This is a genomic window from Oceaniglobus trochenteri (genome assembly GCF_020529025.1).
Taxonomy (GTDB): domain Bacteria; phylum Pseudomonadota; class Alphaproteobacteria; order Rhodobacterales; family Rhodobacteraceae; genus Oceaniglobus; species Oceaniglobus trochenteri.
Window position 1 is genome coordinate 614222 of sequence record NZ_JACNMM010000002.1, and the last position, 186790, is coordinate 801011.

A 186790-nucleotide genomic window follows, 5' to 3' on the forward strand; every position below is an offset into this window, starting at 1 on the left:
TGTCGCCTCTGCCCCGAGGTCCGCCGCCACGGCCGAAATGCCGGAACCTCCGATCCGGACCCAGCGTTCCCAAGCCGCGTTCCACGAATAGCGCCCGGCGTTCGCAACGCTGGCGCCATCGTACCCCGTGGCACTGGCTTCAGGATGTGTGCCCGTATCTGCCTCCAGAACTTCGCCGCCCGCCCCCTCAGCTGCGCCGGTCGTACCAGAAAGATCGGCCCATGTTGCCCGCACCACCTGACCCGAAGTGACCTGCGCCTCAATCTGAGCCAAGGCGGCCGCGATAGGGCCGTCGGCGGCCATCTGTTGCGCCAGATCGCCAACTCCCACGATCCGTGTCGATCCGTCGCGGTGTCCAAGAATATCGTCAAGCGCGGAAGTTGTCGGAAGATCGGGAGATTTCACGCCGGCATCGGCCATGGCAACAGTCCTTCAGTAGGGAAATGTGTCATCGGATCACCACCCGAATGGCAGTGGTCGTCGGGCCAGCCTGGCCCTCGTCGTTCAAAGGTTCGAACCAGTAGTCGTAAGCGCCGGCGTCGACGCAGGCGGCCGTTTCCTCGAACAGCACCACGTCATCGAGCGATCCGTCGAAGTCCGAACTAGCTACAAATTGCAGTTCAGTCGGGCTGGCCGGGGCGATCAGGCGTTCGGCGAACGTTCCGTCGGCGACGCGGGACACGCCCTCGCTTGTCGTCGCACCGATCAGCCGAGGTGTGAGATCGCCCGCCGTCCGCCCCAGAATGCGCCAGGAAAGTCTGTAGGTGCGTCCTGCAACAAGGGCTGTTTCCTGGCCCAATTCTCCGGCAGCACCGGCAGCATGGGTTGCCTGCCCACCGGCCAGGGTCCATCCCGTTCCGGCATCCCAGTCGCCCGTGCCGGCCATCTCACCATCGGAGATCAAGGTCGTCCGAGTGCCATCGCCATCCACCAGTGCAAAGGTCCCACCGGACTGGACCGAGATCGGCGCTCCGACGCCATGGATGTCCCGGTCGAGGGTAACACCGGCGGCGGCGCGGTATATCTGGATCGACGACAGAGCCGCATCGGAAGGAAGGCCAGCCACGATCTGTGCTGAGCCGAGCCCCCCGCTTATCGATATCGACGCTGTTTCCAGCGCTCCAGGAAGGGCCGGATCACCCGCACCGACCACCAGGGCAAGTACGGCGCTCCACGGCCCGGCCGTGCCGTCGTTGCCGATCGCCCGACACCGGAGTTCGATGGCCTCGCCCGGAACATATGCCTTGATCTCCACTCCAGCCTGGGCGGCCGGAATCGCGATGGCCGTCCATGTCGGTGCACCGGCCAGGCGATGTTCGAGCGAATAGCCGCTGACGGTCGCGCGGGAGCCTGGACCGGGTGCAACGGTGACCGATACACCGCCCGGCGCATCGGTATCGAGGAAGCCTGCGATGCGCACGAACAGTGGCGCAGCCGGAACCACCGGTGGAATGCTGACCGGTGCGCCGACCCGTCCATCCCAGGTGGGTGGTGTCTCCGCGTCGGTCAGTTCGTCGATCTCGGGTGCAGCATCAATCATCAGAACCCGTCCAGAAAAGCCTTCCCCAGGTTCGATCCCGCGCACGCGCAACGCCCGGCTTTCGGTGTTCAGCGGGCCCAAGTGCACGGCATCGCCAAGGTTCGGCAAAGGCCCTTCTCCGACGAGGCGCACGGCCCGCGAAACATCAGGCCCCGAAGCGATCCTGCGCAGAACGGAGGCACCGATATCTTCTCCATCGGACGGTCCGCGAAACCGCAGCCCGTATTCGGTTTCGGGCGCGCGGATCAACTCGCTGTCCAGTTCCACAAGCTGACCCCGCACAGATGTGACCCGGGCGGCGATCTGCGCATGATCCAGAACATCGAAGCTGCCCATCACCAGATCGCCGCGTGTCACGATGCGCGACGCGCCGTCCTGGATCGCAGAGAACCTATCGGGGCGGTGGATCAGCTCGTACATCCGCCGGCGGGTTTCGCGCCAAACCTCGTCGGGATCGGTTTTTCCCGGAAGGTCCAGCGCTTCGGTCAGCCCGACTGGCCCGGTATGGCCGGGCCAGGGCACAACCCGCTCCGCCGGCGCGTGATCGGCCGTCTCATCCAGAAACCGGACCCGCAAGGCGTCGGGTGGATCGAAGTACGCGCGCGACCAGGTAAAATCGCTGGCGTTGCGTGGAGAGATGTGGTCGATCACGACATCCTGGGGCCGGTCGATCACTACACCCCACCGGCGCCCGTCATGATGAGGCGTCGCCCGCCCGGCGGCACAGATCGCCGAGAGCATTTCGCCAAGGCTCTCCGAGGTATCGTGAATTCGGTCGTACTTGAGCCCCTTCCCCTCGCACCAATTGTACCAGTCGGCCACCCCGTCCCAGTCGATTTCGGTCGTCGGAACGGGATAGGGATTCGACGCGCCAGTCAGCGCCGCCAGATATGCGGAAGCCGGATTACGCCCGTAGCCTGGCAGCCAGGCCACCCCCGAGCGCAGGGGCATTTCACGCTCGACCAACGCATTGAAGGAGTCCAGCGTGCCATTCAGCTGATAGGTTGCCCGGATACGCAGAGCGACAAGGGCCACCGGCTTGTCCAGAGCAATGGGATACTCGGGACGTATCGACTGCAACGCGGTCAGGACCGTGCGGTCAGATGTCTGGGTCGAGGTGGTTTCCGGGGTCATTCGGGTAATCTCCACCTGCCAACGACCACGAACCGGCGGCGTCCAACGATGCACCCGCACGAAGGCCTCGCGCTTTGCCGCCCGCACATCCAGCTCGGCAATGTCCTCCCAGGCGCCAGCGCCATCTTGACGCGCGCGGATGCGCAGCGTCACCGAAACCGACTGGGTCCGTCCCTTCTTGTCGATATTGAACAGGCCGGATGGGAAGCCGATCAGCACCGCAATCTCGGAGGTGCCTGTCGCGGTCCAGCGGCGAACCGGCGTTTCGATGGCCGGTTCATCGTCAAGCACCTCGCCTGCAGCATCACGGGGGAAAGGGCGTACAAGATCGACGCCATGGCTCTCCTCAATCACTTGCCTATGGTAGAGCGTCACCGGGAGATCGCCCGCACGGCCCTCGCGCAGTTCGAAGTCGACGTCCTCGTAGTCATTCAATGACGTGTCGCCCAATCGCAGATCACTGATCCGAAGCGGTCCGTATCCGAAACAGAACAGCGCCCGAACGTATTGCACGTCGCCGTCGATCTCGGTCCAGGATGTCGCGGCGAACGGCGGGGCATAGCGGTGCCGACCGAAAGCGCAAGGGATTGGATCGCCCCGACGGATGTCATTGCGCCAGCTCGAAATGGTATAGACGTTGCGGCTCTTCTCCTCGCTTGGCGGCGGGATCAGGGCCGAAAGAAGCAGATTGCCCGCAAGGGTCAGCCCGATTGTCGCAAGTCCCTCGGCCAAGGCACCCTTGAAACCGAAGAACCCCGCAAGGGGCGCAGCAAAGGCGCTCGCTGCGACAGTGATGGCGATGGACAGGATCGTGCGCAGAGCATCGTCACCAGGCACCACGCGCACCAGAACCCTGACACCGGGACGGGGACGCACATGGCTCCAAAGCGGTGTCGGAACCGCCCACACCCGATCGCCAAGCGACAAGGTCACACGAACCCGTTCCGTACAGGCCAGCCCGGGCAGGACCGCCAGGACCAGCTCGCTCACAGTTGCCCCGGCAGGCAACGTGGTTTCAATGCGCCCCTGACCGGGATCCAGCATCGGCGCGGTGATCACGCTCAGCGCACCATTCACGGCCTGCCCTCCAGATCCGCATGGCGGAAGCTCGCCACATAGCGGCGGGACCAACGCGGATCGTCCAGTCGGACGACCCGGGCCTGCTGTCCTTGATCCATGTGAAGCATCCGCACGGCGTCGACAGCTATTGCCACATGGCTGTCGTGCAGACCGTTGCGAAGCAGATGCAGATCGAAGGCAGCTGGGGCGCTGACCCGACGCCAGGTCCCTGCCTCGGTCGCTGCCCCGATCAGAGCCGATATCTCGGCCCGCTCTGAAACGCAGGCATAGCTCTCACCGTAACCGGGCAATTCGATCCCCAGTTCACGGCCATAGACCAGGCGGGCCAGTCCCCAACAGTCGCAGCCGTCCAGGTCCCGCCCCCGGTTCCGGAAGGGAAGTCCGATGTACCGCGCCGACCAGTTCATGGGAACAACCCCGGAAAGCGATCCTTGGTGAATCGGTCCATGGGGACGCTCTCGTCCTCTATAGGCGCGCGAGAAATGGACAAGGAAACCTCGGCAGCGTTGCCTTCGACCTCCACGATGCGCAGCCCGCGATACTCGACCTCGACAAGGTCGGGCGAGGTTGCCAGGACCACCGCCATGTGGACCACGGGACGGTCGATGAAGCTGCGCAGGAGCTGCCCGGTTTCCGCATTGCCGGCATCCACCACGATGGTAGCGGCAGCCGGCGCGTCTTCCAGATCGCCCGGCACCTCGGCCGAGGCAACGACGAACAGATGCGGCGTGGGGCCGCCCTCGCCGCTCATCCATGTCGATCGGGTGCCGTAGACCAGAGGATCGGTCGAAAGCCGCTCCGTCGGGTCGCTGGACAGCCGAAGCGGCGCGGACAAGGCTGGGTGTTCGATGTGCAGCAAAAGCACCTCGACGGCCTCGGTGGTTGCCGCATCCCGCGCGGTCCGAGCGTTGAGCGACACGCGCCTCATGGCAGCACCGTCACGCCGAACGCCAACTCGAATTGGGTGCCGCGGATCGTTTCCACCGGCGGCTCCTCGCCAAACAGGCAGAGCCAGCGCGCACCAAGAAGGAGAGGCGTTCCGTCGGCGGTCAGGAGCGGCGTGCCGGCGTCGCTCAGCAGTGGCCAGCCATCGGTGGTGGGATCTGGCATCCAGAACGGCAAGGTGCCGTCACCCACCATTTCAAAGAAGCGATCGAACACTGCCTTTCCAGATCGGGGAACAAGGATCGAAAGGGAGACAGCCCGGGTGCGCGCCGAAAACCGGCGCCGGTAGCCCGGTACGCCGCCAGCCGTCCGACGCACACGTGTGTCGATGACCTGCGCTTGCCAGGTGCCGCGCGCCGGGTGAGGCAGGTCCGAGGGCCAAACCGGTATCATCGATAAGTCCCCTTGGGGCGAACACCGTAGGCCTGGGTCAGCGCCCGACGCGCACCGCCCCCTCGGGTGGTCATCGCGCCACCCACCCGATCCGCCAGGATCAGGCGCATCTGGCGCTGCCCGTCGGCCCCGACTTCTTCGCGAGCCTCACCTTCAACAGGCGTAGCACCCCGGTTCTCGATCACGATCCGCATCTGGGCGTCCCCATGGGACGAGCCAGCCGAACTTCCGACCCCGACATGCCCACCGCGCGCAAAGCGCGGTATGGCGCCGGCATTGATCCTTTCCAGCAACTGACGGTTGGCGGCGGTGGCTTTGGCGTTGACCACGAACTCTCCGTTGGACAACCAGGCCGCGACCTGATCGTCGCGCGGCCCGCCCGGCCCGTGGATCATGCCGCCATCCGCCTTTGCGACCGGTGCCGGGGTTGCCGACTTGCCGCCGAAGGCGCCGATGATTGCCTTTCCGATCGTGCCGAGGACACCGCCAGAGCCACCGCCCAGCAGATCTGCCAACGGGCCCTCACCCAGCAAAATGGCCTGAAGAACCATATCCTCCAGCCGCCCAAGCAGCCGTTCAAAGGTAGCATCCAGTTCGTCGCCGCCCTTTGAAAGACCCTTAAACAGGTCGTAACCAGCCTGTTTGAATTCCTCCAGGCGCGCGCTCGCAGCTTCCATCGCGCGCTCTTCCTCGTGGGTCACGGCGATCAATTCGCCGATGCGGTCCTTCTGGTCCGCCGTCGCGCCGGCCAGGGTCTCGCGGTGTGCCAGAAGCTCTTTCTGCACTGGATCCAGCTCGCGCAGTACGGCGAGCTCCGCTTCCAGTTTTTCGATCAGTGCCGCGGCGGCGTCTCGCTCGTCCGCAGCACCGCCACCCCGACCGCCGCCGCCTCGCCGGGTGCGAGGAGGACGCAGACTGCGAAACGTGCCTTCCCCGGATGAGAACTGTTCGAGAATGCCGCCCGGGGCATTGAGGTCACGGCTTGTCTGACCGCTGCGCGCGGCCACGACCGCGGCGTCGGGCCCGCCGTTTGTCGCTGTTCGCAATTCTGCGACGCCTGTGTCAGCGATGGCGCGCGCCACCGACAAGGCAACGCCAAGACGCTGTGCCAGCGCGAAAGCGTTGTCGACCGCTCCAGCAATATTCGACGCGATATCGACCTTCGCCAGCGCATCGGCATTTTCGAAGGCCGCGCGCAGTTCGTCCTTCAGGGCCTCGGACACATCCAGGCCCGACAGCTGCTGCTCGAAGGCCCGACGCTCGGCTGCGGCGCGAAGTTCGGCCACTTCCGCGCTATCCGCACCGTGCCGGGCGATGGCAGCCTGTATATCGCCCTGCTCATACAGGTTCGCCAACAAATCCTGCGCACTGGCGTGTTGTGCGTCGCTTTCGACGCGACTTCGCGCCATCAGTCCATATTGCTCGGCCAAAGCCGCGGTCCGGTCGCCTGCCAGCGCCCGATCTATGCCCGCCTGGATCTCGCGCGTTCGCGCCATTTCGCCGTAGATCGACGCCTGGCGCTCAATCTCTCGCGTACTGGACGATGTCGCGGCTTCAATCTCCCTGAGGCGAAGTAGAACCTCAGCGAGCTTGGCAATGTATGCGTCTTCCTGTGTCGTCCGCCCGCCTCGCAAATCGGCCAACGCAACACTTTGATCGTAGAGCCTTTCAGCCGCCGCTATCTGGGCTTCGAGGCCTTCCGCATCACGCAAGTTCTTTTCATAGAAATTTGCCGTTGCAGCAGCATCCCTTTCCTTCTTCCGACTTGACCGGAGACCATAGCGATCACGAATTTCCGAGATGTGGCCACCTTGGCCCGCGCCTGGACTGGTCACGCTGGCAATCAGCTGACCAACATCGCCACCTAAAATATTCCGTTTCTCGATGGCTTCCAATTCTCGAAGAAATCGGCGTGCAGCCTCAGCGCCTTTCCCGAACATCTGCTCAAGTTCGACCGTCGGAAGCATAGCCTTACTGGCGACGTCCTTGTACGTTTCAAGACCGTCAGCGAGAGCAGATAGTGCATCCTCAAGCGACTCTGCCTCGTCCCCGGAGTCAGTCAGCCAGCCCACCATCGCGGCCCCGGCGGCGATCGACCCGATGGTGATCAGGCTGACGGGGTTCAGCATGCCCAGCAAAGCGCCGCCCAGGGCCTTGACCGCGCCCGCGGCACCCATCGGCCCGATGACCTGCGTGATTTGAGTGCCTTGTTGAAGCGCCAGGGTCAGCGGGTTCTGACCGGCCGCCATCATCACCCCGATGTCGTTGAACTGCGCAACCAGATTGCCGATAGAACCCGCGGCTGCCGTGTTCGCTGCACCAAGCCGCTGTGCTGATGCCCCCGTCGCAAGGTACTGGGCCTCGGCCAGCGCCAGAGTACGGTTTGCCTGGGCCTGCGTCACGGCACCGGACGACACGGCACGATTCACCGTTTCCACTGCCGCCTCGTAGCGCTTGCTTGCGGCATAGACCGGATCGATCGCCTGACGCAGTTCGCTATATGCCTGGCTCTCCCGGGCCAGCGTCGCAGCCGTCTGCATGGCGGCGCGCTCGCGCGCGCGGGCGGCAGCATCGTGCCGCCGCGCAACCTCGGCCTCGACGGTTCCCATGCGTTCGACCGACTGGGCGGTCGCCGTGGCCGAGGATCCGAGGGCGTCAGTTCCCGCGGCAGCGGCCTTGCCGCTCGTCCTGAGATCATCGGCGGCCTTGCTGGCTTCCTTCACCGCTTTGGCCACTTTTGCGGTCTCTGCGATGGCGCGGGCCGCATTCGCCTCAATCAACAGGTGCAGGCCGATTGTGCTCATTTCAGTTTCCGTTCAATACCTCAAGGGCGCCCAGTTCGATCCCGCGGACCTCCTCCCAGAGGTCCGGCGTCATGACGATTCCCGCCAGTTCCAGGCCAGCGCGAACCGCGCCGTGATCGAGGCCCATCCAGATCAGCCCGCCCATGCCCAGCGTGGCGACGCGCCATTGTCCCGAAACAGCCTCGAAAGCCCGCAGTGCCGCCAGGTGGCAGGACCACGGGGCACAGGGCCGGCGCGCCGCTCCCAGCTCTGTCGGATCGAGCGCGAGGCCGAGCACTGCGATGTCGCTGGCTATCTCGTCCCTTGCCTTGTCCCCGCCACCCAGATCGCCCCTGGCCCAGGCGCGACCCAGGTCAGTCAGTTTCCCGCCTTGGCTTTGCCCAGTGCACGGATGTACCCGTTCACCATCGCCTGGCGGATATAGAGCAATCCGAACAGTCGATCGCGCAGATGGTCCCCCCAGGCGATCGACTGGCCCGTCTCGTCCGCCACGTCGTCCACGCGCACCACCACCCGGGTCAGCAATTCGATACAGCCTTCGGGTGTACGGATATCGTAGTCGGACAGCTCGTGTGACGGCAGGACGCGGAAGCGGACCTTCAGGCCACGTTCCTCGTACCCGCCGTCGACGGGCACCATGACAGGAATGGCGTGGGTGAATTCGGGGTTGTCGATCAAGGTGAACATGTTGGCTCCGATCAGGTAAGGGTAAGGGTCCACTGGTCGTCTCGTGCGACCGGGAGGGGAGAGAGGCGCAACGGCCATTCCAGGAGGTTCTGGGGCATTTCCAGCCCCTGCGGTCGCTGCATCTGCGCCTTGGGCACTGACAGCGTCGCGATATTGCCCGCGGTCTTTCCATGGGTCAGCACCAGGGCGACATCATCCTGGGCAAGCGCCCGGGCATAGGGGTCGAAAATGTTCAGTGGCAGCGCCTCGACGGTAACCTCGAGCGTTTCCGCACGATCCGGGATCAACACGCTCTCGCTGTTGATAAGGAATCGCGTTTCGACCTGATTGCCCAGATCGAGCGCACAGCTGCGCGCCACCATATCGATAGCGTCCAGAGTGAAGGTCGGCGAGTTGCGATCCTCGAAGGCCAATGGCTTCTGGAAGGACGACAGGTCCGGTTCAATGCGGTTTTCCTCGGCCGGCTCCGTGAACAGCCCCGTGAACGTGAAGGTGAGATAGGGGATCGTCTGGACCGAAAGTTCGATCTTGCAAGTGCCACGTGCGCCACGCAGTACGTACCGCGTGCCCTCCATCTGGAAGTAGATCGTCGCACTCTCGTGCCCGTCGGTCCGTGGCGCGTAAGACACCGAGGTATCATCCACTATCGTTTCGGCCACGGCGCAGGCACGCAGCAACGGCCCCCAGGCCGGAGCGGTTCCCGCCTCGCCGGAACCTGCCAGTTCCACTTTGAACGTCATCCTGGCATGCAGCCCGGTCGGGATCGTGCCTGTGTTGCCCAGATGGGGCAATTCGAGATCGCGGTCGATGTCCTCGCCCTCCATGGGCGACAGCTCGATCGAGGATGCCAGCACTCCGTTCACGGCCAGCGGAGCGGGGTCTGTCCCATAGGTATCCTCGATCTTGAAGAGAAGGATCTTCGTTTTCGCGCGGATCGGCATGTCAGAGGTCCTCTGTCTGGGAAATGGAGAAAGGCAGCGTCGTCACGGCTGGATCCGCAACTGATCGGAAATGGAAAATTCGAGCTGGTAGACCACAGCACCGGATGCCGCGCTGATCACCCGGCCCGAAACGACGCGGAAGACACCGACCTGATCCGACGGAGCCCAGCCCGCGACGGCCTCGACGACCGAGCGCACGAGGGTGTCGAACTCGCGCAGGGCTAAGCGGCCAGTCGGGGTATTGTCGCGCACGACCAGGACCACTCCGACCATCTCGCTCAGCATCTGGGTGAATGCACCGGCACCCGCATCCTCGGGTCCGCCACGCAATCCTGTCGGCAGAACGAAGGCCGCCGGCGTATGCTGGGGGAGTGCGTTCTTGCGGATCATCTCGCTGAGCTGGAGTGCCGTTTCGACACGTCCGGCGAGAGAGGCGACGCGGGTTTCGATCCGCTCAACCGTCGGCGCAACCAGCATCAGATGAACCCCTTTAGGTTCTGCGCCGTCAGGGGACGTTCGCGGTCGGTCATCCGCGCACCCGACCCGCCGGTCTCGCTCACCTCGACACCGGCCACCGACAGGCGCACGACCCCCGAGGCGATATCGCGCAGGGTGCGGAGCGCGTCCTTGTAATCCGCTTCGATCTTGGGATCGGGCGCGTAGACATGCAACTTGTAGATCGCGATCGACTGGGCCAGATCGGCAATCAGCGGCGGAGTTTCGGCCAGCGGCAGGACATAGCGGTCCTTCAGATAACCGTCGATTGCGGCATCGGTATCGGCCAGGGCACGGTCGATCACATCCGTGTCGATGGTATCCGTCACGACCTCACCCCGGTCGGTCAGCTGCACCAGCAGCCGGCTGCCAAACCGGTCGGTCAGGTTATCGAGTGTGGCATAGCTCATCGGTCGGTCCTTGAAAGGGTGCGGGATTTCACCGGATGCGGGGTGCGTCACGCCCCTCTGAAGCCACGGTTCGCCGGGCAACCCCTCGCGTCCCGGTCACGCGCCGGGCCGCCTACTCGGTCTGCACCGGGGGCGGGATCTGGTTTTTACCCGTTTTTCCCTCCGGCTCGCGATCGACCTTTCGCTCAGGTATTCTCGTCGTCGAGGGCGCCGCGCATGTTCACGAAGGACACCGCAAGTTCGGGATCGTCCGAGATGGCCGTGATCTCGTCCTCGCCCAGGTCGGACAGAAACAGCTGCACTGGCTCGGTCGCAAAATGCCGCCCGGCCCGCCAGCGTCCCTTTCGGGGCCCCTTCACAACCATGAACGGCGCCGCCTCGTCCGGCATGGTCGCTGTGGATTTGTCATCGGTGTCGCTCTTCGCAGCACTTGCAGCCTTGGCCATCGTCTCTCTCCGGTCTGTTTGGTGAGGGGGCGGCGCACCGCCCCCCTGCAAAACAGACCCAGATCAGGCCAGCCAGGGCACCACGAGCAACTCGGCCGTGCCTTTCCACTCGTTGGTTTCGCCGCCGGCGGCATACTCGGAGTTCAGCAGCTTGCGCGCGGCACTTTCCATCGACGGCGGCACCACCAGCAGGTTCGGCACCAGACCGAGCGGGCGCCCATAGTCGCCCTTCATGCCGGACAGGGCGGCGCGGGCAGAGGCGTAATTGTCGGCGTTCAGGGTCTGCTTGGATCCCCATGCCATCTGCCAGAATCCGAAGCCGACGTTCCACCGCCCATCGACACCGTAGAGGTACTGCTTGAGATTGAAGACGTTCGCATCGGTCGCCTTGTCCATCGCAACGAAAGTTGCCTTCTCACGCTCCTGATGCAGGATCGGCTTCAGCGAGCGGTTGGTACACATCAGGTACCACGGCGCACCGGCCCCGCCATCAGTGTTGGCGACGGTACCCATCGTCCCATTCTCAAGAATGACCGGATGGTCGGTGTCGAAATAGTTCTGCCCGTCATAGCAGGGCGTCGTGAAGCCGGCCTTCAGCAGGTTCCAGACAAGGATATCGGGATGTGCCGTGACGCTTTCGCCCATCTCCACGAACATCGGGTCGTAGATCCCGAGGTTGTCATCCTTGATGTCGTTGCGATCGACACCGATGGTGAGCTCGAAATCCTTGTTCTTCACCGAATAGTCGTGTTCGGCGATGCCCTGGATGGCACGCGGGCCGATCCATTCGCGCATGTTGGGCATCTTGCCCAACCAGCCGTAACGGTTCTCGCCCGTGGTCGACCGGACGGTGGTGGCAACCCGGCCGTACTGGGTCTGCGCTTGGCCGAGGCCGCGCTTGTAGGCGGCATTGAAGCCGACGCGAATGGCGTCGAGGGTCGCGGTATTGATGATCATGGTGCGGTTCCTTACGCGGTGGCGGCGAGGGTCAGCGCTTCGTCGAAGCGTACCCAGACCCCGATGTCGTCGACATGGTCGACGATGCCGGCGGGCGAACGCGCGCTGGAGCCGTCGGTTTTGGCAACGGTCTGGTCATCGACGACGAAGCAGACATCCCCGGTCTGGGCGAAGGTGATTTCATCGGCCCCGCCGGAGTTGGCAAAGCGGAACACGCCGGGGCGGTATTTGGCGTTGATCGCGCCGTTGGCACCCGATCCGTTGTCGAAATCATCGACCGCGCAGCCGACCCCGACGAGGCCGGTGGCGACGACGCCTTTGACGAGGTATCCGGCGGCATTTCGGCAGACGAGCGCGCCCGTAAAGATCACCTGCGATGCGGCAACCTTGCCTTCGCGATCCTCACCCAGGGCCTCGGGCGTGACGCGCCCTTTTACAAGTGCGGCCATCAGGCGTCCTCCCCTTCATTCTGCGCTTTCAACTCGGCGGCGTAGTCCTCCGCGCTCATCCCCAACTGACGGGCAACGTCGAGCTGTTCGGCATTGAGACTGATCTTGCCGTCCTTGGCAGCGGGGGGCAGCGCAGTGATCGACGAGCCGGTCAGAACGGGCATCGCGCCGAGCAGTTCGACAGTCCCCGCCGGATCCTTCATGTGCATGGCGATGTAGCGATCGCGCAGGGGCTTCACGCCGACCCGGCCAAGTTTGATCTGGCCATCCACGAAGGTTTCGGCGGCGTTGCGCGCACCGGTTTCCTTGATGGTGTTCAGCTCGGTGGTGAGGGTTGTCAGTTCGGCCTGAAGCGCCGTGATCTCCGCAGGCGCGGCATCCGGCGACTTGAAGGTTTTCGCCGCCGCCAGGATCGCGGCACCGTCCGCATCGGCCGCAAGGCCAAGCGCCGTCCCGATCTCCACCAGCTGCGCCTGGGCAGCGGTGGTTTCGCCCCCGCCCATCTTCTTCTTCAGGGCCGCGCGGGCCTGATCCTCGGTGGCGTCATCCGCCAAGCCGAGCATATCTGCGAGCCACTTGGGCACCATGTCGTATTCCTCTGCATGAAGCGCGCGCAAACCGCGCAGGTTGGGATGATTGACCAGGCTGGCATTCGCCAGGCGGGTGATCTTCTTGTTTTCGTCGTGGATGACGACCGGCGAGATGCCCTTGTAGGCACGCCCCTTCACCAGGCGCGCGCCCTCCTCGGTCCACTCGACCCGGCCCCACAGCCCATCCGCGCGTTCCTGCATCTCGGACACCCAACCCATGGCATCGGACCGCCCGCCCTTCGGGGCCGAGTGGTACGTCGCGTGATTGATGTCGATTTCGAAGGCGTCGGTTTCGGAGAAGGTCGCCGCAATGATCTCGGCCATCGGCGCCAAGGTGTAGGGGCCGCGCTTGTCACCGGTCTGTACGAGACCATCCGCCGGGGCGGGAAGCAGGTGGATCCACTCGGGTGGGCTGCCGGCGGGACCGTCGAGCGGTACCGGGATGGCAGCCATCATGGCGGTATGGAGACGGGATGTGCTCATGGGGCGAATATCGGAAAAACGCCCCGGCGCGACTACGCACAACGGTTTGCCGGAGGGTCGCCGCCCGTGGTCCAAGGATGCGGGCGATCGCGCGGCGCGTCAAGCTTGCCCGGAATGGCGCGTCAGTCGGCCAGATCGGTCAACCATTCCTCGACGATCTCTACAATCACATCGCGGTCATCCTCGGACACCCCCAGGAAGGGACGCGCCGGAATGTCACCCCAGGGGATCGAGTGGAAATGATCGCGACCGCGCTTGTCCTTGCCGATATGAGCGCCGAAGGCACCGGCGCCGGCGCCGAACTGCATGACAGCCGCCTGAATGGCATTGGATGCGACCTCGGCGTGAGCCGGGCCGTAATCGTGGAATATCTGGCTTTGCATATCGCCCGACTGCTTGAGCGGCCCCTGCGAGACCTTCGGCGGCCTGGAGTTGGCATAGGCATCCAGTGTCACCTGGGACAGCGGAGCGAAAGCGCTGCCGTCCGGTGAGACACCCTCGTCGATCCGCGACTTGCTCGAGCGCACCAGCGCCGCGCCGATATCATTCATCGGGCGGCTCATGTCCGACATCCCTGCCGCCAGGCGCAGGAGGGCTTCATGAATTGCGTCATCGTTGATCTTGACCGTGATCATGACTATCTCCGTTGTGTCCGTGTTCCGGTGAGTCCCGATTGGAGAGGGAGCTTCGCTTCACGCGAACCATATGTCGGTTCGATTCCGACCCCGGTTCACGGCGCCTTTCCGAATATCACGGGAAATCCCCGTCCCAGATCAGCCGTCACCGCTGTCGATCTGGCCGGGTGGCCACTGCGCACAAGGTTGGTCACGATCGTCGCGCCACGCCTGCGTTCGGTAAAATCGATCTTGAGGATCAGTTTCAGCTGCCGTTCGATCAGGTAGACCATCAACGTCGGCAACCGGTCCTGCAAATCGAGGTATCCCACGTCCGCATGCTCCAGCAATTCCGGGAGTGCCGAGATATCCTCCAGCGTCATCTGGTTGGTTTTCGCAGTGCGCAGCATGTGATGAATGTCCGTATCGCGGATCGAAATCGAAGCATTCTTCGGCAGCACACCCTGGGCGGCCAACCCTTCGAGCCAGCTTGGCTTCAACGCGGCAATCTCGAAATACTGCTTCGTCGGAGGTGCAAGCGCGGCGCGCTGAACGAAATCAGCGAACGCCCTGGCCAGCCGCCGCCTCGCCGCTTCCGGCCAGGATGCTGCAAAGGCCGCACCGATCGGGGCGGGAAGCACGGGAAGCTTGTCCCGCATCGCCAGAACCACCTGCGCCTGGTCATCTCCGGGGGCATGCGCCCACCCCTTACCGACACCAACAGGCGTCCCCGTACGTGGATCCGCGCTCTGCCAACCCTCGGGCAGCTTCTTGCCCGGATCGCCACCTGCACGACGGATTCCGGCCTCGGTCCTTGCGCCTTCGACCAGGCAACCGCATCCCCAGCCATTGGGCGGATAGTGTGTCCCCCAGAACGGATGATCCGGCGGCAGCGCCACGCCATCCCACGAGAGATGGTTCAGGCGCGGATGTGCCGCGCCGCTGTGGCGATAGACCCACCAGCGGTACTCACCATCGACAAGCTGCGCATGGCGACCGGCCATGTAGGAGGTCTGCATGTTGGTGCGGTAAATCGTGCGCATCCGCCATTCTTCGCCCCGCACGCTGCCCTCGCCGGCCCAGCCGTGCCAACCGCGCCGCTCGACGATGCTTCGAAAATCCTGCTTGAACGCCTCGAACCCGGTGCCATCGACGACCGCACGATCCACTGCGGCTGCAAGATCGGCCAGCAGGTCTGCCTTGACCGCACCTGCCACCATGAAGGCCCGGTCGTGACCGGCATAGGCCGGATCCGCAGATCCGTAGGTGGGGCGCAATTCGCCGAGCCGTAGCCGCCATGCCGCGACCTGTTCGGCAAATGGTTTGCGGAAAGTTGCCGCCAGTTCAGGCATCGTCAGCCGCCACCAAGGCACGTCCGCCCAGATCGGCGGCCATCATCGCATTGGCCAGGATCGAAGCAAGCGCCGAAGCATCCAGATCAGGATAGCCATTCAGCAGCATGTCGCGGAACTCGTCGAAGCTCTGCGCCGCTTCCAGCATCGCCTCGATCCGGCCGATCATCTCGCCCATCGCCGGACGGGCTTCCCGCTCCAGTCGTCCGGTCAGTACGCTCACCGGATCAAATTCGCCTGGGGCGCCCGTAGGATGCGCTTCGGCCATCTGGGGGGCCGTGACACCTGCGCGGGCGCCGAGGGTATTAAAGGGGTATTTAACGGCGCTCTCAGGGCCGGTTGCGTCCGACATCGCGCCGTCACCAGCACCCGGCGGAGCGGTTTGTGGCTGAACTGACAGGATTTCGTCTTTCGGCTTGGGATCGGACCAGCCGTATTTGTCGCGCACCTCGGACATCGACACCCTGAGGCCGAGGGGCACAAGAATACCCAGCGCCTCGGCCGCCGCCTTCAGATCTTCCGCCTCGGGCCGCGCGATCTTCAGCCGCGGATAGCGCGTCTGCGCGCCGAACTCCAAATCCACCCAGGGACGGATCAGATCACGGTTCAGGATCGCCGAAAGCGCCTTGGCGTCGGCGCGCTCGATGTCCTCCTGGACCTCGCGATGTTCCTTGCCGGACCCGAGACCGCCTGTCACCGCATCGGTCGTGGCCGTCTGACCCAGCACGGCCTTGCTGATCTGTTGGTCCAGCCAGTCTGAACGCTCCTTGTAGAGGCCCGAGGCAGAGCCGACATTCTTGGCTTCGATGAACTCGATCTCCATCCCCTCGGGAATGGTTGCCGCGCAATCGCCCGCGATGTTGGCAACGGCTGCAAACAGTGTGTCGCGATCCTTCTCCGAGGATCCGGCGCCGTATTTCCCCAAGCGCAACGGCTGCCCATAGGTCTGGGTGAAGATCGCCCAATCCCGCTGGGTATAGGCCTTGAACATCCAACCCCAGGCGGCGACCCGTGCCAGGCCCGAACGCAGCGCAAGGCCGGATTTCGCCTTGATCGTCGTGAAAATGAACTTGAAGGGGTCGAGGGGCACGTCCTGACCGTTCTCGTCGATCTTCATGGGCGTTGCCAGGTCGTGGTGGGCAAATCGGAACCAACGCGGATCGCGCCACTCCAGCCGCTGCGGTTCCCACTGACCCGAAGACGTGTCCCAGATGATCTCGGTAAAGCTGTAACCTTTCCCGATTGCGTCGAGCATATCGAAGATCTCGTCAGTCAATTCGTCGCGTTTCAACCAGTCGCGCACCATGTCCGCGATCTTCACGTCCTGCGGTGCATCACTGGCCGCATCCACCGTGATGTCGATCTGGCTGACCGAGCGACGGCGCGTGCCCAGTACCCCCAGGTAATGCGGATCCCGCTCTTCGATCACCTCGGCCAGTTCGAGATACTGGACAGGATCGCCACGATCCGCCGCGCGCAGGATGTTTGCCAGGCGAACCGGGTTCAACCCATCGGCCGGTGTTCCGGAAATCGGCGAGCGCACACCGCCGAACGTGGCGGCGGCAACCTCCCTTGTCAGAACCGAGCGTTGAACAGGACGACCGAAGCGGTCGAGAACGTGAGGAATGCGGGCCATATCAGTCTCGCTCGATTATCCAATTTGAGAAAAGAGGCTCGCGCGCCGGTTTCGATCCGGCCTTCGGGAGCAAACAGGTGGCACGGACGGCCATCACAGCCCTCCCCGAATTCCGGCGCCCAGCGGGGTTTTCCACCAGCCGCGATCATCCCGATCCTCGCGGGGCCAGTCGGTCATCCGGCCCTCTTCGGAGGCACGTGCCGAAACCGACTCGCGTCCGGCTGCCCGATATTCGTAGGGCTGATATCCCGTCACCGCCGCACCCGTCGCCAGAGCGATGGCCCAGAACCGGTCGGCGTGCCCGTCCGTGTCCCCATCGGCGACCAGGCGGCGCTGGCCCGTCAATCCGGTCTGGCTCTTGATCGCGTGCAGATCCGAACGCAACACCGGGTCCCCCGCCGGGATCCGGGCGCGGCGGTCCTGGAAACGCTCCTTGAGGGTCGTTGCCATGTCCAGCTTTCGGGCACCCGTGAAGAGCACCCCTTCGACACGAACATTGCCATGACGTCGCTTGGCATCCTCGACCGGCTTTTCCCCCATGCCCGTCTGGTCCATGGCCACCCGCACGACCCGGTAGCGCTGCATCACGCTGTCCAGCAACGCATCCTGCTCGGCAAAGCTGATCCGGCGCTTGGCCGTGATTTCACGCAACCAAAGGACGTCACCGACCTCCTCCAGAACGACGATGACGAAAAGGTCGTTGCGCGCGGCAATGTCGACACCGACATAGCAGGCGCCGCCCCGATACTCGTCCGGGTGACCGGCCGCCTCATGTTCCACCGACGAGATCAGATCGTAGTCGAGCCAGCTCGAGGCCTCGTCCAGCCATTTCAGCTCGTATTCCTGCGCCCAGGCATCCTCGTCAGCCATGCCCGAACGCAGCATGTCGACGTCACGGTCCAGCCCCTGCGCGACGGCCTGATAGATATCGGTGACATGGCGCGACCAGACCGACCCCTCGGCCGTCATCAGTTCGTAGAACTTGTTGCCCTTGCCATTGGGCGTCGAGATCACCCGCAGCTTCTGCTGGCCCTTCGAGATCACCGGGAAGAGCGCAGCCCAGATGTCGCGGCTCTTGGCGTGAAAGGCGAACTCGTCGAGGATCACATTCGCCGAGAACCCCCGGGCCGTGTCCGGATTGGCCGGCAAGGCCGTGATCCGGCTTCCGCCCGGAAAGGACACCTCCAGTTGCTTGTAGATTGCATCCGGCCCCTTCTCCTGTGGCGCTCGGAATTCGGTTTCGTCATAGGTCGGCTCGCCGCCCTTCAAGAGGGTGTTATAGGCGGCGTAAAAGGCGCGTGTGAACGGCTTGATCACCTCCGTCATCATCTCGGCCGCCTGGCGTTCCCCGCGACTCAGCACGACCCAGCGGGCCTTGCGCCCATCGGCCCAGGCCTGGAAGCAGTCATCGACGCATTCGCCACCGGTGCTGAAGGTCTTTCCGGTCTGGCGCGCGAACATACCGATCTTGAACCGGGACTGATCGGCGATCCAGGCGCGCTGATACGGAAGGAAGTCGACGACAGGTTTCATTGACCGCCGTCCTGCGTGTAGCGGCCCCAGCCGGGATACCTGCCGCGATAGCGGACATGCACATTCGCCGCCCACCAATCGTTCAGGATCAGCGTCACCGGGTTCCAGTGATGGAACACCGCATGAACACACAGCTCGTTCCAGAAGCGCCCCATCAGCAGACCTCCCAGTAGCCGTCACGCAACCAGCCGTGCCAGTGATCGATGTGGTGCACCGAGGGATCGAGGCTGGGCGCGGTGCGCGATCCGTTCCAGCGCCAGCTGGGGCGCGGCCCCGTCGGCTTGTGAAGCTCGCCGATCAGCAACCGGTTCTTCAGACCACAGCCACACGGGCAGAAGTAGACGAACTCGAACCGGCCCGACGCGCGGCGCGACTCGAGCATGAAACTGCCGGGATTGGCCTGGCACTCGAACTGCACGCGGTCGGTATAGTGAAGGGCACGCAGGCTCATGTTCCGAATCCCAGGATGCGCCGGGCGGCGGCGGCGGCGGCGGCTTCGCTGCCTCCCTCGGCCGAGGCCGCGTCCAGACGTTGGGCCAGCGCCGTACGTTCCGCCTCTCGGGCTTCCTCCGCCAGGCGCTTGCGTTCGGCGGCAGTCAGTTGCTCGCGGATGCCCGACGAGTGCATCACGTCCTTGAGCATCCGCCCGAGGAAGTGCAGTTCTTTCGGATCGATCTCGTCGCCCTCTTTCAGCATCTGTGATTTCATGACCTTGAAGGCCAGGGCCGTGATCATTTGAAACAGCACGTTGTGGCGCTTGGCCTCGTCTTCCAGACCCTCGTCTTGCATCCAGCTGACGGCCCAGGCGCTGGCTTCCTCCTGGGCCTTGGCCATCATCTCGTATTCCTGGCCGAAGGAATGCACCGCCGACTTTCCGATCCGCACCTCGAGCCCCGCCTGTTCCAGCCGGAAGTTCAGGGCCTCGGTGAGGTCGAGATAGCCCGAGAAGCCACGATCCCGCAGCTCCTCCTGAAGCCACTTGCGCAACTCTTCGGGCAGCATATCGATCTTGCGTGGCGGCGGCATGCCTTCAGCCCCGCGCCGACGGACGCTTGACGCCGGGATGGGTCACGTCTCCACGCGCCACCTCGCAGCCGCGAGAGGTGGCCACGGCGATGACGACGTGCCCGTGATCCGTGATCTCGATCAGGTCCTGCTCGTCCAGCCACGCCAGCGCGCTGCGCAGCTGATCCTCGCTGCTGGGCACTCCGACGCCCCGCACGACATCGATCAGGATCGACGCATTGCTGGTGTACTGCGAGCACCGTTCAAGGTGTTTCAGCACCGCCAGGCGGCGGTGTTCCGTCATCAGGTTCTCGGCCATCGAGACTTTCCTTTCATGGGTCGGGTCGGGTGACACCGGGCATCGTGCGGGTCCCGTCACCAACGTCACGCCCGAGAGCAGTGATCTTGGCGATCGGTTCGTCCTGGTATCGGCGGATCGTCACCAGACCCAATTCCTCAAGCCAGGTGAGTGTGGCGAGCAGCTGGTCGATGTTCGTGGGGACGCCAACCCGCACGCAGTGCAGCCGCAGGATGGAAGCGGCCGCCTCGTAGCCCGGAACGGACGACAGATACGTCAGGACCTTCAGCCGCCGCCATTCGGAGGCGACCTCTTCGATCGGCCAGCCCCTCATTTCTTGCCCCACGCAGGGTCGGCACGTGATGCCGCCTGGAACAGCAGGTTCAGGGTGTTGTTGTTGGCTTCCATGCGACCGGTAAGGTTTGCCAGGCGCGCACTTACCTCGCCGATCTCCCGCGAGGTCGCCAGCTTGCCGATTTCGCCCTCGATCGTGGTCATCCTGGTACGGACGCGGTCCAGGTCCTCGTCGATGACCGTCAGCTTGCCTTCGATCTTTTCCAACCGCTTGCCATGAGAATTCGCACTGGATTGCAGATCATGGGCCTGTGTATCGAAGTACCGCCGGTTGCGCCGGTCCCACCAGGTGAGTGCACCGCCGAGGACCGTGATGATGCCCAGCAGCACTGCAATCACGACCTGGGTGTTTCGCAGAAGATCGATCACCACAGAACCACTCCGATGAGACCCCAAAGACAGAGCAGCGCCGCCAGTTCGACACCGGCCAGGACGATGGTGATCCTGCCATTCGACGCAGCCACTTTCTTCGCGGCGACCGAGACATGCCAAACCGCCAGCCCGCAACCCAGGCTCAGCAGTTCCGGGGCCGGATGAGCCGACCACAGATCCACACCCTTCGAAGACAGAAGCCGCGCCGCGATGTAATAGCCTCGCTCGACAATCAGCGCCGTGAACACGGCGATCACGGACATGCGTACATAGCTCGATGAGATCATCGCCCCCAGACTGCCCTCGACCCGGCGCAGATACTGCGCACGGGCGAAAACAATGAGGAGGGCAAGGATCAGAAGGACGTGACTGGCCAAGGTGACCCCGGAATACTGCAGTCCCATGTCGTCAGCGGCCCGTGATCGGCCCGATGCGCTTGCTGGCCCGTACTCGGCCGATGATCGCAAGGATACCGCCGACACCGCTCACGACGCTGATCACCAACTGGACCATTTCAACCTGGTCGGCCGGGCTCACGGAATAGTCGAACATCCCGGCCGCGCCGGACAGAAGCGCAATTGCGCCCCCCAGAACCCCGCGCGACATGAGCGGGCTTTTCGTCTCGTAATTCATGACTTCTCCTTCTCCGGTTGTGGGTGATCAAGTGGCATCAGGTCGAGCCAGTCGACACCGCCGCCCAGGATGCAGGCTTCGCCGTCCGCGCTGATCGAAACCAGCGTCCACGTCGCGCCATCATTCGTTGCATAAATCGCCAGTACCTCCCGGGCGCTGACGACTCCACCGCCGACCGGCGTCTCACCGAAACGTTCGGCCAGTCGCTGCTCGACCAGGCCGAAGGCTGCGCAGTTCCTCGATTGACCAGTCGCCGCCATCGGCCAGGTCAGTGCCAGGGCGATGGCGAAAAGAACGGGCTTTGCCTTGTGCATCATCTCAGGCCTCGTTCGCCGAAAGGGGCTGGCCGTCACGCGACAGCCGGATCCGCTTGCCAGGCATCGGTGCGTCAAGCGGCCAGCGCGCCTCCAGCAGGCGGGACCTGGAAACACGGGCCACCGTCACGGCGTTGCTCTGGTTGCCGCCCAGCACATGAAAGGCCTCGTCGTCCTCGCCCCAGTAGAACCCGACGTGGCCTTGCCATCCGGACCGGGACCCACGCCAGAACACGAGGACCGCACCGAACTGCGGATCGCATGGCCGCCCGAACCGCCGCCATGACCGCGCCGCCAGCGGGTTCGAGACAAGGTCGATGCCCGATTGCCACCGGCGCATGACGGTGGCCACGAAAGCACCGCACCAGGGGATCTCGCGCGGATCGATCCAGGAGACAGCCTTGTCGAACCAGGTACGCAACCGGGCCGTGTCGCGCGCCTCGTGCAGTCCCTTCACGCGCGCCGCTTCGGCCATCCACGGAATGTCGTCATCGGTCCCAACGGTGGCGTCGCGGATATCGACGGCGCCATCGAAAAGCGCGCCATGGGTGAGCGGACCATAGTATGGCCGCGCCCGGAAGCCGATCGAACGTTTGAAGGCGGTAATCGCCGCGTCCGTGCGCGGGCCCTTGATGCCATCTTCGACCAGCGGGCCGAAGCCGGTTTCGTTCAGGCGCTGTTGGACCGCGCGAAAATCGACTGTGGGAAGTGTCACTCTGCCGCCCTCTGACCATGAATTCTTCACGGTCAATTTGCGGGCTAGAAGGCGGCCAGACTACGCACAACGGTTTGCGGTCAGTCCTGCTCGCCAAACAGATCCGGTTGGCGGGGAGGCTGGCGACGGGGCGCATCCGGGTCGAGATAGCGCCTCACGGTCACGTCCGATACGTGCAGTTTTCGCGCAATCTGCCTTTTGGTCAAGCCACTCGCGCACAAACGGCGGGCCAGATAGTTTTTTGCCGTCGGAACCCGGCGTGGCAGCGCCCGCGCAGCGGCAGCGAGGCGGGCTGTTGCCGCCGGACCGATCACGGCTACAACGTCCGCGCGATCAGCACTTTCGGTTTGCAGATACAGCTCGGCGCCACCGAATTTAAGCAGGAAATCCACGATACGCTCTTCACCCACCAACCTCTCCCAGGGCGCGACATGAGCAGGTGTTTGGCAGGAGGGCGCCGTCATTCAGGCCGCTCTCTGCGGTGACCGCCGGTGCGTGGATCGCAACTATGGATACGGATTACTGTCGTCACCACGCCGCCCCGGATCCTGTAACTGAAGCCGCCGTTGATCACGCCAGAAGCGCCGGGATGATCAAGGTGGATGTCCACCAGGTGACCGATCTCGCGACGCACCGCTTCGACATCCAATCCCTTGACGCGTTCAAGATAACGCAGCACGGCGTGATCGGAGACCGGGGCGATAGACTTCTTCATTTCCGTACCGTCCGTTCGGTGGCGATCCCTTCGCGCCGGCACCAATCCTTCAGGGCACGGGTGACGTCATTGATCTGATCGGTACGCTGAAGGCTGTCGATGTCGATTGGCACGCTCTGCCAGTGCCCCTCGAACCGGGACCGCACGAAGGCGTTCAATCCCGCACGCCCCGGCTTCTGCAATTTGCCCGCCTTGCCCAGAAGTCCCCAGAGCACATGAATGTAGCGCAGGTCGGAACGCGGCGCGAGCGGACGAGACCGCTTGCCCTTGTGCGCCCGGAACCCCCGCGCCTCGAGCGCCGAGACGACGGCCTTCAGCTCTGCCTCGGACATGTCGGTCAGGCTGTCCTTGCCGGTGACCAGCAACTGCAGATCATGTCTTGCGTCGCCGTCCAGGCCGATCTCCCGACATCCGACGTGGATCATGCGTTTGAGGGCGGTGGTCATGTCAGTGACCCGCCATCCGGACACAGGAACATTTCGGCCGACCGCCAATGCAGGTGCTAGACTTCTGCAACTTCGGGCAACAAGGACGATTCGATTGGACTACAATTCCCTTCTTGAAAACAGCAAGCTGGCGCTCGACCTCGTCGGCGGTGGAACAGATATCGCGACCAAGCTGCGGGAGCTTCTCAAAAGGGGCAACAAGGGCGGGGAAATGTCCCCCGAGGTCGCCGAATTGACTCTTGAGCTCCAGAACCAGTTGATCAACGCGCAGCGCGCGCAACTGTCGATTCTTGACAGCCTTATTGAACTTAAAAAGGAAGTGATGGAGGCTGACCGCCAACTTGAACTTCAAAGAAGCTATGAGCCTTTCGCGACCGCAGGGGGCGCCATCGTACTCGCGCTGAAGCCGAACGAGGATGGCAATCAGCCGGTTCATTACATTTGTCCCGATTGTGCCGACGACGGAAAGCGCCGCATTCTGCAGCCGCAGGGAACAGGAAAGCGGTGCAATCCCTGCGAGAAGTTCTTTCCTTTCGATGCCCCGGACGATCGCCCCGTCAGACGACCAGTGCGTGATGACTGGATCAGATGATCGTGTCTGCACAAGATTGCCCATATCACACCGCCGCGATGTTCAGCGGCACCATCTCCCAGCCTTTTTCCGGCGTAGCGCGGGTGTAGATCCGGATGTAGGACTTGGAACCGATCACGCTCATGCTGTCGGTGATCGCCTGCATCGCCTTCTTCCAGGTAGGATGCCTGATATCCAGGCGACGCAGTGAGAACAGCGCTTCGCGGTTGATGTTTCCCGCCTTGTCGGTGTTGAAGGCATGGTTGACCAGGGCGCGGATTTCATCGCGTGAACCGTCGCTCCATTCCTCAATGCATTCGTCGATCAGGCTCTTGGCGATCCCGAGTTCGGGACCGAAGGCGATGTGATCGGCGACACTCACCTGCACCCTTGCGCAGCCGTCAAAGCTGATCAGGTCAATGTTGCCCTTGGCACCGCCCACGCTGGCGCCGTGCTGTTCGCGCAGCAGATCGACGAGGGTGTAGACATCGTCAAATGTGTGCCCCTTGAAGCGGGCGATCTGGGCGCTGAGCGGGCGGGCATATTCCAGCACCTTCAATACGGTCTGCGTCTTCAGTTGATCGGCATCGCTGACGAGGTCGATCGGCACGGCGCGACCCTTGGCGTCGCGCATATGCGGGCGACCGTCGATCATGGTCTGGCCCGGCGGAAGTTCATGGGTGGTTTCAACAGACATTTAAAGGCTCCTTGCGGGGGTTTGGAATGATGGACGTTGAAGGTTCACGACGAGCCGGCCGTTCCGACCAGCGCTTCCTCCAGCAGTCGCCGCGCCAGGTCGGAGGCGCCCAGGCCCTCGTGCTCGGCCCGGCGCTCGAGCGCCGAGAGAATCCTGTCGCCGACCACGATGGTCGCCGCCGGTTTCGCAGCTGGCGGGTTGTCGGCCGAGATCGGCCGACCGCCACTGAACCGTTTGATCTGAATGCCGCTCCGGCGGGCATAGCAGATAATGCCTCGCACCTGGTCGGGACGCAGGCCCAGCCGTGCGGCAATGTCGGCAGGCGGCACCCCGGTTTGCGCCAGTTCGATGATGCGTTCACGTGGCGAGTTCATCGTTCTTCCTTCCTGTTGCGGGGGCAGCCCTTGCAGGCGCGGAACATGTCCCTGCGCAATGCATTCACCGCGCTGAACCGCCGGCTCTTGGCACGCCAATCCTGGCACTCGTTTTCGGGGATCAGACCCAGCGCCGGGCATTCGATCGTGCTGGACATCAGCACGCCACGCACCCGCACCTCGACTGCGCTCAGGTCACCCGAATACTTGTTGCGCAGCACCGTGCTGACCAAAGCACCGGAGCGTCCAAGGCGCCCGGCCACACGGTTCTGCGAGGTGGCGGCACAGGCTTCGGCCAGCGCCATCACCCAGTCAGGCACATCGCCCCAGGCGATCTGCGCGACTTCGACAGGCCCTTTCATTGCGTGCCCTCCGCGATATGGGTGAACTCGCACAGGTTGTCGTCATAGACTGCCCGCACGCGCCGCTCGCGCGGCGCCGCAGGGCCAGTGTTGCGGATCAGGCGGTAGAGCGCCTGGTGAACGCCCGGGCGCGCCTTGCGCTCGACCCTCAGATACGCGCCTCGCAACAGCATCCGGCAATAGGCAGCCGCATCTTCCTCGTTGACGATCACCACGTCGGTCGTCGAATGCACGGCAAGGTCACGGGGCGTGAACACCATCAGCTGTCGTGCCGAACGCCACATGTTGCCCTGAGGCGTCTGGTTGCCGACCGGACTGCCGTCCGGCCTACGGAACAGCGGCTGCACGCCGATATCACCGATCAGACGATAGCGCCGGCGGCGCTTTTCGCCGACGTGGGTGAACTCGGCCCGGCGGGCCTTGACCCACTCCCCGACGATCTCGCGAACCATCTTGGCGTCGAGGCCGCATTCTGACGCCAGCTGGTAGCAGCTGAATTCCCCCAGGCGAACAGCCGTGTTCCAAGCATGATGGTACTTGGCTTCGGTGAGACGGCGACGGGTCATTTCAGGCCCCTCCGTGGAGCCGGGGCCTGACCGGTGAAGAAATCCTTCTCGCCCCAGTCCTTCACCGTGAGCGTCTTCAACCCGCGCGCCCGCGAAAACTCGTGCATTCGGTCGAAATTTTCGCAGATCCTGCGGATGTTGGCGCGGGTCCCGACCATGAGCCTGTCGAGGAGCTCGCTTTCGATCGTGATCGAGGGGGCGTAGATGCGCGCCAGATGATCCAGTTCATCGCGTTGGGCCCGCTCGGCCGCGACCCAATCCAGGACCCGGTTGTGAAACCGCTCCCAGGGCTGGAACTTCTGCGGCAGCTCCTCTTCGCCGATCAGGATGATCGGTGTCCCCGAGGTCTCGTAGATGTCGCGCACAAGCTCGACCATCTTGTGCTGCGTCAGGAAGTCCGCCTCGTCGATCAGCAGCGGCCGGTTCGACGTCGCCAACAATTCGCCGATCTGCTCGACCATGTTGGCGATGCCGCGGGCCGGTTTCAGCCCCATTTCCAGAAGGATCGCTTCGCAGAGCTTCACCGGGCGCCACACGCTCTTCATCTGCACCGAATAGGCGTCGAAGTGATTGGCGGCATATGTCGCTGCTGTCGTCTTGCCATATCCCGAGGGGCCGTAGAAAACAGCCAACCCCGGAAGGTTGTGATTGCGGTCCACCACCCGGCTGATCAGCCCGACAAGGGCGCTGACGTTCGTCAGGGGGGCCACGCTATTGTATAGTCTCGCTTGCTCTGTCATCTTCCTCACCAGTCACTGCTCTTTTTGCTCGAGCATTCGATTTTGCCGTCGTGGGGTGGCATCCTCACGACGGCGCCTATCCAGCGAACATTCCGTCGCCGAAATTCTCGTACATCGTGCGTTCGGCCCGATATTCGGCCGATTGCTGATATATGCGCAGGAACTCCGCATCCTCCGGGCTCAGCGGTTCCCCGGCCTCGACACGCGCCTCGCATTCCAGAGCCCGCTTGAACCTTTCGCGCGGCCGCTCGGCCGGGGCGCGTTCGCGACGGATCGCGAGGTCCAGCACCACGGCCCGCTCGGCCGCGATCTGTTCCGCACTGCGCACCGGCGCCTGGTCGCGGGGCTTGGGGGGTGCCAGTGGCTTGCTGGAACGCGCCATCTGCACCACCTTGGCTTCCGGGCGGGCGGTTTCCTCGGGTGCCGTGGCCCGCATGTCGGCGGCCAACTGGCGCGGAGACACCGTGTTGAGCTCTTTCTCCAGGGCCCGCTCGGCCCTCTTGATGCGGGCGTTACGGCGGCCATGGGCATGAGCTTCGGTGACATCGAAAAACCCGACCTTCTGCTCGCACGCCGCGCTGCCAAGGAACTCACCCTTCTCGCTGTAGATATGGACAGCGCCATGCAGCTGCTCGGGGTCGAACCGGACGACGACGCGCTGACCGGCGTGATCGACCATCCACGGATCGTAGTAGACGTTGTCGAAGAGCGTCAGGCGGCCGTGGCTGCGATGCAGCCTGCGAGCCTCCTGGCCCATCATCAACAGCCGCTTCTGTTCGCCACTCAGCTTCTTGACCTTCGTCACCTCGTAGCTTTTCGCGAAGGCTTCATCGAAGCTCGCGCCTTTCACGGTGGGCGACAGGCGCCCCATCCGGGCGTTGTGCGCATCGATCAGCTCGCCCACCACGGCGACGAACTCGTCGATCGGGATGGCGCGGTTGCCATAGTTCTCGGGCTTGGCGTCGGGCCGGTTGCCCACATAGGCCCCCGCGAAACGCGGGTCCTTTGCAATGTCCTCGGCAAAATCCCGAAATGCCCGCTCGATCGGCTTGGCCTGCCCGTGACCCGGCGTCGCCCAGTGGATCTTGATCTGCAGCAACTCCAGAATGCCCGCCGGATCATCGTCCAGAATCCTGAAGCGGAAACGCGTCTTTGCACCGCCGGTCATCCACTTGTTCGCGAACTCCCGGCCGTTGTCGAAAAGACAGTGTTTCGGCACACCCCAGTTTTCGACCATCTCGACAAAGGCGGCCATCACCATCACCTTGTTCGGCGTATGGTCGATCCGCCACGACAGAATCTTGCCACTGAAGATGTCCTGGAACGCGATGATCTGCGCGCGGCTGGGGTCCTTCTCGCCGGGCCAGCGGACGAAGACATCGAACCTGTGGCAGTCCGCATTCACCCCTTCCATCGCAACCATGCTGGTGCGGTCGCGCACCTGGGGCGGATAGCACCGCTGCAAGCCCGCCTCACCTTCACGGGCATAGACCATCGTCACGCGCGGCACCTCGGCCTTGAGGCGGCGCAATGCCGTGTGGCGCGGCGGAACCTCGATGCCCTGGGCCTGGCAATAGCGCACGGCACGGCGATAACAGGCTGCAAATGCCGGCGCCTCGCGGCGCAGGTAGTCGCCCTTGATCCAGGCAAAGAAAGTAGGGTCGATGCCATCGCGGCGGTCTGTCCGCCGGGCATTCCTGTACTGGGGGGCCAGGTGCATCAACCAGTCCATCGCGTCTTGCCCTGCCACCATGCCGTACCAGTTCCAGATCGCACGCACCGAAGCGCCCGAGGACAGGGCGGCCTGTTCGATTGCCACCTGCTTGGTCAGCCCTGCATCCTGAAGCGCTTCCACCTGCTGAAGCACTGCCAGCCGTTCGCGGGCCCGCGCCTTGTGGGTTTCAGGAAGGCTGTCGAAATAGGCATGCGCATCGACAGGCGACTTTGCGGCCGGCGCGCTGGAAGAGGCTTCTGCCGCCCGCAGCAACCACTGGCGGGCGCGCAGGGGCAACAGCATCCAGTGGTACTCCCATCCACCGCCCCGCCTGGAACGGCGCCGCGCATGCCGGGCATCGCCCTGCCAGCCCTCACGATCCGCCAGGGCATTGACCCGACGTTTCGTCGTGGGCATCCCCGGCAATTCCGCCTCGGCCAGTTCGGCTGCGGACCACCAGATCTGCTCAGGATGGGTTACGGAACTCACTTGTCACCTCCCAGCTGCGCCAGCATCTCGCGCAGTTCCACCGCCCGGTCCTCGACGAACTGGCGTCGGACACCGGGGGTGGTCTGGGACCAAAGGTTGATCAGCTTCAGATAGGCCGCTTCCTTCGCACTGATGACGGTTTGCGGCCTGTCGCGCATCGCCCAGGCGCGGCGGGCCTCGGCAGCCGACTTCGAACGCCCCTCGACGAGACGGGCCACGACGTCGAACCGTTCATCGGCGGTGTGTATCTTCGCGATCGCCTGCAGATCGGCCAGGGTCACCTTCCGCGGGGCGGCGCGCAGCCGGGCGATCTCCTCGGCGTTCAGCTTGTCTCCCGCGGCAACCAATCGCTCGACGTGACGCTTGGAAAGGCCGAACTTTTCGGCTGTTGCCGATGCAAACGACATCATGTCGCTTGCATCGGTCCATCTCGCCGTCGCCCCCGCAACACCTGCCCGTGTTTCCGGATGCAGCTCTTCATAGACGCGCTTGCGCGCCGCCAGGAACACCGACGTATCCAGCGCCGTCAGATCGGCCCCCGCCAGGTTTCCGTCCACCTCGAAAAGCCGCGCCTCGGCATCGTTGCACTTGAACACCTCAACGGGGATCGTCGTCTCGCCCAGCTGCCGCATGGCTGTCAGGCGATGCGCGCCATCCATGACGACATCGCCATCCGGTTTGCGGCGCACCTGGATGCGCCCCACGAACCCACGGGCGCGGATCGCATCCATAAGGCTTGCGACGCCGCTTTCGGAGACATCGCGCAGCCGCCCTTCCAGGGCGATCTCGTCGACGGGAAGTTCCGTCACGGTGTTCAGACGGTGGATCATTCGGAGGCCGGTCCCTTCAGCATCGTATAGAAAAACACCCAGCGATCGCCGACGCGCAGCCGCTCACAGACGATCTCGGCGCCATTCGCGCGCAGTTCGGCGACGCAGGCGCTGATGGCCAGGACGTGACTGCGCCGTGCGATGTCGCGGGTACTGTGCGGCTTGCCGTCGGCAAGAACCCTGCGCAGACGCTGCAACCGCTCGGATGTCATTGTCGCGGCATGCATCACGCGGCCCCACCACCATAGGTGACCGCCAGGATGCCCTCGATATCGTCGATGGCACCGCTTTCAACGAGTCTTGAATAGGCCGTTAAAGCCTCCTCAAACTCGTGGGTCACCGACAGGATCACCTCGCCGGGCGCCTTCTGCGGATAGTGGCCTTCAGCCCGGGCGACCAACGCCGACAGGCGCATCATTGCCCGGTCAAGGCGGCGGAAATGGTCCAGCGGGGTGACACTCATGACAGCACCCATTCCAGCGCCAGCGCGCCGAACAGCATAACAAACAGGGCCGCGCAGCCGGCTGCATCGGCGATCAACCGGCGCCAGTCCGATGTCCGGGAGGAGATGGACACCGAACCGACGCCGCCCCTACCATCGGCGTGACCAAACAACCGACGGAGGGATTCGAAGATGCTGCGTAGCACCATCAATGACGACTTTATGAACGACTTGCCGCTCAGGCTGTTCCGCCCGAATGAACTGCGCATCGAACTCGGATTTGTGATCGCAGCCTGCGGCTGCCTTCCGGCCAGCGTCGAAGCGACAACCGATGATGAATGGCGTGTCTTCATGACGGATCGCTTTCCACGTGAGGCACCGAAAACCGAAAACGCGTGGCATCAGAGCCTGTCATCCACCGAGCGCGAAAGGATTGTGTTTCAGGCGCTTCGGGTTGGTCGTGTGCTCGACAATCTCGAAGGCTATGCCGGGCCGGGACACGAGGCGCCGCAATGGTGCCTTCTGCCGCAGGACTGGTATCAAAGGATGTCGGTTGTTCTCGGCAGTTGCTCTGTTCCGTTTGCTTGGATTGCAATCGCAGACGGATTGCAGTGATCAGCCGGGCAAGTGCCCCCCGGTCGCTACCGTGAGCGGGGGGCAAGCGCCCGGGGGTCTTCCCTTCGTCCGCACGCGTTCCATCGCGCGGGTCAGGGAACTGGGGGGTGTTGAAATGCTCTTCCATCACCCGCACTCCGCCTCGAACTGGGCACGCATCATCAACTCGCCCGCATGGGTCGCGAGCCGTCCAAGCCTCAGAAGACCTGCCGCCTGGCGGGGGTCGGTGATGCAGTTGGAAAGCTCGATCGCAAAGGCGACCTTCTGACTGTCGCTCATGGCCGAACAGGCCTCGCGGGCCATCTCGGCGGGCGGAATGCGGACGGGGATCATCGGGCAGTCTCCTTCGGAATGAGGGTGGGCGCACATTGAATTGGGGTTCCCGAACCCGACGGCGCGCTGCTAGGTTCGCTCAGGGACCGGGCGGAAAGGTGCAATGGCATGTCGGACAAGGCTAGGATTTCGGAATTGCAGGCCGAGTTGACGGCCTTGCGCGCGGATGTTTTCGCACAATCCACTTTGGCATTATCCTTCACGGTGGCCGCCTGTCGCGCCAACCCGGCGCTGATCGGGCCTACGAAAGAAGAGGCCGAGCTTCGCCTGAAAACGGCGCAGGCTATGGGCACGCAAAGTGACCTTGCGCTGGACAGTCTCGATCATTGGATCGACTGGTTCCTTCAGGAAACCCAGAGGCGCTGAAACGTCAGCGTCGATCGTCCGGCGCCGATGCATCAACTGGTCGAACTGCACCACGCCAAGGAACTTGTTCAGCGACACACCCTCGTCAAGAAGTAATTCAAGCGTGCGCTCGGACAACGCGATGACCACCGCGCCATCGTCATAGGTGGTAATGCCGGCAATGATGCCCGCAGGCCGCTCAGCTGCGCGGGGCCGCGGCCTTTGGGAACTGGGATCACGGACGATCATCGGGCAGTCTCCTTTTTGCAGGGAGTGGGGCGCGGAATATCCTGTGGCCATTCGAGATCGCTCGGCCAGTTCTCAGCGAACCAAACGAGTATTCGATCGCGACGGGATAACGTCATGCCAGCCCGGCTATTTTCCAGCAGCTCGAAATACCCACCACGCCCTGCTGATCGCAGGCTCACAGTGCTGCGCTGCAGGTTCCGGTGACGACCGAAGGCCTCGGCAAGAAACAGTATGTTTCGGATATCATTATTGGCGTTCATGCCAACATCTAATATTGGCTTACGTGCCAACGTCAAGAGGGAACTTGCGGGTGCGCTTATTTATTGGCAGAACTGCCAACATGGAGAAGGCGGACATACTGAAGGTCATAGAAGACCGGATCGCTGAGATGGGATGGACCATCGCAGGCGCTTCTGAGGCGGCGGTTGGCAATCGCACACTCATTTCGAACATGCGTCGCGAGCGACATGGGATGCCGTCCTTAGAGAACCTCTCAAAATTGGCTCAAGTCTTAAACTTGGAGCTGTATTTCGGTTTGCCGAGACAGCCATGCAGCAACACCGACAGCGATCAGGATGACCAGAAGCCATTGGCCGACTATCACGAGATCAGGCGCTACGATGCCCAGCTGTCCGCCGGCCCGGGCGCGAACGGCGACAACACACAGCCGCTTGCACCAGTTGCCTTCCGGTCCGACTGGCTAGCACGGGAAGGTCTGATCGCGGACCGTTGCATGGTGGTCACGGTAAAAGGGGACAGCATGGAGCCCCGTCTAATGGATGGTGACTTGGTCTTGATTGACCGCCGGATGCAAGATCTGCGTGACGGACACATCTATGCCTTCATCGACGTGACGGGTGACGCACGTATAAAGCGGATCGAGTGGCTCGCTGACCAGTTGTTATTGCTTTCGGATAATCCGGATTATCCGACCGAGGCCCGCACGGAACGAGACGGCGACGGATTTCGAATTCTCGGTCGTGTCGTTTGGCACGGGCACAGCTGGACAGACAAGCGAAGCAAACATCGAAGGATGGCCGATACCGCAAGGACCTCGAGAAACAAGGCAATACTTCAAAATAGATGGTACTGATTCGAGAGAACAAACATCAAAATGGCGACATGTGAACTCTGTGGTACGAAATTCGGCGGCGCTCTCGTAGACTACAAGGGGGCGAAGTGTACAGACTGCGTGTTAGAGGCTGCAGGTCAGGCCTCCCACAAACAAGCTCAAGCAACTCGCAACCGTGCGATCCTCCTCACCACCGAGACGCACATTGGCGAAGTGGAGCGGCTCGGGATTGTGGCGAGCGAAGTTGTTCTTGGCATGAACCTGTTCAAGGATGCCTTGGCGAATCTGCGTGACATCTTCGGGGGACGCAGCGGCACGGTTCAGAAGACGCTGGCAGAGGCGCGCGAGGCAGCGTTCGAGGATCTGCGGCTCAAGGCCGCCGACCTGGGCGGCGACGCCGTGGTTGCCGTGGACATCGACTATCACAGCCTGTCGACCAGCGCCGCCTCGACCAACATGCTGATCGTGGCCGTGAGTGGCACGGCCGTCCGTATGGGAGAGAAGAGATGACCGGGGAACCGCTTGTTGCCTCCTTCGAGAAAGACGATGTGTGTGCACCCGCACTTCAACAGCAACAACCACAGCATCATTGAGCAGATCATCTGGTGACGACATAGGGAGAGGCAGAGTGTTCAAGCTTTCGACGGCGATCATCTTCATGTCCACCAGCATTGCTTTCGCCGCTGACTGTTCGTCGTGGCAAAATCCTTATCCAAACGTTGCACATCTCAAACCATATTCGGTTCCGGTTGAGAACTTGGCGGATCACCTGAACCAATCAGAGTTCACGCATGGCTTTGAATTGGGAATCAGCCTTCAGGCGGGTGACCTCAGGGTCGAGGTCATCTCCGTTCCGGGCGACACTCTATCGGCAGCAGGGCTGATGATCCTTCTTCAGGTTTCACGCCTCGCGAAGGAGGACTTTGAACGTTTGGTTCTTACCGAAGACGGCGAGGCCATCTATTTTCTAGACGCGGATACCGCCCGTGAAGCGGGCTGCCAAGCGAGTTGGGGTGTGCCGTCAACGCATGGCAGCCCCCTCCCATTGTTCGTACTGCTGATGGGCAACATGAAGTCTATCGACGGCAAACCTGTCGTGAAACGATATACCGGATCGTGGCTGCGCGACATGAACATCGCGCTTGAAGCGTACAATGTGTCTGTCGCGGCCGACTGGATCCACAGCGCGGTCCGGTAGAAAATATCCTGCAGATACTGGCCGTGAGCGGTGCAGGTGGGGGATGGACCGATTTTGACCGTTGGCTATGGCGCTGGGTCGTCCAGCCAATTTCTCTGTGAATCAACCGGTGATCGGGCAATATCACCGACGACGTCCAGATACGCCCGACCCATTAGCTTTGGGGCATCAGGATGATCGCTGGCGTGGATCAGATAGAAGGCCACCTTTTTTTCCCCATCGCGCTGGAGGATCGGATAGGGCTTGACGTAACTATACCCCAATTCTTTGATGAACCTGTTCGCCACATGGAGCGCAAGATCCTGCTGGGTCAATTCGACCAGAGAACGCCACGTATCTCCGCCCCACCACTTGTCCAACTGCGTTGTCCGTGCAGGAGTTCGAGACTGTGTCAGTGATCTATGTATCCACGAGGTTCCTAAAAAATACATCAGTTCGATCTTCCGCACTCCGGCCTTCCTGGCCAAGAGTTGGACGGTACTCCAGTGACATTCTGCCGTTCGTTGATCGAGCAACGCAAAGACAGGCGTTCTCTTATACATTCGCCCCGCCATGAGAATGGTTTTAACGGTTTCGTTGAAGTCTCCTTCCATGATTGAGACATGGCGAAACGCAGGCTTGCGGTGATGCGCCGCCTTCAGACGGCGCAACTGCAGAAGGCCTTTGGGGTCGTTGTCGCACAACCACAAGCGCCTGATCCTTGGCGGATTTATCTCCAGAACACGCCTGGCCGTCCAGGCAGTTTCATCATCTCGCTTTTGCGGTGCCGCAAATCCGTCGATGTAAAGGCCACCTTTTGTGACAAACTGATACTTCGCCAGATATCCGGCAATCAGCTTGCTTTTGGACACTGTTTGATCCGGGGCCCTGTTAAAGCCTCTGGCCGGAGACCTGGGAGAATCCAGTTTGAAACTCGCTTGCGCTTTGGGCGGCGCGAGATCCTCCAACGAAAATAGTTCGGCCTGTTCTACCAGGCCTTTGCCGCGGGAAGCTGATCCCATTCCAGTCCGTCCAGTTTTCGCCCTGCAATTTTCTTGCCGACACGTAGCATCCGTGTGCCATCTGCCGCTCGGGCCTCTTTCGCCCTGTCTGCGAGCAGCATGTTAATACCATCGCCGGGCGCCCAGTCGCCCCATTGCTTGAAATGAAACGCTGTCTCGGTGCGCATGCATTGTGAATGCAAAGATCGGAACCACTCGGGTGATGCTGGACGTGCTTTCGGTCCGCTCTCGCCACCTGTAATCACCCAATCGATTGTCGTCTCCAGCCAAGGCTCGATGGCCAGCGACCCTAGAAGGGGTTCAGCGGAGATGAACCTTACCTTGGCGGGTATTGCGGCCAGGTAGGGCAAAAGCTCGTCGGCTCGGTGCTGCAGTTCAACTGTCGTTCCGAGCCAGACATTGTCCGGCCACTCAGCTTGCCATTTCGCCATCCTGGCTACGTTCTGCGGGCGCTTCGTCAGCAATAGCCAATCGAGATTGGGAGTTTCTTCAATTAGATCGAACAGTCGTGCTCGCAGCGGTACCAACTCCTCGCGATCCTCGAAAACATCCGCCATGGACGCACAAAAGACACGGGGTCGTTCGGCGGCACCCTCTGCGTCACGGTTCCACTTGAGCGGTTGTCGCCAGTGCGTATCGCTCAACTGCCGCCGTTCCGGCTTCGGGCCCCATACGTTCTGGCCAACACGCTTTGCCCAAGCCTCCGCGTAGCAATGCTTGCATGCCTCGGATACTTTCGTGCAGCCCCACCACGGATTGAACGTGTGAGTTGTCCATTCTATCTTCGAATTCGCGCCCATAGGAGACCTCCGGAGATCACCGTCGCACAGTCATTCGGGCAGATCAATGTTTCTGGCCACTGGCGCGGCCAATGACGGTCTATAGGGAAATCAGGCGGAAATCGCGTCCCAGTTTGACCAGACTCCGCTCGCGTTGCTCTCAGGCCAATCCTTTGCTGCTACACGAAAAATCCCGTTCTGGGACGTCCGCCCCCAACTGGGCGCTCGGCGTCCCGGTTTCCGGTTAACATAAATGATGATTATCAGCGCTCGTCGCGCGTTGAAGGGGTCATTTAACGTGGTTTTAACAGGCCTTAGCGACTTGCGCGGATCATCTCAGGCCCTGTCTGCGCCCACCGCGAAGTACACCACTTTTCTGAACGGGGTACTGGGGTGCAGAACATGCTCTCATCGTCATTCCCGTCCGAGCAGCCGGTCAGCGAGCCCTATTTTATTGGGCGTCCGGCATCTTCCGATGTTGTCCGGCCTCTTCCGGGCTCACTGCAGTACTTGGTGTCTCATTACAAGAATCGCGCTTTTTCGCCCTTCAGGCGGCAGAACCGGCCGGGTTCAGCGCCGCTCGGCGTGCCCGATGCGGTCGGGGTTGATGCAGGCCCGCCCGGCGCGTTCGAACTCCAGCGTCGAATGCGAGATGGCGAAGCGTTCGGACAGCACCGCCTTGATGGCGGCCTTGATGCCGTCGATTTCCTGCCAGCTTGCATCGTGCAGCACCACGTGCGCATCCAGGGCCGCCGCGTGTTCCTGCATCTGCCAGAAGTGGGCGTGGTGCACATCGGCCACCCCTTCGGCGGCAACCGCGTCGATCACGGCATCGGTGTCGATGTCCGGCGGGCTGCCCAGCATCAGGATACGGTTGGTCCCGCCGATCTCGCTGAAGGCCAGCCAGAGGATGTAGAGCGCGATGAGGATGGTGATCGCCGGATCGACCCAGCGGATATCGTAAAGCAGGATCAGCGTGCCCCCGACGATCACCGCGACCGAGGCCAGGGCATCGGAAAGGTTGTGCAGGAACAGCGCGCGGATGTTCATGCTGTCCTTCTGCATCGACCAGGTCAGCAGGGCCGTCAGCGCATCGACGATCAGCGCGACAGCCCCCATCACGATCACCAGCCACCCGGCCACCTCGGGCGGGTCGATGAACCGCATTCCCCCCTCGTAGACAAGGTAAAGCCCGACGACGATCAGCGTAGTGTAATTGACAAGGGCGGCCACCACCTCGACCCGGCCATATCCGAAGGTCATGCGCCGGTCGGCGGGACGGCGGGCGATCTTGCGCGCACCGAATGCGATGACCAGCGAGGCGACATCGGAAAAGTTGTGCAGGGCATCGGCGATCAGCGCCAGGCTGCCCGACAGGATGCCGCCGACGATCTGGGCGGCGGTCAGGGCAAGGTTGGCGATGATGGCAATTCCGACGCGACGATCACCCGAATGCGCGTCAAGCCCGTGATCGTGGTCATGGGGCATGGAAACCGGCCTTTCGCTCAAACGCAGTCATGGATCAACGCGCCCCACCCCGGTCAGGGTTCCGCTACCGGACCAGGCGCAGGGCAAAGGGCCCGGTGCTGACCGCGATCTCGACCAGGGTGGCCCCGTCATAGACCAGACCCAGGTTCAGCGACTTGAACCGGAAGGGCGAAAGGTGCCCCGGCCCGGCAATCACATCATAGGCCATGGCGCAGGTCGTGCGCCCGCCCTCGGTTCCGGCCGATTTCGGCGTTACCTGGATGACCCGCCGGCCGTCATAGATGCGGAAAGCCGCCGGACAGCCCCCGGCGCCGATCATCCGCCCGAAGGCTTCGACCGGGTCAAGCACGCCCTGCGGCACCTTGCCCGGGTCCGACAGGGCGGTGCGTTCGCTTGCCGGGGAAATCACCGTGTCGATCACCCGCCCCTTGTCCAGAACCACGGAAATCCGGCGCGATTCACCGGGCGCGCGGCTTTCGCCGGTATAGTGCAGAACCCGCTGCCCCGCCTCGGTGCGGGCGGCGCGCGACCGTCCCTCGAACACGCCGTCGCCCACCCCCAGCGGCGTGTTGTCCAGCGTGGTGCGCAAGAGCCCCGGCGCATAGTCCAGCGTGCCCAGCGTGCGACCGCCCAGCATGGCGCGAAAGGTCTCGCCCGCCGCTGGCAAGGGGGCAAGGGCGATCAGCAGCGGCAACATGGCCAGGCGAAGGGGGGCGAACATGGGCGAACTCACACTGAACGGCCCGCGGACGGCGGGCTATTTGCCGATGATGCCCCGCGCCGACCCCGCAATCAACCGGGCAGCATCGGCCAGCGGTGCGACCGGTGGAAGGACGGTGCGGCAGCACAGGTATCGCGGATGCCACTCGGGGTCGAACTTGGCCTTGAACCGGCGCAGCCCCTCGAAATTGTAGAACCGGTCACCGTGCTGATAGATCAGCGTGCCGAAGCGGATCCACAGATCGCCATGTTTTGCGCCGCCCGGATGGGTCGACAACCCGGCAAAGGGCACCATGCCCATGCTGAAACGGGCGCCGCCTTCGTCCTTCAGGCGCAGCATCAGGGCCGTGAACAGGTACTCCATGCTGCCTGACGGCGCGTTCTTTGCGTGGCGCATCAGGTCGATGGCGGCGCTGCGCGATTGCTGCGCCTCAAGGATATTGCCGAAGGCCACGATCCGGCCCTGCGACCGCACGACCGCGATCCGCCAGCGGTTCAGCCAGGCCCGATCGAACCGCCCGACCGAGAACCGCTTTTCCCGCGCCGCATGCAGCGCCAACCAGTCGTCGGACACCCCGGCCAGTTCGCCCAGCAGGGCATCGGAATGCGGCGGCGACAACAGATCGAACGTCAGGCCGTCGCGGCTTGCCCGGGCGTGGCTGGCGCGCAACTTCTTGCGCTCCGGCCCGTCAAGCGAGAAGTCGGCCAGCGGAATGATCGCCTCTTCGCCCATCTTGTGCAGCGACAACCCCATGTCGAGGGCGGTCTGGATGAAATCCTCGGGGATCTCGTAGAACACAGGCCGCGCGCCGGCGGCGCGGGCAGCATCGTGAAAGGCCCAGGCCAGTTCGGTGCGCGCCGTATTGCCCCCCGTGGGGGCGCCAAGGGCAATCCACGAGGCGCCCTTCACCCCGTAGGACAGGACAGCGCCGCTGTTCTCGGCAAACATCAGCATCTTGTCGCCGGTCAGGGCCAGCATGTCGCCCCCCTGCCCCTGGGCGTCGATGATGCGCTGCGCCTCGTTCAGGGCATCGGCATCGGGCGGGCGCATCCGCACGCGGGCGGTGCGCAGGGCCGAAGACAGCACCCCCAGCGCCAGCACCACCGCCGCCGCCAGCCCGGCGCGCCCCGCCGTGACCGAGGGCATGTCGGCCCCGATCTGCCACCAGGCCACGCCCCCCGGCGCGGCATTGGCATGCACCAGAAGCCAGGTCAGCCCCAAGGCAAAAAGGATCGACAGGATCATGCCCACCCATTGCACCGACCACAGCCCCTGGGCGATCCGGGCGGTGCGCCCGAAGGCGCTGCGATAGGGCAGCAGGATCGCCAGCATGACGGTCAGCAAAACGACACGCTCCACATCGCGGGTCTTGAAGGCCGCCGTCGCGATGCCCAGCAGCAAAAGCCCCGCAACGATCCAGTAGGCCTGACGCGACTTGCGGAACAGGCTGACCGACAGCACCACCAGGAAGGCGCCCAGAATGCTGGACACCAGCGCGCTGCCCTCGATCATGGCCAGCGGCAGGATCGATTCCAGGTCTTCGGCCGTGGCAGCGGGGTTGGGCAGAAGCCCCGCCAGCATCATGAACAGCCCCGAGGCCAGCACCAGGAACCCCATGGCCAGGGGCACCATGCCCATGCCCGCGGCAAGAACCGGCGTCAGGGCGCTGGCGCGGCGCAACCGACGCCCCGTCACCGCCCAGGCCTCCATCACCGACAGAACCGCCATACCCGCGAGGAAAGGCAGCAGGAAATAGATCAGCCGGAACAGCAGCAGGGCCGTGACCGCATCGTTCAGGGGCACATGGCCGGGCAAGGCCGCGATCACCACGCTTTCGAACACGCCGACACCGCCGGGCACATGGCTGGCGATGCCCACCATGGTGGCGATGGCATAGACGATCACCAGGTTGGAAAACGGCAGCGCACCGGGCGGCAGCAGGACATGAAGAACCAGCGTGCCCATGCAGATTTCGATGGCGGTGAACACCAGTTGCGCCGCCAGCGTGCCCAGCGACGGCGCCTTCAGCGCAAAGCGCCCGATGCGCAGGGTGCCGCCCCGCAAGGCCAGCACCACAAGCGCCAGAACCCCCAGGCCCACCGCAATCAGCGACCACAGCCGGATGACATGGGGGGCAAGCGCGGTCATCTGCACGATCTCGGCCGGGTGCCAGGCCAGCGCGGCCAGCCCGATCAGCGTGGCCCCGATGCCATAGGACAGCGCCGCGAACGAGGCGATGGCGGCCACGTCGTAGGCATCCAGTCCCAGGGCGGAATAGATCCGATAGCGCACGGCACCGCCCGACACCGCGCTCAGCCCGATGGTATTGCCGAAGGCATAGCCCAGAAAGCCCCCCAGCGCGATTGTGGGCAGCGGCAGGCGCTTGCCGATATGGCGCAGGGCCGACCAATCGTATCCGATCAGCGCGAGATATCCAAAGACCGTCGCCACGATCGCGGCCATGATGCTGCTGCTTGATGCGGCGCGCAGGCTGGCCATCACGCGCGACAGGTCAAGCGGGGCCAACAGGCGGTAAAGCGCATAGGTGCCCGCCACGAACAGCAGGAAGGTGACGATGACCGCAGCATGCTTGCGCAGCACCGACAGGACAGACAGGTGCTGTTCTTCGGCGGTGTCGGGTCGGCCCGCTGGCAATTCGCTCACCCCTGGTTCCTCATCTGGTTGGCCCGCCATGGGTCAGGGCCGATAAGGACTGCATACGCCAAAGACCGCAAGGGGCGATACCGCCCAGGCACCGCCCCTTGCCGTTTGCGTCTGAACGCTCAGGCGGCGAACATGCCGGCCCGGGCGTCGCTGCCGACCCGCGGAAAGCTGAGCCGCCCGAAATCGGCGATCTGGCGCACATGGGGAAACATCGACAGGTAAAGCGACAGCAGCGAGGGTTCGATACGGTTCGGGTTCAGCGTGCCGGGGTGCATGCTTTCCACCTCGACCCCGTTGGCCAGAACGGTGCGGTGCGACATGAAGCCTAGGTGATAGGTCTGGATCGTCGAAACCGGGTGAATCTCGATCACGCTGACGCCGTCCGCCATGGGCCCGACAGGTTCCAGCACGGCCTCGGTGCCATGGGCCGCGCGCACCGCGGCACCCCGGTTCAAAAGCCGGGCCCCCTGCCCCAGCAACAGATCGGGCATCGGGCGGCCCAGCCCGAAGGCATCGGCGGCAATGCGGTACATGCGAAGCGGCGCAACCTCCTGCGCGGCGCTGCCCGGCACCACGGTCATTGCGCCCGTCCACATCAGCGGAGCAAGGCCGGTGGTGGTTTCCACCGGCGTACCGGGCACCAGATCCTCGATGGCGACCGGGCCGTTGATGGTGGGAATCAGCGTGCCGCGTCCGAAGGCCGAAAAGGCATCCTCGAACAGGGGGATCGCCGGAGCGACGCGTGCAAGCTCATCGAAATTGCCCAGCCGGTCGATCCACTGAACGGAGAAGCGGCGCGTCGGGCGATCCTCGACACGGGGCACGGTACGGCGGCGCACGGTCCATTGCGTGGAGGTCGTTCCATTTGCAGCGCCCGAGAGCGCCTGGCGGGAGTATGTCATGCGAGCAGCCTTCCGGTCTGTCCACACTGCATCGGCCCCCACCGAATGTGCAGTTGGTCTCTCAACCGTGCCACCAGCGTGACCACGAGTCAATTTAAATCATTCAAAATCAAACAAGTAGGTAAACAATCGGGCCGCACTCAATGGATCGTGTCCGCCCCGGCATCAATGGCGTCATCGCATCGTGAACAATGGGGCCGTCACCCTGGCGGCGCGGTTGGATCGTGAACGAAAGACCCGCAACTAGCACAAAAGGCGCCCGTGGGGCGCCCTTGTTTCACATTGCCGAACAATCAGCGGTTCAGATCGATGCCATCCGGCCGGCCGTGACCAGTTCTGCCGCCTTGGGCATCGCAACGACCATCTTGCGCACCTGCCACGGCATTTTCGGCTGGGGCTTCCTTGTCTCGTCCAGGGCGCTCTGCAACCAACGACGCTTGATACCCATGATCTGCTCCTGACTTCTGCTCGGATGGCCGGTGGGCCGTTACATCTTTCGATGCATCCTTTGTCGCCCTGAAATCGGGCCACCCCAAGGCGCGCAATGGTTAAGGTTTGGTTCTTTTCTGGGCCAACAGGGTTAACAACGTGGCAACCCTGCCCGAATGCCGCCACAATTGCAGTGCCTGCGCCGCATTTGCCTCCGCTAAAGCCGAATGACCGCGATCAGCCTGCCATAATCCGCTTCGCGCTGATGGACGCTGCGCCGGTAGGAATAGAAACGGTCCGGGTCGGCATAGGTGCAGTGGCGCGTCCATTCCGCATGGGCAATTCCGGCCTCGCGCAGGCGATGCAACCCGAAACCGGGCAGATCGAAATGCGCCTTGCCCGCCGCACCACCCGCGAAGAAACGGGCGTGGTCGGGGTCTTCATCCAGGAAGGATTCAAGGAACTCCGGCCCCACCTCGTAGTTGCGCTGACTGATCGAGGGGCCGACCACCGCGACAATCGCTTCGCGCCGCGCCCCCAGGGCAATCATCGCCTCGATGGTCGCCTCAAGCACGCCGCCGATGGCGCCCTTCCACCCGGCATGGGCACCGCCAATGACCCCGGCTTCGGCGTCCGCGAAAAGCACCGGCTGGCAGTCGGCGGTCAGGATGCCCAGGGCCAGGCCCGGCGTCGCCGTCACCATGGCATCGGCGCGCGGCAAGGCCCCCGAAAAGGGGGCGGTCACATGAACCACATCGGCGGAATGCACTTGGTTCAGGGTGACAAGGGCCTCGGGCTCCACCCCCATTTCGCGGGCGACGCGGGCGCGGTTGATGCGCACGATATCGGCCTGGTCCGACGATCCCTTGCCGCAGTTCAACCCCTGAAACACGCCCGACGACGCCCCGCCACGACGGGTGAAGAACCCGTGGGCGACAGGTTTCAGGCTTTTGGTCGTGATGATTTCGATGGTCATGCGCCCGTTCCCCCCGGGGCCGGCCCGTCGTCGGAGTAAAGTGCCAGCACCTTGAACAATTGTCCCATTTCCGACGGGTGGGTCAACCGGTGATGCGCACGCACGAGGGATTCGATCACCGCTTCGTCGCGGCCACGGGCCAGGGCACCGTGGCGTGGCCCGCTGCCCAGCCGGTCAAGAAACGCGCCCTGTTCGGTCAGGGGCGCGACGGCGCAGGCCAAGTTGCGCGCCATCGGGCCAAAGGCCACATGGGCGGTCAGGTCGCACTGCCCCGGCAGCGACAGAGGCGGCACCTTTTCATGGGCGCGCACCGCCTGGAAGGTATCGCCCAGCGATATCTCGCTGCCGTAATCCACGATCAGGGCCGCACCGCACCGCGCGGCGATCCGCCCGCCGATGTGTTCGGCCAGGGCGGCGGCGGGGGCGCAGGTTTCCACCATGTCGCCCTCGGAAGTGTCGGCCAGGCGGTCGGCCAGCGCGGGTGGCGCGATCGGATCGGTCAGCCCGAAAACCAGTGCACCATCCCGCGCCCCCACCACCCGTTCGCGCCAGGCGTCGCCGCTGCGCAGGAATTGGCGGATCGGCAGGGCATCGAAGAATTCGTTGGCGACAAGAAACAGCGGCAGGTCCGGCAGGTCGGTCACGTTGTCGTGCCACTGGGGGGCGAAACCGGTCAGCGCCTGCGCCTGCTGCGCCCGCAACGCCGGCGATGCCTCGACCAGGTGCAATTGCATCGCGGCGTGAAACCCAGGCACGGCGCGGGTGGCGCGCAGGGCATCGGCCATCAGCGTGCCGCGCCCCGGCCCAAGCTCGGCCAGGATGAAGGGCGCGGGCGCCCCCCGGTCCAGCCAGGCCTGCGCCAGGCACAGCCCGATCAGTTCGCCGAAGACCTGGCTGATGTCGGGCGCGGTGATGAAATCGCCCGCCGCGCCGAATGGCGTGCGCGTGGTGTAATAGCCATGTTCGGGGTGCAGAAGGCAGGCGTTCATGTAATCGGCAACGCTCAGCGGGCCCTGCACCGCGATCTGGCGCAGCAGGATATCCGCCAGCCGGGTCAAGCCGCCCGGCCCCGCGCCCAGAGGATAAGGCCAAGGCCCAGCACGATCATCGGCAGGGACAGAAGCTGCCCCATGGAAAGCCCCGCCTGCCCGAATTGCAGGACATAGCCCATGGGATTTGTCGCCGTGATGAACTGGGCATCGGCCTGGCGGAACAGTTCGACAAAGATCCGCGCCGCGCCATAGCCAGCCAGGAACACCCCCATGACCGCGCCGGGCGTCCGCAGCCAGCGCGCGAAGAACACCAGCCCGATCAGCAGCGCCCCCAGGACAAGCCCCTCAAGCCCCGCTTCGTAAAGCTGCGACGGATGGCGCGCGCACAGCCCCTCGACCAGGGGGCAATCCTGCGCCGCCTCGCCCGGGAAGATCACGCCCCAGGGAGCATCGGTCGGGCGGCCCCAAAGCTCAGCGTTGATGAAATTGGCCAGCCGCCCCAGCAAGAGGCCCGGCGGCGTGCCAAGCGCCATCAGGTCGCAGATGCTCAGCAGTGGCACCTTGCGCCGCCAGGCAAAGATCAGCCCGCCCAGCGTGACGCCCAGCATGCCGCCGTGAAACGACATGCCCCCCTGCCAGATCATCGGAATTTCCAGCGGATTGGCCAGATAATGGGCCGGCTGATAGAACAGCACGAACCCCAGCCGCCCGCCGATGATGATGCCCAGAATCACGTTGGTGATCAGTTCCTCGACCGCGCCGGGTTCCATCGGGGCGACGCCACCGGGCCACAGCCCGTCGCGCCGCACTGCCATCACGGCCAGCCGCCACCCCAGGACAATGCCCACGATATAGGCGAGGGCATACCAGCGCAGCGCAAAGGTGAACCCGCCCAGATCGATCGAGAAGATCTCGGGGGAGATGTCGGGAAAGGGGATCGCGTATATCATGGGCGCAGGAACACCCCCGAATGCCGGTGAAGTCAACCTTGAGAATTGCGCGTCGGCGGACCATATACCAACCGAACGCATACCGGAGGGCGCCATGCAGACCCGCAACAAGATATTCGACGACATCTCGCAACTGATGACCAATGCCATGGGTGTCGCTCAGGGCGCCCGCACCGAAGCGGAAACCGCCATGAAATCCATGATGGACCGCTGGCTGGCCGACCGTGATTTCGTCACGCGCGAGGAATTCGACGCCGTGCGCGCCATGGCCCAGAAGGCCCGCGAGGAAAACGACGTGCTGAAGGCCCGGCTGGACGCGCTGGAGCGCAAGGACGCCTGACGCGCCTCAGGCGTCCTTGTTCAGTCGTGCCTCAAGCACATCGAAGGGAACGCCGGGTTCGTCCTTGGCGCCCCGGATCACCAGCGACGTCTTGACGCTGGCCACGTTGGCAGCCGAGGTCAGCTGTTCGGTCAGGAACGACTGGAAGGTCGAAAGATCGGGCGCCACGCATTTCAGGATGAAATCGACCTCGCCGTTCAGCATGTGGCATTCGCGCACCAGCGGCCAGTCGCGACAGCGCGCCTCGAAGGCGGAAAGATCGGCCTCGGCCTGGCTTTGCAGGCCCACCATGGCGAAAACCTGCACCTCGAACCCCAGGGCACGGGCATTGACCGTGGCGTGATAGCCGCGGATATACCCCGCCTCTTCCAGGGTGCGCACCCGGCGCAGGCAGGGCGGCGCGGAAATGCCGACCCGGCGGGCCAATTCCACGTTGGTCATCCGACCATCCGCCTGAAGTTCGGACAGAATCATTCGGTCGATCGAATCGAGCTTGTGGGACGCCATGGCTGCCTCTGAGAAAAGTTGCCGAAGCTTACGCCAGATACGCAGCCCGCGCAACAATGTTTCAACCTTGCGCAATATCCGAAAACCACCCGCGCCATCCACCCCGCCCACAGGCACCCCCGCACCAGAGGGGGTTTCACCATCCCGCCCCCGCGACTATATCCGCCTACGGAAACGCCGGAATTGGGGGCCGAAATGGCAGATACGCGACACGTCAAGGTTTTGATCATCGGCTCGGGGCCGGCCGGATACACGGCTGCCGTCTATGCCGCCCGCGCCATGACCTCACCGGTCCTCATCCAGGGGCTGCAACCGGGCGGCCAGCTTACCATCACCACCGACGTTGAAAACTGGCCCGGCGAATCCTCGATCATGGGGCCCGACCTGATGGTGCGCATGGAGCAGCACGCCAAGGACATGGGCGCCGAGATCGTGGCCGATTACGTTTCGTCCGTCGATCTGTCGAAGCGCCCCTTCACCGCTCAGACCGACAGCGGCACCACCTATACCGCCGACGCGCTGATCCTTGCCACGGGGGCCCAGGCGAAATGGCTGGGGCTGCCCTCGGAAGAGAAATTCAAGGGATTCGGCGTCTCGGCCTGCGCCACCTGCGACGGTTTCTTCTATCGCGGCGCCGAGGTTGTGGTTGTGGGCGGCGGCAATACCGCCGTGGAAGAGGCGCTGTTCCTCACCAACTTCGCCAGCAAGGTCACCCTGGTGCACCGCCGTGACGAATTGCGCTGCGAGAAGATCCTGCAACACCGGCTGATGAACAATCCCAAGGTCGAAATCCTGTGGGATCATCAGATCGACGAGGTTTTCGGTGCCGAGAACCCGCTTGGCGTCGAAGGGGTTCGCGCAAAGCACGTCGAAACGGGCGAGATCACCGAGATTCCCTGCAAGGGGTTCTTTGTCGCCATCGGCCATGCGCCGGCGTCGGAACTGGTGAAGGATCAACTTGAAACCCAGTTCGGCGGCTATGTCGTCACCAAACCCGACAGCACCGCGACCTCGATTCCCGGGGTTTTCGCGGCGGGTGACCTGACCGACCATATCTATCGCCAGGCCGTCACCAGTGCCGGCATGGGCTGCATGGCCGCGCTGGAGGCCGAGCGGTTCCTGGCCGAACATGGCCAGCAGGAGGGCGTCGACACCACCGAACCACTGGGCCACGGCGCGCCGCTGGTCGCAGGCCACTGATCAAACCTCGCACGGGGCGCATGGCGGCTTTCCGCCTGCGCCCCGGCTTGCCCCCGGCTTTCCCAAAACGTTGCTTGCGAACGACTTTCGGCCCAAGCGCCATCTATCGGGGCCATCACTCCATAGAACGCAAAAAGTTTGTTCTTGCCTGAACATACATTTGTTGTATTTGTTCATGCATGAACGAAATGGGATGACCCATGGCCGCCTCCCCTTCCCGACTTGCCTCTGACCAGGAGGACCAGATGTTCCGCCTGCTGCGGCAGCTGGATCGCGCGCCCGAGGCATCCCAGCGCGTCATGGCGCAGGCCATCGGCGTATCGCTGGGGCGGTTCAACGCACTTCTGCGCTCGGCCGTCGAACAGGGTTTCGCCACCATATCCGACCGTGACGGGCCCGACAAAAGGGCCCGTTACGCCTATTCCATTACCTCCCGTGGGGCGGCCGAGAAAAACCGCCTCACCGATCAGTTTCTGGCCCGGAAGTTCGCCGAATACGACGCGCTTCATGCGGAGCTGACCGGTTCTTCCTCGGGCCTCATGCCATTCAACCACAGGACCAAATTGATGCAGAACAACCTGGCACCCATCCCCGAACTCTATGTCTCCTACGACAGCGCCCAGAAGTTGAAGGTCGAAGCCACCGATCTCCCCTCGTGGGATCTGACGCCGCGCCAGATCTGCGACCTGGAGCTGCTGATGAACGGCGGCTTCAACCCCCTCAAGGGGTTCCTGACCGAGGCCGACTATAACGGCGTCGTCGAGAACATGCGCCTGGCCGACGGTTCGCTCTGGCCCATGCCCATCAACCTGGACGTTTCGGAAAAATACGCCGACACGATCGAAGTCGGCCAGGACATCGCCCTGCGCGACCAGGAAGGCGTGATCCTTGCCACCATGACCGTGACCGACAAGTGGGTGCCGAACAAATCGGTCGAGGCCGAAAAGGTCTTCGGCGCCGATGATGTGGCCCACCCTGCCGTCAACTACCTGCACAACCAGGCCGGCAAGGTCTATCTGGGCGGCCCCGTCACCGGCATCCAGCCGCCGGTGCATTACGATTTCCGCGCCCGCCGCGACACCCCGAACGAACTGCGCGCCTATTTCCGCAAGATGGGCTGGCGCCGCATCGTGGCCTTCCAGACCCGCAACCCCCTGCACCGCGCCCACCAGGAGCTGACCTTCCGCGCCGCGAAGGAAGCCCAGGCCAACCTGCTGATCCACCCGGTCGTCGGCCTGACCAAGCCGGGCGATGTCGATCACTTCACCCGCGTCCGCTGCTACGAGGCGGTTCTCGACAAGTATCCCAGCGCCACCACCACCATGAGCCTGCTGAACCTGGCCATGCGCATGGCCGGCCCCCGCGAGGCGGTCTGGCACGGGCTGATCCGCAAGAACCACGGCTGCACCCACCAGATCGTCGGCCGCGACCATGCTGGCCCGGGCAAGAACAGCCAGGGCGAAGATTTCTATGGCCCCTATGACGCCCAGGAACTGTTCCGCCAGCACCAGGAGGAAATGGGCATCGAGATGGTCGACTTCAAACACATGGTCTATGTGCAGGAGCGCGCCCAGTACGAACCCAACGACGAGATCGAGGACAAGGACAACGTCACGATCCTGAACATCTCGGGCACCGAACTGCGCCGCCGCCTGGCCGAGGGCCTGGAAATCCCCGAGTGGTTCTCGTTCCCCGAGGTGGTCAAGGAACTGCGCCGCACCAAGCCGCCGCGCAGCCAGCAGGGCTTTACCGTGTTCTTCACCGGTTTCTCGGGGTCGGGCAAATCGACCATCGCCAACGCCCTGATGATCAAGCTGATGGAAATGGGCGGCCGCCCCGTCACCCTTCTGGACGGCGACATCGTGCGCAAGAACCTCAGCTCGGAACTCGGCTTCTCGAAAGAGCACCGTGACCTGAACATCCGCCGCATCGGCTATGTCGCGTCGGAAATCACCAAGAACGGCGGCATCGCCATCTGTGCGCCCATCGCGCCCTATGCCACAACCCGCCGCGCCGTGCGCGAAGATGTCGAGACCTTCGGCGCCTTCGTCGAGGTGCACGTCGCCACCTCGATCGAGGATTGCGAAAAGCGTGATCGCAAGGGGCTCTACAAGCTGGCCCGCGAAGGCAAGATCAAGGAGTTCACCGGTATCTCCGACCCCTACGACGTGCCCGAAAACCCCGAGGTGCGGATCGAAACCACCGGTATCGACGTCGACCATTGCGCCCACCAGGTTCTGCTGAAGCTGGAAGGCATGGGCCTGATCGGCATGTCGAACTGATCGGCTGATCCTCACCGAACGATAAAAAGACGCCCCGGTTCATCCCCGGGGCGTCTGTTTCTTCTTTGTGACAAATACTCTCGCCGAAGGCGTCCCCGCTCAGCCCCGGGTTCAGCCGTCCGACAGCAAGCCCCGCCCCTTCAACAGGGGTTCGACCCCCGGCATCTTGCCCCGGAACGCCGTGTAAAGCTCGGCCGCATCGCGGGTGCCGCCCGCCGACAGGATTTGCTTTTCCAGCGCCGCGGCCATCTTGGCATCGAAGGGGCCGCCGGCCTCCTTGAAGGCTTCGAAGGCGTCGGCATCCATCACTTCCGACCACATGTAGCTGTAGTAACCCGACGAATAGCCGTCTCCTGCGAAGACATGGGCGAAATGCGGCGTGGCGTGGCGCATGCGGATGGCGCGGGGCATCTGGATGCTGTCCAGCACCTCTTCTTGAAGGGCCATCGGGTCTTCCGGCGCATCCTCGGTATCGTGGAACGCGAGGTCGACAAGCGCCGACGCCAGGTATTCCACCGTCGAGAACCCCATGTCATAGGTTGAAGCCGCAAGCAGCCGGTCCAGCAGCTCTTTCGGCATCGGTTCGCCGGTTTCGGCATGGGTGGCGAATTCACCCAGAACCTCGGGCACCTCCAGCCAGTGTTCGTAAAGCTGGCTGGGCAGCTCCACGAAATCCCGCGCGACCGAGGTGCCCGAGACCGATTCATAGGTCACATCCGACAGCATCTGGTGCAGGGCATGGCCGAATTCGTGAAACAGCGTGCGCGCGTCGTCATAGGACAGCAGCGCCGGTTCGCCCGCGTCCGGCTTGGCGAAGTTGCACACGTTGATGACATGGGGCCGGATGTCGCCCGCCAGTTTCTGCTGGCTGCGCATCGCCGAACACCAGGCGCCCGACCGCTTCGATCCGCGCGCGAAGTAATCGCCGATGAAGACGGCCAGATGCTTGCCCTCGCGCGTCACGTCCCAGGCCCGCACGTCGGGGTGGTACATGGGTTCTTCGATGCGCTTGAATTCCAGCCCGAACAGGCGGTTGGCGCAGGAAAACGCCGCCTCGATCATCCGGTCCAGTTGCAGATAGGGTTTCAGCTCGGACTCGTCCAGGTCGTGTTCCGCGGCGCGGCGCTTTTCCGAGTAATAGCGCCAGTCCCAGGGCTCCAGGTCGCCGTTTGCGCCATCGCCGTGCATCATCGCGGTCAAACGCGTGGCATCGGCCTCGGCGGCGGCGCGGGCCGGGTCCCAGACCCGCATCAGCAGGTCGCGCACCGCCTCGGGTGTGCCGGCCATCTCGGTTTCCAGCTTGTACTCGGCAAAGCTGTCATAGCCCAGAAGGCCCGCCCTCTCGGCCCGCAGGGCCAGGATTTCGGCGGCGATGTCGCGGTTGTCGGTTTCGCCGCCATTGGCGCCACGCGCGGTCCAGGCCTCGTAGGCCTCCTGGCGCAGGTCGCGCCGGGGCGAGAATTGCAGGAAGGGCACGATCAGCGACCGCGACAGCGTGATCACCGGACGGTCTACGCCCTTCTCACGCCCCGCCGCACGGGCACTGGCCACCAGGAATTTCGGCAACCCTTCAAGATCGCCCTCGTCCAGTTCCATGAACCACGATCGTTCATCGGCCAGAAGGTTCTGGGTAAACTCGGTGCCCAGCACGGCAAGGCGCTGTTTCACCACCCCCAGCCGGTCGCGCGCCAACCCTTCCAACTGCGCGCCCTGGCGCACGAAACCGCGCCGCGTCAGCATCAGGACACGCTGCTGTTCCTCGGTCAGGTCCAGCTTTTCCCGTTGCAGCCAAAGCGATTCGATCCGCGCGAAGAGTTCGACATTCATGCTGATTTCCGAACTGTAGGCCGCCAGCATGGGCGAGAATTCGCGCTGCAATGCCTCGCGTGCGGGGTTCGAATCGCTTCCCGCCAGGGTGTAGAAAACCCCCAGAACCTGCCCCAGCTTGCGGTCCGCCAGTTCCAGCGCCTCGATCGTGTTCTCGAAGGTCGGCTCGTCGGGGTTGGCCGTGATCTTCGCGATATTCTCGCGCGCCTCGTCCAGCGCCGCCGCACAGGCGGGGCCGAAGTCTTCGTCCTTGATGTCGGCAAACGGCGGCAGGCCGAAAGGTGTCTGCCAGTCGTCAAGTAGGGGGTTCGTCATCATGCCGCTCCGGTTTGGGTTTCCCGTATACCTAGGGCCCTGCGCCGTCCTGTGCCACCCCCCCTTGCTAGCGCGGCGCCTGTCGCAACCGCGCCTCAAGCCGGCGCAGCAGCAGCGACAGCGTGACCGTCATGATGAGATAAAGCAGCGCCACGACGTTGTAGGTTTCGAAATAGCGAAAGTTGCCCGCCGCCGTCACCTTGCCCAACTGGGTGATGTCCAGCACGCCCAGAACCGAAACCAGGCTGGAATCCTTGATCATGGCGATGAAATCATTACCCAGCGGCGGCAGGATGGTGCGGATCGCCTGGGGAAAGACGATGTGGCGAAACCGCTGCCAGCGGTTCAGCCCCAGGGCATTCGCCGCCTCGATCTGGCCAATCTCGACCGAAAGAAGCCCGGCCCGGAAGACCTCGGCGATGAAGGCGGAATAGCCGATGACCAGCGCCAGGATCGCCCGCCAGATCAGCGGGAAATCCCTTGTGCGCATCGGTTCGAACCCGGCCCAGCCGGTGGCCCAGTTCCAGGCCGCCACCAACGCGGGCGCCAGGACGAAGGCGACGTAAAGCAGCAGCACCAGAATGGGGATGCCGCGCACGATCTCGACGTAGAAGCGGGCGATCTGGCGGATCACGATGCTGCGCGACAGCCCCGCCAGCGCCACCAGCAACCCCAGCGCCGAGGCCATGGCAAAGCCCACGGTGGTGACGAAAAGCGTGATCCACACCCCGCGCAGAAGGGTGTCGAGGATCTGCGAATACAGATCGTCGGCAACGACCTGCCACATCAGCCAGGCCGCAATGGTGGCCGCGATCAGCAGCCACCAGGGAAAATCGCGCGAAGGAGGAGGTGTCACGAAGGCAGGCTCAGCCGCCGATCTTGAAGTCGAGGAACCACTTCTTGTTCAGCGCCTCAAGCGTGCCATCCTCGCGCATGTCGGCGATCGCGGCATTGATGGGCGCGACAAGCTCTGATCCCTTCGGGAAGATGAATCCGAAATCCTCGGCGCCCAGGGGTTCGCCCACGATCTTCAGCTTGCCCTCCGAGGCCTGCACATACCCGTTGGCGGCGGTGCTGTCGGACAGCGCAAGGTCGATGTCGCCGGTGCGCAGGGCCTGGATGGCCGCACCGAAGGTTTCGAACAGGCGCATCCGGGGGTTCTGTTCGTCACCGTCCAGCACCTCGTAGATGCCGACGTAGAAGGGAGTCGTGCCCGGCTGTGCACCGATCAGAAGGTCGGGGTCGGCGGCGAACTCGGCCGCGTTGGAAAACCGGTCCTCGTTCCCGGCGACGATCATCATCATCTCGCTGCGCAGGTAGGGGTCGGAAAAATCCACCACTTCGGCGCGGTCGTCGCGGATGGTGATGCCGGTCATGCCCATGTCGTACTGGCCCTGCGACACGGCGGGAATCATCGCATCCCAGCTGGTGTTCTCGTATTCGACGGTGATGTTGATGCGCTTGGCGATCTCGGCCATGGCATCATATTCCCAGCCCCGCGCCTCGCCCGTGGCCGGATCGACGAATTGCAGCGGCGGATAGGCGTTTTCGGTCACGACAACCACCTCGCGCCCGTCCAGGTCGGGCAGATGGGCGTCGGCATGGGCCAGCGTGGCGGTCAGCGTCGCGGCAACGGCAAGGGAAACGAGGGATCTCATGGGGGGCATCTCCTGTTGGTTCGCGCGCAGACTATGGGCGCGGGCGGGGCGGCTCAAGCCCCCTTGCCGCCGCCGCAGTCGGGGCAATCGGCGCGCGGCTTCAGGGCGATGGTGCGGCTTTCCCCGAACAGCGCATCCCAGATCACCATCCGCCCGCGCAGCCCCTGCCCGGCGCCGGTGATCTCCTTCACCGCCTCGGCGGCCATCATCGTGCCGATGATCCCCGGCAGCGGGCCAAGAACGCCGGCCTCGGCACAGCTGGGCGCCAGGTGCGGGGCGGGCGGGGCGGGAAAGATGCAGCGGTAACAGGGCGCGCCGCCCGCCGGATGAAAGGTCGACACCTGCCCCTCCCACTGCGCCAGCGCCCCCGAGATCATCGGCAGGCTCAGTTCCACCGCGACCCGGTTGGCCAGATAGCGGGTGTCGAAATTGTCGGTCCCGTCGATGATCAGGTCGTAGTCGGTGAAAAGGTCGTGCGCGATCGCCCCGTCCAGCCGCCGGTGATAGGGGCGCACCGTCACATGGGGGTTCAGCGCCTTGATCGCCGCCTCGGCGGAAAACACCTTGGGCATGCCGATCCGCGCATCGGCATGGATGATCTGGCGTTGCAGGTTCGTCTCCTCGACCACGTCATCGTCGATCACCCCGATGGTGCCGACGCCCGCCGCCGCAAGGTACAACATCACCGGCGCGCCCAGCCCCCCGGCGCCGATCACCAGCACCCGCGCGTTCTTCAACGCCCGCTGGCCCGGTCCGCCGATCTCGCGCAGCATGATGTGGCGGGCGTACCGGTCCAGCTCGCCCGCGCGGAAGGCCCCTTCGGCGGCGGAATCCGGGGGCGGCCGGTTCTCGGGGCGCACGCGCCGACGCAACCGCCCCAGCCCCCGCGCGTAAAGCCAGACCAGCGCAACCAGCCCCCCCAGCACCAGCCATTCACCGGCCGATCCGCCCGTCGCCTCGCGCAGCGGATGGCCCGCAGGCAGCACAAGGTGCAGCGATACGACCGCGACGAACAGCAGCCCCACCATGGCCTGCCGCCCGGCAACCGGCACCTTCATCAGGTGGCCAAGGCCCCACAACGCGGCCGCCAGAACAAGAACCAGCGCCACCTAGGCCCGCCCGGTCGATCCGAAACCGCCCGCACCCCGGGGGGTGGCATCCATCGCGGTGACCGGCATGAACCGCGCCTGAACCACTGGGGCGACGATCATCTGCGCGATCCGCTCGCCATGAAGGATGGTATAGGGCTGATCGGAAAGGTTGATCAGCAACACCCCAAGCGGGCCGCGATAGTCGCTGTCGATGGTGCCGGGGGTGTTGGGCAGGCTGATGCCATGCTTCAGCGCCAGGCCCGACCGGGGCCGGATCTGCACCTCGAACCCGGCGGGAATCGCGATCTTCAGGCCGGTCGGCACGATCCGCCGCTCCATCGGGCGCAGGAGGAATCCGCCCTCCCGCTCGGCCTCGGGCAGGTTGGCCCGCACGTCCGCCCCTGCCGCGCCCTGCGTCGCATAGGCCGGCAGGTCCACCGCCGGGTCGGCCCAGTCTTCGCGCATCACCGCCACGACCGGGTTGCTGTCACCGTCATCCGTCATCTTTGGTCCTTCAAATATCCCCGCCGGAGGCTCCCCCGGCTTCGGTCAGCGCCGCCGCCAGACGTTGCGCGATGCGCTCTGCCACGGCCTCCTTGGCCATGCGCGGCCAGGTCTCGGCGCCCGCCTCGCTGATCAGCGTCACGGCATTCTCGGTGCCGCCCATGATCCCGCTCGCGGGCGAAACGTCATTGGCCACGATCCAGTCGCACTGCTTGCGCGCGCGTTTTGCCGTGGCATGGGCGATCACATCTTCGGTTTCGGCAGCAAACCCCACCACGAGGCCCGGGCGGCCCTTGGCCATCTGCGCCACCTCGGCCAGGATGTCGGGGTTTTCCCCGAAGGTCAGTTCAGGCAGCCCGCCCTTGGTCTTCTTGATCTTCTGCTGCGACGCGCCCAGCACATGCCAGTCGGCCACGGCGGCGGCAAAGACGGCGGCGTCGGCGGGCAGCGCGGCGATCACCGCCTCGCGCATCTGGCGGGCGGTTTCCACCGCCACCACATCGGCGCCCGGGGGCGGCGGCACCTGGGCCGGCCCGGTCACGAATGTCACCCTTGCGCCCAGGTTCAGCAGGGCGCGCGCCAGTGCCGTGCCCTGCGCCCCGGACGAGCGGTTGGCGATATAGCGCACCGGATCAATCGGTTCATGCGTCGGACCGGACGTGACCAGCACATGCCGGCCCTTCAGCGGGCCGTCGCCAAGGGCGCTGTCGATGGCGGCGACAATCTCCAACGGCTCGGCCATGCGGCCGGGGCCGTATTCGCCGCAGGCCATGTCACCCTCGTTCGGGCCGCAGACCAGGATGCCGTCACCGCGCAGGGTGGCCAGGTTGCGCTGCGTCGCCGCGTGGTCCCACATCCGCACGTTCATCGAGGGCGCGATCAGTACTCGCTTGTCCGTCGCCATCAGGACGGTCGAGGCCAGGTCATCAGCATGCCCCCCGGCCATCTTCGCCATCAGGTCGGCGGTTGCCGGGGCCACCACCACCAGGTCGGCGGCGCGGGACAGTTCGATATGGCCCATCTCGGCCTCGGCGGTCAGATCGAAAAGATCGGTGAACACCTTCACCCCCGCCAGCGCCGACACCGACAGCGGCGTGACGAATTCATGGGCCGCGCGGGTCATCACCGGCGTGACGCGCGCGCCCCTTTCGCGCAACCGGCGGATCAGGTCCAGCGCCTTGAAGGCGGCGATCCCGCCGCCGACGATCAAGAGGATATGTTTGCCCTGCACCATCTGCCGCCCCGTCTGTTTCGGTCCGACTCTAGGCCCTTGAACCGCAACAGGCAATCGCACCGGCGGCGCCTAGCGGAACGCGGCGCAGGGATCGCCCCGGCCTTCCGGGCCGGGCGCCAGGGTCAGGGCATCATGGGGCTGCGCATGGGTCGGCACGGTTTCAAGCTGGCCGATGGACAGCACCTTCAGAGTGGGCATCGCGTGGTCCAGCGCCACGGGCATTCCCCAATCGGTGCGGGCGTGGCCGTTGCCGGTGATCACCGCCACGGGCGTGCCGACGCTGACCACGGCGGCCACCACGGCACGGGCCAGCGCGGCATCGCGCAGGCGCTGCGCCTCGACCATGCCGGACAGCATGTCGTCGGGCAAGGCGCCGCAATGGGCCTCGGCCTGAAGGGATTGCCGGGTCTCGGCCTCAAGCCGCGGCAGTGGCATGTTCAGCCCAAAGACCGAGGCGGAATCGCCCATGGCTGCGGCGGCACCATCCCGCACCGCGGCGCGCACCGCCGCGCGTTCGACGCCGCCGCCGATGATCGCCGCGTCACCGACCGCCGCGAAAACCGGGGCATAGATGGCAAAGTCGGGCCAGCCGCTTTCGCCCCACATCAAGGAGGTTTCCAGGGTGTCGGGATCGCTTTGCATGGCCAGATCGGCACGTTCCGGCGTCAGCATCTCGAAGACCACGGCCTTCGGTGCCAGCCGGTTCAGCCATTCGGCCTGATTGCGATGATGGGCCGGGTTGTCGTGAACCTCGCCCATGATGACCACATCGTATCCGGCCAGATCAACGCGATCGGGGGCCAGTGTCACGGGCCAGCCCCCTGCCGCGCAGAGGGCGAGCGCCAGAAGGGCGACTGCCCTCATGCCAGAAGTTGCAGAACTTCGCTCGACTGTCCCTCAAGGCTCTTGCGCATCTTGGTGAAGGCCGCCGCCTCAAGCTGGCGCACCCGTTCCTTGCTGAGCCCCAGTTCGTTGCCCAGGGATTCGAGCGTGCGGCCATCGTCGCGCAGCTTGCGTTCGCGCACGATGAACTGTTCGCGGTCGTTCAACTGCGCCATGGCCGACAGAAGCCATTCGCGCAGCGTGTCGAGATCCTTGTTGCGGGCGACCTTCTGATCGGCCTGTTCGGCGTCGTCCTCCAGCGCGTCGATCCATTCGCGCCCCTCGTCCTCGGCGCTCTGGGTGGCGTTCAGGGAAAAATCGCTGCCCGACAGGCGGCCCTCCATCATCTCGACATCGTGCAGGGGAACGCCCACCTCGGTGCTAATCATCTGGCGCACCTGGTGCATGTCCAGCGTCTCGCCCCGCGCGGCGGCCTCGCGCTCCAGCCGGGCCTGCACGCGGCGCATGTTGAAGAACAGCGATTTCTGGCTGCTGGTCGATCCGGTACGCACCATCGACCAGTTGCGCATGACGTAATCCTGGATGCTGGCCTTGATCCACCAGACGGCATAGGTCGAAAAACGCACGCCGCGGTCGGGGTCGAACTTGTCGGCCGCCTTCATCAGGCCCAGCGACGCCTCCTGGATCAGGTCGTTCATCGGGGCGCCGTAACGGCGAAACTTGCTGGCCATGGAAATCGCCAGCCGCATGTAGGCGGTGATCAGGCGGTGCAGCGCCTGTTCGTCGCGCTGATCGCGCCAGGCATAGGCAAGGCGCAGTTCGGTCTCGGCATCCAGAAGTTCGGCCTTCATGGCCCGGCGCGGCAAGGTCTGATCGTTGAACCCGTCAAGTGCCATTGCAACATCCCCCTGTTGCGGCCCGGCGTACCGGGCGTTAGTGAACTTTTCATAACGTTGTACAGATCAGGAACGCCGCCGGATCAAAGAAAGTTGCCGCGAATGTTGCCAAATCTTTCTCTCGTGCTAGGCGGCGCCAGTTCCGGCAAGTCGGACCTGGCCGAACGGCTGGTCGCGCTGGTGCCCCTGCGGCGGGTCTATATCGCCACGGCACAGACCTACGACGACGAGATGCGCGCCAAGATCGCCGCCCACCAAGCGGCCCGGGGGCCGGGCTGGCACACCATCGAGGCGCCGCTGGATCTGGCCGCGCCGCTGGCCGGCCTGGGCGAGGGTGACATCGTGCTGATCGATTGCGCCACCCTGTGGCTGTCCAACCACCTGATCGCGGGCAGCGACCCCGAGACCATCACCACCGCCCTGCAGAACGCGCTGGCGCAGGCCCCCTGCCCCGTGGTGGTGGTCAGCAACGAAGTGGGACAGGGCATCGTGCCGGAAAACGCGCTGGCCCGCCGATTTCGCAATGCCCAGGGGCGGCTGAACCGGAACCTGGCCGCGCAGGCCGACCTTGTGGTCGCCGTCATGGCCGGCCTGCCCCTTGCGCTGAAAGGCGATTTGCCCGAGGGCCTGGCATGAGCACGACCTGGTACTGGGTGCGCCACGGGCCGACCCATGAAAAGGCCATGACCGGCCACCGCGACGTGCCGGCCGATCTGTCGGACACCCAGGCGCTGGCGCGGCTTGACGCCTGGCTGCCCCGCGACGCCCTGATCCTGTCGTCGGACCTGTCGCGCGCCCGCGCCACCGCCGACGCCATCGCAGGCACGCGCCACCGCCTGCCCGATGCCCCCGCCCTGCGCGAGTTCGATTTCGGCACCTGGGACGGGATGACCTTCGATGCCGTCGCCGCCCGCGACCCCGAATTGTCGCGCGCCTATTGGGAACGGCCCGGCGACGTGGCCCCGCCCGGGGGCGAAAGCTGGAACATGGCCGCTGCCCGCGTCGCCGGTGTGGTCGACGCCATGAACGCCGCCCACCCGGGACGCGCGATCATTGCCGTGGCCCATATCGGCGTGATCCTGACCCAGATCGCCCGCGCCACCGGCCAGACGCCCGCCCGCGCCCTGGGCCACCGGATCGACAACCTGTCGGTCACGCGCATAACCTACGCCGCCCCCGGTACCGCCGGACCGATCAATCACCTTCCGTGACGAGACCGATCAGCAACATTCGTTAGGCCCCGCCCCGCACTGCGCCTAGGCTGCAAACCGCAACTGACGAGGCCTTGTCATGACACTCCTCCTTCTGGGCGATCGCGCCTATTCCAGCTGGTCCCTGCGCGGCTGGCTTCTGTTCCACCGCTGGAACCTTCCCGTCACCGTTCAGAACGTGCCCTTCGAACATCGGGACGTGGCGGCACAGCTGGCCGCATATGCCCCTGCACGCACCGTCCCGACGGCGGTGTTCGAAGATGGCGCGGTGGTATCGGAAAGCCTTGCCATCGCCGAGGAACTGGCCAGCCGTCATCCCGAAGCCGGCATCTGGCCCCAGGCCCCCAAGGCCCGCGCCACCGCCCGCACGCTGGCCGCCGAGATGCACGCCGGTTTCACCGCCCTGCGCAGCGCCTGCCCGATGAACCTGCGGTGCGCCTATACCACGTTCACGCCCGACGACGCCGTGCTGGCCGATCTGGCACGGCTGGAACAGATCTGGTCGCACGCGCGCAAGACCAGTGGCGCCAGCGGCCCCTGGCTTTGCGGAGATTACAGCGCGGCCGATGCCTTCTTTGCGCCCGTCGCCGCGCGGATCGCCGGTTACGGCCTCCCGGTCGGAGAAGAGGCCGGGGCCTATGTCACCGCCCATCTGCGCGATCCGGCCTTCCGGCAATGGCGCGCCATGGCACTTGTGCGGGGGGCGGATTTGCCCTGGTATGCCCGCGACCACGATCAGGGCCGCTGGCCGGGGCCAGAGCCATTGGTGGCAACGTCCCGTGACCATGGCCCGGCAGTGAACGATACCTGCCCCTATTCAGGCAAGCCCGTCAGCCATTTCCTGACCATGGAGGGCGAAACCTATGGCTTCTGCAACGCCTTCTGCCGCGACAAGACAGCCGTCGACCCTGCCGCATGGCCCGCCTTCATGGCGCTGACCCCGCGCCAGGTGGCCGGGTTGCGTTAACCTTTCCTAAACCAGGAGCGGCTAACCGTTAACCATCGGCAGGGGGAAGACGCCATGGTGACGCGCGCCTACACGGTGGCCTTTGAAGGGATCGAGGCGCGTCTGGTCGAGGTGCAATGCGCCGTCGCCCCCGGCCTGCCCGCCTTCAGCATCGTCGGCCTGCCCGACAAGGCGGTCAGCGAAGCGCGCGAAAGGGTGCGCGCCTCGCTTGCCGCGCTGTCCATCGCCCTGCCCAGCCGGCGCATCACCATCAACCTGTCCCCCGCCGACCTGCCCAAGGAGGGGTCGCATTTCGACCTGCCCATCGCCCTCGCGCTTCTGGCAGCGCTCGACATCCTGCCCAAGGACACGGTCGAATCGACCCTGGCCCTGGGAGAGCTTTCGCTGGACGGCACGCTGGTGCCGGTGATCGGCGCATTGCCCGCCGCAATGACCGCCGCGGAAGAGGAAAAGACACTGCTTTGCCCCCGCGCCTGCGGGGCCGAGGCGGCCTGGGTCGCGGCGGCGACGGTGATCGCCCCCGCCAGCCTGACCGCGGCGATCCGCCACTATACCGGCCAGGCCCTGCTTGACCCCGCCGTGGCCGGCCAGGTCAGTACGGCGGAAACCCGGCGCGACCTGTCCGAGGTGAAAGGCCAGGAGCGGGCCAAGCGGGCGCTGGAGATCGCCGCCGCCGGGCGCCACCACCTTCTGTTGATCGGCGCGCCGGGGTCGGGCAAATCCATGCTGGCGCAGCGCCTGCCGGGCATCCTGCCGCCACTCTCCCCGCGCGAGGCGCTGGACACCTCGATGATCCACTCGCTGGCCGGGTTGCTGAACGAAGGGGGCATCTCGCGCACCCGGCCGTTCATGGAGCCCCACCACACCGCGTCGCGCGCCGCCATTGTCGGCGGGGGCAAGGGGGCGAAACCGGGGCAGATTTCGCTGGCCCACAACGGCGTGCTGTTCATGGACGAATTCCCCGAATACGAACGCGCCGTGCTGGAAACCCTGCGCCAGCCCATCGAAACCGGCGAGGTGGTGGTGGCCCGCGCCAATGCCCATGTGCGCTATCCCTGCCGGTTCCTGCTGATCGCAGCCGCCAATCCCTGCAAATGCGGGCACATGGCCGATCCGGCCCGTGCCTGCGCCCGTGCCCCGGTCTGTGGCGAGGATTACCTGGGCCGCATCTCGGGGCCGCTGATGGACCGTTTCGACCTGCGCGTCGATGTTCCGCCGGTGGCCTTCAGCGACCTTGACCTGCCGGCCACGGGCGAGACATCGCAAACCGTGGCCGCCCGGGTCGCCGCCGCCCGTGACCGCCAGACAGCCCGGTTTCGCGACGATCCGGGCGTGCAGGTGAACGCCGATGCCGAAGGGGGCGTTCTGGAACGGATCGCATCGCCCGACGCGGCCGGGCGCGCGCTGATGCTGCGGGCGGCCGACCGGTTCGGACTGTCGGCGCGCGGCTATCACCGCGTGTTGCGGGTGGCGCGCACCATTGCCGACCTGGCCGAGGCCGAACAGGTCAGCGCGGACCATATCGCCGAGGCGCTGAGTTTCCGGCTGCCCCCGGGAAGCTGAACCGGCGGCCTGAGCGCCGGTCGAAGGGACGGCGCAGTGAGTATTTCCGGCAAGAAAGAGGGGTCAGGCGCGGCGCGCCTCGATCGCCTCCCAGATCCTGGCGGTGATGTTCACGCCGTCGAAACGCTCAAGCTCCTGGATGCCGGTGGGCGAGGTGAGGTTGATCTCGGTCAGCCAGTCGCCGATCACGTCGATGCCGACGAAGATCTGGCCCTTTTCCCGCAAAAGCGGGCCGATGGCGGCGCAGATTTCGCGGTCGCGGTCCGTCAGCGCCACCTTCTCGGGGCGCCCGCCCACATGCATGTTCGACCGCGTCTCGCCCGCTGCGGGCACCCGGTTGATGGCGCCCACCGGTTCACCGTCGACCAGGATCACCCGCTTGTCGCCCTTGGTGACGGCGGGCAGGTATTTCTGCACGATCAGGGGCTCTCGGTTGATGCCACCGAACAGTTCGTGCAGGCTGGCGATGTTGCGATCATCGGGGCCGAGGCGGAACACGCCCGCGCCGCCGTTGCCATAGAGCGGTTTCAGGATGATGTCGCCATGTTCGGCCTTGAAGGCGCGCAGCGTGGCGAGATCGCGGGCGATGGTGGTGGGCGGGATCAGGTCGGGGAACCGCAGGCACAGCAGCTTTTCGGGATAGTTGCGCACCCAGAACGGGTTGTTCACCACCAGGGTGCCGGGCGCGAGGAAATCGAGGATATGGGTCGTGGTGATATAGCCCATGTCGAAGGGCGGGTCTTGGCGCAGCCAGACGACATCGTAGTCCGACAGGTCAACCTCGCATTCCTCGCCCAGCGAGAAGTGGTTGCCCGTTTCGCGCCGGACGGACAGCGGCCAGCCGCGCGCCATCACACGCCCCTGCTGCCAAGACAGGCGGTCGGGTGTGTAGTAGAACAGGGAATGCCCGCGCGCCTGCGCTTCTTCTGCGATGCGGAACGTGCTGTCGGCTTCGATGTTGATCGGGCCGATCGGGTCCATCTGGATGGCGACCTTCAAGGGCATGTCTTCTCCTGCGCGGTTTTTCCCTTCATGGCGTGGTGGCCGCGTCATGACAATGCCCCAGGTGCCGGCGCGCGATCACATGAAGGCATTTTCGATGATGTCGATCTGCCCCGCCCCGTCCATCAGGGCGACATCGAAGCGCATTTCGGTGGCCTGGCCCAGGGGCATGCGCGCCAGGTATTCCGAGGCGGCGGCGAAAAGGCGGCGGGCCTGCCGGTCGCTGATGCGCTGCGCCGCCTGCGCAAGGCTGGCCGAGGTCTTCACCTCGATAAAGATCAGGCCGTTGCCATCGCGCGCAATCAGATCGATTTCGCCACCCCGACCGCGCCACCGGCGGGCCACAACGGCATGGCCGCGCCGTTCATAGGCGGCGGCGACCCTGTCTTCGGCGGCCAGACCGGCGCAATGGGCGGCAAGGCCGCTCACCCCTCGCCATCCAGCGCCAGCGCCGCCTGGTAGACATCGCGCCGGGCAAGGCCCAGGTCTTCGGCCACCTGGCGCGCGGCATCCTTCAGGGACATGTCCTTCATTGCGTGGCGCAAGGCCGCCTCCATGTCTTCGGCGCTGGCCCCGGCGCGGTTGCGGTCGATCAGCAGCACCACCTCGCCCTTCGGCGGATGCGCGGTGTAATGTTCGACCACCTCGCCCGGGGTGCCGCGGCGCACCTCCTCGAACTTCTTCGTCAATTCCCGGCAGACCGCGATCTGACGCTCTTCACCCAGTGTTGCACCGATTTCCTTAAGGGTTTCCAAAAGCCGCTTGGCCGATTCGAAAAAAACCAGCGTGGCGGGCACCGGCCCCAGCTCGCCCAGGACCCTGCGCCGCGCGCCCTTGGCCGGCGGCAGGAAACCGGCGAACAGGAACCGGTCGGTGGGCAGCCCGGCAATCATCAGCGCCGCCGTCACCGCCGAGGGGCCGGGCGCGCCTGTCACGGCGATGCCCCGGGCGATGGCATCGCGGGCCAGGGCAAAGCCCGGATCGGCCACCAGCGGTGTGCCCGCATCCGAGGCATAGGCCAGGGATTTGCCGCCCTCCATCAGGTCGAGAAGGCGCGGGCGCACCGCCGCGCCGTTGTGATCGTGGTAGGGAATCAGCCGCCGCTCGCCCAGGGGGATGCCGTGCAGGTCCATCAGGTGGCGGGTGGTGCGGGTGTCCTCGGCCGCGATGACATCGGCCGAGGCCAGCACGTCAAGCGCGCGCAGGGTGATGTCGCGGGCCGTTCCGATGGGCGTGGCCACCAGGTGAAGCCCGGGCGCGAGTGGGCGAATTTGCGCAATCCGTGTCATGGCGAAGCGTCTCCGATTTACACCGTGGTCAACTCCGCCTAGGGTCGTGAAGCTGATCCACCCGTGCTGCGAGAGAGTGTGCCGATGTTTGCCTTTTTGTCCTCCGCCTGCAAGCCGATTGCCCGGATTGCCACCGTCACCGCAACCGCCGTCGCCCTGAGCGGGTGCGAACCGGTTGCCCTGGGCACCGGCGGCGGCGGACCGTCGATCAACACCGAGGCCGCCGTGCCCGTTGCCTTGCTGGTGCCCGCCGGGTCGCCCGATGGCGGCGCGATCCTGGCCCGCAGCCTTGAAAACGCCGCCCGCCTGGCGATTGCCGATCTTGACGGCGTGAAGATCGACCTGCGGGTCTATGACACCGCCGGTCAGCCGGGCGCCGCCGCCCAGGTGGCCACCCGTGCCGTCGACGAGGGCGCGAAAATCATCATCGGGCCGGTCTTTGCCCAGGCCGCGAACGCCGCCGGGGTGGCCGTTGCCGCGCGCGGCGTGAACCTTCTGACCCTGTCCAACAACACCTCGATCGCGGGGGGCAACGTCTTTGTTCTGGGCAACACCTTCCAGAACACCGCCGACCGGCTGGTGGGATATGCCCGCCGCCAGGGCAAGTCGAACATCTTCGTCGTCCACGGCCGCAGCACCGCCGAGGAACATGGCCGCGATGCCATCGTCAGCGCGATCCGGTCGAACGGCGTGAAGCTGGCCGGTGTCGCGTCTTTCGAACTGTCGCAGCAGGGGGTCAGCCAGGCCATTCCCGGCATCGCCTCCGAGGCCAAGGCCACCGGTGCCGATTCGGTCTTCATGACCTCGGGCACGGCGGGCGCGCTTTCCTTCCTGGTCGACGGGCTCTCCGGGGCCGGGCTTCCCGGGTCCGAGGCTCAGTATATCGGGTTGCAACGCCTTGATATTCCCTCCAGCGCGCTGTCGCTGAAGGGCATCCAGGGCAGCTGGTTCGCCCTGCCCGATCCGAACCTCAGCGCCCGCTTCGAAAGCCGCTATCAGCAGGCCTATGGCGACCGGCCGCATCCGATTGCCGGCCTGGCCTATGACGGGATCGCCGCCGTCGGCGCCCTGGCCGCCACCGGCAAGAGCGATGCCCTTACCACCCGGGCGCTCACGCAGGGGTCGGGGTTTGTCGGGGTCAACGGGATCTTCCGGCTGAAATCCGACGGCACCAACCAGCGCGGCATGGCCGTGGCGCAGATTCAGAACAACCAGGTTGTCGTGATCGACCCCGCACCAAGAAGTTTCGGTGGTGCCGGTTTCTAAGTCCACGCCCAGCAATGTCGCCCAGATCACACCGGCCCCCATCGGGCCGGTGCGCCTGATCTGTGCCCATGACGACATCTTCGATATCGGCGCCATCCGTGCCGGGATCGACAAGGAGATCGTGCAGATCGCCGGCGCCTCGGAACGGCGCGCCTGCATTGTCCGTCACCTGAAAACGGCGCTGGAACACGGTCGTGCAGCCATCGCCGAGGCCTTCACCGCCCATCCCGACGCCGCCCGTGAAACGGTGACCGCCTACAGCTATCTGGCCGATTGCGTCATCACCACGGTGTTCGAGGCGATCCGCCGCCACCTGCACCCCGTCGGCAATGCCACGGGGGGAGAGCGTATATCGGTGCTTGCCGTCGGCGGCTATGGGCGCGCAGAAATGTGCCCCTTCTCGGATGTCGACCTGCTGTTCCTGACGCCCCACAAGTTGACGCCCTGGACCGAGAGCCTGATCGAATCCATGCTCTATGTCTTCTGGGATCTGCATTTGAAGGTCGGGCATTCCAGCCGCACGATCAAGGATTGCATCACCATGGCGCGCGAGGATTACACCGTGCGCACCGCCCTGCTGGAACGCCGGTTCCTCTGCGGTGACGAAGACCTGCCGGTGCTTCTGGAAAACAGGCTGGTGAACGACCTGTTCCGCAACACCGGCGCCGAATACATCACCGCCAAGCTGGCCGAGCGCACCGAGCGTCACCGCAAGCAGGGCGGGCAGCGCTATGTCGTCGAACCCAACATCAAGGAGGGCAAGGGCGGGTTGCGCGATCTGCAAACCCTGTTCTGGATCGCCAAATACGTCAACGGCGTCACCAAGGCCAAGCAGCTGGTCAAGGCCGGCGTCTTCAGCGAAGCGGAATACCTGAGCTTCAACCGCGCCGAGACCTTTCTTCTGGCCGTGCGCTGCCATCTGCACCTGATCACCGGCCGCGCCATGGATCAGCTGACCTTCGATCTTCAGGTCGAGGTGGCCGAGCGCATGGGCTATCAGGACAAGGGCGGGCGGCGCGGGGTCGAGCATTTCATGCAGACCTATTTCCGCCACGCCAACAAGGTGGGCGAGCTGACCCGCATCCTGCTGACCGCGCTTGAGGCGGAGCACAAGAAGGATGCGCCCAACCTTGTCGGCCTGCTGCGCCGTCGCAAGAAGGTGCGCCCGGGCTATGCGATCCGCCAGAACCGGATCTGCTATGAGGATGCGGCGGTGTTCCTGTCCGACCCGCTGAACCTGCTGCGGATCTTCGACGAGGCGATGCGCACCGGCTATCTGATGCACCCCGACGCCATGCGCACCATTGCCGCGAACCTGAACCTGATCGACGACAACATGCGCCGCAGCCCCGAGGCGGTTCGGATCTTCATGGATCTGCTGCTGAAATATCCCAACCCCGACCGCGCCCTGCGCCGGATGAACGAACTTGGCCTGCTTGCGGCCTTCCTGCCCGAATTCGAACCCATCGTGGCGATGATGCAGTTCAATATGTATCATCACTACACCGTCGACGAACACACGATCCAGGTCATCAGCAACATGGCCCAGATCGAACACGGCGACCTTGACGACGACCTGCCCATCTCGGCCAGCATCACCCGCTCGGGGGGGCTGAACCGCAAGGTTCTCTATATCGCGCTGCTGCTGCACGACATCGGCAAGGGCCGCGACGAAGATCACTCGGTGCTGGGGGCCAAGATCGCCCGCAAGGTGGCGCCGCGCCTGGGCCTGAAACAGGCCGAGGTGGACACCGTCGAATGGCTGGTGCGCTATCACCTGCTGATGTCCGACATCGCGCAAAAGCGCGACCTGTCCGATCCGCGCACGATCCGCGATTTTGCCAAGGCAGTGCGCAACCGCAAGCGGCTGGACCTGCTGACGGTGCTGACGGTCTGCGATATCCGCGGTGTCGGGCCGGGCACCTGGAACAACTGGAAGGCGCAACTGCTGCGCACGCTGCATCGCGAAACCGCCAGCGCCCTCAAGAACGGGCTTGAGGACCTGAACCGCGAAACCCGCGGTGCCGAGGCCCGCCGGCGCCTGCGCGATGCCCTGGCCGACTGGGACAAATCCGCCCTGCGCGTCGAAACCCAGCGCCATTATCCGCCCTATTGGCAGGGCCTGGACACCGGCGCGCATGTCGTTTTTGCCAACCTGCTGCGCGACATGGGCGAAGGCGACATCCGCATCGACCTGAAACCCGACCCCGACCGCGACGCCACCCGTGCCTGTTTCGCCATGTCCGACCATCCGGGCATCTTCTCGCGGCTGGCCGGTGCGCTGGCGCTGGTCGGTGCCAATGTCGTGGACGCCCGCACCTATACCAGCAACGATGGCTTTGCCACGGCGGTCTTCTGGGTGCAGGACGGCGACGGCGCGCCCTATGACGAATCGCGGCTGGACCGCCTGCGCCGGATGATCGACCGCACCCTGAAGGGCGAGGTCGTGGCCCGCGACGCGCTGGAGCCGCGCGACAAGATGAAGAAGCGCGAACGCGGCTTCCGGGTGCCCACCTCGATCACCTTCGACAACGACGGTTCGGAAATCTATACCATCATCGAGGTGGATACCCGCGACCGGCCCGGCCTTCTCTACGATCTCACCCGCACCCTGGCCGCCGCCAACATCAGCATCGCCAGCGCGGTGATCGCCACCTATGGCGAACAGGTTGTCGATACCTTCTACGTCAAGGACATGTTCGGGCTGAAGTTCTATTCCGAAACCAAGCAGCGCGGGCTGGAACGCAAGCTGCGCGAGGCTCTCGAACAGGGCTCGCAGCGGGCGCGCGCCTGATGGTTCCCTGCGCCGGAGACATGTAATGCTGCGCGGCTTCTTCACCGTCGGGGCCTGGACCCTGGCCAGCCGGATCATGGGCTTCGTGCGCGACATCCTGATCGCGGCCTACCTCGGGGCGGGCCCGGTGGCCGAGGCCTTCCTCGTGGCCTTCTCGCTGCCCAACATGTTCCGCCGCTTCTTCGCCGAGGGCGCCTTCAACATGGCCTTCATCCCGCTTTTCTCGAAAAAGCTGGAAAGCGGCGACGATCCGAAGGGTTTTGCCCAGGATGCCTTTGCCGGGATGATCCTTGTCCTCTCGCTCTTCACCGCCGCCGGCCTGGTCTTCATGCCCTGGCTGGTCACCGCCATGGCCAGCGGATTTCGCGGTGACGAAAGGTTTGATCTTGCGGTCGCCTATGGGCGGATCGCCTTTCCCTACATCCTCTTCATCTCTTTGGCGGCCCTTGTCTCGGGCATATTGAACGCCAACCGCCGGTTCCTGGCTGCGGCAGCCGCGCCGGTGCTGCTGAATGTGGTGTTCATCGCCGGAATGCTGATCTCTGCCGCCCTCGGGGCCGATCCATCCGACATTGCCGCCCTTGGCCTGGACGAGGCGCTGACCCGCCAGGTGGGCAGCACCCTGGCCTGGTCGGTGCCCATCGGCGGTATCGCGCAACTGGCGCTGGTCTGGTGGGCAGCCGCGCGCGCCGGGTTCCGCCTGACCATCCGCCGCCCCCGCCTGACGCCCGAGTTGAAGAAGCTGGCGATTATCGCCGCCCCCGCCGCCCTGGCCGGAGGCGTGGTGCAGATCAACCTGCTGGTGGGCCGCCAGGTGGCCAGCTTCTATGACGGCGCCATCGCCTGGCTGAACTATGCCGACCGCCTGTATCAGCTGCCGCTGGGCGTGGTGGGCATCGCCATCGGCGTCGTGCTGCTGCCCGAACTGTCGCGCCGCCTCGGCGCCGAGGATACCGCCGGGGGGCGCCATGCCTTCAACCGGGCGGCGGAAATGGCCCTGACGCTGACGGTGCCCTCGGCCGTGGCCTTCATGGTCATCCCCCTGCCCCTTGTGGCCACGCTGTTCCAGCGCGGTGCCTTCGGCGCCGACGACAGCGCGGCGACGGCCCTGGCCCTGGCGATCTACGGGCTGGGCCTGCCCGCCTTCGTTCTGCAGAAGGTGCTGCAACCCCTGTTCTTCGCGCGCGAGGATACACGCTCGCCCTTCCGCTTTGCGCTGGTGTCGATGGTGGTGAACGCGGCGCTGGCCATCGGGCTGATGCCGTTGGTGGGGTTCCTGGCCGCCGCCATCGGCACGACGGTGGCGGGCTGGGCCATGGTCTGGCTGCTGGCCCGTGGCGGGCGGAAAATGGGCGAAGCGGCCAAATTCGACGAAAGATTCCGCCGTCGCCTATGGCGGATCGTCGCCGCCTCGCTTGGCATGGGGCTTTGCCTCTGGCTGGCCACGGTCCTCATGGGGCCGCTTTTCGGGATGGCCGGGCTGAAGTTCCTGGCGCTTGCCGCGCTGGTTCTCGTGGGCATGGGCAGCTATTTCGTGATCGGCACCGCCATCGGCGCCTTTGCGCTGTCCGACATCCGCGGCGCCGTCCGGCGCTGATCAGCGCCCACCATCTCCCGGCAACCCCGTGGTGCGGCCGGAGGTATTGAGTATTTTCAGCAAGAAAGAGGGGCCGGTCTTCCCTCTCTTTCTTGCCCCAAATACTCAATCCAACCCCGGCCACCGGGGGAAGGCCCGCGCGATTATTCCTGGTATCCCCGGAACAGCCCGCGCCCGCCCGCATCGTCCAGCACTTTCTGAAGCGCCGCGCCGCGGGCGAAATCCGGCTCTTGCGGGGCGCCGTCGCGGATCGCGCTGATGAAGGCGGCAAAGACGGTCTGAACCGGCGCAAGCGGGATTGATTCCCAGGCCGTCGGCGCGCTTTGCGGCGCAAGGCAGGCCGACAGCCGGTCGGTGTGGTTGGCCGATTCCACCAGCAACGCGCCCTTCGTGCCATGGATGCGCAGGGTCAGGTCGTTCAGGTGACCGGTGGCAAAGCGCGAGGCATGAACCACCCCGATCGCCCCGTTCGTCAGTTCAACGTGCATGGCGCAACTGTCGTTGGCGTCCAGCACATAGGGCCCGATCTGCCCGCCCTCGGCCTTGTCGAAGGTTTTCAGCCGACAGGACACCGAGGCCACGTCGCCCCCCGCGACATGGGTGGCGAAATCCAGGATGTGGATCCCCACATCCCCCAGCACCCCCGCCGATCCATGGGCGCGCGACAGGCGCCAGAGCCACTGGTCCTGCTCGCTCCATTCGCCCCAGGCGGGTTGCACCAGCCAGCTTTGCAGGTACGAAGCCTCGAAGTGGCGCACCTCTCCGATCTTGCCCTCGGCCACCATCCGGGCGGCGTGCTGCATAGCGGCGTTATTGCGGTAGGTCAGGTTCACCATGTTGACCACCCCCGCCGCCTGCGCGGCATCACGCATCTCGGCCGCCTCGGTGTAGGAGGTCGCGAGGGGTTTTTCACACAGAACATGCTTGCCCGCCGCGATCAGGGGCATGGTGGTGGCGTGGTGGGCCTGGTCGGGCGTCACGTTCGAGGCGGCGTCGAATGCGCCCCAGGCCAGAGCCTCGTCCAGGGTGGCAAAGCGGTGCGCGATGTCGAACTTTTCGCAGAAGGCCGCCAGGCGGCCGGGGCTGACATCGACCGCCGCCACGATCTCGACCCCCGGAAGGGCCGAGAAGGCGGTGGCATGGGTATGGGCCATGCTGCCCGTCCCCAGGATCAGCAGGCGGGTGCGGGGCGCGGGCGTCTCTGTGGCGGTCATGGTCTAGCGGAAGCCTTCTTCGCCGTGGCTGTGCAGTTTCGGCCCACGCTCCTCGATCTTCTCGGGGGCCTTGTGCACCGGCACGTTGGGGGCATCGCCCACGGCCGTCAGACGCGGCGCCGGGTTGTGCGCCCAGCGCACCGCATTGGCCAGCACGGTCTGCACGTTGGCATCGTGGAAGGTGGGATAGGTTTCATGGCCCGGCCGGAAATAGAAGACATTGCCCGCCCCCCGCCGCCAGGTCAGCCCCGAGCGGAAGACCTCGCCGCCCTGGAACCACGACACGAAGACGGTTTCCAGCGGTTCGGGCACGCCGAAGGGTTCGCCGTACATCTCTTCGTGTTCCAGTTCGAAATGGTCGGGCAGCCCCCGCGCGATGGGATGCCCGCGCGAGGTGACCCAGAGCCGCTCGCGCTCACCGGCCTCGCGCCAGGTCAGGTTGCAGGGCGTACCCATGAGCCGCTTGAAGATCTTCGAGAAGTGCGACGAATGCAGCAGGATCAGCCCCATGCCGCCCCAGACCGCCTCGGCCACGCGCTCTACCACCTCGTCCTGCACGTCGCCGTGGGCGCAATGGCCCCACCACAGCAGAACGTCGGTTTCGGCCAGGCGTGCGGCACTCAGCCCGTGTTCGGGTTCCTGCAGGGTGGCGGTGGTGGCGGCGATGCCGCCCGCCGCATTCAGCGCGGCCGCGATGCAGCCGTGCAGCCCGTCGGGATAAAGCTCTCCCACGATTGCGTTGGTGTGCTCATGGACGTTTTCGCCCCAGACCGTGGCACGGATCATGGTCTGCCCTCCGATTGCAGTTTTCATCCCCGGCATGTTCCGCAGATCACCGGCAAGGGCAATGCCCCCTCAGCCGGATTTTTTCGTCATGTCACGGGTTTGCGGCGCCGCGCCGGTGCGCAGGGCGGCGCGCCCGATCATGTGCGCGGCGACGGGTGCGGTCAGCATCAGGAACCCCACGATCAGCCCGCCACGGAACAGCACCGGCAGATCGGCAAAAAACACCATCCCCGCGGCGATGATCAGCCCGCAGGCCAGGGTGCCGGCCTTGGTGCTGGCGTGCATCCGCACCAGGACATCAGGCAGGCGCAGCACGCCCAGCCCCGCGATAACCGCGAAACCGCCCCCCAGCAACAGCAGCACCCCCACGACATAGCCGATCATGCCCCGTCCCCCTCGCGTCGTTTCTGCCGCCTCTCGGCAAAGCGGGCCAGGGCGACGGTGGCCAGGAACCCGATCAACGCGACGACAAGCGCCACGTCAAGGAAGGTGCGATCGCGTGAGGCGATGGCGAAGACGCCGCAGAAGGCAACGATCAGCACCGTCATCATGTCCAGCGCCACCACCCTGTCGGCCAGGGTCGGCCCCTTGGCGAGGCGCACGAAGGCCAGCACCATGGCGACCATCAGCAGCACGAAGGCGATATCGACCGACCAGGCCAGGAAAATGGTGTCGTTCATGTCTCCAGCGCCTCCCGCACCCAGCGTTCCATGCCGTTCTTCAGGGTTGCCCTTATGGCATCGGGATCATCGGCGAACATCGCGTGGACATAAAGGATCTTGCGGTCGTCCGAGATGTCGATGCTCAGGGTGCCGGGCGTGAGCGACACCAGGTTCGTCACCAGAAGGATGGCGGCGTCGCTCTTGACGTCCAGCGGCACCTCGATGATGCCCGGGCGGCTAAGCTGCGTTGGCGTCACCACGTCCCACAGCACGCTCAGCGATGCCACGATCAGTTCGTAGTGGAACATCACCACCAGCCGCGACCAGGTATAGGCGCGGCGGAAATAGACGCTCTCGCCCCCCATGAGGGGTTGAAGCATCCACAGCACGCCAAAGCCGATGAGGAAGCCGACCGCAAGGTTGGCGACCGAAAAGGCGCCGTTGAAGGCGGCCCAGGCGATGGCAAGGATCAGGTTCAGCACGAACAGGTTCACGGGCGCTCTCCCAGTACGGCCGTCACATAGGACGAGGGGTCCAGAAGCTGCGCCGCCGTCGCTTCGGCGAACTGCACGAAGGGTTCGGGGAACAGGCCGATGGTCACGGTCAGCGCCGCCAGCCCGGCGATGGGCGTCAGCAGGCGCCACCGCTCGGCCCGGCCCAGCATGGCGATCCGGGGTTCAATGCCGTCGGGGTGGGGTTTCCAGAAGGCCTCGGCCCAGATCTTGGTCATCGAGTAGATCGTCAGCAACCCGACCGCCAGCGCCAGGAAGGCGATGAACCAGCCCTCCACCCCCAGCGCCGCCTTGATCAGCAGGAACTTGGCCCAGAAGCCCGACAGCGGCGGAAAGCCGGCCAGCGAAAAGGCCGGCACCAGGAACAGCAGCGCCAGCAGTGGCGCATGGGTGTAAAGCCCGCCGATCCGGCTCAGCCCGGTCGATCCGGTCAGCCGTTGCACCACCCCGGCGATCAGGAACAGGTTCGCCTTCACCACGATATGATGGACCAGGTAGAAAACCGCCCCCGTCAGGGCCAGCGGCGTGAACAGCGCAAGGCCAAGCACCATGTAGCCGATCTGGCTGACGATGTGAAAGCTCAGGATCTTGCGGAAATCCATCTGCGCCGCGGCCCCCAGAACACCGGTGACCATGGTGAAGCCGGCCACCCAGAGCAGCACGGTGTGGGTATAGCCGATGTCGCGATCGAAGATCAGCGTGAAGACCCGGATCAGGGCATAGACCCCCACCTTGGTCAGCAGCCCGGCAAAGACCGCCGATACCGAAAAGGCGGGCGTGTGGTATGAGGCCGGCAGCCAGAAGAACAGCGGAAAGACCGCCGCCTTCACCCCAAAGGCCACCATGAACATCATCGCCACCACGGTCAGCAGCCCCTGGTTTTCCACCTGCCCGACCGTCACGGCAAGGTCGGCCATGTTCAGGGTGCCGGTCATGCCGTAAAGAAGGCCGATGGCCGACAGGAACAGCACCGTCGAGATCAGGTTCAGCGTGACATACTTGATCCCGCCGTCAATCTGTTCGGGGCGGCCGCCCAGGATCAGAAGGCCGAAGGACGCGATCAGCATCACCTCGAACCAGACGTAGAGGTTGAAGATGTCACCGGTCAGGAAGGCGCCCGTGACCCCCGCCAGAAGCACCTGGAACAGGGTGTGATAGCCAAGGTACTCCATCCGCGGCGTGATTTCGGCGGTGGCATAGATCGCCACGGCAAGGCCGGCGATGGCCGTGATGACCACCATCACCGCGCTCAGGTTGTCGGCCACGAAAGTGATCCCGAAGGGCGCGGCCCAGTTGCCCATCTGCGCCGCGATCACCCCCTGGCCCAGCACCTGCGCCATCAGCAGGCCCGCCGCCAGCAGGGCCAGCGCGGAACCGGCGACCGATATCCACCGCCCGAGGGGACGTTCCCGCAGCAGGAAGGCGATGATCGCCGTGGCGAAGGGCACAAGGATCGGGGCGACGACAAGCCAGCTCAACGGTCTGCCTCCTCTTGCGGTTCGGCCACGCGCATGTCGTCGGTGTTCAGCGTGCCAAGGGTTGTGTAGGCGCGAAAGACCAGCACCAGCGCAAAGGCGAAAAGGCCGAAGCCGATCACGATGGCCGTCAGCACCAGTGCCTGGGGCAGCGCATTGGCCACGCCCGGCGGGGGCAGCTTTTCACCCGCCGCGATCAGGGGCGGTTCCCCGAAGGTCAGCCGCCCGGCGGTGAAGATCAGCAGGTTCGCGGCATTGCTCAGCAGGATCATCCCGAACAGGAATTTCAGCACGTTGCGCGCCAGCATCAGATAGACGGCAGCGGCCACAAGAAGCCCGATGGTAAGCGAGAGGAGCGTTTCCATGGCTCAGATCTCCTCTTCCATGGCGAAAACCAATGTCAGGATCGCACCCAGCACCACGAGGTAGACCCCGATATCAAAGAACAGCACGGTCGAGATCGGCAGGCCCTTTTCCCCCTCGGCGGCGCCCAGAAACAGCCACTGACCCGTCAGGAAGGCATCGCCCATCAGCGCGGGCACCATCCCGGCCAGCAGGGCCAGACCCAGCCCCGACAGGGCGATGGTCTGGGGTTGCAGGCGCAGGGCCGCCCGCGCCTCTTTCGTGCCGCAGGCGATGGCGTGCAACACAAAGCCCGTCGCCCCGATCAGCCCGCCGATAAAGCCGCCCCCCGGTTCATTGTGCCCGCGCAACAGCATGTAAAGCGAGAAGATCAGCAGGATCGCCGCCAGATATCGGGTGGCGACACGCAGGATGATCGAATTCATCGGCCCGCCTCCTTTCCCGTACGCAGCAGCGCATAGCCCGACAGCGCGGCAATCACGACCACGGCGATTTCGCCGAAGGTGTCGATGGCGCGGAAATCCACCAGGATCACGTTGACGATGTTGCGCCCATGGGCCAGCGGGCCGCTGGTTTCCTCGAAGAACTCGGTCAGGCGCAGATCCATGGGCGTTGCCAGCACGGCCAGCAGGGTCAGGGTGACACCCCCACCCACGAAAAGCGCCAGCAGCGCATCGCGCGGGCGGATGTCACGTTCGCCCGGCGCGCCCAGGTGGGGCATCCGCAGCATGGCCACCGCGACAAGAACCACCACCAGGGTTTCGACCAGAAGCTGGGTGATTGCCACATCCGGCGCCGAATAGAGGATGAAGACCATCGCCACACCGATCCCCACGGTCCCCAGCGCCGCGATCGAGGCCATGCGGCTGTCGGTCAGGGTGACGATGGCCGATCCGATGACGATCAGCCCGATCACCGTCAGATGCTTGGGCGCAAGGCCGCTGAAATCGGGGGCGATCACCACCGCCCCTTTCAGGGCAAGGGTGGCGGCAATGACGGCGGCGAAGGTGAACAGGATCACCGCCATGTACATGCGCAACCGCCCCGTCTGCAAAAGCCGCGTCTGCCAACCGGCCAGCACCTTCAGCCCGTTCAGCACATCATCCCAGCGGGCGTCGAAATCGGGCAAGGCACCCAGAACCCGTTGCAGCAGCGCGCGCAGCCGGGTGTGAAAGGCGTAAAGCAGCAGCCCCAGCGCGAAAGTGGCCAGCGACAGCACCAGCGGCAGGTTCACCCCCGCCCAAAGCGCAAGCTCCTTCGCCTCGGCGGGCGTGCCCAGAAGGGCGGCAACCGTGGGGGCGACAACGCTGGATTGCAGCAGGTCGGGGTTGATGCCGAACAGCGCCCCCAGCGAGGCCAGGATTACCGGGCCGGCCAGCATGGGCCAGGGCGCCTCTTTCGGTGTGCGGGGCAAGGCACCGCCGGCCGGCCGCCAGAAGGGTTTGAACGACACGACACCGGCCGCCGCCAGCATCAGCGCATTGGCCAGCAGGACGGCGCCCGCCACCAGGACAGGCTCAGAGGCCACGGCAAGCGCACCGGCATATTTCAGTTCTTTCCCGATGAAGCCCAGGAAGGGCGGGAAGCCCGCCATCGACATGGCCGCCACCGCCGCTGCCAGCATGGTCACCGGCATGCTGCGCGCCAGCCCGCCCAGAAGGGCCGCGTCGCGCGTTCCCGTCGCGGTGTCGATACAGCCCACCACAAGGAACAGCGCCGCCTTGTACAGCGAATGCACCACGAGGAAGGTGACGAAAGCCGTGATCGCATAGCCCGAGGTATTGGCAAGGAACAGCGTCAGCGTGCCCAGTGCCATCAGCGTGGTATAGGCCAGCACCTGTTTCAGGTCACTCTGGCGCAGCGCCTGGAGCGAGGCGAAGACAGCCGTCACCGCCCCCGCGACCGTCAGTGTCCAAAGCCAGAAATCGGTGCCGCTCAGGCTGGGGTGCAGCCGCGCCATCAGGTACACACCCGCCTTCACCATGGTGGCCGAATGCAGGAAGGCCGACACCGGCGTCGGCGCCGCCATGGCATTGGGCAGCCAGAAATGAAACGGCACCTGCGCCGACTTGGTGAAGGCGCCCGCCAGAACCAGCACCACGATGGGCAGGTAAAGGACCGAGTTGCGCACCACGTCGCCCTGCGCGTTGATCTGCGAAATCTCGTAGCTGCCCGCGACCTCGCCCATCAGGATCAGCCCGGCCAGAAGCGCCAGCGCCCCCGCCCCCGTCACCAGCAGGGCCTGAAGGGCCGAGCGTCGCGCCTTGGCCCCGGTCTTTTCCTTGTCGGCATCAAAGCCGATCAGAAGATAGCTGGTAATGGTGGTCAGTTCCCAGAACACGAAAAGCGCGATCAGATTGTCGGCGCTCACAAGGCCCAGCATGGCCAGCATGAACGACGTCAGGTACAGCGCGAAACGCCCGTACTGGTGATGCCCGCGCAGGTAGCTGTCGGAATAGAGAAGGACCAGCGCGCCGATGCCGCTGATCAGCAGCAGGAAGGTAAGCGACAGGCCATCCACGAGGAACGACAGCGATATTCCCAGGCTGGGCGCCCAGTCGAAACTGACGCGCAGCACCTCGCCCCGCGACACCGGGCCGATGAAGGTGGCGAACCAGCCGCACAGCGCCAGCGCCAGAAGCACGGGCAACCATCCGGCGGGGCCGTTGGTGGCGGGGCGGTCGGGGTCGGGCGTTGCGATCTTCGTATCCTCCGGGTTCTGGAACAGGTATCTGGCCCCGTCCCCCTCAAGGTCAATCGACAACGCACCGCAATGTCGATAGTTTTTATCTATCGCCACCCCCCGAACCTGCGACGACTTCGCCATCATGCCCACCCTGCAACAGCTTCGCTACCTGGTCGCCCTGGCCGATACCCGGCATTTCCGCCGCGCGGCCGAGCTGTGCCATGTCCGCCAGCCGACGCTGAGCGCCCAGGTCAGGGATCTTGAACAGAAGCTGGGAACGCCGCTGGTCGACCGGACCCGCGGGCAGATCATGCTGACCGGCGTGGGCCGGCAGGTGGCCGAGCGCGCCCGCGCCGTGCTGCGCGAAATGGACGAGATCGAGGCCCTCGCGCGCCAGGGCGCCACGCCGCTGAGCGAGACGATCAAGGTGGGCGTGGTGCAGACGCTGGGCAGCTATCTTCTGCCGCTGATCGTTCCGCCCTTGCGGCTCAGCCATCCTGCGCTCAAGCTTTACGTGCGCGAGGGGCTGACCGACACGCTGTTGCGTCAGGTGCAGAACGGCGCGCTTGACCTGCTGTTCTTTCCCCTGCCCATCCCCTTCGACGACCTGGACAGCGAGAGGCTGTTTCGCGAGCCGCTTTTGCTGGTCTGTCCGCCCGACCATCCGCTGGCGCGCCAGGACAGGGTGAACCGCGCCGACCTGCGCGGGGAAACGGTTCTGACGCTGGAACCCGGCCACCGCCTGTTCGAACAGGTGCGCGACATCTGCACCGAGGTTGGCGCGCATCTGTCCCATGATTTCGAGGGCACCAGCCTGGACACCCTGCGCCAGATGGTGGCCATGGGCATGGGCCTGTCGCTGCTGCCCGCGCTTTACGTCAAATCCGAGGTCAAGGCGCGCGAAGGCGTCGTGGCCCGCAGGATCAGGGGCCGCCCGCCCGAGCGCACGATCGGCATGGTCTGGCGGCGCGGCACGGTGCGCGAACCCGAATACCGGATGCTGGCCGGGCTGATCCGCGACATCCTGGGCGATGCCGCCCCCGAGGTGACCCTGATCGGGTGACCCGATTTGTCATGCCATACGGCCTTCACAGGGGGCGGCGGCGATGGAATACTTGCACCATCCGCAAACCGGGGGCCGCCATGTTGCGCATCTGCCTGTTCGTCCTGATCGCCTGCGCCCCGGGGCTGGCCCACCCGGCCCCAACCCGCGCCGAGATCATGGATCATGTCTTTGTCACCGCGCAGCGGGCGGCCATCACCTCGGCCAGCCAGGCCCTGGCGCAGTCGGCCACGCGCATCGCCTCGGGCAGCGCGGAACTGGCCGCATTGCTGCGCGAACAGCAGGACGGCGGCGAAACCCTGGCCGCCCTGACCGATGCGCTGACCGCCGCCGCCGCGACCAGCGGCGCCCTGGGCGAGGCGCGCCAGGCCGAGCTGACCCGGCAGATCACCGCCCTGCGCAACCGGCTGCGCGATCTCGACACCCGCATCGGCGCCACCTTCCCCGAGTTCCGCGAACTGACCCGCCCCGCGCCGCTGTCGATCGCCGAGGTGCAGGCGACGCTGGATTCGGACGAGGCGCTGCTGTTCACCCTTTCGGACAGCGATTTCACCTATGTCTGGGCCATCACCGCCACCGACGCCGGATGGCACCGCGCCGCAACCTACCTGACCGACCGCGCCGACCGGGTGAAGGCCCTGCGCCGCCAGCTTTCGGCGCAGGGGGGTGAGCGGGCCGGCATCGCCCTGAACCCCGGCAAGGCCAGACCGAAGGGACAGCCCTTTGACCGGCAGACCGCCCATGCCATCTATGCCGACCTCTTCGCCCCGCTTGAACCCATCTTCGGACGCGCAAGCCATGTCATGGCGGTGCTGGACGGCCCGCTGACCAGCCTGCCCCTGTCGCTGCTGGTGCGCCGCGAACCCTCGGGCGACGATGACGACCCCGTCGCCCTGCGCGCCACCGACTGGCTGATCCGCCATCACGCCCTGACCACGCTGCCCAATGTCTCGGCCCTGCGGGTGCTGCGGTTTGCGCGGGGGCGTGGCGATGGCGGGGCGCGCGCCCCCTTCATCGGGTTCGGCGATCCGGTTCTGGGCTATCGGCTGACCCTGGCCGAGGCCGACACCGCCGCGCCCACCGTCATCACCCGCGGCGTCTATGAGGACGTGAGCCGCGTCGCCGACCTGGCCCCCCTGCCCAACACGGCACGCGAACTGCGCCGCCTGGCCGCCACCATGGGCGCCGATGATGCAGCCCTATTCCTGGGCGAACGCGCGACGGAGGCCCGGGTGAAGGCCACCGATTTCAGCACCGCGCGCGTGATCGCCTTTGCCACCCACGGATTGCTGGCCGATGGCCTGCCCGGGCTGGGTGAACCGGCACTGGTCTTCACGCCCCCCGCCGCCCCCAGCGAGGATGACGATGCCCTGCTGACGGCAAGCGAGGCAGCGCAGCTGAAGCTTTCGGCAGAACTGGTCATCCTGTCGGCCTGCGACACGGCGGGCAGCGACGGCACCCCGGGGGCCGAGGGGCTTTCGGGCCTGGCGCGCGCCTTTCTCTATGCCGGGGCGCGGGCGATCCTGGTGTCGCACTGGCCGGTGGACGATTACGCCGCCTCGGTACTGACCACCGGCATGCTGGACCGGATGTATGGCACCGACCCCCGCCCGAGGGCCGAGGCGCTGCAACGGGCGATGCTGGACCTGATGCAAGACGGCTCGGAGGCGCGCTTTGCCCATCCCCGCATCTGGGCGCCCTTCGTCCTGGTGGGCGAGGGCGGCGCGGACTGAACCTTGCGCCCCGACGGCGACGGCAGGGCTTCGGGGCGGCCTCGGGATTTGAGTATTTTCGGCAAGAAAGAGGGGCGGGCGTGGTTTTCCGGAACGGGGACCTGGCCTGTCATTGCGGCAGGGTCTGGGCGTAATCCCATCCGATCAGCGCCGTCCATGCCGCGCGATTGCGCAACTCGGGGCCGCGAGACACCTCGGTGATGCCGGCGGCGCGCAGATCTTCCTGCACCTGCGCCAGGGTGGCGTTCGAGGCCCGCATCCGCGCAAAGCCATAGTCGGCCTGATCGAAGCGGTATTCCGCGATGGCCCGGCTCCAATCCAGCGAGGCCTGCCAGCCGCGAATGTCAAAACCGTTGTCGGGCATGCTGGCCTCGGCCCTTTCGAGCACGGCGCGCACCTTGTCCCAGGGGGCGAAATCCATCAGCTCATTGGCATAGGCGATCAGCTGGCGCACCTTGGCCAGCGGCGGAATCCGGTCGGCATAGACCGGATCGTCAAGGTGGCGGGCATAGATTTCGGCCACCCTCCGGTGATCCTCGGTGCGCGACAGGATCGCATAGGCAAAATTGCTGACGATGGTGGAAACGGGGTTGGGCCGCCCGGTCTGCGGATCGACCATCTCATAGGCTTCGCGGGCGATCAGCGCCGCCTGGTCGGTGCGCCCCAGTTCGATCAGAAGCCGCGATTGTTCCGACAGCACGAAGGCCAGCGTATCGGTATCGTGAAACGGATGGCTGCGCAGGGTGGTGGTGGCCCGGTCGAGCCAAACGAGCGCCCGGTCAAGTTCGCCGCGCCACTGGAAGGCATTGCCGAGGGCGAATTCGGTCAGCGCGATCAGCCCGTGATGGCGCGGCAGGCGGGCCTGCATCCGCCGCAGGAGACCGCCCAGTTCGACCTCGACATCAGCACTGCCCAGGGTGTCGGGGGCATTGGCGATGGCCACCATGCGCCCGTAATCGCGCAGGAGAGACAGATCGGGCGCCCCCGCCATGGCCGCCTCAAAAGCATCGGCAAGGGGCGCGGCGCGGGATGGGTCAAGCTGCGAGGCGGCCAGTTCCACGATGATGGCGCTGGCGAACAGGTGCCAGACGCCGGTTTCACCCGCCGGGGCCTGGGCCTGCCAGCGATCGATGCCCGCCAGCACGGCCGGCGTATCCTCAAGCCGGTAGTCGCGATAGGCGATGAGGGCCAGGGCGGCGCTGCGCCGGGCCGGGTCGAGATCGTCGAGGCGGGCGAGAAGACGGTCGACGGCACCCTGTGCCGCGCCCGGGTCGGCCTCGGCCCCCCAGGCCCGCGCGACCAGTTCGACCAGGTCGAGCATGGCCGTGCCGTGGCCCAGGGCGGCGCCCGCCGCCTCCAGATCGCGCAGCGCCCGGTCACGGTATCCCATCAGCCCGAAGAACAGGGCACGGTTGGTCAGGAACAACGGATCGCCCCCCTGCCCCTGCGCGTTCAACAGCCCCAGTTGCGCATCAAGGTTCAGGTAACGCCCCTGGAAGAACTGCGTCAGGAGCGGCACGCCGTCGCCGGCCAGCTCAAGCGCCAGATCGGCCACCGCGCGCAGTTCATCGGCATGGGCATAGCCGTCGATCCCCGGATCATCCAGGTCGATCAGCGGGCGGACGGCCAGAACCTCGGGGTCGCTGGTGGGGCGGGTCTGGCGCAGGATGGCATAGGCCCGGCGATAGTGGGGCTGGGCAAGCCCCGGATGGCCCAGAGCGACCTGGAAATCCCCCATGTCCTTTTCGAAGATCGCATAGATCCCCGAGCCGGGCAGGTATGTGCGGGCAAATTCCATCATCTGCGCCAGGAAGTCATAGGCGCCGGCGATATCGCCCAGGTTGCGGCGTGTCATGGCCAGGCGCTGGACGTTGAACAGGAAATCGTCGTCGATCGGGCCGTTTTCCATGAGGAACTCATGGCGCACCCTGAAGGTTTCCAGCGCCTTCTCGTTCTCGCCCGCCTCGAACTGGAGCAGGCCCAGGAAGCCGCGATAGAACGACATCATCTGCGGGTCGATATCCGCGTGACCGTCGACAAGATCGAGAAATTCCTCGTAAAGCATCATCAGCGCGGCGGGGGAATCGCCCTGCCCGCGCGCCACGAAGACATCGACATAGAACAGAAGCGCCACTTCACCGGCCTTTACCCAGCTTCCGGGCACGGCGGGCGCTTCGAGATAGGATTGGCGCAGCGCGGTGGCATCGGGCGCCTGCACCTGAAAGGCGGTATTGGCCAGGTAGTAATGGGCAAGATCGTTGACGATGGCCAGTTCGGGGCGCCCCTCGGTGGCCGCAAGGGCGGCGCGCAGGATCAGCTCGGCCTCGTTCAGGCGGTCGTCGAGATAGGCCACGACACCCTGAAAGGCCATCGCCTCGATCCGGTAGGGGTGGTCGCGATAGCCCTCGACATCCAGCGCGGTCGCCACCGAGGCCGAGAAACGGCCCAGTTCGCCCCAATCCTCGGTCTTCATGGCATAGCGGGCCAGGGCGAGGTTCGGCAGGTGCTTGGCGGTCAGGCCGAAATCGTCGCTTTTGAACGTGATGTCGTTCGCGGTGGTGAAACGGTCATAGGCAAGGGGAAGATCGCCGGCGTTCAGGGCGGTCATGCCCTCGTCTATCATGGCGATGATCTGGCTGTCGGTGACGCGGGGCGGCTGTTGCGCGGGGGCAGCACCCCAGCTTTGGCCCTGCGCCAGCGCGGCGCCGGGCATCTGCCCCAATCCCGCCGAAAGGATCAGGGCCAGGACGGGGCGGCACCGGGCCACCCCGCCGCGGGTCGCGTCAGTTCGCGGCAATCGTCTGTTCCAGCCAGGGCAGGTAGTTCGCCACCTTGGTATAGGCCGAGAACAGCGCGTATTCGTTGCAGCCCTGGCCCGATTCACCGGACAGGCCCCAGCTGACGACGCCGGCCTGCACATAGCTGCCATCGTCCAGCGGCACGACAAGCGGGCCGCCGCTGTCGCCCGAACACGAGGTGCGTCCGCCCTCGTAGGTGCCCGAGCACAGCATGTTCTCGGTCAGGGGCAGCGGCGCACGGTCGACCAGGGCGCGCCAGGCTTCCTGGGCATCCGCATCCTTCAGGCCGAAGATGTCCACCGCTTCGCTGAACCCGCGCGAGGCCGAGTTTGCCCGCGCCTCCATCATGGCGCCGTTGCACTGATCCCGGGGCAGCATCTGGATCTGGCCCTGGCGCATTTCCTCGGGGTGCTGCATCCCGTTGATCAGGCCCCAGCCCGTGACGATGGTGGGCACGCCCGGCTTGTCCAGGATTTCGCCCAGTTCGGAATTGGGCACCTGGATCGTCTGGTAGGTGGCGTTGGGCTTGCGGGCCAGCTTGATCAGGGCGATGTCGTTGTCGAAATCGGTCGCCACGTATTGCGGGTGCTTGTAGACGGCGGAAACCGGCACCAGGTCGCCCTCGCCAGGGCGCAGGGCATTGGTGCCCACCAGAATGGCAAACCGGTCGGGCGCAACGTCGAAGGCATTGCCGTCCTCGCCCACCATGTGCACGCAGTGGGCGGCGGTCAGCACCCATTCGTCAAGGATGATGGTGCCGCCGCAGAACTGCGCGTCGGGCGAAACCTGCTGTCCGGCCACCAGAAGGCCGACCTGCCAGGGCCAGGCCCCCTTGGCGGCCACTTCGCCGCCGATCACCCGGCCGCCGCTGGATTCGGCGGCCTTTTCGGCGGCTTCGCGCGCCTTGGCCTTGGCGTTGGATTCCGCGAAGGCAAAGGGCGATCTTGCGCCGGTATCGGTGATACCCGGGGTCGAATCGTTCTGGGCGCTTGCGGGACCGGCCATCAGGCCGACGGCCAGAAGGCCCGTGAAGATGCGCTGTATCGGTGTCAACATGGTACGTTCTCCGCCTGGTCTGAGGTCAGGTTATTGCGCGTCCGGTACCAGGTGCAGCCGGGTTCGCGTAATTTTCAATGGCGCCACCGCGCCGGTAAAGCCGAAGTTGCGGCTGGAGGTTGCAGGCTCCATCGCCGTTTCGAGAAATTGCTGAAGCGCCGGGGCATCGGCACCGCCGCGCGTGGCGGTCGGATCGGCCAGGGCCGTCAGGACGGTGCGCGCGCTGCCGGGCTTGGCCGGAACGGCGATCACGATGATCTCTTCCTGGCCGGGCAGGCCATCGGGGCTGTGGATTTCCAGCCCGATCTCCTGGGTTTCGCCAAATCCGATCCGGTTCGACAGGCCCGGGTCGGGCCAGAGCACCGACATGTTGAAGGCGCGGTCGACATAGATCACGGTCACGTCCTGGGCCGTGCGCGACGAATTGCTCAGCGACAGCCACAGCCGGTCGCATTCGCCCACGGTTTCGCGCGGATCGAAGGGGCCGACCCCCGCGATGGGTTCGTTGCAGCCGTTGACGCCGGGGTTGCCCGTCACACGTTCGATCTTCTGGGTCAGCCCGGCACCGGGCAGGGAAAACCCCGCTGGCGCCTGGGATTCGGCCAGCATCAGCGCACTGCGCAGGCGATGCACCCGGGCCGCGCGTTCGAAGAACCCGGCCGGATCGTCGCCCATGCGCGGCGTGCTGCCCTTGCCCGCCGGATCAAGAACACCGTCCGGCCCGCTGAGCGCCAGGCCGCCCCCCGAAAGGATCAGCACCGCATCCGGCGCATCCGAGTTCCACTCGACCCCTTCGGGCAGTCCGGCCGCCGCCAGCGCACCCAGCGCGTCAAGAACCGGCGCATAATCGGCCGTGTCCATGACCACCGGCGGGGAAATGCGGAAGGGCGCGGGGGCCGCTGGGCGCAACTGCACGCCATAGCCCTGCGCGGGGATTGTCCCCGATTGCAGTTCAAGTGTCGCCTTCGACGCGCCCACCCGGCGCAGCACCGCGCGCGCCACGGGGGTTTGCGCCGTGGCGCTTTCGTAAAGGTCGAACACCGCGCCGTCACCATAGCCCGACAACAGACCCGCCTCGAGCATTCCGCCCGAGAAGGGCACACGCCGTCCCCCGGGGGCCGCCGCGCCGAAGACCGGCGCACCCAGCGCGCTGCCCTCGCCATCGGGGGTCTGGACGACGCTGGCACTGTCCTTCTGCATCACGTCGACGGCCCCGCGCAGCGCCTGTTCCCAGGTCAGATCGTCGGTTTCCGACAGAACCGTGGTCAGCGAACGGGTGAAATCGCCGTACCAGTTCGACAGGTCCGCCTTGTCGCCCAGCGGATATTCGAACGACCGCTGGTCGGACTGCGAGGAATAGAGAAATGCGAAATCACCCTCCAGCGGCGGGGCGATGGTGCCCGACGCCTCGCCCGCCGAAACGGCTGCGACATCGCCCTCGGGCAGGCCCAGCGTCGCGGCGCTGACGAAACGCTCGGCACCGGCGGCACTGCTGATGGCGCGAAACCCGGTGGCCGAATGGCAGGCATCGACAATGGCGATCAGCGTCGCCCCCTTGTCGAGGATCGCCTGGAACAGCGGTTGGAATTCATCATCGACCAGCGCGTTTTCCACCGCACCGATGACGCCGTTCCAGTTTTTGGCGTCGGCGGGCAGCAGGATTTCGTCATACCCCCCCGCCTCGTCCCCGTTCATGTCGGGGGCCTGGGCGCCATGGCCCGAGAAATAGAAGATCACCGTGTCGCCCGATTGCGCCCTGCGGCCCAGGTCGCTCAGCCCGGCAAGGATGGCGTCGCGCGTCGCCACCTCGGGCGGCGCGATTCCCTCGGGCAGAGAGGCACCGGGCCCCGACAGCACGCGGATCTCGTCGGCGCCGCGGTTCAGCAGGGTGCGCGCCATCAGCCCGACATCGTTGATCGGGCCGCGCAGATCGGCGTCAAGGTAAAGATAATCGCCGACCCCGACCAGAAGCGCGCGCACCTCGGCACGGGCGGGCAACGCAGCCAGAAGGACAGTGCCCGCAAGGGCAAGGGGGATAAGCGGTTTCATGCCGAGAACATTACCCTTTGCGCGGCCCGTTGCAAGAAATCCGCCGCTTGGTGACGGAACTTGTCATTCCCCACGCTCAGTTACGCACCGGCGTGATGCGGCGGGCGGGTCCGCTGGCGGCCAGCGCGGTTTCGCCAAGCCCCGTGCTGCGCAGGAAACCGTTCAGTTCGGGGTTGGCCCGTGTGCCGATCTGACCGGCACGGATCGCCAGGTCAACCTCGTCTGTCTTCAGGCTCAGGCGCGTCGGAATCTCGTTCAGCTGATCGCGCATGGCCTTGGGCAGATCGTCGAATGACACCTGCCCGACGAAAAGCTTCACGTCGCGGCAATCCCACCCGGTCAGCCCGCCGCGCAGGCGCGCCACCTCGGCCCGCGACAGGGAACAGCGGTATTCGACCAGTTCCTCTTCCCAATCCGAGAGTTCAAGGCGCATGGCGTCATATCCGGTGCGACTGGCCGAGGCCATGGCGGAATCGGCGATGGACATGGCCAGTTCGATCCCCCCCGGCCCGGGCAGCTTGCGCGTCCAGCCGAAATCGCGGCTGACCCCGGCGTTGGCAACCAGAAACAGGATCCGGCGAATCTTCACTGCCTCCTGCGGGGTCAGGGGCGAATGGGCCTCTTGTGCCCGGGCGCGTTCCACCGACAGGCCGGTGGTGCCGAAATTGTCGGTGATCCCACCATCCAGCAGTTTCACGAACTTGATCTTCTCGGGGTCGGAATAGCTTTCGAGTGCGGCGGCATGGGCCTTCATCGCGCTGCTGGCCTCGGGGTTGAAGCGCGCGGCGGTCAGCCAGTCGGGTTCGGTGTAATCGCAGGCCGTCGCGTGGGCCTTCAGCACGATGGGCGAAAACACCAGCGGAAAGGCCGCGGAAGCGCTGATCGCCTGCGAGATGGGGAAGGTTTCCAGATCGGAACAGAGGGCGTCGAAGGTTTCGGCAGAGAACAGGAAGGCGGTGTTGTTGGCGACATCGCTGGCGTTGATCCAGGTGCGGATGCGGCTGCGCCGGCGCAGATCGCCGAAGGTGGCGCCGTGAAACAGCGCCTCGTCCAGGAACCGCCCGAAAGTACCGGCGCTGTTGGCCCCGCCCGACAGCCCGCGCACCAGTGTGATGGGGTTCAGGGGCGAATTCGCCATGTATTTCTCGGCGTCGCGGATCAGGTATCTTTCGCGAAACCCCTCAACGCCCTCGGGCCCGAAATAGCCGAAATGCGCCGCCGTCACCGATCCGCCCGACACGCCCGTCACCAGCCGCACGTCCGACAGGATGCCGTCCTTGTCTTCGGGGGTGGCGGTGGCGGCGCGCAGTCCCTCAAGCATGCCATGGGCAAAGGCCGAGGCGCGCATCCCCCCGCCGGAAAAGGCCAGCCCCACCCAGATACCGTCATCCCCCGTCATCGGCAGGTCACGGTCAACAAGTGCGGGGTTCGGCGTGGCGCGGGGCAGGTTTTCGGGCGTGTTGATCGCCGCACAGCCCAGCAGGGCCGCCAGGGTGGCGAAACGGGCAAGGCGCAGCAGGGATGTTCGGGGCATCAGGGATCGTCAATCAGGTCCGGCGGTCTGGCCATCTTAGGCCAGGCGATTGAAATGGCAAAACCCTTTTGCACCTTGGGCCGGGTCAGGCGGGCGCCATGGCGGGTCGCGATGGCCTGCACCAGCGCCAGCCCCAGGCCGTGGCCCGCAACCGCGCGATCACGCTCGCCGCGGGTAAAGCGTTCGAAGGCCAGCCCGTCGATGTCATCGGGCAGGCCCGGACCGGTGTCACGCACCTCCATAAGGTGCCTTTCGCCTTCCTGTGCCAGGGTCGTCGTGATGGCATCGCCCGGGCCGCAGAACTTGATCGCGTTGTCCAGAAGGTTCGACAGGCATTGCGCGATCAGGTTTCGGTCGCCCAGCACCCAGAGATCGGGCGCCACCTCGATGCGGTAGGTCAGCCCGCCATCCTCGGCCAGGGGTTCGTACAGTTCGCCCACCTCTTCAACCAGTTGCGACAGATCGACCGGCACCAGCCCCGGCGCCTGCCCCGAGGCGGCCTCGGCGCCCGAGATATCCAGCAGCGAATCGAAGATGCGGATCGCGCCGCGCATCTCGGCGCGCACCTCGTCCCGCAGGGCGGTGCGGTCTTCGCTGTCGACCGGGGCGCGATCCAGCTTTTGCAGGATGCGGTTCAGGGGGGTGCGCAATTCGTGGGCGATGGCATCGGACAGGCGGTGGGTGGCGCGGTTCAGGTTCTGGATGCGGTCCAGCATCTGATGAACATGGCGCTCCAGGCGGCCGAATTCGTCATCGCTGCGCGGCCCCGGCAGGCGCGCGCCCAGATCGCCCGCCGCCACCCTGTCGGCGAGGGCGTTCAGATGGTCGATCCGGCCAATGACCACCCGCGCCACCCCCAACCCGGCCAGCAGCGCCACCAGGCACAGGGCCAGCCCGACCCACAGGATATTGCGCGCCAGGGCATCCAGCACCGCCTGGCTTTGGCCCTGCCCCCGCGCGACCAGCAGGGGAAAGCCGCCCGGCAGCATCCGCGCCACCCCCAGATAGGGCTGTGCCGCGTGCTGAAAGCTGCGCGCCCCGTCCATCGACAGCCCCCCCACCAGCGCCGGAAGATCGCCGGGCCAGGTTTCGATGTTCCCGGCCAGAGGTTCGCCCGCCTTGCCCTGAAGCAGGAACAGCGCCTGGTCGGGGGGCGTGGTGGCGGCGCGAAAGGCGATCGCCTCGCGCAGGGCGATGATGCGGCGCTGGTCATAGAAGGCGGCGAAGGCAGCCACATCGGCGGCCAGCGTCGCGCGGTCCTGAGCGGCAAGGGCCTTTTGCGTGCTGCGGTATTGCAGCGCCATCGCCCCCAGCGACAGCAGGATGATCCCCCCGGCCACCGCCAGCGTAAGGCGCAGCATGGCCGAGCGCTGCCGGATCACCCGCGCGCCCCGTCCGGCGCAAAGACATAGCCCTCGCCCCGCTCGGTGTGGATCACCGGGCGGCCCGCCGCCGCCTCGAGCTTGCGGCGCAACCGGCCGACGTGCACATCGACGACATTGGTCTGCGGGTCGAAATGCAGGTTCCAGACGTGTTCCAGAAGCTGCATCCGCGTCACCACCTCGCCCGCATTGCGGGCGAAATAGGTGATCAGCTTGAACTCTTTCGGTGACAGCGCCACATGCGCCCGGCCGATATGCAGGGTGCGCGCCTTCAGCCGGATTTCAAGATCGCCGAAGGCCAGCATGTCGTTGTCGAGCACGGTCATGGAATTGCGCCGCAGAAGGGCGCGCAGCCGGGCGCGCAGCTCATCCGGGTCAAAGGGTTTGGCCAGGTAATCGTCGGCGCCCTTTTCCAGCCCCTCGATCTTGTTGGCGGCCCGGCCCAGCGCACTGACCACAAGGATCAGCGCCTTGGAGCCGGCGGCGCGCATCTTCGCGATGGCATCCACGCCGTCGCCGCCGGGCAGCATCCGGTCCATGACGATGACGGCGAAGCGCGCCAGCGACGCCGCCTGCACCCCGTCGGCCCAATTGCGCATGATCACGGGATCGCCCCCCAGATCGCGCACCGCGGCGGCGATGGCATCGGCGGTTTCGGCATCGTCCTCGACGATCAGGATACGGGGTGTGTCGGTCATGGTGTTGCTCACAGATCAGAAGAGATGGGTGCCGGCGTCAAGAAGATTCGCGCGGCTTTGCATGGCCGCGCGCGGCACGTCGGCCCAGGGGTCGACGAGAACGTGCAGCGTGTTCCCCCCCCGCGCGACCAGCAGCAGAATCGGGCCCGTGATGGTCAGCGCCTCAAGCGTTGCGCGGTCCACCGGCGCGCCGTTCAACGCGATGATGGAATCGCCGGGCAGCAACCCGGCCACATAGGCGGGCGAGTGGTAATTGACGTGCCCGACGCGTCCGGCATCCTCCAGCACCACGCCGAGGCTGGCGAAGGTATAGCTGGCGATCCGCCCCACGCCTGCGCTGCTGACCGCCAGCGCGCCAAGACGGTTGCCCACCGGCGCAAGGTCAAGCGTTACGGTCAGGTCGGCCTGTCCCCGGCGCAGGTTCAGGCGCACCTCGTCCCCCTCGCGCCGGTCGATCAGCATGGCCAGCATGGCCACGGTCGCAAGCGTTTCGTCCTCATAGCCCAGCAGGACATCGCCCGCCATCAGCCCCGCCTGCCCGGCGCGCGACCGTGGCGCGACGGAGTCCACCAGCAGGCCGACCGGAGCGATGCCCAGCGCATCGGCAATCGCGGGCGTCACCCGGCGCAGCGTCAGGCCCAGGTCGGGCACATCGCGCAGCTTGCCCGCCGCCATCAGCGGCACCAGGCGCGCCAGGTCGCCCGCCGCGATGGCCCAGCCCACCCCGGCCAGCGCACCCTCGGGGGACTTGCGGTTCAGCCCGATCAGCCGCCCCTCGCCATCCACCAGCGGGCCGCCGGCCACGCCTTCGTTCAGCAGGGCGTCATGCTGCACGGCCTGCACCGGGATCGTCGGGTCGGGCTGGCGCGCCGCGGCCGCGATGATGCCGCGGGTCAGCATCACATCCATGCCCAGGGGCGCCCCCACGGCAAAAACCTCGTGCCCCACGGGCAGCGTAACCGGCCCCAGCGGCAGACCGGCCAGGCCAAACCCCGCGCCTTCGATCCGCAGCAGGACAAGGCCGCGCCCGGCATCGCGTGCCACCACGCGGGCGCGCCCCTGCCGGCCTTCGCCATCGCGCAGGGTCACCTCGGCCCGCCCGCCGACAACATCGACGACACTCAAAACAAGGCCATCCTCAAGCAGAACCGCCGAACCCAGCGGCCTGTCGCCATCGCCCAGCACGATCAGCGTCGCCGCCACCGCGCGCTCCAGCCCGCTGCGGGCCTCGGCCGCAAGGGGCGCGGCCAGGATCAGGGCCATCAGGAAGGCGGCGCGCAAAAGCGGCGCGACAGGGGTGAAGCGGGCCGTCAGAACCTTGATATCCATGGCACAGTCCTCTTGTTGGGTGCCTCATGGATATAGCGGCCCGGTGCGCCGGGTTCACATGACAAGTACCGTCACGCGCCGAAAGCGGGCAAGGAAATCGTTGTAATGCGGGGGCTTCTGCCGAATATTCACCACAACCCGAGACTGACGGAGGATCGTCCATGTCCATCAAGCTTCTGCCCCTTGTCACGCTGGCGGCTCTCTCGGCCGCCCCTGCCGCCTTGGCCCAGGAGGTTGACCCCATCGCGGCAACGCGGCTGTCGGCCGAACTTTTCGACCTGGGACAGGCGCAGAACGATGCCCTGCTGATGATCGCGGCTGGCAAGCTGCGCAAGCAGGCCGAAGCGCGGGTCGAGGTGATCGACCGCGCGCCGGAACGCGACGGCCCGGCGCCGCGTGAAAACCCCATGGCGCCGCTGACCTGGGAATCGATGCTGGACGCCGCCAGCGATCTGAACCCCGACGATGCCCAGATGGCCGGGCTGATCGACGATATCCGCGCCGAAACCACCAAGGGCGTGCGCAGCGGGCGGGTTGAAAGCTATGCCAGCATCCGCGCGGGCGGAACCGACACCTATCGCCCGCTGGAATTCAGCGTCGGGGTCTATGCCGATGTCTATGTCGAGGGGTCGGGCGGGGCCGACATCAACCTCTACATCCGCGACGCGCAGGGGCGGCTGGTCTGTTCGGACACCGACATTTCCGCCATCGCCTATTGCGGCTGGCAGCCCGACACGGCCCAGGCCTATTCCGTCGAGGTGCTGAACAAGGGGCGCGTCGCCTCGGCCTACAAGCTGATGACCAACTGAGGGGCCGCATGATGAAACGCCTGCTTGCTACCACCGCCGCCGCGCTTTTGCTGGCCCTGCCCGCCTTTGCACGGGAAAACCATGCGCTGCTGATCGGCGCCTCGACCTATCCCAACCTGGACGAACGGTTCTGGCTGAAGGGGCCGGCCAATGACGTTGACCTGGTGCGCCGGTTCCTGACCACGAACCCGACGATTCCCTTCGACCCGGGCAACATCACCCTGCTGGCCGATGGCGTCGAGGGCGGCACGCCCCCCACCCTGGCCGCGATCCGCGAGGCGATGGACCGGCTGACCGAAACCGTGCAGCCGGGCGATTTCGTCTATCTGCATTTCTCGGGCCACGGCACCCAGGCGCCCGCCGCCGATCCCTCCAGCGAACTTGACGGGCTGGACGAACTGTTCCTGCCCGTCGACATCGGCCCCTGGAACGACAGCGTGGGCACCGTGGAAAACGCCCTTGTGGACGACGAGATCGGCGAGATGCTTGACCGGTTGCGCGGGCGTGGCGCCGATGTCTGGGTGGTCTTCGACAGCTGCCATTCCGGCACCGCCACCCGCGGCACCGCCACCGACGACGATGTGCGCCAGCGGCAACTGGCGCCCGAGGCGCTGGCCATTCCCGATGCCGCCATGGCCCGCGCCGAAGCGGCGGCGATGGAGAGTGAACGCAGCCGCGCGATGCCCGCCGATCCGCGCGAACGCCCCGAACCGCCGCTGGTTTTCCCCGGCAGCGCCGAAGAGGGTAGCCTGGTGGCCTTCTTCGCCGCCCAGACCAACGAAACCACCCCCGAAAAGAACATGCCCAAGGGCCACCCCGACCGCCGGTCGCAGGGGGTGTTCACCTTCACCCTGTTCCAGGCCCTGGCCGAACGCCCCGGCATCACCTATCGCCAGTTGGCGCAAGAGGTGCTGCGCAAGTACACCACCGGCAACCTGGCCCGTTCGACCCCCCTGTTCGAGGGCGACCTGGACGCGCAGGTCTTCGCCGGGGAACCGGGCGACCGCCTGGCGCAATGGCCTGCCCGGCCCACAGGCGACACCCTGACGCTGGATGCGGGCACCCTGCACGGGATCGAACCGGGCATGGAACTCTCGGTCATGGCCTCGCCCGCCGATCCGACCGAAGCGGCGACAGGCACCGTCACCGTCACCGACGCGGGCACCTTCCGCACCGTCACCGGCGCGCCAGCCGACCTGCCGCGCGGCGCCTGGCTGCGCAAGACATCCGAGGTGGTGGATTTCTCGCTCACCGTCGCCCTGCCCCGCGCCCGGGGTGAAGCCACCCGCGCCCTGCTGCGCGCGGCCGAGCTTATCCGCACCGAGAACATGGCCGGACCGCGCCTGCGCTTCGTCGCGCCGGGGGGCGAGGCCGACCTGCGGCTGGAGCTGTTCGAGGACAGCGACCGCCCCGATGCAATCTGGTTCCTGCCCGCCACGGGGCTGGTCTCCGAGGATGACCTGAAGACCATCCCGTCGGTTTCGACCCGCGACAAGACCGAGTATCAATTGGCCGACGTGATGGCCGACAACCTGCGCGCCATGGGCAAGGCGCTGAACCTGCTGAAGATCGGGGCGACCGCCGGGGCGGGAACGCTGAACGTGAAGGCCGCGCTGCAATCGGCCCGGTTCGACCCCGACCGCGAAGAGGTGATCGAAGGCACCCGCGTCGCCCTGAACGCGGCCAGCGTGCCGCGCCTTATCCCCGACGACGTGATCGGGCTCAGGCTGGAGAACACCACCGAGGGGCCAGTGGATTACAACATCCTCTATGTCGGGGCGGATTATTCCATCACCTTCATGGGCAACGACCGGATGCAGCCCGGCGCGATCCTGCAAGAGGATTTCGTGCGCATCACCGACAGCGCCTTCGGACGCGACCGGATGGTGGTTGTCCTGTCGCCCGCGCAACCCCAGTCACCGGTCGAGGATCTGTCGTTCCTGGAACAGGGCGCGGTGGAACGCACCCGTGCCGCGCCGGTGGAACGCAGCGGCATTGCGGGCCTTCTGGATGAAGCGGGATTCGGCGAAACCACCCGCGCCGCCGTCAGCCTGCGCAAGAAAAAGGCAGCGGATGCGCCGCTGCCCATGTTCCTGTCGTTCGAGTTCGATACGATCCCGGCCGAATGACGGCGCCTAGCCCGCCGCCCGGCGCAGGGCGGCGATATTGGTGCCGTAAACCTCGGGGGCGTCCACCGAACCGCCGCGAAACACCGACGACCCGGCCACCAGAACATCGGCCCCCGCCGCAACGCACAATGGCGCGGTGGTGGTATCGACGCCGCCGTCGATCTCGATATGAATTGCACGATCCCCGATCATCGCCCGCAGATCGCGGATGGTGGCCAGTTGCGACTGGATGAACTTCTGCCCGCCGAAGCCGGGATTCACCGTCATCACGTTGACCAGGTCGATCATGTCCAGCAGCGGCGCCACCGCCCCCGCCGGTGTGCCGGGGTTGATCGCCACCCCCACCTTGCAGCCCGCCGCGCGGATGCTTTGAAGCGTGCGGTGGATATGCGGCCCCGCCTCGATATGGGCGGTGATGAAATCGGCGCCCGCCTTGGCATAGGCCTCGATATAGGGATCGACGGGGGCGATCATCAGGTGAACGTCCATCACCGTCTTGATGTGCGGGCGGATCGCCGCGCAAAGCGCCGGGCCGAAGGTGAGGTTGGGCACGAAATGGCCGTCCATCACATCCACATGCACCCAATCGGCGCCCTGGGCCTCGATCGCGCGGATCTCGGCGCCGAAATTGGCGAAATCGGCGGACAGGATCGACGGAGCGATCTTCACGGTACGGTCTAGGGTCATGGTGGCGGCCTTTCGTCAGCAGGGGTTGGCACGCGATTAGCGCGGATCGCGGCGCTTGAACAGCCATGCAGCGGCGCGTCGGGGTTTGACCGTTTGGTCAATGTTGCCAAAGCGGCGGACCCGTGCAAGGGTTCGACCAGCCGCATCTGCCAGGGCCACGCCATGACCACCACCCAGCCGACCGATACCCACCTGCCGCAGGTATCCCTTGCCCGGAACCCGGGAATGGACCTCGACATGGACTGGGTGCGCGCCGTTCAGGCCAACACCAGCGCCATCGAACGCCGCGCCGCCACCCTGCCGGGGCGCCGGTCGGTCAAGAAGAACTGGCAGGCCGCCTGGCTGTTGCGGGCGATCTCGTGCATCGACCTGACGACGCTGGCGGGCGATGACACGCCCGCGCGGGTGCAACGGCTTTGCGCCAAGGCGGCCAACCCTGTGCGGCGCGACATCCTTGACGCCCTTGGGATGGAGCGGATCACCACCGGTGCTGTCTGCGTCTATCACGACATGATCGAACCCGCCGTCGCCGCCCTGAAGGGGACCGGCATTCCGGTGGCGGCCGTGTCCACCGGGTTTCCGGCGGGCCTGTCGCCCTTCCACCTGCGCCTTGCCGAAATCGGCGAGTCGGTGCAGGCGGGCGCGGCGGAAATCGACATCGTGATCTCGCGCCGCCATGTCCTGACCGGCAACTGGCAGGCGCTGTACGACGAGATGCAGGCCTTCCGGGCCGCCTGTGGCCCGGCCCATGTGAAGGCGATCCTGGCGACCGGCGAACTTGGCACCCTGCGCAACGTCGCGCGCGCCTCGCTGGTGTGCATGATGGCGGGGGCGGATTTCATCAAGACCTCGACCGGCAAGGAGAGCGTCAACGCCACCCTGCCCGTGTCGCTGACCATGATCCGCGCCATCCGCGCCTATCACGCCCGCACCGGCATCATGGTGGGTTACAAGCCCGCCGGGGGCATTTCCAAGGCAAAGGACGCCCTGACCTACCTGGCGCTGATGAAGGACGAACTGGGCGACCGCTGGCTGCGCCCCGACCTGTTCCGCTTCGGCGCCTCGTCGCTTCTGGGCGACATCGAGCGGCAGTTGGAGCATCACGTCACCGGGCGCTATTCGGCGGGGTATCGCCATGCAATGGGGTAAAAAATGATCACAAAGAGTCACCTTCAAGAATGGGTTCTGGAAGCACTAGAAGAGTTGGGTGGAGAGGCACACCTAGTTCAAGTAGCCAAACACATATGGCACAATCACGAGACCGAGCTTCGGACTGCCGGTAATCTATTTTATACTTGGCAGTACGATATGAGATGGCAGGCTCAACACTTGCAGAAGGCAGGCAAGCTTCAAAAGTTATCCCGGTCGTGGCGCCTAGCATGAGCGTTTCCGAGATATATCAGACCATGGATTACGGACCGGCACCGGAGAGCGACGCAGAGGCGCAGGCCTGGCTTGAGAGCCACGACCGCGCCTTCGGGCATTTCATCGGCGGGGCGATGACGGCACCGGGCGAGGGATTCGAGACGCGCAATCCGGCGCGCGGGTCGGTTCTGGCGCGGGTGACGCAGGCCTCGGCGGGCGATGTGGATGCCGCGGTGGCCGCGGCGCGCAAGGCACAGCCCGGATGGGAAAAGGCAGGTGGCCCGGCGCGGGCGCGGGTGCTCTATGCCCTGGCGCGGCTGGTGCAGAAGCAATCGCGCATGTTCGCGGTGCTGGAGAGCCTGGACAACGGCAAGCCGATCCGCGAAAGCCGCGATATCGACGTGCCGCTGGTGGCGCGGCACTTCTATTACCACGCCGGTATGGCGCAACTGCAGGACAGCGAGTTGCCCGACCGCGCGGCGCTGGGGGTCTGCGGACAGATCGTGCCCTGGAACTTCCCCCTGCTGATGCTGGCCTGGAAGATCGCGCCCGCCATCGCCATGGGCAACACGGTGGTGCTGAAGCCCGCCGAATACACGCCGCTGAGCGCGCTCTACTTCGCCGAACTCTGCGGGCAGGCCGGGGTGCCGCCGGGGGTGGTGAACATCGTCACCGGCGATGGCACGGTTGGCGAGATGATCGTGGATCACGAAGGCATCGACAAGATCGCCTTTACCGGTTCCACCAATGTCGGGCGGCGCATCCGCGAGCGCACCGCCGGGAGCGGCAAGGCCCTGACGCTGGAGCTGGGGGGCAAATCGCCTTACATCGTGTTCGACGACGCCGATATCGACAGCGCCATCGAAGGGCTGGTGGATGCCATCTGGTTCAACCAGGGGCAGGTCTGCTGTGCCGGATCGCGCCTTCTGGTGCAGGACAACATCGCCGCCGATTTCCACGCCCGCCTGCGCACCCGGATGGCAGGGCTGCGCATGGGCGACCCCTTGGACAAGTGCATTGACCTCGGCGCCATTGTCGACCCGGTGCAACTGGCGCAGATCCGCGACAAGGTGGCCGGTTCGGGCGGCGAGGTGTTTCAGGCCACCCCCGCACCCGAGGGTTGTTTCTATCCCCCCACCCTGATCACCGGCCTGTCACCGGCCGACCCGCTGATGCAGGAGGAGATCTTTGGCCCGGTCCTGGTGTCCTGCACCTTCCGCACCCCATCCGAGGCGGTGGACCTGGCCAACAACACCCGCTACGGACTGGCCGCGAGTGTGTGGAGCGAGAACATCAACCTGGCGCTGGATGTGGCCCCCAAGCTGGCCGCCGGGATCGTCTGGGTAAACGGCACCAACATGATGGACGCGGCGGCCGGGTTCGGAGGGGTGCGCGAAAGCGGTTTCGGGCGCGACGGCGGCTGGGAAGGGTTGCAGGGCTATACCAGGCCCCGCGGCAAGACCGCCGCCCTGAAGCCCACACCGGCCATTCCCGCCCCCAAATCCGCCACGGTCAGCGGGCTGGACCGGACCGCCAAGCTTTACATCGGCGGCAAGCAGGCCCGCCCGGATGGCGGATACTCCCGCGCGGTCTGGTCGAAGAAGGGCACGCTTCTGGGGCACGTGGGCCTTGCCAACCGCAAGGACCTGCGCAACGCGGTCGAGGCGGCGCAGGCGGCCAAGGCCTGGTCGCGCAGCGCGGGGCACCTGCGCGCCCAGATCCTCTATTACATCGGTGAAAACCTCTCGGCCCGCGCCGACGAGTTTGCCGCGCGCCTGGCGGACATGACCGGCGCAACCGCGAAACAGGCCGGGACCGAGGTGGAAACCTCCATCGACCGGCTGTTCCACTGGGCCGCCTGGGCCGACAAGAACGACGGCGCGGCCAAGGGCGTGCCCATGCGGGTGGTCGCCCTGGCGATGAACGAACCGGTGGGCGTGATCGGGCAGTTCGCCCCGGACGAGGCGCCGCTGCTGGGGCTGGTTTCTGTGATCGCTCCGGCACTGGCCATGGGCAACCGGGTGGTGACCGTGGCCTCGCAACCCTTTCCCCTGGCGGCGACGGATTTCTACCAGATCCTCGATACCTCGGACGTGCCTGCGGGGGTGGTGAACATCCTCACCGGCGATCACGGCGAACTTGCGGCGCAACTGGCCGGGCATATGGATGTCGATGCGGTCTGGTCCTTCTCGGGCCAGGATATCTCGGGCACCATCGAAAAGGCCGCGGCCGCAAACCTCAAGCGGACCTGGGTGAACCACGCCCGCAGCCGCGACTGGCACGGCGCCGAGGGGCAATCGCGCGCGTTCATGACCGCCGCCTGCGAAACCAAAACCGTCTGGATTCCCTACGGCGAGGGGTAGCGGCATCACGCCACTATACGCATCGCCCGTTTTCCCCTAGAACCATGCCCAAGCTGCGCGGGAAACCGGGTGTGCCCGAGCAGTGACATAACAAAAGAGCACCAAGCCCCGAATGAACGCCTCCGCCCCGCGCGATGCAACCGCGACGCCTGCCCGCAACTGGATTCAGATCCTCGCGAAATACCGCGACCCCCATCACGGGCGCAGCATCTTCGAGCTGGCCGTCAGCCTGCTGCCCTTCCTTGCCATCTGGGCGCTGGCCTGGTGGCTTCTGCCCCATGCCCCCTGGGCGACGGTGGCGCTGGCCCTGCTGAATGGCGGGTTCCTGGTGCGGCTGTTCATCATCCAGCACGATTGCGGCCATGGCGGGTTCTTCCGCAACCGCCATGTGTCGGACTGGACAGGCCGGGTGCTGGGCGTTCTGACACTGACCCCCTATGATGTCTGGCGGCGCACCCATTCGATCCACCACTCGGCGGCCGGCAACCTGGACAAGCGCGGCATCGGTGACGTGCATACCCTTACCGTTGCCGAATACCGCGCGCTGTCCCCCCTGTGGCGGTTGCACTACCGCGTCTACCGCCACCCCCTTGTCCTGTTCGGGCTGGGGCCGGTCTATCTGTTTCTGGTCCAGAACCGCCTGCCGCTCGGGCTGATGAAATCCTTCAAGTACTGGTCAAGCGCCATGGCCACCAACCTGGTGATCGTCCTGGCCCTGGCCGCGATCGCCTGGTTCGGCGGCTGGCAGCCCATCGTCCTGATCTTCCTGCCCACGCTTCTGGTGGCGGCCACCGCGGGTGTCTGGCTGTTCTATGTCCAGCACCAGTTCGAGGAAACCCACTGGGACCAGAACGAGGACTGGCAGTTGCACGATGCCGCCCTGCACGGATCGTCGCATTATGTGCTGCCTGCGGTTCTGCGGTGGTTCTCGGGCAATATCGGCGTGCACCATGTGCATCACCTCTATGCCCGCATCCCCTTCTATCGGCTGACCGAAGTGCTGCGCGACCATGCCGAACTGGCAACCGCGCAACGGCTGACGATCCGCGAAAGCCTGGCCTGCGCCCGCCTGCACCTCTGGGATCAGGACGGGCGGCGACTCTTGTCGTTCAAGGCCGCGCGCCAGCTGGCCCGCACCTCCTGAACAAAGGGGGCAGGCACCGCCCGCCCCTCTTTCTTGCTGAAAATACTCATTGCGCGCTGTCCACCCGCGCCATGGCCGGCGGGGTCATTTCTTCTTCTTCCAGGTGTCCAGCCAGCGCGCCACCCTGCCGCGCTTTTCGTCGGCATAGGCATCCACCTTATCCCAGCGTTCGCCCGCGTCCTCGACCATGGGGTCGATCGTGCGCTCGCGGAACTGCAACCACATCCGGCGGATCAGCAGGATGATCAGCAGCAGGAAGACCAGGATCGAGATGTTCAGCCAGGGAATCAGGCGCACATCCGGCCCTGCGACCGGGCGGACCGAAACGGCGTTGGGAAAGATCGACAGGAATTCGTTGCGCCAGCCATAGTGGCGCACCGCCACCCAGCGCGGGTTGTCGCGGTTCGAGATCAGATCGCTCGCCTCGGCCTGAAGGTTCGATGAATCCAGCTTGAAATAGGGCGGCCAGCCCCAGCCGGTATCCTCGTTGCGATAGACGATGGGCTTGCCGTTGGGGCGGATCGTCTCGATGAAGCGCACGTCGCGGTTTACCGTCGTCGGGTCGTTGCCCACGTCGGTCTGGGCCCAGAACAGGCTGTTCTCGTTCACGTCCACCCGGCGCACTTCGGTGTTGACCACGCGCACGATGTCGCGTTGCGGCATGGTGTAGTGCAGGAAGGCACCGACAATCACGACCACCGCGATCCAGAAAGCCCACTTGATGTAACGCAACATGATCGCTCCTTACCAGTAATTGATCGCATAGATCAGCGTGCCCACCACGATGACGGGCACGACATAGACACCGAGGATCAGCTTGCGGCGCACCGAACCGTCGTATTCCGCCAGGCCGGCCCGCACGAAATCCTCGCGGTCGCCGCCGATCCCCTCTTCCTCCCAGCGCTTTTCCAGCTTTTCACGCCGGACCGAACGCGAATAGATCGACACCAGCACATAGACGATGCTGAGCACCACGAACCCCATTAGCCCCAGCCGGGCAATCGCAAAGACCATCTGCTATCTCCTCACCGCGCCCCAGGGGCCGACACGTTCGATCATGCCGCGTTGCCGCTGCGGCCTGCGGGCCTGCACCACCGGAGCGGCATCGTCCATCCCCGGCTCGGCCCCGAACAGGGCGGCGCGGGTTCCGGCCTTGTCGACCTGGTATTCCCGTTCCAGAAAATCGGCCACATACTGGCGGCGCTGATCCGACCAGGCGCCGTAAAGCCGATAGAACAGTTCCTTGTGGCAGATGAACAACTGGCGCACGTCCAGCGGAGCCAGTTCGGCCAGCAGCATGTTCACCAGGTCGCGGTCGGGCCCGGCGGCGGCGCGGAAGGTATAGAAATAGGCGGGGTGTTCGCTGGTGATGCGCGGCCAGCTTCCGCCCCCCTCGACCCAGCGCAGCAGGTCGGCCAGGCCCTGGAAGGCATCAGGCAGCGCGCGGCCCAGCTTGCGCGCCACGGCGCGCAGGTCGGCGCGGGTGGCCCCGGCCAGATCGACATCAAGCGTCGCCGCCGCGTCGATCAGGATGAAATCCATCTTCTGACGCAGGATCGCGGCGGCATCCACGTTGCGCGCCTTGACGATGGGTTCGACAAGGGCGTTCTGCTCCAGCGCGCGGGCAATCGTGTTGGGCTGATCCATGCCCGTCACCATGACCTTCACACCGTCGTCGACGGTAAAGGCGGGCGGTGTCGCAGTCACGACAAAGGGCTTTTCCACCTTGTGAAACACGTAGGAGCCGCCGAAATGCGAAGTCCAGAAATTGCCGTGGTCAAACTCCATCCGCTTCAGCGTCACCGGGTTGCGGGTGACATCGCCGGTGTGCTTGGCCAGTCCGATCATCTCGGCGATCAGCACATCGTCCCACCAGCCATCTTCGCGGGTGCGGAATTCATCGATCTTCTCGGCCAGCTTGCGGGCATCGGCGACATGGGATTGCGTCGTGTCGGCCTCGACCACAATCTTGCGGATGTCGAACAGCCGCGCGGGGCGTGACACCTCGAAGACGGAATTGGCCAGTTCGCCGGCCACCGCATCGCGGGCGGTCAGGGCGAAAAGCTCGCTCTCGTTGGCCTCGATGAATTCGACAAGGATCGGACGGCTGGTGGAAAAGGCCATGTTCAGAAGCGGCGCATGTTTCTGATCGGTGCTCAGCAGGATGAACTGGCGGTTGCAGCCGTTGGCGTTCAGATAGCGGTGATCGCCCAGTTCCTCGCCGATCTCGGGGGAATATCCCGACAGGTCGATGTGAAAATCGCTCAGCGCGGTCTGCTTGCCGGTCAGCTGCCTGAGGGCGCGGTTGTAGCGTTCGATCAGCGCGGGCGAGGAAACCTCGATCAGCCCGCCGAACATCAGCCCCTTTTCGATCAGCCGCTTCATGGCGTTTCTTCCCCCGCCAAGAGGGTGCGCGCCCAGGTGATCGCGATGCCCAGGCCCGCCAGTTGCAGACCCACCCAGCCGAACCAGGCCGCCGCGCCCAAGGGATCGGACCGCAGCGCCGGCCAGACCTCAAGCCCGTTCAGAAGATAGATGGCAAGGCCCAGCACGGCGCCCAGAAGCACAAGAACCACGGCCGCCAGCGCCATGCGCCCCAGGGGCGCGCGCGCACGGTCCATCGCCCCCGCCATGACCCAGCCCAGAACGGCCAGGCCGCCAATCGCCATGATCGGCAGGGATGTCGTGTTGGCCCAGAGGGCCGGTATCGGTTCGGCTACCATTGTTTTACCTTCCAGCGTCGCGGCAGGGTCGAAATCGTCAGCACGAGGACCGGCGCCCAGATCAGCCCGGCCGACAGCCCGAGGCCCAGAAAATAGGCCGCCGATCCCCCGGGCGCCACCCCCAGCGCGTCGATGATCCGCGTGTCCTGCCGCCCGTAGGACCACAGGAAATACCCCGCCACCGCCAGGATCAGCACCAGGGCCGACAGCGCGCCATTCACGATCAGCCACAGACCGCCCTCGGGCAGAAGACGGCCCAGCGCAAGGGGTACGGCCATAGCCGCAAGCACGATCGCGGCCACGGGCAGGATCAGGCCCATCAGGCCCGTTCCCGGTTGCGGCGCTGCGCAAGGGCCGAAAAGACACCCAGGAAGATCGGCAACCAGACAAAGGCCGAAAACACCACGATTCCGAAGGTGCGGCGCAGATAGGCCTCCATCGGTTCGGGCCAGGGCAAGGGATCGGGGTTCATCACCGCGAACAGGGCAAAGGCCGCCAGCGCGCAGGCCAGAACGCCCGCGGCCAGCGCCCGCCCATGGCCCAGCGCGCCATAGACCGACGGATCGGTGAAGAACGCCGCCACCCCCAGGCTGACGACGACCGAAGCGGCGATCAGCGTTGCACCAAACAGCAGCACGGTCATGCGCCCTTGCCCTCCAAGTAGCGCCGCTTGGCCTCTTCGCTGCGGCCGAAATCGCGCACCATGTTGGCGATCGCCACCTCGTCACTCTTGTCGGCATAGCGGAATTCGCTGTCGGCATAGCGGTTGATCTCCTGCACCACCATGTCGACGGTGATCGGCTGGGCCATGTCACGGATCATGGCCAGCTTTTCGTCGTAGGATTTGAACAGGAACAGCTCGGGGTTTTCCATCCACTCGTCCGGCAGTTCGAAATCCATCGCCCGCACCTTCACCGCATCGGTGATGTTCTTGATCGCGCGGCCGGTGAAGCGGTGGTCGGCCTCCTGGATGCCCTTCAGATAGGTGCCCAGCTTGGCGATTGTATCGAGCTTGCCCAGCTTCGCCTCGGTCGCCTCCCAGACCTTCAGCAGCCCGTCTTCCTTGGGCCGCCCGTGGCTTTCGAAACTTGCCGCCACGGCCGATCTGATCTCCTGCGCGGCAAACAGATCATGCTCGCCCACCGGGATGTCGTGGTTGCGCCCGATCAGCAGGTGCAGGATGTCGATGTAATCCTCGCGGGTCTGCGGCCCGTCCACCAGAAACCGCGCGCCGGCCCGCTGGCGCAGGGCGTCGTCCACGTTCTCGGGATAGTTGCTGAACATGCCGAAGGTGCAGTTGCCCCGCACCACGGTGTTCGCGCCGGCGAAACTCTCCATCAGCACGGCGGTGATCTCCAATTGCCCGGCCGAGCTTTGCCGATCCCCGCGCTTGCCCGCCAGCTGGTCGATATCGTCGATGGTGCCAAAACCGATCACCGAGGGGTCGATCACGTTGTTGATGAAGGCCTTGGCGTTCTGGCCCGACTTGCCCTGATAGCTGTCGATGTTGTCGGTGCTCAGGTTCTGATAGCGGAAGGGGTATCCCGCCACCTCGCAATAGCCCGCTATCAGCCCCGCCATCATCTGGATCAGCGTCGTCTTGCCCGTCCCCGGCGCACCGTCGCCCATGAACGTGAAGATGAACCCGCCCAGTTCGGCGAAGGGGTTCAGGCGGCGGTCAAAGTCATAGGCCATCAGCATCTTGGCCAGCTTCATCGCCTGGTACTTGGCGATATGGTTGCCCACCACCTCGTTCGGTTTCTTGAAGGTCATGGTCAGCGCGCCGCCCTTGCCGCGCCGCGACGGGGCAAAGCCCTGGATGGTCAGATCCTCGGCCTCGACATGCCATGACGCACCGGTGAACGCCTCGATCCGCGGTGCCGTGGCGGCCCGCATCTCGACCCGGCCCATCAGCGCTTCGCCAAAGGCAAGGACGGTGGCCACCAGGCGCGGCTCGTCGCTGGCGAAGGCGGCGATGTCCTGGTCCAGTTCCCACAGCGCGCCGTGCAGCGCGAGGGGGGCGTTGTCGGTCAGCACCTCCTCGACCTCGCCGATCTCGACAGCCGCCTCACCGGCATGGGTGGCCAGAAGGAAACCGGCCGCATTGGCAAAGACCGACAGGCAGACCAGCGCCTCGGCGGCCAGCAGATCCGAGAATTCGGCCTTGCGCGCCGCAGCCAGCCCGCCGGCCAGGTTGTCGCGCTTCAGCGCGTCCAGCCCGGTACGTTCGGAAAACTGTTCGCCCACCGCGAGGGAGATCGCCAGCGCCCGGCGCAGCCCCTGCAGGACGGTCGCCTGCAAGGGCGACGGCAGCGCATCCTCGCCCAGCCCCTCGATCCGCTCGACGATCCGCACCCCTTCGGGGCGCGTGGTCGATCGCGTCACCAGCCCCGGCGTGGTGGAGCGGAACCGCCGCCGCGTGCCGATCCCGGGGGAGCGTTCGGCACGCGCCTCGGCCCGCGCCTCGCCCACGCGGGGCGTATGATCGAACCCCTCCAGCATCGCCAGCGCGGCGGGGTAATGCTTGCGGATATCCGCTTCGCGCAATTCCATCTGGTCGCCTGAAATGCTCACGAAACCCCCTGCTTCTTCTTTGCAAAAATACTCAAATCCAAAGGTCTAACGATAGCTCAGCACCCGCCCTCGTGGCGAAACGACGAACTTGCGCACCGAGGCAAAGCCCGGCGGGTTCATCTCGGCCAGCACCTGATAGGGCCGCTGGGGCAGGATCACCGCGCGTTCGGTGCGGGTGGCGCCGGTATCGGCCCCGCGCCCGGCGAAGGGGTCGAGCGCGAACACCTCGCGCTCCACGGTTGAAAACCACCCCTTGCGCTCGCTGTCCACACGCTCGCTTTCCAGATCCTCGATGGTCCAGGCCAGGCACCAGTCCTGCCCCTCGGGGGCGCGGGCCTGTTCCAGAACATCGCGGATCGGGCCGGTCTGGCGCGTATAGGCGGCCGAATACATCGGCCCCACGTGAACACGGCGCAGCCGCTTGGGATGCAGGTTGTCGAAATCCTCGTCAAAGCCCTTGGCGATGGTCAGAAGTTTCAGCCCCGCCATGGATTGCGCCATCAGATGTGCCTGAACCGAGGGCCAGCGCGTGGCGTCCTTGGGCAGGGACGTGCGGCCGCTGTCCTCAAGCTCCATCATGTAGATCACCGGCAGGTTCACCTGGCTGTCATAGACCGCCCAATGCACCAGAAACTTGCGCCGGTCGTTCAGCCCTTCAAGCCAGATCGTGCGCGGATCGTTCTGCGGCCAGAACAGCCGCTGTTCGGTCAGCGCCTGGTAATAGAGCCGCTGGGACAGTGCGAATTGCAGCCGCGTGGGGATTACCCTGTCGCCGACGATCTGCGCCACCATCCGTTCGGTCAGGGTGTGGCGGTCGGGCATGGTTTCCAGATGCCGTTCGGCCTGGGAAAAATCGCTGCCCATGGTCAGAAGCTCGCGGAAGACCGGAAAGCCCGACTCGGTGGTGTCCATTTCCAGACTGCCGAAGAAGGTGCCGGTGTCGCGCCCGGTCATGAGGTACTTCATGCCCAGCGCCCGGAAGGTGCCGGCGATCCGTTCAAGATAATCGGTGAGGATTTGAACTTCGTTGCGGTTGAAGGTGCCCTCCACCTCCATTTCCGCGGCCACCCTTGCAAGGTGGCCGGTGATCGTCTCGAACTTGCTGAAATAACGCCGCGCGGCCTGGGTTTCGGACAGGCCCACGTGATCGCGGCTCAGATCCTTGCCGGTGATCACTTCGCTCATGGATCAGGCGCCGTACAGGTTCTTGTCGTGCTTCTCGACGATGCCGGCGAAACGGCGGGCAAAGCGTTCATCCGCCTTGGCCTTCTGTTCCAGAACCTTGCGGGCGAAAACCATGTGATCCTCATGCGCCTCCAGCATGTCGGCCATGCGCGCGTTGGTGGCGCTGCCGATCTGGGCCATGGCGGTCTGTGCTTCCTGATCCGTCTGCACGCCAATTTCGTTGATCCGGTGCGCCACGTCCTGCTGCTGGGCAGTCTTCAGCGACTTGGTGAGAGCATCGTACAGCACCACGCGCTGTTTGGTGTCGGTCTGCAGCTTGTTGATCAGAACCATCTGCGTCGCCGCCTGGTTCTGAAGGCTGTCCACCCAGGTCTTGCCCTTCTCGATATACCGCTCAAGGGTCTGGCTTTTGGCCAGCTTCACCTGTTCCTGCTGCACCATGTCGTTGTAGGCCTTGTTCAGATCGGCCAGTTCCGTTTCAAGCCGGGTGCGCGCGGCGGCGTCCTGTTCGACGCTGATCCTGTTTTCCAACTCGATCAGCTTGGGGTCCATGGCCAGGATCTCGGCGCGCAGCGCCTCAAGCTCGCCCACGGTGAATTCGCGTTCGTCCAGGGTTTCGGTCAGGTTGCCTTCGACCTTGACCTTCTGTTCGTTCAGAACCGCCAACTGCCCTTCCAGAAGCCTGACGATGATGTCGGACTTCGAAATCAGGTCCTGCAACTTGTCATCCACGCTGGCGGTGCGCATCCGCTCCTGGCGCATGGAATCCGACTTGGCCTGTGAAAAGATGCCCACGAAGCTTTCCCAGCCGGTCTTTTCGCGCATCTCGGCAAAATCGCGGGAAAAGCCCGAGGTCACATCGTCCAGCCCCATGATCAACTCGGCGATATTGGCGTTCATCATCTCGGTATGGGCGTGCACGTCGTCCAGGGTGGCATTTTCGATATCGACCGTCGCATCGGTGCCGGCCGCCATTTTCTGACGTGCGGTTTCGATCCGGCTGGTCAGTTCGGAAATCTTGGTCTGGGCCTCGGCCACCTGGGCCTGGCTTTCACGGACCTGAGCGTCAAAATCGGCCATGGGGCACTCCGTAATGTTACAAATATTCACATAGGTATTTCCGCCAAGGATAGAAGGGGCAAAGCACAGCGGCAAGCGCAGATGCGCCCCATCCGGTTCAACCGAAGGCAAGCCGCGCCATCGTCACCCGGCGCCGGAATTCGGCCAGGGCCTGTTCGGACAGGGGCTGGGGCAGCGCATTCACCACGGCGACCCCCCAGTCGACATAAGCGATCAGCCGTGCGCGCGGCCAGCTTTCGGGCGGCGAGACGACAAGCGCGCCGATGTTGGATGTCTTGTCTGCCAGCTTGACCAGCGCTGCCTCGGGCGACTTGTGCGGGGCGTTTTCCAGCTGCGCCTGCTTGCGTTCGGGTTTGGGCAGGCTCTTGTCGTCGGTCAGCTCCGCCACGATCGCCGCGATCCGTTCGCCCATCTCGCGGGTCAGGTCGGCCCTGTTGAAGGGGGCGCAATCCTCGACCGTGTCGTGCAGCCAGGCCGCCGCGATGGTATCGGTGTCGCCGCCCCAATCGGTGACAAGCGCCGCCACTTCTTCGAGGTGGACGATATAGGGTTCGCGCGCGGCGCCCTTGCGCAACTGCCCCTCGTGCAGCCGCCGCGCCAGGGCCTCGGCCTGTTTGATCCTGTCGTTCATGTCATCACTCCTTGGCCAGAGCGGACAGCCTGCGCAGGGTGCGCCGGTGTCATGTCCGGCGCCAATGTTGGGGAAGGTCGGAACCGGCGAGCGCCGATCCACCCTTAGAGGATCGGATCGAAGCGTGGTGATGTCAAGTGGCCAGGGGCGGCATCTTCATGACGCGCTGCGCGAAAGTTGCCCGGCGGTCAGGAAAACCCCCACTTGCATTCCCTCGGGGCAGGCATAACCTGCCCGGCATTCTGAATGACATTTCCGGAGGTTCCATGTTTCGTATCCTAGCAACCACTGCCGCCTTCGCCCTGGCCAGCCCCGCCCTGGCCGACGACGTCACCGACACCCTGCAAAGCGCCATCGACGCCTACAGCGAAGGCGACATCGCCTATGCGCTTGAGGAAATCGCCTTTGCCACCCAGTTGATCAAGGCGCAGAAGGCCGGGGCGCTGAACGCCTTCCTGCCCGAAGCCCAGGCCGGCTGGACCCGCGAAATCGACGAGGACGAGGGCCGGTCGCTTGGCATGATGGGCGGCACGGGGGCCGTGGCGCGCTATTCCAACGGCGATGACAGCTTCAACATCCAGATCATGGCCGACAGCCCGATGATCGCCGGGTTTGCCGGGGTGTTCGGCAACGCCGGGATGATGGCCACCATGGGCAAGATCGAACGCGTGGGGCGCGAGAAGTTCCTGAACCAGGACGGAGAGCTGACCGGCATCGTGGCGGGCCGCATCCTGGTGCAGGCCTCGGGCGGCGATGTCGACACGATGATCGCGCATCTCGAAGCCATGGACTTCAAGGGACTGGCCGGTTTCGGCAGCTGATCCGAAGGTGCGCTGCGCGCGCACCATTCCCCTGGCCCGCCCTGACGGGCGGGCGGCGCGCCCCTGCCGACCAAAACGCCTGCTGGCAGGTGTCGGATGAGTATTTTCGGCAAGAAAGAGGGGGCGTGCCCTCAGGCAAGGACCGCGCCGGTCAACGGGCTGTCGGGATGTTCCAGTGGCTCGATCACGTCGAAATGGTGTTGCCCCTTTTCCACGTGCAGGCGGGCCGTGGGCCAGGCCTCGGCCAGCCAGCGCGCCTGGTCGAGGAAGGCGGGGCGTTCATCGCCCCCCACCCAGGCCGCCACCGGCACATCGCGAATGTCGCGCATCAGGCAGGGGCTTTCCGCGGCGGCCGTCGCCTGATCGAGGCGGAGATCGGCATTCATCGCCGTGTCAATCAGCGGGCGCAGGTCCACCACCGGCGAGATGGCCACGCAGTTCACGACCCGCGCCTCGGCATGGCCAAGATCGACATCGCGGCACATCATCCTTGCCACCAGGTGCCCGCCCGCCGAATGCCCGGCCAGGCGGATCGGCCCTTCGGTCACCTCGGCCACTGCACGCACCGCCGTGGCGATTTCGCGGGTGATCTCGGCGATCCGCACCTCGGGCGCGAGGGTATAGGAGGGCATGGCCACCACATAGCCGCGCCGAAGTGCACCCGCCGCCAGATGCGACCAGGACTTGCGGTCGAACAGCCGCCAGTACCCGCCATGAACGAAGATCACCACGCCCTTGGCCGCGCCTTCGGGAAGGAACATGTCATAGCCTTGCCGGCGGCGCGATCCGTAGGGTTGATCCAGCCTTGCGCGCCCTTCTTCCAGCAGCTTGGCGCGAAACTGTTCGGCTGCGGCGGCCCATTTTGGCGGGAAGGCATCGGCGCCCGGGATGAAATCGCGGTTGGCATAGGCAATATCGTTGGACATGGGGGAACCTCCGGCTTGGTCCCCCGGTTATAGCTGGACAATCCGCCGGGTCACATGGTTTGTCTTGCCCATCCCGGCCTTCCCGTCCTGACGGAGTGCTTTTCATGCTAGATTCAACCACCAACCTGTCCGATCTTCTGTCCGACCCCTCGCTGCTGGTCAGCCAGGCTTACCTCGCCGGCGAATGGGTGGATGGCCCCTCGGGGCGCAGCTTCGAGGTGACCAACCCGGCGCGCGGCGATGTCATCGCGCAGGTGGCCGATCTTGACCGTGCCATGTGCGCCGAGGCCATCGAGAAGGCCCGCCTCGCGCAGAAGGACTGGGCGAAACGCACCGCGAAGGAACGTGCCAACATCCTGCGCAAGTGGTTTGACCTGATGGTCGAGAATGCCGACGACCTGGCCACGATCCTGACCGCCGAACAGGGCAAACCCCTGGAAGAAGCGAAGGGCGAGGTCATGTATGGGGCGTCATTCATCGAGTGGTTCGCCGAGGAGGCCAAGCGGGTCTATGGCGAGACGATCCCCGGCCACCAGCCCGACAAGCGAATCATGGTGATGAAACAGCCCATCGGGGTCTGCGCCGCGATCACACCCTGGAACTTTCCCAATGCGATGATCACCCGCAAGGTGGGCCCCGCGCTGGCGGCCGGCTGTTCCATGGTGGTGCGCCCGCCGTCGCTGACCCCACTGTCGGCGCTGGCGCTGGGGGTACTGGCCGATCGCGCGGGGCTGCCCAAGGGCGTGCTGTCGATCATTCCCTCGTCGTCGTCCTCTGAAATCGGCAAGGAGTTCTGCGAGAACCCCACCGTGCGCAAGCTGACCTTCACGGGCAGCACCGAGGTGGGGCGCATCCTGCTGTCCCAGGCTGCCGACCAGGTTATGAAATGTTCGATGGAGCTGGGCGGCAACGCGCCCTTCATCGTTTTCGACGACGCCGATCTGGATGCCGCCGTCGAGGGTGCGATGCTGTGCAAGTTCCGCAACAACGGCCAGACCTGCGTCTGCGCCAACCGGATCTATGTGCAGGCGGGCGTCTATGATGCCTTCGCCGAAAAGCTGGGCAAGGCGCTGGCCGCGAAGGATGTCGGCGACGGGCTGAAGGGCGCCGACCTTGGCCCGCTGATCGACGCCGATGCCGTCGAGAAGGTGCAGGCCCATATCAAGGATGCCACCAGCAAGGGGGCGAAGGTTCAGACCGGCGGCAAGCCGCATGATCTGGGCGGAACGTTCTTCCAGCCCACCATCCTGACCGGCGTGACCCAGGACATGGCGGTGGCCACCGAGGAGACCTTCGGCCCCCTCGCCCCGCTGTTCCGCTTTGAAAGCGTGGACGAGGTGATCGAGATGGCGAACGACACCATCTTCGGCCTGGCCGCCTATTTCTATGCCAATGACCTGTCGAACGTCTACAAGGTGGCGGAAGCGCTGGAGTACGGCATCGTCGGCGTGAACACCGGCATCATCAGCACCGAGGTGGCGCCCTTTGGCGGGGTCAAGCAATCGGGGCTGGGCCGCGAAGGCAGCCATCACGGCATCGAGGATTATCTCGAGATGAAATACGTCTGCCTGTCGGTCTGACCGGCGATCCACCCGCGATGCCGGCCTGACGGCGCGCGGGTGGTGCCCTGCCCGGACAATGCCTGGCCTATAGCGCGGCGACCAATCGCTTCAGGTTGCCGCGGTCGCTTTCGGCCATGGTGCGGGCGGGCGGAATATCGAAGCCGCGTTCCAGCAAAAGGGGAAAGAGCGCCGAGAGTTCCGCCAGCATGTCGGGCGACATGAGAGCGATGGCATTGGGGCCAAGGAACAGGCTTTCGGTCTTCACGCCCTCGGCCAGAACCACCTCGTGACGGTCGAAACAGAAATGAACCACCCGCATGTCGTTTTCGGCGGCGATCAGGGTGACCCCGGGAATCTTCAGCAGTTGAACCGCGGGAACAAGAACCTCGTTCAGCCTGAAGGATCGCCGCACCGCCCGCGAGGCCACAAGGATGCGGTGCTGGCGGGTCACGATCATGTCACGACGGGGCAGATCGTTCCCCAGCGCGCCCTTTGCGATCTTCACCAGCTTGTGCTTGTCCGATGTCCGCATCGCACCCGACGAAATCAGCGTGCTGCCGATCCAGCGAATCTCCTGAAAGCCATGATCGACAGTCCAGACACGATCGCCCACCGCCAGATCGCGGGCCGCGACGGGCCCGGCATCGGTGTCGATCAACACATCGGGGCCGAAGCAGACGGGCAGATCGTCGTCCTGGGTGGACATGTCGACGCTGCGCAGGTTCGCGTTGCCGCTGTTGTTGCCGACCGAGGTGATGGTCAGCTTGCTCCAATCGCTGAACGGCCGGATTGCGGGGTCGTTCACCACGCTGTCCAGCGGGTTCAGGATGACATCTCCGCTCAGCATCTTGTACATGCGGAAACCGTCGGTCGCCACATAGGTCGTGCCATCCGAATAGGTGATCGTGACGGTGGTTTTCACCATGTCCACGACGAACACATCGTCCTGGCCGTTGAATTCGCTGTCGGGGTAGTTCAGCCGGTCACCGCCGGTGAAATTCGTCGGGTCGGGGCCGGTTTCGTCGTCACTGTCCCACAACTGGCCATCGTTGTTGCCATCGACGAAGTTGAAATCGACGCGGCTGCCTGTTGCATCCAGCTCTTCACCGACGGTTTCGGTGAAATCCTCGCTCACGTTCTGTTGGGTTCCCGCAAGGGAATTCGGGTAGAACCCGCGCAGGATGAAGCCTTCGATACCAGAAATGTTACCCATTGAACCGATCACTCTCGTTAACGAAACCCCCACAGGTTATGATAATCGAGAAAATGAAACAAATGCTACTCTGGGTTGTATTTTCAGTGTTTTCAATGAAGTGCGCTGATTCCAAACGGAAAACAATCGCGTGAGGCCGCAGTTCCGCCCGTTCGATCGATGCGGCGCTGCCGCGCCAGGCGTCCATTCTGCCACGATCTGAGCGGTTGAGAACCGCGCGAAAAGCCGAAGGGCGAATCAGTGCCGTGTCGCCGCGGCCGTGCAGAACAATGCAATTCGCCACCCCGAAGGTGCTTTACAAGCGTTGAAATCGTTGGAATGAGCGGTACGCGTCCTCCTGATCGGGGCCGGACCGAAGCAATCGCTAGCTGGCAGGGCGGGCCCCATGGGCGGGCCGTTGTCGTTCTTATATCCAGGGGAGGGCCCGTGTGATCTGGTCGGAACATCTGCGCGAATTCGTGACCCTTCTGGTGGTGATCGACCCCATCGGCTCGGTTCCCGTGTTCCTTTTCGCCGTGGCCCATGTACCCCCTGCCCTGCACCGCAGGTTCGCGGTCCGCGCCGTGGCGATTGCGACGGTGGTGCTTCTTGCCTTCCTGATCGGCGGGCAGTTCGTGCTGGAAACGCTGGGCCTTCGGCTGGGATCGTTCCAGATTGCCGGTGGCATCATACTTTTCCTGTTCGCGCTGACCATGATCTTCGGCAGTTCCAAGCCCGACATCGAGATCGAAGAGGCCGAGCGTGACCACCTCGCCGGGGCGGTCTTTCCGCTGGCCATGCCCTCGATCGCGTCGCCGGGGGCGATGCTTGCGGTGGTCGTTCTGACCGACAACCACCAGCAATCCATTTCCGAACAGACGGCAACCGGCGTGCTGCTGATCCTGGTGATGGTGCTGACGTTGTGCCTGCTGCTGGCCGCGACCCTGATTCACCGGATCATCGGGCGCACCGGCGCAAGCGTGATCAGCCGGGTCATGGGCATCGTCCTTGCCACGATCGCGGTGGATTCGATCCTCGGGGGGTTCGACACACTGAATATACTGGATATCGCCGAACCCGCCGCCCTGCCGGTTCAGGTCGAATGACGCCGCTCAGAAGGCCTTGAAGGTCAGCGTCGTCAAGGTGCGTTCGATGCCCTTGATGGTGCGCAGGTTGTCGTTGATGAACAGCCCGATGTCCTGATCGCCGGGAATGTACATCTTCAGCAGCAGATCGAATTCGCCGCTGGTAGAGTAAAGCTCGGAGTGGAGTTCGCGCAGCACGATCTCATCGGCGACCTTGTAGGTCTCACCGGGGACACATCTGATCTGGACGAACACGCATTCCATGGCCATGGCCAAACTCCTTCGCTGCCGGTGGCAACAGCCTATTCCCCCCCGCGGGCGGGAACAAGCACCGTCATGCCAGCTCGGGGTCGTCCAGATCGGTCTGTATCCATCGCTCGCTCAGGTGAATATCGGTGCTTTCCAGCAACCCGGGCCCCAGGTTTTCAAATTTGTGCGGCACTCCCGCAGGCCCCAGAATGACCTGCCCTGCCACGGCTTCGATCTTCCGCTCGCCGACGGTGAACAACGCGCGGCCGCTGCGCAGGATGAACACCTCGCCATAGGGGTGCACATGCCATTTCGGCCCGGCGCCGATCGTCTCGGTGGCATAGAACAGGACGGTCACGCCGGTGCCGATGTCGATGCCTTCGAACCTGCCCTTCCACAGGCTGTCGTCGCGCGCCCAATCGGCGCGGTTCAGGATGGTCGGTTCACGGGTCATCTTGCCTGCCTTTGCGCTGGGTCCACCTTGCCCAACGCCAAAAGCCGGGCCTGGGATGCAAAAGAATTTCGCAACACGCCAAGGATTGACCGGCGGCGCGCGTCCAACAACTGTGATGCGCATGAACACGACAGACGAGGATCTGGCCCGCGCGGCCGCGACGGGGGACGCTGCCGCCTTCTCGGCCCTGCTCGAGCGGCGCTATGACACCCTGTTCGCCCTGTGCTTCCGCCTGACCGGCACCCAGGCCGAGGCCGAGGATCTGACCCAGGACATCTGCCTGTCCCTGCCCGCCCGCATGGCGCACTTTGCCGGGCAGTCGCGCTTCACCACCTGGCTTTACCGGGTGGCGGTGAATGCCGCCCACGACCGCCGCCGCCGCGCGGCAAGCCACACCAGGGCCGCCCGGGGCTGGGGCGACTGGGAACTGGCCCGCCAGGCGGCGATCGACAAAGAGGCCGACCGCCAGGATTGGCTGCAGGGCGCCATGGCCCGGCTTCCCGCCGATCTGCGCGACACCCTGGCGCTGACCATGGACGATGACCTGACCCACGCCGAGGCCGCCGAGGTTCTGGGCATATCGCCAGGCACCGTCAGCTGGCGGCTGTCCGAAGTGCGCAAACGCCTGCGCGAAGAGGCCCGAGAGGAGGGCGCCACATGACCGATCCGCTGGACGATCTGAAATCCGCCATGCAGCGCGCCACACCCGCGCCCGATGCCGCACGCCGCGCCCGGACCCTGGCCGAGGCGCAAAAAAACTTCGCGGCCCGCCAAGAAACGGCATCGCCCCTGCGTCCTAACCATGACCGCCCCGAAAGGTGGGCGGCCTTCTGGAAAGGTATCACGCAGATGTTCACAACCCTCACCCGCCCCGCCGCCCTGACCGCGACGACCGCCCTTGTCGCCGCCGTCGTCTTCGTTTCCCTGCCCGCAACCCGCGAGATGCTGCGCCCCGGTCCTGTGGATGACCTGCGCAGCCGCACCGAAGACACCGCCGCCGACCGGGCCCCCGAACCGCAACCGGTGGACGATGTGATGGTGGACGCCCCCGCTCCGGCCCCGCCCATGGCCGCAAAGCGCGCCGCCCCCGCCGCCGATGCCTATGTCGGCGCGCTGGCCGAGGAAGCGCCGATGCCGGTGATCGAACCCGGCAGCACCGAGGCCTATGCCAACGCCGATCCGAACCCGGTGAAACCGGTGGCCGAACAGCCGGTCTCGACCTTCTCGGTCGATGTCGACACGGCCAGCTATGCCCTGGTGCGCCAATCCATCATGGCCGGCGCCCTGCCCCCGCCCGAAGCGGTGCGGGTGGAAGAGATGATCAACTATTTCCCCTATGCCTACCCCGCGCCCGAAGGCGGCGCCCCCTTCCGCCCCACGGTCAGCCTGATGGAAACCCCCTGGAACGCCGACACCCGGCTTCTGCGCATCGGGCTTCAGGGTGCGCTGCCGCCCCTGGCCGACCGCCCGCCCCTGAACCTCGTGTTCCTGATCGACACCTCGGGTTCGATGAGCGATCAGAACAAGCTGCCGCTGCTGATCCAGTCGTTCCGCCTGATGCTGGGCCAGTTGCGCCCGACCGACGAGGTGGCCATCGTCACCTATGCCGGGTCGTCGGGCCGCGTGCTCGATCCGACACCGGCGGGCGAACGCAGCACCATCCTTGCCGCGCTGGAACGTTTGGCGGCGGGCGGCGCGACAGCCGGGCAAGAGGGCCTGCAACTGGCCTATGCCACCGCCGATGAAATGGCCGGCGAGGACGAGGTAAGCCGCGTGATCCTGGCCACTGACGGCGATTTCAACGTCGGCCTCTCCGACCCCGAGGCGCTGGAAACCTACATCGCCGACAAGCGCGACAGCGGCACCTATCTTTCCGTCCTGGGGTTCGGGCGCGGCAATCTCGACGATGCGACAATGCAGGCCTTGGCCCAGACGGGCAACGGACAGGCCGCCTATATCGACACCCTCTCCGAGGCGCAGAAGGTGCTGGTGGATCAGTTGACCGGCGTGCTTTTCCCCATTGCCGACGACGTGAAGGTGCAGGTCGAATTCAACCCGGCAGAGGTGGCCGAATACCGCCTGATCGGCTATGAAACCCGCGCCCTCCGGCGCGAGGATTTCAACAACGACAAGGTGGATGCCGGTGAAATCGGCGCCGGCCACCAGGTGACCGCGCTTTACGAGGTGACGCCCCTCGGCTCTCCGGCCACCCTGAACGATCCGCTGCGCTATGGCGGCGAGGCGGGCGACGGCGCAGCGGGCGGCGAACTGGCCTTCCTGCGCCTGCGCGCCAAGGCCCCGGGCGCCAGCGAAAGCAGCCTGACGGAACTGCCGATCCCGGCCACGGTAACCGACGCCGACACCGACGCGCGCTTTGCCGCCGCGATCGCCGGTTTCGGGCAACTTCTGCGCGGGTCCGACTATCTGGGCGACTGGACCCTGGACGATGCCATCGCCCTGGCCAACAGCGCAACGGGCGAAGACGCCTTCGGCTATCGGCGCGAAGCCGTCAGCCTGATGCGCCTGGCCCAAAGCCTGAAGAACTGACCCCCCCTCTTTCTTGCCCTAAATACTCAAAAAGGCGCGCCAACGGCGCGCCTTCCCCATTCTTGCAAACGGTCCGACAGACGTCAGGCGTCGGCGTGTTCCACCGCCTTGGTCTCGACGGTCTCGCCCTTGGCAATCTCGATGCGGCGGGGTTTCAGAGCCTCGGGCACCTCGCGCACAAGGTCGATATGCAGCATCCCGTCGACATGCGACGCGGTGGTCACGCGCACGTGGTCGGCAAGGTGGAAGCGGCGCTCGAAGGCGCGGGTGGCAATACCGCGATGCAGATAGGTCCGCTCGCCTTCATCGCTGGACTTGCGGGCCGAGACGATCAGCGCGTTTTCACGCACCTCCACGCTCAGGTCGGCATCCGAGAACCCGGCGGCGGCAATCGAGATGCGCCAGCCATCCTCGGCGGTCTTTTCGATGTTGTAGGGCGGATAGGTCTGCGCGCCGACATTGTCGGTCAGAACGCGGTCCATCAGGTCAGCCACCTGATCGAAACCGACGGTGGCACGGTAAAGCGGTGCAAGATCAGAGGTTCGCATGGGTCATCCTTCCAAAAGCGATAACGTTGTCTGGCCCTCCCACGGGGGACGGGCCGGTTGTCCGGGCCCGCATCCGGCACCCGGTATCGCTTAGGTAGGAAGAGGCTCGGGGCGGTTCAAGACCCCTCAATCGCGCCGCCGCGCCTTCAGGAAACGGGCGCCCTGGGCGCGGTGATCGGCCCTGGGCATCACCCGCCGCGCCACGGCATCGCGCGCCAGGATCACGCCGCGCCCGGTGGTCAGGGCCGATTTCAGCTCGGCCAGGGCGGGGGGAATATCCATGCCATAGGCCACCTGCCGCCCGCGATATTCACCCCCCGACGAAATGATCGAAACGATCCGCGCCCGCCGCCCCGAAAGATCGAAGACCGGCGCGCCCGATGCGCCGAAGGTCACGTCGCAACTCAGCATCGTCAGCCGATCGCGGCTGTCCAGAACCCCGCAACGCCGTTGCAGGGAAAGCGCCGACGCCCGGCCCTCGGCGTAGGACACCACCGAAACCTCCTGCCCTCGTGCCGGAAGGCGCTCCACCAAGAAGGGCGCGGCGGTGGCGGCCGGAATCGGCGTCTCCAGCTCCAGCAGCGCCAGGTCATACCGGATCTGGCCCGCGCGCCCGGTCGTCGCCTCGGCATATAGGGGATGCACGACAGCACGTTTCACGCCCCGTTCGGCCACGGCCAATCCGTCGCGCAGCCCGGCGCGAAACCGCAGGGCGCCGAGATCGCGGGCCGTGCCCTGCGCCCGGTCGAACAGGCAATGGCCCGCCGTCAGCACAAGGTCGGGCGCGATCAGAACCCCGGAACAGAAGCCGCGGCCCCCCAGGTCGACACGGCCTACCGCCTCCCAGCCCAGCCCTTCCGAGCGCAGGGTCAGGCGTTTCAGCCCGCTGTCACCGGCAAGAACCGGCGCCGGCCCATGGGCGAGCAGACCCAGGACCAGCGCAAGGAGGCCGCGGCAGGCCAGCGCCCTCATGGTTTCAGGAATTTGGCCGTGTTGCCTGCACCAAGCCGGCTGAGCCGTGCCGATCCACGGCCGAACACCCCGTCGCTTTCGTGCAGAACCGTCATCAGTTCGGCCAGCGGCGTTTCCAGCGAGGTGCCGATGGAAACCTTCTGATCCTCCATGTCGGCCATGGCCGACACCACCGAAACGATCTGCGGGCGGTCGCCGTCCAGAACGAAGATCGGCGCACCGGACGATCCGAAGTCAACCTCGCAGGACAGGACAAGCGCCCCCGCCTGGCGGGCCAGCACATGGCAGGTTTCCTGCAGGCTGGGCCGTTCGGCGCGGTCATGGGCGTAAGACACAACGCCGACCCGGTCGCCCTTTTGCGGGCGCGCGTGGGTGGCAAAGGGGGCGATCCGGCTGTTGCGGATCGGGCGGTCCAGCTGGATCAGCGCCAGATCGCGGGCGATGCGCCCCATGGCCTTGTCGTTGATGTCGTATTCCGGGTGAACCACGCTGCGCCGCACGCCGCGATAGGCCTGGGCGCGGCCATCGCGCCAACCGGCCAGGAATTCGATGCTGTCATCGCCATAGCGCTTGCCCGTGCGCTTGTCGAAAAGACAGTGTGCGGCGGTCAGAACGATGTCTTCCCCGATCAGCGCGCCTGTGCAGAACGATTTGCTGCCCAGGTTCAGCCGCCCCACGGCATCCCAGCCGCGCGCGTCATCCGCTGTCAGCAGGGTGCGCAAGCCGCTTTCCTCGGCCTGGGCCGCCACGCTGGCCAGCAGCGCCATGGCACCGGCAAGAATCGCTCTGATCAATCGCATCCGCAGTCTCCCTGTCCTGCCCAAGGTCTAGCCACCGGATGGGGCAGAGTTGCGGCAGAACCCTAGCGAAGGCGCGGCACTTGCGGGGTTTTGTCGGGGTCAAGCGCGGCGGGGCGCGGCCCGCCCGTGGCCCAGTCCAGCAGTTCGACGGTATGCACCACCGGCACACCCGCCGCGCTGCCGATCTGCATCATGCAGCCGATGTTGCCCGCCGCGATCACCTGGGGTTCCTTCGCCATGAGGGTCGAAACCTTGCGCCTTTTCAATTCCTTGCTGATCTCGGGCTGCATCAGGTTATAGGTGCCCGCCGACCCGCAGCACAGGTGGCTGTCCTTCGGCTCCACCACCTCGTAACCGGCCTGTTTCAACAGATCCTTCGGGTGGCTCTTGATCTGCTGTCCATGCTGCAGCGAACAGGCCGCGTGATAGGCCACGCGCAGCCCCGCCTGGCCCACCGGCCCCGGCACACCCCGCGCGTCGGTCCCGGCCACCTTCTCGCGCGCCATGTTCGGGCTTTCCCCGGCCCCGCCCGGCATCAGCTTCACCAGCACCTCCGAGACATCCATGGCCAGGTCAGAAACCTTCGCCGCCTGTTCGGCCAGCGGATCGTTGCGGAACATGTGGCCATAGTCTTTTACCGTGGTGCCACAACCGCTTGTGTTGATGATGATGGCATCCAGCGCATCGCGGCCATCCTCGGCCATCCAGGCGCGGATGTTCTTCGCCGCTGCCGCGTGGCTTTCGCCCTCGCGGCCCATGTGGTGCACCAGCGCGCCGCAGCAGCCCATGCCCTCGGCCACCACCACCTCGGCGCCCAGCCGGGTCAGCAGGCGGATGGTGGCATCGTTGATGTCGGTGTTCAGCGCCTTCTGCGCACAGCCGGTCAAAAGCGCCACCCGCATCTTCCGCGCGCCCTGCGCCGCAAACACCTGCGGATCGTCATTGCGCGACACGGGGGGCACCTTTTTCGGCGCCATCTCGATCATGGCGCGCAACCTTGCATCCGGCACCAGAAAGGCAAAGGGCCGCCCGATCTTCGCCCCCAAAAGGGCCAGGCGAAACAGCATCGGGTGGGGCAGCACCCTGGCCAGAAGGCCGCGCAGGAAACGTTCGCCCAACGGGCGGCGATAGGTCTTCTCGATATGGGCGCGGGCGTGATCCACCAGGTGCATGTAATGCACACCCGAAGGGCAGGTCGTCATGCAGGCCAGGCACGACAGGCAGCGGTCGATGTGCTTGACGGTCTTGGCATCGGCGGGCCGGTCGTTCTCCAGCATGTCCTTGATCAGGTAGATCCGGCCACGGGGGCTGTCCAGTTCATCGCCCAGCACCTGGTAGGTCGGACAGGTGGCGGTGCAGAACCCGCAGTGAACGCAGGCGCGCAGGATCTCGTTACTGCGCGCGACGGCGGGGTTTTTCAGCTGCTCGGGGGTGAAGGTCGTCTGCATCTGTCGCTATCCCATCCGTCCGGGGTTCAATATGCCGCGCGGGTCGAATTGCGCGCGCAGGCCCGCCGCAATGGCGGCCAGGGGCGCAGGTTCGGGGTGGAAGGTGCCAAGGCGGGCGTGGCTCTCCGGCGCGCCCCGCACCAGGGTGGCATGGCCCCGGACACCGCCCAGGGCGCGGCGCGGATCACTGCCCGCCGCCACACCCGCCCAGATCAGCCCACCGCCCCAGTCCAGCAGCAGCCGCGCATCGCCCAGCCGCGCGGCAACCTCGGGCGCATCCGAGGGTTTCACCGAAATGCGCCACACCTCGTCGTCGGTTCCGGCAAACCGGGCCGCATTGGCGATGTCGCGCCACAGATCCTGACAATCGTGCTCCACCTCGACCGCGCCGAAGGGCGCCAGAAGATCGCGCAGCCGCCCCACGCGATAGTCGACCGAATTGGCAAACCCCTCGATCCGGATCAAGGCCCGCCCGTCCCGATAGGCCGCGCCCGACACCTCGAAGGGCGAGCCGAGCGCGGCCGACATCGCCGCGACAGCGCCCGCCACGTCCAGCCCGTCCAGCATCAGGGTGGCCTGCACCGCCGTTCTGGGCAGCACCTTGAAGCTGACCTCGCTCAGCACCCCCAGGGTGCCCTGCGACCCCGCCATCAGCTTGACCAGGTCGTAACCGGTGACGTTCTTCATCACCCGCCCGCCGTTCTTGATCACATCGCCGCGCCCGTCTACGAAACGCACCCCGATCAGGGAATCCCGGCAGGCCCCGGCCTGAATCCGCCGCGGCCCCGACACGTTCGCCGCCACGACACCGCCGATGGTCGGCACGCCATCGGTGCCCAGCAGACCCCGATGATCCATCGGTTCGAACGGCAGGCGCTGGTTTTCGGCCTCAAGCGCGGCCTCGACCTCGGCCAGCGGAGTGCCCGCCTTGGCCACAAGGGTCAGGGCACCGGGTTCGTAAAGCGTGATCCCGCTCATCCCCGAGGTGCCCAGCCGCACCCCCTCGCCCGCGACGGCGCCCCGCGTGCCGCCACCCTCGATCCACAAGGGCCCCTCGGCCTCGCGCACCATCGCCGACAGTTCCGCCTCATCCTTCGGCAACAGCATCCCGGCCCCCTGTTTCTTCTTTGCAAAAATACTCAAAAATCCGACATCCGCCTCACGCGGCACGGCGCCCCTGGGTGCTGGCCAGCGGAAACACCTTGGCCGGGTTCAACAACCATTTCGGGTCGAACACGTCCTTCACCCGCAACTGCGCCTCAAGATCGACAGGGTCGTACTGATCCACCATCAGGTCGCGCTTTTCGATGCCCACGCCATGCTCTCCGGTCAGGCAGCCCCCCACCTCGACGCAAAGGCGCAGGATGTCGGCGCCCATCGCTTCGCATTTCTCCAACTCGCCGGGCTGGTTGGCGTTGAACAGGATCAGGGGGTGCATGTTGCCATCGCCGGCGTGAAACACGTTGCCCACGTCCAGCCCGTATTGCGCCGACAGCTCCTTGATCCGGCGCAGGACATGCGGGAGCGACGAGACGGGAATCGTGCCATCAAGGCACATGTAGTCGTTGATCTGCCCCATGGCGCCGAAGGCCGATTTGCGCCCCAGCCAGATGCGCGCGCTTTCCTCGGCCGACTTGCTTTCGCGCAGTTCCACCGGGTTGTGGCGGCGGGCGATCTCCGTGATCACGGCAAGCTGTTCGTCGATCTCGGCGTCCGATCCTTCGACCTCGACGATCAGCAGCGCCTCGCAATCGGGGTATCCGGCCCCGGCAAAGGCCTCGGTGGCGCGGATGCAGGGGCGGTCCATGAACTCGATGGCCACGGGCAGCACGCCCGCCTTGATGATGTCCGACACGCACTCTCCGGCCACCTCGTTGCTGTCGTATCCGATCAGCACCGGGCGGGCGCCCTCGGGCTTGTGCAGAATGCGCAGGGTCGCCTCGGTCACAACGCCCAACTGCCCTTCCGAACCGCAGATCACCCCCAAAAGGTCCAGCCCCGGCGCGTCCAGATGGGCGCCGCCGATCTCGTGCACCGTGCCGTCCATGGTCACCATGGTCACGCCCAGAAGGTTGTTGGTGGTCACCCCGTATTTCAGGCAATGCGCCCCGCCGCTGTTCATCCCGATATTGCCGGCGATGGCGCAGGCCAGTTGCGAACTGGGGTCGGGGGCATAGAAGAACCCGTCGTCCTCGACCGCACCCGTCACGCTGAGGTTGGTGCGCCCGGTCTGGACCCGCACCACGCGGTTGGCATAATCGGCCTCAAGCACATCGTTCAGCCGCGCCACGCCAAGGATCACGCAATCGGCGGTGGGCAAGGCCCCCCCGGCCAAGGAGGTGCCCGAGCCGCGCGGCACCACCGGCACGCCCATGCGGTGACACAGCTTCAGAACCGCCGCCACCTCTTCGGTGCTGGCGGGCAGGACGGCGCAAAGCGGCGGGCAGCGATAGGCGGTCAGCGCATCGCATTCATAGGCCTTGGTTTCCCGGTCCTCGTGAATAACGGCATCGGGGGGCAGGACCTCTTGCAGGGCCGCGACGATCTCGGCCTTGCGGGCGATGATCGCGGCATCGGGGATGGGCATGTCCATGATCTGCGCTCCTGCAGGGTTGATTGGTAAAAAAATATAACCAATTTTCCCGTCTGGCAACCCGCGAACCGAAACCCTAGTGTTGACGGCATGACATTGCCCGACCGCCTTGCCCTTCTCTCGGTTCTGGATGCCGCCTCGGTCGCGGCGCTCTTGCTTTGCTGGATCGGCATCGGCTGGTGGATCGAACGCGAGGACGCCAAGCGCCCCTCGGTCACCGTCATCATGATGCAATACCGGCGCGACTGGATGCGCGAAATGGTGACCCGCGAACCGCGCATCTTCGACGCGACGGTGCTGGGCGCGCTGCGGCAAAGCACGTCGTTCTTCGCCTCGACCAGCGTCATCGCCATCGGCGGGGTGCTGGCCCTGATCGGCAATGCCGAAAGGGTGGGTGGCGTTGCCTCGGAGCTGACGCGCATGGATGTTCCCACCTTCATCTGGGAACTGAAGCTGGGGCTGGTGGCGCTGCTGCTGACCAATGCCTTCCTGCGCTTCGTCTGGTCGAACCGCCTGTTCGGTTACAGCGCGGTGGTGATGGCCGCCGTGCCCAATGCCATCGACGATCCGCTGACCTATCCGCGCGCGGGCCAGGCGGGCGAGTTGAACATCCGCGCCGCCTGGAACTTCAACCGCGGCCTGCGGTCCATGTATTTCTCGCTGGGCGCACTGGCCTGGCTTCTGGGGCCGGTTCCCCTGTTGCTGGCCACGGCGGCGACGGTCTGGATCCTGTGGTCGCGGGAATTCCGCTCGCGCCCGCGCGACATCCTGCTTTCGGTCCCACCCGCGAAACCGTGAAGGGCGTGGCGCGGCGAGCCGTGCTACCACGGGGCCAACACCACATACGGAGCCTGCGATGAAACTCCATCTCACCCTCGCGACCGCCTTGCTGATCGCCACCCCCGCCCTGTCCGATCCGGCCCAGGTGGAAGGGGTGACGGCACGCGCCACGGATGCCGGGTGGACCTTCTCGGTCACTCTGCGCCACGGCGACACCGGCTGGGACGACTATGCCGACGGCTGGCGGGTGGAACTGGCCGATGGCACCGTGGCGGGCGAACGCCCCCTCGCCCACCCCCATGAAACGGAACAACCCTTCACACGCTCGCAATCGGGCATCCGGCTGCCCGAGGGCACCGACCGCGTGTTCATCCGCGCCCGCACGAGCGTGGAAGGCTGGGCGGATGAGGCGACTCCCTTCGATCTTCCGGGCTGACCCGAATGAGGCGCCTTCGGCGCCACGACATTCCCGATTGGCGCCTGTGGCACACTTTCCGTCCAATCTCTGCGCCCATTGACCGCTGCGAGCGAGGGAGCCTCCGGCGGGAGTATTTTTCGCAAAGAAGAAACAGCGGAGCGCATTTAGAAGGCAAGGACCTTGCGGTTGGGACGCGTCAGCGGCGCCCCTCGCGCAGCCAGGCCGCCACGCTGAACAGCGCCGCCAGAAGCAGGAACAGCCAGGCCGAAACCAGCGGGATCACGGTGACATCCGCCGTCAGGTAGGCCCCGCGCGGCGTGATCCCCAGCCAGCCGCGCCCCGCCGCTGGCCGCCCTTCGCGCACGCGGCGCAGATCGGGCGCGCCATCCTCGATGGACATCACACCGCCGCGTCGCAGATCGACAAGTGGCTGCAACAGGCTGGCCGAAGCGACGGTCTGCTCGAATTCGCGCGGGGCGGCGGGGCCAAGGGCGATCACCGCCTCCTGTTCCCCCTCGCGCAGACGATAGAGCCCGATTTCCGGCGCCTGCCATTCCGTCGCGAAGCGCCCCGGCGCGACCTGTTCAAGCTCCAGCGACGTGACGCTGCCATCGGGGGCCGTGATCTCGACATTGCCCACGCTGTCGGCAAGCGTGCGGCGCAGGATCGTCATGCGCTGGCCTTCGGCGCTGGCGGTCAGCGCCTCTTCGTCCAGTTCCGGCTCCTTCATCATCCAGTGGGCCAGGCGGCGCAGCAGTTCCAGTTGCGGCCCGCCCCCTTCGAAGCCCCGCGACCAGAGCCAGGCCTGATCGCTGCCCAAAAGCGCAACCCGCCCCTCGCCCACCCGGTCAAGCACGAGAAGCGGCGTATCGTTCACCCCCTGCATCACGACCTGGCCTGCCACGGGCGAGAGTTCGATCTGGCGCATCCAGCGCCCCCAGCCCGGAAGGCCGTCCACCAGCGGCCCTTGCGCGGTGTCCAGCCCCTCGGTCACCGGATGGCGCTGGCCCATGTCGGTCAGGCGCGGCAGGAAGCCCTGCTCGAAAACGCGGGCGGTGGGTGCGGCGGGCAGGACATCGCCCAGCGGCGAACGATAGATGGAATCCGCCCCGGCGAAATCCGGCCCCGCCGCCACCAGCACGGCACCGCCACGCTCGACGTATTGCCTGATGTTGTCGAAGTAGAGCGAGGGCAGGATGCCGCGCCGCTTGTAGCGGTCAAAGACGATCAGGTCGAATTCGTCGATCTTTTCCAGGAAGAGTTCGCGCGTCGGGAAGGCGATCAGCGACAGCTCGCTCACCGGCACGCCGTCCTGCTTTTCCGGCGGGCGCAGGATGGTGAAATGCACCAGGTCAACGCTGCTGTCCGATTTCAGAAGGTTGCGCCAGGTCCTCTCGCCCGGGTGCGGCTCGCCGCTCACCAGCAGCACGCGCAGCCGGTCGCGCACACCGTTGATCTGCACCACGGCGGCATTGTTGCGGTCGGTCAGTTCGCCGTCGATCTCGGGGGTGCTGAACTGGATCACGTTCATCCCGCCATGCGACAGGGTGACAGGCAGCTCCAGATCCTCGTTCACCGGCACACGGAAGGTCTGCGTCGCGCCCCCGTCCACGGCGATACGTAGTTCGGCCGCCTCGCTTGCGGCGCCCGGTACCGCGCCCTGGTCCTCCACCCGCAGGGTCAGGGTCACCGGCTCGTCGATGATGGCGAAGGCCGGGGCGTTGGTGACCACCAGCCGCCGGTCCCAATCCGTGTCATGCCCGCTCAGCAAGACATGCAGCGGCGCGGGCAGATCCGGCGCCGATTCGACATCGTGCAGCCGCCCGTCGGTCAACAGGATCGCCCCGGCCAACCGGGCGCGGGGTTCTTCCGCCATGGCCTCGGACAGCGCGCTCATCAGCAGCGTGCCCTGGTCGCCCGCGCCGTCCCCCAGGCGCACCACCCGCAGTTCGGTATTGTCCAGCGAGGCAATCTCGCGCTCGATCGCATCCCTCGCCTCGGCCACCTGGGCCGCACGGTCGGAAATGCCTTGCGACGCGCTTTCATCCACCACCAGGATCACGATGTCGCTCAGGGGCGTGCGGTCTTCCTGCTGCAACGAAGGATTGGCCAGCGCCACCAGCAGGGCCAGCGCCGCCAGCCCCCGCAGCCACCACCCCGACAGCCCCCGCCATAGCGAAAGCGCGACGATGCCGCAGGCCAGCGCCGCCAGTCCCGCCAGAACGGCGCGCGAAACAAGTGGGTCGAAAATCACGCTGTCCAAGTCACGCCCCTATCTTTGGTCGGAAAATATCCTCGGGGGGGGGCGCGAAGCGACGGGGGGCAGACAGCCCCCCTGCCCCGCCCGCCGCAGGCGCACCCCCGCTCATTGTCCCAACCGGTCCAGCAGGGCCGGTACGTGCACCTGGTCGGATTTGTAGTTGCCCGTCAGCACATGCATGATCAGGTTGACGCCGAACCGCAGCGCGATCTCGCGTTGGCGTTCGCCCGCATAGCCCCGCCCGACCGGGAACATCCGGTTGCCCCGTTCATCCACGGCCCAGGCGGCGGCCCAGTCGTTGCCGCCGATCACCACCGGCGTGACGTTGTCGTTGAGGTTGCGGAAGGGCATGCCGTCCACGGTCTGGGCATCGGGGGGCGCCGCCTCGACCCAAACGTCACGGCTGGCGTGGCGGCCCGGGAAATCCTGCAACAGGTAGAAGGTGCGTGTCAGAACGTGATCGCCCGGAATCGGCTCCAGTGGCGGGATGTCGAGGGCCCGCGCCAGTTGCTGAAGCTTGCGCCCGTTCGCCGATCCGCCGCCGAATTGCGCGACATCCCCGTCGCGGGTGTCGAACAGGATCATGCCGCCGGTGCGCAGGTAGGTGTTCAACCGACCGTAAGCCTCCTGGCTGGGCAGCGGCTGATCGGGGGTGACCGGCCAGTAGAGGAAGGGAAAGAACGACAGTTCGTCGGTTTCAAGGTTCACGGCGATGGGTTCGGCGGGTTCGATCGAGGTGCGCGAAAACAGGGTGTCGGACAAGCCGCGCAACCCGGCCTGGGCGATCCGGTCCAGTTGGGCGTCGCCGGTCACCACATGGGCCAGCACAACCTCCGAAGTCGCGTCCAGCGCAAAGTCGTCCTCCTGCGCCTGGCTGTCCTGCGGCGCCGCCAGAAGCAGCGCCAGCACCAGCGTCGCCGCCCGCGCCCCCGTCAGGCGCCCCGCAATCCAGAGCGAGGCGAGCACATCCAGCGCCAACAGCGTCACCGCCAGCGACAGCAGCGCCCCCTTCAGCGCGGTTTCCCGCGTCAGCGCCAGCCCCTCGACCGGAATCCGGTCGGGCCAGACGGTGGGGGCCAGTTCGGTCTCCTGCGATACCACGTTCAGCGCGATGCGCCGATCCTCGCCGGCATAGAGCCCCGGCGGCGTGGCGGCCGAGGGGACGGCCGCGGCCAGCGCCCCGCCCTCGATCCCGGGCAGGGTGCCTGCGTCCTCAATCTGGCCAAAGGCGTTCATCACCACGTCGGGCGACCAGGTGGTGCCTTCCAGATCCTGGGTGCTGGGGCGTGCGGGGCGGGTGGAAACGGCCAGCCGCTCCAGCATCTGCACGAACAGGCCCGAAAGCGGCAGGGTCGACCATTCGGCATTGGCGGTGACATGGAACAGCACCACCTGCCCCTGCCCGATGCGCTTGCGCGTGACCAGGGGTGTGCCATCGGCCAGGGCGGCGATCACCCGGTCGGCCAGGGCCGGGTCGGGCTGGGCCATCACCTGGGCGTTCACCGTCACGTCCTCGGGCACCGCAAGCCCGAAGAAGGGTGAACCTTCGCCAAAGGCGCGCAGCCCCTTGGGTTCACCCCAGCTCATCGCGCCGCCCACGCTGCGCCCGCCCGCCCGCAGGCGCACCGGCATCAGGGGGTCTTCGGCATCGCGGCTGATGTCGCTGGCGGCCAGGCGGGGGCCGGCAAAGCGCAACAGCAACCCGCCCTGGTCCACCCAGTCCTCGATGGCCGACGCCTCATCCGCCGTCACCGTGGCCACGTCAGCCAGAACGATCACATCGGGGTTGGCCAACAGCACATCGTCGAGCGATCCGTCGATCAGGTCGGCGGTCGGCTCCAGCGCCTGTTCCAGGTAATGGGTGGGCGAAAGAAGCTGCAACGCTTCGCGGTCGTCCCTCCCCGAAATCAGCGCCACCTCGCGCCGTTTCAGCCCGTCGTCGGTCAGGGACACGGCCCCGGCAGAGCGTACGCCGTCGATCTGGAATCGGGTGATCCGGTTGCGCAACTCGGGCGGCAGCGACAGCGCCAGGTCGGCGCCGGTTTCGCCTTCGCCGAAGGTCATGGTGGCGCGGGCCAGTTCCCGCTCCACCCCGTTCGGGTCAAGGCCATAACCGCTCACCTCGACCTGCTGCTCGGGGCCTTCCGCCGCGCGCAGGGCCGACAGGGCAATCGCCCCATCCTCGAACCGCGCCGGGGCCAGCGCCAGCACAGGGCGCGGGCTTTCGAACACGCGCACGGGTCCGCGATCCTCCAGCAGGGTCAGCAGGTCCGCGCGCCACGGCTGGTTCAGCCCGTCCGACATCCACAGCGTCTCGAACCCGCCCGACAGGGTTTCGCCCCAGGCCAGGACGGCCGCGCCATCCGCCGCCCAGGGTTTCGGCGTCAGGCTGGGCAGGCGATTGGACCAGGCATCGGCCGCCTGGAACGGCAGGCCGTCGGCGGGCAGATCGGTCAGCGTCACCACTGCCGCCGCCCTGCCATCGCGGCCCGCCTCGTCCAGCGCGCCGGCGATCCGGTCCACCCGGCGCGGCCAGTCGCGGGCATCGGCCCAGGTCCCGTCCACGACGATCAGCAGCGGCCCCGTTCCCGGCACCCGGTCATCGGGGTTCAGAAGCGGTCCGGCAAAGCCGACGATCACCGCCGCGACGGCCAGCGTGCGCAGCAGCAGCAACCACCAGGGCGTCTTGTCGCTTTGCTGATCGTCGTCCTTCAACCCCAGCAAAAGCGCCACACCCGGAAACCGCCGCCGCACCGGCGCCGGGGGCACCGCCCGCAGCAACAGCCACAGCACCGGCAAGGCGACAAGCCCCAGCAAAAGCCAAGGCGTGGTGAATCCTATGCCTGCAAGGGTGAACATCAGTGATCATGCTCCAGGGCGCCATAAAGCCACAACAGGGCCGAAGCCGCGCCCTGACCGGTGTGATGGCAGTGATATTGCCAGCCTGTAGCGCGGGCCAGATCGCGCAGCATCGCCTTGCGCGCCGTCAGCCGTTCAAGATACCGGTCGCGCAGATCCCCCGCCTTCAGCGTCTCGTGACGGAGCGAGCCGCCGACGGATTCGAACACGGTTCGCCCGTCGAAGGGAAAGGCCTCTTCCTGCGGATCGAGAACCTGGAGGATCGCCCCCTTCACGCCGCGATCCGCGGCCTTGGTCAGGGCCGCCGTCACCGGCGCCGGGTCACCCAGGAAATCCGACACGAACAGCGCGCGCGACCGGGGCAGCATGCCCCGCGCCTCGGGCGCGCCGTAATCGGGGGCGTTGTCGTCCCGAGACAGGGCCGTGGCCAGCCGCAGCAGTTGTACCGGCCCCGAACGGGGCGGCAGACCCAGGCCCGAAAGCCCCACCCGCTCGCCCCCCCGCACCAGCAGGATCGCCAGCGCCATGGCCAGCAGCCGCGCGCGCGCGGCCTTGGGCGGCAGGCCCTGGTCCGAGGAAAAATCCATGCTGCGGGCATTGTCGACCCACAGCAGGACGGATTGCGCCGCCTGCCATTCCTTTTCCTGCACGAAATGCGCATCGCTGCGCCCCGAGCGGCGCCAGTCGATGGCGCGCGCCTCGTCCCCCGGCATCACCGGGCGGTATTGCCAGAACTCATCGCCCATCCCGGCGCGCCTGCGCCCATGGGCGCCCAGCACCACCGACTGCGCCAGATGCTGGGCATCCGCCAGCAGCGGCGGCAGCGGTGCGGCAAGCCCTTCGGCAGAAGCGCGGAGATCGGCGGCCTGGCTCACGCGGCGGCCTCGCTGCGGGTCACCTGGGCGGTGACATCGGCAATGACACGGGCAAGGCTTTCGCCCCGCGCCCGTGCCGCAAAGGTCAGCGCCATGCGGTGGCTGAGGACCGGACCCGCCATGGCCGCCACATCGTCGATCGACGGCGCCAGCCGCCCGTCAAGCAGGGCGCGCGCCCGCACCGTCAGCATCAGCGCCTGCGCGGCCCGCGGCCCCGGCCCCCAGCCAACCGCGCCGCGCACCGAATCCGGCGCGCTGGCATCCTCGGGGCGACAGGCGCGCACCAGGTCGAGGATCGATTCGACCACCGTCTCGCCCACCGGCATCCGCCGCAGCAGCGTTTGCGCCGCCAGAAGCTCGGGCGCGGTGAAGACGGCGACGGCCTCGGCCTCTTCCACGCCGGTGGTGGCGATCAGGATGTCACGTTCGGTCGCGCGGTCAGGGTAAGGCACATCGATCTGCACCAGGAAGCGGTCAAGCTGCGCCTCGGGAAGTGGATAGGTCCCCTCCTGCTCGATCGGGTTCTGGGTGGCCAGAACGTGGAAGGGCGGCGCCAGGGCATGGGGCTGGCCGGCGATGGTGACGGATTTCTCCTGCATGGCCTGCAACAGCGCCGATTGCGTGCGCGGGCTGGCGCGGTTGATCTCGTCCGCCAGCAAAAGCTGGCAGAACACCGGCCCCTGGATGAACCGGAAGGCGCGGCTGCCATCGGGCGCGGTTTCCAGAACCTCCGAGCCCAGGATGTCGGCCGGCATCAGGTCGGGGGTGAACTGCACCCGCGCGCCGTCCAGCCCCATCACTGTCGAAAGCGTATCCACCAGCCGCGTCTTGCCCAGCCCCGGCAGCCCGATCAGCAACCCGTGCCCGCCACACAGAAGCGCCGAAAGCACCAGGTCGACAACCTGCCCCTGCCCGATGAAGCGGCGGGTGATGCTGTCCTTGGCCTGGCCCAGCTTTTCGCCCAGTGTCTCGATCTCAGCGATCAGCGTGTCGGCCTCGGCCATGACATTACTCCGTGAATGACTATGTAGTTGTTAGACAGACCTATCGTGACGGCGACAAATGGCAAAAGCAATGAGTGGACAAAACATCGTGACCCCCAATGCCGAAGGCATCGCCGCCAGCGCGCGCGCCGCCTCGAAAAAAGGCGGATTGCCGCCGGTTCACCTCTGGGATCCGCCCTTCTGCGGCGATCTCGACATCCGCATCGCCCGCGACGGCACATGGTATTACCTCGGCACGCCCATCGGGCGCAAACGCCTGGTGCGGCTGTTCTCGACCATCCTCAAGCGCGAGGGCGATTCCCATTTCCTGGTGACCCCGGTCGAAAAGGTGGGAATCACTGTCGATGACGCCCCCTTCGTCGCCGTCGATTTCACCGTGGCGGGCGAAGGCCGCGATCAGGCGATCACCTTCGAAACCAATCTCGGCGACAGCGTGACCGCCGGCCCCGATCACCCGATCCGCGTGCTGCGCGACGACAACAGCGACGAACCTTCGCCCTATGTCATGGTGCGCGGCGGGATGGAGGCGCTGATCGACCGCAAGAGCTTCTATCGCCTCGTGGACCTGGGCGAAGCCACTTGCCACGAGGGGCGCGACTGGTTCGGGCTCTGGTCTCAGGGGGCCTTCTTCCCGATGATTCCCCTGGCCGAACTCGGCTGAGGGGCGGCGCGAACCGCCCATTCTTTCTTGCCTGAAATACTCACTGCGCGACGCCGCAACCCGAACTGCCGTCAATCGATCTGCCAGTCGTCCTCGTCGATCACCTGCCCCATGGCAGTCCAGTCGGCGCGCACACGTGCAATGCGGGTATCCCCCCAGGTGCGGAAGACGATCCAGAAACCCTCCGGCCCGACGCGGTTGAACGACAGGTCGGCGCGGGGGTTCGTGGCCTGGTCCATGTCCCACATCGACATCGACAGCTGCACCACCGGAGGGTCACGGAAGGCTTCGGCAAAGCGGACCTCGCGCTGCAATTCGCGCTCGCCCTCGCCTGTCCACATCTGGCCGTTGTCCTTGTAGTCGGAAAACAGCACAAGCGATCCCTGTTGAACCCCAAGGTAACGGGCATCCATCCGCCGCATGGCTCATCCTCCTCTTGGTACGGGTTGGCCATGGGCCGGACACGCAAAAGGCCCCACGGAGATCCGGGGGCCTTTCCTGCGTCGGGCGGGGCCGATTACAGCGATGGTTGCTTGGTCGACAGCCCGATATGGGTGCCCATGGCCACCATGTCGGACAGCAGCTTCGCCGCATCGTCAACCGGGCCGGGTTCGTTCTGGAAGGTCGATTTGGCCTTTTCGTGGGCCTCGGCGGCCTGCTGGACCATCTCGTCCAGGTCTTCCTGCGTCACGTCGGCGCGGGGCAGCGCGCGTTCAGCCAGAACGGTCACGCCTTCCGATCCGATCTCGGCAAAACCGCCGGTCACGATATATTCGCTCACACCCTCGGGGCCGGTCGCCTTGAGAACGCCGGGCCGCAGGGTGGTGATGGTCGGGGCGTGCGACGGCATCGCCGTCATGTCACCCTCGGCACCGGGGATCTGAACCTCGGTCACCTGCATCGCAGCCAGGCTGCGTTCGGGGCTGACCAGGTTGAATTGCATCGTTTCGGCCATGTCGGCTCCTTGCGGTAACTGGCCGTCGCGCCCGATGGGGGCGCGACGGAAAGGTCATCAGGCGGCGTCGGCGGCCATCTTCTGGGCCTTGGCCTTCACGTCCTCGATGCCGCCCACCATGTAGAAGGCACCTTCGGGCAGGTGATCGTATTCACCGGCCACAACCGCCTTGAACGAGGCGATGGTTTCTTCCAGCGGCACCTGGATGCCGGGCGAACCGGTGAACACCTGGGCCACGTCGAAGGGCTGGGACAGGAAGCGCTGGATCTTCCGGGCGCGGGCCACGGTCAGCTTGTCCTCTTCGCTCAGTTCGTCCATCCCGAGGATGGCGATGATGTCCTGCAGCGACTTGTAGCGCTGGAGGATACCCTGAACGTCGCGGGCCACCTGGTAGTGCTCTTCGCCCAGAACCATCGGGTCCATCAGGCGCGAGGTCGAATCGAGCGGGTCAACGGCCGGGTAAATGCCCAGTTCCGAGATCGCACGCGACAGGTTGGTGGTGGCGTCGAGGTGGGCGAACGAAGTCGCCGGCGCCGGGTCGGTAAGGTCGTCGGCGGGCACATAGATCGCCTGAACCGAGGTGATCGAACCGGCCTTGGTCGAGGTGATGCGTTCCTGCAACTGGCCCATGTCGGTGGCCAAGGTCGGCTGATAGCCCACCGCCGAAGGAATACGGCCCAGAAGCGCCGACACCTCGGACCCCGCCTGGGTAAAGCGGAAGATGTTGTCGACGAAGAACAGAACGTCGGTGCCCGACTGGTCGCGGAACTGCTCGGCCAGGGTGAGGCCCGAGAGCGCAACACGCATACGCGCACCCGGCGGCTCGTTCATCTGGCCATAGACCAGCGCCACCTTCGATTCGGTCAGGTTGTCGGGAACGATAACGCCCGATTCGATCATCTCGTGGTAAAGGTCGTTGCCCTCGCGGGTCCGCTCACCCACACCGGCGAAAACCGAGAAGCCCGAGTGCACCTTGGCGATGTTGTTGATCAGTTCCATGATGAGAACCGTCTTGCCCACGCCGGCGCCGCCGAACAGGCCGATCTTGCCGCCCTTGGCGTAGGGGGCCAGCAGGTCGATCACCTTGATGCCGGTCACCAGGATTTCCGAGCTGGTGGACTGCTCGGAGAAATCGGGGGCGGGCTGGTGGATCGCGCGGTGCTCATCAGCGGTGACCGGGCCACCTTCGTCCACCGGCTCGCCGATGACGTTCAGGATGCGGCCCAGGGTCGCGTTGCCGACGGGAACGGTGATCGGACCGCCGGTGTCGGTCACCGCGGTGCCGCGCACCAGGCCCTCGGTTCCGTCCATGGCGATGGTACGGACGGTGTTCTCACCCAGGTGCTGGGCCACTTCCAGCACCAGGCGCTTGCCGTTGTTGTCGGTTTCCAGCGCGTTCAGGATCTCGGGCAGGTGGTCTTCGAAGTGCACGTCCACGACGGCGCCGATGACCTGCGTGATTTTGCCTTTGGCGTTTGCCATGTTTTGTCTCCGGTTCGTCTTAGAGCGCTTCCGCGCCCGAAATGATTTCGATCAGCTCGTTCGTGATGACGGCCTGACGCGAACGGTTGAATTCGATGGTCAGCTTGTCGATCATCTCGCCCGCGTTGCGGGTTGCGTTGTCCATCGCGCTCATCCGTGCGCCCTGTTCGGACGCGGCGTTTTCCAGCAGCGCGGTGAAGATCTGCGTCGCCACGTTGCGCGGCAGAAGATCGGCAAGGATGCCCTCTTCGCTCGGCTCGTAATCGTACAGCGTAGTTTCCTCGGACGGTTCGAAGGTCGCCGGGATGATCTGCTGTTCGGTCGGGATCTGGCTCACGACGTTCACGAACTGGCTGTAGTAGATCGTGCAGACATCGAATTCGCCGTCGTCGAACCGGTTCAGCACGTCGCGGGCAATGTCCTGGGCGTTGGTATAGCCAAGACGCTTTACCTCGCTCAGGTCGACATGGCCGACCAGGTGATCGCGGTATTCCCGGCGCAGCTGATCGCGGCCCTTCTTGCCCACGGTCAGGATCTTCACGGTCTTGCCTTCCGACAAGAGCTTCTGGATCCGCACCTTCGCCTTCTTGACGATCGAACTGTTGAAGCCACCGCACAGGCCACGCTCGGCGGTCATCACCACCAGAAGGTGGGTCTGATCGCTTCCCGCACCGGCCAGAAGGCGCGGGGCGGAATCGCTGCCCTGCACCGACTGCGCCAGCCCCGACATCACGGCGTTGAACCGTTCGGCATAGGGGCGTGCGGCTTCGGCGGCATCCTGGGCGCGGCGCAGTTTTGCAGCCGCGACCATTTGCATCGCCTTGGTGATCTTGCGGGTCGACTTGACCGACGAGATCCGGTTTTTGAGGTCCTTCAGGCTAGGCATCTAGACTGTCCTTCCGGGGTTTCAGGCTGCGAAGTCGTCGGCGAACTCACCGATGGCCTTGCGAATGCGGTCTTCCGCGTCGCCTTTGACCTTGGGGTCTTCTTCGGTGATCCAGTTCAGCAGATCGGCGTGCTTGGAGCGCAGGTGGTTCAGCAGACCGGCCTCGAAGCGACCGACGGCCTTGACCGGGATCTTGTCGAGATAGCCCTTGGTGCCGGCCAGGATCACGCAGACGATCTCGGCGTTGGTCAGGGGCGAATACTGCGGCTGTTTCATCAGCTCGGTCAGACGGGCGCCACGGTTCAGCAGCTGCTGGGTCGAGGCGTCGAGGTCGGAACCGAACTGCGCGAAGGCGGCCATCTCGCGGTACTGGGCAAGCTCCAGCTTCACCGGACCGGCGACCGACTTCATCGCGTTGGTCTGGGCCGACGAACCCACGCGCGACACCGACAGACCGGTGTTCACGGCGGGGCGGATGCCCTGGTAGAACAGTTCGGTTTCCAGGAAGATCTGGCCGTCGGTGATCGAGATCACGTTGGTCGGGATGAAGGCCGACACGTCGCCGCCCTGGGTTTCGATGATCGGCAGCGCGGTCAGCGAACCGGCGCCGTTGTCCTCGTTCAGCTTGGCCGAACGCTCCAGCAGGCGGGAGTGCAGGTAGAACACGTCGCCGGGATAGGCTTCGCGGCCGGGCGGGCGGCGCAGCAGCAGCGACATCTGGCGATAGGCCACGGCCTGCTTGGACAGGTCATCATAGATGATGAGGGCGTGCTTGCCGTTGTCACGGTAGAATTCGGCCATCGCGGTGGCGGAATAGGGCGCCAGGAACTGCATCGGCGCCGGGTCGGATGCGGTGGCGGCCACGATGGTGGTGTATTCGATGGCACCGGTCTCTTCCAGCTTCTTCACCAGCTGGGCCACGGTCGAACGCTTCTGACCGATGGCGACATAGATGCAGTGCAGCTTTTCGGAATCGTCCTTGGCCGCGTCGTTGTACGACTTCTGGTTCAGGATCGTGTCAAGCGCCACGGCGGTCTTGCCGGTCTGACGGTCACCGATGATCAGCTCGCGCTGGCCACGGCCGATCGGGATCATGGCGTCGATCGACTTGAGGCCGGTCGGCATGGGTTCGTGAACCGATTTGCGCGGGATGATGCCCGGCGCCTTGCTGTCGGCCACGCGACGCTCGGTCGCCTCGATCGGGCCCTTGCCGTCGATCGGGTTGCCAAGGCCGTCGACAACGCGCCCCAGAAGCGCATCACCGGCGGGCACGTCCACGATCGAGTTGGTCCGCTTGACGACATCGCCTTCCTTGATGTCGCGGTCGGAGCCGAAGATCACGATACCGACGTTGTCGGATTCAAGGTTCAGCGCCATGCCCTGAATTCCACCGGGGAATTCGACCATCTCGCCGGCCTGAATGTTGTCAAGGCCGTGAACGCGGGCAATACCGTCGCCAACCGACAGCACGCGGCCGACTTCGGCCACTTCGGCGTCTTGCCCGAAGTTCTTGATCTGGTCCTTGAGGATCGCAGAAATTTCGGCTGCTTGGATACCCATTTATCCGACCTCTTTCATAGTGTTCTGGAGTGCATTGAGCTTGGCGCGGATCGACGTGTCGATCATGCGCGAACCCACTTTGACGACAAGGCCACCGATCAGCTTGGGATCGACGGCCATATTGATCTTCACGTCCTTGCCCACCGCCTTCTTCAGCGTTTCGGCAAGGGATTTCTGTTGGGCGGCGGTCATTTTCGACGCGGCGGTGACATCTGCGGTCACTTCACCCTTTTCATCGGCGATCAGGCCACGCAGCGCCGACACCAGTTGCGGCAGCACGAAAAGTCGCCGCTTGCTGGCCATGAGGCGCAGGGTGTTGGCCACGGTCGCGCTCAGCTCCATTTTCTGGGCCAGGGCGCCGATGGCGGATTCCTGTTGATCGCGCGTGTACAAAGGCGACGAGATCAGAGTGCGGAAATCCTCACTCTCGGACATGGCCGCGTCAAGCGCGTCAATGTCGTTCTCGATGGCCTTCAAGGCATTGTCTTCCTTCGCCAGGGAAAACACCGCCTGCGCATAACGCCCGGCAATCCCTGTGGAAATCGAAGCTGGTTCGGACACGTCCACCCTTTCGATGTCTTTAAGCCCTGAACGAACATTGCAGCAGTGCGATCAAGGCAGTTGAAAAGACGCGCCCTCACGGACACGTCATCAAAGTCGGCGTGGGTGTAGCAGAGGTATCCCCCCCCCGCAACTGCCTATGGCACCTGCAGCATTTCATATTTGCCTGCGGGTCACAGTCGGGCAAAAGCGTTTTCTTTTCCGCCACTTGGCCATCCGGAAATGCCCCTGTCAAGGGCTGTGGCAGCCTCGCGCGCTTGCACTTTTGGAACATTGCCGCGTCAATCGGTCCGCCCCGAAGGGCCCGGGGCGGCTCAAACCGGTTTGGCGCCGGGCACCGGCAGCCCCTCAAGCACCTTCAGAGGGCGACGCACCGAATCCCTCAGCCCCGGCCCATGGGGCACCGCGACCTGCTTGCTGACCTCCACCATCAGGACGCCCCCGGCATAATGCCCCGAAACCCGTTGGCCGAACCCCTCCATGAAGGCACCGGCGCGCAGCCAGAACCGCCGCTCGGACGGGGGCTGGAACAATGCCGCAACATGGCGTTCCGGGGTGAAGCCCGCCCTTTCCAGCTGGGATTCAAGCTGTGTGCGGCTGTAGGGGCGGCCAAAGCCGAAGGGCGTCTGGTCGCGCCGGGCCCACATGCCCGCCCGGTTGGGCACGATGAACAGCGCCCGCCCCGAAGGTTTCAGCACGCGCCATGCCTCCTGCAGGACCGAGGCGGGATTGTCGCTGGTCTCCAGCCCGTGCATCATCACCAGCCGGTCAACCGATTCAGGCTCCAGCGGCCAGAGCGTTTCTTCGCAAAGCACCGAAACATTCGCCATTCCGGCAGGCCAGGGCATCACCCCCTGCGGCCCCGGCATCAGGCCGATCACCCGGCGCGCATTCGCGAGGTAGGGGCGCAGCAATGGCACGGCAAAGCCGAAGCCCACCACCGTCTGACCCTTGGCGTCGGGCCAAAGCCTGACCACCCGGTCCCGCACCGCCCGTTGCGCCGCCCGGCCCAGCCGCGTGCGGTAATAGAAGGTGCGAAGATCCAAAACGTCCAGGTGCATTGCTGCCAGGCCCGATTGCTGCAAGTGTCGACCTACCATAGGAACCAGATGAGTTGAACGCCATGGCCCTTGAACTTGCCGTCATTCCCTGCCTTTCCGACAATTATGCCTTCCTGCTGCATGATGCCGGTACGGGCGCCACCGCGCTGATCGACATACCCGAGACGCAGCCGATCGAACGCGCCCTGACGGCGCGCGGCTGGTCCCTGTCCGAAATCTGGATCACCCATCACCACGACGATCATGTGCAGGGGCTGGACGGCCTTCTGGAGCAGCATCCCGGCGTGCCGGTTGTCGGCGCCGCGGCCGATGCCCACCGCCTGCCCCCGCTTGACCGGCAGGTTTCGGATGGCGACCGCTTCGATTTCGCCGGCCACGGGGTGCAGGTCTTCGATGTTTCGGGCCACACCATGGGCCATGTCGCCTTCTACGTCGCCGATGCGGGCGCCGCCTTTACCGCCGACAGCCTGATGGCGCTGGGATGCGGGCGGTTGTTCGAAGGCGACGCCGAAACCATGTGGAACAGCCTGGGCAAGCTGGTCGCCCTGCCCCCCGAAACGCTGATCTGTTCGGGTCACGAATACACCGAAACCAACGCCCGCTTCGCCCTGACGATCGAGCCGGACAATGCCGCCCTGATTGAACGCGCGGCCTCTGTCCGGCAGGACCGCGCGATGCAGGTGCCCACCGTGCCCTCGACCCTGGCCGACGAACAGGCCACCAATCCGTTTCTGCGCGCCCATTTGCCTGAGGTGAAAGCGCACCTATCTATGCAAGGCGCCAGCGATGCCGAGGTGTTTGCAGAAATCCGCGCCCGCAAGGACCGGTTCTGACCACGACCGAATCTGCACCACTGACCCGGCCGAACGTCACACAAGGTTAAAATGTGATCGCACGGTCAAAGAAAAACCTTGAAGCATGGCCACAAACAACCAAGCTTTAAGATTAAGAGGCCACGGTCGGACGTGGGAAGCCATCCCGACCCAAGACAGGAAGGAGCACGGCGGTGCCTTCATTTTCAACGACACTCGAGCAAGCCATTCATTCCGCACTGGCCCTGGCCAATGCCCGCCGACATGAACTCGCCACGCTGGAACATCTGCTTCTGGCGCTGATCGAAGAACCTGACGCCGCAAAGGTGATGCAGGCCTGTTCGGTCGACATGGAAGAACTGAAAACCACACTGGTCGATTTCATCGACGATGATCTGTCCACCCTCGTCACCGATGTCGAAGGGTCCGAGGCGGTGCCGACTGCCGCCTTCCAGCGCGTGATCCAGCGCGCCGCGATCCATGTGCAATCCTCGGGCCGGACCGAGGTGACGGGCGCAAACGTGCTTGTCGCCATCTTTGCCGAACGCGAATCCAACGCCGCCTATTTCCTCCAGGAACAGGACATGACCCGCTATGATGCGGTGAATTTCATCGCCCACGGCGTGGCCAAGGATCCGTCCTTCGGTGAATCCCGCCCCGTCACCGGCGCGCCGGAGGCCGAAGAGGATACCCAGGTCGAAGAAGGCGACGGCAAGGAATCGGCGCTGGCCAAATATTGCGTCGATCTGAACACCAAGTCACGCAAGGGCGATGTCGACCCGCTGATCGGCCGCGAACACGAGGTGGAACGCTGCATCCAGGTGCTGTGCCGCCGGCGCAAGAACAACCCGCTTCTGGTGGGCGATCCGGGCGTGGGCAAGACCGCGATCGCCGAGGGGCTCGCGCTCAAGATCGTGCGTGGCGAAACGCCCGAGGTGCTGTCGTCGGCAACGATCTACAGCCTCGATATGGGCGCGCTTCTGGCCGGCACCCGCTATCGCGGCGATTTTGAAGAGCGGCTGAAGGCCGTGGTGAGCGAGCTTGAGGATCACCCCGACGCCGTGCTGTTCATCGACGAAATCCACACGGTGATCGGCGCCGGCGCCACCTCGGGCGGTGCCATGGATGCATCGAACCTGCTGAAGCCCGCCTTGCAGGGCGGCAAGCTGCGCTGCATGGGGTCGACCACCTACAAGGAGTTCCGCCAGCACTTCGAAAAGGACCGCGCGCTGAGCCGCCGGTTCCAGAAGATCGACGTGTCGGAACCCTCGGTCGAGGATACCGTCAAGATCCTGAAGGGCCTGAAGGAGTATTTCGAGGAACATCATCACATCAAGTACACCGCCGACGCCATCAAGACGGCGGTGGAGCTTTCGGCCCGCTACATCAATGACCGCAAGCTGCCCGACAAGGCCATCGACGTGATCGACGAGGCTGGCGCGGCCCAGCACCTTGTGGCCGAATCCAAGCGCCGCAAGACCATCGGCGTGAAAGAGATCGAGGCCGTGGTGGCCAAGATCGCCCGCATCCCGCCCAAGAACGTCTCCAAGGACGATGCCGAGGTGCTGCGCGATCTGGAAGGGTCGCTCAAGCGGGTGGTCTTTGGCCAGGATGCGGCGATCACCGCCCTGTCCAGCGCCATCAAACTGGCCCGCGCAGGCCTGCGTGAACCGGAAAAACCCATCGGCAACTACCTCTTCGCCGGTCCCACCGGCGTGGGCAAGACCGAGGTGGCAAAGCAGCTGGCCGATACCCTTGGGGTAGAGCTTCTGCGCTTCGACATGTCGGAATACATGGAGAAGCACGCGGTGTCGCGGCTGATCGGCGCGCCTCCGGGCTATGTCGGGTTCGATCAGGGTGGCATGTTGACCGATGGTGTCGATCAGCACCCCCATTGCGTGCTTCTGCTGGACGAGATCGAAAAGGCCCACCCCGACGTGTTCAACATCCTGTTGCAGGTGATGGACCACGGCAAGCTGACCGATCACAACGGCCGCGCGGTGGATTTCCGTAACGTCATCCTGATCATGACCAGCAACGCCGGGGCCGCCGACATGGCCAAGGCCGCCATCGGGTTCGGCCGCGACAAGCGCGAAGGCGAGGATACCGCAGCCATCGAACGGACCTTCACGCCGGAATTCCGCAACCGTCTGGATGCGATCATCAGCTTCGGCGCCCTGCCGAAAGAGGTGATCCTGCAGGTCGTCGAGAAGTTCGTGCTGCAACTGGAAGCGCAGTTGATGGACCGCAACGTCCATATCGAGCTGACCCAGCCTGCCGCCGAATGGCTGGCCGACAAGGGCTATGACGACAAGATGGGTGCCCGCCCACTGGGACGTGTCATCCAGGAACACATCAAGAAACCCCTGGCCGAGGAACTTCTGTTCGGCAAGCTGGCCAAGGGTGGTGTGGTCAAGGTGGGGGTGAAGGACGGCAAGATCGATCTGCGGATCGAACCGCCCGAAACCCGCCGCCTGTCGTCGAAGAAGCCGCCGCTCCTCACCGCCGACTAGGCACGGGGTGTGCGTCACCTGCTGACCACGGCAATGATCCTTCTCGCGGCGCCCGCCGCCGCGAGAGACCCGGTTCTGTCCCTTCCGCTGGACTGCACCCTGGGCAAGACCTGTTTCATCCAGCAATACACCGACAGCGATCCGGGGCCCGGCGCCGCCGACTATACCTGCGGCCCGCTCAGCTATGACGGGCACAAGGGCACCGATTTCGCCCTCCCCTCGCTTGCCGCGGTGGAGGCGGGCGTCGATGTCTACCCCGCCGCGCCCGGCACGGTGATAAGCGTGCGCGACGGCATGCCCGACCAGCTTCAGAACACAAGGAACGCCCCCGACGTGACCGGGCGCGAGTGTGGCAACGGCCTTGTCCTGCGCCATGGCGACGGATGGGAAACCCAGTATTGCCACCTGAAACACCATTCGGTGAAGGTGCGGAAGGGCCAGTCGGTCGACACCGACACGGTGATCGGACAGGCCGGGCTAAGCGGCAACACCGAGTTTCCGCACCTGCACCTGACGGTGCGCAAGGACGGCAAGGTTGTCGATCCGTTCAACGCCGACGCCACGGCCGCCTGTGGCGAAACCCGGCGGCACAGCCTGTGGCAAGACACCCCGCCCTATCGCGGCGGCGGGATGATCGCGGCCGGATTTTCCGCCGGCATCCCCACCTATGACGCAATCCGCGCCGGTACGTCCCATATCGACGAAATGCACGCCGATTCCGGCGCCCTTGTGCTTTGGGGTTATGCCTATGGCGGGCGGGCGGGCGATGAGATCCTGCTTGAGATCGTCGGCCTCGACGGCCCGGTGCTGTCGGAGAGGGTGACGCTGGAAAAGGCGCAGGCGCAGTTCTTTCGCGCCATGGGCCGCCGCCGCCCCGATGGCGGCTGGCCCGGGGGCGACTATATGGGGTTGGTGCGGCTGATCCGGGACGGGGCTGAAATCGGCACACTGGGCGCCGAGTTGGCCATCATCCCCTAGCGTTCGGTCAGTTTCAGTTCGATCCGCCGGTTCTGCGCCCGCGCCTCGGGGGTGTCGGCGGGATTCACCGGGTAATATTCCCCAAACCCCGTAGGCGCCAGGCGATTGGCCGGAAAGCCGAGTTCCTCGGTCAGGAAGCGCACCACCGACAGGGCGCGCGCTTGGCTCAGCTCCCAGTTGTCGGCATATTGCGCGCTGAAGTTCAGCGGCACGTTGTCGGTGTGGCCATCCACCCGCACCACCCAATCGATGCCTTCGGGAATGTCATCGGCCACGTCGAACAGCAGTTGCGCGACGCTGGCAATCTGTGCGCGCCCCGCCTCGGACAGATCGGCCGAGGCGCTTTCGAACAAGACTTCGGACGAGAACACGAAGCGGTCGCCGACAATCCGCACGCCATCGCGGTCGGCCAGAAGATCGCGCAGCTTGCCGAAGAATTCCGACTGATACCGCTCAAGCCGTTGCCGCTCGGCCGCTTCCAGTTCGGCGCGCTTCTTGGCCTCGATGGCGGTGCGGGCCAGGGCGGCGTTCAGGTCGGCACCCAGGGTTTCAATCCGCACCCGCGATGCGGCGTCCTTTTCGCTGGCAAGGTCCAGCAACGCCTGAAGCTGGTCCAGCTGGCCGCGCAGATCGGCGACCTGACGGTTCAGCGCCGCAACCCGGCGCTGGCTTTCGGCCGAGCGCGCCTCTTCGGTTTCAAGCTGCCGGTTGGCACTGTCCAGAAGGGCGGCGCGGCGTTCGGCCTCGCTCATCTCTTCGGCGGCCTGGCGTTCAGCGGCCAGTTTCGCCGCAAGGGCATCGGCCAGTTGTTCGCGCAGGGAATCCTTGGCATCCGCCGCCCCTGCCAGGGCCTCGGCCTCGCTGCGGGCGGCTTCAAGGGCGGCGGCCAGACGGTCGCGCGCCGTCGCCTCGCGCCCGGCTTCGGCGCGCAGGCGGTCGACCTCGGCCTCGGCCTCGGCCAGGCGGTCACGCGCGGCTTGCAGATCGCCCTGGAACATCTCTTTCGCGGCCTCGGCGGCGCGCAGGGCGGCAGCGATGGTGGCCAGTTCCTCGGTGGTTTCGTCCTGCCGGGCCAGGGCTTCGCGCAGCAGCGCTTCGGCGGAATCGCGTTCATCATCCGCCGTCCTGCGCGCGGTCAGCGCGGTGGCCAGGGCCGTTTCCGCCTGTTCCAGCTTGTCGGCCAGGGCCGCGCGGGCGCCAAGGGCGGCGGCCAGCGCATCCGCCGCCTCATCGCGCTGGGTACTGGCAGCATCGGCAGCGGCCAGCGCCGCGCTCAGCCGTTGGGTCAGGTCGCTGTTGGTCTCTTCGGTCGCGCTCAGGGCGTCGCGGGCGGCGGCCAGTTCCTCGGCCGTCTGATCGCGGGCCAGAAGGGCCGCCGCCAACCTCTCATCCAGGGTCGCGGCGTCGGTTTCGGCGGTGGCAAGCGAGGCGCGGGTTTCATCCAGACGGGCGCGCAGATTGTCCTGGGCCAGCAGGGCCGCCGCCAGATCACGGTTCAGACTGTCGCGGTCGGTTTCGGCCTCGGCAAGGGCCTGCTCCAGCGCCTCGGCCGCTTCCTGCCCCTGATCGCGGGCCAGGATCGCCGCCGCCAGACGGGTGTTCAGGGCCTCCCGGTCTTCTTTCAGGTCTGCCACCTGGTCGCCCAGAATCGCCGCCTGCTCGGCACTTTCCCCTTCGGCCAGAAGCGCCGCCGCCAGCTTTTCGTTCAGCGCCGCGCGGTCGGTTTCCGCCTGATCCAGGGCGATCTGCAACGCGGCCACCTCGGCGTCGGTCTTGTCTTTCGTCAGCAGGGCCATGGCCAGCCGGCGGTTCAGGTCGGCCTTTTCCTCCTGCAACTGCTCCAGGCTCGCGCTGGTTTCATCCTGGGCCAGAAGGGCAGCGGCCAGCCGGGCGTCAAGGTCCTTCTCCGCCGATTGCGCGGCCGCCAGAAGGGTCAGCGTTTCCTCGGCACGGGCGCGCTGTTCCTCAAGGGCCAGGGTCATCGCCGAGAGTTCGGCATCGGCATCCTTCAGCCGGGCGCGCAGGGCCTCGGCGGCGGCGGCTTCGGCGATGCGCGCCTGTTCCTCCTCGCTCAGCCGGTCCTCGGTTTCGGCCAGTGTCGCGTTCAGGGCCGCGAGCGATCCGTCACGGTCCTCCAGCGTGCTGCGCAGCTCGGCCGTCATCGCCTCAAGCGCCTCGCGGCGGGCGGCGGCAAGGCGGGCCTCTTCGGTCTGCACGTCGATCTCGTCGCGCGCGCGGGCGAGGGCCAGTTGCAACTGTTCCTGTTCGCTCAGCAATTTGCGCTGCGCCTCTTCCAGTTCGGCCACCGATGCGCTCAGCGCCTCGCCCTCGGCCAGGGCCGTGTCGCGCTGGGTCAGAAGCGAGGCGACCTGCGATTCGAAATCGGCAATTCGCGCGCTCTGGGATTCGGTCTGCGCCGTCAGGCTGGAAATCAGAGCATCCTGTTCCGCCGCACGGTCGGACGCGGCCTGCAACCGGTCGTCCAGTGCGGTATTGGCAGTCTCAAGGTCGGCGCTGCGGGCCTGTTCCAGCCCCAGAAGCCGGGTCAGACCCGCCACCTCGGCGCCCAGGGCGTCAAGCTCGCTCTCCTGCCCCGAGATTTCCTCGCGCAGGACGAACTGCACCACCATGAAGATGGTCAGCACGAACATCATCACCAGCAGAAGCGCCGTCATCGCATCGACGAAGCCCGGCCAGATGCTGTTGGAAACCCGCTGCGTTGAGCGCCGCGTGAGGGCCATTTCCTACCCCCGCCCACCGTTGACCGAATGCGGATCGCTGCGGGCACTCTGGCCGCGCACCGCCCGGATCAAGGCCTTGATATCGCCGCGCAGTTCCGATGTCGCCTCTTGCCGGCCCGCGGCCATTTCCTCAAGCAGGCGCAAAAGCTGCACGTCGATCGAGCGCAGGCGCATGCGGCTTTCGGCATCCATGGCACCGCCGCCCTGTTCGGCCTGGTTCTCCAGCACCTCGGCCAGGCGTTCCTGCCCGCGCGACACCCGTTCCAGCGCATCGGCGACCGAACCTTCGGCCGCCATCTTGCGGGTCATCTGTTCGATCGAAGTGGCCAGGGCGCCAAGGCGTTCATCGACGGCGGCGCGGCTGGTCTCGGCCTCGGCGAACATGTCCTGCAACTGGTCCATCTGTTGCGACATGTAATCCAGAACGGCGGCCACCATGCCCGCTTCGCCCTGCCCGTCGCCTTCGGTGGCGGCATAGCCAAGGCGCGTGATGCTAGACAGCCATTCTTCCAGTTCGCGGTAGAACCGGTTCTGGCCATGGCCGGCGAACAGCTCCAACAGGCCCACCACCAGCGAACCGGCCAGCCCCAGAAGCGACGATGAAAACGCCACCCCCATGCCGCCAAGCTGGGATTCCAGCCCGCCCATGAGCCGGGCAAAAACCTGCATCCCATCCTCGCCCTGCTGGGGCGCCAGCCCGCGGATGGTTTCGACGATGGCCGGCACCGTGGTTGCCAGGCCATAGAAGGTGCCCAGAAGGCCAAGGAAAATCAGCAGGTTGACGATATAGCGCGTGATATCGCGCGCCTCGTCGATGCGGGTTGCGACGGAATCCTGGATCGACCGCGACGACGAGGCCGAAATCTGCATCTGCCGCCCGCGCGACCGCAAGAGCGCGGCCAGCGGCGCCAGAAGGCGTGGTGCCTTGACGAATTCGTGCCCCGGGTTCTCGGCCACGAAGCCTTCGATCCAGCTGACCGACTGGAACAGCTGGAACACCTGCCAGAAACAGGCCGCGATCCCCATGACGAAGACAATCGCGATGAACCCGTTCAGCCAGAGGTTGGCCAGGAAAACCGGCGCCACCCGCGGAAAGGCGACATAGCCGCCAATCGCCACCAGCACCAGAACCGCCAGCATCATCGAGATCTGGCGGATCGGCTGGGTGAACTGCGCCTTTTTCTTGTGATCCGGTTTGCCTGCCATGGATCTTGTCGCGCCCCTTGATTGTTGCGGTGCAGAATAGAGATGCCGGCGGGAATGTCCAATCACCCTTGGTGATTAGCCGGTGGTGAGGATTTCGCGCACCCGTTTGTCAAGCCAGGCCAGGTCGGGGTCGGGAATGCCCGTTTCCAAAAGATGCGCAACCGTGTTGAACAGATACTCGGTATTGGGCCCGCGCCCGCCCACGGCGCGGGCGATGATCCCGGCCTGGTCTTCCAGGTCAAGCCCGCCGCAGTATTGCACATGGTCGGTGTCCACGACATAGGCCACGGCCTGCACCTGCCGCCCGTCGGCCAGGTCCAGCGGCAGCACCCGTTCGACATAGGCCGACGAAATCAGCTCGCGCGCGCGCAACTCCTCCAGCGTCACCGCCTCGGCCCCCGGTTGCACCCGGAAGCCCAGCCCGACACAGGCCTCGCCCGGCGCCGGGTCAAGCGCCAGCACCAGCCCAGGTGCCGCCTCGGTGCCGCGATGGTGGATCGAGCGCATGCAGAAGGTGCGCCTGTGGTCGCCCAGGGTGGCAATCACCCGTTCGGCCACCGGGAACTCGGGGTTCCACATCAGTGATCCGTATCCGAACACCCACATTTCCGCTTGCGTCATGCCTCTGGTCCTTATGTTCGGGGGTCTGTAAACACCACCTGAGCCATGGAAGAAAGGGGCCGGGATGCGCAAATTGCTGGCAATCGTGCTGATCGCGGCCCTCGCCTGGGGCGGATACTGGTTTTTCGGATCGGGTGCGGTCGAACGTGGCCTGGCCGCCTGGTTCGACGCCAGGCGCGCCGATGGCTGGGTGGCGGAATACTCCGGTCTCAACACCTCGGGCTTTCCCAGCCGCTTCGACACCACGATCACCGATCTGGAATTGGCCGACCCGCAGGCCGGGCTGGCCTGGTCGGCGCAGATGTTCCAGATCCTCGCGCTCAGCTATAAACCCCACCACGTCATCCTTGCCCTGCCCCACGACCAGAGCGTGACGACACCCCATGAGACCATCTCGATCACCAGCACGCAGATGCGCGGTTCGGTGGTGTTCAAACCCGAAACCGCCCTGACGCTGGATCACAGCGCCTTCGTCATGCAGGATGTCGCGCTGACCTCGGATCTGGGCTGGACCGTGCAACTGGACGAGGCGCGCCTCGCCGCCCGCCAGACCGTGGCCCGTGACAACACCTATGACCTGGCCTTCGAAACCCTCGGCCTTGTCCCGGCCGACAGCGACCGCCAGGCGCTTGACCCCTCGGGCACCCTGCCCCGGGCGGTCGAGACGCTGAAGATCGACGCGACCCTCGCCTTCGATGCCCCCTGGGACAGATTCGCCATCGAAGGCCCCCGCCCCCAGCCCACGATGATCGAGCTGAACCATGCCCGCGCCAGCTGGGGTGCGCTTGACCTGCGGGCCGAGGGCGCGCTTGAGGTCGACGCCGGGGGTGTCCCGACCGGACGCATCACCATCCAGGCCACCAACTGGCGCGAGATGCTGCGCATGGCCGTGGCGGGCGGATTGCTGGACGAAACGCTTGCCCCCACGGTCGAACGCGGGCTGACGGTGCTTTCGGGCTTGTCGGGCGATGGCACGACCATCGAGGTGCCGCTCAGCTTCCAGAAGGGGTTCGTCAGCATCGGCCCCGTACCCCTTGGCCCCGCCCCAAGGCTGACGTTGCGCTGATGGCCCTGCCCCGCCTTGCCAACACCGAAGCGCGGCGGCTGTTCCTGCACCGGCATGCCCTGCTTGCCCCGCCCACGGGGCCGGGCAAGGGGGCGGATCTGCTGTCCCTCATCACCGATCTGGGCTTCGTGCAGGTCGACAGCGTCAGCACGGTCGAACGCGCCCACCACATGATCCTGCACGCGCGGCGCACCTCCTATCGTCCGGCCCACCTTGCGCCCCTGCTTGAGCGCGAGCGCAGCCTGTTCGAACACTGGACCCACGATGCCTCGGTCATCCCCATGGTGTTCCTGCCCTATTGGCGCCTGCGCTTCGCCCGCGATGGCGAAAGGCTGGACCAACGATGGTCCGAAAGCCGCCGCCCGGGATACCGCGCCGAATGCGCCAATGTCCTGCGCCGCATCCGCGACACTGGCCCATGCCGGTCAGACGATTTCATCGAACGGGGTGGCGAGGCCAGGAAGGCCGGCGGCGGATGGTGGGATTGGCACCCCTCCAAGACGGCGCTGGAATACCTCTGGCGCAGCGGCGCCCTTGCGATTGCCCGGCGCGAAGGCTTTCGCAAGGTCTATGACCTGGCCGAGAACATCTATCCGCCCCACAGCGCCCCCGACGACAAGGCGATCATCGACTGGGCCTGCGGCGCCGCGCTTGACCGGCTGGGCTTTGCCACCTCGGGCGAGCTGGCGGCCTTCTGGGCGCTGATCACCCCGGCCGAGGCAAAGGGCTGGAGCCTGGGCGCGCTTGCCTCGGGCGACGTGATCGAGATCGAGGTGGAAGCCGCCGATGGCACCTGGCGCCGCCACCTTGCCCGGCCCGATGTGCTGGCCAACGCCGCAAATCTTCCGCCCCCCGGCGCCATGATCCGCGTGCTCAGCCCCTTCGATCCAGCCCTGCGCGACCGCAAGCGCGCCCAGCGCCTGTTCGGCTTCGACTACCGGATCGAGATCTTCACCCCCGCCGCCCAACGCAAATACGGCTATTACGTCTTCCCGCTGCTTCAGGGCGACCGGATGATCGGGCGCATCGACATGGCCACCGACCGCGCGGCCGGGATTCTGCATGTCACCGCCTTCTGGCCCGAAACCGGCATCCGCATGGGGGCAACCCGCACCGCACAACTTGCCGCCGCCCTGCAGCGCACGGCACGTTTCGCCGGCTGCGACAGCGTCACCTGGGCCGATGACTGGATGCGCGCCTGATCCCCTCTTTCTTGCCCGAAATACTCCCGCCGGAGGCTCCTGCCGCCGCAGCGCCCCACGCCGTCAGCGGCAGTACGACCCACGGCGATAACGCGCCGTATCGAGGTGAAAATGGTCCTGGTGGAACCGGTCGGCATTGGGGCCCAGAACGGTGCCGAAGGGGCCACAGGCGGCCCGGTGCATGGCCTTCATCAACCGGCCATGCTGGGAAGAGCGCCAGCCCTTCAGCACGCTCATCGCCACGCCGTTGCGCAGGATGATGGCGGCAATGTCGATGGCGCGCCCCCTGCCGTGTTCCGACACCTTCGCGCCCTTCTGGTTGTTGCGGGTGCGGCAGGAGTAATGCGCCGCCACCTTCAACCCTGCAACGCCACCTCCCAGCTTGCCGACCACGGGCTTCACCCCCCGTTCGACCCAGGTTTTCAGCGCCCGCGCCGTGGCGCAGTCCATTGTCGCCCCGGTCGACAGGGCAACCCCCGCAACCGAAGTGACGCGCACCGGCGCCTCGACCCCGCAACCGCTGATGCGCCCGGCGATGGGCGATAGGTTTGCCCCCTGGATCGCCGGATCACCACAAATCGCCCCCTTGGCCCCTGACACCACCGGCGGCGGCGCAGCCCGGAAACCGGCGGCGGCCACCACCGTGCGGCGGTGCAGGTTCTCGGGGCGGGCCGGGGGGCGGGGCGAACGGGCCACACCACCGGCAAGGGCGGCCTGCACCACCTTGGTGGGCGCTTTCGGCCGGGTCGTTTCATCGACGATCTGTTCGATCAACTCGTTCGCGGGGGCGCGCGTGACCGCCGCGCCATCGGCACGCGGCATGGGGCGCAGCGATGAGACCGGCGCTTCTGCCCCCGCGACTCCTGCCTGAAGCAGCAGGATCGACAGGGTCAGCGCGCCGGTCTTCATCATGTCTTCTTTCCGCTCCGTCCGAAATCGGGGGCGTCGGTATCCTGCCCGGCCTGGATGATTCCGCGCCGGATTGCCCGTGTCCGGGTAAAGTAGTCGAAGAGATGCGCGCCGTCACCCTTGCGAATGGCCCGCTGCAACGCAAAGAGTTCTTCGGTGAAGCGACCCAGAATTTCCAGCGTCGCCTCCTTGTTGTTCAGGAAGACGTCGCGCCACATCGTGGGATCGCTGGCCGCGATGCGGGTGAAATCGCGGAAACCGGCGGCAGAATACTTGATGACCTCGCTGTCGGTCACCCGGCGCAGGTCATCGGCCACGCCCACCATCGTATAGGCAATCAGGTGGGGCGTGTGGCTGGTGACGGCCAGAACCAGATCGTGATGTTCGGCCTCCATCGTGTCGACAAGGGCGCCCATGCCCTCCCACAAGGCGCGCAGGCGGGCCACCGGCGCCTCGGGCGTGCCTTCGGCGGGCACGATCAGGCACCAGCGGTTTTCGAAAAGTTCGGCAAAGCCCGACCGCGGCCCCGAATGTTCGGTGCCGGCCAGGGGGTGGGCGGGCACGAAATGCACATGTTCGGGCAGGTGCGGGCCGACGGCGTCGATCACGGCCTTCTTTACAGATCCGACGTCAGACACAGTACAGCCGGGCGCCAGGTGCGGCGCGATTTCGGCGGCGACGGCGCCCATGGCCCCCACCGGAACGCAAAGCACCACCAGATCGGCGCCCTTGACCGCCTCGGCGCTGGTTTCCGTGATCCGGTCGCACAGGCCCAGTTCGCCGGCTATGGCGCGGGTTTCGGCCGACCGCGCGGTGCCGACGATTTCGCCCGCCAGCCCCGCGCGCCTCATCGCCAATGCCATTGATCCCGCGATCAGGCCCAGCCCGATCAGCGCCACCCTTTCGTAGACCTGGCTCATCCCTGCTGGTCCCTGAACCCTGCTATGGCATGGACGACACGGCGGCAGGATGCCTCGTCTCCGACGGTGATCCGCAGGCAGTTGGGCAACTTGTAGCCCGCCACCCGCCGCACAAGGAGCCCTTCCGAACGCAGGTGCGCCTCGCAGGCGTCGGCCTCGTCCGGGTCGTGGAACCGGGCCAGGATGAAATTGGCGCAAGAGGTATCGCTGGGCACGCCCAGTTCGGCCAGGGCCTTGGCCAGCCAGGTGCGCATCCGGGCATTCTCGGCACGGCATTTCTCGACGTAGTCGCCATCGCGCAGGGCGGCCTCGGCGGCGGCCATCTGAAGTTCCGACAGGTTGAACGGCCCGCGCACCCGGTTCAGTGCGTCGATCACATGGGCCGGGCCATAGCCCCAGCCGATGCGCAAGCCGCCAAGGCCATAGAGCTTGGAGAAGGTGCGCGTCATGAACACGTTCTCGCGCTTGTCCACCAGCTTGGCGCCGCCATCGAAATCGTCGACATATTCCGCATAGGCGCCGTCCAGCACCAGCAGGACATGTTCGGGAAGATCGGCCGCCAGGCGGGCAACCTCGTTGTTGCCGATCATCGTGCCGGTCGGGTTGCCCGGATTGGTGACGAAGACCAGACGGGTGCGGAAATTCACCGCCTCGAGAATCGCGTCGACATCGACCTTGCGCTCATGTTCCTGCACCTCGATCGGGGCCGAACCGGCGGCCAGCGCCGAAATCCGGTACATCGAGAAACCGTGTTCGGTGTGAATCACCTCGGTCCCCGGGCCGCCGTAGGCCTGGCAAAGGAAGGTGATGATCTCATCGCTGCCGTTGCCGCAGATCACCCGCGCCGGATCAAGCCCGTGAACCTCGCCGATGGCATTGCGCAGCGCGGTGTGGTCGGTCGACGGATAGCGGTGAAGCTGGTGCACCGACTTGCGGATCGCCTCTTTCGCCGCTTCGGAGGGCCCGAACGGATTTTCGTTACTGCTCAGCTTTACCACGTCGCGGGCGCCCGGAATCTTGCTTTCGCCCCCAACGTAGGGGCGGATTTCCAGAACACCCGGCTTTGGCTGAATGGCGTGTGACATGGTGCAATCCCCTTTGGCCGGGTTCTAGCGGTGGGGGGGGAACAAAACCAGAAGCGGCAGCAAGCAACCGACGGCCCGTGCATTTTTTTCCGCAGTTGCGGTTTTCTGGTCACGCGGCCACGCGGGGGGCCAGCCGGGGCAACGAAAAAGGCCGCCGCGGTGTCCCGCGGCGGCCCCGAAATCGGTATCGGCCCAGATCAGTTCTGAGCGTAGTATTCGATGACCAGGTTCGGCTCCATCTGCACGGCGTAGGGCACATCGCCCAGGCCGGGGGTGCGCACGAAGGTGGCGGTCATCTTCTGGTGGTCGGCCTCGACGTAGTCGGGCACGTCACGCTCGGCCAGGCCGACAGCTTCCAGAACGACGGCAAGCTGGCGCGACTTTTCGCGCACGGCGATCACGTCACCCTCTTTCACACGGTAGGAGGGGATGTTCACGCGCTGGCCGTTCACGGTGACATGGCCGTGGTTCACGAACTGGCGGGCGGCAAAGATGGTGGCGACGAACTTGGCACGGTAGACCACGGCGTCCAGGCGGCGCTCCAGCAGGCCGATCAGGTGCTCACCGGTGTCGCCTTTCAGGCGCTCGGCCTCGGTGAAGATGCGGCGGAACTGCTTTTCGGTCAGGTCGCCGTAATAGCCCTTCAGTTTCTGCTTGGCGCGCAGCTGCAGGCCGAAGTCCGAAACCTTGCCCTTGCGGCGCTGGCCGTGCTGGCCGGGGCCATATTCGCGGCGGTTCACCGGCGACTTGGGGCGGCCCCAGATGTTTTCGCCCATGCGGCGGTCGATCTTGTACTTGGCAGAGGTGCGTTTGGTCACCGTCTGATCTCCTTCTTAGCGGCCCGGAACGGGCGGGAAGGGCGTTGTCCTTTGGGGTTTCCCCGACAGGCATCCCCTTGCGGGGGCCACCAACACCAATGAAACACGCCCCGACGGATCGGGGCGCTGGCGGGGTCATACGCCTTTGCGGGGCAGTGTCAAGAGGCGAGGTGCGCAAGACCGCGCCGCGCCCTGCCCCGCGCCTCGTGCAGCATGATCGCCGCCTCGGCCGTGGTCAGCATGCGCCGCGCCGGGGCGCCAAAGCTGAGCGGATCGTCGATCAGGGCCGGATCGCTTTGAAACAGGGCGGCGCGCTGGTCTGCCTCGATCGTGTCCAGCGGCGCATGGGCCGGGTGGAAACTCTCGCTCGCCACCCCGTTGGCCCAGACGACGTGATGTTCGGGCAGCATGATGTGGTGATAGACCACCTCGCGCGCGCCGTGATCCAGGGTCACGGTGCGGTCGTTCACCATGTCCGTCGCCGCCACAAGCACTTCGGGCGTGTTGAACAGCGCCTGCGCCGTTTGGTCCCGCACCAGGATGCGATGCTGTGGCGACACGATCAGGTCGGGCGTCGGACGTTCAAGGCCCAGCGCGCCGGTACGTATGCGGATCGGGCGCAGTTCGGGCATCGCCAGAAGCCGCGCACCCGAGATCCGGCGATGGCCGACCCAGCGCACCGGTTGCGCCCCGCCGTCGCGGGTTTCCACCCGGTCGCCGGGCGCCAGCGTCTCGACGGCGCGGGGGCCGTCTGGGGTGCGCAGGAAGGTGCCCTCGGCAAAGCAGATCACGCCGGGCTGGGCATCATCCGTCTGCGGCGCGCCGTCTTCAAGGTTGTGAGTGATCCACATCTCCCGGTCGCGTGGCGGCATCCGTTCGGGGAACATAAGCAGCGGACGGGCAAGTTGCCCGGTGGCGATCATCGTCACCGGGTACGAGCGCAGGCCATCGGTCACCACGAAACAGCGGTCGAACAGCGGTTCGTCCCAATCGGGAAAGTCGCTGAGCGGAGTCGCGTAGGACCCGCCCACGAGGCGGCGCACGATACGCCCGGCGCGTCTGCGCAGTTCGTCTTCGCCTTCCGGACCGCCAAGTACCAGAACATCGTTGGGGCCGTCCACGCGAACCGGCGTGCCGTGCCAACGCCAGGTGGCGCCAACCTCAAGCGACGACACGGGTGCCGCCGCCAACCCGTCAATTTCTGTCTGCGACCAGGAAACGACGAAGGTGCCTCGAAAGCCCGTCATCCTGTCCTGAACCTGCTCTACGTCTTTTTATTGGGATCGAATCTAACGCGAACAGGCCGCTTTACCTAGAAATTTGGCAGCAGTCGGCGGAGGGGTGCCGACGGTCCGTTGCATGGACCCCACACTCGCCGCAACCGCAGGATGATCGCCCCAGGGCAGGCACCCGTTTCACGCAGATGCGACACTGTTCAGGCTTTCCCAGGTCAGCATCGGCAGCCCCCTGGCGCCGTCATAGGGCTGCCCCCCGGTCAGCGCCGCCTTGATGGCCGAGGGGGGCGTTGCCCTGTCCAGCCGCCCGGCCGAGAAGCCGAGGCTGATCAGACCCGCGGCAACTGCCGTGGCCGCCGAGGTGCCGCTGAATTCGCAAAAGAAGCTGGCGAACTCGAAGGCGACGGGGGCGCCACCGGGGCCGGGCGTGTCGCGCCAGACCTGCCCGAACGCGCTGCTGGAATAGCCGGGGCGCCCGGCCACGTCGGTCGTGATCAGGGTCTCGACCGCGACCGGGCTGGCGCCCTTCCGGTCGAACAGGGCCTTCTGGTCGGCGTTGTCGATCTCGGCGAAGGGATCAAGCCGGAAGTCGGCGGCATCCATGGCCGGGGCATCGCCGGACAGAGCGAACAGCGTCACGGCCTGGCCCTCGCCCTCCCCCGCCGAATACGAGGCGCGCAGCCCGTCCGAGGTGCAGGCGCCCACGGCCATGATGCCGTTGTCGGGGGCGGCCAGGTTGGCGGGATAGGCGATCAGCCCGTCCCCGGCATTACCCGCCGCGCAAAGCAGCAGGCGACGCGACGACAGATCGATGAAGGCCGCATCCAGGGCATCCCAGGCGGCCAGCGTGGCCGCGTCCGACGGCACCGCCTCGGCGCCCGTGGCGGTCTGGCCCACCGGCACCATGCCCGTATCGGGCGGCGTGGCAGGCACCAGCCCGACACCGGCGCGGGTGGGGTCAGGCAGGGCGCTGGCCAGAACCACCAGATCGGCGGCGATCAAGTCGGCATAGGCAAGGGCCGCGGTCATCTGATCGGCGTTCGGCATCGCACTTGTGGAAATCGGCACGATCTCGCAGAACGGATCAATCCCGGCATAGGGCAGCGCGACCTCGCTCTCGCCGGCGTCGCGGGGCTGTGGTGACAAGCGGGCGGGCCGGTGAAGGTAGACGCCCGAAGCCGGCCGCGCCCCGATCAGACCCGCCATCGAGGTGCCATGGCCGCTGAAGGCCCCGGCCGCCGCGGCGCGCGCGCCCTCTTGCGTGGCATGGGCCTGGCCAAGGTCGCGAAGAAACCTGTCGCGCGTGCCATCGCCCGACCCCGCCGCGGCCCCCGCATCGGCGATCACCCCGGCGCGGGCCTGTGCCTCGGCGCCCGAAAGATCGCAGCGCGGAATGGTGAAAACCCCCAGGTCACGCGCGGCAAAGTCGATCGCCAGCCCCCGGTTGACCGCCGGGGCCAGGCAGGGATGCGTCATGTCGACCGAGGTATCGATCAGCGCCACGCGCGTCTTGCGGTTGCCGCTGGCCACCTTGCCCCAGGCATCGGGGCTGGAAAACCGGGTAAGATCGGTGACGACGCCCAGCCGTTCCAGATGCCAGAGCGCGTGATAGGTCGGATAGCTGCCGGCGTGACGCGGTTCGCTGTCGGCGGGGCTTTTGATGGTGAATGCCATGACCTTACCCCCTCCACTCTTCGGATGTGCGGATCATCTGATCCTCGACCACCCGCTCCAGCACCGGCAGGAACAGTTGCGCCAGGTGAAACCCGGCCTGGGTGTCTGCGCGGAAATGCACGCCGGCCCATTCGCGGTTGTGCGCAATCCGCATGGCGCGGCGGAACAGTTCGGGGTTGCCCGGATGCTCGGGCACGGCGCGGGCGAAAATCTGCGCGATGGCCATGGATTGAAACGCGTGATTGCTGGGATAGGAATAATGCGCGGGGTTGGGAATGAAGGGGCGCAGGCAGGGTTCCAGCATGTTGGGCCGGATCGCGCGCCACCGGTCCTTGTAACGCATGCCCACCTCTTCGCAGATCTGCGCGACCACCACCATCAAGCGCATGGTTTCGTCGAACCCGCTGGCGCCGTTGATGCCCAGCGGGGTGAGATAACCGGAAAGCTCCAGGTCGCGTTCATTCAGGATCTCTTCGCGGCGCCCCTCTTCGGCCGGGGATTGCAGCCGGGCCTGAAGATCCAGCAGCACGGGGATTTCGGCACGCAGCGCGTTGCGCGTGGGGGGCGGAGACACCGGAAGGTTCACCCAGTCGGCCCGCAGGTCGTGCAGCTTCTCGCGCTCTTCCCAGGGGGCGAGGATGACGAAATCGACGCCGTCACCGGCATCGCCCCGGTTGCCGCGATTGCCACGGTTTCCGCGGTTCCCACGATTGCCCCTGTTCCCGCGATTGCCCCGGTTGCCGCGATTCCCACGGTTGCCGCGGTTCCCCCGGTTGCCACGGTTCAGCACCCCCTGGAACGACAGCCCCGAAGCCGCCGCCGCGACCGAAAGCGCCGAGACCGAGGCCATCATCTGGGCCCCTGCGCCGGTCGGGCTCCAGCCCTGCTGGCTGGGGTGCAGGGCCACGTCGCCTTCCCCCGGTGTGGGTCTCAGCTCGATCGTGTCGGCCCGCACGCTCAGCGCCCAATCCTGAAGAATCGAAAGATCGAATCCACCCTCACCCATCGCTTTTGTCCCTCTTCCTCGGTTCCTGTCTATGTCAGCCCCGCCAGGATCAGCCCCCGTTGCAGGGCATCGGCCGGTTCGCGGTCAACCATCTTGATCATGCCCTGGGTCATGCGCCGGGCGGTGAATGTCGGGTCGATGCTGAGAATGCGCGCCGCCATCGCCTCGGCCTCGTCCCGGCGGCCCAGAAGGCCCAGCCCGGCGGTGACATAGCGCAGCGCCGACGAGAATTCGGGTTTGCGGGCCAGGGCGCGGCGGCCATAGGTGATGGCGCTTTGAAAATCGCCCTCGGCATGGGCGACCATCGACAGCGTGGTGTCATAGGCATAGCGCAACGGGCTGAATCGGCCCAGGGCCACCGCCCGTTCGGCCGCATGGCGCGCCTTGGCCCTTTCGCCCTGGGTGTGCCAGAACAGCGCCAGGTGATCCCAGGCCAGCGCCTGGGCGGGCGCCACCTCGACCGCGCGGGTCAGCAGGTCGGCGGCCAGTTCATTGTCGTCGGTCAGGTAGAACAGGGCATAGCCGGCCGTCGTCAGGTAAAGCCCGTTGAAGGCCCCGCGCGACAGCCCTTCGCGGGCCAGGTCGACGGTATCGTGGTGCACGCCCACCTTCCGCCCCCAGCTTTCGCCCACCCGGAAGGTATCGAGATAGGACAGAAGGCCCAGGTGAACCGGATCACGGGTTTCGCTCCAGGCGTTGCGCAGCAGGCTGTCGGCAAGATCGAGCGTTGCGGGTGACAGGCTGAACATCATGTTGAGCGACTGATAGGGCGCATGGGGGGCCGTCGCCGTCGGGTCGGTGGCGGGCAGGATCGAATTGGCCAGCTGTTCGATGGCACGCGAGACGAAATCGGCCATCTGCGGGTGGTGCAGGTTCAGCATCCGGGCGTCATCGCATTCCAGCCGCTGGTTCCAGAGCGAGCGGCGCGTGGCCGTCTCGATCACCTTCAGCGTCAGATAGGCCCCCTGCCCCGAGGGCCGCACATGCAGCTGCAGAAGATGCGCCGGGCCATTCCCGGCGGTGTCGGGAAAGCTGCGGCTGTGGCCATCGCGGTGATCGTAGATATCGGTATCGCACAGCACCCGCGCCTCGGCGCCGATGAAATCCAGCACCTCGTCGCACCGCTGTTCCAGGTCGGAACACAGCCCGTCGCCCACCACCGTCAACAGCCCCAGACCCTTGCGGGCGGTGACGGGGCGGGGTGACGGGGCGGCAATGACGGCGGGCACCAGATCGACGAAGTCGGCCCAGGCGCTGCGTTCGCCGCGCAGCCAGTCCTCGAAATCCTCGCGCCCGCCGCCGCCGGCGTCCAGCCCCTCCAGAAGGTCCAGCCCCCGATCCGAGGGCGGCAGGGCGGCGGCACCGCTGCGGTATTGATCGACGTCGATGGAAAGGCGTGCGCGATCCAGGGTCACGCTGTGGGTGTCGACGCGCAGGATGTCATCGCCCAACGGGGCCAGTTCACGCCGCAGCACCGAAAGCGCGGTGCGGAACGATCCGGCGGCCTTTTCGGGGCAACGGTCGGCCCAGAGCATTTCCTGAAGGGCAATGCGCGACCGGCTGCCCCTGTCGGACAGGGCAAGCACCGCGAACATGGCCTTGCGCAGGGAACCTCCGGGCGTGCAATCGCGCCCGTCGGCCGTGCGCACCCGCAGCGGACCGACAAGTTGCACCTGCCCAACGGTTGCGCGCCGCGGCATATTCTGCGGTTGCGCTGTCAAAACGCCCGTCCCATCCCTGTCTGTCAGGGTCCGCGTTCCGTACAGACCCTTGAAAACCTTAGCAGGAGTTGAGGTCAGCGCAAGCTGGCAGGGCAGAGGATCAGGGGAACAACCGGCATCCGGCCCGTTAACGAACACTGCGGCAGGGAGTACCTGAGCAGGATACCAGTTGTTCTGGCCTGCAAGTGCAGTCACCGCGGGCCACTTTGCCCGGGAAAGCAAAGCACGCGCAGTGGGTTGGGCCTGCAGCAGGCCTGTGTTGGCTGCCCGCCCCACCGGGACGGGCAGCCAGAGCACCGGAAACCGGCCTGAAGGCCGTATCGCCCGCGTAATCGGACGTTCCGATCAATCCGTGGGTTCACCTGCCGGATTGGAACAGGCAGGCCACCCTCAGGACAAATGCGAGACCGCCAAGCAGCAAGCCCCACAGGGAAACCGAAGACCCGAGAGGAAAGCAGATGACGGATGCGGCGACTATTGGTTTTGGAACGGGCCGCCGCGGTCATCGTTGTTCTTTCCAAGTTACGAACCTTCGATGACACCACCCTGCACGGCCCCCGTTAACGATTCGTCAGCAAGTGTTGACGAATCTGCTGAATGCCGGGGCATCTTCGCGCAAGTAATGGTAAAGGCTCATTTTATTTTTTACACTCGATGTCCCCGGAAGCAAAATGGCGCCACCCCTATCGGGATGGCGCCGTCATTTTCACCGCCGGACCCGGCGTGTCGCTTAATGGCCCAGGATCTGGCTCAGGAACAGCTTGGTGCGGTCCGACTTGGGATGCAGGAAGAACTCTTCGGGTTCGTTCTGCTCCACGATCTGGCCCTGGTCCATGAAGATCACGCGGTTGGCGACCTGACGGGCAAAGCCCATCTCGTGGGTGACGCAGAGCATCGTCATGCCTTCTTCCGCAAGCTCGATCATGGTGTCCAGCACCTCCTTGATCATCTCGGGGTCAAGGGCCGAGGTGGGTTCGTCGAACAGCATGATGCGCGGCTGCATGCACAGCGACCGGGCGATCGCCACACGCTGCTGCTGACCGCCCGAAAGCTGGCCGGGGTACTTGTCGGCCTGTTCGGGGATCTTCACCTTGTTGAGGAAATGCATCGCCGTTTCCTCGGCCTCTTTCTTGGGCGTCTTGCGCACCCAGATCGGGGCCAGCGTGCAGTTCTCGAGAATCGTCAGATGCGGGAACAGGTTGAAGTGCTGAAAGCACATCCCGACTTCCGAGCGGATCTTGTCGATGTTCTTGAGGTCCGACGACAGGACGGTGCCGTCGACGGTGATCTTGCCGGCCTGATGCTCCTCCAGCGCATTGATGCAGCGGATCAGCGTCGATTTGCCCGACCCTGAGGGCCCGCAGATGACGATCCGCTCGCCGCGATAGACGGTCAGGTCGATGTCGCGCAGAACGTGGAACGTGCCGTACCACTTGTTCATGTTCTCGATCGAGATCGCGACCTCGTCGCTGACTTTCATCTGCGCGGGGCTGGGGTTGGCGGCGGCGTTGTCGGTCATGGTCATGTGCCAGTCCCTTCCTTAACGGTGATCGGTCTGAAGCTGACGCTCCAGCCATTGCGAATATTGCGAAATGCCATAACAGACGACGAAGAACAGCAGCGCGGCAAGGCCGAGCAGTTCCCAGTAGACACCGTTCCAGTCGGTGCTGGCCAGGATCGGCCCGCGGATCATGCCCACAAGGTCGAACATCGAGATGATCGAGACGAGAGTGGTATCCTTGAACAGGCCCACCGCCACGTTCACGATGCCCGGGATCGAGATCTTCAGCGCCTGGGGCAGGATGATCAGGCGCATGGATTGCGCGTAATCCAGACCCAGGCTTTCGGCGCCCTCGTACTGCCCCTTGGGCAGGGCGGCCAGGCCGCCGCGGATCACCTCGGCGATATAGGCGCTGGCGAACATGGTGATCATGATGATCACCCGCACGATCAGGTCAAAGTTGGTGCCCGGCGGCAGGAAATAGGCCAGAACCACGTTCGCCACGAACAGCAGCGTGATCAGCGGCACGCCACGGATGAATTCGATGAAGACCACGCAGATGCCCTTGACCACCGGCAGGTTGCTTTGCCGCCCCAGCGCCAGAAGGATGCCCAGCGGCAGCGACAGCGAAACACAGACAACGCCAAGGATCAGGTTCAGCATGAACCCCCCCATTTCACGGCTGGCCACAGGCTCGAACGCCATGAAACCGGGTGCGGCGGCGGAAACGTATCCGCCAAGCGTCCAGACCACCACGGCCACCACCACACCGGCCGCAGCCGCACCGGCGAACGAACGGCGCACGACACGGGCATAGGCGAAGTACCCGGCAACGAAGCCAAGCAGCGCCACCAGCGGCGCAAGGATCGTGCCGCCCCAGATCAGGTAATAGGCAACGAAGGGGTAAAGCGCCGTCAGCACCAGCATCCAGCGCGGGAACATCTTCGAGAACAGCAGCGGCGCGATGGCGATGAACAGCAGCACGAAGGCCAGCGTCGGGCGCCAGTATTCCTCGGACGGGTATTTGAACCCGAAGAGAAGTTGCTGCCAGCGGTCGGCGATCACGGCGAAACAGCCGCCCCCCGACCCTGCCATGATCTCGCGGCACTGGCGGATGTCCGATGCCTCCCACACGCCGTTGGCGAACCAGGGCACCACCACGGACAGGACCATGAAGACGAACCAGATCGCCGCGAGGGTGAGAAGCGTGTTGAACCAGCCCGAGAACAGGTTGCTGCGCATCCATTTGACGACCCCGGTTTCCAGCGCCGGTGGCGGGGATTCGGGGATAACGGTGTCGCGGACAAAGGCGACGGATTGTGCGTGGCTGTCACTCATGACCTGCGCTCCTTCGAACCGACCATATTACCGCTCCCTCAGCTTGACGGAGTTGTTGTAGATGTTCATCGCGGTCGAAATGCTCAGGCTGATGACAAGATAGAACAGCATCAGCAGCAGCACGCATTCGATGGCGCGGCCCGTCTGGTTCAGGGTGATCCCCCCCAATGTGCCGGTCACATCCATGTAGCCCACCGCGATCGCCAGCGACGAGTTCTTGGTGATGTTCAGGTAGTGCGACACCAGTGGCGGGATGATGACCCGCAGCGCCTGAGGCAGAACGACGAGGTTCATGATCCGCCGGGGCCGCAGGCCAAGCGCGGCGGCCGCTTCGGACTGGCCCCTGGAGATGGCCTGGATGCCGGCGCGGACGTTCTCGGCGATGAAGGCGCCGGTATAGATCGACAGCGCGAACCACAGCGCGATGAGCGAGCCGCGAAGCTGGATGCCGCCCTGGAAGTTGAACCCCTTGAGCGCCGGAAGATCCAGCCCGATGGGGCGGCCCAGCAGGAAGAACACGATCAGCGTGGGCAGGAAGAACAGCGCCACCGAGGGCCAGAAGGTCTTGACCACCTTGCCGCTGTCGTAAAGCACCTTCACCGCATGGCGGCGCAACGCGATGATCCCGATGATCGAAGCAATGAAGGCCCCGATGACGAACCATGCCCCTGGCCCCATGATGGGCGCGGGAATATAGACGCCCCGGTTGGTAAAGGCGAAGGCGCCGAACAACAGCGACGAATCCGGGTCTTCACCACGGAATGCGCTGGGGGCAGGCAGGCTGACCGTCATGATCGAGAAGATGATGAGGATCCAGATCAGCACCGGAACGTTGCGGAAGGCCTCGACGTAGATCGCCATGATCTTGCGCACCAGCCAGTTGTTGGACAGGCGCAGAACCCCCGCAAACACGCCGATCACGGTGGCCGACACACAGGCCAGCACCGCAACGATGAGGGTGTTCAGGATGCCGACGACCGAGGCGCGCAAATGGGTGCTTTGACTGTCGTATTCGATCGGTCGCTGGTTGATGTCATAGCCCGATGGCGAGCCGAGGAATTCATAAGAGATATCCAGCCCCTGCGCCGCAAGATTGCTGAGCAGGTTGGCGCCGAGAAACGCCATGACGGCGATCAGGAACGCAAGGGCGATGCCCTGGAAGGTGTAGGATCGGTAACGGGTGTCGCTCAACAGCATGGAAAGCCGGAACGATTCCCTGTGCGGGTCGGTTAGTGCTGACATGGTGCCATCCCTGTGGCTGTCCGGTTTCTGGTATGGCGGCTTTGCCGCTCGTTCTGCCCGGACTTGTTTTGGACTGTCTTGAACGAAACGGGCGTGGAGATCATCCACGCCCGCCCGTTATCGGATTTTACCGGAACGGCGGCGAGTACAGCAGCCCGCCGTTGGTCCACTGCGCGTTCAGACCGCGCGCAAGGCCGATCGGCGTGTTCTCACCGATGGTTTTCTCGAAGATTTCGCCGTAGTTGCCGTTGGCGGCAATCGCCTTGGCGGCCCAGTCGGCGTCAAGACCGATCATCGCGCCCAGGTCACCCTCGGTGCCCAGCAGGCGGTTGACCTCGGGGCTGGTGCCGGCGCTGGCCGACATTTCGGCGACATTGGCACTGGTCACGCCCAGTTCTTCGGCGGCGATCAGCGCGTTCAGCGTCCAGCGTGCGATGTCACCCCAGTCGTTGTCGCCGTGGCGGACAAGCGGGCCCAGCGGCTCTTTCGAGATGATCTCGGGCAGGATCACGTGATCGCTCGGGGTCTCGAAGGTGGCGCGGGTCGAGGCCAGACCGCTGGCGTCGGTGGTGTAGGTATCGCAGGCGCCGGCAGTGTACTGCTGGATCGCTTCGGCGTTGGTTTCGATCGGCACCGGCTCATAGCTCATGCCGTTCTTGCGGAAGAAATCGGCAAGGTTCAGTTCGGTGGTGCTGCCGGTCTGGATGCAGACGGTGGCGCCGTCCAGATCCTTGGCCGAGGTCACACCCAGCGCCTTGGGAACGATGAAGCCCTGACCGTCATAGTAGTTCACACCGACGAAATCGAACTTGAGGTCGGTGTCGCGGCTGAAGGTCCAGGTGGTGTTGCGGGCCAGCAGGTCGATCTCGCCCGATGCCAGCGCGGTAAAGCGGGTCTTGCCGGTGGTCGAAACGAATTCGACGGCTTCCGGGTCGCCCAGGACAGCGGCGGCAACGGCACGGCACACGGCCACGTCGAAACCTTCCCAGCGGCCGTTCGCATCGGGGGCCGAGAAGCCGGCAAGGCCGGTAGTCACGCCGCAGTTCAGCTTGCCGCGTGCCTTCACGTCATCCAACGTGGCAGCAGCAGCAGCGCCCGCGATCAGGCTGGTGGCCGTCAGCGCACCGAGAAACACGGTTTTTTTCATTTTTACCTCTTCCTGATTTTCCCGCTTTCTCAACAAAAGCGGTTCATCCGGTCCTCCCTGGACCGTCGTTCTTTATGACGGGAACCATGTTGGACACGGCCCCTCGGAGGCAAGTGTGGCGTCTTTCATCACGAAAGGTCAAGGGTGGGATAACGAGATACGATCAAAAAGTCGGGTGCTTACCCATGGTTAATTCGCTGTTCCCCTACCCCTGAATTGGCCTCCAGCCCATTTGAAAGGCGCATGAAATTATGCGCGTGCAGGAATTCCGACCGTTTCAGCGCGGCCTTTTCGGCGGCTTCCTCGTCCTGGCCCCATTGTTCGGCCTGCCATTCCTCGTCCAGGCGCGACAGCGACCAGCCCGCATCGGGCGTGATCTGCCCCCGGGCCACGGCCAGGCCAAGGATGAAAGACCCCGAGAGGCTGACCAGATCGTGAAAGGCGGTGATGTCGAAATCCGACATCGCGGCCATGGTTCCGGTCAGCGCCGCCAGCACCTCGGGGGGCTGGTCCACAGGCATCACGCCGGAGGTCACGAAAAGGCGCGCGCCCAGGTCGCGACGCACCCAGTCCAGCAGCGGATCCCACCGTTCGGCCTGCCGCTCGATCAGAGACTGCGGCCCCACCGCGCGATAGCACAGCAGGTCGGTGCCGGCATAATCCGCGATCATCGACTCGACCACCGGACGCTGCGGCGCGACCTTGTCCAGCGCGGCATTGGCGCTGCGGGTATTGGGCATCGAGAGCGGGTTGATCCTTTCGCCCTGCGCCTGCCATTCCCCCGCCACCGCATCGGCAAGGGCGCGCGAGGGCAGAACCACCAGCGTGCGCGCCGGGGTGCGCACCGGGCGGCCGTCAAGCTGGATCGCGAAACCCTCGCCCTCGGGCACCACGGCGGCCGCCTTCCAGAATCGTTTCGTTCCCCATTCGGCCATCAGATTTCTTCCTCGAAGGGATCGGCAGGCACATCGCCCGGCACCCACTCCAACTGTTCAAAGGTGCGGGCCATGTGGTCGGGCAAGGGCGCGGTCACGGTCATCATCGCGCCGCTGACCGGGTGGCGGAAGGTCAGCGACCGGGCGTGCAGGTGCAGCTTGCGGCTGATGTCGCCACCCAGTTGCGCGCCCCAGCCATCGCCCAGGTTTTCCTGACCCGATCCACCGTATTTGCCATCGCCGATGATGGGATGCCCCATCTCGGCCATGTGGGCGCGCAGCTGGTGCGTGCGCCCCGTCACCGGCACCAGGGCCATCCACGAGGTGCGCCCGCCCAGGGCCGAAAGGACGGCGTAATCGGTCGTGGCGCGCTTTGCGCCCTCGGTCTTGTCCACCTCGGCGGGGTGGATGCAGATCATCTTTTCCGCCTCGCCCTTGGCCCCGTGGCCCGGGGCCTTCATCAGCCCGTATTTCACCGTTCCCATGCGCGGATGCGGCACACCGGCGACGGCGGCCCAGTATATCTTGCGGGTGCCGCGATGGCGCAGCGCTTCGGTCAGCCCCTTGGCCGCCATCCGGGTGCGCGCCAGCAGAAGGACGCCCGAGGTGTCCTTGTCCAGCCGGTGCACCAGACGCGGCTTTTCCTCGGCATCGCCCTGCAGCGCCGCCGAAAGGCCATCCACATGGCGGGTCTGCTTGCTGCCGCCCTGGGTGGGCAGGCCGGGCGGCTTGTTCAGGGCGATGATGTGATCGTCCTGCCAGATCACGCAGCCGCGCATCATCTGTGCATCGGCCTTCGAGATCTTCTCGGTGGTGCGATCAACCGCCGGGCCACGTTCCTCGGGCAGGGGCGGAATGCGCACCGCCTGCCCCACCGCCAGCCGCGACGCCGGTTTCACCCGGCCAGAATCGACGCGGATTTCACCCTTGCGGCACATCTTCTCGATCTGGATCTGGCTGATCTGGGGAAACTTGCGCCGGAACCAACGGTCCAGCCGCTGATCGCCCTCGTCCTCGCCCACCGTCAAAGTCTGAACGCCGCTCATGCCCATATCCCCCGTGCTGTCAGCACTCCAAGAAACAACGCGCCAACCGCGCCTCCGACCGACAGGACGACATAAAGGGCCGCGCTGCCCGTCTGTCCCCGTTCGATCAATGTGACCGTTTCCAGCGAAAATGCCGAAAAGGTCGTGAAGCCGCCCAGAAGCCCCGTCATCACGAAGGGCGCCAGGTGGGTCTGTGATTTCTGCGCGGCGAACACCACGAAGACGCCCATGATGAACGACCCCACGACATTGGCCAGCAGAACCGCCAGCGGAAAGCCGGGGCCAAAGGCGCGCAGCACTGCAACCCCGGTCAGATACCGGGCCGAAGCCCCGATGGCGCCGCCCAGGGCGACCTGAAGAACCGTTGACATCATCGCCGCTGCATCCTTCGGAACCGGGGGGATGTCAACCGTCGCCCCTGCCCGCCCGCTTCGCGCGAAGCCCGGCGAACCAGTCGAGCCGCTTTTTCAGGTCGCGTTCGAATCCGCGTTCGACCGGGGCGTAGAAGGCCGCCCGCTTCATGCCGTCGGGAAAATAGTTCTGGCCGGAAAACGCGTCTTCGGCGTCGTGGTCATAGGCGTATCCGGCGCCATAGCCCTGATCCTTCATCAGCGACGTTGGCGCGTTCAGGATGTGCTTGGGGGGCGGGGCGCTGCCGGTCTTCTTGGCCGACACCCGGGCCGCCTTGTAGGCATTGTACCCGGCGTTCGATTTCGGAGCGAGCGCAAGATAGGTCACCGCCTGCCCCAGGGCCAGTTCGCCTTCGGGGCTGCCCAGCCGTTCGAACACCTGCCAGGCCGACAGGCAGATCTGCTGCGCCTCGGGGTCGGCCAGGCCGATATCCTCGATCGCCATGCGCAGGATGCGTCGCGCAAGGTATCGCGGGTCTTCGCCGCCCTCCAGCATCCGCGCCAGCCAGTAAAGCGCCGCGTCCGGATCGGAACCGCGCACCGATTTGTGCAGGGCCGAAATCAGGTTGTATTGCTCGTCCCCCGACTTGTCGTATTTCGCCGCCCGCTTCATCAGGCGCGCAGTCAGGGCGTCGGTGTCCAGCGGACCGGTGGTTTTCCAGGCGTTCACCTGTTCGATCAGGTTCAGCAGGGCGCGCCCGTCGCCATCGGCCATGTTCAGAAGCGCCACCCGCGCCTCCGGCGTCAGCGGCAGGGGCTTGCCCAGCTCGGCCTCGGCCCGCTGCGCCATCAGCTCAAGATCCTCGTCCGAAAGCCGGGTGAGAACCAGAACCTGCGCCCGGCTGAGAAGCGCGGCGTTCAATTCGAACGACGGGTTCTCCGTGGTCGCACCCACCAGCAGGATCGTTCCATCCTCCATATGCGGCAGGAACCCGTCTTGCTGCGCCTTGTTGAAGCGATGAATCTCGTCGACGAAAAGAAGCGTTCCCTTGCCGTTGGCGCGGCGCATCTTTGCCGCCTCGAAGACCTTGCGCAATTCGGGAACGCCGGTGAAGATAGCGCTGATCTGGATGAAATGCAGATCCGTCTCGTCGGCCAGAAGCCGGGCGATGGTGGTCTTGCCCACGCCGGGCGGCCCCCAGAACACCAGCGACGACAACGACCCCGACGCCAGCATCACGCCCAGCGGGCCCTCGGGGCCCAGCACCTGCTGCTGTCCGATCACCTCGGACAGGGCGCGGGGGCGCAGGCGGTCGGCCAGGGGGCGGGGTGCCGTGGTCTGGGCTGCGGGTTCGTCATTTGCGAAAAGATCGGTCATGGCGCCATTCTAGGGCCTGGGGCCGGGTGCCGAAAGAACGAACCGTACACCCGCCCCGGAAAACGCGCGACCCGCAAGCGGGCCGCGCCGGGGGAATCAACCCGACAGGATGACCACGAGGCGCCCGATCATCCCGCCGCACAGGGCAAGGCCGTCAGTGCAGCTGATCCGAGAAGTTCATCGAAACCACCTGGTTGTTGACACCCTCGATCTCCATCACCGGGCCCATGGCCGTCATGTCGACGCCGACACGGCCTGCCCAGCGGGGCCAGTTCGCGTTCAGCAGGGTCAGGCAACTGGTTGCACCAAGATCGCGGGCGGCCTTGGCCAGTTCGAACACCAGCCGCGCATGAACCACCCGCCGCCGGTTGGCAGGCACATTGTGCGACACGAACAGGCGGCTGCTTTCCCAGACCGTTTCGCCCACCGGTGCCTCGTCATAAAGCAGGCACGAGGGGATCGTGTCGAGCAATCCGCGCTGTGCGTCGCGGATCATGTAGGAATAGATGCCGCACTTCGCCGTGGTCGGGGTAAGGCGGTTGCCCGCCAGAACCTGGCCCAATTCGTCATGCACCACCACCCAACGGCTGGCAGGCGTGTCGTATTGATCGTATTCCATGCCCATCGCCTGGGGCAGATCCCACTTGTTGTGTTCGATGAAAAGCTGGCGCCTTGCGCGGAACATGTTGGCGAAAAGTTCGCCATGTGCGTGGATATTGGCGAAAGAAAGAGTCGTGGTCTGCATTTGAGCCTCCAAAACAGAATCCGGGAACATCCCCGACTCCATCTAAGGGCGAACAACGCATAAGTTTAACATACTTAAAGTAGTTTATTGTCCTTGGCCCGCTGAATCGCCTCGGCGGTGGTGCGCGCCAGAAGCCTTTCACGCGCCGAGGCAAGGCGCAGTTTCAGCGCACTTTCCGAGATCCCCAGCTTGTCGGCCGCCGCCGCCTGACGCATGCCATCGGCAATGCATTTCAACGCCTGGGTCTGGGCCTTGGTCAGGCGCTGGAGCGGATCACTCATGTCATGCAGCGAGGCGACCAGGGCCGCCACTCGGGCGATTTCGGCATCGGTGAATTCGCGATCCCCCCGCGCCATGCTGCAAACGGTACGCGACTTGATCGGGCCGTGCGAAAAGGTCGCGCCGTACCGCAGACCGAAGTCGCGGGCCTTCTTGAAGATGCCGAAGGGATCGGGGATTCGCCGGTTGCTCCAGCGGGTGCTGCCACTGGTGCTGAAGGACCAGGCCGTCATCGGATCACGCAGCACGAAACCGTTTTCGGTATAATAATCGATCCAGGCGCGATCGTAGGTCTGGAACATCATGACAGGCGAGGTGAAACGGATATGAAGCGCCAGGAAATAGCCGGCTTCGGCAAAGCCATCCAGCTTTTCAAGTTCCCTGTCAAAAACGCGCTGCTCGAACATGCGGTCTTCCTACAAAGTTACGGGTCAGACGAACACCCCCGCAACCCTACGATGCAGAAAATTGTTTTTGAACAACCATTAATGGAATTTTTTTGTTATCCTGCGATTAGCAGGGTCATAAAAAAAGCCCCGGCGAACCGGGGCTTTTTCAGGATCAGTTTTCTTCGGCTTCCAGCCTGGCGCGGTCACCGGCGCCCTTGGCGTCGGGGTCGCGGTCCACAAGCTCGATGATGGCCATGGGCGCCATGTCACCATAGCGGAACCCGGCCTTCAGAACCCGGCAGTAACCGCCCTGACGCTCGGCATAGCGGGGGCCGAGGATGTCGAACAGCTTGGCGACATAGGCATCCTGCTTCAGCTGCGACGCGGCCTGGCGGCGGGCGTGAAGATCGCCGCGCTTGCCCAGCGTGATCAGCTTGTCGATGATCCGCTTCAGCTCTTTCGCCTTGGGCAGGGTCGTCTTGATCTGCTCATGCTCGATCAGCGATCCGGCCATGTTGGCGAACAACGCCTTGCGGTGTTCGTGGGTGCGGTTCAGGCGGCGATAGCCCCGTGCGTGACGCATTGTCGTTTCTCCTATTTGTACTTTGTACGGCAGCCGGATGCGTGTCCGGCGCTCTGTTGGGGCGGGATTGCCCTGGGTCTTCGTCGGGGCAGGCAGACCCTGCCCCGCGGTGATGAACTCAGAACTGGTCTTCGAACTTCTTGGCCAGATCCTCGATGTTTTCCGGCGGCCATTCCTCGACATCCATGCCCAGGTGCAGCCCCATGCCCGACAGCACTTCCTTGATCTCGTTCAGGGACTTGCGGCCGAAGTTCGGGGTGCGGAGCATTTCCGCCTCGGTCTTCTGGATCAGATCGCCGATATAGACGATGTTGTCGTTCTTCAGGCAGTTGGCCGAACGGACCGACAGCTCAAGCTCGTCAACCTTCTTGAGCAGCAGCGGGTTGAACTCCAGCCCGTCGTCGTCGTTGTCGGTGCGGGCCGATTCCGGCTCGTCGAAGTTGACGAAGATGCTCAGCTGGTCCTGCAGGATGCGGGCGGCATAGGCCACGGCATCGTCGGGCGTGACCGAACCGTCGGTTTCCAGCTTCAGGGTCAGCTTGTCATAGTCCAGCACCTGGCCCTCGCGGGTGGGCTGCACGTCATAGGACACCTTCTTGACCGGCGAATAGATGGCGTCGATCGGCATCAGGCCGATGGGCGCATCCTCGGGGCGGTTCTTGTCGGCCGAGACATAGCCCTTGCCGGTGTTGACGGTCAGTTCGATGAACAGATCGGCACCATCGTCCAGGTGGCAGATCACGTGATCCTTGTTCAGAACCTCGATGCCGCTGGATTCGGAGATGTCGCCGGCGGTCACGATCTGCGGGCCACGGGCCGAAATCGTCACCCGCTTGGGGCCTTCGACTTCCATCTTGATCGCGACGCCCTTGAGGTTCAGCACGATGTCGGTCACGTCTTCACGCACACCGGACACCGACGAGAATTCATGCAGGACGTTGTCGATCTGCACGCTGGTGATGGCGGCGCCCTGAAGCGAGCTCATCAGGATGCGGCGCAGCGCGTTGCCAAGGGTCAGGCCGAAGCCACGCTCAAGCGGTTCGGCGATCACGGTGGCCTGGCGCATCCGGTCATTGCCGGGCTTGACGACCAGCTGTGTCGGCTTGATCAGCTCGGCCCAATTCTTGTGGATCATGCGTATCTCCTCAATTCACGTCTGCGGCCCATGTCCCCGGCAACAGACAACCCGAGGTAAAAATGACATGCGCAGGCCACGGGGAACCATGACCTGCACAGGTTTCGTAATTCGATCAGACCCGACGACGCTTGGGCGGGCGGCAGCCGTTGTGGGCCATCGGGGTCACATCACGGATCGAGGTGATGTTGAAGCCGACGGCGGCCAGGGCGCGCAGCGCACTCTCACGGCCCGAACCAGGGCCCTGCACTTCGACTTCCAGGGTGCGCACACCGTGTTCCTGTGCCTTCTTGCCCGCGTCTTCGGCGGCCATCTGTGCGGCATAGGGGGTGGATTTACGCGATCCCTTGAACCCGCAGGTGCCGGCCGACGACCAGGAAATGGCGTTGCCCTGCACATCGGAGATCAGGATCTTGGTGTTGTTGAACGAGGAATTCACATGAGCAACGCCAGCGGCGATGTTCTTGGAGACCTTCTTTTTAACGCGACGATCACGTGCCATTTGTCAGGTCCTCCCTTATTTCTTCTTGCCGGCGATGGCTTTTGCGGGGCCCTTGCGCGTGCGCGCATTGGTGTGGGTCCGCTGGCCGCGCACGGGCAGGTTGCGACGGTGGCGCAGGCCACGGTAGCAGCCGAGGTCCATCAGGCGCTTGACGTTCATCTGCGTCTCACGGCGCAGGTCGCCTTCGACGGTGAAGTTGGCGTCGATATGCTCGCGGATGGCCAGCACTTCGGCGTCGGACAGTTCGTTGACGCGACGGGTCAGGTCGATGCCGACCGCTTCGCAGATGGAACGGGCGGACGAGGGGCCGATTCCGGTGATGTAGGTGAGGGCGATTGGAACCCGCTTTGCAGTCGGGATATTTACGCCGGCAATACGTGCCACGTGCTATCTTCCTTTTCGTTGCGGGTCCGTAGCGCCAGACCCTTTTTTCACAACGCAAGCCCGAGGCGATTTCTGCCACGGGCTGCACCGATTATCTGGATGTAGGGTCCGGGGCGCGACCCCGGAACTTACGATTCCCTTTCGGGATGGCGCGGCTTACGAGGGATTCGCGGCAGGGTCAACCCCCCTGCCCCGTCAACCCAGTGCCTTGCCGATTTCCGCTGCGACATCCTCGATCTCGCCAAGGCCATCGACGGTCTTCAGATCGCCCTTGGCATAGTAGTAACCGATCAGCGGCGATGTCTTCTTGTAGTATTCCATCAGCCGCTGTTTCAGCGAATCGGCGTTGTCGTCGGCGCGGCGCTTGAAGTTCGACGCCCCGCAATTGGCGCATTTGCCGTCGGCGGGCTGGGGCTTGGTGATGTCATTGTAGACTTCGCCGCATTCCCCGCAGGTCGAACGGGCCGTGATCCTCTCGACCAAGGCGGCATCGTCCACCTTCATCTCGATCACCGCGTCCAGCGTCGTGCCATGGCGCTTGAGAAGCTCACCCAGCGCGTCGGCCTGGGTCAGGGTACGCGGGAAGCCGTCGAAGATGAAGCCGCCGCCATGGTCGCCGTTCAGCTTCTCTTCGATCAGGCCGATCACGATCTCGTCGGTCACCAGATCACCCCGGTCCATCACCTCGGCCACGACGCGGCCCATCTCGGTGCCGCTTGTGCGCGCCTCGCGCAGCATGTCGCCGGTGGAAAGCTGTGTCATGTCGCGTTCATCGACCAGACGGCGGGCCTGGGTCCCCTTGCCGGCACCCGGCGGCCCGAGAAGAATGATGTTCATCGTCTAGCCGTCCCTTTCTTGCCGCGCCGCTTGCCGCGCAGCTGCGATTTTTCGATCAGGCCCTCGTACTGGTGGGCCAGCATATGGGATTGCACCTGCTGAATCGTGTCCATCGTCACGCTGACAACGATCAGAACCGACGTGCCGCCGAAATAGAACGGGATCGCCAGCTGCGAACGCAGGATCTCGGGCAGCAGGCAGACGGCGGCAAGATAGCCGGCGCCCAGCACCAGAAGCCGCGCCACGACGTAATCGAGGTATTCCTCGGTCTTCTTGCCGGGGCGGATGCCGGGGATGAAGCCGTTCTGGTTTTGCAGGTTCTCGGCCACGTCCTCGGATTTGAAGGCGACGTTGGCGGTGTAGAAATAGGTGAAGAACACGATCATGCCGGTGAAAAAGGCAAAGTACAGCGGCTGACCGGGGCCGAAGTAGGCCAGGATGGTCGACATGACCGGGCCGGTCTGCGAGCCGCTGAAGGTGGCCAGCGTGGTGGGCAGCAACAGCAGCGAACTGGCGAAGATCGCCGGGATGACGCCCGCGGGGTTCACCTTGATCGGCAGGTGCGACGAACCGCCGTCATAAACCTTCATGCCAACCTGGCGGCGCGGATACTGGATGTGGATCTTGCGCAGCGCCCGCTCCATGAAGACCACGAAGGCGATGACCGCCACGATCATCAGGATCACGCCGATGATGACAACGGGGCTGATCGCGCCCGAACGGCCCGAGGCGAAGAACTGTGCCAGCGCCGCCGGAACCTCGGCAATGATGCCGACAAAGATGATCAGCGAGATGCCGTTGCCGATGCCGCGGTTGGTGATCTGCTCACCCAGCCACATCAGGAACATGGTGCCACCCACAAGGGTGATCACGCAGGACGCCTGAAAATAGAGCCCCGGATCGGTCACAAGCCCGCCGGCTTCAAGGCTTTTCGCCAGCCCGAAAGCCTGGAAGGTGGCCAGGAACACGGTGCCATAGCGGGTGTACTGGTTGATCTTCTTGCGGCCCTGCTCGCCCTCTTTCTTCAGCTGTTCCAGCTGCGGGACCATGGCCGTCATCAGCTGAACGATGATCGAGGCAGAGATATAGGGCATGATTCCCAACGCGAAGATCCCCATCCGGGAAATCGCGCCGCCGGTGAACATGTTGAGAATACCGCCAAGCCCCGTGGCCGCCTGGTCCATGAACTGGCGCAACTCGGCGCCGTCGATCCCGGGAACCGGGATGTAGGTGCCGAGGCGATAGACGATGAGAAGGCCAAGGGTAAACAGGATGCGGGCGCGCAGTTCGGTCGCCTTGCCGAAGGCGCCCCAACTCATGTTCGCGGCCATCTGCTCTGCTGCTGATGCCATTACGGGTCTCTTTCATGCAAACGCCGCGTGGAACCGATTTCCCGGATCACGCGGCGCTAGGAAAATACTGGGAAAGATGTAAGCGGCGCGAGGGCCGCTCACAACCTCTTATTCGGCCGCTGTCGCCACGGTGAGCGTGCCGCCCGCCTTTTCAACCGCTTCGATCGCCGATTTCGACGCGCCGGTCACGGTCAGCTTGACAGCCGAGGTGATCTCACCCTTGGCCAGAACGCGGATGCCGTCCAGCTTGCGGCGCACGACGCCACAATCGATCAGCTCGTTCTCGGTGATCTCGCTGCCCAGCTTGCCGGCGTCGACGAACTTCTGGATCAGGCCCAGGTTGATGACGGCATACTGCTTGCGGTTCGGCTTGTTGAAGCCACGCTTGGGCAGACGCTGATAAAGCGGCATCTGGCCGCCTTCGTAGCCCTTGATCGCCACGCCCGAACGCGACTTCTGGCCCTTGATACCACGGCCACCCATCTTGCCCTTGCCCGAGCCGGGGCCACGGCCAACGCGCATACGCTTCTTGGTTGCGCCCGGATTGTCGTGAAGTTCATGCAGTTTCATGTCGCTTGCTCCTTATGCCGGACGCATGCCCCCAGCGACGGGAGCGGCACGGCCACGGCGTGATGTGAATCGGTGGCGCGGATGGCCACCGGGGGTCATTAAACCGGACAGAAGCCGGACTCAAGGGATTGTTGGCGCAATTGCCCTGGCTGCGGCATGGCGAGGAGAATCTTTGTCGCACTTCGGCCGCCTGCCCGAAACGAATTCGGGCACCAGACGATTGGGCGGACCCTTCAGATCAGGAAAAGAAAAGCCCCGGCCATTTCTGACCGGGGCAAATTTTCTGAACTCTCGAAAAGGTTCAGCCGCGCTCTTCCACGATCTCCACCAGGTGGGGGATCGAGTTGACCATGCCGCGCACGGAAGGGGTGTCTTCCAGTTCGCGGGTGCGGTGCATCTTGTTCAGGCCCAGGCCCACCAGCGTGGCACGCTGGACGGCGGGGCGACGGATCGGAGAGCCGATCTGCTTGACGACGATGGTTTTTGCCATGACAGGGCTCCTTTACGCGTCGGTGGTTTCAGCGTCGGCCGTCGCGATGGCCGAGGTGGGGTTGTCGTGCTTGGGCAGGATGTCGGCCACCTTCTTGCCGCGACGCTGCGCGACCGAACGGGGGCTGGCTTCGTTGACCAGGCCGTTCATGGTGGCACGGATCATGTTGTAGGGGTTCTGCGAACCCAGCGACTTGGCGACAACGTCCTGCACGCCCAGCATCTCGAACACGGCGCGCATCGGACCACCGGCGATGATCCCGGTACCCTGCGGTGCGGTCCGCATGAAGACCTTGCCGGCCCCGTGACGCCCGTGGGTGTCATGGTGCAGGGTGCGGCCGTCGCGCAGCGGCACGCGGATCATCTGACGCTTGGCCTGCTCGGTGGCCTTGCGAATCGCCTCGGGAACTTCCTTGGCCTTGCCCTTGCCGAAACCGACACGGCCCCGCTGATCGCCCACGACGACGAGCGCGGCAAAGCCGAAGCGCTTGCCGCCCTTGACGGTCTTGGACACACGGTTGATGGCGACCAGGCGGTCTGCGAATTCGGGAGTTTCGTCACGCTGGTTGCGGCGACCGCCCCCGCGATTGTCATCTCTTGCCATGAAAGGCTCCTTGGATGTGCCCATGAGGGGCGTTTGTCACAATCCAGGTGAGCAGAACGCTCCCGGATCATCGAGGCGGCGCACCGCCTGCAAGCGAAGCGGCCCCGGATTTCGCCGGGGCCGCGGATCTTAGAACTTCAAGCCGCCTTCGCGGGCTGCATCGGCAAGGGCCTTGACCTTGCCGTGGAACAGGAAGCCGCCACGATCGAAGTAGCACTGCTCCACACCGGCGGCTTTCGCACGCTCGGCAATGGTGGTGCCGATCTTGGCCGCGGCCTCGACGTTGTTCTTGCCGACAAAGCCCAGGTCCTTCTCGAGCGAGGAGGCCGAAGCGAGCGTCACGCCGTTCACATCGTCGATCAGCTGCACGCTGATGTTCTTGTTGCTGCGATGCACCGACAGGCGCGCACGCCCGGCGTTCATCTTGCGCAGCTTGTTCCGAACGCGCAGGCGGCGCTTCAGAAACAGGGTTCTTTTGCTGTTTGCCATTTTTCGCGTCCTTACTTCTTCTTGCCTTCCTTGCGGAAGACGAATTCGCCCTTATAGCGAATGCCCTTGCCCTTGTACGGCTCGGGCTTGCGCCATTCGCGGATGTTTGCGGCCACCTGGCCAAGCAACTGTTCGTCGATGCCTTCCAGCACGATTTCGGTCGGCTTGGGAACAGTGACGGTCACACCCTCGGGAACCTGGAAATCCACGTCGTGGGAATAGCCGAGGTTCAGCTTCAGAACCTTGCCCTGAAGGGCGGCGCGATAACCCACACCCTGGATCTCAAGCTCGCGCTTGAACCCGGTGGAGACGCCCGTGGCCAGGTTCGCCAGCATCGAGCGGGTCATACCCCACTGCTGGCGCGCCCGCTTCGAGGTGCCGCGCGGCTTGACGGTGATGGCGCTGTCTTCGACAATCATGTCGACGTCATCCGTCGCACGGAAGCTGCGGGTTCCCTTGGGGCCCTTCAGCTCGATCGTCTGGCCCGAAACGGTCGCCGTGACGCCGCTAGGGATCTGAACAGGTCGTTTACCAATACGAGACATCTGCGCGCTCCTCAGAATACGGTGCAGAGCACTTCGCCGCCAACATTGGCGCTGCGTGCATTTGCATCCGACATCACACCGTTGGGCGTGGAGACAATCGAGACACCAAGCCCCTGCCGAACGCTCGGCAGATCCTTGGCTCCCATGTAAACGCGGCGACCGGGGGTCGAGACGCGCTTGATTTCACGGATCACCGGGGTGCCTTCATAGTACTTCAGGCTGATTTCAAGGGCCGGGTGGCCGTCCTTGCCGGTGGTCTTTTCGTAGCCGCGGATATAGCCTTCGTCCGCCAGCACATCCAGCACCCATGCCCGCAGCTTGGAGGCCGGGGTGATGACCGTGGACTTGCCGCGCATCTGGCTGTTGCGGATACGGGTCAGCATATCGCCAATAGGATCGTTCATGCCTTGCCCTCCTTACCAGCTTGATTTCACGAGACCGGGGATCTGGCCCATCGAGCCAAGTTCCCGCAGCATGATACGGCTGACCTTCAGCTTACGGTAGTAAGCGTGGGGACGGCCGGTCAGCTGGCACCGGTTGTGAAGACGCACGGCCGAGCTGTTGCGCGGCAGTTTGGCAAGCTTGAGGCGCGCCTTGAAGCGCTCTTCCATCGGCTTGCTTTCATCGTTCGCGATTTCCTTCAGCGCCGCCCGCTTGGAAGCATACTGCTCCACCAGCTTCTGGCGCTTCTTCTCGCGTTCGATCATTGCTTTCTTTGCCATGATGTTCTCTCCCAGGCTCAGCTGTTGAACGGCATGTTGAAATGCTTCAACAGCGCCTTGGCTTCTGCATCGGTCGTCGCGGTGGTGCAGATGATGATGTCCATGCCCCAGACCTCGTCGACCTTGTCGAAGTTGATCTCGGGGAACACGATGTGCTCTTTCAGGCCGGTGGCATAGTTGCCGCGGCCGTCGAAGCTCTTGCCCGAAACGCCGCGGAAGTCGCGGATGCGGGGCATCGCCACGGTGATCAGACGATCGAGGAATTCATACATCCGGTCGGCACGCAGCGTGACCTTGGCACCCAGGGGCATGTCTTCACGAACCCGGAAACCCGCGATGGATTTCTTGGCAACGGTGGTGACAGCCTTCTGGCCGGCGATGGCGGTCAGGTCTTCCTGGGCCGATTTCGCCTTCTTGGTGTCGCGCACGGCCTCGGCACCGCAGCCGATGTTCAGGACGATCTTGTCCAGACGCGGGATCTGCATGTCGTTCTTGTAGCCGAACTCTTCCTTCATCGCGGCGCGGATCGTGTCCGCATAGAGCGTCTGAAGGCGCGGGGTGTAGTTTGCACTGTCCAGCATCAGATCACGTCTCCCGTGGTCTTGGCAAAGCGCACCTTCTTGCCGTCTTCCTCGCGGAAGCCGACGCGGGTTGCCTTGCCGTTGGCATCGACGATCGCCAGGTTGCTCAGGTCGATGGGCATTGCCTGGGGCACACGGCCGCCCTGGGCGTTCTGGCTCTGCTTGGTGTGGCGGATGGCGATGTTGACGCCTTCGACCACGGCCTTGCCGCGCGCGGGCATCACCTGGGTGATTTCACCCTGCTTGCCCTTGTCCTTGCCGGACAACACGACGACATTGTCGCCTTTTCTCAGTTTCGCTGCCATGGTTACAGCACCTCCGGGGCGAGGCTGATGATCTTCATGAAGGCCTTGGCGCGCAGTTCGCGCACGACCGGGCCGAAGATACGGGTGCCAACGGGTTCGTTGTTGTTGTTGAGGATCACGGCGGCGTTGCGATCAAAGCGGATCGCGGTGCCGTCTTCACGACGAACCTCTTTGGCGGTGCGCACGACAACGGCTTTGCGCACGTCGCCTTTCTTCACGCGGCCGCGCGGGATGGCTTCCTTCACCGAGACGACAATGATGTCGCCGACGGAGGCGTACTTACGCTTGGAACCACCCAGGACCTTGATGCACTGAACACGGCGGGCGCCGCTGTTGTCAGCAACATCCAGATTGGTCTGCATCTGGATCATGTGGTTTCTCCTGACCTTTGGGGGGCTACTCTGGCCTTCTCCCCATGGTTTCGATCTGACCGGGGGTCATCGTCAGGCGACGATGACTTCCCAGCGCTTGCTCTTGCTCTTGGGTGCGCATTCCTGAATGCGAACCTGATCGCCGGTCTTGAAGGTATTCTCGGCGTCATGCGCGCGATACTTCTTCGACTTGCGGATCGTCTTTTTCAGAACGGGGTGCGTGAAGCGACGCTCGACCGACACGGTGACGGTTTGGGCGTTGGCATCGGACGTGACGGTGCCGGTGAGGATACGTTTGGGCATCTATCAGGCCTCCGCAGCGGCCGAGGCCGCCTTTTCGTTCAGAATGGTGTTCACGCGGGCAATGTCACGACGGACGATGCGCACGCGGGCGGTGTTTTCCAGCTGGCTGGTGGCCTGCTGGAAACGGAGGTTGAAGGCCTCCTTCTTGAGTTGGGCCAGCTGATCCTTCAGCTCGTCCGGAGTCTTGTCGCGCAGTTCTGCGGCGTTCATCGCCATATCCTTTCAACATCACTGGAGGGCCCGCTGACGGTCACCCTGATTCCGGTGGAGATCTTGATGAGCCGCCCGCCTACACGCCCTTTCCCCCAAGCGCAAGCCCCGATGACCGATCCGGGGCGATTCCGCAGGGTTTGGCCCGGTGGCAACGGTTTGGAAACCACTTTGCGCCAGTCTGCACCTAACCTACCGCCGTTGAAGGAGAAGGCATGCTGCGCCTCCTGCTGCTCTTGCTCGTCCTGCCCGCCGTCCTCCAGGCCGAAGCCGTGACCCTGATGGCCGATGCGCCCTTGTTTCGCAATCGCGGCGCGCTGGTCCAGATCCGGGCCGATGGCGATTCGCGGCCGCGCAACGGGGCCAGCCTGTTCATCGGCCAGACGGGGCAAAGCCTGTTCGCCCCTGTGGCACCGCGCCAGATGAAAGGCGCCCTGCCCCCCCTTCCGGCAATTGCCGCCGTACAGGGCGGAACGGCGTTGCAACGGCTGCGCCAGTTGATCGGCCATGCCGAATCGCGCCGCCACGGCTATGACGCGGTTCAGCATGGGGCACGGATCAAGCCCGCCAAGCCGCCCACGGCCATGACCATCGCGGAGATTTATCGCTGGATCGACGAAACACCGGGCCAGCCCCACGCCATCGGCCGCTATCAGTTCATCCCCCCCACCCTCAAACGGGTCGTGCGCATCGCCGGCCTGGGTGAGGCGCATCGGTTCTCGCCGGGGGTTCAGGACAGGTTGGCCGATGTCCTGCTGGCCGAGGCGGGCCTTGGCGGGGTTCAGGCGGGCACCCTGCCACGCGAAGCCTTTATGGCGAACCTGGCCAAGATATGGGCGGGCCTGCCCACGGCCAGCGGCAAGTCGCACTATGACGGGTATGCCGGAAACCGCGCGTCGATTACCTGGGCGCAATACAGCGCCGAGATGGCGCGCATCTTCCCCGGCTGACGGTGTTACCCCCAGGCGTAGTTGAAGCTGACGCTGATGCGGTCATCCTCGGCCATGTTCATCGGCACCTCGTGGCGCAGCCAGCTTTCCCAAAGGAGGACATCCCCCACCTGCGGAGCCACATAGTGGAACTGTTGCAGCTTGCGGGGCGCATCCTTGCGCCGACCGGGGGCCGCCATCATCATCGCCAGCCGGGGGTCTTCGAACTTGATCGCGCTGGTGCCTTCGGGCATCGCCACATAGGTCGTTCCGCTGATCACCGAATGGGGGTGGATATGGGCGGTGTGAATCCCACCCTCCGGCAGGATGTTGATCCAGAGACTGTCCAGCTTCAGCTTCTTGTCGCCCAGATCGAAGGCCACATCCTTGGCGAAGGCCGCCACATGCTTGTCCAGCACCTTGACCAGGTCCTTGAAGATCGAGAACCGCCAGGGAAGATCGGTCAGTGACGCATAGCTGGTGTAGCCGGCATAATCGTTCGCCTCGCACCATGTCTGCCCGGCCTCGTCATCCTCGGCAATCGACAGGCACGAGGCTTCAAGCTCGACCATGTCCAGGGGCTTGCCCATCTCCGACAAGGCAGCCTGATACAGGCGGGTGACGAAAAGAGATGACGTTGTGCTCATGCCGTAGTTCCCGTTTCCAAAGGATCAGCCCTCGATCACGACGGGCGCGTTCAGATAGCCGATCAGAAGCGCCGCGAAGGCACCCAGATGCACTACCATTATCGCCCTGTCCTTCCACATGAAACCCACGGCGAACCAAAGCACGATCCCTGCAAAGAAGAAGAACACGTTCAGCGGCACGATGTTCAGGCCGGTCAGGGCATAGCCCATCAACTGGATCGCGGTTGCCACCCATTTCACGATATCAACGGTCTTCATCACGGGTCTCCAAACTGAAAAGTCCCCGCCACTGGGGCGGGGACTTGAACTTTCGTACAATCGGTCGACGGGATTACCAGTCTTCGCGAACGACCGTGCGGGTCTTGATCGGCAGCTTCATCGCGGCAAGGCGCAGGGCCTCACGCGCGACGGCATCGGTAACACCGTCGATCTCGAACATCACGCGGCCCGGCTTGACCTTGGCGGCCCAGAAATCGACCGAACCCTTACCTTTACCCATCCGTACTTCGACGGGCTTGGAGGTGACGGGCAGGTCCGGGAAGATCCGGATCCAGACGCGGCCCTGACGCTTCATGTGGCGCGTCATGGCACGACGTGCGGCTTCGATCTGGCGGGCGGTGATCCGCTCGGGCTCGACCGCCTTGAGGCCATAGGTGCCGAAGGACAGGTCGGACCCACCCTTGGCGTCGCCGTGGATCCGGCCCTTGTGCATCTTGCGGAACTTGGTGCGCTTTGGCTGTAGCATATCCGTTACTCCTTAACGCCGACCGCCGGCGCCACGGGGCGCGGGGCCTTCCTGAAGCTCGGACTGACGGCGATCGTGTGCCGACGGGTCATGCTCCATGATTTCGCCTTTGAAGATCCAGACCTTGATGCCGATGATACCATAGGCGGTCTTGGCTTCGTAGTTGGCATAGTCGATGTCGGCCCGCAGGGTGTGCAGGGGCACGCGGCCCTCGCGATACCATTCGGTCCGCGCGATCTCGGCACCGCCAAGACGACCGGCCAGGTTCACCCGGATGCCCAGCGACCCCATGCGCATGGCGTTCTGCACCGCGCGCTTCATGGCACGACGGAACGAAACACGACGCTCAAGCTGCTGCGCGATGCTTTCGGCCACCAGCGCGGCGTCCAGCTCGGGCTTGCGAACCTCGACGATGTTGAGGTGCAGCTCGCTGTCGGTCATCGCCGCCAGCTTCTTGCGCAGGGTCTCGATGTCCGCACCCTTCTTGCCGATGATGACACCGGGGCGGGCAGTGTGAACCGTCACGCGGCACTTCTTGTGCGGACGCTCGATGATCACCTTCGACACGCCGGCCTGGGCGCATTCCTTCTTGATGAATTCGCGCATGCGCACGTCTTCAAGCAGAAGGTTGCCGTAGTCCTTGGTGTCGGCGTACCAGCGGCTGTCCCAGGTGCGGTTCACCTGCAGGCGCATGCCGATCGGATTTACTTTGTTACCCATTATGCCTGCTCCTCGACCTGGCGGACCTTGATGGTGAGTTCGGCAAAGGGCTTGACGATCTTGCCAAACCGGCCACGGGCACGGGGCTTGCCGCGCTTCATGGTCAGGTTCTTGCCAACCCAGGCCTCGGCAACGATCAGCTCGTCGACGTCCAGGTTATGGTTGTTCTCGGCGTTGGCGATGGCGGACTGAAGGCACTTCTTCACGTCCTGCGCGATCCGCTTCTTCGAGAAGGTGAGATCGGACAGGGCCTTTTCCACCTTCTTGCCACGGATCATGGCCGCAACCAGGTTAAGCTTCTGCGGCGAAGTGCGCAGCATCTTGGCCTTGGCCAGGGCTTCGTTGTCGGCAACGCGACGGGGGTTCTTTTCCGTGCTCATTTGCGCTTCGCCTTCTTGTCGGCGGCGTGACCGTAGTAGGTACGGGTCGGCGAATACTCACCGAACTTCTGGCCGATCATGTCCTCGGTGACATTCACCGGGATATGCTTCTTGCCATTGTACACACCAAAGGTGAGGCCCACGAACTGGGGCAGGATGGTCGAACGACGCGACCAAATCTTGATGACTTCCTTGCGGCCGCTCTCGCGGGTCGCTTCGGCCTTCTTGAGGACGAAAGCGTCGACAAACGGGCCTTTCCAGACAGAACGCGACATGGATTAGCGCCCCTTCTTCTTGGCGTGACGCGAACGGACGATAAGCCGCTGCGACGCTTTGTTCTTGTTACGGGTCTTGGCACCCTTCGTCGGCTTGCCCCAGGGGGTAACCGGGTGACGACCACCGGACGTACGGCCTTCACCACCACCGTGGGGGTGATCGATCGGGTTCATCACGACACCACGCACCGAGGGGCGGATGCCCTTGTGACGGTTGCGACCGGCCTTGCCGATGTTCTGGTTGCTGTTGTCGGGGTTGGACACGGCACCGACGGTGGCCATGCATTCCTGACGCACCAGGCGCAGTTCGCCCGACGAGAGGCGGATCTGGGCATAGCCGCCGTCACGACCGACGAACTGGGCGTAGGTCCCGGCAGCACGAGCGATCTGGCCGCCCTTGCCCTGCTTCATTTCGATGTTGTGGACGATCGTGCCGATCGGCATGCCCGAGAAGGGCATCGCATTTCCCGGCTTGATGTCTGCCTTGGCGGACGCGATCACCTTGTCCCCGATCCCCAGACGCTGCGGGGCCAGGATATAGGCCTGCTCGCCGTCGTCATAGGACACCAGCGCGATGAACGCGGTGCGGTTGGGGTCATATTCGATGCGAATGACCGTCGCGGCGATGTCCAGCTTGTTGCGCTTGAAATCGACGATGCGGTACAGGCGCTTGGCCCCACCGCCCTTGCGACGCATAGTAATCCGTCCGGTGTTGTTCCGGCCGCCGTGCTTGCTCAAACCCTCGGTAAGGGATTTGACAGGGCGTCCTTTCCAAAGCTCCGAACGGTCGATCAGCACCAGCCCGCGCTGGCCCGGCGTCGTCGGCTTATACGACTTGAGTGCCATGCTTGTGTCTTCCGTTTGCTTTGCGGGCAATATGGCCCGGCTTTCGTGTAAAGGGCCCCGCAGGTCCCCGGTGTATAGGGCCCCGGAGGTCCCCGAATTCAAAGAAACGAGCCCCGGAACGAATCCGGGGCTGCGTCATGTCAGGTCAGGTATTAGAGACCGGTGGAAACGTCAATCGTGTTACCGTCTTCCAGGGTCACATAGGCCTTCTTGACGTCCTTGCGCTTGCCCAGCATGCCGCGGAACCGCTTGACCTTGCCCTTGGTGATGGTGGTGTTGACCGCCTTCACCTTGACTCCGAACAGGGTTTCGACGGCTTCCTTGATCTGCGGCTTGTTCGCATCGATCGCCACTTCGAACACCACCGCGCCGGATTCCGACGCCATGGTGGCCTTCTCGGTGATGACCGGCTTGCGGATCACATCGTAGAGTTCTGCCTTGGTGGTCATTTCAGCCTCGCTTCCAGCGCCTCGACCCCGGCCTTGGTGATGACCAGCGTGTCACGCTTGAGAATGTCATAGACGTTGGCGCCCATGGTGGGCAGCACGTCCAGACCGTCGATGTTGGCGGCGGCGCGGGCGAAGTTCTCGTTCACCTCGGCTCCGTCAATGATCAGCGCCCGCTTCCAGCCCAGCGATTTGATCTGCTTGGCCAGTGCGCCGGTCTTGATCTCGGCCAATGCCGCATCCTCGATCACCACCAGGTTGCCGGTGGCCATCTTCGAGCTGAGCGCATGCTTCAGACCCAGCTTGCGGAACTTCTTGGTCAGGTCATGACCGTGGCTGCGCGGGGTCGGACCCTTGTAGATACCACCCTTGCGGAAGATCGGCGCGTTCCGGTCACCGTGGCGTGCGCCGCCGGTGCCCTTCTGGCGATAGATCTTCTTGGTCGAATAGGAGGTTTCCGAGCGGGTCTTGACCTTGTGGGTGCCCTGCTGCGCGTTGTTGCGCTGCCAGCGGACCACACGGTGAAGAATGTCCACCCGCGGTTCCAGACCGAAGATCTCGTCGCCAAGATCGACCGACCCGGCCTTGCCGCCGTCCAGTTTGATCACGTCGAGTTTCATTCGTCGCCTTCCTTCTTCTCAGCGTCCGAGTTGTCCGTATCGGCACTCTCGGCAGCGATCTGTGCCTCGGCTTCCTTCAGCGCGGCCTCTTCGGCGGCGGCGGCTTCAGCGGCGGCTGCCTCTTCGGCGGCCTTCGCTTCGGCTTCCGCTGCAGCGGCGGCTTCGGCGGCCAGGCGTTCGGCTTCCTCGGCGGCCGACTTCAGCGCGGCAGGATAGATCACGTTCTCGGGGGTCGGCTTCTTAACCGCATCCTTGATCGTGACCCAGCCACCCTTGGAGCCGGGAACCGCACCCTTGACCATGATCAGGCCACGGTCGGCATCGGTGCGGATGACCTGCAGGTTCTGCGTGGTGACACGGGCAGCACCCATGTGACCGGCCATCTTCTTGCCCTTGAACACCTTGCCGGGGTCCTGACACTGACCCGTCGAACCATGCGAACGGTGCGAGATCGACACACCGTGCGAGGCCCGCAGACCGCCGAAGTTGTGCCGCTTCATGGCACCGGCGAAACCCTTCCCGATCGAGGTGCCCGCCACGTCGACGAACTGACCCTCGAAGTAATGGTTGGCGGTGATTTCCTCACCGACACCGATCAGGTTCTCTTCGGCCACGCGGAATTCCGCGATCTTCCTCTTCGGCTCGACCGAGGCGACGGCGAAGTGGCCGCGCATGGCCTTGCTGGTCCGCTTGGCCTTAGCCGTGCCGGCACCCAGTTGAACGGCGGTGTAACCGTCGCGTTCAATCGTGCGCTGCGCCACGACCTGCAGCTTGTCCAGTTGAAGGACCGTCACGGGAATCTGCTTCCCGTCGTCCATGAAAAGGCGGGTCATGCCCACCTTCTTTGCGATAACGCCAGAGCGCAACATATCCACTGCCCTCCCTTATACCTTGATCTCGACGTCGACACCGGCGGCCAGGTCGAGCTTCATCAGCGCGTCCACGGTCTGGGGTGTCGGATCGACGATGTCGAGCAGCCGCTTGTGGGTGCGGATCTCGAACTGATCGCGGGATTTCTTGTCGACGTGGGGGCCACGCAGAACGGTGAACTTCTCGATCTTGTTCGGCAGCGGGATGGGTCCGCGCACGTGGGCGCCCGTCCGTTTGGCGGTGTTGACGATTTCCTGGGTGCTGGCATCCAGCACGCGGTAATCGAACGCCTTGAGCCGAATGCGAATGTTTTGGCTAGCGGCCATTGCAATTGCCTTTCGCGGCTTTTGAGATTGAGAGGTGGAGGCACCGGAATTGGTGCCCCCACATCGAACCTTGTCTTCTGTCCGTCCTGCTCATCGGTTCCTTCGGTCCCCCTTCGCGAAGAGCGACCGCGAGGGAGCGATGAGCGCTCCGGTTACTCGGTGATCTTGCTCACGACGCCGGCGCCGACGGTGCGGCCGCCTTCGCGGATGGCAAAACGCAGGCCCTGCTCCATGGCGATCGGCGCGATCAGCTCGACACCGAAGGACACGTTGTCACCCGGCATCACCATCTCGGTGCCTTCGGCCAGAACGACCGTGCCGGTCACGTCCGTCGTGCGGAAGTAGAACTGCGGGCGGTAGTTGGCGAAGAACGGCGTGTGACGGCCACCCTCTTCCTTGGTCAGGATATAGGCTTCGGCTTCGAACTTCGTGTGCGGCTTCACCGAGCCGGGCTTGCACAGCACCTGGCCACGCTCAACGCCGTCACGGTCCACACCGCGCAGCAGCGCGCCGATGTTGTCGCCGGCCTCTCCGCGGTCCAGCAGCTTGCGGAACATTTCCACGCCGGTGCAGGTGGTCTTCTTGGTGTCGCGGATGCCGACGATCTCGATCTCGTCACCCACGTTGATCACGCCACGCTCGACGCGGCCGGTCACAACCGTACCACGACCGGAAATCGAGAACACGTCCTCGACCGGCATCAGGAAGGGCTGGTCCACCGCACGCTCGGGGGTCGGGATGAATTCGTCCACGGCCGCCATCAGCTTCCTGATCGACTCTTCGCCGATCTCGGGGTTCTCGCCGTTCATCGCCGCCAGGGCCGAGCCGGGGATGACGGGGATGTCGTCGCCCGGGTAGTCGTAGGAGGACAGCAGTTCGCGGATCTCCATCTCGACCAGTTCCAGCAGCTCTTCGTCGTCCACCTGGTCGACCTTGTTCATGTAGACGACCATGGTGGGGATGCCCACCTGGCGGCCCAGCAGGATATGCTCGCGGGTCTGCGGCATCGGGCCGTCGGCGGCGTTCACCACCAGGATCGCGCCGTCCATCTGCGCCGCACCGGTGATCATGTTCTTCACATAGTCGGCGTGGCCGGGGCAGTCGACGTGGGCATAGTGACGGTTCTCGGTCTCGTATTCCACGTGCGCGGTCGAGATCGTGATGCCGCGGGCCTTCTCTTCGGGCGCGCCGTCGATCTGGTCATAGGCCTGGAAATCGCCGAAATACTTCGTGATCGCAGCCGTCAGCGTCGTCTTGCCGTGGTCAACGTGACCGATCGTGCCGATGTTCACGTGCGGTTTGTTACGTTCAAACTTTGCCTTTGCCATGGTG

200 protein-coding genes (1 of these 200 only partly in view) are annotated in these 186790 nt (G+C 65.1%); 36 read left to right on the top strand and 164 right to left on the bottom strand.

Annotation, left to right across the window (positions count from 1 at the left end; genetic code table 11):
- From H7828_RS03220 to H7828_RS03375, 32 genes are all read right to left on the bottom strand, one after another.
- Window positions 1–420, bottom strand: the start of a protein-coding gene (locus H7828_RS03220; protein ID WP_226779498.1) for a sialate O-acetylesterase. It extends 3420 nt beyond the left edge of the window; 420 of the gene's 3840 nt are visible here — the first part of the coding sequence; the start codon lies at window positions 418–420; its stop codon lies off the left edge, out of view.
- A 28-nt stretch (window positions 421–448) separates the two neighbouring features.
- Entirely contained in the window at window positions 449–3751 is a 3303-nt protein-coding gene (locus H7828_RS03225; RefSeq protein WP_226779499.1) for a TipJ family phage tail tip protein, read from the bottom strand.
- Entirely contained in the window at window positions 3748–4161 is a 414-nt protein-coding gene (locus tag H7828_RS03230; RefSeq protein WP_226779501.1) for a C40 family peptidase, read from the bottom strand. The genes H7828_RS03225 and H7828_RS03230 overlap by 4 nt, the downstream gene beginning before the upstream one ends.
- Window positions 4158–4682, bottom strand: coding sequence for a hypothetical protein (locus H7828_RS03235; RefSeq protein WP_226779503.1), 525 nt, complete (start codon window positions 4680–4682; stop codon window positions 4158–4160). The genes H7828_RS03230 and H7828_RS03235 overlap by 4 nt, the downstream gene beginning before the upstream one ends.
- The gene (locus H7828_RS03240) at window positions 4679–5092 is read right to left on the bottom strand and encodes a hypothetical protein (RefSeq protein ID WP_226779505.1); all 414 of its coding nucleotides are present in this window, start codon (window positions 5090–5092) and stop codon (window positions 4679–4681) included. Before H7828_RS03240 ends, H7828_RS03235 begins: the two co-directional genes overlap by 4 nt.
- A complete protein-coding gene (locus tag H7828_RS03245; protein WP_226779507.1) occupies window positions 5089–7896 on the bottom strand; it encodes a phage tail length tape measure family protein in 2808 nt (935 codons plus the stop codon). The genes H7828_RS03240 and H7828_RS03245 overlap by 4 nt, the downstream gene beginning before the upstream one ends.
- 1 nt (window position 7897) lies before the next feature.
- Window positions 7898–8173, bottom strand: coding sequence for a DUF1799 domain-containing protein (locus H7828_RS22920; protein ID WP_226779508.1), 276 nt, complete (start codon window positions 8171–8173; stop codon window positions 7898–7900).
- An 80-nt stretch (window positions 8174–8253) separates the two neighbouring features.
- Window positions 8254–8583 (bottom strand): hypothetical protein, encoded by a 330-nt coding sequence (locus H7828_RS03255; RefSeq protein ID WP_226779509.1) that lies wholly within the window; start codon window positions 8581–8583, stop codon window positions 8254–8256.
- 11 nt (window positions 8584–8594) lie between these two features.
- Complete coding sequence (locus H7828_RS03260; protein ID WP_226779511.1) at window positions 8595–9524, bottom strand: phage tail tube protein; 930 nt, start codon at window positions 9522–9524, stop codon at window positions 8595–8597.
- Window positions 9525–9566: 42 nt separating this feature from the next.
- On the bottom strand, window positions 9567–10001 hold the full coding sequence (locus tag H7828_RS03265; RefSeq protein WP_226779512.1) for a phage tail terminator protein: 435 nt from the start codon (window positions 9999–10001) through the stop codon (window positions 9567–9569).
- A complete protein-coding gene (locus tag H7828_RS03270; RefSeq protein ID WP_226779514.1) occupies window positions 10001–10429 on the bottom strand; it encodes a gp436 family protein in 429 nt (142 codons plus the stop codon). Before H7828_RS03270 ends, H7828_RS03265 begins: the two co-directional genes overlap by 1 nt.
- A 185-nt stretch (window positions 10430–10614) precedes the next feature.
- Window positions 10615–10875: a hypothetical protein gene (locus H7828_RS03275; RefSeq protein WP_226779516.1), complete on the bottom strand. Its 261-nt coding sequence runs from the start codon at window positions 10873–10875 to the stop codon at window positions 10615–10617.
- Between the two features lie 63 nt (window positions 10876–10938).
- Window positions 10939–11832, bottom strand: coding sequence for a Mu-like prophage major head subunit gpT family protein (locus H7828_RS03280; protein ID WP_226779518.1), 894 nt, complete (start codon window positions 11830–11832; stop codon window positions 10939–10941).
- A gap of 11 nt (window positions 11833–11843) precedes the next feature.
- Window positions 11844–12281 (bottom strand): hypothetical protein, encoded by a 438-nt coding sequence (locus H7828_RS03285; protein ID WP_226779519.1) that lies wholly within the window; start codon window positions 12279–12281, stop codon window positions 11844–11846.
- Window positions 12281–13354, bottom strand: coding sequence for a phage protease (locus H7828_RS03290; RefSeq protein WP_226779520.1), 1074 nt, complete (start codon window positions 13352–13354; stop codon window positions 12281–12283). Before H7828_RS03290 ends, H7828_RS03285 begins: the two co-directional genes overlap by 1 nt.
- A 122-nt stretch (window positions 13355–13476) precedes the next feature.
- Window positions 13477–13989 (bottom strand): phage virion morphogenesis protein, encoded by a 513-nt coding sequence (locus H7828_RS03295; protein WP_226779522.1) that lies wholly within the window; start codon window positions 13987–13989, stop codon window positions 13477–13479.
- Window positions 13990–14084: 95 nt separating this feature from the next.
- On the bottom strand, window positions 14085–15320 hold the full coding sequence (locus tag H7828_RS03300; protein WP_226779523.1) for a phage head morphogenesis protein: 1236 nt from the start codon (window positions 15318–15320) through the stop codon (window positions 14085–14087).
- Window positions 15313–16956: a DUF935 domain-containing protein gene (locus H7828_RS03305; protein WP_226779525.1), complete on the bottom strand. Its 1644-nt coding sequence runs from the start codon at window positions 16954–16956 to the stop codon at window positions 15313–15315. The genes H7828_RS03300 and H7828_RS03305 overlap by 8 nt, the downstream gene beginning before the upstream one ends.
- Window positions 16957–17049: 93 nt before the next feature.
- Window positions 17050–18489, bottom strand: coding sequence for a terminase large subunit domain-containing protein (locus H7828_RS03310; RefSeq protein WP_226779526.1), 1440 nt, complete (start codon window positions 18487–18489; stop codon window positions 17050–17052).
- Window positions 18486–18644, bottom strand: a complete 159-nt coding sequence (locus tag H7828_RS03315) for a hypothetical protein (protein WP_226779528.1) — start codon at window positions 18642–18644, stop codon at window positions 18486–18488. The genes H7828_RS03310 and H7828_RS03315 overlap by 4 nt, the downstream gene beginning before the upstream one ends.
- Window positions 18644–18940, bottom strand: coding sequence for a ubiquitination-like system serine protease family protein (locus tag H7828_RS03320; RefSeq protein ID WP_226779530.1), 297 nt, complete (start codon window positions 18938–18940; stop codon window positions 18644–18646). The genes H7828_RS03315 and H7828_RS03320 overlap by 1 nt, the downstream gene beginning before the upstream one ends.
- Window positions 18937–19515, bottom strand: a complete 579-nt coding sequence (locus tag H7828_RS03325) for a phage protein Gp27 family protein (RefSeq protein WP_226779531.1) — start codon at window positions 19513–19515, stop codon at window positions 18937–18939. The genes H7828_RS03320 and H7828_RS03325 overlap by 4 nt, the downstream gene beginning before the upstream one ends.
- A 4-nt stretch (window positions 19516–19519) precedes the next feature.
- Entirely contained in the window at window positions 19520–19849 is a 330-nt protein-coding gene (locus H7828_RS03330) for a VpaChn25_0724 family phage protein (RefSeq protein ID WP_226779532.1), read from the bottom strand.
- Window positions 19827–20126, bottom strand: coding sequence for a VpaChn25_0724 family phage protein (locus H7828_RS03335; RefSeq protein ID WP_226779533.1), 300 nt, complete (start codon window positions 20124–20126; stop codon window positions 19827–19829). The genes H7828_RS03330 and H7828_RS03335 overlap by 23 nt, the downstream gene beginning before the upstream one ends.
- Complete coding sequence (locus H7828_RS03340; protein WP_226779535.1) at window positions 20123–20515, bottom strand: hypothetical protein; 393 nt, start codon at window positions 20513–20515, stop codon at window positions 20123–20125. Before H7828_RS03340 ends, H7828_RS03335 begins: the two co-directional genes overlap by 4 nt.
- On the bottom strand, window positions 20512–20922 hold the full coding sequence (locus H7828_RS03345) for a hypothetical protein (RefSeq protein WP_226779536.1): 411 nt from the start codon (window positions 20920–20922) through the stop codon (window positions 20512–20514). The genes H7828_RS03340 and H7828_RS03345 overlap by 4 nt, the downstream gene beginning before the upstream one ends.
- Window positions 20923–20926: 4 nt before the next feature.
- Entirely contained in the window at window positions 20927–21151 is a 225-nt protein-coding gene (locus H7828_RS03350; protein ID WP_226779537.1) for a hypothetical protein, read from the bottom strand.
- Window positions 21148–21468, bottom strand: a complete 321-nt coding sequence (locus H7828_RS03355) for a hypothetical protein (protein ID WP_226779538.1) — start codon at window positions 21466–21468, stop codon at window positions 21148–21150. The genes H7828_RS03350 and H7828_RS03355 overlap by 4 nt, the downstream gene beginning before the upstream one ends.
- Window position 21469: 1 nt before the next feature.
- Window positions 21470–22180, bottom strand: a complete 711-nt coding sequence (locus tag H7828_RS03360; protein WP_226779539.1) for an NlpC/P60 family protein — start codon at window positions 22178–22180, stop codon at window positions 21470–21472.
- Window positions 22181–22260: 80 nt separating this feature from the next.
- The gene (locus H7828_RS03365) at window positions 22261–22572 is read right to left on the bottom strand and encodes a helix-turn-helix domain-containing protein (protein WP_226779540.1); all 312 of its coding nucleotides are present in this window, start codon (window positions 22570–22572) and stop codon (window positions 22261–22263) included.
- A gap of 68 nt (window positions 22573–22640) precedes the next feature.
- On the bottom strand, window positions 22641–22895 hold the full coding sequence (locus tag H7828_RS03370) for a hypothetical protein (protein WP_226779541.1): 255 nt from the start codon (window positions 22893–22895) through the stop codon (window positions 22641–22643).
- A complete protein-coding gene (locus H7828_RS03375; protein WP_226779542.1) occupies window positions 22892–23341 on the bottom strand; it encodes a regulatory protein GemA in 450 nt (149 codons plus the stop codon). Before H7828_RS03375 ends, H7828_RS03370 begins: the two co-directional genes overlap by 4 nt.
- A 94-nt stretch (window positions 23342–23435) precedes the next feature.
- Here H7828_RS03375 and H7828_RS03380 point away from each other — a divergent pair, with 94 nt between their 5' ends.
- A complete protein-coding gene (locus tag H7828_RS03380; protein WP_226779543.1) occupies window positions 23436–23933 on the top strand; it encodes a hypothetical protein in 498 nt (165 codons plus the stop codon).
- A gap of 25 nt (window positions 23934–23958) precedes the next feature.
- Here H7828_RS03380 and H7828_RS03385 read toward each other — a convergent pair whose 3' ends face one another.
- The 9 genes from H7828_RS03385 to H7828_RS03425 form a co-directional block, all read right to left on the bottom strand.
- On the bottom strand, window positions 23959–24609 hold the full coding sequence (locus H7828_RS03385) for a DUF3164 family protein (protein WP_226779545.1): 651 nt from the start codon (window positions 24607–24609) through the stop codon (window positions 23959–23961).
- A 44-nt stretch (window positions 24610–24653) separates the two neighbouring features.
- Window positions 24654–24983, bottom strand: a complete 330-nt coding sequence (locus H7828_RS03390) for a helix-turn-helix domain-containing protein (RefSeq protein WP_226779546.1) — start codon at window positions 24981–24983, stop codon at window positions 24654–24656.
- A complete protein-coding gene (locus H7828_RS03395) occupies window positions 24980–25345 on the bottom strand; it encodes a hypothetical protein (protein WP_226779548.1) in 366 nt (121 codons plus the stop codon). Before H7828_RS03395 ends, H7828_RS03390 begins: the two co-directional genes overlap by 4 nt.
- On the bottom strand, window positions 25342–25911 hold the full coding sequence (locus H7828_RS03400; protein ID WP_226779549.1) for a hypothetical protein: 570 nt from the start codon (window positions 25909–25911) through the stop codon (window positions 25342–25344). The genes H7828_RS03395 and H7828_RS03400 overlap by 4 nt, the downstream gene beginning before the upstream one ends.
- Window positions 25908–26651 carry an AAA family ATPase gene (locus H7828_RS03405; RefSeq protein WP_226779550.1) on the bottom strand — a complete coding sequence of 248 codons (744 nt, stop codon included), beginning with the start codon at window positions 26649–26651 and terminating at the stop codon, window positions 25908–25910. The genes H7828_RS03400 and H7828_RS03405 overlap by 4 nt, the downstream gene beginning before the upstream one ends.
- A gap of 76 nt (window positions 26652–26727) precedes the next feature.
- Window positions 26728–28854 carry a transposase domain-containing protein gene (locus H7828_RS03410; RefSeq protein ID WP_226779552.1) on the bottom strand — a complete coding sequence of 709 codons (2127 nt, stop codon included), beginning with the start codon at window positions 28852–28854 and terminating at the stop codon, window positions 26728–26730.
- Window positions 28851–29684 (bottom strand): ParB/RepB/Spo0J family partition protein, encoded by an 834-nt coding sequence (locus H7828_RS03415; RefSeq protein WP_226779554.1) that lies wholly within the window; start codon window positions 29682–29684, stop codon window positions 28851–28853. Before H7828_RS03415 ends, H7828_RS03410 begins: the two co-directional genes overlap by 4 nt.
- Complete coding sequence (locus tag H7828_RS03420) at window positions 29681–29911, bottom strand: hypothetical protein (RefSeq protein ID WP_226779555.1); 231 nt, start codon at window positions 29909–29911, stop codon at window positions 29681–29683. Before H7828_RS03420 ends, H7828_RS03415 begins: the two co-directional genes overlap by 4 nt.
- On the bottom strand, window positions 29911–30147 hold the full coding sequence (locus H7828_RS03425; protein ID WP_226779557.1) for a hypothetical protein: 237 nt from the start codon (window positions 30145–30147) through the stop codon (window positions 29911–29913). Before H7828_RS03425 ends, H7828_RS03420 begins: the two co-directional genes overlap by 1 nt.
- A gap of 171 nt (window positions 30148–30318) precedes the next feature.
- On the opposite strand from H7828_RS03425, the gene H7828_RS03430 reads away from it, so the two are divergent.
- Entirely contained in the window at window positions 30319–30741 is a 423-nt protein-coding gene (locus tag H7828_RS03430; RefSeq protein ID WP_226779558.1) for a hypothetical protein, read from the top strand.
- Window positions 30742–30867: 126 nt separating this feature from the next.
- Here the strand turns inward: H7828_RS03430 and H7828_RS03435 are convergent, their stop codons facing one another.
- On the bottom strand, window positions 30868–31074 hold the full coding sequence (locus H7828_RS03435) for a hypothetical protein (RefSeq protein WP_226779560.1): 207 nt from the start codon (window positions 31072–31074) through the stop codon (window positions 30868–30870).
- 192 nt (window positions 31075–31266) lie between these two features.
- Entirely contained in the window at window positions 31267–31668 is a 402-nt protein-coding gene (locus H7828_RS03440) for a hypothetical protein (RefSeq protein WP_226779561.1), read from the bottom strand.
- A 340-nt stretch (window positions 31669–32008) separates the two neighbouring features.
- On the opposite strand from H7828_RS03440, the gene H7828_RS03445 reads away from it, so the two are divergent.
- From H7828_RS03445 to H7828_RS03455, 3 genes are all read left to right on the top strand, one after another.
- The gene (locus H7828_RS03445; protein WP_226779562.1) at window positions 32009–32761 is read left to right on the top strand and encodes a S24 family peptidase; all 753 of its coding nucleotides are present in this window, start codon (window positions 32009–32011) and stop codon (window positions 32759–32761) included.
- 99 nt (window positions 32762–32860) lie between these two features.
- On the top strand, window positions 32861–33250 hold the full coding sequence (locus tag H7828_RS03450; RefSeq protein ID WP_425354925.1) for a heavy metal-binding domain-containing protein: 390 nt from the start codon (window positions 32861–32863) through the stop codon (window positions 33248–33250).
- Between the two features lie 118 nt (window positions 33251–33368).
- Window positions 33369–33938, top strand: a complete 570-nt coding sequence (locus tag H7828_RS03455) for a hypothetical protein (RefSeq protein ID WP_226779563.1) — start codon at window positions 33369–33371, stop codon at window positions 33936–33938.
- 65 nt (window positions 33939–34003) lie between these two features.
- Here H7828_RS03455 and tcmP read toward each other — a convergent pair whose 3' ends face one another.
- From tcmP to lgt, 10 genes are all read right to left on the bottom strand, one after another.
- A complete protein-coding gene (tcmP, locus tag H7828_RS03460) occupies window positions 34004–34789 on the bottom strand; it encodes a three-Cys-motif partner protein TcmP (RefSeq protein ID WP_342592280.1) in 786 nt (261 codons plus the stop codon).
- 116 nt (window positions 34790–34905) lie between these two features.
- Window positions 34906–35739, bottom strand: a complete 834-nt coding sequence (locus tag H7828_RS03465) for a DUF5131 family protein (protein ID WP_226779566.1) — start codon at window positions 35737–35739, stop codon at window positions 34906–34908.
- Between the two features lie 549 nt (window positions 35740–36288).
- Window positions 36289–37206 carry a cation diffusion facilitator family transporter gene (locus tag H7828_RS03470; RefSeq protein ID WP_226779568.1) on the bottom strand — a complete coding sequence of 306 codons (918 nt, stop codon included), beginning with the start codon at window positions 37204–37206 and terminating at the stop codon, window positions 36289–36291.
- Window positions 37207–37270: 64 nt separating this feature from the next.
- Window positions 37271–37927 (bottom strand): DUF3108 domain-containing protein, encoded by a 657-nt coding sequence (locus H7828_RS03475; protein ID WP_226779569.1) that lies wholly within the window; start codon window positions 37925–37927, stop codon window positions 37271–37273.
- Window positions 37928–37963: 36 nt separating this feature from the next.
- Window positions 37964–40591, bottom strand: a complete 2628-nt coding sequence (gene mprF, locus H7828_RS03480; protein WP_226779571.1) for a bifunctional lysylphosphatidylglycerol flippase/synthetase MprF — start codon at window positions 40589–40591, stop codon at window positions 37964–37966.
- 119 nt (window positions 40592–40710) lie between these two features.
- Window positions 40711–41493, bottom strand: a complete 783-nt coding sequence (locus tag H7828_RS03485) for a Hint domain-containing protein (protein WP_226779573.1) — start codon at window positions 41491–41493, stop codon at window positions 40711–40713.
- A gap of 301 nt (window positions 41494–41794) precedes the next feature.
- A complete protein-coding gene (locus H7828_RS03490) occupies window positions 41795–41941 on the bottom strand; it encodes a hypothetical protein (protein WP_226779574.1) in 147 nt (48 codons plus the stop codon).
- 198 nt (window positions 41942–42139) lie between these two features.
- On the bottom strand, window positions 42140–42898 hold the full coding sequence (gene pgeF / locus H7828_RS03495) for a peptidoglycan editing factor PgeF (protein WP_226779575.1): 759 nt from the start codon (window positions 42896–42898) through the stop codon (window positions 42140–42142).
- Window positions 42895–43956 (bottom strand): class I SAM-dependent methyltransferase, encoded by a 1062-nt coding sequence (locus tag H7828_RS03500; RefSeq protein ID WP_226779577.1) that lies wholly within the window; start codon window positions 43954–43956, stop codon window positions 42895–42897. Before H7828_RS03500 ends, pgeF begins: the two co-directional genes overlap by 4 nt.
- Window positions 43953–44840 carry a prolipoprotein diacylglyceryl transferase gene (gene lgt / locus H7828_RS03505; RefSeq protein ID WP_226779578.1) on the bottom strand — a complete coding sequence of 296 codons (888 nt, stop codon included), beginning with the start codon at window positions 44838–44840 and terminating at the stop codon, window positions 43953–43955. Before lgt ends, H7828_RS03500 begins: the two co-directional genes overlap by 4 nt.
- 94 nt (window positions 44841–44934) lie before the next feature.
- On the opposite strand from lgt, the gene H7828_RS03510 reads away from it, so the two are divergent.
- Entirely contained in the window at window positions 44935–45180 is a 246-nt protein-coding gene (locus H7828_RS03510; protein ID WP_226779579.1) for an accessory factor UbiK family protein, read from the top strand.
- Between the two features lie 6 nt (window positions 45181–45186).
- Here the strand turns inward: H7828_RS03510 and H7828_RS03515 are convergent, their stop codons facing one another.
- Window positions 45187–45687: an Lrp/AsnC family transcriptional regulator gene (locus H7828_RS03515; RefSeq protein ID WP_226779581.1), complete on the bottom strand. Its 501-nt coding sequence runs from the start codon at window positions 45685–45687 to the stop codon at window positions 45187–45189.
- A gap of 195 nt (window positions 45688–45882) precedes the next feature.
- On the opposite strand from H7828_RS03515, the gene trxB reads away from it, so the two are divergent.
- Window positions 45883–46887: a thioredoxin-disulfide reductase gene (gene trxB, locus H7828_RS03520; RefSeq protein ID WP_226779583.1), complete on the top strand. Its 1005-nt coding sequence runs from the start codon at window positions 45883–45885 to the stop codon at window positions 46885–46887.
- 245 nt (window positions 46888–47132) lie between these two features.
- On the top strand, window positions 47133–49169 hold the full coding sequence (locus H7828_RS03525; protein ID WP_425354926.1) for a bifunctional sulfate adenylyltransferase/adenylylsulfate kinase: 2037 nt from the start codon (window positions 47133–47135) through the stop codon (window positions 49167–49169).
- Window positions 49170–49280: 111 nt separating this feature from the next.
- Here the strand turns inward: H7828_RS03525 and H7828_RS03530 are convergent, their stop codons facing one another.
- The 8 genes from H7828_RS03530 to H7828_RS03565 all read right to left on the bottom strand — a co-directional run bounded on the left by H7828_RS03530 (window position 49281) and on the right by H7828_RS03565 (window position 57537).
- The gene (locus tag H7828_RS03530) at window positions 49281–51311 is read right to left on the bottom strand and encodes a M3 family metallopeptidase (protein ID WP_226779586.1); all 2031 of its coding nucleotides are present in this window, start codon (window positions 51309–51311) and stop codon (window positions 49281–49283) included.
- A gap of 67 nt (window positions 51312–51378) precedes the next feature.
- On the bottom strand, window positions 51379–52167 hold the full coding sequence (locus H7828_RS03535) for an amino acid ABC transporter permease (RefSeq protein ID WP_226779587.1): 789 nt from the start codon (window positions 52165–52167) through the stop codon (window positions 51379–51381).
- A 10-nt stretch (window positions 52168–52177) separates the two neighbouring features.
- Window positions 52178–52969, bottom strand: a complete 792-nt coding sequence (locus H7828_RS03540; RefSeq protein WP_425354927.1) for a transporter substrate-binding domain-containing protein — start codon at window positions 52967–52969, stop codon at window positions 52178–52180.
- A 53-nt stretch (window positions 52970–53022) separates the two neighbouring features.
- Window positions 53023–54078 carry a HesA/MoeB/ThiF family protein gene (locus H7828_RS03545; protein WP_226779591.1) on the bottom strand — a complete coding sequence of 352 codons (1056 nt, stop codon included), beginning with the start codon at window positions 54076–54078 and terminating at the stop codon, window positions 53023–53025.
- Window positions 54079–54564, bottom strand: coding sequence for a dUTP diphosphatase (gene dut / locus H7828_RS03550; protein WP_226779593.1), 486 nt, complete (start codon window positions 54562–54564; stop codon window positions 54079–54081). It abuts the gene before it with no gap.
- Window positions 54565–54574: 10 nt separating this feature from the next.
- Complete coding sequence (coaBC, locus tag H7828_RS03555; protein ID WP_226779594.1) at window positions 54575–55798, bottom strand: bifunctional phosphopantothenoylcysteine decarboxylase/phosphopantothenate--cysteine ligase CoaBC; 1224 nt, start codon at window positions 55796–55798, stop codon at window positions 54575–54577.
- 69 nt (window positions 55799–55867) lie between these two features.
- Window positions 55868–56608: a ChaN family lipoprotein gene (locus H7828_RS03560; RefSeq protein ID WP_226779595.1), complete on the bottom strand. Its 741-nt coding sequence runs from the start codon at window positions 56606–56608 to the stop codon at window positions 55868–55870.
- A gap of 50 nt (window positions 56609–56658) precedes the next feature.
- Entirely contained in the window at window positions 56659–57537 is an 879-nt protein-coding gene (locus H7828_RS03565) for an RNA polymerase factor sigma-32 (protein WP_226779596.1), read from the bottom strand.
- A 102-nt stretch (window positions 57538–57639) separates the two neighbouring features.
- Between H7828_RS03565 and cobU the strand changes: the two genes are divergently transcribed.
- The 4 genes from cobU to H7828_RS03585 all read left to right on the top strand — a co-directional run bounded on the left by cobU (window position 57640) and on the right by H7828_RS03585 (window position 61278).
- Window positions 57640–58173, top strand: a complete 534-nt coding sequence (gene cobU, locus H7828_RS03570; RefSeq protein WP_226779597.1) for a bifunctional adenosylcobinamide kinase/adenosylcobinamide-phosphate guanylyltransferase — start codon at window positions 57640–57642, stop codon at window positions 58171–58173.
- Entirely contained in the window at window positions 58170–58748 is a 579-nt protein-coding gene (locus H7828_RS03575) for a histidine phosphatase family protein (RefSeq protein WP_226779599.1), read from the top strand. The genes cobU and H7828_RS03575 overlap by 4 nt, the downstream gene beginning before the upstream one ends.
- A gap of 79 nt (window positions 58749–58827) precedes the next feature.
- The gene (locus H7828_RS03580; protein WP_226779601.1) at window positions 58828–59715 is read left to right on the top strand and encodes a glutathione S-transferase; all 888 of its coding nucleotides are present in this window, start codon (window positions 58828–58830) and stop codon (window positions 59713–59715) included.
- Window positions 59716–59769: 54 nt separating this feature from the next.
- The gene (locus tag H7828_RS03585) at window positions 59770–61278 is read left to right on the top strand and encodes a YifB family Mg chelatase-like AAA ATPase (protein ID WP_226779602.1); all 1509 of its coding nucleotides are present in this window, start codon (window positions 59770–59772) and stop codon (window positions 61276–61278) included.
- A 63-nt stretch (window positions 61279–61341) separates the two neighbouring features.
- Here H7828_RS03585 and gshB read toward each other — a convergent pair whose 3' ends face one another.
- The 3 genes from gshB to rsmI form a co-directional block, all read right to left on the bottom strand.
- On the bottom strand, window positions 61342–62283 hold the full coding sequence (gene gshB / locus H7828_RS03590) for a glutathione synthase (RefSeq protein ID WP_226779603.1): 942 nt from the start codon (window positions 62281–62283) through the stop codon (window positions 61342–61344).
- A 75-nt stretch (window positions 62284–62358) separates the two neighbouring features.
- Window positions 62359–62709, bottom strand: coding sequence for a YraN family protein (locus H7828_RS03595; protein ID WP_226779604.1), 351 nt, complete (start codon window positions 62707–62709; stop codon window positions 62359–62361).
- Window positions 62706–63569 (bottom strand): 16S rRNA (cytidine(1402)-2'-O)-methyltransferase, encoded by an 864-nt coding sequence (gene rsmI / locus H7828_RS03600; protein ID WP_226779606.1) that lies wholly within the window; start codon window positions 63567–63569, stop codon window positions 62706–62708. The genes H7828_RS03595 and rsmI overlap by 4 nt, the downstream gene beginning before the upstream one ends.
- Window positions 63570–63653: 84 nt before the next feature.
- On the opposite strand from rsmI, the gene H7828_RS03605 reads away from it, so the two are divergent.
- The 3 genes from H7828_RS03605 to murJ are packed head-to-tail and all read left to right on the top strand — an operon-like array spanning window position 63654 to window position 69226.
- A complete protein-coding gene (locus tag H7828_RS03605; RefSeq protein WP_226779607.1) occupies window positions 63654–64835 on the top strand; it encodes a penicillin-binding protein activator in 1182 nt (393 codons plus the stop codon).
- Window positions 64822–67629: a [protein-PII] uridylyltransferase gene (locus tag H7828_RS03610; protein ID WP_425354928.1), complete on the top strand. Its 2808-nt coding sequence runs from the start codon at window positions 64822–64824 to the stop codon at window positions 67627–67629. The genes H7828_RS03605 and H7828_RS03610 overlap by 14 nt, the downstream gene beginning before the upstream one ends.
- A gap of 25 nt (window positions 67630–67654) precedes the next feature.
- Window positions 67655–69226, top strand: a complete 1572-nt coding sequence (gene murJ, locus H7828_RS03615) for a murein biosynthesis integral membrane protein MurJ (RefSeq protein ID WP_226779608.1) — start codon at window positions 67655–67657, stop codon at window positions 69224–69226.
- Window positions 69227–69369: 143 nt separating this feature from the next.
- Here murJ and H7828_RS03620 read toward each other — a convergent pair whose 3' ends face one another.
- From H7828_RS03620 to H7828_RS03660, 9 genes are all read right to left on the bottom strand, one after another.
- On the bottom strand, window positions 69370–70440 hold the full coding sequence (locus tag H7828_RS03620; protein ID WP_226779612.1) for a Gfo/Idh/MocA family protein: 1071 nt from the start codon (window positions 70438–70440) through the stop codon (window positions 69370–69372).
- A 3-nt stretch (window positions 70441–70443) separates the two neighbouring features.
- On the bottom strand, window positions 70444–71226 hold the full coding sequence (locus H7828_RS03625; RefSeq protein ID WP_226779613.1) for a ThuA domain-containing protein: 783 nt from the start codon (window positions 71224–71226) through the stop codon (window positions 70444–70446).
- 69 nt (window positions 71227–71295) lie between these two features.
- The gene (mnhG, locus tag H7828_RS03630) at window positions 71296–71610 is read right to left on the bottom strand and encodes a monovalent cation/H(+) antiporter subunit G (RefSeq protein WP_226779614.1); all 315 of its coding nucleotides are present in this window, start codon (window positions 71608–71610) and stop codon (window positions 71296–71298) included.
- On the bottom strand, window positions 71607–71906 hold the full coding sequence (locus H7828_RS03635) for an MrpF/PhaF family protein (protein ID WP_226779615.1): 300 nt from the start codon (window positions 71904–71906) through the stop codon (window positions 71607–71609). The genes mnhG and H7828_RS03635 overlap by 4 nt, the downstream gene beginning before the upstream one ends.
- A complete protein-coding gene (locus H7828_RS03640) occupies window positions 71903–72382 on the bottom strand; it encodes a Na+/H+ antiporter subunit E (RefSeq protein ID WP_226779616.1) in 480 nt (159 codons plus the stop codon). The genes H7828_RS03635 and H7828_RS03640 overlap by 4 nt, the downstream gene beginning before the upstream one ends.
- On the bottom strand, window positions 72379–73878 hold the full coding sequence (locus H7828_RS03645; protein WP_226779618.1) for a Na+/H+ antiporter subunit D: 1500 nt from the start codon (window positions 73876–73878) through the stop codon (window positions 72379–72381). The genes H7828_RS03640 and H7828_RS03645 overlap by 4 nt, the downstream gene beginning before the upstream one ends.
- Window positions 73875–74240 carry a Na+/H+ antiporter subunit C gene (locus H7828_RS03650; protein ID WP_226779619.1) on the bottom strand — a complete coding sequence of 122 codons (366 nt, stop codon included), beginning with the start codon at window positions 74238–74240 and terminating at the stop codon, window positions 73875–73877. Before H7828_RS03650 ends, H7828_RS03645 begins: the two co-directional genes overlap by 4 nt.
- A 3-nt stretch (window positions 74241–74243) precedes the next feature.
- Window positions 74244–74663 carry a Na+/H+ antiporter subunit B gene (locus H7828_RS03655; protein ID WP_226779620.1) on the bottom strand — a complete coding sequence of 140 codons (420 nt, stop codon included), beginning with the start codon at window positions 74661–74663 and terminating at the stop codon, window positions 74244–74246.
- Window positions 74660–77002: a putative monovalent cation/H+ antiporter subunit A gene (locus tag H7828_RS03660; protein ID WP_226779621.1), complete on the bottom strand. Its 2343-nt coding sequence runs from the start codon at window positions 77000–77002 to the stop codon at window positions 74660–74662. Before H7828_RS03660 ends, H7828_RS03655 begins: the two co-directional genes overlap by 4 nt.
- Before the next feature lie 64 nt (window positions 77003–77066).
- Between H7828_RS03660 and H7828_RS03665 the strand changes: the two genes are divergently transcribed.
- Both H7828_RS03665 and H7828_RS03670 read left to right on the top strand, forming a co-directional pair.
- Window positions 77067–77987 (top strand): LysR substrate-binding domain-containing protein, encoded by a 921-nt coding sequence (locus H7828_RS03665; RefSeq protein WP_226779622.1) that lies wholly within the window; start codon window positions 77067–77069, stop codon window positions 77985–77987.
- Window positions 77988–78067: 80 nt separating this feature from the next.
- On the top strand, window positions 78068–79720 hold the full coding sequence (locus tag H7828_RS03670; RefSeq protein WP_226779623.1) for a CHAT domain-containing protein: 1653 nt from the start codon (window positions 78068–78070) through the stop codon (window positions 79718–79720).
- Between the two features lie 109 nt (window positions 79721–79829).
- On the opposite strand, the gene H7828_RS03675 is transcribed toward H7828_RS03670, so the two are convergent.
- From H7828_RS03675 to H7828_RS03705, 7 genes are all read right to left on the bottom strand, one after another.
- Window positions 79830–82517 carry a hypothetical protein gene (locus H7828_RS03675; RefSeq protein ID WP_226779624.1) on the bottom strand — a complete coding sequence of 896 codons (2688 nt, stop codon included), beginning with the start codon at window positions 82515–82517 and terminating at the stop codon, window positions 79830–79832.
- Window positions 82504–83574, bottom strand: a complete 1071-nt coding sequence (locus H7828_RS03680) for a S1 family serine peptidase (protein ID WP_226779626.1) — start codon at window positions 83572–83574, stop codon at window positions 82504–82506. Before H7828_RS03680 ends, H7828_RS03675 begins: the two co-directional genes overlap by 14 nt.
- A 30-nt stretch (window positions 83575–83604) precedes the next feature.
- Window positions 83605–85623 (bottom strand): caspase family protein, encoded by a 2019-nt coding sequence (locus H7828_RS03685; protein WP_226779627.1) that lies wholly within the window; start codon window positions 85621–85623, stop codon window positions 83605–83607.
- 76 nt (window positions 85624–85699) lie between these two features.
- The gene (locus H7828_RS03690) at window positions 85700–87157 is read right to left on the bottom strand and encodes a patatin-like phospholipase family protein (RefSeq protein ID WP_226779628.1); all 1458 of its coding nucleotides are present in this window, start codon (window positions 87155–87157) and stop codon (window positions 85700–85702) included.
- Complete coding sequence (locus tag H7828_RS03695; RefSeq protein WP_226779630.1) at window positions 87157–88539, bottom strand: HAMP domain-containing sensor histidine kinase; 1383 nt, start codon at window positions 88537–88539, stop codon at window positions 87157–87159. The genes H7828_RS03690 and H7828_RS03695 overlap by 1 nt, the downstream gene beginning before the upstream one ends.
- Window positions 88536–89237, bottom strand: coding sequence for a response regulator transcription factor (locus H7828_RS03700; RefSeq protein ID WP_226779631.1), 702 nt, complete (start codon window positions 89235–89237; stop codon window positions 88536–88538). Before H7828_RS03700 ends, H7828_RS03695 begins: the two co-directional genes overlap by 4 nt.
- A gap of 15 nt (window positions 89238–89252) precedes the next feature.
- On the bottom strand, window positions 89253–90566 hold the full coding sequence (locus tag H7828_RS03705; RefSeq protein ID WP_226779633.1) for a S1C family serine protease: 1314 nt from the start codon (window positions 90564–90566) through the stop codon (window positions 89253–89255).
- A 161-nt stretch (window positions 90567–90727) separates the two neighbouring features.
- On the opposite strand from H7828_RS03705, the gene H7828_RS03710 reads away from it, so the two are divergent.
- Complete coding sequence (locus H7828_RS03710; RefSeq protein ID WP_226779634.1) at window positions 90728–91375, top strand: hypothetical protein; 648 nt, start codon at window positions 90728–90730, stop codon at window positions 91373–91375.
- A gap of 11 nt (window positions 91376–91386) precedes the next feature.
- Window positions 91387–93504 carry a caspase family protein gene (locus H7828_RS03715; RefSeq protein WP_226779635.1) on the top strand — a complete coding sequence of 706 codons (2118 nt, stop codon included), beginning with the start codon at window positions 91387–91389 and terminating at the stop codon, window positions 93502–93504.
- Between the two features lie 6 nt (window positions 93505–93510).
- Here the strand turns inward: H7828_RS03715 and rpe are convergent, their stop codons facing one another.
- Window positions 93511–94191 carry a ribulose-phosphate 3-epimerase gene (gene rpe, locus H7828_RS03720; protein ID WP_226779637.1) on the bottom strand — a complete coding sequence of 227 codons (681 nt, stop codon included), beginning with the start codon at window positions 94189–94191 and terminating at the stop codon, window positions 93511–93513.
- A 162-nt stretch (window positions 94192–94353) separates the two neighbouring features.
- Between rpe and deoC the strand changes: the two genes are divergently transcribed.
- The 3 genes from deoC (at window position 94354) to H7828_RS03735 (ending at window position 99063) form a co-directional block, all read left to right on the top strand.
- Window positions 94354–95340, top strand: coding sequence for a deoxyribose-phosphate aldolase (gene deoC, locus H7828_RS03725; protein ID WP_226779638.1), 987 nt, complete (start codon window positions 94354–94356; stop codon window positions 95338–95340).
- Window positions 95341–95570: 230 nt separating this feature from the next.
- On the top strand, window positions 95571–97919 hold the full coding sequence (locus H7828_RS03730; protein WP_226779640.1) for an aldehyde dehydrogenase family protein: 2349 nt from the start codon (window positions 95571–95573) through the stop codon (window positions 97917–97919).
- Between the two features lie 112 nt (window positions 97920–98031).
- Window positions 98032–99063, top strand: a complete 1032-nt coding sequence (locus tag H7828_RS03735; protein WP_226779641.1) for a fatty acid desaturase — start codon at window positions 98032–98034, stop codon at window positions 99061–99063.
- Window positions 99064–99147: 84 nt separating this feature from the next.
- Here H7828_RS03735 and H7828_RS03740 read toward each other — a convergent pair whose 3' ends face one another.
- From H7828_RS03740 to H7828_RS03785, 10 genes are all read right to left on the bottom strand, one after another.
- Window positions 99148–99795 (bottom strand): DUF1523 family protein, encoded by a 648-nt coding sequence (locus tag H7828_RS03740; protein ID WP_226779754.1) that lies wholly within the window; start codon window positions 99793–99795, stop codon window positions 99148–99150.
- Window positions 99796–99807: 12 nt separating this feature from the next.
- Entirely contained in the window at window positions 99808–100077 is a 270-nt protein-coding gene (locus tag H7828_RS03745) for a hypothetical protein (RefSeq protein WP_226779642.1), read from the bottom strand.
- A 3-nt stretch (window positions 100078–100080) separates the two neighbouring features.
- Window positions 100081–101448, bottom strand: coding sequence for a DUF6638 family protein (locus H7828_RS03750; protein ID WP_226779643.1), 1368 nt, complete (start codon window positions 101446–101448; stop codon window positions 100081–100083).
- The gene (locus tag H7828_RS03755; protein ID WP_226779644.1) at window positions 101445–101786 is read right to left on the bottom strand and encodes a hypothetical protein; all 342 of its coding nucleotides are present in this window, start codon (window positions 101784–101786) and stop codon (window positions 101445–101447) included. The genes H7828_RS03750 and H7828_RS03755 overlap by 4 nt, the downstream gene beginning before the upstream one ends.
- Window positions 101780–102106: a hypothetical protein gene (locus H7828_RS03760; protein WP_226779646.1), complete on the bottom strand. Its 327-nt coding sequence runs from the start codon at window positions 102104–102106 to the stop codon at window positions 101780–101782. Before H7828_RS03760 ends, H7828_RS03755 begins: the two co-directional genes overlap by 7 nt.
- The gene (locus tag H7828_RS03765) at window positions 102106–102429 is read right to left on the bottom strand and encodes a hypothetical protein (protein ID WP_226779647.1); all 324 of its coding nucleotides are present in this window, start codon (window positions 102427–102429) and stop codon (window positions 102106–102108) included. Before H7828_RS03765 ends, H7828_RS03760 begins: the two co-directional genes overlap by 1 nt.
- Window positions 102426–104360, bottom strand: coding sequence for an AAA family ATPase (locus tag H7828_RS03770; RefSeq protein ID WP_226779649.1), 1935 nt, complete (start codon window positions 104358–104360; stop codon window positions 102426–102428). The genes H7828_RS03765 and H7828_RS03770 overlap by 4 nt, the downstream gene beginning before the upstream one ends.
- 45 nt (window positions 104361–104405) lie before the next feature.
- Complete coding sequence (locus H7828_RS03775) at window positions 104406–105545, bottom strand: hypothetical protein (RefSeq protein WP_226779650.1); 1140 nt, start codon at window positions 105543–105545, stop codon at window positions 104406–104408.
- A 3-nt stretch (window positions 105546–105548) separates the two neighbouring features.
- Window positions 105549–106625 (bottom strand): coiled-coil domain-containing protein, encoded by a 1077-nt coding sequence (locus H7828_RS03780; protein WP_226779651.1) that lies wholly within the window; start codon window positions 106623–106625, stop codon window positions 105549–105551.
- A gap of 97 nt (window positions 106626–106722) precedes the next feature.
- Window positions 106723–107256 carry an HD domain-containing protein gene (locus H7828_RS03785; RefSeq protein ID WP_226779653.1) on the bottom strand — a complete coding sequence of 178 codons (534 nt, stop codon included), beginning with the start codon at window positions 107254–107256 and terminating at the stop codon, window positions 106723–106725.
- A 266-nt stretch (window positions 107257–107522) separates the two neighbouring features.
- Here H7828_RS03785 and H7828_RS03790 point away from each other — a divergent pair, with 266 nt between their 5' ends.
- Window positions 107523–108077, top strand: a complete 555-nt coding sequence (locus H7828_RS03790) for a hypothetical protein (protein ID WP_226779655.1) — start codon at window positions 107523–107525, stop codon at window positions 108075–108077.
- 131 nt (window positions 108078–108208) lie between these two features.
- Here the strand turns inward: H7828_RS03790 and H7828_RS03795 are convergent, their stop codons facing one another.
- Window positions 108209–109003 carry an alpha/beta hydrolase gene (locus H7828_RS03795; protein WP_226779656.1) on the bottom strand — a complete coding sequence of 265 codons (795 nt, stop codon included), beginning with the start codon at window positions 109001–109003 and terminating at the stop codon, window positions 108209–108211.
- A gap of 104 nt (window positions 109004–109107) precedes the next feature.
- On the opposite strand from H7828_RS03795, the gene H7828_RS03800 reads away from it, so the two are divergent.
- Window positions 109108–110583 carry an NAD-dependent succinate-semialdehyde dehydrogenase gene (locus tag H7828_RS03800; protein WP_226779657.1) on the top strand — a complete coding sequence of 492 codons (1476 nt, stop codon included), beginning with the start codon at window positions 109108–109110 and terminating at the stop codon, window positions 110581–110583.
- 67 nt (window positions 110584–110650) lie between these two features.
- Here the strand turns inward: H7828_RS03800 and H7828_RS03805 are convergent, their stop codons facing one another.
- On the bottom strand, window positions 110651–111778 hold the full coding sequence (locus tag H7828_RS03805; RefSeq protein ID WP_226779658.1) for a Hint domain-containing protein: 1128 nt from the start codon (window positions 111776–111778) through the stop codon (window positions 110651–110653).
- Between the two features lie 428 nt (window positions 111779–112206).
- Here H7828_RS03805 and H7828_RS03810 point away from each other — a divergent pair, with 428 nt between their 5' ends.
- Complete coding sequence (locus tag H7828_RS03810; RefSeq protein ID WP_226779659.1) at window positions 112207–112863, top strand: MarC family protein; 657 nt, start codon at window positions 112207–112209, stop codon at window positions 112861–112863.
- A gap of 6 nt (window positions 112864–112869) precedes the next feature.
- Here the strand turns inward: H7828_RS03810 and H7828_RS03815 are convergent, their stop codons facing one another.
- Window positions 112870–113106 carry an Lrp/AsnC ligand binding domain-containing protein gene (locus H7828_RS03815; RefSeq protein WP_226779755.1) on the bottom strand — a complete coding sequence of 79 codons (237 nt, stop codon included), beginning with the start codon at window positions 113104–113106 and terminating at the stop codon, window positions 112870–112872.
- A 70-nt stretch (window positions 113107–113176) separates the two neighbouring features.
- Window positions 113177–113545, bottom strand: a complete 369-nt coding sequence (locus H7828_RS03820; RefSeq protein WP_226779660.1) for a cupin domain-containing protein — start codon at window positions 113543–113545, stop codon at window positions 113177–113179.
- Window positions 113546–113666: 121 nt separating this feature from the next.
- Here H7828_RS03820 and H7828_RS03825 point away from each other — a divergent pair, with 121 nt between their 5' ends.
- Entirely contained in the window at window positions 113667–114206 is a 540-nt protein-coding gene (locus H7828_RS03825) for an RNA polymerase sigma factor (RefSeq protein ID WP_226779661.1), read from the top strand.
- Window positions 114203–116092 (top strand): vWA domain-containing protein, encoded by a 1890-nt coding sequence (locus H7828_RS03830; protein WP_226779662.1) that lies wholly within the window; start codon window positions 114203–114205, stop codon window positions 116090–116092. The genes H7828_RS03825 and H7828_RS03830 overlap by 4 nt, the downstream gene beginning before the upstream one ends.
- An 83-nt stretch (window positions 116093–116175) precedes the next feature.
- Here H7828_RS03830 and H7828_RS03835 read toward each other — a convergent pair whose 3' ends face one another.
- The 6 genes from H7828_RS03835 to H7828_RS03860 form a co-directional block, all read right to left on the bottom strand.
- Entirely contained in the window at window positions 116176–116640 is a 465-nt protein-coding gene (locus H7828_RS03835) for an Hsp20 family protein (RefSeq protein WP_226779663.1), read from the bottom strand.
- Between the two features lie 126 nt (window positions 116641–116766).
- Window positions 116767–117612 carry a trypsin-like serine peptidase gene (locus tag H7828_RS03840; RefSeq protein WP_226779664.1) on the bottom strand — a complete coding sequence of 282 codons (846 nt, stop codon included), beginning with the start codon at window positions 117610–117612 and terminating at the stop codon, window positions 116767–116769.
- Window positions 117609–118412, bottom strand: a complete 804-nt coding sequence (locus H7828_RS03845; RefSeq protein ID WP_226779665.1) for a trypsin-like serine peptidase — start codon at window positions 118410–118412, stop codon at window positions 117609–117611. Before H7828_RS03845 ends, H7828_RS03840 begins: the two co-directional genes overlap by 4 nt.
- A gap of 62 nt (window positions 118413–118474) precedes the next feature.
- Window positions 118475–119860 (bottom strand): glycolate oxidase subunit GlcF, encoded by a 1386-nt coding sequence (gene glcF / locus H7828_RS03850; protein ID WP_226779666.1) that lies wholly within the window; start codon window positions 119858–119860, stop codon window positions 118475–118477.
- 6 nt (window positions 119861–119866) lie between these two features.
- Window positions 119867–120964, bottom strand: coding sequence for an FAD-binding protein (locus H7828_RS03855; RefSeq protein ID WP_226779756.1), 1098 nt, complete (start codon window positions 120962–120964; stop codon window positions 119867–119869).
- A gap of 55 nt (window positions 120965–121019) precedes the next feature.
- Window positions 121020–122453 carry an FAD-linked oxidase C-terminal domain-containing protein gene (locus H7828_RS03860; RefSeq protein WP_226779667.1) on the bottom strand — a complete coding sequence of 478 codons (1434 nt, stop codon included), beginning with the start codon at window positions 122451–122453 and terminating at the stop codon, window positions 121020–121022.
- Window positions 122454–122543: 90 nt separating this feature from the next.
- Between H7828_RS03860 and H7828_RS03865 the strand changes: the two genes are divergently transcribed.
- Window positions 122544–123251, top strand: a complete 708-nt coding sequence (locus H7828_RS03865) for a DUF599 domain-containing protein (protein ID WP_226779668.1) — start codon at window positions 122544–122546, stop codon at window positions 123249–123251.
- Window positions 123252–123309: 58 nt separating this feature from the next.
- Window positions 123310–123669: a hypothetical protein gene (locus H7828_RS03870; RefSeq protein ID WP_226779669.1), complete on the top strand. Its 360-nt coding sequence runs from the start codon at window positions 123310–123312 to the stop codon at window positions 123667–123669.
- Between the two features lie 178 nt (window positions 123670–123847).
- Here the strand turns inward: H7828_RS03870 and H7828_RS03875 are convergent, their stop codons facing one another.
- The 4 genes from H7828_RS03875 to H7828_RS03890 form a co-directional block, all read right to left on the bottom strand.
- On the bottom strand, window positions 123848–125914 hold the full coding sequence (locus H7828_RS03875) for a hypothetical protein (protein ID WP_226779670.1): 2067 nt from the start codon (window positions 125912–125914) through the stop codon (window positions 123848–123850).
- 102 nt (window positions 125915–126016) lie between these two features.
- Window positions 126017–128770, bottom strand: coding sequence for a DUF4159 domain-containing protein (locus H7828_RS03880; protein ID WP_226779671.1), 2754 nt, complete (start codon window positions 128768–128770; stop codon window positions 126017–126019).
- Window positions 128770–129645 (bottom strand): DUF58 domain-containing protein, encoded by an 876-nt coding sequence (locus H7828_RS03885; RefSeq protein ID WP_226779672.1) that lies wholly within the window; start codon window positions 129643–129645, stop codon window positions 128770–128772. Before H7828_RS03885 ends, H7828_RS03880 begins: the two co-directional genes overlap by 1 nt.
- The gene (locus H7828_RS03890; RefSeq protein ID WP_226779673.1) at window positions 129642–130649 is read right to left on the bottom strand and encodes an AAA family ATPase; all 1008 of its coding nucleotides are present in this window, start codon (window positions 130647–130649) and stop codon (window positions 129642–129644) included. Before H7828_RS03890 ends, H7828_RS03885 begins: the two co-directional genes overlap by 4 nt.
- Before the next feature lie 70 nt (window positions 130650–130719).
- Between H7828_RS03890 and H7828_RS03895 the strand changes: the two genes are divergently transcribed.
- Entirely contained in the window at window positions 130720–131310 is a 591-nt protein-coding gene (locus H7828_RS03895) for a DUF1285 domain-containing protein (RefSeq protein ID WP_226779674.1), read from the top strand.
- Window positions 131311–131381: 71 nt separating this feature from the next.
- Here H7828_RS03895 and H7828_RS03900 read toward each other — a convergent pair whose 3' ends face one another.
- The 7 genes from H7828_RS03900 to H7828_RS03930 form a co-directional block, all read right to left on the bottom strand.
- On the bottom strand, window positions 131382–131732 hold the full coding sequence (locus tag H7828_RS03900) for an H-type lectin domain-containing protein (RefSeq protein WP_226779675.1): 351 nt from the start codon (window positions 131730–131732) through the stop codon (window positions 131382–131384).
- Between the two features lie 95 nt (window positions 131733–131827).
- Complete coding sequence (locus H7828_RS03905; RefSeq protein WP_226779676.1) at window positions 131828–132265, bottom strand: F0F1 ATP synthase subunit epsilon; 438 nt, start codon at window positions 132263–132265, stop codon at window positions 131828–131830.
- Window positions 132266–132322: 57 nt separating this feature from the next.
- Complete coding sequence (gene atpD / locus H7828_RS03910) at window positions 132323–133747, bottom strand: F0F1 ATP synthase subunit beta (RefSeq protein WP_226779677.1); 1425 nt, start codon at window positions 133745–133747, stop codon at window positions 132323–132325.
- A 19-nt stretch (window positions 133748–133766) separates the two neighbouring features.
- Entirely contained in the window at window positions 133767–134633 is an 867-nt protein-coding gene (locus H7828_RS03915) for a F0F1 ATP synthase subunit gamma (protein WP_226779678.1), read from the bottom strand.
- Window positions 134634–134654: 21 nt separating this feature from the next.
- The gene (gene atpA, locus H7828_RS03920) at window positions 134655–136193 is read right to left on the bottom strand and encodes a F0F1 ATP synthase subunit alpha (RefSeq protein WP_226779679.1); all 1539 of its coding nucleotides are present in this window, start codon (window positions 136191–136193) and stop codon (window positions 134655–134657) included.
- Window positions 136194–136754: a F0F1 ATP synthase subunit delta gene (locus H7828_RS03925; protein WP_226779680.1), complete on the bottom strand. Its 561-nt coding sequence runs from the start codon at window positions 136752–136754 to the stop codon at window positions 136194–136196.
- 314 nt (window positions 136755–137068) lie between these two features.
- On the bottom strand, window positions 137069–137815 hold the full coding sequence (locus H7828_RS03930) for a class I SAM-dependent methyltransferase (RefSeq protein ID WP_226779681.1): 747 nt from the start codon (window positions 137813–137815) through the stop codon (window positions 137069–137071).
- 62 nt (window positions 137816–137877) lie between these two features.
- On the opposite strand from H7828_RS03930, the gene gloB reads away from it, so the two are divergent.
- From gloB to H7828_RS03945, 3 genes are all read left to right on the top strand, one after another.
- Window positions 137878–138648 (top strand): hydroxyacylglutathione hydrolase, encoded by a 771-nt coding sequence (gene gloB, locus H7828_RS03935; RefSeq protein ID WP_226779682.1) that lies wholly within the window; start codon window positions 137878–137880, stop codon window positions 138646–138648.
- A 173-nt stretch (window positions 138649–138821) separates the two neighbouring features.
- The gene (gene clpA, locus H7828_RS03940) at window positions 138822–141140 is read left to right on the top strand and encodes an ATP-dependent Clp protease ATP-binding subunit ClpA (protein ID WP_226779683.1); all 2319 of its coding nucleotides are present in this window, start codon (window positions 138822–138824) and stop codon (window positions 141138–141140) included.
- 33 nt (window positions 141141–141173) lie between these two features.
- A complete protein-coding gene (locus H7828_RS03945; protein ID WP_226779684.1) occupies window positions 141174–142118 on the top strand; it encodes a M23 family metallopeptidase in 945 nt (314 codons plus the stop codon).
- On the opposite strand, the gene H7828_RS03950 is transcribed toward H7828_RS03945, so the two are convergent.
- The 3 genes from H7828_RS03950 to H7828_RS03960 all read right to left on the bottom strand — a co-directional run bounded on the left by H7828_RS03950 (window position 142115) and on the right by H7828_RS03960 (window position 146686).
- The gene (locus H7828_RS03950) at window positions 142115–144859 is read right to left on the bottom strand and encodes a peptidoglycan -binding protein (protein ID WP_226779685.1); all 2745 of its coding nucleotides are present in this window, start codon (window positions 144857–144859) and stop codon (window positions 142115–142117) included. The two genes, H7828_RS03945 and H7828_RS03950, sit on opposite strands and share 4 nt — an antisense overlap.
- Before the next feature lie 3 nt (window positions 144860–144862).
- The gene (locus H7828_RS03955) at window positions 144863–146065 is read right to left on the bottom strand and encodes a biopolymer transporter ExbB (RefSeq protein WP_226779686.1); all 1203 of its coding nucleotides are present in this window, start codon (window positions 146063–146065) and stop codon (window positions 144863–144865) included.
- A gap of 75 nt (window positions 146066–146140) precedes the next feature.
- A complete protein-coding gene (locus tag H7828_RS03960) occupies window positions 146141–146686 on the bottom strand; it encodes a gamma-glutamylcyclotransferase (protein ID WP_425354929.1) in 546 nt (181 codons plus the stop codon).
- Window positions 146687–146750: 64 nt separating this feature from the next.
- On the opposite strand from H7828_RS03960, the gene H7828_RS03965 reads away from it, so the two are divergent.
- Window positions 146751–147752 carry a DUF2125 domain-containing protein gene (locus H7828_RS03965; RefSeq protein ID WP_226779687.1) on the top strand — a complete coding sequence of 334 codons (1002 nt, stop codon included), beginning with the start codon at window positions 146751–146753 and terminating at the stop codon, window positions 147750–147752.
- The gene (locus H7828_RS03970; RefSeq protein WP_226779688.1) at window positions 147752–148954 is read left to right on the top strand and encodes a winged helix-turn-helix domain-containing protein; all 1203 of its coding nucleotides are present in this window, start codon (window positions 147752–147754) and stop codon (window positions 148952–148954) included. The genes H7828_RS03965 and H7828_RS03970 overlap by 1 nt, the downstream gene beginning before the upstream one ends.
- A 63-nt stretch (window positions 148955–149017) precedes the next feature.
- Here the strand turns inward: H7828_RS03970 and H7828_RS03975 are convergent, their stop codons facing one another.
- The 36 genes from H7828_RS03975 to rpmC all read right to left on the bottom strand — a co-directional run bounded on the left by H7828_RS03975 (window position 149018) and on the right by rpmC (window position 178654).
- Entirely contained in the window at window positions 149018–149866 is an 849-nt protein-coding gene (locus H7828_RS03975; protein WP_342592281.1) for an extensin-like domain-containing protein, read from the bottom strand.
- Entirely contained in the window at window positions 149863–150783 is a 921-nt protein-coding gene (locus tag H7828_RS03980; RefSeq protein WP_226779689.1) for a prephenate/arogenate dehydrogenase family protein, read from the bottom strand. Before H7828_RS03980 ends, H7828_RS03975 begins: the two co-directional genes overlap by 4 nt.
- Entirely contained in the window at window positions 150780–151868 is a 1089-nt protein-coding gene (gene hisC, locus H7828_RS03985; protein WP_226779690.1) for a histidinol-phosphate transaminase, read from the bottom strand. The genes H7828_RS03980 and hisC overlap by 4 nt, the downstream gene beginning before the upstream one ends.
- A 197-nt stretch (window positions 151869–152065) precedes the next feature.
- Complete coding sequence (gene rpsD / locus H7828_RS03990) at window positions 152066–152686, bottom strand: 30S ribosomal protein S4 (RefSeq protein ID WP_226779691.1); 621 nt, start codon at window positions 152684–152686, stop codon at window positions 152066–152068.
- 158 nt (window positions 152687–152844) lie between these two features.
- On the bottom strand, window positions 152845–153933 hold the full coding sequence (locus tag H7828_RS03995; protein ID WP_226779692.1) for a Hint domain-containing protein: 1089 nt from the start codon (window positions 153931–153933) through the stop codon (window positions 152845–152847).
- 168 nt (window positions 153934–154101) lie between these two features.
- The gene (locus H7828_RS04000) at window positions 154102–155595 is read right to left on the bottom strand and encodes a S8 family serine peptidase (protein WP_226779693.1); all 1494 of its coding nucleotides are present in this window, start codon (window positions 155593–155595) and stop codon (window positions 154102–154104) included.
- 4 nt (window positions 155596–155599) lie between these two features.
- Window positions 155600–156601 (bottom strand): phosphatase PAP2 family protein, encoded by a 1002-nt coding sequence (locus tag H7828_RS04005; RefSeq protein WP_226779694.1) that lies wholly within the window; start codon window positions 156599–156601, stop codon window positions 155600–155602.
- Window positions 156602–156630: 29 nt separating this feature from the next.
- Entirely contained in the window at window positions 156631–158274 is a 1644-nt protein-coding gene (locus H7828_RS04010; RefSeq protein ID WP_226779695.1) for an AfsR/SARP family transcriptional regulator, read from the bottom strand.
- 778 nt (window positions 158275–159052) lie between these two features.
- Window positions 159053–159847 (bottom strand): amino acid ABC transporter ATP-binding protein, encoded by a 795-nt coding sequence (locus tag H7828_RS04015; RefSeq protein ID WP_281070681.1) that lies wholly within the window; start codon window positions 159845–159847, stop codon window positions 159053–159055.
- A gap of 15 nt (window positions 159848–159862) precedes the next feature.
- A complete protein-coding gene (locus H7828_RS04020; RefSeq protein WP_226779696.1) occupies window positions 159863–161161 on the bottom strand; it encodes an amino acid ABC transporter permease in 1299 nt (432 codons plus the stop codon).
- A 27-nt stretch (window positions 161162–161188) separates the two neighbouring features.
- Window positions 161189–162403, bottom strand: coding sequence for an amino acid ABC transporter permease (locus H7828_RS04025; RefSeq protein WP_226779697.1), 1215 nt, complete (start codon window positions 162401–162403; stop codon window positions 161189–161191).
- Between the two features lie 127 nt (window positions 162404–162530).
- Window positions 162531–163550, bottom strand: coding sequence for an amino acid ABC transporter substrate-binding protein (locus H7828_RS04030; protein WP_226779698.1), 1020 nt, complete (start codon window positions 163548–163550; stop codon window positions 162531–162533).
- A gap of 179 nt (window positions 163551–163729) precedes the next feature.
- On the bottom strand, window positions 163730–164485 hold the full coding sequence (locus H7828_RS04035) for an ATP12 family chaperone protein (RefSeq protein WP_226779699.1): 756 nt from the start codon (window positions 164483–164485) through the stop codon (window positions 163730–163732).
- Window positions 164485–165531 carry an RluA family pseudouridine synthase gene (locus H7828_RS04040; RefSeq protein ID WP_226779700.1) on the bottom strand — a complete coding sequence of 349 codons (1047 nt, stop codon included), beginning with the start codon at window positions 165529–165531 and terminating at the stop codon, window positions 164485–164487. Before H7828_RS04040 ends, H7828_RS04035 begins: the two co-directional genes overlap by 1 nt.
- Window positions 165528–165905: a fluoride efflux transporter CrcB gene (gene crcB / locus H7828_RS04045; RefSeq protein ID WP_226779701.1), complete on the bottom strand. Its 378-nt coding sequence runs from the start codon at window positions 165903–165905 to the stop codon at window positions 165528–165530. The genes H7828_RS04040 and crcB overlap by 4 nt, the downstream gene beginning before the upstream one ends.
- A gap of 31 nt (window positions 165906–165936) precedes the next feature.
- Window positions 165937–167259, bottom strand: a complete 1323-nt coding sequence (locus H7828_RS04050) for a replication-associated recombination protein A (protein WP_226779702.1) — start codon at window positions 167257–167259, stop codon at window positions 165937–165939.
- Between the two features lie 154 nt (window positions 167260–167413).
- Window positions 167414–168004 carry an acyl-homoserine-lactone synthase gene (locus H7828_RS04055; RefSeq protein WP_226779703.1) on the bottom strand — a complete coding sequence of 197 codons (591 nt, stop codon included), beginning with the start codon at window positions 168002–168004 and terminating at the stop codon, window positions 167414–167416.
- 74 nt (window positions 168005–168078) lie between these two features.
- Complete coding sequence (locus H7828_RS04060; RefSeq protein WP_226779704.1) at window positions 168079–168690, bottom strand: autoinducer binding domain-containing protein; 612 nt, start codon at window positions 168688–168690, stop codon at window positions 168079–168081.
- A gap of 154 nt (window positions 168691–168844) precedes the next feature.
- Complete coding sequence (rplQ, locus tag H7828_RS04065; protein WP_226779705.1) at window positions 168845–169255, bottom strand: 50S ribosomal protein L17; 411 nt, start codon at window positions 169253–169255, stop codon at window positions 168845–168847.
- A 118-nt stretch (window positions 169256–169373) separates the two neighbouring features.
- Entirely contained in the window at window positions 169374–170390 is a 1017-nt protein-coding gene (locus H7828_RS04070) for a DNA-directed RNA polymerase subunit alpha (protein WP_226779706.1), read from the bottom strand.
- A 115-nt stretch (window positions 170391–170505) separates the two neighbouring features.
- Window positions 170506–170892: a 30S ribosomal protein S11 gene (gene rpsK / locus H7828_RS04075; RefSeq protein ID WP_226779707.1), complete on the bottom strand. Its 387-nt coding sequence runs from the start codon at window positions 170890–170892 to the stop codon at window positions 170506–170508.
- Between the two features lie 15 nt (window positions 170893–170907).
- Window positions 170908–171276, bottom strand: a complete 369-nt coding sequence (rpsM, locus tag H7828_RS04080; RefSeq protein WP_226779708.1) for a 30S ribosomal protein S13 — start codon at window positions 171274–171276, stop codon at window positions 170908–170910.
- A 195-nt stretch (window positions 171277–171471) separates the two neighbouring features.
- Complete coding sequence (locus H7828_RS04085) at window positions 171472–172113, bottom strand: adenylate kinase (protein ID WP_226779709.1); 642 nt, start codon at window positions 172111–172113, stop codon at window positions 171472–171474.
- On the bottom strand, window positions 172110–173465 hold the full coding sequence (gene secY, locus H7828_RS04090; RefSeq protein WP_226779710.1) for a preprotein translocase subunit SecY: 1356 nt from the start codon (window positions 173463–173465) through the stop codon (window positions 172110–172112). The genes H7828_RS04085 and secY overlap by 4 nt, the downstream gene beginning before the upstream one ends.
- A 108-nt stretch (window positions 173466–173573) precedes the next feature.
- Complete coding sequence (rplO, locus tag H7828_RS04095) at window positions 173574–174035, bottom strand: 50S ribosomal protein L15 (protein ID WP_226779711.1); 462 nt, start codon at window positions 174033–174035, stop codon at window positions 173574–173576.
- A 301-nt stretch (window positions 174036–174336) separates the two neighbouring features.
- The gene (gene rpmD, locus H7828_RS04100; protein WP_226779712.1) at window positions 174337–174525 is read right to left on the bottom strand and encodes a 50S ribosomal protein L30; all 189 of its coding nucleotides are present in this window, start codon (window positions 174523–174525) and stop codon (window positions 174337–174339) included.
- Window positions 174526–174537: 12 nt separating this feature from the next.
- A complete protein-coding gene (gene rpsE / locus H7828_RS04105; RefSeq protein ID WP_226779713.1) occupies window positions 174538–175128 on the bottom strand; it encodes a 30S ribosomal protein S5 in 591 nt (196 codons plus the stop codon).
- A 129-nt stretch (window positions 175129–175257) separates the two neighbouring features.
- Window positions 175258–175617 (bottom strand): 50S ribosomal protein L18, encoded by a 360-nt coding sequence (gene rplR / locus H7828_RS04110; RefSeq protein ID WP_226779714.1) that lies wholly within the window; start codon window positions 175615–175617, stop codon window positions 175258–175260.
- A gap of 11 nt (window positions 175618–175628) precedes the next feature.
- The gene (gene rplF / locus H7828_RS04115; protein WP_226779715.1) at window positions 175629–176162 is read right to left on the bottom strand and encodes a 50S ribosomal protein L6; all 534 of its coding nucleotides are present in this window, start codon (window positions 176160–176162) and stop codon (window positions 175629–175631) included.
- Window positions 176163–176173: 11 nt separating this feature from the next.
- On the bottom strand, window positions 176174–176566 hold the full coding sequence (gene rpsH / locus H7828_RS04120; RefSeq protein WP_226779716.1) for a 30S ribosomal protein S8: 393 nt from the start codon (window positions 176564–176566) through the stop codon (window positions 176174–176176).
- Window positions 176567–176578: 12 nt separating this feature from the next.
- On the bottom strand, window positions 176579–176884 hold the full coding sequence (gene rpsN, locus H7828_RS04125) for a 30S ribosomal protein S14 (protein ID WP_226779717.1): 306 nt from the start codon (window positions 176882–176884) through the stop codon (window positions 176579–176581).
- Between the two features lie 17 nt (window positions 176885–176901).
- Window positions 176902–177465, bottom strand: coding sequence for a 50S ribosomal protein L5 (rplE, locus tag H7828_RS04130; RefSeq protein WP_226779718.1), 564 nt, complete (start codon window positions 177463–177465; stop codon window positions 176902–176904).
- Window positions 177465–177770, bottom strand: a complete 306-nt coding sequence (gene rplX, locus H7828_RS04135; protein WP_226779719.1) for a 50S ribosomal protein L24 — start codon at window positions 177768–177770, stop codon at window positions 177465–177467. Before rplX ends, rplE begins: the two co-directional genes overlap by 1 nt.
- A 2-nt stretch (window positions 177771–177772) precedes the next feature.
- A complete protein-coding gene (gene rplN / locus H7828_RS04140) occupies window positions 177773–178141 on the bottom strand; it encodes a 50S ribosomal protein L14 (protein WP_226779720.1) in 369 nt (122 codons plus the stop codon).
- Window positions 178142–178213: 72 nt separating this feature from the next.
- Window positions 178214–178444, bottom strand: a complete 231-nt coding sequence (gene rpsQ, locus H7828_RS04145; protein ID WP_226779721.1) for a 30S ribosomal protein S17 — start codon at window positions 178442–178444, stop codon at window positions 178214–178216.
- A gap of 3 nt (window positions 178445–178447) precedes the next feature.
- A complete protein-coding gene (rpmC, locus tag H7828_RS04150) occupies window positions 178448–178654 on the bottom strand; it encodes a 50S ribosomal protein L29 (protein WP_226779722.1) in 207 nt (68 codons plus the stop codon).
- A 215-nt stretch (window positions 178655–178869) separates the two neighbouring features.
- Between rpmC and H7828_RS04155 the strand changes: the two genes are divergently transcribed.
- Entirely contained in the window at window positions 178870–179604 is a 735-nt protein-coding gene (locus H7828_RS04155) for a lysozyme family protein (protein WP_226779723.1), read from the top strand.
- A gap of 5 nt (window positions 179605–179609) precedes the next feature.
- Here H7828_RS04155 and H7828_RS04160 read toward each other — a convergent pair whose 3' ends face one another.
- The 12 genes from H7828_RS04160 to tuf form a co-directional block, all read right to left on the bottom strand.
- On the bottom strand, window positions 179610–180230 hold the full coding sequence (locus H7828_RS04160) for a 2OG-Fe(II) oxygenase family protein (protein ID WP_226779724.1): 621 nt from the start codon (window positions 180228–180230) through the stop codon (window positions 179610–179612).
- 24 nt (window positions 180231–180254) lie between these two features.
- A complete protein-coding gene (locus H7828_RS04165; protein WP_226779725.1) occupies window positions 180255–180488 on the bottom strand; it encodes a DUF6552 family protein in 234 nt (77 codons plus the stop codon).
- A gap of 73 nt (window positions 180489–180561) precedes the next feature.
- Window positions 180562–180975, bottom strand: coding sequence for a 50S ribosomal protein L16 (rplP, locus tag H7828_RS04170; protein WP_226779726.1), 414 nt, complete (start codon window positions 180973–180975; stop codon window positions 180562–180564).
- Window positions 180976–180987: 12 nt separating this feature from the next.
- Entirely contained in the window at window positions 180988–181695 is a 708-nt protein-coding gene (gene rpsC / locus H7828_RS04175; RefSeq protein ID WP_226779727.1) for a 30S ribosomal protein S3, read from the bottom strand.
- Window positions 181695–182075: a 50S ribosomal protein L22 gene (rplV, locus tag H7828_RS04180; protein ID WP_226779728.1), complete on the bottom strand. Its 381-nt coding sequence runs from the start codon at window positions 182073–182075 to the stop codon at window positions 181695–181697. The genes rpsC and rplV overlap by 1 nt, the downstream gene beginning before the upstream one ends.
- A complete protein-coding gene (rpsS, locus tag H7828_RS04185; protein WP_226779729.1) occupies window positions 182072–182350 on the bottom strand; it encodes a 30S ribosomal protein S19 in 279 nt (92 codons plus the stop codon). Before rpsS ends, rplV begins: the two co-directional genes overlap by 4 nt.
- 3 nt (window positions 182351–182353) lie before the next feature.
- Complete coding sequence (rplB, locus tag H7828_RS04190) at window positions 182354–183196, bottom strand: 50S ribosomal protein L2 (protein ID WP_226779730.1); 843 nt, start codon at window positions 183194–183196, stop codon at window positions 182354–182356.
- Between the two features lie 152 nt (window positions 183197–183348).
- Complete coding sequence (locus H7828_RS04195) at window positions 183349–183645, bottom strand: 50S ribosomal protein L23 (RefSeq protein ID WP_226779731.1); 297 nt, start codon at window positions 183643–183645, stop codon at window positions 183349–183351.
- Window positions 183642–184262, bottom strand: a complete 621-nt coding sequence (gene rplD / locus H7828_RS04200; protein WP_226779732.1) for a 50S ribosomal protein L4 — start codon at window positions 184260–184262, stop codon at window positions 183642–183644. Before rplD ends, H7828_RS04195 begins: the two co-directional genes overlap by 4 nt.
- On the bottom strand, window positions 184259–185131 hold the full coding sequence (rplC, locus tag H7828_RS04205; protein ID WP_226779733.1) for a 50S ribosomal protein L3: 873 nt from the start codon (window positions 185129–185131) through the stop codon (window positions 184259–184261). The genes rplD and rplC overlap by 4 nt, the downstream gene beginning before the upstream one ends.
- Window positions 185132–185146: 15 nt before the next feature.
- Window positions 185147–185458: a 30S ribosomal protein S10 gene (rpsJ, locus tag H7828_RS04210; RefSeq protein WP_148472188.1), complete on the bottom strand. Its 312-nt coding sequence runs from the start codon at window positions 185456–185458 to the stop codon at window positions 185147–185149.
- A 152-nt stretch (window positions 185459–185610) separates the two neighbouring features.
- Window positions 185611–186786, bottom strand: coding sequence for an elongation factor Tu (gene tuf, locus H7828_RS04215; protein ID WP_226779760.1), 1176 nt, complete (start codon window positions 186784–186786; stop codon window positions 185611–185613).
- Window positions 186787–186790: the final 4 nt, after the last annotated feature.

Coding starts and splice junctions, on each gene's coding strand:
- H7828_RS03230 (WP_226779501.1), bottom strand. CDS start 4,161: ATGAACTGGTCGGCGCGGTACATCGGACTTCCCTTCCGGAACCGGGGG.
- H7828_RS03235 (WP_226779503.1), bottom strand. CDS start 4,682: ATGAGGCGCGTGTCGCTCAACGCTCGGACCGCGCGGGATGCGGCAACC.
- H7828_RS03240 (WP_226779505.1), bottom strand. CDS start 5,092: ATGATACCGGTTTGGCCCTCGGACCTGCCTCACCCGGCGCGCGGCACC.
- H7828_RS03245 (WP_226779507.1), bottom strand. CDS start 7,896: ATGAGCACAATCGGCCTGCACCTGTTGATTGAGGCGAATGCGGCCCGC.
- H7828_RS03255 (WP_226779509.1), bottom strand. CDS start 8,583: ATGTTCACCTTGATCGACAACCCCGAATTCACCCACGCCATTCCTGTC.
- H7828_RS03260 (WP_226779511.1), bottom strand. CDS start 9,524: ATGCCGATCCGCGCGAAAACGAAGATCCTTCTCTTCAAGATCGAGGAT.
- H7828_RS03265 (WP_226779512.1), bottom strand. CDS start 10,001: ATGCTGGTTGCGCCGACGGTTGAGCGGATCGAAACCCGCGTCGCCTCT.
- H7828_RS03270 (WP_226779514.1), bottom strand. CDS start 10,429: ATGAGCTATGCCACACTCGATAACCTGACCGACCGGTTTGGCAGCCGG.
- H7828_RS03275 (WP_226779516.1), bottom strand. CDS start 10,875: ATGGCCAAGGCTGCAAGTGCTGCGAAGAGCGACACCGATGACAAATCC.
- H7828_RS03280 (WP_226779518.1), bottom strand. CDS start 11,832: ATGATCATCAATACCGCGACCCTCGACGCCATTCGCGTCGGCTTCAAT.
- H7828_RS03285 (WP_226779519.1), bottom strand. CDS start 12,281: ATGGCCGCACTTGTAAAAGGGCGCGTCACGCCCGAGGCCCTGGGTGAG.
- H7828_RS03290 (WP_226779520.1), bottom strand. CDS start 13,354: ATGAGCACATCCCGTCTCCATACCGCCATGATGGCTGCCATCCCGGTA.
- H7828_RS03295 (WP_226779522.1), bottom strand. CDS start 13,989: ATGATCACGGTCAAGATCAACGATGACGCAATTCATGAAGCCCTCCTG.
- H7828_RS03300 (WP_226779523.1), bottom strand. CDS start 15,320: ATGCCTGAACTGGCGGCAACTTTCCGCAAACCATTTGCCGAACAGGTC.
- H7828_RS03305 (WP_226779525.1), bottom strand. CDS start 16,956: ATGGCCCGCATTCCTCACGTTCTCGACCGCTTCGGTCGTCCTGTTCAA.
- H7828_RS03310 (WP_226779526.1), bottom strand. CDS start 18,489: ATGAAACCTGTCGTCGACTTCCTTCCGTATCAGCGCGCCTGGATCGCC.
- H7828_RS03315 (WP_226779528.1), bottom strand. CDS start 18,644: ATGGGGCGCTTCTGGAACGAGCTGTGTGTTCATGCGGTGTTCCATCAC.
- H7828_RS03320 (WP_226779530.1), bottom strand. CDS start 18,940: ATGAGCCTGCGTGCCCTTCACTATACCGACCGCGTGCAGTTCGAGTGC.
- H7828_RS03325 (WP_226779531.1), bottom strand. CDS start 19,515: ATGCCGCCGCCACGCAAGATCGATATGCTGCCCGAAGAGTTGCGCAAG.
- H7828_RS03335 (WP_226779533.1), bottom strand. CDS start 20,126: ATGAGGGGCTGGCCGATCGAAGAGGTCGCCTCCGAATGGCGGCGGCTG.
- H7828_RS03345 (WP_226779536.1), bottom strand. CDS start 20,922: ATGGGACTGCAGTATTCCGGGGTCACCTTGGCCAGTCACGTCCTTCTG.
- H7828_RS03350 (WP_226779537.1), bottom strand. CDS start 21,151: ATGAATTACGAGACGAAAAGCCCGCTCATGTCGCGCGGGGTTCTGGGG.
- H7828_RS03355 (WP_226779538.1), bottom strand. CDS start 21,468: ATGATGCACAAGGCAAAGCCCGTTCTTTTCGCCATCGCCCTGGCACTG.
- H7828_RS03370 (WP_226779541.1), bottom strand. CDS start 22,895: ATGAAGAAGTCTATCGCCCCGGTCTCCGATCACGCCGTGCTGCGTTAT.
- H7828_RS03375 (WP_226779542.1), bottom strand. CDS start 23,341: ATGACCACCGCCCTCAAACGCATGATCCACGTCGGATGTCGGGAGATC.
- H7828_RS03385 (WP_226779545.1), bottom strand. CDS start 24,609: ATGTCTGTTGAAACCACCCATGAACTTCCGCCGGGCCAGACCATGATC.
- H7828_RS03390 (WP_226779546.1), bottom strand. CDS start 24,983: ATGAACTCGCCACGTGAACGCATCATCGAACTGGCGCAAACCGGGGTG.
- H7828_RS03395 (WP_226779548.1), bottom strand. CDS start 25,345: ATGAAAGGGCCTGTCGAAGTCGCGCAGATCGCCTGGGGCGATGTGCCT.
- H7828_RS03400 (WP_226779549.1), bottom strand. CDS start 25,911: ATGACCCGTCGCCGTCTCACCGAAGCCAAGTACCATCATGCTTGGAAC.
- H7828_RS03405 (WP_226779550.1), bottom strand. CDS start 26,651: ATGACAGAGCAAGCGAGACTATACAATAGCGTGGCCCCCCTGACGAAC.
- H7828_RS03415 (WP_226779554.1), bottom strand. CDS start 29,684: ATGATCCACCGTCTGAACACCGTGACGGAACTTCCCGTCGACGAGATC.
- H7828_RS03420 (WP_226779555.1), bottom strand. CDS start 29,911: ATGCATGCCGCGACAATGACATCCGAGCGGTTGCAGCGTCTGCGCAGG.
- H7828_RS03425 (WP_226779557.1), bottom strand. CDS start 30,147: ATGAGTGTCACCCCGCTGGACCATTTCCGCCGCCTTGACCGGGCAATG.
- H7828_RS03430 (WP_226779558.1), top strand. CDS start 30,319: ATGCTGCGTAGCACCATCAATGACGACTTTATGAACGACTTGCCGCTC.
- H7828_RS03435 (WP_226779560.1), bottom strand. CDS start 31,074: ATGATCCCCGTCCGCATTCCGCCCGCCGAGATGGCCCGCGAGGCCTGT.
- H7828_RS03440 (WP_226779561.1), bottom strand. CDS start 31,668: ATGATCGTCCGTGATCCCAGTTCCCAAAGGCCGCGGCCCCGCGCAGCT.
- H7828_RS03445 (WP_226779562.1), top strand. CDS start 32,009: ATGGAGAAGGCGGACATACTGAAGGTCATAGAAGACCGGATCGCTGAG.
- H7828_RS03465 (WP_226779566.1), bottom strand. CDS start 35,739: ATGGGCGCGAATTCGAAGATAGAATGGACAACTCACACGTTCAATCCG.
- H7828_RS03470 (WP_226779568.1), bottom strand. CDS start 37,206: ATGCCCCATGACCACGATCACGGGCTTGACGCGCATTCGGGTGATCGT.
- H7828_RS03475 (WP_226779569.1), bottom strand. CDS start 37,927: ATGTTCGCCCCCCTTCGCCTGGCCATGTTGCCGCTGCTGATCGCCCTT.
- H7828_RS03485 (WP_226779573.1), bottom strand. CDS start 41,493: ATGACATACTCCCGCCAGGCGCTCTCGGGCGCTGCAAATGGAACGACC.
- H7828_RS03490 (WP_226779574.1), bottom strand. CDS start 41,941: ATGGGTATCAAGCGTCGTTGGTTGCAGAGCGCCCTGGACGAGACAAGG.
- pgeF (WP_226779575.1), bottom strand. CDS start 42,898: ATGACCATCGAAATCATCACGACCAAAAGCCTGAAACCTGTCGCCCAC.
- lgt (WP_226779578.1), bottom strand. CDS start 44,840: ATGATATACGCGATCCCCTTTCCCGACATCTCCCCCGAGATCTTCTCG.
- H7828_RS03510 (WP_226779579.1), top strand. CDS start 44,935: ATGCAGACCCGCAACAAGATATTCGACGACATCTCGCAACTGATGACC.
- H7828_RS03515 (WP_226779581.1), bottom strand. CDS start 45,687: ATGGCGTCCCACAAGCTCGATTCGATCGACCGAATGATTCTGTCCGAA.
- trxB (WP_226779583.1), top strand. CDS start 45,883: ATGGCAGATACGCGACACGTCAAGGTTTTGATCATCGGCTCGGGGCCG.
- H7828_RS03525 (WP_425354926.1), top strand. CDS start 47,133: ATGTTCCGCCTGCTGCGGCAGCTGGATCGCGCGCCCGAGGCATCCCAG.
- H7828_RS03530 (WP_226779586.1), bottom strand. CDS start 51,311: ATGACGAACCCCCTACTTGACGACTGGCAGACACCTTTCGGCCTGCCG.
- H7828_RS03540 (WP_425354927.1), bottom strand. CDS start 52,969: ATGAGATCCCTCGTTTCCCTTGCCGTTGCCGCGACGCTGACCGCCACG.
- dut (WP_226779593.1), bottom strand. CDS start 54,564: ATGACGGATGACGGTGACAGCAACCCGGTCGTGGCGGTGATGCGCGAA.
- coaBC (WP_226779594.1), bottom strand. CDS start 55,798: ATGGTGCAGGGCAAACATATCCTCTTGATCGTCGGCGGCGGGATCGCC.
- H7828_RS03565 (WP_226779596.1), bottom strand. CDS start 57,537: ATGGCACTTGACGGGTTCAACGATCAGACCTTGCCGCGCCGGGCCATG.
- cobU (WP_226779597.1), top strand. CDS start 57,640: ATGTTGCCAAATCTTTCTCTCGTGCTAGGCGGCGCCAGTTCCGGCAAG.
- H7828_RS03575 (WP_226779599.1), top strand. CDS start 58,170: ATGAGCACGACCTGGTACTGGGTGCGCCACGGGCCGACCCATGAAAAG.
- H7828_RS03580 (WP_226779601.1), top strand. CDS start 58,828: ATGACACTCCTCCTTCTGGGCGATCGCGCCTATTCCAGCTGGTCCCTG.
- H7828_RS03585 (WP_226779602.1), top strand. CDS start 59,770: ATGGTGACGCGCGCCTACACGGTGGCCTTTGAAGGGATCGAGGCGCGT.
- gshB (WP_226779603.1), bottom strand. CDS start 62,283: ATGCCCTTGAAGGTCGCCATCCAGATGGACCCGATCGGCCCGATCAAC.
- rsmI (WP_226779606.1), bottom strand. CDS start 63,569: ATGACACGGATTGCGCAAATTCGCCCACTCGCGCCCGGGCTTCACCTG.
- H7828_RS03605 (WP_226779607.1), top strand. CDS start 63,654: ATGTTTGCCTTTTTGTCCTCCGCCTGCAAGCCGATTGCCCGGATTGCC.
- murJ (WP_226779608.1), top strand. CDS start 67,655: ATGCTGCGCGGCTTCTTCACCGTCGGGGCCTGGACCCTGGCCAGCCGG.
- H7828_RS03620 (WP_226779612.1), bottom strand. CDS start 70,440: ATGACCGCCACAGAGACGCCCGCGCCCCGCACCCGCCTGCTGATCCTG.
- H7828_RS03625 (WP_226779613.1), bottom strand. CDS start 71,226: ATGATCCGTGCCACGGTCTGGGGCGAAAACGTCCATGAGCACACCAAC.
- mnhG (WP_226779614.1), bottom strand. CDS start 71,610: ATGATCGGCTATGTCGTGGGGGTGCTGCTGTTGCTGGGGGGCGGTTTC.
- H7828_RS03635 (WP_226779615.1), bottom strand. CDS start 71,906: ATGAACGACACCATTTTCCTGGCCTGGTCGGTCGATATCGCCTTCGTG.
- H7828_RS03650 (WP_226779619.1), bottom strand. CDS start 74,240: ATGGAAACGCTCCTCTCGCTTACCATCGGGCTTCTTGTGGCCGCTGCC.
- H7828_RS03655 (WP_226779620.1), bottom strand. CDS start 74,663: ATGAATTCGATCATCCTGCGTGTCGCCACCCGATATCTGGCGGCGATC.
- H7828_RS03665 (WP_226779622.1), top strand. CDS start 77,067: ATGCCCACCCTGCAACAGCTTCGCTACCTGGTCGCCCTGGCCGATACC.
- H7828_RS03670 (WP_226779623.1), top strand. CDS start 78,068: ATGTTGCGCATCTGCCTGTTCGTCCTGATCGCCTGCGCCCCGGGGCTG.
- H7828_RS03680 (WP_226779626.1), bottom strand. CDS start 83,574: ATGTTGACACCGATACAGCGCATCTTCACGGGCCTTCTGGCCGTCGGC.
- H7828_RS03685 (WP_226779627.1), bottom strand. CDS start 85,623: ATGAAACCGCTTATCCCCCTTGCCCTTGCGGGCACTGTCCTTCTGGCT.
- H7828_RS03690 (WP_226779628.1), bottom strand. CDS start 87,157: ATGCCCCGAACATCCCTGCTGCGCCTTGCCCGTTTCGCCACCCTGGCG.
- H7828_RS03700 (WP_226779631.1), bottom strand. CDS start 89,237: ATGACCGACACACCCCGTATCCTGATCGTCGAGGACGATGCCGAAACC.
- H7828_RS03705 (WP_226779633.1), bottom strand. CDS start 90,566: ATGGATATCAAGGTTCTGACGGCCCGCTTCACCCCTGTCGCGCCGCTT.
- H7828_RS03710 (WP_226779634.1), top strand. CDS start 90,728: ATGTCCATCAAGCTTCTGCCCCTTGTCACGCTGGCGGCTCTCTCGGCC.
- H7828_RS03715 (WP_226779635.1), top strand. CDS start 91,387: ATGAAACGCCTGCTTGCTACCACCGCCGCCGCGCTTTTGCTGGCCCTG.
- rpe (WP_226779637.1), bottom strand. CDS start 94,191: ATGACCCTAGACCGTACCGTGAAGATCGCTCCGTCGATCCTGTCCGCC.
- deoC (WP_226779638.1), top strand. CDS start 94,354: ATGACCACCACCCAGCCGACCGATACCCACCTGCCGCAGGTATCCCTT.
- H7828_RS03730 (WP_226779640.1), top strand. CDS start 95,571: ATGAGCGTTTCCGAGATATATCAGACCATGGATTACGGACCGGCACCG.
- H7828_RS03735 (WP_226779641.1), top strand. CDS start 98,032: ATGAACGCCTCCGCCCCGCGCGATGCAACCGCGACGCCTGCCCGCAAC.
- H7828_RS03745 (WP_226779642.1), bottom strand. CDS start 100,077: ATGGTCTTTGCGATTGCCCGGCTGGGGCTAATGGGGTTCGTGGTGCTC.
- H7828_RS03750 (WP_226779643.1), bottom strand. CDS start 101,448: ATGAAGCGGCTGATCGAAAAGGGGCTGATGTTCGGCGGGCTGATCGAG.
- H7828_RS03755 (WP_226779644.1), bottom strand. CDS start 101,786: ATGGTAGCCGAACCGATACCGGCCCTCTGGGCCAACACGACATCCCTG.
- H7828_RS03760 (WP_226779646.1), bottom strand. CDS start 102,106: ATGGGCCTGATCCTGCCCGTGGCCGCGATCGTGCTTGCGGCTATGGCC.
- H7828_RS03765 (WP_226779647.1), bottom strand. CDS start 102,429: ATGACCGTGCTGCTGTTTGGTGCAACGCTGATCGCCGCTTCGGTCGTC.
- H7828_RS03775 (WP_226779650.1), bottom strand. CDS start 105,545: ATGAGCGAAGTGATCACCGGCAAGGATCTGAGCCGCGATCACGTGGGC.
- H7828_RS03780 (WP_226779651.1), bottom strand. CDS start 106,625: ATGGCCGATTTTGACGCTCAGGTCCGTGAAAGCCAGGCCCAGGTGGCC.
- H7828_RS03785 (WP_226779653.1), bottom strand. CDS start 107,256: ATGAACGACAGGATCAAACAGGCCGAGGCCCTGGCGCGGCGGCTGCAC.
- H7828_RS03790 (WP_226779655.1), top strand. CDS start 107,523: ATGTTTCGTATCCTAGCAACCACTGCCGCCTTCGCCCTGGCCAGCCCC.
- H7828_RS03795 (WP_226779656.1), bottom strand. CDS start 109,003: ATGTCCAACGATATTGCCTATGCCAACCGCGATTTCATCCCGGGCGCC.
- H7828_RS03800 (WP_226779657.1), top strand. CDS start 109,108: ATGCTAGATTCAACCACCAACCTGTCCGATCTTCTGTCCGACCCCTCG.
- H7828_RS03805 (WP_226779658.1), bottom strand. CDS start 111,778: ATGGGTAACATTTCTGGTATCGAAGGCTTCATCCTGCGCGGGTTCTAC.
- H7828_RS03815 (WP_226779755.1), bottom strand. CDS start 113,106: ATGGAATGCGTGTTCGTCCAGATCAGATGTGTCCCCGGTGAGACCTAC.
- H7828_RS03820 (WP_226779660.1), bottom strand. CDS start 113,545: ATGACCCGTGAACCGACCATCCTGAACCGCGCCGATTGGGCGCGCGAC.
- H7828_RS03825 (WP_226779661.1), top strand. CDS start 113,667: ATGAACACGACAGACGAGGATCTGGCCCGCGCGGCCGCGACGGGGGAC.
- H7828_RS03830 (WP_226779662.1), top strand. CDS start 114,203: ATGACCGATCCGCTGGACGATCTGAAATCCGCCATGCAGCGCGCCACA.
- H7828_RS03835 (WP_226779663.1), bottom strand. CDS start 116,640: ATGCGAACCTCTGATCTTGCACCGCTTTACCGTGCCACCGTCGGTTTC.
- H7828_RS03840 (WP_226779664.1), bottom strand. CDS start 117,612: ATGAGGGCGCTGGCCTGCCGCGGCCTCCTTGCGCTGGTCCTGGGTCTG.
- H7828_RS03845 (WP_226779665.1), bottom strand. CDS start 118,412: ATGCGATTGATCAGAGCGATTCTTGCCGGTGCCATGGCGCTGCTGGCC.
- glcF (WP_226779666.1), bottom strand. CDS start 119,860: ATGCAGACGACCTTCACCCCCGAGCAGCTGAAAAACCCCGCCGTCGCG.
- H7828_RS03860 (WP_226779667.1), bottom strand. CDS start 122,453: ATGGACATGCCCATCCCCGATGCCGCGATCATCGCCCGCAAGGCCGAG.
- H7828_RS03865 (WP_226779668.1), top strand. CDS start 122,544: ATGACATTGCCCGACCGCCTTGCCCTTCTCTCGGTTCTGGATGCCGCC.
- H7828_RS03870 (WP_226779669.1), top strand. CDS start 123,310: ATGAAACTCCATCTCACCCTCGCGACCGCCTTGCTGATCGCCACCCCC.
- H7828_RS03880 (WP_226779671.1), bottom strand. CDS start 128,770: ATGTTCACCCTTGCAGGCATAGGATTCACCACGCCTTGGCTTTTGCTG.
- H7828_RS03890 (WP_226779673.1), bottom strand. CDS start 130,649: ATGGCCGAGGCCGACACGCTGATCGCTGAGATCGAGACACTGGGCGAA.
- H7828_RS03895 (WP_226779674.1), top strand. CDS start 130,720: ATGAGTGGACAAAACATCGTGACCCCCAATGCCGAAGGCATCGCCGCC.
- H7828_RS03900 (WP_226779675.1), bottom strand. CDS start 131,732: ATGCGGCGGATGGATGCCCGTTACCTTGGGGTTCAACAGGGATCGCTT.
- H7828_RS03905 (WP_226779676.1), bottom strand. CDS start 132,265: ATGGCCGAAACGATGCAATTCAACCTGGTCAGCCCCGAACGCAGCCTG.
- atpD (WP_226779677.1), bottom strand. CDS start 133,747: ATGGCAAACGCCAAAGGCAAAATCACGCAGGTCATCGGCGCCGTCGTG.
- H7828_RS03915 (WP_226779678.1), bottom strand. CDS start 134,633: ATGCCTAGCCTGAAGGACCTCAAAAACCGGATCTCGTCGGTCAAGTCG.
- atpA (WP_226779679.1), bottom strand. CDS start 136,193: ATGGGTATCCAAGCAGCCGAAATTTCTGCGATCCTCAAGGACCAGATC.
- H7828_RS03930 (WP_226779681.1), bottom strand. CDS start 137,815: ATGCACCTGGACGTTTTGGATCTTCGCACCTTCTATTACCGCACGCGG.
- gloB (WP_226779682.1), top strand. CDS start 137,878: ATGGCCCTTGAACTTGCCGTCATTCCCTGCCTTTCCGACAATTATGCC.
- H7828_RS03945 (WP_226779684.1), top strand. CDS start 141,174: ATGATCCTTCTCGCGGCGCCCGCCGCCGCGAGAGACCCGGTTCTGTCC.
- H7828_RS03950 (WP_226779685.1), bottom strand. CDS start 144,859: ATGGCCCTCACGCGGCGCTCAACGCAGCGGGTTTCCAACAGCATCTGG.
- H7828_RS03955 (WP_226779686.1), bottom strand. CDS start 146,065: ATGGCAGGCAAACCGGATCACAAGAAAAAGGCGCAGTTCACCCAGCCG.
- H7828_RS03960 (WP_425354929.1), bottom strand. CDS start 146,686: ATGACGCAAGCGGAAATGTGGGTGTTCGGATACGGATCACTGATGTGG.
- H7828_RS03965 (WP_226779687.1), top strand. CDS start 146,751: ATGCGCAAATTGCTGGCAATCGTGCTGATCGCGGCCCTCGCCTGGGGC.
- H7828_RS03970 (WP_226779688.1), top strand. CDS start 147,752: ATGGCCCTGCCCCGCCTTGCCAACACCGAAGCGCGGCGGCTGTTCCTG.
- H7828_RS03975 (WP_342592281.1), bottom strand. CDS start 149,866: ATGATGAAGACCGGCGCGCTGACCCTGTCGATCCTGCTGCTTCAGGCA.
- H7828_RS03980 (WP_226779689.1), bottom strand. CDS start 150,783: ATGAGCCAGGTCTACGAAAGGGTGGCGCTGATCGGGCTGGGCCTGATC.
- hisC (WP_226779690.1), bottom strand. CDS start 151,868: ATGTCACACGCCATTCAGCCAAAGCCGGGTGTTCTGGAAATCCGCCCC.
- H7828_RS03995 (WP_226779692.1), bottom strand. CDS start 153,933: ATGACGGGCTTTCGAGGCACCTTCGTCGTTTCCTGGTCGCAGACAGAA.
- H7828_RS04000 (WP_226779693.1), bottom strand. CDS start 155,595: ATGGCATTCACCATCAAAAGCCCCGCCGACAGCGAACCGCGTCACGCC.
- H7828_RS04005 (WP_226779694.1), bottom strand. CDS start 156,601: ATGGGTGAGGGTGGATTCGATCTTTCGATTCTTCAGGATTGGGCGCTG.
- H7828_RS04015 (WP_281070681.1), bottom strand. CDS start 159,847: ATGACCATGACCGACAACGCCGCCGCCAACCCCAGCCCCGCGCAGATG.
- H7828_RS04020 (WP_226779696.1), bottom strand. CDS start 161,161: ATGAGTGACAGCCACGCACAATCCGTCGCCTTTGTCCGCGACACCGTT.
- H7828_RS04025 (WP_226779697.1), bottom strand. CDS start 162,403: ATGTCAGCACTAACCGACCCGCACAGGGAATCGTTCCGGCTTTCCATG.
- H7828_RS04030 (WP_226779698.1), bottom strand. CDS start 163,550: ATGAAAAAAACCGTGTTTCTCGGTGCGCTGACGGCCACCAGCCTGATC.
- H7828_RS04035 (WP_226779699.1), bottom strand. CDS start 164,485: ATGGCCGAATGGGGAACGAAACGATTCTGGAAGGCGGCCGCCGTGGTG.
- H7828_RS04040 (WP_226779700.1), bottom strand. CDS start 165,531: ATGAGCGGCGTTCAGACTTTGACGGTGGGCGAGGACGAGGGCGATCAG.
- crcB (WP_226779701.1), bottom strand. CDS start 165,905: ATGATGTCAACGGTTCTTCAGGTCGCCCTGGGCGGCGCCATCGGGGCT.
- H7828_RS04050 (WP_226779702.1), bottom strand. CDS start 167,259: ATGACCGATCTTTTCGCAAATGACGAACCCGCAGCCCAGACCACGGCA.
- H7828_RS04055 (WP_226779703.1), bottom strand. CDS start 168,004: ATGCAGACCACGACTCTTTCTTTCGCCAATATCCACGCACATGGCGAA.
- H7828_RS04060 (WP_226779704.1), bottom strand. CDS start 168,690: ATGTTCGAGCAGCGCGTTTTTGACAGGGAACTTGAAAAGCTGGATGGC.
- rplQ (WP_226779705.1), bottom strand. CDS start 169,255: ATGCGTCACGCACGGGGCTATCGCCGCCTGAACCGCACCCACGAACAC.
- H7828_RS04070 (WP_226779706.1), bottom strand. CDS start 170,390: ATGATCCACAAGAATTGGGCCGAGCTGATCAAGCCGACACAGCTGGTC.
- rpsK (WP_226779707.1), bottom strand. CDS start 170,892: ATGGCACGTGATCGTCGCGTTAAAAAGAAGGTCTCCAAGAACATCGCC.
- H7828_RS04085 (WP_226779709.1), bottom strand. CDS start 172,113: ATGAACATCATTCTTCTCGGGCCGCCGGGTGCCGGCAAGGGGACCCAG.
- secY (WP_226779710.1), bottom strand. CDS start 173,465: ATGGCATCAGCAGCAGAGCAGATGGCCGCGAACATGAGTTGGGGCGCC.
- rplO (WP_226779711.1), bottom strand. CDS start 174,035: ATGAAACTGCATGAACTTCACGACAATCCGGGCGCAACCAAGAAGCGT.
- rpmD (WP_226779712.1), bottom strand. CDS start 174,525: ATGGCAAAAACCATCGTCGTCAAGCAGATCGGCTCTCCGATCCGTCGC.
- rpsE (WP_226779713.1), bottom strand. CDS start 175,128: ATGGCAAGAGATGACAATCGCGGGGGCGGTCGCCGCAACCAGCGTGAC.
- rplR (WP_226779714.1), bottom strand. CDS start 175,617: ATGGCAAACAGCAAAAGAACCCTGTTTCTGAAGCGCCGCCTGCGCGTT.
- rplF (WP_226779715.1), bottom strand. CDS start 176,162: ATGTCTCGTATTGGTAAACGACCTGTTCAGATCCCTAGCGGCGTCACG.
- rpsH (WP_226779716.1), bottom strand. CDS start 176,566: ATGAACGATCCTATTGGCGATATGCTGACCCGTATCCGCAACAGCCAG.
- rpsN (WP_226779717.1), bottom strand. CDS start 176,884: ATGGCAAAGAAAGCAATGATCGAACGCGAGAAGAAGCGCCAGAAGCTG.
- rplE (WP_226779718.1), bottom strand. CDS start 177,465: ATGCTGGACAGTGCAAACTACACCCCGCGCCTTCAGACGCTCTATGCG.
- rplX (WP_226779719.1), bottom strand. CDS start 177,770: ATGGCAGCGAAACTGAGAAAAGGCGACAATGTCGTCGTGTTGTCCGGC.
- rplN (WP_226779720.1), bottom strand. CDS start 178,141: ATGATCCAGATGCAGACCAATCTGGATGTTGCTGACAACAGCGGCGCC.
- rpsQ (WP_226779721.1), bottom strand. CDS start 178,444: ATGCCCAAACGTATCCTCACCGGCACCGTCACGTCCGATGCCAACGCC.
- rpmC (WP_226779722.1), bottom strand. CDS start 178,654: ATGAACGCCGCAGAACTGCGCGACAAGACTCCGGACGAGCTGAAGGAT.
- H7828_RS04155 (WP_226779723.1), top strand. CDS start 178,870: ATGCTGCGCCTCCTGCTGCTCTTGCTCGTCCTGCCCGCCGTCCTCCAG.
- H7828_RS04160 (WP_226779724.1), bottom strand. CDS start 180,230: ATGAGCACAACGTCATCTCTTTTCGTCACCCGCCTGTATCAGGCTGCC.
- H7828_RS04165 (WP_226779725.1), bottom strand. CDS start 180,488: ATGAAGACCGTTGATATCGTGAAATGGGTGGCAACCGCGATCCAGTTG.
- rplP (WP_226779726.1), bottom strand. CDS start 180,975: ATGCTACAGCCAAAGCGCACCAAGTTCCGCAAGATGCACAAGGGCCGG.
- rpsC (WP_226779727.1), bottom strand. CDS start 181,695: ATGGGTAACAAAGTAAATCCGATCGGCATGCGCCTGCAGGTGAACCGC.
- rplV (WP_226779728.1), bottom strand. CDS start 182,075: ATGAGCACGGAAAAGAACCCCCGTCGCGTTGCCGACAACGAAGCCCTG.
- rpsS (WP_226779729.1), bottom strand. CDS start 182,350: ATGTCGCGTTCTGTCTGGAAAGGCCCGTTTGTCGACGCTTTCGTCCTC.
- rplB (WP_226779730.1), bottom strand. CDS start 183,196: ATGGCACTCAAGTCGTATAAGCCGACGACGCCGGGCCAGCGCGGGCTG.
- H7828_RS04195 (WP_226779731.1), bottom strand. CDS start 183,645: ATGACCACCAAGGCAGAACTCTACGATGTGATCCGCAAGCCGGTCATC.
- rplD (WP_226779732.1), bottom strand. CDS start 184,262: ATGAAACTCGACGTGATCAAACTGGACGGCGGCAAGGCCGGGTCGGTC.
- rplC (WP_226779733.1), bottom strand. CDS start 185,131: ATGTTGCGCTCTGGCGTTATCGCAAAGAAGGTGGGCATGACCCGCCTT.
- rpsJ (WP_148472188.1), bottom strand. CDS start 185,458: ATGGCCGCTAGCCAAAACATTCGCATTCGGCTCAAGGCGTTCGATTAC.
- tuf (WP_226779760.1), bottom strand. CDS start 186,786: ATGGCAAAGGCAAAGTTTGAACGTAACAAACCGCACGTGAACATCGGC.